The following is a 229,607-nucleotide window of genomic DNA, read 5'->3' as shown; positions in this document are numbered from 1 at the left end:
CGCGAGGAAGCGCTGGTGCGCTGGTGCGAACTCGAAGGCATCGCCGCACGGCCGCTGCATCTGGTCGGCTACGAGGACGAGGGCGATTGAGGGCATGAACCGCTTCGCCGAACTTCTCGATCGCCTGGTGCTGACGCCGTCGCGCAACGGCAAGCTGACGCTGCTGACCGACTATTTCCGCAGCGTGGGGGATCCCGACCGTGGCCTGGCGCTGGCTGCCATCACCGGCGATCTCAACATCGCCGCGGTCAAGCCGGCGATGCTGCGCACCCTGGTGACCGAGCGCATGGACCCGGTGCTGTTCGGCTATTCCTACGACTATGTCGGCGACCTTGCCGAAACGGTGTCGCTGGTCTGGCCGCAAACGCCCGGAAACATCCCGAACCGCGAGCCGACGCTCGGCGAAGTCGTCGCCAGGCTGCAGGCGGCAAGCCGCTCCGACGGACCGAAGGTGCTGTCCGGACTGCTCGACAGCGCCGGCATCTCGGCGCGCTTTGCCATCATCAAGCTGGTCACTGGCGGCCTGCGCATCGGCGTGTCGGCGCGGCTGGCCAAACAGGCGCTGGCGGATTTCGGCAAGGTCGATGTCACCGAGATCGAGGAGCTTTGGCATGGGCTGTCGCCGCCTTACACGGCGCTGTTCGCCTGGCTGGAAGGCAAGGCCGAAAAGCCCAGGAATACGGCGATGGCCCTGTTTCGCCCGGTCATGCTGTCGAACCCGGTCGGCGACGGCGATCTCGAAAAGCTCGACCCCGCGGACTATGCGGCCGAATGGAAATGGGACGGCATCCGCGTCCAGGCGGTGGCCGAAGGCGGTAGCCGCCGGCTCTATTCGCGCACCGGCGACGATGTCTCCGGCGCCTTTCCGGATCTCGCCGACGCCATGCATTTTTCGGCAACGCTGGACGGTGAACTGCTGGTCGGCGATCCCCGGCTGGCGACTGGCACCTTCTCGGACCTGCAGCAAAGGCTGAACCGCAAGACGGTGACGCCGAAGATGCAGCAGCAATATCCAGCCTTCATGCGCTGCTACGACGTGCTGCAGATCGGCGACGAGGATTTGCGCGCGCTGCCGTTTCGTGAGCGGCGCGGCCGACTGGAAACCTTTGTCGGCATGCTCGACCCGAGCCGTTTCGACCTTTCGCCATTTGTCGACTTCGCCGACTGGCAGGCGCTGGAGGAGCTGCGCCGGGCACCGCCGCATCCGATCATCGAGGGCGTCATGCTGAAACGCTGGGACTCGCCCTATGTCGCCGGGCGGCCGAAAGGCCCGTGGTTCAAATGGAAGCGCGATCCGCACACGGTGGATGCCGTGCTGATGTATGCCCAACGCGGCCATGGCAAGCGCTCGAGCTTCTATTCGGACTACACCTTCGGCGTCTGGTCCGGCGGCGAGGGCGAAGAGGAACTGGTGCCTGTCGGCAAAGCCTACTTCGGCTTCACCGACGAAGAGTTGAAGCAGATCGACAAATATGTCCGCGACAACACGGTCGAGCGTTTCGGGCCTGTGCGCTCGGTGCGGGCCGACCGCGATAACGGCCTGGTGCTGGAAGTCGCCTTCGAGGGCCTCAACCGCTCGACCCGGCACAAATCCGGCGTCGCCATGCGCTTTCCCCGCATCTCGCGGCTGCGCTGGGACAAGCCGGCCAACGAGGCCGACCGCATCGAGACGCTGCAGGCGCTGCTCGATCGCTAAGTCGCTTGTCCTGCATGGATGCGCTTACGGCTCGACCGAGACCCGGATTTCGTAGATGTCCGCCGCCTTGCCCTGTTTGTCGAAGTCGGAATTGACGGCGATCGTGCCGGCCGAGCCCGGGTGCTTCTTGGGAAACTGCACGTCGAATAGATATTCGTTCTGCTGCTGGCCGACCGCGTAGCGCTTGCGGCCGCAGTCGCCCAGTTCGCCGAAATTGCAGTCGACGGAAATCTGCGTCTCCTTGCCTTCTTCGGAGCGTGCAATGATGTCGAACACGGCATGCTTGCCGGCGAGCTGTTCCAGCACGCCTTGCCCGACATCGAAGCTGATCGCCGAACCGGAGGCTCCGGAACGGATGCGCAGGAACGACCCGGTGTCGTCCTTCATCACTTCGGCCTTGGCATCCGACGGGGCGCTGACATGCGACGCGTCGGTTGGCGAAAACACGTTGATCCAGTCGCGCGACTGGTCCGCGGCACCGGGCTTTGCTGGGCCGGTGTCGCCATCGGCCGGTGTGAAGTCGTCGTCGTTGACGGTCGGCGGCGCTTCGGGCGGAGCGGTGTCGAGCTGCGCCTGTGTCTTGAACACGCCGGTCTGCATGGCAAAGAACAGGCCGATGCCGACAGCGGCAAGCAGAGTCACGGTCAGGAAGATGGCAGTCAACGGCAGTCGACGCCCCCTTATGCGCCGTTCATCGCGATCGGGCGTCACTTCCGTCGCGGCGTCGGCCGAGGCGGGAGCAGACATGTCGATGGCTGGCGCGCCGGGAAGGCCGGCGTCCGGCATGATGTCGGGAACGACTGGCAGCACACGCGAGCGAGGCGCATCGGAGGCGGATTGCACGGGCTCGTCAACGACAACGACGGGTGATGCCGGTTGCCCGGTCTCAACCGCAGGAGCGGGGTCCGCAGCCACCTCGACCGCAGGAGCCGGGTCCCCACCAAGCTCGACCGCCGGCGCATCACCCTGTGGGCCGACATCCGGCACCGCCGGCAGATATTCGGATTCGATTTCGGTGATTTTCGCCTGTATCGCCTTGCGGCGCTTGATGGCGACTTCCACCGTCACGTCGGGATTGGCCTGGAGCGCACGGTCGAGCGCGGCAAAAGCCGATCGATAGACCCTTTCGCGAAACGCGCGGTCCTCGGCATTGCCTTTCTCGAAGGCATTCCGGATCGCCTTTTCGATTGCGTCCAAGCGGGTCCCTCTGCACGTTTGCCCAACCTTGCCATGATCGTTAGCCGCAGGCGACCAATCAATCAACGGGCGAGCGGCGCATTCTGCCTTGTCAGGGTGCGCAAAGTCCATTCCGACGCTGTTCCGGCAACGAAATCAGCGTGTTTCATCAATTTTGACCAGCAGGAGGGTGCGAACCCCACGAGCCTGACTTCGCCACCGATTGGCGAGCAACGCTGCGGACGGCTTTCGACGGCCGTAAAGCAACCCTTGCATGAATTGCCAAGTCGCATCTTGAATTCGCCGCCGGTTGAGTCTATCACCCCCGCATCTTGGAGGCTCGGCCTCCCGGGCCGCTTTAGCTCAGTTGGTAGAGCACATCATTCGTAATGATGGGGTCAGGTGTTCGAGTCACCTAAGCGGCACCATTCCTTCAAGCAGCAATCAATGGCGCCGTCACGGGGCCGAGCCTCGGCTCCGGCCGTTCGCTGCTTTTGTCGGACAGGTAAGTGAGGATGGAGGCCTCGCCTCGGGATCGAACCGAGGCTTCAGAGATTTGCAGTCTCCAGCGTAGCCGCTCCGCCACGAGGCCATCGCTGTCCAAGTAGCAGCCTAATATTTACGGAAAGGTTAAGGCCGAACCGCCGCCGGAGCTAAGGCTTGCGGCGCCGGCGAGGCATATCGGCCATTGTCGAGGCCCCGGTTTGGTGTGAAACTCTAAGCCTCTGAATGGAGGTCGAAAATGCCCAACAATTTCAAGACCGGAGACGTCGTCAAGCTGAAGTCCGGAGGCCCGAAGATGACCATAAGCGACGGCGCGGCCTCGGGCATATTCATGTGCCATTGGTTCAACCGCGAGGGTGACGTGTGGACCCCGCAACATGCCGGCTTCAAGCCCGACCAACTGGTCGCGGCCGACCAATCAGACTAGGTCCCTGCCGACGCGGTTTTGCTTGAACCGGCGCCAAACCTGGCACGGGTTCACGTCCAGCGCTGAGGCGCAGGGTTGGCACGTCAATGCGGCCATCGACGGAGCCCTTGCATCCAGGAAATGCGTCCGAAACAAGATTGCGCGACCGACGGATTTCCCCCGTCGCGGCGTTTAACGGTCGAAGCGTGACCTCGGCTCAAGCCGTGGCCACGCGCCAACCGGAGACGCCAACGCATGATACGTCGTTCGATACTTGCCGCTGCCATGAGCCTGCTGACCGTAGCGGCTCTCGCCCAGACAGCGACGCAGCCGCCTGCCGCGACGCCGCCGGTTGCCGCACCGGCCACGCCGAAGGCCAGGTCCGACATCACGCTGGCCAAATTCCAGAAGCGGCGCGAGAAAGCGATCATGGCTGCCGACACGGATGGCGACGGCAAGATCAGCTTGCTGGAATGGGAAGCCTTTCAGGCCAAGCGCAACATCAAGGGCGACCCCGTCAAATCCTTCGCGCGTCTCGATTCCAACCATGACGGCTTCATCGACCGCGCCGAACTCGATGCCTTCTTTGCCAAGCGCTTTGCCAGGCTCGACAAGAATTCCGACGGCGTCCTGACGGCCGACGAACTGCCGGGCCACAAAACCGCTCCCAAGCAGGAGCAATGACCAAGAGGCAATGACGTGCGATGAACATCGGGAGTGCGCCGGCTGATGAGCGCCGATCCGGACGAGGAGCTGGTTCGCCGCGTCGGCGCCGGCGATCCGGCAGCCGTGCAGACGCTCGTCGCGCGCAAACTGCCCCGCATCCTGGCGCTTGCCGTGCGCATGCTCGGCGATGCTGCGGAGGCCGAGGATGTCGCGCAGGAGACCTTCGTGCGGATCTGGCGCCATGCCTCGGGCTGGCGACGCGGCAATGCGCGCTTCGACAGCTGGATCCACCGGGTGACGCTGAACCTCTGTTACGACCGGCTGCGCCGCAAGCGCGAATGGGTGACCGACGACCTGCCGGAAATGGTCGACCCGGCCGCACTTCCCGATGCCCATCCGCAGGAAGACGCGCAGCGGGTCGAACGAGCGCTGCAAGGCATAGCGCCGCGCCAGCGCGAAGCGATCGTCCTGGTCTATTACCAGGAGATGTCCAACGTCGAGGCGGCAGCGACCCTGGAGATCAGCGTCGACGCCCTGGAGAGCCTGCTTTCGCGCGGCCGGCGGTCGCTGCAGACGATCCTGGCCAGGGATGGCGCCGATGAGTGAGAACCGGGCAAGCGGCACCGATGGGCAAGGGGAAGACCATGGCTGAAGGATCCAGGAACGAACCGGCAATGGATGCCAAGCGCTTTGCGGCCCTGGCAGCGGCCTATGGCGGTGACTTGCGGCGTTGGCCTGAGGCCGAACGGATAGCCGCCGCGATCTTTGCGCCGAGCGAGACTGGCCAGGCCATTTTGCAGCATGCCGGGAGACTTGACGCCCTGCTGGACGGCTACCGCGTCGGCGCGCCCGACAAGGCCCTGCACGGCAGCATCGTGCAGGCCGCCGGCCGGTACCTCGCCCAACGCCGGCGTCAGCGGTTCTGGTGGCTCGGACTGGGGCTTGCCGGCATTGGCCTGGCCGGCGCTGTCGCCGGATTGGCCCTGGTGAGCATCGTCACGCCCGAGGTCCAGTCGGACCACTATGTGCTGGACGCCAATGCGACGGCGTTCGGCGACGCCAGCCCGGACCGCGACGCGATCGAGGAAGACCTATGAACATGAGCCGAAACCTTGTCACCCTGTCGGTGGTGCTCAACGTCTTCCTGGCCGGGGCGCTTGTCGGCGGGGCCGTCTGGATAAGAAGCGGCAAGTCAGGCCAGGGCTACTCATTGGAGACGGCCGGCGGCCGGCTTCCCGAGCAGGATCGGACGGTGTTCCGCGAGGCGCTGCGCGACGTTCGCCGCGAATCGCGTCAGGTCATCCTCGACGGCCAGCAAGCCAGGCGCGAGGCGGCAGACCTGCTGCGACAGCCGGTTCTGGACGCGACGGCCCTGTCGGCGGCGCTGGAGCGGGCGCGCAATGCCGACGTCACCGTGCGCATGCGGCTTGAGCAGCGCATCGTCGAGTTCGCGGTGGCAAGTTCCGCCGAGGGCCGCCGCGTACTGGCGGAAGGGCTCACTAGACGCGCTGGGTCGCAACTGTCGGCGGTGCCAAAAAAATCGCCGTGACGACCGACGGAAAACGCCGACGACGCCGTTTAACAGGAGAAGGGCAGCACCTGCCGGACCATGTGCGTGCAGGTTTTCAACCTCGGACACTTCGGAGTATGGCCATGAATTATTTGACAAAATACGTGCTCACCGCGGCTCTCGCCGTGACCGGAACGGTTGCAACGGCTGCGGCATCCTCGGCGATGCCAATGGCGCCGCTTGCCGCGCCGGCGCTGGTCGAGCATGCCGCCTGGGGCTGCGGTCCGGGCTGGCATCCCAATCCCTGGGGACGCTGCGTGCCCAATCGTGTGGTGGTCTACCCTCGTTACATCTATCGGCATGGCCCGGCCTTCTACGCCTGGCATCGGCACCATGTCTGGCACCGCCGGCATCACTGGTAGGATGCGCGTCGGGGGTCGGCCACTCCGTGCCGGCCTCCTCCCCCTGTTGACTATGCACGAAACGGCTCGAACGAGCCTCATGCGCCAGGCGCTTGAGGCTCAGGCGATGGAGAGCTGACTTGACTGTCCCGGCCTCCAATTCCCTGCCGCCAGATCCGGTACTCGTCGCATTCAACCGCTTCGGGCTTGGTGCAAGGCCCGGCGACCGCGAGATGCTGGCCGGCGACCCGCGCGGCTATCTCAGGGCGGAACTGCGGCAAGCCGACATCGCCATGATCTCGCTCGACGATCCGGCCTATGCCGGCTTGCTGGGCAGCACGCCGGCCATCCAGGCCAGCATGGCGGCAAATTTCCAGCTCCAGCGCGAGCGCACGGCGGCAGCGCAGCCAGCGACGGCGAGCGCCCAAGCTGTGCCCGCACAGGCCCTGCCCGCCCAGATCACGCCAGCCCACCCCGCGCTTGCGCCTGCGCCCACCGACAGACCCGTCGTGCCGCAGGTCGAGGCGACGTTGTTCCGAGCGGAAGCACAGGCGCGCTTCGACAAGGCCGTTCGGGCGAAGGCCGGCTTCGTCGAACGGCTCGTCTGTTTCTGGTCGAACCATTTCTGTGTTTCGGTGGCGAAGGACATCCTCATTGAAGCCAGCGCCGGCGCCTTCGAGCGGGAGGCCATCCGCCCCTTCGTGCTCGGCCGCTTTGCCGACATGCTGCTGGCGGTGGAGCATCATCCGGCGATGCTGCTCAATCTCGACAACCAGCAGTCGGTCGGGCCGGACTCTCGGGCGGGCAGCAACCGCAAGCGCGGGCTCAATGAAAACCTCGCCCGTGAAATCTTGGAACTGCACACGCTCGGCGTCGGCAGCGGCTACAGCCAGGCCGATGTCACCAGTTTCGCACGCATCCTCACAGGCTGGACGATGGCCGGGCGCGACGGGCGGCTGGGCGAGCCCGGCAATTTTGTCTTCAACGCAAACGCACATGAGCCGGGGGATGCGGTGCTGCTCGGCAAGACCTATCCTGCCGGCGGCATGGGACAGGCGGAGGCCGCGCTCAACGATATCGCCCGCCACCCGGCAACGGCCTTGCATATCGCCACCAAGGTGGCCCGCCATTTCATCGCCGACACGCCGCCGCCGTCTGCAATCGCCCGCCTCGCCAAGGTCTTCGCCAAGACCGACGGCAATCTGCGGGCGCTGGCCGCCGCCCTCATCGCCATCCCGGAGGCGTGGTCGACGCCATTGGCGAAGATGCGTTCGCCCTTCGACTATGTCGTCGCCATCCGCAGGGCGACCGGCCCCGGTCCGGCCAAAGATCCCGGCCAGTCGCTCGGCTGGCTCAACGCGCTGGGCGAGCCGCTGTGGCAACCGCCAGGACCGAACGGCTTTCCCGACGGGGCCGACGGCTGGGCATCGGCGGAGGGCATGAAGATCCGCCTCGACATCGCCTGGCAGGCAGCGCGGCAGGCTCGGGATATCGGCAATCCCAACGACATGCTCGATGTGCTGATCGGCCCTGCCGCCTCACCGGAGACGAGGCAAGCGATCGCAAGGGCCGAATCCAAGCAGCAAGGGCTGGCGCTGTTGCTGATGGCTCCCGAATTCCAGCGCAGATAGTTCCAGCGAAGATCGCTGCCGTGGAGGCGAAATCATGAGCCTGCTGTGCGAAACACCGGATCCCTCCCGCCGCGCGATATTGATGACCGGCGGCGCATTGTTTGCCTGGGCCTACATGCCCCGCTTTGCCCGCGCCGCCGACAATCGCGATCCGCGCCTGATCGTCATCGTGCTGCGCGGCGCACTTGACGGGCTCTCGGCGGTCGGTCCGGTCGGCGATCCCGACTATGCCGGCCTGCATGGCGACATCGCCCTGTCGCTGGCAGGCCCGCATGCGGCGCTGCCGCTCGACGGCTTCTTCGCGCTCAATCCGGCGATGCCGGTGTTTGCGCGGCTGTATGGGAATAACCAGGCGGCGGTCGTGCATGCGGCCGCGACCGGCTATCGCGAGCGCTCGCATTTCGATGGCCAGGATGTGCTGGAAAGCGGCTTTGCAGGCCCCGGCCATGTCACGACCGGCTGGCTCAATCGAGCGCTGGAAAACCTGCCAGAAGGCGACCGCGTGGCAACGCTTGGCGGTCTGGCCGTCGGGCCGTCGACACCACTGGTGATCCGTGGGGCGGCGCCGGTGCTTGGCTGGGCGCCTCTATCGCTGCCGACGCCCGCCGACGGGCTCGCGTCGCGCGTTCTCGATCTCTACCAGCACCGCGACCCGGTTCTCGCGGTGGCGCTGCAAAAGGGGCTCGACGCCGACCGGATGGCCGTGGACGACAAGATGGGCAAGACAATGAAGCCGAAGGGCGGCCTCGACAGTGCGGCGGGGATGCGGCAAGCGGCACAAGGCGCCGCCAGGCTGATCGCGGCCGATGACGGACCGCGCGTTGCGGCCCTGGCCTTCGATGGCTGGGACACGCATGTCAATGAAGGCGGTGCGACCGGCCGGCTCGCCACCTTGCTCGGCGGCCTCGACGGCGTCTTCGAGGAATTCGAGAAGGGCTTGGGCGAGCGCTGGAAGGACACGGCGATCGTCACCATCACCGAATTTGGGCGCACGGCGCACGTCAACGGCACCGTCGGCACCGATCACGGCACCGGCACCGTTGTGCTGCTGGCCGGCGGCGCGATCAAGGGCGGCCGCGTCATCGCCGACTGGCCGGGGTTGAAGCCGGCTCAGCTTTACGAACAACGCGATCTCGCGCCGACCAGTGATGTCAGGGCAGTGCTGAAAGGGTTGCTTGCCGATCAGTTCGGCCTTTCCGCCGCGGTCCTCGGCGACAAGGTGTTTCCCGATTCCGCTGCAGTGAAGCCGATGCGAGGGCTCGTCGCCTGAAGTAGCCTTGCTTCAGAGCGACGCCACGGTCTTCAGCGCGCCGTCGAGCATGTCGCCCTTCTCGTCCTTCAGTGCCGCCTCGCGCAGGCGGCGGATCCAGTCGGCGGCATCCGGACGGCCCTTGACCAGATCGAGCGCCGACAGCACCCGGTCGAACTTCGACTGGGCGCGGACGTGGGTGTCGCTGTAGCCCTTGATCAGCCGGCGGCAGTTGAGGATTTCGACGGCCAGCGCGTAGTCCGCCGGCACGTAGCCGAGTGCCAATGCGTACCAGCGCTCGAGATGCTTGGTCTCCACCTGGTGACGCAGCAGGCGGCGGCGCCAGCGGCGCAGGCCACCGATGAACCACAGTGCGGCAAAGCCGGCGAAACTGTCGGTGCGGATGCGACGGCCATGGTTGATGCGGCGGTCGAGAAAGGCGGCGAGCTTCGGCCGGCTCTCGATGTAGCTGCCTAAGTTTGCCGGCAAATTACCGCAGAACTCCTCGATGCGCGGATGGAAATATTCGGTCACCTGGAGGATCGAACCGTCCTTGACGCCGACCTCGCGGCGCACCCGCCGGTCGCGCGTCGAGCGCGTCTTGAGATCAGCGACACGGATCATGTCGTCGTAGCACATGGCGTTGGCGAGATGCTTCGCAGCAGCGACCGACAAGTCATATCCGCGATCCGGCCCGTCCAGCGCGATGGCCTTGTCCAGCCGGTCGAGATATTCGCCCCCATAGGCGATGTCTTGATAGTCGACGACCTTTCTCAGCCCCCTGAACGCCATGTCGCGCACCGCCTCGGGCATCACATCGATGCGGACAGTCAGCGCCTGCCAGCCTTGCAGCAGGCTTTGCGGGCCACTCACCTGCCCTACGCCCAGCGCAGATCCGACAGCCGCCGGCTCTGCCATCTTTGGCGTCAGTGCCGCCGTGCCGCGCGCGCGATCAAACGCAGCACCGAAGGCGGCGAGGCTGGCCTTGACGCCGCGGCCACCGGCACCGATCGCCTGCTCGTAGCTTTCGCGCGTGAACGGCAGCGCGTCGGACCCGGCCAACGCGCCAAGCAGGCTGGCCGAGATCATCGAGCCGTTGTCGGCGGCGATCTTCTCCATGTCGAAAGCGATGAAGCGCTTCGATGCGGCTTCCGCCGTTGCATGCACTTTCGAGGAGGACGCCCGGCCGTCGCCCGGTTCGATCTTTTCCGACACGGCGGCGATGCGGTGCGACGAGACGATCAGCGTCGTCCGCTCTGGCGTGACGAAGCCGCGGATGATGGCGCGGCCGGCTTCCATCAGTTCCGCCGCGATCAATATGTCGACGTCGCCTTGCGAGGGCGACAGCGCGAAGACCGGCAAGCGGCCGGTGTCGCGGGCCATCTCGACATAGTAGATGGTGGCGCCGGTGCGCTGGGCGACGCCGGCGACCGAGGTCGATTGCGCGACGTAGCCATTGCGCTCGGCGACGTCGGTGATCCAGTCGGCCAGCACGCCGCCACCCTGGCCGCCGACCGCCAGCACGGCAAGCTTGATGACGCGCTCGTCGTCGTGAGCGCCGGCTCGGGGGGGAAATGGCGGGACAGCGTCAAGCATCGGCGAAGGTCAGGCGCCGGCTTTCGCGGCGGCGCTGCAACAGGCTGATGGTGGCGCGCCGCGCCGCTTCGAGGAAGCGGTCCCAGCGGCCCGGATTGTGCACGACATCGGCGCGGTAGAAGGAGGGGCACAGCACCGCCGCATCGGCGACCTCGCCGCAATTGCCGCAACCGACGCAGCTCTGGTCGATATGGGCCACCGGATCGTCGCGCAGCGGATCGTCGAGCGACTTCACCGACAGCGACGGGCAACCGGACAGCCGCATGCAGGCATGGTCACCGGTGCAGATGTCTTCGTCGATACCGAACTTCGGCTTCACCACGCGCTCGCCACCCTTGATCGCCTTGTCGACAAGGGGCTTTTCGCGGCGCTGCCGGTTGAGCATGCATTCGGACGAGGCGACGATGACCTTCGGCCCCTTCTCCTCCGTCGTCAGCGCCTCGCGCAGCGTGTCCTGCATTTTGGTCACGTCGTAGGTGCGGTCGATGTGGCGCAACCATTTGACACCCATGCCTTTCACCGCCTCGGTGATCGGATGCTTGGTCGACTTGGTCTTGTTGCCCGCGCGCGACGACAGAATATCCTGCCCTCCGGTCGCGGCCGAATAGAAATTGTCGACGATGACGATGACGCCATCGTTCTTGTTGAACACGGCATTGCCGATCGAGGAGGTCAGGCCGTTGTGCCAGAAGCCGCCGTCGCCGACGAAGGAGATCGAGCGGCGCTTGGCGTCGGGCGAATTGAAGGCCGAGGCCGAGGCCGGCCCCAGCCCATAGCCCATGGTGGTGGCGCCGAGCTCGAATGGCGGCATGATTGAGAACAGGTGGCAGCCGATGTCGGAAGCGATGTGGTGCTTGCCGAGTTCCTGCTCGACCAGCTTGGTGGCGGCAAAGATCGGTCGTTCCGGGCAGCCGATGCAGAAGCCCGGCGGACGACCCGGTACGACGTTGATCAGGTCGGCGGTATCGACGCCGTCGCCGACCTTGTTGGGCGCGCGCACCTCGCCCGGCAACAGATGCGGCGCCTCGGCACGCAGGAAGGCGCCGATGCCGTCAAGCATGACCTGGCCGGTGTATTCTCCGGCCATCGGCAGATGCTCCTTGCCGACCAGCCTGGTACCGCGCCCGGCCTTGTGCAACATCGCCGCAAAGGCCTGCTCGATGTAGTTGGGCTGGCCTTCCTCGACGACCAGCACGGACTGCTTGCCCTCGCAGAAGGACAGGAACTCGTCGTCGATCAGCGGATAGACGGCATTGAGCACGTAGAGCGGCACATCGGTATCGCCATAGGTGTCGGCGAGGCCGAGACGCTGCAGCGCGCGGATGACCGAATTGTACATGCCGCCCTGCATGACGATGCCGACCGAGCCGTGGTCCGAGCCGAACATCTCGTTGATCTTGTTCTTGCGGATGAAATCCGCCGCCGCCGGCCAGCGCTTCTGCACCTTCTCCTTCTCGTGCAGGAAGGAGGCGGGCGGCAGCACGATGCGGCCGGTGTCGCGGCGTGGCGCGTCGAGCGCATCGGCCACCGTCATCGGCGGTCGCTTGTTGTCCTTGGCGATGAAATGGCCGTGCACGTGGCAGCAGCGGATGCGGACCTGCAGCATGACCGGCGTGTTGGAAATCTCCGACAACTCGAAACCGTCCTCCACCGCCTTGACGATCGACGGCAAATTGGGGCGCGGGTCGAGCAGCCAGACCTGGCTCTTCATGGCGAAGGCATGGCTGCGCTCCTGCATGATCGAGGAGCCCTCGCCGTAGTCCTCGCCGACAATGATCAGCGCACCGCCGGTGACGCCGCCGGACGCCAGATTGGCGAGCGCATCGGAGGCGACATTGGTGCCGACGGTCGACTTGAAGGTCGCCGCCCCGCGGATCGGGTAATGCACCGATGCGGCCAGCATGGCGGTGGCGGTGGCTTCCGAAGCGCTAGCTTCGAAATGCACGCCGAGCTCGCCCAGAATGTCCTGCGCGTCGGCCAGCACGTCCATAAGATGGCTGATCGGCGCGCCCTGATAGCCGCCGACATAGCCGACGCCGCATTGCAGCAGCGCCTTGGTGATGGCGAGAATGCCTTCGCCGGCAAATTCCTCGCCGGCGCCGAGCCGCAGCTTTTCGACTTCCTTGGCAAAAGACCGTTCGGCCATTTCTTTCTCCCTTCCGTTACCGCCGGCGTCGGCGGCGCGTAGGTCTAGATGTCGTGCTTGCGAATGTTTTTGAGCATCTTCAAAAGTGTGGTGATGAGCGCTGAATATTCGGCGTCGTCGATATCGTCGAACATCGCCTCGAACGCGTCATGCATGGCCGGCCAGGCGCGGGTGAACTCGGCGCGGCCATCGTCGGTCAGGAAGACATGGCGGATGCGGCTGTCGGTGACCCCTTGCTCGCGCCGCACCAGGCCCTGGCCCTCCAGAGTGTCGAGCGTCCGGCTCAAGGTCGACTGCTCGATCACCGTATAGACCGAGAGGTCGTTGACGGTGATGCCGTCGGTGACCGACAGCACGGCCAGCGTGCGGACCTGCGGAATGGTCAGCCCCTGTTTGCGGAAATCGTCGCGCAAAGTGGCGTTGTAACGGCCCATGATGCGGTTCATCAAATAGGGCGCGAATTGCTGCAGGCCGATCTGCCCCAAGGTGGAAATGCGCTGGCGCTTTTCCGCGACCTTCTGTTCCATCATAGCCTCCCCGCCAGGAGAAAGCCGGAGCCGCCGCCGAGGCCGGCACCCGGATGGGTCGAGGCGCCGATATGGTGGAGGCCCTTGATGCCGGTCTGATGGTTGCGGCTGGTCTTGAACGGCCGCCACAGGAACGACTGGTCGATGGTCGACGAGCCGCCATAGGGATCGCCGCCAACCAGATTAATGTTCATTGTTTCGAGATCGGCTGGCGAATAGGCGCGGCGCGCGATGACGCTGTCCTTGAAGCCCTCGATATGGCTGGCGAGGATGGCCTCGACGCGGTCGGCATAGGCTTCGCGCAGCGTCTCGGTCCATTGGCCATCGGCCGGTGTACCCAGCTTGCCGGCGGCGTCGCCCTTGATGTGCCGCGGTGCCTCGGGCAGTTGCAGCCACAGGATCGCCTTCCCCGGTGGGCAGCGTGAGGGATCGAGCGCATGCGGCTGGCCGACGCAGATGGTCGGAACCTCCGGCAGCATGCCGCGCGCCGCCTCGTTGCAGGCTTTCGACACGCCATCCAGTCCCGGCGTCAGGTGCAGCAATGCGACCTTGTCCAGGCCTTCGCCGCGCCATGCCGGCGGCTTGTCCAGGGCGTAGTGGATCTGGAAATTGCCTTTGCCGTAGCGGTACTTCCGCGTCGCCTCGGCATCGTCCTTTGGGGCATCGGTGCCGAGCAGCCGGCCATAGAGTTGCGTCGGCGTGACCGAGCAGATGACGCTCTTCTTCGCATTGACCGTTTCGCCCGAGGCCAGCCGCACGCCGGTGGCGCGACCTCCAGTCAGGATGATGGAGGTAACGTCCGCTTCGGTGGAGATGACACCACCGCGCTCGGTGATGAGCGCCTCGAAGGCTGACAGCAGGTTCTTCGCGCCGCCCTTGACGATCGGCGCGCCGGCCGCCTCCAGCGCAAAGGCGATGACCTTGGCGATCTGGCCGGAGAAAGCATCTTCCGGTCCGAGCCCGGCATGCAGCACCCAGGGTGCCCACAGCGCGCGGATGGTTTCCGACTGGTAGGTGCTTTCGAGCCAGTTGCGCGCCGGCACCAGCGCTTCGCCGAGAAAGGCGGCAAGGCCACGCGGCCCGCGCCGCCAGCCGTCGCCAGCCAAAAGCTTCGCCGTTGGGTAGGACCACAGGCTGCCGCCGAGCAGGCCGAACAGCAGGCCGGCATTGCGTTCGATGCCACCGACATCGTCTGCATGCCGGTCGCCATCGCCCGCGGCGATGGCATTGAGCGCCGCGATGTTGGCGGCGCGGTCGGTGCTGAGCACGGCACGGCTGCCGTCCGGTCGCAGCACGCCGGTCGGCGTGCCGGTGTGGCAGAACTCCAGCCCGTGCCGGGCGAGGTCGGCGCCCAGCGCCGCAAAGGCCGGTGAGGTGATGAACAGCACGAAGGTCGTCGCCATCACATCATGGATGAAGCCGGGCGCGGTGATCTCCTCGGTGCGCATGCAGCCGCCAATGCGGTCGTTGCGCTCGAGGACGAGCACCTTCGCGCCCTTGCCGCCAAGCATCGCCGCGCAGACCAGCGCGTTGATGCCGCTGCCTACGATGATGTGATCCGGCTGGCTCACGTCAAAACGCTTTCGCTTAGCCCTTCGGAACAAGCGCCAGCGCGCGGATCGGGCTGCCGGTGCCATGTTCGATCTTGAGCGGCGCCGCGATCAGGATCGCACCCTTCGGCGGCAACTGGTCGAGGTTGCAGAGGCTGGCAAGCCCATAACGGTTGGCCTTGTGTATCAGCGTATGCGCCGGGAATGGTGGCTCCATGCCACCGGCCTTGCCGGCGTCGGTGCCGATCGTCTCGCTGCCCCAGCCCTTGATGTCCTTGCTGATCAGGAACTGGATGGTTTCCGCCGTCGGACCCGGCGTATGCGGGCCGGTCTCGTTGGCGTTGAGGAACTCGGCTTCGGAGCCATTGCGCTTGTACCAGTCGGTGCGCATCACCACCCATTCGCCGGCATTGATCGCGCCATGCTTGGCTTCCCATGCCTTGACGTGGTCGACAGTGAGCAGGAAATCGTGGTCGGCGGCGGCTTCCTTCGAGCAGTCGATGACATTGACCGGGCCGACGAAGTTCTGTGCCGGAATGGTGTCGGTGGCGCCGTCTGGATAATCCTTGCCGGTGATCCAATGCTGCGGCGCATCGAAATGCGTGCCCGAATGTTCGCCGAGCTTCAGCCAGTTCCACGCCCACCACGGGCCGTTCTTGTCATAGCGGGAGATGTTATGGATTTCGACCTTCGGTGTGTCGACGGCGAGTTCCGGCGGCAGCTTGATCAACGGCGTATCGGGCCCGAGCGGCGCCGACAGGTCGACCACCTTGATGGCGCCTGAAAGAAGCTGGCCGGCGACTTCGCCGAGGAGTTTTTGGGTGTCCATGGTCTCTGTTCCCTCTTTCGTGATGATGATCAAGGCTCGTCTCGGCCCTTAATATCCTACTAGACGAAAACATATGCATCTGCAATTATCTTTAAGCATAAAGGAAATGGGAACGGGGCGTGAGCGAGTTCGACGCCATCTTTGTCGGAGCCGGCCACAACAGTCTGGCATGCGCCGCGCATTTGGCGGTCAAAGGCTGGAAAACCGGGATTTTCGAGCGCAGTGCAACAATCGGCGGCGCCGTCCAGACCCGCGAATTCACCTTTCCCGGCTTCCGCCACGATTTCGGCGCGATGAATTTGAGCTTGTTTGCCGGCTCGGCCTTCCATCGAAAATATGCAAATGAATTGAACCGCCAAGGACTGGAGTTCGCGCCGGTCGCCGACTGTTTCGCCAGCGCCTTCCCTGACGGACGCTGGTTCGGCGTCAGTAACGACCTGGAAAAGACCGCGTCGCGCATGGCCGCCTTTTCAGCCGCGGATGCTGCAACATGGCGCAGGCTGGTCGCCGCCTTCCCGGCGGAGGCCGAGCATCTGTTCCGGCTGCTGGGATCGCCGATGAGCGCCCGCGCGCTTGCCGGCACGGCATGGAACCTGTGGCGCAAGAAGGGCATGTCCGGTGCGCTCGATACCGGCCGGCTGTTGCTGTCTTCACCTCGCGCGTGGCTGGAGGAAAATTTCGAGTCGCCTTATGTGCGGGCGACGCTCGCCACCTGGGGCATGCATCTCGACTTCGCGCCCGACATCGCCGGCGGTGCGGTGTTCCCCTATCTGGAATCGATGGCCAACCAGAGTTTCGGCATGGTGCTGGGCAAGGGCGGGGCAGATACCATCATCCGGGCATTGTCCGGCATGGTCACGTCTACCGGCGGCACAATCGTCACCGGTGCCGAGGTGGCGGAGATCACGGTTTCCGCGGGCAAGGCGACCGGCGTGCGGCTCGCGTCCGGCGAGACGCATACCGCGACCAAGGCAGTCATCGCCGGCGTGGCGCCAAGCGCGCTGACCGGCAAGCTGCTGCCCAACGGTTCGGGTGACGCCGGCTTCGACACGGCGATGAAAGAGTTTCGCCACGCACCCGGCACAATGATGATCCATCTGGCGCTCGACGACCTGCCGGACTGGCGCGCCGGCGCCGAGTTGCGGCAGTTTGCCTATGTGCATCTGTCTCCCTCGCTCGACGCCATGTCGCGCACCTATCAGCAGGCGATGGCAGGCATGCTGCCGGACGAACCTGTGCTGGTCGTCGGCCAGCCGACGGCGATCGACCCGACACGAGCGCCCGCGGGCAAACACGTGCTGTGGGTGCAGGTGCGCATGCTGCCCGCCGAAATCCTGGGAGATGCGGCCGGCAAGATCGCACCCGCGCATTGGGACAAGGTCAAGGACAACTACGCCGAGCGCGTTCTCGACATCATCGAGAGCTACGCGCCCGGCCTGCGCAACAAGATCCTTGGCCGGGCGGTGTTTTCACCCATCGACCTGGAGCGCGAGAACCCGAACCTCGTCGGCGGCGACCAGGTCTGCGGCAGCCACCATCTGGCGCAGAATTTCCTGTTCCGTCCGGCGCGCGGTTTTGCGGGCTGGAACACGCCAGTGGCGCATCTGCATCTCACGGGGGCCGCGACATGGCCAGGCGCAGGTACCGGTGCCGCCTCAGGCTACATGCTCGCGCAACAACTTGGCGGGAGGTAGGAGCCTAGGATTTTCTGGGTGAAGAAGGGCAAGGCGCTGCTGCCCAAGGAGCCTGAAACGATGAACTGAGATCGCCGCGCAAAGACAATAAACCAACAAGGGGAACGACCATGACAATCAACAGACGCGAATTGCTCGGATACAGTGCCGCGGCACTCGGGGCGGCCGCTATCGGCCTGCCGCAGATCGCTAAGGCCGCTGCCGGCGACCTGACCATCGCCTATAACGTCAACCTGCCGTCCTGGGATCCGACGACCGGACCTTCGGCCGTCAACCCGACGATCCAGGGCCTCTACCAGTCGGTGTTCGACCAGTACATCCCGCAAAAGCCGGACCTTTCCTTTGCGCCGGGCCTGCTCACCGAATGGGGCTGGAACGACGACCGCACGAAGATCATGATGACGGTGCGCGAAGGCGTGACCTGGCATGACGGCTCGCCGTTCACGGCCGAGGACGTGGTCTGGTCGCTGCAGCGGGCGGGTGACGAAAAGACCGGCAACCCGATCCAGTTCGTCTGGAAGAACGTCAACAATTTCAAGATCGACGGCAACAAGATCACCGGCGATGTCGTGCAGTTCGACCCGGTGTATTTCAAATGGATGTCGTTCCTGACCGGCTACATCATGCCCAAGGCCTATTACGAGAAAGTGGGTGCGGAAGGTTTCGAGAAGGCGCCGATCGGCACCGGCCCCTACATGGTGGAAAAATTCGAGCGCAACGCCTTCCTGCGGCTGAAAGCCAATCCGAACTACTGGGGCGGCAAGCCGGCCTTCGAGAATGTGACGATCAAGTTCGTTGCCGATGCGGCAAGCCGGGTCGCCGAAGTCGAGTCCGGCTCCTCGCAGGTGACGCTCGAAATCCCTTATGAGGAATACGACCGGCTGATCGCCAAGGACGGGCTTGCCGGCTCGTGCAAGAACGTCTCCGACATCGGCATGATCTTCTTCAACGACATCGAAGCGATGCTGGACAAGAACGTCCGCCAGGCAGCTGTGATGTCGATCGACAAGAAGCTGCTGGTCGACCGCCTGCTGCGCGGCTACGGCCAGCCGATCGACACGCTGGAGACGCCGGAATACACGGCTTACGATGCGTCGATCAAGGTCGAGCACAATCCGGAAAAGGCCAAGGAACTGCTCGCTGCTTCCGGCTATTCGCCGGAAAAGCCGGTCAAGTTCACGATACAGACAACCAAGGGCTTCAAGCCCAAGGACTATGAGATGATCCAGGCGATCGTCGGCATGTGGCGCAAGGTCGGCATCGAGGCGACGATCGAGGTCTACGAGATCGCCAAGCACTACGAGCTGCGCGCCGCCGACAAGCTGGCGCCGGCCGCCTTCTACAATTGGGGCAATGCCATCGGCGATCCGACCACCTCGACCGGTTTTGCCATGTATGGCCCGAGCCCGCATTCGGTGTGGGACAGCCAGGACCTGATCGACATGATCAACCCGCTATGGGGCGAGAAGGACGAGGCCAAGCGTATTGCTGGCTGGAAGGCGGTCGACAAATACATCGCCGAGCAGGCCTATGTGCTGCCGCTGATGCAGTATGCGCAGCCGATCGTGCATGCCAAGGGCGTCAATGTCGTGCAGCACGTGTCCGGCGCGTTGCTGCCTGCCCTGATGACCCCAGCCTGATATCGGCCTGGGATTGCCGCGCGCCGTCCATCGAGACGGCGCGCATTTCCTATCCGGCATACGAGCCAGCGGGCTCCTGCAAAGATCTACATGCTTCTGCAAAGATTCCTGATCCGTGGTCTGACGATGCTGGTGACGCTGTTCGGCGTTGCCGTCGTCGTCTTTGTCGTGATCCGCGTTGCTCCGGGCGATCCGATCGCGATGATGCTGTCGCCCGGCGCCACGGACGCCGACATCGCCCGGCTGCGCGCACTCTACGGGCTCGACAAGACCATCGTGCAGCAGTTCTTCATCTGGCTGTCCGGCGTTGTCAGGGGCGATTTCGGCACCTCGATCTCGCTGCGGCAGGATGTTCTCAGTCTTGTCTTCAATCGGCTGCCGGCGACGCTGGAACTCGCCATCATTGCCCTTCTGATGGCGGTGACGATCGGAGGCACGACCGCGATCCTCGGTGCGCGCGAACGCGGCACGGCGGTCGAGGCCGGCATCGATATCGCCAGCGGTGCAGCGCTTTCCATTCCCGACTTCCTGTGGGGCTTGGTGCTGATCTTACTGTTCGGCGTGCTGGTGCCGATCTTCGACATTTCCGGCCGGGTGTCACCGCAGCTCGACCTGCCCTTCGTCACACAGTTTTATCTGGCCGAGAGCATCCTGAGACTCCGCTTCGATCTCACCTGGGACCTCCTCAAACACATGCTGATGCCGGCGGTTGCGCTGGCACTGCCGCTGGCGGCGATCATTTCGCAGCTGTTGAAACAGTCGCTGAAGGAAGTGCTCGACCTCGACTATGTCGTGCTGGCGCGGGTGAAAGGGTTTTCGGAAACGCAGGTCATCCTGCGCGAAGCGCTGAAGAACGCCGCGCTGCCGACACTGACGCTTGTCGGCGTGCAGTTCACCTTCCTGATCGGCGGCACGGTCATCGTCGAACGGCTGTTTTCCTATGAAGGCCTCGGCAACATGGCTATCGATGCTGTCATCAACCGCGACCTGCCGCTGATCCAAGGCATCGTGCTGGTGTTCGCGCTGCTGTTCGTATTGATCAACCTCACCGTCGACATGATGTATGCATTGCTCAATCCGAGGCTGCGCCATGGATGAGGGCCGCACTCCGAGGCGCGGCGTGTCACCCCGCTTGTGGCTGGCCGGCGGCTGGCTGCTGCTGGCGCTGCTGGCCGCGATCTTCGCGCCGCTGGTCGCGCCGCAGGATCCGCTGGCGCAGGATTTGATGCTGGAACGGCTGCCGCCGTTCTGGATGAGCGGCGCAGAGCCCGGCTATTGGCTCGGTACCGACAGCCTCGGCCGCGATCTGTTGTCCCGGCTGATCTTCGGCGGCCGTATCGCCTTCATCGTCGCCTTCGCCGCCGCCATCGCCACGTGCCTGGTCGGCTCGACGCTCGGGCTGATATCGGGCTATTTCGGCGGCTGGGCCGACCGCATCATCTCGCGCATCGTCGACGTCTGGATGGCCTTCCCGCCGGTGCTGTTCGCCATCCTGCTGGTCGCCGTGCTCGGCACCGGGCTCAGCTCCGTCATCATCGCCATCGCCGTCATCGACTGGACGCGTTTCTGCCGGGTGATCCGGGCCGAGACGATGGGCCAGTCGCGCATGGACTATGTCGAGAATGCCCGCATCGCCGGCTATGGCCGCATCGGCATCATGCTGCGCGAAGTGCTGCCAAATGTAGTGCCGTCGATCGTGGCGCTGCTCTCGCTGGAAATGGGTATCGCCGTCATCGTCGAGGCGATCCTCTCCTTCGTCAATCTGTCGATCTCGACCGACGATCCGACCTGGGGCGGTATCATCGCCGAGGGCCGGATTTCCATCCATCAGGCCTGGTGGGTGCTGGTGTTTCCGCTGATCACGCTGATCCTGACGGTGCTGTCGTTCAGCCAGTTCGGCGAGGCGTTGAAGACGCGTTTCGACCCGGTGTTGCGATGAGCGCTTGCCTCGACATCAGGGACTTGAGCGCCGTGCTGGCGAACGGCCAGCGCGTGCTGCGCTCGGTGTCGCTCTCCGTGCAACCGGGAGAGGTCCGCGCGCTGGTTGGCGAGAGCGGCGCCGGCAAGACGATGATCGGCAAGGCGGTGCTTGGCGTCTTGCCGTCGAGCGTGCGCATTGTCGAGGGCGACATGCTGCTTGAAGGCGAAGATCTCGGCAGGTTGGAGCCAAAGGCAAGGCGCACGCTGATCGGTGCACGCACGGCGCTGATCCCGCAGGACCCGCTGACCGCGCTCAACCCGTCACGCCGCATCGGTTCTCAGATGACCGACCGGCTGGTGCGCATCCTGGGCTGGAGCGGCGAGAGGGCCGATACCCGAATTCGCCAATTGCTCGACGAGGTGCAGATCCGCGACCCCGATCGCGTGCTGAAGAGCTACCCGCACGAGCTTTCCGGCGGGATGCGCCAGCGCGTGCTGATCGCCGCCGCCTTCGCTGCCGAACCACGGCTGATCGTCGCCGACGAGCCGACCACTGCACTCGACGTCACCGTGCAGAAGCAGATCCTGCGGCTGATCGCGCAGTTGCAGCGCGACCACGGCACGGCGATCCTGTTCGTCACCCATGATCTCGGCGTCGTCGCCAAGATCAGCCAGAAAGTGTCGGTGCTCTATGCCGGCAAGGTGGTCGAAGAGGCCGACACTGCTGCCCTCTTCGCCAGCCCGCAACACTCCTACACGCGGGCGCTGATGGCCGCGACACCGCGCTACACCGATCCGTTCGCCTCGCTGAAGCCGGTGGACGAGGCGGTCCTGGCCGGGCTTGCCGCCGAGATCACCGCCGCCGACCAGGCCTGGAGGCGGCCCCATGGCTGAGCCGCTGTTCAAGGTGCGCGGGCTGAAGGTCGCGCTGCCCGACATGACACGCAAGCCGCTGATCGGCCGTGCGCCGCTGGCCGAGATCTTGAAAGGCCTGGACTTCGACCTGCCCAGGGGCTCGGTGACCGGCATTGTCGGCGAATCCGGATCGGGCAAGTCGACCCTCGGCCGCGCCCTGGTGCGCCTGCTGGAACCCAGCGCCGGCAGCATCAACTTCGACGGCCGCGACATCACCCATCTACCGGAAGCGGAGCTCAGGCCATTGCGCCGCAACCTGCAGATGATCTTCCAGGATCCGATGTCGTCGCTCAACCCGCGCCGCACCATCGCCAGCATCATCGCCGCACCACTGAAGCAGAATGGGCTTGGCGACAATCTGAAGGCGCGCGTCGCCGAAGCCTTGCTGCGCGTCGGCCTGCCGCAAAGCTTCGCCAGCCGCTACCGCCACGAACTGTCGGGCGGCCAGCGCCAGCGCGTCGGCATTGCGCGCGCGCTGGCGCTGTCGCCGAAATTCGTGCTCGCCGACGAGATCGTCTCCGGCCTCGACGTCTCGACCCAGGCGCAGATCCTCACCCTTCTGGAAAAGCTTGCGGCCGAGATGGGCCTGACCGTCGCCTTCATCAGCCACGATCTGTCTGTCATTCGGCGGCTGTGCCGGCAAGTGATCGTCATGCGCGAAGGTGTCATCGTGGAAGCCAGCGCCACCGATGCCCTGTTCGAAAACCCCCGGCAAAGCTACACGCGCGACCTGATAGCAGCCATTCCGCTGCCCGAAATCGATGCCGGCTGGCTGGATATTTCTTCCGCCGCCAAGGCGACATGAACGCATACGCACGCCGAAAAGCGGGCCTCGGATGTGCGACGGGCAAATGACCAGGCCCCGCCAGGAGGAGGACTGACATGAAGACGATACTTCGAAACGCCGCGCTCGCCGCCGCTATCCTTGGCAGCGCCGGCATTGCCACCGCCAGCTCGATCCCCGGCATGCGCGGCCATGATCACACCGGCATCACCGTTCCCGACATGAAGCAGGCGGTCGACTTCTTCACCGAAGTCGTCGGCTGCAAGAAGGCGATGTCGTTCGGTCCGTTCGCCGACGACAAGGGCACCTTCATGCAGGATGTGCTGGGCGTCGACAAGAAGGCGGTGATCGAGCAGATCACCATGGTTCGCTGCGGCAGCGGATCGAACATCGAACTGTTCAAATACACCGCGCCCGACCAGAAGGATCTGACACCGAAGAACAGCGACATAGGCGGCTTCCACATCGCCTTCTATGTCGATGACGTCGCCGCCGCCAAAGCCTATCTCGACGCCAAGGGCGTCAAGACGCGCATGGGGCCGATACCGGTTTCCGAAGGGCCGGCCGCCGGCCAGACCATTCTCTATTTCCAGGCGCCGTGGGGTCTGCAACTGGAAGCGATCAGCTACCCCTCGGGGATGGCTTACGAGAAAGGCGCCGAGACCGTGCTGTGGAGCCCGAAGAACCCGGAAAAATGATTGGAAGGCGCGCTTGCGCCACGTCACGCAAGCGCGCCTCCGTGATATCCAGATAATCATTTCGATATGAAACTTTAAGCTTGAAATAATTTGTCGCCGGCGCGATACTGGGGCCAGCAAGCGAAGAGGAGATCGCACAGATGAAGGTTGCGGTTCTCGGCGGCGGACCAGCCGGCCTCTACTTTGCCATCTCGATGAAGCTCAGGGACGCCACGCACGAGGTGACGGTGTTCGAGCGCAACCGCGCCGACGACACATTCGGGTGGGGCGTCGTGCTGTCGGCCGAGACGCTCAACAATTTGTCGAAGAACGATCCGGTCAGCGCCGTCTGGATCAAGAAGCATTTTGCCTACTGGGACGATATCGCCGTCATCCATGACGGTGTGCGCACGGTTTCGACCGGCCATGGATTCTGCGGCATCGGCCGCAAGCGGCTGCTGGTCCTGCTGCAGCGGCGCGCGCGCGAACTCGGCGTCAAGCTGATGTTCGAGACCGACATCGCCGATCCGCGGCCCTATATGGAGACGCACGATCTTGTCGTCGCCGCCGACGGCCTGAATTCCAAAGCGCGCAACACCTTCGTCGACGTCTTCAAGCCCGACATCGACACCCGCAAGTGCAAGTTCGTCTGGCTCGGCACCAACCAGAAATTCGACGACGCTTTCACCTTCATCTTCGAGAAAACCGAGCATGGCTGGGTGTGGGCGCACGCCTACCAGTTCGACAGCGACACCGCGACCTTCATCGTCGAGTGCAGCGAACAGACTTGGGCTGCTTTCGGCTTCGGCACGATGTCGCAGCAGGAATCGATCGCCGTCTGCGAGCGCATTTTTGCCAAGCATCTTGGCGGCCATGCACTGATGACCAATGCCAACCATATCCGTGGTTCGGCCTGGATCAATTTCCCGCGCGTGCTGTGCGAACGCTGGTCCTACAAGAACCTGGCGCTGATGGGCGATGCTGCCGCATCGGCGCATTTCTCGATCGGCTCCGGCACCAAGCTGGCGCTGGAAAGTGCCGTGGCGCTGGCAGAGTATGTCGAGTCCGAGCCGGACCTCGACGCCGCGTTCCGAAGATATGAGGATGCCCGCCGCACCGAAGTGCTGAAGCTGCAATCGGCGGCGCGCAATTCGCTCGAATGGTTCGAGGAGGTCGAGCGCTATCTCGGCCTCGATCCGGTGCAGTTCAACTATTCGCTCTTGACCCGCTCGCAACGCATCAGCCATGAGAATTTGCGGTTGCGCGATGCCGCATGGCTGGGCGGCGCGGAGGAATGGTTCCAGCGCCAGGCGGGCGCCGGCGGCAACAGCCTGCGCCGCGCGCCGATGTTCGCACCGTTCAAGCTGCGCGACATGACACTGCAGAACCGCATCGTCGTCTCGCCAATGGCACAGTACAAGGCTGTCGACGGCTGTCCGACCGACTGGCATTTCACCCACTATGCCGAGCGCGCCAAGGGTGGCGCTGGCCTCATCTATATCGAGATGACCTGCGTCAGTCCCGAGGGCCGCATCACACCAGGCTGTCCCGGCTTCTATGCGCCCGAACATGAGGTGGCATGGAGGAGGCTGGTCGATTTCGTCCACGCCGAGACGGAGGCGAAGATCTGCGCCCAGATCGGTCATTCCGGCGCCAAGGGCTCGACCCGGCTCGGCTGGGAAGGCACAGATGTCCCGCTGCCCTCAGGCAACTGGCCTGTGATGGCCGCATCGGCTGTTGCGTGGTCACCGCAGAACCAGGTGCCGAAGCCCATGGACCGCGCCGACATGGACAAAGTGCGCGACGAATTCGTGGCCTCGGCGGAGATGGCCGATCGTTGCGGCTTCGACATGCTCGAGATCCATGCCGCGCACGGTTATCTGCTGTCGTCCTTCATCACGCCGGTCACCAACCGGCGCACGGACGCCTATGGCGGCTCGCTCGAAAACCGCATGCGCTATCCCCTGGAGATCTTCCGCGCGGTGCGCGCCGCCTGGCCGGCTGAGAAGCCGATCTCGATGCGCATTTCGGCCAATGACTGGGTCGGCATCGAGGGCGTCACCCCGGCCGACGCGGTCGAAATCGCACGGCTGCTGCATGAGGCCAGTGTCGACATCTGCGACGTCTCGGCCGGCCAGACCTCGGCATTGGCAAAGCCGGTCTACGGCCGCATGTTCCAGACACCGTTTTCCGACCGCATCCGCAATGAGGTCGGCATGGCGACGATGGCGGTCGGCAACATTTACGAACCGGACCATGTCAATTCGATCCTGATGGCCGGCCGCGCCGATCTGGTGGCGCTGGCACGGCCGCATCTGGCCGATCCCTACTGGACGCTGCACGCGGCGGTTACGCTCGGCGACCGCGGTGTCAAATGGCCGGATCCCTATCTGCCCGGGCGCGACCAGCTCTACCGGCTGGCCGAGCGCGACGCTGCGGCGGGGCTGAAAGTATGAGCGCCGCTGCAACGATTGCCGGCAAGCACGCGCTGGTCACCGGCGGCGGCTCCGGCGTCGGCCGGGCCATCGCGCTGGCGCTGGCGGGCGCAGGCATCGACGTGACAATTTGCGGCCGCCGCGACGCGGAGCTCGCCAAGGTCGCCAAGGAGAGCGACCGCATCTTCGGCATTGCCGCCGACGTCACCAATGAGGCGACAATGGCGTCGCTTTACGAGACGGCGCAAGCCGCGCGCGGGCCGATAGACATCGTCGTCGCCAATGCCGGCATGGCCGGCAGCACGCTGGCGCACAAGACCACCCTTGCCGACTGGCAGCGGACGCTGGATGTGAACCTGACCGGTGCCTTCCTGACGGTGAAGCCGGCGCTGGCCGGCATGGCGGTGCGAAAGACCGGCCGGATCGTGTTCGTTGCTTCGACGGCAGGCCTGAAGGGCTACGCCTACGTCGCGCCCTATGTCGCCGCCAAGCATGGCGTCGTCGGTCTGATGCGGGCGCTGGCGGCCGAGACCGCCAAATCGGGCGTCACTGTCAACGCGGTGTGTCCGGGTTTCGTCGAGACCGAGATGCTGGAGGAGTCCATCCAGCGTATCATCGAAAAGACCGGCCGTTCAGCCGAGCAGGCACGGTCGAGCCTTGCCTCGACCAACCCGCAAGGCCGCTTCATCCAGCCGCAAGAAGTTGCCGCCGCCGTGCTGTGGCTGTGTGGCGATGCCGCGGCGTCGATCACCGGACAGGCGATTTCCATCTCAGGAGGCGAAACATGGTAGCCGGCCCCCTGCCCGCGCCGACCGGACCCGGCAAGGACCGGCTGCGTCTGTGGATACGGCTGCTGCGCGCCTCGCGCACGATCGAGGCCGAGCTGCGCGAGCGCCTGAAGAAGGACTTCAACACAACGCTGCCGCGCTTCGACGTGATGGCCGCACTCTATCGCGCGCCCGAAGGCATGCTGATGAGCGACCTGTCGCGCTTCCTTTTGGTATCGAACGGCAATGTCACTGGCATCGTCGACCGGCTCGTATCGGAGGGACTTGTCGCCCGCGCGCGGCGCAATGGCGACCGCCGCACGTCGATGGTGCGGCTGACCGAGGAAGGCTCGAAGGCTTTCGGCATCATCGCCGCGGCGCATGAAGGCTGGATCGGTGAATTGCTGGGCAAGGTCAGCGAGGACGACGCGCGCCGGCTGACCGGCATGCTGACCTCGTTCCGCAGCAACTGGGAGGGACGCGAATGACCGGGATGGCTGGCCTCGAGCCGAAGCATTTCCTCTGGCAGGTCGAGGGCAGGATCGCGAAGGTCCGGCTCGACCGGCCAGAGCGCAAGAACCCGCTGACCTTCGACAGCTATGCCGAGTTGCGCGACACGTTCCGCGACCTCGTCTATGCCGACGACGTCGACGCCGTGGTGTTCCTGTCCAATGGCGGCAATTTCTGTTCCGGCGGCGATGTCCACGACATCATCGGGCCGCTGGTCAAGATGGACATGAAGCAGCTCTTGGCCTTCACCCGCTTGACCGGCGATTTCGTCAAGGCGATGCTGAATTGCGGCAAACCGATCATTGCGGCAGTCGACGGCGTCGCGGTCGGCGCCGGCGCTATCATTGCCATGAGTTCCGATATCCGCATCGCCACGCCGGAGGCCAAGACGGCGTTCCTGTTCAGCCGCGTCGGCCTCGCCGGCTGCGACATGGGTGCCTGCGCGATCCTGCCGCGTATCATCGGCCAGGGCCGCGCCGCCGAATTGCTCTACACCGGCCGCACCATGACGGCGGCGGAAGGCGAGCGCTGGGGTTTCTACAACCGGCTGGTCGATGCCGGTTCGCTTGAGGCCGATGCGCTCGACATGGCGGCGCGCATCGTCTCCGGCCCGACCTTCGCCCACGGGATCACCAAGACGCAGCTCAACCAGGAATGGTCAATGGGTCTCGACCAGGCGATCGAGGCCGAAGCGCAGGCACAAGCAATCTGCATGCAGACGCGCGATTTCGAGCGCGCCTACAAAGCGTTTGTGGCCAAGGAAAAGCCGGTGTTCGAGGGCAATTGATGGCTGACAAGAGTTTCCTTTCCTGGCCGTTCTTCGAAGACCGCCATCGCCAACTGGCCGAGCGGCTGGAGGCGTGGTGTTCGAAAAACCTGCCGGTCGATCACCATGACGTCGATGCCGCCTGCCGCGAGCTGGTGGGCAAGCTCGGCAGGGACGGCTGGCTGAAGCCGACGGCTGTGGACACGGACAATCCGGGACCACTCGACGTGCGCACGCTGTGCATCACGCGCGAGACGCTCGCCCGCCATGACGGGTTGGCCGATTTCGCCTTCGCCATGCAAGGGTTGGGCACCGGCGCGCTCAGCCTGTTCGGCACGCCCGAGCAGCAGCAATGGCTGGCAAAGACACGTGCCGGCAAGGCGATTTCCGCCTTCGCCCTGTCGGAACCGCGCTCCGGCTCGGACGTCGCCAACACCGAAATGACGGCGACCCGCGACGGCGACAGCTATGTTCTGTTCGGTGAAAAGACCTGGATCTCCAATGGCGGCATCGCTGATCTCTATGTCGTCTTTGCCCGCACCGGCGAAGCGCCGGGCGCCAAGGGGCTTTCGGCCTTTCTGGTGCCGGGCGACGCCAAAGGCCTTGGCATCGCTGAACGCCTCGAGGTGATCGCGCCGCATCCGCTGGCGCGGCTGTCGTTCGACCAGGTCCGCCTGCCTGCCTCGGCGCTGATTGGCAGACCGGGCGATGGCTTTCGCATCGCCATGTCGGTGCTCGACGTTTTCCGTTCGACAGTCGGTGCGGCAGCGCTCGGCTTTGCCCGCCGCGCGTTGGATGAAAGCATCAAAAGGGTGGCCGAGCGCAAACTGTTCGGCGCACCGATGGCCGAATTGCAGATGGTGCAGGGTCATGTCGCCGACATGGCGCTCGACGTCGACGTGGCGGCGCTGCTGGTCTACCGCGCCGCCTGGACCAAGGACATGGGTGCCGCGCGCGTCACCCGCGAGGCGGCTATGGCCAAGCTGTTCGCCACCGACAAGGCGCAAGAGGTCATCGACAAGGCCGTACAGCTGCATGGCGGCGACGGCGTTCGCAAAGGCCATATCGTCGAAAGCCTATATCGCGAGATCCGCGCGCTGCGCATCTACGAGGGTGCCTCGGACGTGCAGAAGGTGGTGATCGCGCGGCAGGTGATGGGCGCGGCCTGATGGCAGGAAATTTGACGGGCAATCGATTTTGAGACTTGGTTTTTGGACTACCGGGAGGTTTTGAATGCACGAGATCCTGCAGCCGGAAGGCTGGGCAAAACCTGTCGGCTACGCCAATGGCGTTGCGGCGCGCGGCAAGCTGGTCTTCGTCGGCGGACAGGTCGGCTGGAACGGGCAGTGTCAGTTCGAGACTGACGATTTCGTCGGCCAGGTGCGGCAGACGCTTGAGAACATCGTGGCGGTGCTGGCGGAAGCCGGGGCCGGGCCGCAGCATATCACCTCGATGACCTGGTATTTCACCGACAAGGCCGAATACCGCGCCAATCTCCGGGGCATCGGCGAGGCCTATCGCGAGGTGATCGGCCGGCATTTTCCGGCGATGGCCGCCATGCAGGTGATGGCGCTGGTCGAGGACCGCGCCAAGGTCGAGATCCAGGCGACAGCCGTCATTCCGGAATGACCTTTGCTTATCCGCGAAGGCCAGCCTGCCTCAAAATCGGCAGCACGTGGTCGCAGAAATAGGGCAGTTCCTGCGTGTAGTTGACGAAGGACAGCGCGATCCCCTGGTAACCCTGCTCAGCAATGGCGACCATGTCGGCGGCGATGGTTTCGGGCGTTCCAATCAGCGGATAGGTGCCGGCGCCGCCGGCGAAACGCTGCCGATAGCGGTCATAGGCATGCGGGTCGTGCGATTGCGAGAATTCCTTCTTGCCGGCCATGTGGGCATCGACCGCGTCGTGGTCGGCCATATCAACGGCATAGCGCGCGTAGTAGGCCTGCGCCTCTTCCATCGTCGGACGGCAGACCACATGCGCCACCGTGTAGACGCCGACATCACGGCCCACCTTGTCGGCACGTTCGCGTATGTCGGCGACGTGCTTGCCGGCGTCGCCCATCTCGGAAAAGGTCGTGAACAGATAGTCGCATCTGGCGGCGGCGAAATCGCGGCCCGGCCCGCCGAAAGCGGCGTTCATCGTCACCGGGCGCGGAACTTGCAAGCTGGCCGGACGGCTGACCGCTTCCTTGAGGCGATAATAGGTGCCTTCATAGTCTAGAGGCTCGCTTGAGGCATAAAGCCGTTCGAGGATCTCGATCCATTCGGCCGCCTGGTCGTAACCCTTTTCGACCAGCGGCGTGCCGAACATGCCGAATTCCTTCGGGTTCCAGCCGCAGACGATGTTGAGGCCGGCGCGGCCCTGGCTGATGTGGTCGACGGTCGCCAGCGCCTTGGCGGCGTAGAGCGGATGCACGAGCGGCACATGCACGGTCATAAACAGGCCAATCTGTTCGGTGGCCATGGCGAGTGCCGCCGCCCAGGTGAAGGTCTCGAACGACCATTCCCGCACCTTGTTGCGGCCGCCGAAGCCGCGCCAGCGCGCGATCGGCAGCATGAATTCCAGCCCGGCGCGGTCAGCGATCTGGGCCGCCGTCAGATTGTCCTGCCAGCTTCCCGCCCAGCGTTCCGGAACATCGGTGATGGCAAGGCCGCCATCGGCATTGGTCGAAAAGACGCCGAGCTTGAGTTTGTTCGGGCCGTGCAGGGGATGCGTTTTGATCATGTCTGGAACTCGTGGCGGGAGAGCCCACGCTAGGCCCGCGCGAAAATATTTCAAGCCTGAAATAGCTTCGCCTGACAGTCGTTTGCGGATATGGATTCTGGCAGAGCGAGAAAGGTGACGGGCATGAGCGAGTTCCGCCAGAAGTGTATCGGCAAGACGAACCTCGTTGGTTCCTTTGCCGCCATTCCCCATCCCGTGGCAGTCGAAGTGATGGCGCAGTCCGGCCTTGATTTTCTCTGCATCGACTGGGAGCATGCCCAGATCTCGCGCGACATGATCGAGACCATGGTGCGAGCGGCCGACGTGCATCGCTTGCCGGCGATGGTGCGCGTTCCCGGTCATGCGCCGGAAGCGATCCAGGCGGCGCTCGACAGCGGCGCGCAAGGCGTGCTGATCCCACGCGTCTCGACCGCTGCCCAGGCGGCGATGGCTGTCAAAGCCTCGCGCTATCCGCCACAGGGCGAGCGTGGCGTCGGGCCCGGCCGTGCGGCCGGCTACGGCTATCGCATTCCCGAATATCTCGCCGGCGCCAATGGCAGGATCGTCGTCGCGGTCCAGGTCGAGACATCGGAAGGACTGGCCAACATCGAGGCCATCGCCGCCGTCGACGGCGTCGACGTGATCTTCGTCGGCCCCGGTGATCTTTCGGTGTCGATCGATGCGATCGGACCGAAAGGCGCCGACAAGCTCACCGAGGCAATCCGCAGGATCATCGGCGTCACGGTTGCGCATGGCAGGACATCAGGCATCTTCTGCGCAAAGCCGCAAGACGTCTCCCAATGGGCCGCCATCGGCGCCAGCTTCTTCGTGCTGGCCAGCGACACGATGTTTCTCGGTGCGGGCGCTGCCGCCGGCACCGCCGCCGCGCGTGCCGAGCTGACGCGAGACGGGCGCAGCTAGCGCAAAAAGGGCGTATTGGTCGGGCAACAGGCTGGTCAAACTTTTTAAGCTTAAAACTTTCGCCTTGAAAAGCGCCGCGCTTTGGATAAGCATTCCAAGATCGATGGCGACTGCGGTACCGGGCGGGCTTGCCGGGGGCAGTCCATCGTGGTGTTCCGGGTGGGAGGGGTTTCAGTCCTTGTCGTTCATGCTGCCCCAGTCGTCGTCCAGCGCGCGATATGCCTTCGATGGCATTCGCGCCCAAATCCGTGACCTGCATACCGAGAACATCGCCAACCTTGCCGTTCGGGCGCGCGAACTCGGCGACGTCATCGCGCTCTGGTACGGCGAAGGCGACATGGTGACGCCCGCTTTCATCCGCGATGCGGCCAAGGCTGCCTTCGATGAAGGCCTGACCTTCTACGTTCCCAACATGCGCGGCCATGGCCCCCTGAATGAGGCGCTGTCGGAGTACCAGACGCGCATCCATGGCCGGTCGATCCCGATCGCGCGCACCACGGTCACGCCGGGCGGCATGCAGGCGCTGTACCTTGCGCTGGAACTTCTGGTCGATACCGGCACCAACGTCGTCTATGTCGCGCCGCAATGGCCCAACATCCACAACGCCATCCACTTGATCGGCGGCGAGCCACGGCCGTTTTCGCTCGACTATAGGGGTGACTGGCATCTCGACCTCGACCGGCTATTTGCGACCTGCGATGCCCGCACGCGCGCGATCTTCCTGTCGACGCCCTCCAACCCGACCGGCTGGACCGCCTCAGCCGAGGAAATGCGCGCGCTGCTCGATTTCAGCCGGCGCACCGGCATCTGGATCATCTCCGACGAGGTCTACGGCCGGCTCTATTTCGATGACGATGTTGCGCCCTCCATCCTGCAGATCGCCGAGGATGGCGACCGGGTGCTGTCGGTCAACAGCTTCTCGAAGGCCTGGGCGATGACCGGCTGGCGCATCGGCTGGCTGACGCATCCGTCCGGGGTGGCCGACCAGCTCGGCGCGATGACGCAATATGTCAACAGCGGCACCGCCGCGCCGATCCAGGCCGGTGCGGTTGCAGCGATCCGCCAGGGCGAGCCGCTGGTCGAGGAGATCAGGCAGCGGATCAGGACTGGCCTTGACCTCGCCTATGACCGGCTGGCGCAAATTCCGGGCGTCATTCTGCCAACGAAACCGCGCGGCGGCATGTATGCCTTCTTTGCCATGGAAGGCGAGAGCGATGCACGGCGCGCCTGCACCAGGATTCTCGAGACGGCGCGCGTTGGGCTGGCACCCGGTCATCTGTTCGGAAGTTCGGCAACGGCCTTCCTGCGAATGTGCGTGTGCCGTGAACGCAAAGAGATAGCGACCGCGCTTGACCGCATGGTCGCGGCCATGAATTGACGCCCTGCCGACGGTGGGACGGCAAGAAACCGTGCGGGGCCAACCCCGCCCGATCAACAACCAGAGGGAACACCCCAGAGGGAACACCATGAATCTGAACCGTCGCAATCTCATGCTTCTCGCCGCCGCCATCGGCATCGCCGCCGGCCCTGCCACCGCCTATGCCGCCGACGTCCTCAATGTCGGCGCCTACCCGACCAACCCGCCCTTCGAGTACAAGAACGAGAGCGGGACGTTCGAGGGATTTGAAGTAGACATCGTCAACGAAGCAGCCAAGCGCATCGGCATGACCACGGATATCGCCGACCTCGGCTTCCAGGCATTGTTCGCAGCCACCACCTCGAAGCGCATCGATGTCGCCATCTCGTCGATCACTATCACGCCGGAGCGGCTGAAGTCGCAGTCGTTCACGCAGCCCTATTATGATTCCGACATGGGCATCGCCACCAAGACCGACAGCCCGATCAAGGCCGAAGCCGACCTCAAGGGCAAGATCGTCGGCGTGCTGTCCGGCTCGACGGGCGAAACCTGGGTCAAGGGGCATCAGGAAGCCGACGGCTTCGCCGACGTGAAGGGCTATGACACGCAGCAGAACCTGCTGCTCGATCTCAGCGCCGGACGCGTCGATGCGGCCGTCAGCGACATCCCTGGCATGCAGTACTCCTTCACCAAAATGAAGGACCTGACAGTCAAGGAGCGCATCAAGACCGGCGAGCAATACGGCCTGATGATGACCAAGGACCACCCGCTGCTCGGCAAGCTGAACGACGCGCTGACCGCGATGAAGAAGGACGGTACGCTGGCCGCCATCCACAAGAAGTGGTTCGGCAGCGACGCGCCCGCCGATTCCTCGACCGTCAAGGAAATGCCGCTGCCGAAGGCCTGAGCGGCGACTGACAGAACGCAGGCGTGCCGGCTCGAAAGGCCGGCACGTCCTGTTTTATTCATGCCCTTCCCGGAGCCGTAGTTTGGTGCGGCGCAGCCGATTTCGGTGTTCGGGTCTTGCTCTGGCGTCACTGGACGCAAAACGGTTCGGGAACGCTCCCATGTCGCTGATCGACACCTTCTTCAATCCCGATGTCATCATGTCCAGCCTGCCGGCGCTGCTGCGCGGGTTCCTGAACACACTGCTGCTCGGGTTGCTCAGCATCGGCATCGGCATCCCCATCGGCCTGGTGATCAGCCTGGTGCGGCTTTATGCGCCGAAGCCGTTGCGGTGGCTCGCGGTCGGCTACACCGACATCTTCCGCGCCCTGCCGGTGCTGGTCGTGCTGATCCTGATCTACTACGCGCTGCCGTTTCTCGGCATCCGCCTGTCATCCTGGGCGTCCGCTGTGACGGCCTTCGCCATCATCATGTCGGCCTACTCGGCCGAGGTGTTCCGCTCCGGTATCGAAAGCATTCCGCGCGGCCAGTTCGAGGCGTCGCAGGCGCTCGGCCTGCCGTTCCTTTTGACCTTGCGCAAGGTGGTGCTGCCGCAGGCGGTCCGCGTGGTCATCCCGCCGATGACCAGCAACTGCGTCTCGATGTTCAAGGACACTTCGCTCGCCTCGACCGTGGCGCTGCCGGAATTGTTGAAGGAAGCGACCAATGCGCAGTCGCTCTACGCCAACCCCTCGCCGCTGATCGGCGCAGCACTCGTCTATCTCATCTTCCTCTGGCCGATGGTCCGCCTCGTCAGCTTGCTTGAAGAACGCTTCAAGACCGAAAAGACGCGCTGACCTCGCAAATCAAACCACCCGCCAAGAACTTCGCAGGAGCCGACCTTGAACAAACATCAAACCGACAATGCGAGCGCCGCCGCGTTCCCCGTCGACACCATCCGCACCATGTTTCCAGCCTTGCAGCGGGCCGGCGACTTCATCTTCATGGACAATGCCGCCGGCGCGCAGATCCCGCAAAGCGTGCTCGACGCGGTGACCAACCATCTGGTTTCGCACAACGTGCAGCGCGGTGGCCGCTATGGCCGCAGCGTCACCGTCGACCAGTCGGTCGCCGACGCCCGCGAGAGTGTCGCACTTCTGATAAACGCCGCCAGCCCGGCCGAAATCTGCTTCGGCATGAACGCCACCTCGTTCATCCGCCTGGTCAGCCTCGGCATCGGCCAGATGCTTCAAGAGCGCGACGAGATCGTCATCACCGACATGGACCACGACGCCAACATCGCCACATGGCTGGCGCTGGAGTCCGCCGGCGCCAAGTTCAAATGGTGGCGCATGCGCGAAGACGGCAATTTGCATGTCGACGATCTGCGCCCGCTGGTTTCCGACCGCACCCGGCTGGTCGCCTGCACGGTCACAGCGCATTCGATCGGCTCGATCGTCGACGTCGCAGCGGTTGCCAAGATCGCGCGCGCAGCCGGCGCGGAGGTGTTCCTCGACTGCGTGCACTATGGGCCGCATGGGCTGATCGACGTGCAGGCCTGGGATTGCGATTATCTGGTCTGTTCCGGTTACAAGAACTTCTCGACACATATGGGCTTCCTGTGGGGGCGCTTCGAGACGCTGAAGCGGCTGCCGACCTTCCGCGAGGATTTCATCCCCGACGAGCCGCCCTACAAGGTCGAGGCCGGCACTTTCATCTACGAGAACGTCTCGGGCATGGATGCGGCCGTGCAGTATCTCGAACTGATCGGCCGCAATCTGGCGCCATCCAACAACCGCTCGCGGCGCGACAACATCGTCGCCGGCATGGGCGCCATCCGCGACTACGAGCTGGTGCTGGCGCGCGAGATGCTCGGCGTGCTCAAGGATTGCGGCGCGACGATCTACGGCGTTGCCGACGAAGCCCGTATCACCGAACGCGTGCCTACCTTCTGCTTCAACATCGGCAGACTGTCACCGCAGCGGATCGTCGAGGAAATGGCCGACATGCAGATCGGCATCCGCGACGGCCACATGTACGCGCCGCGGCTGATGAAGCGGCTCAACCTGTCGATGGACAGCGGCGCCATCCGCGCCTCGCTGGTCCACTACAACACGGTTGAGGAGATCAGGCGCTTTGGCGAGGCGCTGCGCACCATCATCGCCAAGCTGTCGTAAGCGGCTTGGCCTAAAGCGCGTCGCGTTTGAACGGATACAGGCGACGCGCTTTGGGTTCTTGGTTTCATGCATGTCGTTCTCGCAAAACCGAGGCCACTTTTGCGCGACATGCATTAGGGTGTGTTGAGATTCAGGTCAGGCCGAGTCGAGAATGGTAGCTTCCGAGAACCGGAGCGGAGCGTACTTAAGGTACGTGAGCACCGGAAGCGCAGGAAGCCGCCATTCGCAGGCCGGCCTCACCTGAATATCGACACGCCCGGTCAGGCGGCCTTCTTCTTTGCCAGCCTCGCCTTGATCGAAGCGACGTCGGCGCGCGGCGTCGCGGCGAACAGCGTCTTGGTGTAGCTGTGCTTGGGGTCGGCGAAGACCTCTTCGCGCGAGCCGTATTCGACCGCCTCGCCGAAATACATCACCATCACGTCGTCGGCGATGTAGCGCACCACCGACAGGTCGTGGCTGATGAAGACGTAGGTCAGTTGGAACTCGTCCTGCAGGTCGGCGAGCAGGTTGAGCACCTGCGCCTGCACAGACAGATCGAGAGCCGAGACCGGCTCGTCCAACACCAAGAGGCTGGGGTTGAGCATCAGCGCTCGGGCAATGGCGATACGCTGCCGCTGGCCGCCGGAAAACATGTGCGGATAGCGATTGTAGTGCTCGGGTCCGAGACCGACCTTCTTCAGCATCTTCATGGCAAGGTCGCGCCGTTCCTCGGCCGGCTTGCCGGTGTTGATGAGCAGCGGTTCGCCCAGCACGTCGCCGATTTTCTGGCGCGGGTTGAGAGACCCGTAAGGGTTCTGGAAAACGATCTGCACCTTGCGGCGCATCTCCTTGCTCAGCCCGTCCTTGGCGATGTCGACCTTGTTGCCGTCGATGAACAGCTCACCCGAAGTCGCGGGATCGATCAGCGTGATGATGCGGGCCAGCGTCGACTTACCGCAGCCGCTTTCACCGACGATTGCGAGCGTCTTGCCCTTGTCGACGCTGAACGAGACACCCTTGACCGCATGCACCGTGCGCTGTGCGCGAAACAGCCCGCCCCCGACGTGATAGTCGCGGACGATATTCTTGCCTTCGACGACCTTGATGCTCATGCGGCGGCTCCCGAAGGCGCCGGCTCGAACAGCATGTCGGAAACGGTCGGCAGCCGGTCGCCGACGGCATTCTCCGGCAGGGCCGACAAAAGCGCGCGCGTGTAGTTGCTCTTCGGTGATTCAAACAGCGAGAGCACGTCGGCCTCTTCCATCTTGCGGCCCTTGTACTGGACGATGACGCGGTCGGCGGTCTCTGCCACGACGCCCATATTGTGGGTGATCATGATCAGCCCCATGCCGTATTTGGCCTGCAACGACACCAGGAGATCGAGGATCTGCTTCTGGATGGTGACGTCGAGGGCGGTGGTCGGCTCGTCGGCGATCAGCAGCTTCGGATTACAAGCAATGGCGATGGCGATCATGACGCGCTGGCACTGGCCGCCCGACATCTGGTGCGGGAACGAGTTCAGCCGTTCCGCCGGCTCGGCAATACCGACCTGCGTCAGGAGTTCGATGGCGCGCTCCCGGCGCTGCGCAGCGTCCATACCCATATGGAAGCGCAGCACCTCTTCGATCTGGAAGCCGACGGTGAAGCAGGGATTGAGGCTGGCCATCGGCTCCTGGAAGATCATCGACATGTCCTTGCCGACGATCTTGCGCCGCTCGGCAGGGCTTAGCTTCAGAAGATCGCGGCCATTGAAGCTCATGCGGTCGGCGGTGACCGTGGCCGTCCATGGCAAAAGCCCCATGACCGCCAGCATCGACACCGATTTGCCGGAACCGGATTCACCGACGATCGCCAGCACTTCGCGCTCGTCGACATGGAGCGACACGCCGTCAACGGCGCGGAAAGAACCGGAAGCGGTCTGGAACTCGACGACGAGGTTCTGGATATCGAGCAGCGCCATCACGACCTCCTCAGTTTCGGATCGAGCGCGTCACGCAGACCGTCGCCGATCAGATTGATGGCAAGCACAGTGATGAGGATGGCAAGACCGGGGAAGGTCACGACCCACCAGGCGCGCAGGATGAATTCGCGCGCCGAAGCGAGCATCGTTCCCCATTCGGGCGTTGGCGGCTGGGCGCCGAGGCCGAGGAAGCCGAGAGCGGCCGCCTCGAGGATGGCGTTGGAAAACGACAGCGTGCCCTGGACGATCAGCGGTCCCAGGCAATTCGGCAGGATGGTGCGAAGCATCAGCCTGATATGGCCGGCGCCGGCGACCTTCGCCGCCACGACATATTCGCGGCTCTTCTCCGCCATAACGGCAGCGCGCACCAGCCGCGCGAAATGCGGCTGCAGGACAAGCGCGATGGCCAGCATCGCATTGAACAGGCCGGGGCCAAGGATGGTGACCAGAACGAGCGCCAGCAGCAGCGACGGGAACGCCAGGATAAGGTCCATCACGCGCATGATCGCCACGTCGACCCAGCCGCGGAAATAGCCGGCCAACAGACCGAGCGTAATGCCGCCGGTGAGAGCCAGCGTAACCACGACCGCGCCGATGAGCAGCGAAAAGCGCGCGCCATAGAGCAGGCGCGAAAGGATGTCGCGACCGACGGGATCGGTTCCAAGCAGAAATTGGGTGCTGCCGCCGGCCTGCCAGGCCGGCGGCCTCAGAAACGCGGTCTTGTCCTGAATGTCGGGCGCATAGGGCGCGAGCAGCGGCGCAAACAGCGCCGCCAGCACCAGCAGGATGAAGACGAACAGGCCGATCACGGCGCCGCGATTGACCGAGAAATAGTGCCAGAAGGTCCTGAAGCCGGTCAGGCGGTCAGGGTTGCCGGCGGCCATGGGGGCGATTTCGGTCGACTGGCTCATCACGACGCCCGTATGCGCGGGTTGATGACGGCATAGAGCACGTCGACGATGAGGTTCACGGCCATGACGATGAGGGCGATCAAAAGCAGACCTGACTGCACGACGACATAGTCGCGCTTGAAGATGGAATCGACCATCCACTTGCCGATGCCCGGCCAGGCGAAGATGGTTTCGGTGAGGATGGCGCCGGCAAGCAGCGTGCCGACCTGCAGGCCGATGGTGGTGACCACGGGGATGAGCGCATTGCGCAACGCATGCAGGCCGATCACCCGCGACGGCGACAAGCCCTTGGCCCGCGCCGTGCGGACATAATCCTCACCCAGAACTTCCAACATGGCCGAACGCGTCTGGCGGGCAATCACCGCCAGCGGAATGGTGCCGAGCACGATCGCCGGCAGGACCAGGTGGCTGAGCGCCGAGCGGAAGGCATCCCATTTGCCATAGAGCAGGGTGTCGATGGTCATGAAGCCGGTGATCGGCTTGAAGAAGAACTGCAGGCCGATGCGGCCCGAGACCGGCGTCCAGCCGAGGTAACCGGAGAAGAAGATGATCAGCAGCAGGCCCCACCAGAAGATCGGCATGGAATAGCCGACGAGCGCCGTGCCCATCAGCGACTGATCGAACCAGGAGCCGCGCTTGACGGCCGCGAATATGCCTGCCGGAATGCCGAGCGCCATGGCGAAAATCATGGCGAAGAACGACAGTTCCATCGTCGCCGGAAAGAGGATCTTGAACTCTTCCATCACCGGGCGCTTGGACGAGATGGAGACTCCGAAATCGCCGGTCACGACCTCGCCGACATAGCGCGCGTATTGCTGCCAGATCGGCAGATTATAGCCGAACTGTTCCTTGAGCTCCTCGTAACGCGCCGGCGCCACGCCGTGTTCGCCGGCCATGGCAAGGATGGGATCGCCAGGCAGCAGCCTGACGAAGGCGAAGGCACAGATAGTGATGCCGACAAGCGTCGGGATCAAAAGTGCAATTCTGTGAAGAATATATTTGAGCATGGCGAAGGGGGCAGCGCTTTACAGCGCCGCCCCACTCAATATCTTATTCGGCTTTGTCGACGCCGTCGAAGCGGTGAATGCCGAGCGGGTCCATCATGAAACCGCTGACATTCTTGCGCACGACTGCGTAGACTTGGCTGTGTGCCAGCAGGAAGGCCGGAGCCTGCTTCTGGAAGACGACCTGCGCCTGCTCATAGAGCTTGGTGCGCTCGGCCTGGTCGCTGGTCTTCTTGGCCTTCTGGATCAGGTCCTCGAAGTCCTTGTCGCACCAGCTCGAGTAGTTCGAGACGCCGATGGCGGAGCAGGCGAACAGGGTGGCGAAGAAGTTGTCCGGATCGCCATTGTCACCGGTCCAGCCAATCTGGAAGGCGCCTGGACGGTCCTTCTTCTTGCCCTCCGAGCGATACTTGGTCCACTCGTAGTTCACGATCTCGGCCTTGACGCCGACCTTGGCCCAGTCGGCCTGGATCAGTTCGGCGGCGCGCTGGAAGTTCGGGTTGTAAGGACGAACGCGATCGGAAGCCCAGAGCTGGATTTCCGTGAGCCCGGCAGCGGACAGAACCTTCTTGGCCGCATCCGGATCATAGGCGTCGACCTTCACATCCTTGTCCCACGACCACATGGTCGGCGGGATCAGGTTTTCGGCCGGCGTGGCGCCGGCGTCCTGGAACAGCGACTTGATCAGCGCCTCCCGGTCGATGGCCTGGTTGAGCGCATGGCGCACCTCAGGCTTGTCGAGCGGCGGGATGGTGGTGTTGTAGCTCATGTAGCCGATGTTTAGGCCGGCCTGATCCATCAGGGTCACGTCCTGGTTGGCCTTGATCGTGCCGATGTCGGCAGGATTCGGATAGGGCGCGATGTCGCATTCGCCAGCGAGCACCTTCTGGATGCGGGCGGTCGCGTCAGGGGTGATGGCGAAGACGAGATCGTCGATCTTCTCCTTGCCCTTGAAATAATCCGGATGGGCCGCGTAGCGGATAACCGAATCCAGCTGATAGTCGACGAACTGGAACGGGCCGGTGCCGATCGGCTTGGTCGAGAAATCGGCCATCTTGCCGGACTTCTCCAGCTGCTCGGCATATTCCTTCGACACGATCGAGGCGAAGTCCATGCCGAGGTTGGCAAGCATGGGCGCGTTCGGCTCGGTCAGGGTCAGCTTGACGGTCAGATCGTCGACCTTCTCCCATTTGGCGACATATTTCGGCATGTCCATGCCGGTGTAGTAATCCCAGGTCAGGTTCGGCAGGTATTTATCGCCGTTCCACGGGTTCGCCTTGTTGAACTGACGGTCGAAGGAGAAGACGACGTCGTCGGCGTTGAGGTCGCGGGTCGGCTTGAAATAGTCGGTAGTCTGGAACTTCACACCTGGATGCAGATGGAAAGTATAGACCAGACCGTCGTCCGAGATTTCCCACTTGTCGGCAAGGCCGGGCTCGACCTCGGTGCCGCCATGCTTGAATTCGACCAGGCGCGAATAGACGGTACGCGACGAGGCATCGAAGTCGTTGCCGCCCGTCGTCGTACCCGGATCAAAATTGGCCGGCGATGCTTCCGAGCAATAGACAAGCGTCTTCGCATTGGCCATGCCGCTCAGGACGCTTGCGGCCAGCAACGCGGCCGCAAAAGCGAGTTTCTTTTTCATTGAGCACTCCCTGATGTTCTTCCAAGCCCCTCTATCAGGCTCGCGAAGCCCGCATATAAGCACCGTTTTTCCGGCTTTGGAACACCCCGTTTGCTTACCCCGCGGGAAGCAGGAAAAAAATCCGCCATTTTGCTAAATGGCAGAAAAAATTAGCAGTTTTTTCCATTCACGGGATTGTTAACGACCGCATTTTTTTATTGATCGTCGATCTGGCGATACAGGTGCCGCGCCGACCTTCGCTCGGCCGAGGGTGCGGCAGGATAGCGGCTCGCAGTATCGGCGGCAGGGGAGATTCTTGGCGGCAAATCTTTCGCCGCCTTGCCGCAGGGGCAAGACTTGCACCGCCGCCGATAGAGGCAATACATAGAAGACATCCCAGGCCGCAGCCGGGGGACGTCTCTGTCAATTCGGGGGCGAGCGCGGCACGGACGAACAAGAATTATCCAGGGAGGAACGGGTGGCAAAAGCATCAAAGACGACGGCGTCGGTGAAAGCCAAGACGGCTGCCAAGGCAGCCGCCGGCGCAGTCAAGCCGAAAGCGCCCGTTGCCAAAGCCGCCGCGGCAAAGCCGAAGGCGGCCCCCGTGCCGGTGAAGGCAAGTGCAAAACCGACGGCCAAGCCGGCCGCGGCCTCGCGATTGCCGGAGGCACTGACGGCGCTGACTGCCGGGCTGCCGGAAAAGCCATGGCTCAAAAGCTATCCGAAAAGCGTACCAGCTGAAATCGGCGCCTTGCCCTACAGCTCGATCGGCGATTTCCTGGTCGCCGCCTGCAAGCAATTTTCCGCCCAGCCCGCCTTTACCTGCATGGACAAGTCCATCAGCTATGCCGATGTCGAACGGCTGTCGGCGGCCTTCGGCGCATACCTGCAATCGAAGGGACTGCAAAAGGGCGCACGCGTCGCCCTGATGATGCCCAACGTGCTGCAATATCCGGTGGCGATGATGGCCGTCTTGCGCGCCGGCTATGTCGTGGTGAACATCAATCCGCTCTACACGCCGCGCGAACTGGAGCACCAGCTCAAGGATTCCGGTGCACAAGCCATCGTCATCCTGGAGAACTTCGCCAGCACCTTGCAGGCGGTCATCTCCAGAACGGCGGTCAAGCACGTCGTGGTCGCCGCGATGGGAGACATGCTCGGCGGACTGAAGGGCACGATCGTCAATTTCGTCGTGCGCCGGGTGAAGAAGATGGTGCCGGCATGGTCGCTGCCCGGCCATGTCAAGTTCAACGCGGCCGTCAAGGCCGGCGGCGGCGTGGGCTTCAAGCCAGCCAAGGTGGCGGCCGACGATGTCGCCTTCCTGCAATATACGGGCGGCACCACCGGCGTCTCGAAGGGCGCAACGCTGCTGCACAGCAACGTGCTGGCCAATGTCGTGCAGAACGCGCAGTGGATGGAAGACGCCTATACGATCAAGCCGAAACCGGCGCATCCGAACTTTATCTGCGCCCTGCCGCTCTATCATATCTTCGCGCTGACGGTGAACGCGTTGATGGGTATGCAGCAAGGTGCGCGCAATGTGCTCATTCCCAACCCGCGCGATATTCCCGGCTTCGTCAAGGAACTGCAGAAATATCCGATCCACATCTTTCCGGGCTTGAACACGCTGTTCAACGCCCTGCTCAACAATGAGGACTTCCGCAAGCTCGACTTCAAGCCGCTGGTGCTGACGCTGGGCGGCGGCATGGCGGTGCAGAAGGGCGTCGCCGAACGCTGGAAGGCCCTGACCGGCTGTCCGGTGACCGAAGGCTACGGGCTGTCGGAAACCTCGCCGGTGGCCACCGCCAACAAGTTCAGCGCCAGCGACTTCACCGGCACCATCGGCCTGCCGCTGCCGTCGACGGAGATCGCCATCCGCGACGACGACGGCAACAATCTGCCACTCGGCGAGGTCGGCGAAATCTGCATCCGGGGGCCGCAAGTGATGGCGGGCTACTGGAACCGGCCGGATGAGACCGCCAAGGTGATGACCAAGGACGGCTATTTCAAATCCGGCGACATGGGCTTCATGGACGAGCGTGGCTACACCAAGATCGTCGACCGCAAGAAGGACATGATCCTGGTCTCGGGCTTCAACGTCTATCCGAACGAGCTCGAGGAAGTCGTGGCGATGCATCCGGGCGTGCTCGAAGTGGCGGCGATCGGCGTGCCGGACGAGCATTCGGGCGAAGTGCCGAAGCTGTTCGTGGTCAGGAAGGACCCGGCGCTGACCGCAGAGACGCTCACCGCCTATTGCCGCGAGAACCTGACCGGCTACAAGCGGCCAAAATACATCGAATTCAGGACCGAGCTGCCGAAGACGCCCGTCGGCAAGATCCTGCGGCGGGCGCTGCGCGAATGACGGCAGCCGACGGCCTTGGCGCCGTGGATGCACCTTGCCGTCCTGACCCGACCGAGTTCATCAAGGCGAACATGCGCATCGCCCCGGTGCCGTCGCTTCCCGAAATCCGGCTTTATACGCCTCATCCGGGGAGTGGCCTGAGGCGGCTTATCGATCCGCGGCTAAGCTTCGACGATGATGACGACACGGCCGAGGCGGATGAGGATGGACCCGATCCGCAGCCGCCCTACTGGGCCTATGCCTGGGCCGGCGGCGCCGTACTTGCACGCTATATACTCGACCATCCGCAAACCGTGGCCGGTCGCCGCGTGTTCGACCTCGGCGCCGGTTCGGGTCTTGTCGGCATTGCCGCCGCCAAGGCCGGGGCGAGCGCGGTGATCGCCGCGGAGATCGATCGTAACGGCATTGCCGCGATCGGCCTCAACGCCGCGGCGAACGGCGTCGAGATCACCATTGTCGACAAGGATATCACCACGGGCCCGCCGCCGGCGGTCGACCTCGTGCTCGCCGGCGATGTGTTTTACGGCCACGAGGTTGCTTTGAGGGTTATCCCGTTCCTCGATCGCTGCCTGGCAGCCGGCATTGAGGTGCTGGTCGGCGATCCCCGCCGCAACGATCTGCCACTTTCCCGGCTGCGGTTGCACGCCGAATATCAGGTGCCGGATTTCGGCGACGCGAAAGGTGCCCCGACCAAGCCGAGCGGTGTCTTCTCGTTTGAGGCGGAAGAGCGCCGACCCCCCCTCAAACCAAATCACTCGAATGACTGAGTTCGACCCTTTGCAGACGATTCTATGGAAGCTATAGTCCAGTTATGGGGTATCGGCTCGATATGGAAGCCTTGCTAGCCCCGCTTCACTTTGATCAAAACACCCGTACCTGCCCATATTGACCCATCCCTGTTTTCGCAGTTTCGTTCGCCCAGTCGAGGTTCCGGCAATCCCGAGCCTATGACCAACCCGGTCTGGGTATGGGCAATTGAACAGGGTCTCAGCGGTTACTCCCTAAACAAGACGTTCAACGGCCCGCGTTCAGAAGATGTCGGACCGTGCTGGAGCTTCAGCCGGTACGGGCGCACTGAAACCACGCTGCCTGACGGCCGCCGTGTCAGGATCGGCGGCGAGTATGAAGATTGGTACGATGCAGACTTCTACATCTACAACGATGTAATCGTTAGGCATCCTGGGGGCGGAACCGAGATTTTCGGCTACTCGGACGACGTTTTCCCGCCCACCGACTCCCACACGGCAAATCTTGTCGGCGACCGTATATTTATCGTTGGGAACCTATCTTATCCGAATGTCCGTGGTCAAAAGGCGCAAGTGCTTGTTTTGGACACAACGAACTATGGCGTTGGTCGCTTTGATACGACCGGTGAAACTCCGCCGTGGATATACAAACACTCTTCGGAACTAGTCGAAGATGGTAGCGCACTCCTGGTTCGCGGCGGGCTTCTCATCGGGCCGCAATGGCCTGCCGCGGTCGAGAACATCGACGATTGGCGACTGGAGCTCCATACGGGCCGCTGGGAACGCCTCACCAGACGGCTCTGGCCACGATTTGCATTCGTTCGAGATGATGGATGTCAAAATCATCTCTTTTGGCTTCGCCGCCGTCTTTCGGATCGCGCCAGCGGCAGACCGGAGGATAGTGACGGTTTTCGAGCCAGGCATCTTAGCCATCTCGGCCTCAATCCTCGAATGGACTTGCTCGAAACATTGTACACGCCCGACGTGCCTCATTCGAAGATGCCTGAAATTACGGACGAGCATCGCGTCTATCGCCTGTGCGTTGAGGGCGTCACCGTGCGCTATGTTGAGGGCTGGCACGATATTCGGCTGACGGTGGAAGGTGTTCTTCCGAACCGGATTGTCGAGATGATCCGCCTGGATCTGCTGACCAAGCTGACGGCAATCGAGAACACGACCATCAACTGTATCCAGGTGGTGGTCGAGTAGGCCACGGAAGGCGTCCGATGCCAGGAAGAAACAGCTTCCCCCGTCAGATCGTTTCCTTGACCCGCGCCGACAGAAAATCCGGCAGGTCGGCAACCGAATCCAGCACGATATCGGCGATCGACGACAGCGATTCAGGTGTGCCGGTTCCGGAGAGCACGCCGATCGCCAGCCCGCAGCCGCCGGCTCGCGCCATCTCCAGGTCGTGGCGATTGTCGCCGACCATGGCGATTTGCGCCGGCTTCAGCCCGGTCAGGTCGCAGAAGGCGAAGATCGTGTCCGGCGCCGGTTTCGGATTGGCCACCGCGTCATAGCCATAGGCAGCGTCGAAGAGCTGGGCGACGCCAAGCGTGACCATCGTCTTCTCCGCGCCGCCGGTTGAATCGTTGGTAGCGACGCCGAGCCGGTAGGATCGCTTGTGCAGCACTGTCAGCGTTTCGACGATGCCGGGTAGGGCCACCGCCATCGACGAGCCTTGCACGGACGTGATTTCGTTGAAGCGGGCGACGGCCAGCATCTGGTCCTCGTCGGACAGGCGCGGGAACCACAGTTCGACGACATCCATGTTGGTGCCCGAGGCAAAGATCGAATCGGGCCTGAACCGCTTGTTGACGAAATCGAAACCCGCCGCCGAAAGCAGCCTGTCGGCCTTCCAGCGATCGCCCTCGGCGGCATCCATGGCCATGAAGTCGGCAATGCCGAGCCAGGTCGCGTTGAAGTCGACAAGCGTCCCGTCCTTGTCGAACAATATGCCCTTGATGTCTGCCAAACTGCTCACTCCGAACCACGCAAATGCTGGATGTATCCCACCAGGCCAGCGGTCGATGCATCCCGCTTCGCGGCACTTTCCTTGCCCTCCACGACAGGCAAGAGGCCGGTGGCCAGTTCCTTGCCGAGCTCGACGCCCCACTGGTCGAAGGAATTGATGTTGAACAAAGTGCCTTCGACGAAGACGCGATGCTCGTAGAGCGCGATCAGCCGGCCGAAGGTGCGCGGGTCGAGCTTGCGGTAGAGAATGGTCAGCGAGGGCCGGTTGCCGGAGAAGACGCGGTGCGGGGCGATCTTGTCGACCTCGGCCGGCTTCATGCCCTTGGCCAGCATCTGGGCGCGCGCCTCCTCCAGCGTGCGGCCCTTCATCAACGCTTCCGACTGCGCCAGGCAGTTGGCGAGCAGCAGATCATGCTGATGCTTGAGGTCCGGCTCGTGGCCGACGGCCGCAGCGAGGAATTCGACCGGGATGAAATCGGTGCCCTGATGCAGCAGCTGGAAGAAGGCATGCTGGCCGTTGGTGCCAGGCTCGCCCCAGACCAGCGGTCCGGTCGGGGTCGTCACCGCAACGCCTTCGAGGGTGACGCTCTTGCCGTTTGATTCCATATCGAGCTGCTGCAGATAAGCCGGCAGCCGGGACAGGCGCTGGTCATAGGGAATGACGGCACGCGCGGGATATCCGCAGATCACGCGATGCCACCAGCCAACCAGCCCCAGCAGCGCCGGCAGGTTCTCCTGCACCGGCGCCGTGCGGAAATGCTCGTCCATCTCATGCGCCCCATCGAGGAAGGCGCGAAAATTCCGCGGCCCGACCGCGATCATCACCGGCAGGCCGATCGCCCCCCAGACCGAATAGCGGCCGCCGACCCAGTCCCAGAAGCCGAAGACGCGATCCGATTCGATGCCGAACTTGGCCACCAGCTCGAGCGCGGTCGAGACGGCGGCAAAATGCTTGCCGACTGCTTCCTTGCCGAGTGCCTTCTGCACCCATTTGCGCGCCGTCTCGGCGTTGGTCATCGTCTCGACGGTGGTGAAGGTCTTGGAGGCGATGATGAAAAGCGTGGTTTCGGCCGACAGGCCCTTGAGCGTGTCGTGGATATGGGCGCCGTCGATATTGGAGACATAGTGCGCGCGCGGCCCGTCATGATAGGGGGCTAGCGCCAGCGTCGCCATGGCCGGGCCGAGATCGGAACCGCCGATGCCGATGTTGACGATGTCGGTGATTTTCTTGCCGGTCGCGCCGGCTGCCTTGCCGGAGCGCACGGCATCGGCAAAGGCGCCCATCGCGTCGAGCACGGTGGTGACGTCCGCCTTGACGTCCTGGCCATCGACGGTGACGCCCTTGCCGGTCAGGTTGCGCAGCGCGGTGTGCAGCACGGCACGGTCTTCGGTGACGTTGATCTTCTTGCCGGCGAACATCGCCGCCCGGCGGCCTTCGAGATCGGCTGCCCCGGCAAGTTTCTCCAGCAGGTCCATGGTGAGCGCGTCGACCGCGCATTTCGACCAGTCGAGCAACAGGTCGCCGTCGGTGGCTGAGAATGTCTTGAACCGCTGCGGATCGGCGGCGAAGGCCTGGCGCATGCTGGCTGGCGCCGCGGCGCGATGATCGCGCAAGGCTGCGAGCTGTTTCTGGAAGGCTGACTGATCCACTGGCGGGACTCCTGGCGTTTTCGACGCACCATATCAGACCGGATGTTTCCGGCGCGTGTCGTCGCGCCAAAACTAGTGAGCCGAATTCTGTACGGTCAATACGCGGCGATGACGCGAATCGTCACGCGGCGACGATGCAGGCGCGTCCCGAGGGTGGGCGGAGTGCCGGATTTTCCGCCGAAGGATCACTGGCATAAATCCCAACGATCAGAAAAATTGATTGGCGCAACCCCTTGTGCCACCGTTACATTCGACTGGTCCAGCCAAACGAAAAAAGCTGGCCATCGAGGAACATCTTCCATGCCACAGCGAAACGACACGGCGATATGGTCCGGCCTGTTCCGGATTTCGGCCGAATCCGGCCAGACCCTGCAGGCACAGATCCGCCAAGCCATCGTGGCCGCCATTCTCGACCGCCAGATCGCCGCTTCGATGCCGCTCCCCTCTTGCCGGATCCTGGCCGAAAAACTCGGCGTGGCGCGCGGAACCGTGGTGCTGGCCTTCCAGCAGCTCGTCGACCAGGGCTTCCTGGTGGCACGCGAGCGGCGCGGCCATTTCGTCAATCCCGATGTGTTGGCGACACCAGCCAAGCCGCATCAGAAGGCGCCCGACCAGGCCAACGAGATCGACTGGAAGGCACGCCGCAAGATCGCCGCAAGCGACATGCCGCCGCCGGCCAAGCACGAGAACTGGATCAAGTCGTCCTACCCCTTCGTCTACGGCCAGTTCGACCCGGCGCTGTTCCCGACCGCTGAGTGGCGCGAGTGCAACCGCATGGCGCTTGCCGTGCTCGAAATCCGCAACTGGGCGTCCGATATGGTCGATCGCGACGATCCGTTGCTGATCGAACAGATCCAGGCGCGGCTGTTGCCGCGGCGCGGCATCTTCGCCAATCCCGACGAAATCATCGTCACGCTGGGCGCCCAGAACGCGCTCTACATGCTGGCGACGCTGTTGATGGGCAAGGGCTCCAAGGTGGCGATGGAGGACCCCGGCTATCCCGACGCACGCTCGATCTTCCGCCTTGCGGGCGCCGACATCCAGCCGGTGCCGGTCGACCAGTCCGGCATTGTAACCGCTTCTATTCCCAATGATTCCGGGTTCGTGTTCGTCACACCCAGCCATCATTGCCCGACCATGGTGCCGCTGTCGGCGGAACGGCGGCAGGATCTCCTGGCGCGGGCCAACCGCTACAACCAGATCATCATCGAGGATGGCTATGACAGCCAGCTTCTCGACGAGGCGCCGCAGCAGGCATTGAAGAGCCTCGACCGCTCCGGCCGCGTCGTCTATGTCGGCTCGATGTCGAAGACGCTGGCTCCAGGCCTGCGGCTCGGCTACATCGTCGCCTCGGCCGGACTGATCTCGGAACTCCGGGCGCTGCGCCGCTTCATGCTGCGCCATCCGCCTGCCAACAACCAGCGCGCCGTCGCGCTGTTCCTGTCGCTCGGCCATCACGAGGCACTTGTGCGGCGGCTGTCGAGCGCCTTCGACGAGCGGCGCAAGCGCCTGGTCCATGCGATTTCCGCTTTCCTGCCGGAATGGCGTTCGACCGATTCGGCGGGCGGCACATCGCTGTGGCTTGAAGGGCCGCGCGGCACCGATTCGCGCGGACTGGCCGAGGCGGCCGCCTCGCGCAGCGTCATCATCGAGCCGGGCGATCGTTTCTTCGATCGCACTGAAAAGCCTTCGCGTTTCATGCGGCTGGGCATTTCCTCGATCGCGCTCCAGCACATCGAGCCAGGCATCCGCGAACTGGCCACCGCCGCCGGACGCAGGCCGGCCGCCGCCTGATCCACCGCCCGACCCCCTTGCCTGAGCCGCACAACGTGGCTCCGGCTCCATTAGCCCTGGCATATGCAGCCGGACCGTCTGGCTCATAGGCTGGGCCAATGCCGGCGGCATAGTCGGAGCACAAAGGGGAAAGAAGCAGCCGATGGTGGACCAACCGCCGCGCCCTGCTTCTCGGAAAGGTGGAGTGTCTCCATGTCAGTTCTTGAAAAGCAGGAAGCGGCGGCGGATCAACGTTCGCGCCGCTCCGGCGGGCGCGAAGCGCGCCGCGCCATGCGGGCAGCACCGTTGGCCGACGACATCAAGCCGGTGCGCGCCGGCCTCGAAGGCGGCAGCTACGGGCCGCTGACGGAGAACGACCAGGAACGCATCCACGAGGCGATGCTGACACTCCTGGAAACGGTTGGCTTCGCCAATGCCATTCCCTCCTGCATCGAGGCGCTGACTAAGGCCGGCGCCAACTATGGCGACGATGGCCGCATCCGCTTCCCCCGCGCGCTCGTGCTCGACACGATCAAGAAAGCGGCCCGGCATTTCACGCTGCACGGCCAGGACCCGAAGCACGACATGCTAATCAAGGGCAAGCGCGTGCATTACGGCACGGCGGGCGCTGCCGTGCATCTGGTCGATGTCGAAAAGCGCGAATACCGCGAGTCGCTGCTGCAGGACATCTATGACGCCGCCCGCCTCGTCGAGGGGCTCGACAACATCCATTTCTTCCAGCGGCCCATGGTGCCGCGCGACATTCCCGACCCGCTCGATATGGATTTCAACACGCTCTATGCCTGCGTGATGGGCACGTCGAAGCATGTCGGCACCTCGTTCACGGTGCGCGAGAACGTGCAGCCGGCGCTCGAAATGCTCTATGCCATTGCCGGCGGCGAGGAGAACTTCCGCGCCCGGCCGTTCGTCTCGAACTCCAACTGCTTCGTCGTGCCGCCGATGAAGTTCGCCGAGGACGCCTGCGGCGTGCTCGAGGCCTGCGTCGAAGGTGGCATTCCGATCCTCTTGCTGTCGGCCGGACAGGCCGGAGCTACGGCCCCGGCGGCGATTGCCGGTGCAGTGGTGCAGGCGGTGGCCGAAGTGCTGGTCGGCCTTATGTATGTCAACGCCATCAAGCCGGGGCATCCGGCGATCTTCGGCACCTGGCCATTCGTGTCGGATCTCAGGACCGGCGCCATGTCTGGCGGTTCGGCCGAACAGGCGGTGCTGACCGCGGCCTGCGCGCAGATGGCGCAATATTACGACCTGCCGGGCGGCTCGGCCGCGGGCATGACGGATTCGAAACTCCCTGACATCCAGTCCGGCTATGAAAAAGGCATCACCGATGTGATGGCCGGCCTTGCCGGGCTCAACCTGGTCTACGAATCGGCCGGCATGCACGCCTCGCTGCTCGGCTTCTGCCTGGAAAGCCTGATCATCGACAACGACATGCTCGGCCACTGCCTGCGCTGCGTGCGCGGCATCGAGGTGACCGACGAGGCGCTGTCGATCGACACCATCGCCGATGTCTGCCTGAAGGGACCAGGCCACTATCTCGGCAATGAGCAGACGCTGCGGCTGATGCAGACCGAGTATTTCTATCCGGCCGTGGGCGACCGATTTTCGCCCAAGGAATGGAACGAGAAGGGCCGGCCCGACATCCTGCAACGGGCGATCATCGAGAAGAAACGCGTGCTTGCCGAGCGCTTTCCGCGCCATGTGCCGAAGCTGATCGATGACAGGCTGCGTGCCCGCTTTGGCGAGATGATCAAGCTGCCGCGCGGCAGCATGGGCGGGTAGGCCCTCGCAAAACAATCAGTCCGCGTTGAGACCGTAGCGCTCGACGACTTCGGCATTGATCAGCTTGGCGTGCAGCGTCATCAGCACGATTTGCGCATCCAAGCCGTCGCCGGTTTCAAGGGCGGCCTCGATCCGGCGTTCTGCATCCAGCCTGTTCTGAAGACCGTTGGATCGTTCGAAGGCTTCCGGTCCGGCGATGCAGTAGCTGAACAATCGCGCCACGTCTGCATAGGCTTGGCCGGGCGGCTCGTCAGGCCAATGATCCTTCATCAGATTGACGATTGTCAGTTTTACGCCCTCCGGCACGAGGGCGGGATGAAGGTCGGCGCCACGCAATGCCGCATCGAGCTGCCTCAAGTCGCCCGAGCGGCCGAACATTCCGAGGAAGCCAAGGGAAGAGCGTCGTGTCGCCATCATGTTCCAATCCGTTTCAAACCACTTAAGTGGTTCGCAAGCGGAATACAAAGGCAGCGACCTCTAAAGCGCGTCACATTGAAACGGGTTCACGCGACGCGCTTTATGCCTTTGCCGTTGTGCATGTCAGCCACTTGCCGCCAGCAGCAAGACACCGGCCAGGGCTGATCCGGCAAGCGTCGGCAGCATGCCGATTCTAAACTTCAGGATAGCGATCATGGCGGCAAAGGAAAGCAGCGCCGCGCGCCAGTCGATCGACGAAAATACCGGCACATTCATGCCGAGGCCCAGCGCGTGTACCTCATGGAAAATGACGTGCAGGGCGAACCACAGAGCCAGATTCATGATCACCCCGACAACAGCGGCGGTGATCGCGCCAAGTGCCGCCGATAAGGCCTTGTTGCCGCGCAGGGCCTCGATATAGGGCGCACCGAGGAATATCCAGAAGAAGCAGGGCGTGAACGTAACCCACAGGGTCAGCAACGCCCCCAGCGATCCGGCAAGCAACGGGTCCAGCGAGCCGGGATGGCGGAACGCGGCGATGAAGCCAACGAACTGCAACACCAGGATGAGCGGACCCGGCGTCGTTTCGGCAAGGCCCAAACCGTCGACCATTTCACCGGGAGCGAGCCAGCCGAAGGACTGGACGGCTGCCTGGGCGACATAAGCGAGCACCGCGTAGGCACCGCCGAAGGTGACGACAGCCATGAGACTGAAGAACCGGCCGATCTCGGTCCAGACGCTTGCAGAGCCGGTAACCCACCAGATCAGCAGAACAGGCCCGAACCAGATCGGCAGCCAGATCGCAATCGTGCGCGGCGCATGCCATTTCGTCGGCCTGATGTGGGCCAGTTCGCCGCGCTCGAACATCAGGTCGACCGCTCCCTTGCTATCGGCAATACCGTCCTTGCCATGTGCCGAGCCGGAAAACAGCGCCGGAGCAATGCGGTTTCCCAGCCATCCCGTTAGGCCCGCGAGCAGGACGATGAGCGGGAACGGTACATTCAACGCATAGATGGCGATGAAAGCCGAGACGGCGATCGACACCATGACCCTGTTCTTCAGGGCACGCCGTCCGATCCGGATCACCGCCTCGATGACAATGGCAAGCACCGCCGCCTTCACCCCGAAAAACAGCGCCTCGACGAGCGGCACGTCGCCATAGAGCACGTAGAGGCTGCTCAGGACGAGCATTACGAGCGCGCCCGGCACCACGAACAGGATGCCGGCGACAAGGCCGCCGATCGTCCTGTGCAGCAGCCAACCGACATAGATGGCGAGTTGCTGGGCTTCGGGGCCAGGCAGCAGCATGCAATAGTTCAGCGCATGCAGGAAACGCTGCTCGCCGATCCAGCGCCGCTCCTCGACCAGTTCCTTATGCATCAATGCGATCTGCCCGGCCGGCCCACCGAAGCTGAGCAGTCCGATTTTTGCCCAGAGTTTTATGGCTTCGGCGAACGTCGGCGCAGCTGGGCCCTGGACCATCGTGTCATGCGACTCAAGCGCGCTCATGACGGTTTGCCCGCGCCTGTACTGGGCCAGTTGTGCGTTTCTTCAGTGGCGTCACGACACCAACGAAAGAACGCATCGTAGAGCAGCATGCCCGCTTCCAGTTGTTCCAGGTCGTCGCGAAACATACGTGATAGGCCAAGCGAAGCCGCCAGGAAGCCGGCAGCCTGAGGAACAAGATCGAGGCTTGCGGTGTCGGCCGCGCGCACGATCAGGGCAAGGCGATCGAGCGCCTCGGATTCCAGCCCGAACTCCTCAATCATCGTGTCGAAGGTGCAGCGTTCGCCGCGATGGCTCCAGAACACATTGTCGATGTCGAAAGGCACTGCCTGGAAGCGATCGGCCACGGCAAGAACTTCGGCCGGCTCGACAAACAGAAAGATCGCATGGGGATCGACGAAACGCCGGATCAGCCAGGGGCAAGCGATGCGATCCACCTTCGGGCGGGCTCGTGTCACCCACACGGTGCGGCCCTTTTCGTCGCGCGAAGGCAAGGTGTCAGTGCGAACCAGAAGTCCCCTTGCATCGCGCCAGGCTTCGAACCCACCGTCGAGGCTTTCGGCGGAAATGCCCTCATGGCGCAGCCATGCGGCGACACCTTGCGAGAGTTTCAACCCTTTCTGACAAACGACCGCCACTGGCTTGCCGGCGAATTCGGCGGCCCAGGTCGAAACAGTCTTGAAATCGCGCCGGCTTGAGGCCGGCAGAAGGCGTGGATCGGCGTCGAAGTCTTCATCGATACGGACATCGATGATGACAGGCGCCCCTGGCAGACCGATCAGACGGGATAACTGCGATACGGTGATAGCGGTTGTTGACGGCATGGCGTCCACCTCCTGGAAAAAGAAGCTTGGACGCGAACGTTGGGCTGACGCCTCACGGGGTCGTCGCGATACACCCCTTGCCATGATGGTGGATGCATCGCGCGGGCTTGTCAAGGATGGCGGCGGCCTGATCCGGATCAAGCCGCCGTTTGTCGTTTATGTAAGCATCTACGAACAGATGCTCGCTCAGTGATTATCCCTGGGGACGCCCCTGGTGTGCGCGACATCCTGGTATTTCACCGCCGGCTCCAGCACCATTCCCTCTGAAAACTGCGCGACCATGCCGCGCTGGATCTCCTGCCAAGGTGTCTGGTGCTTGGGATAGTCATAGCCGCCATTGTTCTGAAGTTCGGCGCGCCGCCGGGTGATCTCGGCGTCGGTGACGAGGATGTCGGCCGTGCCCTTGCGCAGGTCGATGCGGACACGGTCGCCCGTCTTGAGCAGCGCCAGCCCACCGCCGATGGCGGCTTCCGGCGAGGCGTTGAGGATCGACGGCGAACCCGACGTGCCGGACTGGCGGCCGTCGCCGATGCAGGCGAGCGCATGGATGCCCTTCTTGATCAGATAGGCCGGCGGCTGCATGTTGACGACCTCGGCGCCGCCGGGATAGCCGATCGGGCCGGCGCCACGCATGAACAGGATCGTGTGTTCATCGATGCCTTGCGCCGGATCGTCGATTCGGGCGTGGTAGTCCTCGGGCCCGTCGAAGACCATGGCGTTGCCTTCGAAAGCCTCGGGATCCTTCGGATTGGAGAGATAGCGCTCGCGGAATTCGGGCGAGATGCCGCTGGTCTTCATGATCGCGGAATCGAACAGATTGCCCTTGAGGTTGATGAAGCCGGCATTGGCCTTCAGCGGCGCGGCAACGGAGCGGATGACGTCAGTGTTCTCGTTGGCGACACCCTCGCTATTCTCACCGATCGACTTGCCGTTGACCGTGCGAGCACCCGGATGCGGCAACAGCCCGCCCTTCATCAGTTCGGCGATGACCGCCGGCACGCCGCCGGCATGATGGTAGTCCTCGCCCAGATATTCGCCCGTCGGCTGCAAATTGACCAGCAGCGGCACATTGAGGCCGACCGTCTGCCAGTCGTCATTGTCGAGCTTGACGCCGAGATGGCGGGCGATGGCGTTGAGATGGATAGGAGCGTTGGTCGAGCCGCCAATTGCCGAATTGACGACAATGGCGTTCTCGAAAGCCTCTCTCGTCATGATGTCGGACGGCTTGAGGTCTTCATGCACCATGTCGACGATACGTTTGCCGGTCTCGTAGGCGATCTGGCCGCGCTCGCGGTAAGGTGCGGGGATGGCGGCCGAGCCCGGCAATTGCATGCCAAGCGCCTCCGCCAGCGAGTTCATCGTCGTGGCGGTGCCCATGGTGTTGCAGTAGCCGGTGGACGGCGCCGAAGAGGCGACGATGTCCATGAACTCGTCATAGTCGATCTCGCCGGCCGACAGGCGCTGGCGCGATTCCCAGACGATGGTGCCGGAGCCGGTGCGCTTGCCCTTGTGCCAGCCATTGAGCATCGGGCCGACCGACAGCGCGATCGCCGGGATGTTGACGGTGGCCGCCGCCATCAGCAGGGCCGGCGTTGTCTTGTCGCAGCCGATGGTGAGCACGACGCCATCGAGCGGATAGCCGTATAGCACTTCGACCAGGCCGAGATAGGCAAGGTTGCGGTCAAGAGCGGCGGTCGGGCGCTTGCCGGTCTCCTGGATCGGATGGCACGGGAATTCGAACGGAATGCCGCCCATCGAGACGATGCCTTCGCGCACGCGCTTGGCCAGCTCGATGTGATGCCGGTTGCAGGGCGAGAGATCCGAACCGGTCTGGGCGATGCCGATCAGCGGTTTGCCGGACATCAGTTCGGCCCGCGTCAGGCCGTAGTTGAGGTAGCGCTCCAGGTAGAGCGCCGTCATGCCCGGATTATCGGGATTGTCGAACCACTCCTGCGAGCGAAATTTTTTCTTCCTGGTGGGGGCGCCTGCCATCGTGGTCTCCGTATTTGTAAGACAAATCGATATGGCAACGCGCGGGAGCAGGCAAGAGGGCGCAGGGTCGCATCCGGACTTTGGTGCGATAGACATGCATGCAGCCGTGCGTTACGGCTTCGATCAATCGTGTCAGGGAGGTTTTCATGGCTTTGGTGATCGAAGGCGAGGAGCGCATTGCCGCGCCCTTGCAAAAAGTGTGGGAAGCGCTGAACGATCCCGAGGTCTTGAAGGCTACGATTCCTGGCTGCCAGAGCCTGGAGATGAAGTCGCCGACCGAGATGGCGGCGACCGTGGTGGTGAAGATCGGGCCGATCAAGGCGACGTTCAACGGCGAGGTGACGCTCAAGAACCTCAAGCCGCCGCATTCCTACACCATCCAGGGCGAAGGCAAGGGCGGCATCGCCGGCTTCGCCAAGGGCGGCGCCGACGTGACGCTGACCGAAGATGGACCGGATACCACGGTCTTGAAATACGCGGCCAAGGCCGATGTCGGCGGCAAGATCGCGCAGCTCGGCAGCCGGCTGATCGAATCGACCTCGAAGAAACTGGCCGGACAGTTTTTTTCCAGCTTCGGCGAGAAGGTTGGCGCGGCTTAGGTTACGTCCTCGCTCGAACGACGCCTAGCTTCTCTGAGGCCAGCGCTACCCCTCCTCCGCCTGCCGGCACCTTCTCCCCGTATAGTGACGGGGAGAAGGGAACTGGCCGCAACGTCGGCACCCTTCCTCCCACGCTGGTGATTGGAGAAATCATCAAGGACGGTGTCTTTCTCCCCGTCACGATACGGGGAGAAATGTCCGGCAGGACAATGAGGGGCGGCGCCTACCGAACGAAAAACTACTCGAACACGATGTTCGGCACCGCATCCGCGGCCGCACCACGCTCTTCATTGATCCGGTCCCAAACCTTCGAAGCGATATCCCGGTAGATCTTTGCTTCGGCGCCGTCGGGCTTCGAGACAACCACCGGCGTGCCAGCATCCGAGCTTTCGCGAATGCCCATCTCGAGCGGCACCTCGCCAAGGAAGGTGACGCCCAGACGCTCGGCTTCGCGGCGCGCGCCGCCATGGCCGAAGATGTCGTAGCGTTTGCCGGTATCGGGAGCGATGAAATAGCTCATGTTCTCGACGATGCCGAGCAGCGGCACGTCGACCTTCTTGAACATGTTGAGGCCCTTGCGTGCATCGATCAGCGCCAGATCCTGCGGCGTCGAGACGATGACGGCGCCGGCCAATGGGACTTGCTGGGCCATGGTCAGTTGTGCGTCGCCGGTGCCGGGCGGCATGTCGACGACGAGCACGTCGAGCCGGCCCCATTCGACCTCGCGCAGCATCTGCGTCAGCGCCGACATCACCATCGGACCGCGCCAGATCATCGGTGTCTCCTCATCGACGAGGAAGCCCATCGACATCACTTTAAGCCCATAATTCTCCATCGGTTTCAGGATCTTGCCGTCGACGGTCTGCGGCCGGCCGTGGATGTTGAGCAGTCGCGGCATAGACGGGCCATAGATGTCGGCGTCGAGCACGCCGACGCGCAAACCATTGGCGGCGAGGCCAAGAGCGATGTTGACGGCCGTGGTCGACTTGCCGACACCACCCTTGCCGGAAGCGACGGCGATGATCGCTTCTATGCCTGGCACGCCACGCCTGCCCTGGCTGTGCGAAGCCGGAGCGTGCGAAGCGGCACGCGGCGCGGTGGCAGCCGGCGGCGCTGGCCTGGGTGCGGGGCGCGATGGAACCGGCGCTTCCATGCCGCCGCCTTTCTTTTCCGCCGTCAGTGCAACGACGGCACCGGCAACGCCGGGAATAGCCTTGACGACGCGCTCGGCAGCAGCCCGCAGCGGTTCCATCTCCTGGGCGCGAGCGGCGGGAACGGTGATCGAGAAGAAGACCTTGGAATCGGCGATGAAAATCTCGGAAACCATGCCAAGGTCAACGATGTTGCCGGTGAAATCCGGGCCATTGACCGTCTTCAGGCGCTCGGTGACGATTTCCTTGGTGACGGACATCAGTTCTTCCTTATGCAAGCTTTGGCCTGAGATAGTGCAGTTTCCGGACAGAACCAAGCCGTGGAGCAATAGCTGCCTTGGTGTGCCCGCAAAAACGACGGGCGGTGTCGGAGCAGCCGGCATTTTGCGAACCGGCGATCGCCAAACGGCCCCTCTGATCTATTTCAAGGATCGACATGAGCAATCAATCGAGTTGAGCAATCAGGGAAGGAGACGATCATGCTCGCAAACAGCAACGCAACGGCCAATGTGGCGGTGAAAGACCTGGCCAGGGCAAAGGCCTTTTACGAAGGGACGCTGGGCCTCAAGCAGGTGGATGATATGGGTGGCGAACTGATCGTCTACAAAAGCGGCGACACGCTGATCAATGTCTATCATTCGCAATTCGCAGGTACCAACAAGGCGACGGCGGTGACCTGGACAGTCGGCGACGAGATCGGGACCATCGTCAAGTCGTTGAGGTCGAAGGGTGTCGCATTCGAGCACTATGAGATGCCCGGCCTGACGCTGGAGGGCGACGTGCATGTCGGCTACGGCATGAAGGTGGCATGGTTCAAGGATCCCGACGGCAACATCCTGAACCTTGTCGACAAATAGGCTATTGCGCATTTTCGAAGAGGCGGCGGGCGCATGATCCGGAACAGGCACTCCTGGCCGGTTTTCCTGGAGCCGGCGGTTTGTTCTAAGCTTTTGTTCTGTTGCATTTATGCGGACGCCAAAATGCTCTAGCTTCCGTCCATGATCGACAAGCTGGAATTCTTCATCGCACTGGCCAGGGAAGAGCATTTCGGCCGGGCGGCGGAAGTGTGCGGGGTTACCCAGCCGACGCTGTCGGCCGGCATCAAGCAGCTCGAGGGCCAGCTCGGCGTGATGCTGGTGCTGCGCGGCTCGCGCTTCCAGGGGCTGACGCCCGAAGGCAAGCAAGTATTGGTCTGGGCGCGTCGCATCGTCGGCGACACCCGCACCATGAGAGAAGAGATGCGGGCGGCGCGCCACGGCCTGTCTGGTCGCATCCGCATTGCCGCAATTCCGACCGCCCTGGCCATGGTGGCGCGGCTGACGACCCCCTTTCGGGCAAAACATCCCGGCGTGACCTTTTCGGTGCTGTCGCGGACCTCCATCGAAGTGTTGTCGCTGCTCGGCAATTTCGACATCGATGCCGGCATCACCTATCTCGACAACGAGCCGCTGGGGCGCGTCACCAGCGTGCCGCTCTATGACGAGCGCTATCAACTGATCACCGCGGTGGGGAATCCCTATTCCGACCGCGACAAAGTGACATGGGCAGAGCTTAGCAGCCTGCCGCTCTGCCTGCTGACGCCGGACATGCAGAACCGCCGCATCATCGACCAGCACCTGGCCGAGGCCGGGGTGCAGGTGCGGCCGACACTCGAATCCAATTCGATGATCGTGCTGTTTTCGCATATCCGCACCGGCAAATGGTCATCGATCATGCCGCTCAACCTGGCGGAAACATTCGGCTTTTCCGAACCGATCCGGGCCATTCCGATCGTCGAGCCGGACGCCAGCCACACGGTCGGCCTGGTGGCTGCGCCGCGCGAGCCGCACACGCCACTGGTCTCGGCGCTGCTGGACGAGGCGATGGCGCTGGCGGACGATTTCCACGCCCGCCGCTAGGCTAGATAATAGCGGCTGACCAAGCTCGATAGAAAATTTCTATCGAGCAACGAAACAGCTTTATTGATTCCGAGGGTTTCCTCTGATTTTGTAAAGACTTAGCGATAAAAGCTATCGACCAGGGAGGGCGCTGCATGCCAATGCAGCCTGCAAGTACCGAGATCACATCGCGCACGACCGCGATCATCCAGGAACTGAAAGGCCTCGAAGGCCCGCTGCTGCCGATCCTGCACGGCATCCAGGAAGAGTTCGGCCATGTGCCGCAGGATGCGCTGCCAGTCATCGCCGAGGCGCTGAACATCTCCAGGGCCGAGGTGCACGGCGTTGTCACCTTCTATCACGATTACCGCAGCCATCCGGCCGGCCGGCATGTGCTGAAGGTCTGCCAAGCAGAATCCTGCCAGTCGATGGGTTCCGACGCCATCGCCGCCAAACTGAAGCAGTTGCTGGGCATAGGCTTCCACGAGACGACCCGCGACGGTTCGGTGACGCTGGAGCCGGTCTATTGTCTCGGCCTGTGCGCCTGTTCGCCCGCCGCCATGCTCGATGGCGAAGTGATCGGGCGGCTCGATGACGAAAAGCTCGACGAGATCGTTGCCGAGGTGCGCTCATGATCCCGCGTATCTACATTCCCGCCGATTCCGGTGCACTGGCGCTGGGCGCCGAAAAGGTCGCCAAGGCGATCGCAAGTGAACTGGCGGAGCGCGGCATCGAAGCCAAGATCGTGCGCAACGGCTCGCGCGGCGCTTATTTCCTCGAACCGATGGTCGAAGTTGCGACCGCCAACGGCCGCGTCGCCTATGGCCCGGTCAAGCCATCCGACGTCAAAAGCCTGTTCGACAGCGGCTTCCTCACCGGCGGCCCTCACAAGCGCTGGCTGGGCGCGCCGGACAAAATCCCCTTCCTGGCCAAGCAGACGCGGCTGACCTTCGCGCGTTGCGGCGTCATCGATCCGCTGTCGCTCGAATCCTACAAGAAGCATGGCGGCTTGAATGGGCTGACGAACGCGTTGGCATTGACGCCCGCCGCCATTGTCGCCCAAGTCACCGAATCCGGACTGCGCGGGCGCGGCGGCGCGGGCTTCCCGACCGGCATCAAGTGGAAGACGGTGCTCGATACCGTGGGCGACCGTAAATACATCGTCTGCAACGCCGACGAAGGCGACTCCGGTACCTTCGCGGACCGCATGATCATGGAGGGTGACCCCTTCGTGCTGATCGAAGGCATGACGATCGCCGGAATCGCCACGGGTGCGACCAAAGGCTTTGTCTATGTCCGCTCGGAATATCCGCATGCGGTGGCGATGATGAACAAAGCCGTCGAGGTTGCCCGCAAGGCCGGCGTGCTTGGTGCCAATGTGCTGGGTTCGCCCTATGCGTTCGACATGGAGATCAGGGTCGGCGCAGGCGCCTATGTCTGCGGCGAGGAGACGGCGCTGCTTGACTCACTCGAAGGCAAGCGCGGCATGGTCCGCGCAAAGCCGCCGCTGCCGGCGCATAAGGGGCTGTTCGGCAAGCCGACGGTGATCAACAACGTTATCTCGCTGGCCTCGGTGCCCGTCATCATGGACAAGGGTGCGGCCTTCTACAAGGATTTCGGCATGGGCCGCTCGCGCGGCACGATCCCGATCCAGATCGCCGGCAACATCAGGTATGGCGGCCTGTTCGAAGCGGCCTTCGGCATGACGCTGGGCGAGATCGTCGACGACATCGGCGGCGGCACGACGACGGGACGCCCGGTCAAGGCGGTGCAGGTCGGCGGACCGCTCGGCGCCTATTTCCCGCGCGCGCTGTTCGACACGCCGTTCGATTATGAAGCCTTCGCGGCCAAGGACGGGCTGATCGGCCATGCCGGCATCGTGGTGTTCGACGACACTGCCGACATGCTGAAACAGGCACGCTTCGCCATGGAGTTCTGCGCCATCGAAAGTTGCGGCAAGTGCACTCCCTGCCGCATCGGCTCGACGCGCGGTGTCGAGACCATCGACAAGCTCGCCGCGGGCATCGAGCCGGAGAAGAACCTCGCTCTGGTCACCGACCTCTGCAACACGATGAAGTTCGGCTCGCTCTGTGCGCTGGGCGGCTTCACGCCTTACCCGGTCATGAGCTCGATCACGCATTTCCCCGACGACTTCAAGCCGGCGCCCGTGCGCGTGGCTGCTGAATAGGAGCTGGCAGATGAACATCAAGGCCGACTTCCCATCACTCGTCGAAGAGATCGACTACGGAACCCCGCAATCGAAGGCGCAGAAGCAGGTCACGCTGAGCGTCGACGGCCGCAGCATCACCGTTCCGGAAGGCACCTCGATCATGCGTGCCGCGATGGAAGGCGGGGTCGAGATCCCGAAGCTTTGCGCCACCGACATGCTGGACTCTTTCGGTTCATGTCGTGTCTGCCTCGTCGAGATCGAAGGGCGCGGCGGCACGCCAGCGTCCTGCACGACACCTGTCGGCGAAGGCATGGTGGTGCATACGCAGTCCGGGCGGCTTGACGCCATTCGCCGCGGCGTCATGGAGCTTTACGTCTCCGACCATCCGACCGGCTGGAACGAGACGGCCGGAACCGGAGCCAGCGAGTTCGACATGGTGGCGAAGTCGATCGGCTTGACCGAGAACCGCTACGGCATCGAGGGCCGCAACCACGTCAAGCAGGAAAACGGCGTGGCACCCGGCCATGGCTCGCTGACGGTCGATTACATCGCACGCGACGAATCCAACCCCTATTTCACCTATGATCCCACGCAATGCATCGTCTGCTCGCGCTGCGTGAGGGCCTGCGAAGAGGTGCAGGGCACCTTCGCGCTGACCATCGAAGGACGTGGTTTCGAATCGAGGGTTTCGGCGGGAATGCACGAGGCGTTCATCGATTCGGAATGCGTGTCCTGCGGCGCCTGCGTGCAGGCCTGTCCGACCGATGCGCTGCGCGAAAAAACAGTCCTTGCCAAAGGCCTGCCGGAGCGCTCGGCCGTCACCACCTGCGCCTATTGCGGCGTTGGCTGCTCGTTCAAGGCCGAAGTGAAGGATGACGAGGTCATCCGCATGATGCCCTACAAGGAGGGCAAGGCGAACCACGGTCATTCCTGTGTGAAGGGCCGGTTCGCTTATGGCTACGCCACCCACAAGGACCGCATCTTGTCGCCGATGATCCGCGAAAAGATCACCGACCCCTGGCGCGAGGTGACCTGGGAAGAGGCTATTTCCCACACGGCCAAAGAATTCCGCCGTATCCAGTATCAGTACGGCCGCACCGCGATTGGCGGCATCACCTCGTCGCGCTGCACCAACGAGGAAACCTACCTCGTCCAGAAGATGGTGCGGCAGGGCTTCCGCAACAACAATGTCGACACCTGCGCGCGCGTCTGCCACTCGCCGACGGGCTACGGGCTCGGCCAGACCTATGGCACCTCGGCCGGCACGCAGGATTTCGACTCCGTCGACTACACAGACGTTGCCGTCATAATCGGTGCCAATCCCGTTTCGGCCCACCCGGTGTTCGCCTCGCGGCTGAAGAAGCGGCTGCGTCAGGGCGCCAAGCTGATCGTGCTCGATCCCCGTCGCACCGAGATGGTCAAGTCGACACATGTTGAAGCGGATTATCACCTGCCGCTGAAGCCCGGCACCAATGTGGCGGTGCTGACGGCGCTGGCGCATGTGATCGTCACCGAGGGTCTTTTCAACGAGGCCTTCATTCGCGAACGTTGCGACTGGGCGGAGTTCCAGGATTGGGCATCGTTCGTCGCCTTGCCGGAAAACAGCCCTGAAACCGTTGGCAAACTGTCCGGCGTCGATCCGGAGCTAATCCGTGGCGCGGCGCGTCTCTATGCTACCGGGGGCAACGGTGCGATCTATTACGGCCTCGGGGTGACGGAACACAGCCAGGGCTCAACCACGGTGATGGCGATCGCCAACCTCGCCATGGCCACCGGCAATATCGGCCGGCCGGGCGTCGGCGTGAACCCGCTGCGTGGCCAGAACAATGTGCAGGGCTCCTGCGACATGGGCTCGTTCCCGCACGAACTGCCGGGCTACCGTCACATCTCCGGCGAAGCCGTGCGCGACATCTATGAAAGCCTGTGGGGCGTGAAGCTGGACGACGAACCCGGCCTGCGCATCCCCAACATGCTGGACGCCGCCGTCGACGGCAGCTTCAAAGGCATCTACATCCAGGGCGAAGACATTCTGCAGTCCGATCCCGACACCAAGCATGTCGCCGCCGGTCTGGCTGCCATGGAATGTGTCGTCGTGCATGACCTCTTCCTCAACGAGACGGCGAACTACGCGCATGTCTTCCTGCCGGGCTCGACCTTCCTCGAGAAGGACGGCACCTTCACCAATGCCGAGCGTCGCATCAACATGGTGCGCAAGGTTCTGGAGCCGAAGGCGCGCTACGCCGATTGGGAGGCGACGCAGGAGCTTGCCCGGGCGATCGGGCTGGATTGGAACTACCGGCATCCCTCCGAGATCATGGACGAGATCGCCCAGACGACGCCGAGCTTCGCCGGCGTCTCCTTCGAGTTGCTCGACCGTGTCGGATCCGTGCAATGGCCCTGCAACGAGAAGGCACCGCTCGGCACCCCGATCATGCATATCGATGGTTTCGTGCGCGGCAAGGGCAAGTTCATCCGCACCGAATATGTGGCAACGGACGAAAGGACCGGCCCGCGCTTCCCGCTGCTGCTGACCACCGGCCGCATCCTGTCGCAGTACAATGTCGGCGCGCAGACCAGGCGCACCGACAACATCATGTGGCACAGCGAGGACCGGCTGGAGATCCACCCGCACGATGCGGAGAATCGCGGACTGCGCGACGGCGACTGGGTCCGGCTGACAAGCCGCTCAGGCGAGACGACGTTGCGCGCGCTGATCACCGACCGGGTGTCGCCCGGCGTGGTCTACACGACCTTCCATCATCCGGACACGCAGGCCAACGTCATCACCACCGACTTCTCCGACTGGGCGACCAACTGCCCGGAATACAAGGTGACGGCGGTGCAGGTCGGCGCCTCCAACGGCCCGTCGGAATGGCAGCGCGACTATGACGAACAGGCCAAGCAGAGCCGGCGCATCGCCTCGCTGCAAGCGGCGGAGTAGTCTTGAGCGAGCGCCGCAAAGCCACGACGCAGGTCTCGCGGCTGGCGCGTCGCGCGAGCGGGACGACGGCTGCCAACCGGATGGTGCCGGAAGAGACGCCGGTGGCGTTCTCGTTTGCCGGCACCACCCATGCGGTGATGATGGCAAGCCCGGCCGATTTCGAGGATTTCGCGCTTGGCTTCTCGCTGACCGAAGGCATCATCGCCAAGCCTGACGAGATCGAAGCCATCGAGGTCGAGGATCATGGCGCCGGCATCGATATCCAGATCCGGTTGAAGGACAGCGCTAATACGCGTTTCGAAGCGCGGCGCAGACGACTGGCCGGTCCGGTTGGTTGTGGCCTGTGCGGCATCGAATCGATCGAGGAAGCGATGCGTTCGGTCGACGCGGTCGGTTCGTCGACGCTTACATTTGATGCCGACGATATCGTCCGCTCGGTCAAGCTTTTGTCGAAAGTGCAGCCGCTGCACACGGAGACCGGAGCCGTGCACGCCGCCGGCTTCTATATGCCGGACAAGGGCATCGTCATGGCGCGTGAGGATGTCGGCCGCCACAATGCGCTCGACAAACTCGCAGGTGCGTTGGCGAAAGCCGGCATCGACGGCTCAACGGGCGCTGTGGTGGTGACGTCGCGCGTTTCGGTCGAAATGGTGCAGAAGACGGCGGCTATCGGCGCCGCAATCATCATCGCCGTTTCGGCGCCGACCGCGCTGGCCATCCGCACCGCGGAGGCCGCCGGGATGACACTGGTTGCGCTGGTTCGCGGCGATGATTTCGATATTTTCACCCACCCCGACCGGGTGGTTTGCGGAGTTGCCAAGCATGTCGCATGACGAAGAACACATCATGAGCACCAGCGAGAAGCTGGTGCGCATGGCAAACCAGATCGCCGATTTTTTCCATTCCAAGCCGCGCGAGGAAGGCATTGCCGGCGTCGCCGAGCATATCAACAAGTTCTGGGAGCCGAGGATGCGGCGGCAGCTGTTCGATTTGCTGGACGGCGGCACCGAGAATTTCAACGAGTTGGTGGTCGCCGCCTCGGCCAAGATCAGGCGACCGATCACGCCGGCCGAGGCCGACCTCCGACTCGGGCTCGAGGCCTCCCCGGCCGACGTCGCCGCTTCGCAAAAATAGCGGCGAGGCACCGCGCCTATATTTTCCATCGCTAAAGTTTGAACTGCCGCGATCAGGCTGTTCTGCTATGGTTTGACGACCAGAAGTCGTCAGGCCGGGGCGCAACCTCTTGAGGCCGATCGAGACCCGATATGCCCGTAGCGGCGATGTGCGGATCGCCTATCAGGTGGTCGGGCAGGGATCGTTCGATCTCGTCTTCGTGCCCGGCTTCATTTCCAATCTCGAGCTGCACTGGGAAGACGAAGGCTACAGCCGGCTGCTGAAGCGGCTTTCGGCATTCTCGCGGCTGATCCTGTTCGACAAGCGCGGCACGGGACTGTCCGACCGCGTCGACGCGCACCACCTGCCCAGCCTCGAAACGCGCATGGACGATGTGCGTGCCGTGATGGACGCGACCGGCAGCGGCCGGGCCGCACTGCTTGGCGCCTCGGAAGGCGCGCCAATGGCGATGCTGTTCGCCGCCACCTATCCGGAAAGGACGCGGGCGCTGGCGCTCTATGGCGGCTATGCGCATTTCCACAAATGGGTGATGCCGCCGGAACGCCTCGAGGCCTTCATCGAGACGGCTGAAACGTCATGGGGCACGGGTGCCACCTTGCCCAGCTTCGCGCCGGGCCGGATCGACGACCCGCATTTCACCCAATGGTGGGCGCGCTTCGAGCGGTTGTCGGCAAGCCCGACCGCAGCGGGCGCACTGGCGCGCATGAACGCCGGGATCGACGTGCGCGGCGTGCTCGCGGCAATCCGCGCGCCAACGCTGCTGATCCATCGCCGCAACGATGTGCGGGTCGATCCCGACGCCAGCCGCTTCCTGGCCAAGACCATCCCAAATGCGCGGCTGGCGGAAATCCCCGGGCGCGACCATCCGATCTGGACCGGCGATGTCGATCGGGTGGCTGACCTGATCGAGGAATTCCTGACCGGCCAGCGCGCCGTGGCGGAAGCGGAGCGCGTGCTGGCGGCGCTTTTGGTGACACGCATCCATGACACGGCGCGGCTCGGCGACCGCATGTGGAGCGAACGCAGCCAGCGCTTCCAGGAAACATGGCGAACCCTTGTCGGACGCCATGGCGGGCGCTGCGTGGAAACGCCTGGCGAAGTGATGATTTCACGTTTCGACGGACCGGGGCGCGCCTTGCGATGCGCAGCGGCGTTGCGCGACGCAGCGCAGGACATCGGCGTAGCGAGCGCGCAGGGGGCGCATGTCGGCGAGGTCGAGTTGCGCGGATCGCCGGAAGGGCTGACAGCTCGCGTGACGATGCAACTCGCTGCTCATGCCGGGCGCGGCGACATCCTGGCATCGCGGCTGGTCGCGGAGCTGGCGGCCGGCTCAGGGCTCCATTTCGCCGATGCCGGCCGTATCAGCATCGATGAACTGGACGAGCCGCTGGCGCTCGTGCTGGCGATGTCCGAACAGCATCTGGAACCGGCCTGCCGTCCCAAGGCCAGGGCGACGGAGCCGGCTTCGCTGACGGCGCGCGAGAGCGAAGTTGTGAGCCTGATTGCCGATGGCAAGAGCAATGCCGCGATTGCCGCCGAGCTCGGGCTGAGCGAGCACACGGTCAAGCGCCACGTCGCCAATATACTGCTCAAGCTGGACCTGCCGTCGCGGGCCGCGGCAGCGGCATTTTCCGCAAGGCACACTGGCCCGGACGGGCCATAGGAGCCATGGCGCTTTCGGGCGAAGCGGCGCGTGGCCTGCAGGCGCTATCAATTCTCCATGTGGGCCAGGCGGATGTCGCCCGGAAAGGCCTGCCAAGGGAGGATCAAATGCTGAAGTCAAACCGGACACTCGGATCGCTGGTTATTGCGGCAGGTGTTGGAGCGTTGTTCGCTATAGCTCCCGCAAAGGCCGAGGACGCGTCTGCGACAGCCGCCTACAAGGACATCCAGGCGACGCTCGGCTCGGTGCCGGACATGTTCAAGACCTTGCCGGATGTGGCCGTGGCCGGCGCCTGGGCCGAGATCAAGGGCGTGCAGCTCAATCCGAAGACCGCGCTCGACGGCAAGACCAAGGAACTGTTGGGGCTCGCCGTCGCCGCGCAGATCCCATGCCAATACTGCATCTATTTCCATACCGAGGCGGCCAAGCTCAACGGCGCCAGCGACGAGGAGATCAAGGAGGCGGTGGCGATGGCCGCGATCGTGCGCCACTGGTCGACGATGCTCAACGGCAGCCAGGTCGATCTCGCGACCTTCAAGAAGCAGACCGACGACGTGTTCGCGGCCGTCAAGGCCAAGTCGCAGTGAGGAAATCCCTGCCCGGCGATAAGCGCCCGGCAGCATCATGATCATCGACCGCCCGATCGCGAAGACGGGCATATGGAGGACAAGAAAATGCTGACCAAGACACAGAGCGTAGACGGCGCGGCGATCAAGAAGGCGATCGAAGGCCGTGATGGAAAGATGCTGTCGAGCTTCTATGCGGACGACGCGCTGGTGCGGGTGATCGACCGTAACAACCCACCGAGCAAGCCGCGCGAAATCCGCGGGCGCGCAGCGATCAGCACGTTCTGGGACGACATCTGCAGCCGGGCGATGACCCACAAGGTCGATACCACGATCGCCGATGGCGACAGCCTTGCCTTCACCCAGGCCTGCACCTATCCGGACGGCACGAAAGTGTTCGCGGCAGCCATGCTGGAGATGAAGAACGGGCGGATCGCACGGCAGACCGTCGTGCAGGCCTGGGACGAGTGAGCCGTCCATGTTCAGCGCCAGATGGCAGATCGACGCCAAGTTCGGGCACAAGCAGACCGTGCTCGAACTGATGAAGAAATGGGAACGCGAGATCGGCTCGCAGGTCGGCCTCGCCGACCTGGAATTCCAGATCATGACCGGATCGATCGGCGCGCGGGAGGCGACGATCGAATCCCACCACAAGGTCGAAAGCCTGGCCCAGTTGGAGGCGTTCTTCGCCAAGATCGGCAAGATCGACGCCCACGCCAAATGGGGCAAGGAGTTGGAGCCCTATGTCGTATCGGGCACCAGCCTGTGGAATATCTATCGCATCGTGGAGTAGTGGCCGACGCCCTTCTCCCCGGCAACAGGGAGAAGGGCAGGCGGCGACTACATCAAGCCAAGCTGCTTGTAGAAGCCAAGCGCATCGTAATAGTCGCTCTGGGTGGCGATCTTGCCGTCCTTGATCGAGAACATCGAGGCGCCGGTGAAGGAGAACTCCTTGCCTGCGGCGGCAGTGCCGTCGGCCCAGGCGCCGGTATTGGTGCCGGCAAATTCCCATTCGAACGAGACGCGGTCGCCCTCTACGACAGGCGCGCCCTTCATCGTCCACGCCGCGTCGGGGACTGCTTTCAGGAAATTGTCGATGACGCCGGTCTTGGCGGCTTCCTTGCCCTTGACCGGTTTGCCGACAGAAGCGTCGTAGTAGGTGACGTCGGCGGCGAAGTAGCCCGCCGCCTTGGCCGCGTCATGGGCGTTCCAGGCGGCGACATAGGCTTCGACCACCGATTGCGCGGTGTCGGCGGCAAAGGACGGCGCCGCGACAAAGAGCGCGGCGGCGACAGCTGCGGATGTCAGAAATTTGCGGCGATGCATGGTTCTTTCCTGCCTTGTTGATGGCTTCCTTCAGCGCGCTAGCCGTGAGCAACCATCACATGGCGCACGGCGGTGTAGTCTTCCAGCGCATAGAGCGACATGTCCTTGCCGTAGCCGGATTGCTTCAACCCGCCATGCGGCATCTCGTTGGTCAGCATGAAGTGGGTGTTGATCCAGGTACAGCCATATTGCAGGCGGGCAGCCGTCGCCATGGCGCGCGAGACATCCTTGGTCCATACCGATGACGCCAGGCCATAGTCACTGTCATTGGCCCAGTTCACCGCCTCGTCGACCTCGGAAAAACGGGTGACCGAGACGACCGGGCCGAACACTTCGCGGCGAACGATCTCGTCTTCCTGCAGCGCGCCGGCAACGACGGTCGGCTGGTAGTAGAAGCCCGATCCCTCGCCCGGCTTGCCGCCGGTGGTGATCTCGATGTGCTTCAGTTCAGAGGCGCGCTCGACGAAGCTCGAGACGCGGTCGCGCTGGCGGCGCGAGATCAGGGGCCCGATCTCGTTTTCGGTGTCGTCGGGGCGATTGTACTTGATGGTCGAGACAGCCGAGGAAAGATCGGCGACAAGCTTGTCGTAGATCTTCTTGCCGGCATAGATGCGGCAGGCGGCGGTGCAATCCTGGCCGGCATTGTAATAGCCGAAGGCGCGCAGGCCGTTGACCACCGCGCCGAGGTCGGCGTCATCGAAGACGATGACCGGCGCCTTGCCGCCGAGTTCGAGGTGCGTGCGCTTGACCGATTTGGCGGCCGCCTGCAGCACCTTCTTGCCGGTGGCCACATCGCCGGTGATCGAGATCATGTTGACCTTAGGGTGATTGATCAGCGTGTTGCCGACGCTCTCGCCGCGGCCGAGCACGACATTGACGACGCCTTCCGGCAGGATTTCGGCAAGGATTCTTGCCAGCTTCAGTGCCGTCAGCGGGGTCTGCTCCGACGGCTTGAAGACCACGGTATTGCCGCCGGCGATCGCCGGCGCCAGCTTCCAGGCCATCATCATCAGCGGGTAATTCCAGGGTGCGATCGAGGCAACGATGCCGATGGCGTCGCGGCGCACCATCGAGGTGTGGCCGGGCAAATATTCGCCGGCGACCACGCCTGGCATCGAGCGAACGGCGCCGGCAAAGAAGCGGTAGCAATCGACGATCGCTGGGATTTCGTCATTCAGCACGGCGTTGATCGGCTTGCCGCAGTTGAGCGCCTCGAGCGTCGCGAACCCTTGTGCCTCGGCCTCGATACGGTCTGCGATCTTCAGGAGATAGCCGGAGCGCTGCGCCGGCGTTGTGCGCGACCACAAGACGAACGCTTGTTCGGCGGCCGTGACCGCCGCCTCGATCTGGGCGGGGCTGGCTTCGGGCAGGTTGAGAATGGTCGCCCCGGTCTTTGGATTGAGGATCGGCTCCTCGGTTTCGATGCCCTTCTCGAATTTCGAGCCGATCAGCATCTGGGTGTCCATGGACGTCTCTCCCTTACAAATTCGTGGATTTACTTGCCCGAACCGGCGATCTGGTCGCCATCGCGCGTCAGGTAATAGGCGGCGAGGATCGGCAGCAGCGTCACCAGCACGACGACCATCGCGACGACATTGGTGACCGGGCGCTGGCGCGGTCTAATCAGCTCTTCCAGCATCCAGATCGGCAGCGTCTGCTGCTGGCCGGCGGTGAAGGTGGTGACGATGACCTCATCGAAGGACAGAGCGAAGGCCAGCATGCCACCGGCGAGCAGCGCGGTGGCGATGTTGGGCAGCACGACATGCCTGAATGTCTGGAAGCCGTCGGCGCCGAGATCCATCGACGCCTCGATCATCGAACCCGAGGTGCGGCGGAAACGGGCGACGGCATTGTTGTAGACGACGACGACGCAGAAGGTGGCGTGGCCGAGCACGATCGTCCAGAACGAGAATGGAATGTCGGCCAGCGAAAAGGCCGAGCGCAGCGCGATGCCGGTGATGATGCCGGGCAGTGCGATCGGCAGGATGACCAGCAGCGAGATGGTCTCGCGGCCGAAGAATTTTGTCCGTGACACCGCCGCCGAACAGAGCGTGCCGAGGACCAGCGCGATCGCCGTCGAGATCGCGGCAACCCTGACGGACAGCGACAGCGCCTGCCAGACGTCGGGCCGGTTCCAGGTGACGGCGAACCATTGCGTGGTCAGGCCGGGCGGCGGCCAGACAAAGCTCTTTTCCTCCGTCGTGAAAGCGTAGATGAAGATCAACAGGATCGGCAGATGCAGGAACAGCAGACCGCAGGCGGCGGCGATCTTCAGGCCGAGCGGAGCCGACTGAGAACCATCAGAGCGCATCGAAGGCCCCCATGCGCTTGGCGCCCCAGAGGTAGAAGCCCATGATGACGATCGGCACGACTGTGAAGGCTGCGGCGAGCGGGATGTTGCCGGCGGTGCCTTGCTGGGAATAGACCGCCTGGCCGATGAACAGCCGCGAGGTGCCGATGATCTGCGGGATGATGTAATCGCCGAGCGTCAGCGAGAAGGTGAAGATCGAACCGGCGACGATGCCCGGCAGCGCCAGTGGGAACAGCACATTGCGAAAGGTCTGTCCCGGCGAAGCCCCCAAATCGGACGAAGCCTCGACCAGATTGCCCGGCACGCGCTCGAGCGCCGCCTGCACCGGCAGGATCATGAACGGCAGCCAGACATAGACGAAGACGATGAACGTGCCGGTGAACGACACCGACAGCGAATTCCCGCCGACGACCGGCAGCGACAGCCAGGCGTCAATCAGCCATTGCAGATGCAGCTTGCCGAACAGCCAGGTGAGGATGCCTTCCTTGGCCAGGATCAGCTTCCAGGCGTAGATCTTGACCAGATAGCTCGACCATAGCGGCAGCATGATGCCGAGATAGAACAGCGCCTTCCAGCGGCCACGGGCATAGCGCGCCGCGTAGTAGGCGATCGGAAAGGCGATGATCGCCGAGGCCAGCGTGACCAGAGCCGCCATCGTCACCGTGCGCAGGATGATGTCGAGATTGGCAGCCTGGAACAGGTCGCCATAAGTCTTCAAAGTGAACTGGCGGTTGATGAGGCCGGAAAACTCGTCGATGGAGAAAAAGCTCTGCGCCAGCAGCGCGAACAGCGAGCCTATATAGACGATGCCGAGCCACAGAACCGGCGGCAGCAGCATGAGGAGCAGCAGAACCTTGGGTCTGCGCCAGAAAAGATCCGATAGCGCGCCGCGCAAGCCACCGCTGCCCGGCAGGATGGCGGGCGCCGTGGCGCGCGGGATGGCGGCGTCGAGGCTCATACGGGCTCGTCCATCAGGTGCAGGTGCTCGCGGTTGAAGGTGAGCACGACCGCCTCGCCTTCCACGGGCAGCGGGTTGCCGGCCGGCACGATCGCATGCAGCTTCAATCCGTCGGCATCGAGCGCGAGTTTTGTCGTGGCGCCGAGATAGTTGGTCGAGACAAGGCGAGCGGAAACGCCTTCGCCACTTGCAGTGCGGCCGACGCGAATGGATTCAGGCCGCAGGCTGCCCCAGCGATGCTGGCCGCAATAGCGCTGGACGAAATCCGGCGGCAGCACGTTGGAGGAACCGACGAAATCGGCGACAAAGCGGGTCTTCGGCCGCTGGTAGATATCCTCCGGCGTGCCGATCTGCATGATCTTGCCGTCATTGAAGACGGCGACGCGGTCGGCCATCGACAGCGCCTCGCCCTGGTCGTGAGTGACGAAGACGAAGGTGATGCCGAGCACTTTCTGCAGCGACTTCAGCTCCTCCTGCATGTTCTCGCGCAGCTTGAGGTCGAGGGCGCCGAGCGGCTCGTCGAGCAGCAGCACCTTGGGCTGGTTGACCAGCGCACGGGCAAGCGCGACGCGCTGACGCTGGCCGCCGGAAAGCTGGCCGGGGCGGCGGGCGCCATAGCCTGGCAGCCGCACCAGCGACAGCGCCTCTTCCGCCGCCTTGTGCCGTTCCGCCTTGCCGATGCCCTTGACCATGAGGCCATAGGCAACATTGTCGAGCACGCTCAGATGCGGGAATAGCGCGTAGTCCTGGAACACGGTGTTGACGTTGCGGCGATAGGGCGGCACACCCTCGGCGCGTTCGCCGAAGATCGAGATCGAGCCCGAGGTCGGCTGCTCGAAGCCGGCGATGAGGCGCAGGCACGTGGTCTTGCCGGAACCGGACGGCCCGAGCATGGCGAAGAACTCGCCCGGTGCGATATCGAGATCGACCGCATCGACAGCGCGAACGCTGCCGAAATGGCGCGAGGCTTTCTGAAAGGAAACGGCGGTGGTCATGGGTTGTCCTGATCTGTCAGGCTCATCAAAATCAAGCGGCTGCGCTGCCCCTCATCCGCCTGCCGGCACCTTCTCCCCGTATAGTGACGGGGAGAAGAAAGCGCCCCTACGCTGGCGACCCCCTCTCCCCGTTCTTCACGGGGAGAGGGTAAGGGTGAGGGGCAGCGCCGAGCTCAGCAAAGAGGCGAAATCACCTCCCGCCGATGACGCCGATATAGTCCGACACCCAGCGGTAATAGGGCACGCACTGGTCGTTCTCGGTGGCGCATTTCGACACCGGCGTCTTCCAGAACTTGATCTTGTCGAAATTGTCGTAGCCGTTGGTCTTGCAGCCTTCGTCGGTCAACAGCTCGTTGCCCTTGCAGGCTGCAGGCACCACCGGCAGCGAACCGAACCAGGCCGAGACATCGCCCTGCACTTTCGGCGACAAGGAATGTTCCATCCACATATAGGCGCAGTTCGGATTGGCGGAGTCGGCCTCCATCATGGTGGTGTCGGCCCAGCCGGTGACGCCTTCTTCCGGCACGGTCGACGCGACCGGTTTCTTGGCGGCGACCAGCGCATTGACCTGATAAGGCCACGAGCCGGAAGCAACGACGCCTTCGTTCTGGAAATCGTCGACCTGGATGGCGGCGTCATGCCAGTAGCGGCCGACCAGCGTGCGCTGGACGCGCAGCAGTTCGAGCGCCGCCTTGTACTGGTCCTCGTTCAGCTCGTAGGGATCCTTGATGCCGAGTTCCGGCTTGTGGAACATCAGATAGTTGGCGGCGTCGGCGATATGGATCGGCCCGTCATAGGCCTGGACGCGGCCCTTGTTGGACTTGCCGTCCGGCAGCTTCATTTCCTCGAAGACGATGTTCCAGCTCTTGGGAGCTTCCTTGAACACCTCGGTGTTGTACATCAGGACGTTCGGACCCCACTGATAGGGAACGCCATAGTGGACGCCGCCGACGGTGAACCAAGGGGCGTCCTTCAGTCGTTCGTCGACAGTCTTCCAGCTCGGAATGAGATCGGTGTTGATCGGCTGCACGCGCTTGCCGGCAACGAGGCGCAGCGATGCATCGCCCGATGCGGTGACGAGGTCGAAGCCGCCCTCGTTCATCAGCGAGACCATCTCGTCGGAGGTGTTGGCGGTCTTGACGTTGACCTTGCAGCCGGTTTCCTTCTCGAAGGAGGTCACCCAGTCATAACCCTTGTCGGTTTCGCCGCGTTCGATGTAGCCCGGCCAGGCAACGATGTTGACCTGACCTTCGCCCTTGCCAATTTCCTTGACCTGGGCGACGGCCTGACCGGAGAAGGTCAGCGCGACCGTCAAAGCAGTGCATGACTTCAGGAATGAATTCATCATCGATCTCCCATTTTGGCGCCTGACCCCGAAAGCCGGTTTCGGTCTTCGCTAGGGGTCACGCGCGGACTGAAAAACTGTCAGTTCGTGCGTTGGACTTGATGTCGCTCTGGTGGCGACTTTGGTCCCTGGACCGAAAGTGCTTTGAAAATTCCGGTTTCGCAAATTCATTTATCAGAAAGGCGATATCGGTTTTTCCGATAGATCGATGCCCCTTCAAGCCAGCGCCTTCACCAGCCAGCAGGCGGCGTTGAAGCGAGCCTCACCATCCTCTACGAAAGGCGCGAACGCAGCAGGCAACACCGCAGTGATTTTTTCGGCCGTTGCCCGGTCAACCTCACGTAACGCGGCGCCGACCGGCCCTAGTCGGGTGACAAACGTTATCAGATCATCTTCGGCGATCTGACACGCGACATCCACCTGTTCGACTTCGATTGACGACCAGCCACCCGCTTCAAGAATCCGCTTCACCTTGGCGGCGTTGGCAAAGGCAAACTGCCCCGGCGCATCGGGGTCCGGTGCGGGTGCGGGCGGTAGAAAAGGCGCAGCCGCTCGCGCGGCGGTCGTCATAAAATCATTCTCGGCAGGACTGCGCCAAGCAACAAAGGCGAGTTTGCTACCGCGGCTTGCGGCCTGTCTTATGTTGGCGAACGCAGCCACGGGATCATCGAAGAACATGACACCAAAACGCGAGACAACAGCGTCGAAGTTCCCGACTTCGAACGCATACGTCTGGGCATCGCCCACTTCAAAACTTGCGTTTGCTGCCTCTTCTGCCCCCTTGCGTTTCGTCGCCAAGGCGACAAGCGGCTGCGAGATGTCGAGCCCAACACAATTTCCGCCGTTGCCCACGCGGCGCGCCATCGCCAGAGTCGTGGCGCCGGCGCCGCAGCCGATGTCCAGGACATTGCCCCCTTCCCCGGGATAGCCGGCATCGACTACCAGCCGCTCGAACGGCGCCATTACCTGGTCGAGGATCGGTTGCATCTCAACCCAGGCCTTTCCGTTGGCGTCGTTCCAGAGCGCTGCTTGCCGTGTGTTTGGCTGCGCGGATTGCGGCATAACGGACCTCGCTTTTCTGTTGCTCTCACTGATCGTCGCGAGCACTCTACGAGTTCAAGCCGACTTGAGGTCAAGCATGAAAGATATGGATATTGCTGAAGTGTCGCGCCGCACCGGCGTGCCCGCCTCGACGCTTCGCTACTATGAGGAGAAAGGCCTCATCGCCTCAATCGGCCGTCGCGGCCTGCGCCGCTTGTTCGACCCGGCCGTCCTGGAACGGCTCGCTTTGATCACGCTTGGACGCGCCGGTGGATTCGCACTGGACGAGATTTCCGCGATGCTGAGGCCCGACGGCCTGCCGAAAATGGATCGGGAGCGCCTGGATGCCAAGGCGAACGAACTTGACCATACCATCCAGCGCCTGACCGCGATCAGAGAGGCTTTGCGTCACGCCGCCCGATGTCCGGCCGCCCGGCCGATGGAGTGTCCGACGTTCCGCCGCGCCGTCAGGCTTGCCGGTGCTGGCCGCTTCGAGGTTGCTCCGATCGGGTCGTTCAAGGCGGAGGCGGTTTCCGTCACAAGGCGCAGACGCGAGACCGGCGACGTCAGGCTGGAGTAGGCCACTAGCGGCGGACCGTGCGCTGCGACTGAGCGAGGCCTATAAAATCGCGCGCCGCCTGCGGCAGACCGGACCCGCGGCGCCAGACCATGCCGACCTGGACCACCGGCAAGGAGCCGGAAATATCGCGCGACTCGATGCGGTCGCCTTCCAGAGACCAGGGCCGGTAGACGAGGTCGGGCAGCAGCGCCACGCCGGCGCCGGTGGCAACGAGACTGCGCACGGCTTCCACGGAACGGGTACGAAAGGCGACATGCGGCTTGGCGCCGATCGCCGTGAGCAGCTTGCCGGTGTTCTCCTCGATCTCGTCGACGGTCAGCATGATCAGCGGCTCGAAGGCGATGTCGCCAATGCTGATGATGTCGGCGCCGGCGAGCGGGTGGCCGAGCGGCAGCCAGAGGCGATAGGCCGAGACCTCGAGGATTTCCGACTGCAGTGCCGTGCGGTCGCGCAGGTTGGAGGTGACCATGACGGCGATGTCGAGTTTGCCGCCGATCAAGAGGTGTTCGAGATAGTCGCCATTGTCCTCGATGGCCGAGACCTCGACGCCGGGATAGGCGCGGCGGTAGCGGGCAAGAAGATCCGACAGCACGTAGCCGGCGACCATCGAGGTGACGCCGAGTTGCAGCCGGCCGCCCGCTGCTGCCTGTTCGCCGGAGAAAGAGCGGCGTGCGTCCGAAACGTCGGCAAGGATCTTTGTCGCATGGCGCAGGAACTGATGGCCCTTGTGGGTGATGTTCAGGCCGCGCGGATGGCGTTCGAACAGTTCGACCCCGAGATCGCTTTCGAGTTCCTTGATCGCTTCGGTGACCGAGGATTGCGAGATCGACAGGTTCTGCGCGGCACCCGACACCGTGCCTTGCTCGGCGACGGCGATGAAGAACTGCAACTGGCGAATGGTGAAGGCCATGCCGGACTAAACACCGGCGCGCAAGGGAAGGAAAGCCGACGGCAGAGCTTATCCCGTGACTGGTGACTGTGCTGCGAGCTCAGCCTGATACGCCGCCGGCAGCACCGGGCGAGCGGGAGCGCATCTTCGAGCCGTTCTACCGGCTGCAGGATTATGGCGCCGGGCTTGGCCTCAACCTGGTGCAGGAAATCATGCAATTGCATGGCGGGCGCATCGAGATCCTCGACGACAGACCGAGCGGTGCCTGCTTCAGGATGACTTTTCGCGCTCTGACGGCATAGGCATGTCCGCAGGCGACCACCGCGCGCAGCGGCGCGTTTGAGATCCGTATGCGTCCACCAATTGCTCGTGTTCGGCCAGACTCTTGCGGACTCTAGAATCCGGCTGCGTCGCCGGCGATGCTGAGTCGAGCGCCGGCTTGCGAGAGGGCGGCGGCAATGTCGCGCGACGGCGACCGGTCGGTGGCGAGTTCGGAAAACCCGTCGAGGCCGCAGACTTGGACCAGACCCAGGCGGCCGAACTTGGTGTGATCGGTGACAACGAGCGAACGCTGGCCGCGCGACAGCACCATGCGGGCGAACTCGGCCTCTTCCAGATCGTAGTCCATGACGCCCATCACCGCATCGACGGCGCCGGTGGAGATGATGGCATGGCTGACCGAGAAGCGGCTGACGAAGTCGATGGCCGAGGCCCCGAAGGCAGCGCCTGAATCGCTGCGCAATTCGCCGCCGGCCATGTAGACCTTGTTGCCGTTGACGGTGGCCAGCGTGCGGGCGATGTCCGACGAGTTGGTGACGACCGTCAGGCGCCGGTGGCCGAGCAGCTCACGGGCCAGGAACGAGGTCGTCGTGCCGGTGTCGAGCATGATCGATTCACCGTCGCGGATGGTGGCGGCGACCATGCGGGCAATGATCCGCTTGGCATCGGCATTCTCGCGCATGCGCCGTTCGAATGGCGCTTCGCCGATCATCGACGGCAGGCCGATGGCGCCATGCATCTTGAGGACGGAGCCGTCACCGGTGAGTGGCTTGACGTCACGGCGCACGGTCTCGAGTGAAACGCCCAGCCGGTCGGCCAGGCTGGCGATGGTGACGGTCCCCTCTTCCTGCAGCAGCCGCAGGATCTCGCCGTGTCGTTTTGAATGGACCATTTGGGTTTCCCGGACTTAGCCCTTTGCCCGATTCTAAGCTAATTCGAGCGGTTTTAAAGGAACTGCCCGCGCTTTCGGGCAAAATACCCGAAAAAAGTCACAACTTTTTGTTGACAGGCAGGCAACCTTGGCGTGAAATTGAGTCAACAAACACGGGTTCGGAGCTGCAACGGGAGGGTGATGGCAGAGCCGCAACTCATTGGCCAGGCAGTTTTGAACGTGTCTGGCGCAAGGAATTTTCAGATCCGCGGGGGCGGATGCCGGGGTCAAAAACCTGGCCAAGGGGCTCGTCGGTGCGGTGCGGGATACCGATCCTGGCGTCTCGCACCGACGAGATTTTCTCCTCGCTGTCGTTGGGCTGTCCATGGCGCCCTTGCCGACGCTCCGCAAAGTCGACGCTCAGCAAACCAGGGATGATTCCGTGATTGCAGAAGACCGCATCCGCGCCCTGCCCTGCTGGACCGGCAACATCGAGATCGCGCCGTTGCCGGGCGGTCTCAGCAACGCCAATTATGTGGTCAAGGACGCCGCCGGAAAGCACGTCGTGCGCTTCGGCAGGGACTATCCGTTCCATCACGTCTTTCGCGAGCGTGAGGTGATGACCGCGCGTGCGGCACATGCCGCCGGTTTCGCGCCAGCCGTCCTCCATGCCGAACCGGGCATCCTGGTGACGGAATACCTTGGTGCGAAAACCTATCTTGCACAGGACGTGCGCGCCAATCTTGGTCGTGTCGCAGCCCTGATGCGCGGTTTCCACCGGGAGATGCCCAATCACGTCTCCGGCGCCGGCTTCATGTTCTGGGTGTTCCATGTCATTCGCGACTATGCGCGGACCCTTGAAGAAGGCGGCAGCCGCAAGCGCAGCGAATTGCCGCGCCTGCTCACGCTGGCTGACGAGCTGGAGCGCGCGCAGAAATTGCTGCCGATCGTCTTTGGACACAACGATCTTTTGCCGGCTAATATCCTTGACGACGGCAGCAGGCTATGGCTGATCGACTTCGAGTATGCCGGTTTCAACACGGCGATGTTTGACCTTGCCGGCGTAGCCTCGAATGCCGGCATGAGCGACGAGGAATCCTTCGCCTTCCTGACCGCCTATTTCATGAAGGAACCGGACCAGGCGATCCGCCGCTCGCACGCGGCCATGCAATGCGCTTCGCTGCTGCGCGAGGCGATGTGGAGCATGGTGTCCGAACTCTATCTCGACGCGCCCGGCATCGACTACGTCGCCTACACCGAGGAGAACCTGACGCGGCTCGAAGCCGCGCTCGATAACTACAGAACGAAGTACGGGATACAAAAATCATGACATTGCCCAGCCAGGCCGCGATCGTCGTCATTGGCGGCGGCATCATCGGCTGTTCGACGGCCTATCATCTGGCGCGTGACCACAAGGCGGACGTGGTGCTGCTCGAACAGGGCAAGCTGACCTCGGGCTCGACCTGGCATGCCGCGGGGCTGGTCGGGCAATTGCGCTCGTCGGCCTCGATCACCCGCGTGCTCAAATATTCCGTCGACCTCTACAAGGGGCTGGAGGCCGAAACCGGCCTTGCCACCGGCTGGAAGATGACCGGCTGCCTGCGGCTGGCCACCAATGCCGACCGCTGGACCGAGTACAAGAGGCTGGCGACGACGGCGAAAAGCTTCGGCATGGACATGCAATTGCTGTCGCCGGCGGAGGTCAAGGCGATGTGGCCGCTCCTGGAAACCGGCGATTTGGTGGGCGCTTCCTGGCTCCCTACCGACGGCCAGGCGAGCCCTTCGGACATCACGCAGTCGCTGGCGAAAGGCGCGCGCATGCATGGCGCCAAACTGTTCGAGGATGTGCGCGTCACCGGCTTCGAAATGAAGGACGGCCGCATCGCGATGGTGAAGACCAGCAAGGGCGACATTGCCTGCGACAAGGTGGTCAACTGCGCCGGGCAATGGGCGCGGCAGGTGGGTGCGATGGCCGGCATCAACGTGCCGCTGCAGCCGGTGAAGCACCAGTACATCATCACCGAGAAGATCGATGGACTGGCGACCGACGCGCCGACCATCCGCGACCCGGACCGGCGCACCTATTTCAAGGAGGAGGTCGGCGGGCTGGTGATGGGCGGCTACGAGCCGAACCCGCAGGCCTGGACGACCGGAGATGTGCCCGACGATTGGGAGTTCCGGCTCTTCGACGACGATTACGACCATTTCGAACAGCACATGCGCCAAGCGATGGCGCGCGTGCCGGCGCTCGAAACCGTCGGCGTCAAGCAGATGATCAACGGGCCGGAGAGTTTTACGCCGGACGGCAATTTCATTCTCGGCGCGGCGCCCGAATGCGCCAACATGTTTGTCGGCGCCGGCTTCAACGCCTTCGGCATCGCCTCGGGTGGCGGCGCCGGCTGGGTGCTGGCGCAGTGGGTGGTCGACGGCGAAGCACCGCTCGACCTGTGGGTTGTCGACATCAGGCGCTTTTCCAACCTGCACCGGGACCGGCAGTGGGTCTGCGACCGCACGCTGGAAGCCTATGGCAAGCACTATACGATCGGCTTCCCGCATGAGGAGTACGCCAGCGGGCGGCCGCGCATCGTCTCACCCCTTTACAACAGGCTGAAACAGCAGCGCGCCGTGTTCGGCTCGAAGCTTGGCTGGGAACGGCCGAACTGGTTCGCGCCCGAAGGCGTCGAGCCGCAGGATGTCTATTCGATGGGTCGCCAGAACTGGTTTGCGGCAGTCGGCGAGGAACACCGGCACGTGCGCGAGAAGGTCGGCATCTTCGATCAATCCTCCTTCGCCAAATACGAACTGAGCGGGCCCGACGCGCTGAAGGTGCTGGACTGGATTTGCGCCAACGACGTCAGCAAGCCTGTCGGCCGGCTGACCTACACGCAGCTTCTCAACACGCGCGGCGGCATCGAGGCGGACCTGACCGTGGCGCGACTGGCCGAGGAGAAATTCTACATCGTCACCGGCACCGGGTTCCGCACCCATGATCTGTCATGGATCGGCGACCATATCGGCGAAGGGCTCGATGCCACGCTTGTCGATGTCACCGAGGAATTCGGCACGCTGTCGCTGATGGGGCCTCGGGCGCGCGACGTGCTTTCTGCCGTGACCGAAGCCGACGTGTCGAACACCAGTTTCCCGTTCGGCCATGTGCGTGAGATTGCCATTGCCGGCCACACAATTCGGGCGCTGCGCGTCACCTATGTCGGCGAACTCGGCTGGGAACTGCATGTGCCGATCGAGGCGACAGGCGAAGTCTTCGATGCACTGATGGCGGCCGGCAACAAGCACGGCATCCGCCCGGTCGGCTATCGCGCCCTGGAATCGCTGCGGCTGGAAAAGGGCTATCGCGCCTGGGGCTCCGACATCACGCCCAACGACACGCCGCAGGAAGCCGGCTTGGGTTGGGCGGTCAAGCTGCGCAAGAACACCGATTTCGTCGGACGACGCGCGCTCGAGAAGACCAGCGGCGCGGCCTTGAAGAAACGCTTTGCCGGCTTCACGGTCGTTGACCCGGAGATCGTGCTGCTTGGCCGCGAGACCATCCTGCGCAATGGCGAGCCGGTCGGCTATCTCACCAGCGGCGGCTATGGCTACACGGTGAGCCGGAACATCGGCTACGGCTACGTGCGCAACGGCGACGGGGTGAGCGACGATTTTCTCGCCTCGGGCGACTATGAACTGGTCGTGGCGATGGAGCGGACGCCGGCCCAAATCCATCTCGAGCCGATGTACGACCCGACGGCCGCCAGGGTCAAAGCGTAGATCGGGGTCAAAGCGTAGATCAGGTGACGCGCAGGGCGAGACCGCGGCTTGGCACGGTGTCGGCCTCGCCCGGCATGGAGACGTAGGGACGCGTTTCCTCGACGCGGGTGACAAGGCCTTGCGCTTCGAGTTCGGCGATGCGCGCGCCAAAGCCGGCTTCCCACAGCGTGTTCTTGACTGTCAGCACGATGATGCCACCCGGCCGGCAGATGCGGATCAGCTCGTCCAGCCCCTCGGCGCCGACATGGCCGGAGGTGAAGACGCCGGCCGAAATGATGCCGGCATAGGCATCGTCGGCAAACGGCAGCTTGCCGCCGAGCGCCAGGCAATGCAGCGCCGAATAGACCCCCTTGCGGGCGGCCTGGGCCAGCATGCCTTCAGATATGTCGAGCGCCTCGACCAAGGGATAGCCTGTTATATCAAGCCATTCGCCAATAAGCCCGGTGCCGGCTCCCGCATCGAGCAGCGGCGCGGCACCGCGCGGCAGATGGCGGGCCAGCAAGGCAAGGCAGATCGTCGGATGGCGATAGCCGGCGGCCGACATGTCGGCGTCATAGGTCTGCGACCAGCGGTCATAGAGTGCCGCGACGTCCTCTGGCCGCTTCGCCGCGTAGGCTGCTGCAAGCGGGCCTCGATGTTTGCTGTGCGCCACTTTTGTCCTGTCCACCAATCGGTCTTGCATCGCATGATAGCCAAACCACGAAAATTGTGGAACCGTCGCTGCGACAAATAACAGCGTTGGGGCGCAGGCATGGTGACAGACGAGGCGCGTGCGGCACTTGCCGACATTTCCTTGGCCACCATTCCCATGCTGGCCGGCTACACCGGGCCGCTCGAACGGCTCGGCGGCCTCACCAATCTGGTCTTCAAGGCTGGCGAGTTCTGCCTGCGCATTCCCGGCAAGGGCACCGAGGAATACATCAACCGCGCCAACGAGGCGGTGGCGGCGCGCGAAGCGGCAAAGGCGGAGGTCAGTCCAGAGGTGCTGCATGTCGATCCCGCCACCGGGGTCATGGTGACGCGCTTCATCGCCGGCGCGGAGACGATGTCGCCGGAGAAATTCAAGGTTCGGCCCGGCAGTCCGGCGCGGGCCGGCGAGGCCTTCCGCAAACTGCACAATTCCAGCGCGGTGTTTCCCTTCCGCTTCGAACTGTTTGCGATGATCGACGACTATCTCAAGGTGCTGTCGACCAAGGACGTCGCCCTGCCCACCGGCTATCACGACGTGGTGCGCGAGGCCGGGAGCGTGCGCTCGGCGCTGGCCGCCCATCCCTTGCCCCTCGCTGCCTGCCACTGCGATCCGCTGTGCGAGAACTTTCTCGATACAGGCGAGCGGATGTGGATCGTCGACTGGGAATATTCGGGCATGAACGATCCGCTCTGGGATCTCGGCGACCTCAGCGTGGAAGGAAAATTCGATACGGCGCAGGACGAAGAGATGATGCACGCCTATTTCGGCGGCGAGGCCAGAGCGGCCGAGCGCGGCCGCATCGTCATCTACAAGGCGATGTGCGATCTGTTGTGGACATTGTGGGGGCTGATCCAGCTCGCCAACAACAACCCAGTCGATGATTTCCGCGCCTATGCCGACGGACGGTTCGTGCGCTGCAAGGCGTTGATGGAGACGCCGGAGTTTTCACGGCACCTGGCGGCGATACGCCTGGGTTAGGCACAGGAAATCTGGACCCTAATTGACGCCTTTTGGCACGTTTTCGGGCGGCACAGTGGTGTCGACCACTTTCTGGCGGTGGAAGATGAACAGGCCGGCGAGAACGACGATGCCTGAGCCGATCAGGATGCGCGGACCGGGAACGTCACCAAAGAACACCAGCCCGAACACCACCGCCCACAGGAGCAGCGTGTAATGCAGCGGCGCCAGCGTCGAGGCCGGGGCCAGCTTGAGCGCCCTGGTGATCATCAGATGCGCGCCGCATGAAACGATACCCAGCAGCAGCATGGCGCCGAAATCGAGCGCTGACGGTGTCTGCCAGGCGCCGATGGTCAACACGCCGCCGACCACCATCGTGCCGATGGTCTGCCATGTCACCAGGTTGGTGTCGCTGGTGCCGCGCAGGCGCCGGTTGAGGATGATGGCGAAGGCGAAGGCAATGCTGCCGGCGAGCGCGAAGCTCGATGACAACGAGAACGCCGCCGAGGACGGTTTCAGCATGATCAGCACGCCGCAGAAGCCGAGCAGGATCGCCATCCAGCGGCGCCAGCCGACCTTTTCGCCGAGCAACAAATGCGAGAGTGCCGCGACATAGATCGGTCCGGCCATGTAGAAGCTCATCACGTCGGCAAGCGGCAGGTAGACGACGGCGGCATAGAACAGTGCCGTGTCGAGCGTTGTCATCACCACGCGCAGCAGCTGCAGCTCCAGGCGCTCCATGTGAAACAGCTTGGCCGTGCCCTGGTGGGCGATCATCGGGCCAAGCACGAAGAACGCGCCGATAGAACGGATCAGCACCACCTGGCCGACGGAGAAGCTGGCGACCAGCCACTTGCCCATGGCATCGTTCAGCGCAAACAGGAAATCGCCGGCCAGCATCAAAAGGATGCCGGCCAGGAGCACGTTCCTGATTGTGGAATTCTGCGCCACGGGCTGCGTCATGCCGATCCCGATTCCTCCTAGAGCATGATGCCGAAAAGTGTGAAGCGGTTTTCGGACGACATCATGCTCTATCTCTTTGATTTAGAGCCGCGTCGTAGACGGAAGCGGCTGCTTTGACGAGGAGAAATCCGGAAATCCGCAAGGCCAGAACCGGGAATCGGCTGGGTCTGGCCTATGCTATTGGGCCTGATGCGACGTCCGATGCCTGCGGTTCACCAGGCTGGGCCTGCCCGGGATGGACAGCCTGGTGTCCTGCTTCGTCCGCTGCGCCACCACCTTGCCCCTGGCGATGACGCACAGGCGTTCGGCGCGCAGGCGCAGGGCTTCGATCGGATTGCCGGCATCCAGGATGACAAGGCTGGCGCGCTTGCCTACCGCCAGGCCGAGATGGTCGAGCCCCATGATCGACGCGTTGACATTGGTGACCATGTCGAAGCAGCGGGCCATGTCGGCCGGGCTCGACATCTGGGCGACGTGCAGGCCCATGAAGGCGACGTCGAGCATGTCGGCGGTGCCGAGCGAATACCAGGGATCGAGCACGCAATCCTGGCCCCAGCCAACACGGATGCCCAGCGCCTGCATTTCCTTGACCCGGGTCATACCGCGGCGCTTGGGGAAGGTGTCGTGGCGGCCCTGCAGCATGATGTTGATCAGCGGATTGGGGATCGCCGAAACACCCGCCTCGGCGATCAGCGGCAGCAATTTCGAGACATAGTAATTGTCCATCGAATGCATCGAGGTGAGGTGTGAGCCGGCGACCTTGCCCTGCAGGCCGAGGCGCTGCGTCTCATAGGCAAGCTGTTCGATATGGCGCGACAGCGGGTCGTCGGTCTCGTCGCAATGCAGGTCGACCATCAGGCCGCGCTCTGCCGCGATCTCGCACAGCTCCGTCACCGAGCGCGTGCCATCTGCCATGGTGCGCTCGAAATGCGGGATGCCGCCGACGATGTCGACGCCCATGTCTAGTGCGCGGATAGTGTTTTCCCGTGCTTTCGGCGAGCGATAAAACCCGTCCTGCGGAAAGGCGACCAATTGCAGGTCGATGTACGGGGCGATCGTCTTCTTGACCTCGAGCAGGGCCTCGACCGCCAGCAGCCTGTCGTCGCAGACATCGACATGGGTGCGGATGGCAAGCAGACCCATCGACACCGCCCAGTCGCAATAGGCAAGGGCGCGGTCGCGCACGGCTTCATGCGTCAACAGCGGCTTCAGCTCGCCCCACAACGAGATGCCTTCGAGCAGCGTGCCCGACGCGTTGATGCGCGGTATGCCGTAGGAGAGCGTTGCATCCATGTGGAAATGCGGGTCGACGAAAGGCGGCGAGACCAGATTGCCACTGGCGTCGATCGCCGTGCCGGCGGTGACATCGAGCTTCGGCTCGATCGCCGCAATCGTCTCGCCGACGATGCCGATATCGGCGACCCTGCCATCAGGCAGCGTACCGCCGCGAACGATAAGGTCGAAATCCATTCGTCGTCATCCCGCTTGAAGAATCAGCATCCTATCGTGGCGGCAAAGAATCTGCAGCGCTTGTGCCGCCCGCCTGCCGGCACCTTCTCCCCGTATAGTGACGGGGAGAAGGGAGATGCTGCGACCTCGCCGCTCTTTGTCAACGCCTACAATTGGCGAAATCGTTGATGACGGCGCCTTTCTCCCCGTCACTATACGGGGAGAAATGTCCGGCAGGACAATGAGGGGCAGCGCCACGCTGATGGAATCCAGCCTTACTCCGGCACGAACCTGACCGCGCCCTTGGCCGCGCTGGTCGCCATCGCGGCGTAGGCGCGCAAGGCTGTAGTGACCTTGCGCTTGCGCTTCTCCTCGGGCTTCCAGGCAGCAATCCCCTTGGCCTCCATCGCCGCCCGGCGGCTGGCAAGTTCAGCGTCGCTGACGGCTAGGCGGATGGTCCGGTTCGGGATGTCGATCTCGACCGTATCGCCCTCGTGCACCAGGCCGATCAAACCGCCCTCGGCGGCTTCCGGCGAGACATGGCCGATCGACAGGCCGGAGGTGCCACCGGAGAAGCGGCCGTCGGTGACCAGCGCGCAAGCCTTGCCCAGGCCCTTCGACTTCAGATAGCTGGTCGGATAGAGCATTTCCTGCATGCCGGGACCGCCTCGCGGCCCTTCATAGCGGATGACGACGACATCACCGGCCTTGATCTCGTTGGCCAGGATCGCCTTGACGCTGGCGTCCTGGCTTTCGAACACGCGGGCCGGGCCGGTGAACTTCAGGATCGATTCGTCGACGCCGGCGGTCTTCACGATGCAGCCGTCGAGCGCCAGATTGCCCTTCAACACGGCAAGGCCGCCATCCTTGGAGAAGGGGTGCTCGACTGAACGGATGACGCCTTTCTCGCGGTCGAGGTCGAGGTCGTCCCAGCGGCGGTCCTGGCTGAAGGCAACCTGCGTCGGCACGCCGCCAGGCGCAGCGAGGAAGAAATCGCGCACGCTTTGGCTGGTCGAGCGCGAAATGTCCCAATGGTCGAGCGCTTCACCCAGCGTGCGTGTGTGCACGGTCGGCAGGTCGCGGTTGATCAAGCCGGCATTGTCGAGCTGGCCGAGGATCGCCATGATGCCGCCGGCGCGGTGGACGTCTTCCATGTGCACATCCGCCTTGGCGGGAGCCACCTTGCACAGCACGGGCACCTTGCGTGACAGCGCGTCGATATCGTCCTGATCGAAGTTGATCTCGCCTTCATGCGCGGCGGCCAGGATGTGCAGCACGGTGTTGGTCGAGCCGCCCATAGCGATATCGAGCGTCATGGCGTTTTCGAAGGCACCCTTCGAGGCGATGTTGCGCGGCAACGCGGTTTCGTCGTCCTGCTCGTAATAGCGCTGGGCGAGATCGACGATCAGGTGGCCGGCTTCGACGAACAGGCGCTTGCGGTCGGCATGCGTGGCCAGCGTCGAGCCGTTGCCCGGCAGTGACAGGCCAAGCGCCTCGGTCAAACAATTCATCGAATTGGCGGTGAACATGCCCGAGCAGGAACCGCAGGTCGGGCAGGCCGAACGTTCGATGACCTTGACGTCCTCGTCGGAGATCTTGTCGTCGGCGGCCGCCACCATGGCGTCGACCAGGTCGAGCGCCTGCGTCTTGCCGGCCAGCACCACCTTGCCGGCTTCCATCGGCCCGCCGGAGACGAAGACGGTCGGGATGTTGAGGCGTAAACTGGCCATCAGCATGCCGGGCGTGATCTTGTCGCAATTGGAGATGCAGACCATGGCGTCGGCGCAGTGCGCGTTGACCATGTATTCGACAGAATCGGCGATGAGCTCGCGCGACGGCAACGAATAGAGCATGCCGTCATGGCCCATGGCGATGCCATCATCGACGGCGATGGTGTTGAATTCCTTGGCGACGCCACCGGCCTTCTCGATCTCGCGCGCGACCAGCTGGCCGAGGTCCTTCAGGTGGACATGGCCCGGCACGAACTGGGTGAAGGAGTTGACCACCGCGATGATCGGTTTGCCGAAATCGGAATCCTTCATGCCGGTGGCGCGCCAGAGGCCGCGAGCGCCGGCCATGTTGCGGCCATGGGTGGTGGTGCGGGAGCGATAGGCAGGCATGAATTTTCCTTGGCTGGCTTGCTGCGCTCCATGCGGAGCGTGGCGGCGCTGAATTCGGACCGCAGGCCTTATAGACGCGCAAGCCTGGTCTGGCCACAATTTTGCAATGCGCCACGAAATCCGGATGTGCGGTTGACGAGCGGCGTTCACCTGTATATAGCCAATCAGGTATATACCCATTTGGCTATGGATACCCGATGAACCAGTTGGACGCCACTTTTGCCGCACTCGCCGATCCGACGCGCCGCGCCATTCTTGCCCGGCTCATCCAGGGCGAAGCATCCGTGATGGAACTCGCCGAGCCTTTCGCGATGAGCCAGCCCTCGATTTCCAAGCACCTCAAGGTGCTGGAAAACGCCGGACTGATTTCACGCGGCCGCGACGCACAGCGCCGGCCGTGCCGGCTCGAAGCAAAACCGCTGGCAGAGGCCAATGACTGGCTGGAGCGTTATCGAAGGATCTGGGAAGGCAACTTCCAGCGCCTCGACGCGTTGCTCGGCGCGATGAAGGCCGAGAAAGCCCCCGACAGTACCGACCAATAGCGCGAAAACATCGCGGCCTGTGTCGGATCACCGGCCTGTCGCACGTCCTTTGGCAAACATGAGGAGGATCATCATGAGCACCACAACCTTGCCCGGTTCGACCGTCGCCACACTGACGGTGACCACGCCCAGCGACCGCGAGGTCCAGATCACCCGCATCTTCGATGCGTCGCGGCCGATGGTCTTTGACTGCTGGACGATACCCGAGTTGCTGAAGGGCTGGCTGCACGGTCCCGATGGCTGGCGGCTGGCGGTCTGCGAAATCGACCTCAGGGTTGGCGGCGCCACACGCTACGTCTGGCAGCACCGCGATGGCCGCAGCATGGGCATGAGCGGCGCCTATCGCGAAATCGTGCGTCCAGCCAGGATCGTCGCCACCGAATTGTTCGACGAGGACTGGACCGGCGGCGAAACCGTCGGGACGGTGGTCTTCATCGAACAGAGTGGGAAGACGCTTCTGACGCAGACGGTGCTCTACGCTTCGCAAGCGGCCCGCGACGGCGCGCTCGGCACCGGTATGACCCGCGGCATGGCCGACAGCTATGCCCAGCTCGACGCTTATCTCGCTTCACTTCAGGACGCTGCCAAAGGCGCCGCCTGACGCTTCCTTCATCCCCCAAGAGAAACGAGGAGAAAGACCATGCAAAAGATCACCACCTTCCTGTGGTTCGACGGACAGGCCGAGGAGGCCATGAACCATTACATGTCCGTCTTCAAGAATTCGAAGGAACTGAGCGTGACGCGTTGGCCCAAGGGTCACGCTGACGAGGGCAAGGTGCTGGTGGCCTCGTTCGAACTCGACGGCGTCCCGTTCCTGGCGCTCAACGGCGGACCACAATACAAGTTCACCGAGGCGATCTCACTATCGATCGACTGCAAGACGCAGGAAGAAGTCGATCATTTCTGGACCAGGCTCACAGAGGGTGGCGGCGAACCAGGGCCCTGTGGCTGGCTGAAGGACAAGTTCGGTGTTTCCTGGCAGGTCGTGCCGGAACAACTGCCGCGCCTGCTGCAGGATCCGGACAGGGCCAAGGCCGGCCGGGCGATGAATGCGATGATGCAGATGGGCAAGATCGACATCGCCAAGATCGAAGAAGCAGCCAGAGGGTGAGCGGACTTCCCCTTCTCCCCCTTATGGGAGAAGGTGGATCGGCGCGCAGCGCCGAGACGGATGAGGGGTGTTCCAGCGGAGTGAGACCTTGGCGTTCCCTGGAACCATCCGTCGCCTTCGGCGACACCTTCTCCCACAAGGGGAGAAGGCAAGATGGCGCGTCAAGCGGCCTTGTCGCGAACCTGATAGTCCTTGATCGTGGCGAAGCGGATCGCCTTCCAGCGTTCCGCTTCGTAGTTCAGCGAAAAGGCGTGCTGGGCGAGGAACACCGGATCATTGTCGAGGTCGCGGGCGATGTCGCCGCGATGGGCTTCGATGAAACGCAGAACCTCGGCCTTGTCCTCTGCCGATATCCAGCGGCAGACCGAAAAGCGTGACATCTCGAACTCGACCGGGAGCGTGTATTCGAAGTTCAGCCGCTCCTTCAGGACGTCGAGCTGTAGCGCGCCGACGACGCCGACGATGGCCGGTGAGCCATCCTCCGGCGAGAACAATTGCACGACGCCCTCCTCGGCCATCTGGTGCAGCGCTTCCTTGAGCTTCTTGGCCTTCATCGCGTCACCCAAGCGGACGCGGCGCAGGATTTCCGGGGCGAAGTTGGGCACGCCTCGGAACAGAATTTCCTCGCCCTCGGTCAGCGTATCGCCGATGCGCAGCGTGCCATGGTTGGGGATGCCGACGACGTCGCCGGCAAACGCCTCGTCGGCGGTAACGCGGGTGCGGGCAAAGAAGAATTGCGGCGCCGACAGGCTCATCGGCTTTCCGGTGCGCACCAGCTTGGCCTTCATACCCCGCTCGAGTTTGCCCGAGCAGACGCGGACGAAGGCGATGCGGTCGCGGTGATTGGGATCCATGTTGGCCTGGATCTTGAACACAAAGGACGTCATCTTGTCCTCGGTCGCCTCGACCTTGCGGGCATCGGCCTCCTGCGCGCGCGGCGGCGGCCCAAAGGCGCCAAGCGCCTCGATCAGGTCGCGGACGCCATAGTTGCGCAGCGCCGAGCCGAAATAGACCGGAGTCAGATGGCCCTCGCGAAAGGCGTCGATGTCGAGCGGACGGCAGGCTTCACGCGCCAGTTCCAGCTCCTCGATGAAGGCCTCGCGCTCGTTCTCCGGCAACAGACCGGCGACGCGGTTGGAATCGGGACCGTTGACCGGCGTGCGTTCCTTCTCGTCGTCACCCTTGCGCACCGCGTTCAGCGCCAGGTGATAGGTGCCGGAAAACGTCTTGCCGCGACCGATCGGCCAGGTGATCGGTGCCGTATCCAGCGCCAGCTTCTGCTCGATCTCGTCCAGAATCTCAAACGGGTCGCGGCTTTCGCGGTCCATCTTGTTGACGAAAGTGATGATCGGGATGTCGCGCAGCCGGCAGACCTCGAACAGTTTCAGCGTGCGCGGCTCGATGCCCTTGGCGGCGTCGATGACCATGACCGCACTGTCGACGGCCGACAGCGTGCGATAGGTGTCGTCGGCGAAATCCTCGTGGCCGGGTGTGTCGAGCAGGTTGAAGACATTGTCCTCATATTCGAACGTCATCACCGAAGTGACGACCGAAATGCCGCGCTCGCGCTCGATCTTCATCCAGTCGGAGCGGGTTTGGATCCTGTCCTTCTTGGCCTTGACCTCGCCGGCAAGCTGAATTGCGCCACCGAACAGCAGCAGCTTTTCGGTGAGCGTCGTCTTGCCAGCGTCGGGGTGCGCGATGATCGCGAAGGTGCGGCGGCGCGCCACTTCTTCTTCTATTGCTTCAGGCATTCTACAGGATTTCCGTGTGACAGGCCGGGCTTCTAGCAGCGCAGTGCCGGGCTGTCGACCGGTCCGGCGGCGCTGACGCCGCCGGTTGGCGTGGCGCGCTCAGGCCAACTCGGCCATGTGGCTCGCCGGAACGATCTCCGGAAGCCAGCCGGCAATGGCCTCGCCTATCGCGTCGGCATGGTCTTCCTGCAGATAGTGCGCGCCAGGTCCGAGATTGATGAACCGGCAGTTCTTCAGCCCGGCGGCGAATTCGCCTGCGGCTTGCGGCGAAACAAGCGCACCGGGATCGCCGGCGAACAGTAGTTTCGGATAGGTGGAAAGCCGCAACGCACGATGGTCGTGCTCGATGATGGCGGCGACGTCGGCAGGCTGACCCTCGATCGGCAATTCCCTGGGCAGGCGCAGCACCGGTTTGCGCGATCGCGGTGTCGGGAACGGCGCCCGGTAAGCCGTCATCTCCTCGTCGCCCATCGTGCGCAACACCGAGGCCGGCAGCACTTTCTCGACGAAGACATTGTCTTCCAGAACCAGCTTCTCGCCGACATCCGGCGTGCGCAGCGCCTTGAACAGTTCGCGCGCCTGTGGACGCTGATGAAAATCCTCCCAACGCTCGAAGGGCCGGATGAATTCCATGAAGGCGAGGCCGAGAACGTTGCGTGGCCGCCGCGCCGCGAGATGAAAGGCAAGTGCCGTACCCCAGTCCTGCGCGACCACCACCATTTCCCTGATGTCGAGCGCATCGAGGAAGGCGTCGAGATAGCGCACATGATCGAAGAAGCGATAATCGATATCGGGCTTGCTTGACTGGCCGTAACCGATCAGGTCCGGTGCGATGCAGCGACCGAGCGGCGCGACATGCGGGATGATGTTGCGCCAGATGTGGGATGAGGTCGGATTGCCATGCAAGAACAGCACGGTCGGACCGGCCGCACCGGCCTCGACATAGGACATGGTCGAATCGAGCACGGCGATTTCCTCGCGCCGCAGCGCGGTGGAGCCGGATTGCGGCTTGTCGGCGTTCAAACTCATTGGGTCGGCTCCTTTGCAAAGACTGTGCTGAAGATGATTTTCTTGAAGCGCTCGAGCGGCGCCGGGCTGCGCTCGACCTTCATGCGCAGCATGGCGCCTTGCCACGACGACAGCAGGAAGTCGGCGAGGTCGTCGGCATCGAAAGCCCGGGGGATGTCACCGGCCGCCTGACCCTCGGCGATGCAGGCCGCGAATGGCTGGCGCCAACGCTCGAAGATGGCGACAAGCCGCAGGCGCAGCGGTTCGCTGTGCACCGCGGTTTCGAGGCTGAGATTGCCGATCATGCAGCCGCGCGCCCAGTCATGCGCTTCGAGCTTCGAGGTGATGACATCGAGGTAGCGGCGTAGCCTGCCGACGGGCGGCGTCCCGTCCTGTGCAAGGGCTGCTTCGACCAGGCCGCTGACATAGGCGAAATAGCGGTCGAGCACCTCGCCGGCAAACTCCTCCTTGGAGGCGAAATGGTTGGTGAACGAACCCGGCCGGGCATCGGCCGCGGCAACGATGTCTCGCACGCCGGCAGCGGCATAGCCTGAATTCCAGATGGTCCGGAAACCAGCGTCGAGGAGTTTTTCGCGGAGTGATTGTCTAGCCATGGTGAAATAATACGTACGTACGTATTGATGTCAAGTGACGTATTTGGTGTTGGCAAGCGACCATGAGGATGGCACTGGAATCAGTGCCCTCAGGGGGTCACGTGGCAGAGGAGCAAGCATGACTGTGGCGAAACAAGTGATCGTTATCGGCGCCGGCATCATCGGTGCCTCCATCGCCTGGCATCTGAGCAGAGCGGGGGCGCAGGTGACGATCATTGCCGACAGCGCCGCCGGCGGCGTCGCAACGCCAAACTCTTTCGCCTGGATCAATGCCAGCTGGGGCAATCCGCAGCCATATTTCCGGTTGCGCACCCGCGCGATGGCCGAATGGACGCGGCTGGCGCGGGACCTGCCCGAAATTCCGCTCAGCTGGTGCGGCGGCCTGTGCTGGGATTTGTCGGCGGCCGCAATGGAAACCTATGCCGCCGAGCACTCCGCCTGGGGCTACGGCATCAAGCACGTCGACCGCGCTGGCGTCGCGCGCCTTGAGCCCAATCTCGCCGAGCTGCCGGATGTCGCCTTGCATGTCGCCGAAGAGGGTGTCGCCGAACCGGTGACCACCACCAGGGCGCTGCTGGCGGACGCCGAACGGCGCGGAGCGCGGATCATCTCCAGCACGGTGACGGCGCTGGTCCAGACCGGCGGCCAGATCAACGGCGTGGACACATCGCATGGCCTGATAGCCGCCGACGAGGTGGTGATCGCGGCGGGCGTCGGGTCACCGCCTATCGCCGCGACGGCCGGAATCAACCTGCCGATCGAGATACCGCCCGGGCTGATCGTCCATTCGCGGCCTTATGCAAAACTGCTCAACGGGCTGGTGCTGGCCGAGCGCCTGCATATGCGCCAGACGGCGGAGGGCCGCATCATCGCCGGCTCGGATTTTGGCGGCGCCGACCCTGGCATGGATGCCGAAGTCACCGCCCGCGACCTGTTTGCGGCCCTGAAAGCCATGCTGCACGGCGGCGACGGACTGGAGCTGGATTTCCATACGGTTGGCTACCGGCCGACGCCGATCGACGGTTTTCCGATCATCGGCCGTGCCGAGGGCCTGGACGGCCTCTACGTCGCGGTCATGCATTCTGGCATCACGCTGGCGCCGGCTGTCGGCCTGTTCGCCGCCCGGGAAATTCTCGACGGCGAGCGCGACCCGCTGCTGGCGCCCTACGGGCTGTCGCGCTTCGCTCAGTAACCCGGCGGACGACGAAAGCCACCCGCCAGCGGTTCGATTGCCTTGGCGACGCCGAGCAGCCGCGACTCCGACCAACGTTTGCCGACCAGTTGCAGGCCGATCGGCAAACCGTCGCTGTCCTGTCCGCACGGCAGCGAAAGTGCCGGATGGCCGCTGTAGTTGAATACGGCGCCATAGGCCGGCAGCATCCAGTAGCTCTGCTCTTTGCCGTCGACCTGGATTGGCGCGCCCGAATCGCAATGCGGGAAGGCCGTCGTCATGGCGACCGGGCAAAGCAGCGCATCCCAGGTTTCGAAGAACTGGTCCCAGGCGAGAATGGATTTGTCGCGGCGGGCGAGCGCCTCGAACCAGCGCGAGACCGGTGTCGGCTCCTCAGGCGGCTCCGGCTGCGCGGCCTCCATCATCATGCCGATGAGCGCGCCGCCTTGCTTGAGATCGTCGTGCAGATCGAGTTTTGGAAGTTTCGCTTCCTCGACGGTCGCCCCTGCCGATTGCAGCTGCCTTGCCAGACTTTCGACCGCGGCGCTGATCTCGCTGGCCACCGGAAACCCTGGAAGGTTCGGTGCGAAGGCGATGCGCAATGTCTTGGGGTCGAGCTTCGGCATGCCTTCGACCGGCACCGGCGCAAGATCGGTATCGCTTCCGTCGGGGCCGGCAATGATTTGATAGATCAAGGCCAGATCTTCCACGCTGCGCGCCAGCGGGCCAAGACATGACATCAGCCGCACGCTGCGCGCGACACCTCCCGGATCGGGAAAGGCGCCGGCCAGCGAGACGCGATGCTCGGTCGGTTTGAGGCCATAGACACCGCAGAAGGCGGCCGGCAGCCGGATCGAGTCCTGCATGTCGGTGCCGACATCGAACGGCGTCATCCCTGCACAAAGCGCCGCCGCCGCGCCGCCGCTGGAGCCGCCGACGGTGCGCTGGAGGTCCCACGGATTGCTCGTGCGGCCGAACAGCGGATTGCTCGACTGCCAGTCTCCCAGCATGGTCGCGACATTGGTCTTGGCCATCAGCACGCCGCCGGCCGCCTTCAGCCTGGCAACGACCGGGCTGTCCCGCTTGGCGACATAATCGGCGAAAGCGGGAAAACCGACCGTGGTCTTCATGCCTGCCGTCTCGTGCATGTCCTTCAGCGTGAACGGCACGCCATGCAGCGGCCCGAGCACCTCGCCGCGCGCCGGCGCTGCGTCGGCTCTTTTTGCGCGCTCGCGAGCGCCTTCCCGGTCGAGCGAGATGACGGCGTTGACAGCCCCATTGTGGCTGTCGATCTGCGCCAGATGGGCGTCGAGCGCCTCGACAGCCGAGATTTTCCGCGCGGCGATCGCGGCGGCCAGCGCCACGGTTGAGGAAAAGACGATGTCCATAGTCAATGCTCCGGCTTGGCCGCGCGTGTCCAGATCAAGATGGCCGACAGCGACGCGACTTCAAGCGGAGTTGAGCATTGGAGGATCGGCTGCGCTTGATCGGAATTGCGCGCCGACGCTGCTGAGGTCGGCGCTCTACGGCGCCCCCTCTGTCCTGCGACGCTGCCGCAATTTGTAACTAGACGGCCAGTGCCAGCCGAGCCGATGCGGGTGCAAAGGGACGGATGGCGATACCATCCGTGGTCATGGTGACGAAGCTCGATCGCGGGATCGCCTGCCAGTCGCCGCCCTCGCGGTCGAATGGCTCGGAAACAATGCAGCGGCCGCCGCCTTTGCGGAAAACGGAGGTGTAAAGCGTCGGGGCGTGGGCGTCGGTGGCATAGCGCACCGCGTGCAGCGCCTGGCCGTCGGAGAAGGCGGCGGTGAGTTTCAGCACCGGCTCGAGGCCGGCCCGGCGCGAGGCTTCAAGCACGCGGCTGGTGGCGCGCGAGACGGCGCCTTGCGGATCGGCCACCAATCCTTCGTCGATCATCAGCAGGAAAAACAATTCGGAATCAGTGGTGCCTTCGCGCTGGTCGAAGACGGCGTCGGACAGCGAGTTTTCCAGCGCCCGGCGGATCTTCTCGAAACCGCCGATCTGGCCGTTGTGCATGAACGACCAGCGCTCCGAAATGAAGGGATGGCAGTTCATGCGGCTGGTGGCGCCGCCGGTCGAGGCCCGCACATGGGCAAGGAACAGGCCCGACTTGATCTGCCGGCACAGGCTCTTCAGATTGGGGTCGGACCAGGCCGGCAGGATGTCGCGGTAGAGACCGGGCTCCGGCCGGTCGCCATACCAGGCAAGGCCAAAGCCATCGCCATTGGTCGGCGATTTCGCTTCCTGGGCGCAATGGCTCTGGGCAATCAGCGAGTGACAGGGCGCCGTGAGGATGTCTTCGAGAAAAACCGCTTCACCGAGATAGGCCGCCCACCGGCACATCGCTTCTGTCGTCCTCTAGGCACGATCCATGAGAGCCGCTGGCTCCTTGGTCCCGTGCGAGCCTCTGTTGTGCGTCCGCTCGTAAAGCTCGCGGACGATTCGGCTGGCGGTAGTCTCGAACAGAAATGGTAAGAAAGCGTGAACGAGCGCGGCACCCGCCGCCATCAACAACCGCGACGAGAACCAGGCGGCAAAGGCCATATGGCCGAAATAGGTTTCACCGACCTTGGCCGGATGAGAGGTGAAGATCGTTGCGAGCGACATGCTATTCCCCTTTCAGCGCTTGGTGTTCCTGATATGAGTATCTTGACACGCTTCGCCGGTTCATTGGTCTCAAAATGTCCTTGTATTTGGGCACTCCATGGGACAAACATCCCACATGGTGCTGGAAATCGACGAAATCGACCGAAAATTGCTCACCGAACTGCAACGCGACGGCACGCTGTCGGTCGACCAGCTGTCGGAACGGGTGGCCTTGTCGCGCAATGCCTGCTGGCGCCGGGTGAAGCGACTTGAGGAGGACGGCGTCATCACCGGCCGCGTGGCGCTGGTCGATGCCGAAAAGCTCGGGCTTGGCCTCTCGGTGTTCGTCCTGATCCGCACGTCCAACCACGACCCGGACTGGCTGCAGAAATTCCGGGCGGCGGTGACCGGCTTTCCCGAGATCACCGGCGTCTATCGCATGTCGGGCGACCTCGACTACGTGCTGCGCGCCCGGGTCGCCGACGTGAAGGCCTATGACCGGCTCTACCAGCGGCTGATCGCCAAGGTGGCGCTGTCGGACGTTTCGGCCTCCTTCGTGATGGAGGAGATCAAGGAGACCACCGTGGTTCCAATGGAACTGCGCTAGGTCTGCTCGGATTCAGGTGATGTCGGACTGACCTGGATGCCGGAGGCCATAGTGATGCCCGAAAGAAAGCCGTTGATAGCGCTAGACCTGAGTTGACTGAATCGTCGTTCGCGCCGATAGGATCGATTTTATGCGCGCAGCCCTTCAAAATCCCTCCGTCATCGGTCCGACCGTCGGCTTCGTCAGGTTGCCGCATGGTGAAGGACTTCCCCTCCCCGCCTATGAAAGCCCCGGCGCGGCCGGCATGGATCTGCGCGCAGCGGTGGCCGACGACCGGCCGCTGCTGATCCTGCCTGGAAAACGCGCCCTGGTGCCGACCGGGCTGATCCTGGAAATTCCCGAAGGCATGGAAGGCCAGGTCCGGCCACGCTCCGGCCTTGCTTTCAAACATGGTCTTACCGTCCTCAACACGCCCGGCACCATCGACAGCGACTATCGCGGCGAGGTGAAGGTGCTGCTGATCAATCTCGGCGACGAGGATTTCGCGGTGACGCGCGGCATGCGCATCGCCCAGATCGTTTTCGCGGCGGTGACGCAGGCGGCCGTGGAAGAGCGCAGCCTGGCTGGCGGCACGGCGCGAGGCTCGGGCGGGTTCGGATCGACCGGCACCGCCTGATGCCCGAACTGCCAAAACTCGTCATCTTCGACTGCGACGGGATCCTGGTCGATACGGAGAATCTGGCCAATCGACGCCTCGCCGAATGGCTTGTTACCGCCGGCTATCCGACGAGCTTCGAATATTGCCGCAAGCATTTCTCCGGCCGCAGCATGGCGTCGGTGCAAAAACAGATTGAAGAGGAGACCAGCGTCCGGCTCGGCGCCGATTTCGTCGACCGCTGGAATGCCGGCCTGCCGGACCTGTTCGCCCACGGGGTCGAGGCGATCCCTTACGTCCGCGAGTTTGTCGAAGCCGTGGGCTCAGCCGGCATCGCCTATTGCGTCGCCACCTCGGCCCGGGTGTCGAAGATGCACATCACACTCGGCCAGACCGGGCTGTTGTCGCTGTTCGAACACGCGATGTTCAGCTCGACGATGGTCGGGCGCGGCAAGCCATTCCCCGACCTGTTCCTGCATGCGGCCAAGACGATGGGCTTCGCGCCCGCCGACTGCGTCGTCATCGAGGACAGCGTCGCCGGCACGCAAGCCGGCATTGCCGCCGGCATGCGGGTGTTTTCCTATCATGGCGACCCCTATTCCGACCGCGACGGCCTGATCCAGGCCGGCGGCATCCTGTTCAACGACATGCGCGAGCTGGCCGGGCTGGTGCCGATCCACTGACCTACCGGCCACCGATCCGCCGGGTTTGACGGACGGATTGGACGTCCCGGACCGCTATGCTACGTTCCGCGCGCCCGACAGACCAAGGCGCGCCTATGACAACGAACCTGCTTCGCTTCATCCTCGCCTTGACGCTGCTGCCATTTCTCTGGACAGCCGCCGGCGCGCAAGCCGTCAGCTTCCCGGAACTCGGCAGCGCGCTGCCCGGCCACCAGGACGTCACCTATCTCGACCTGGCGCGGATGGTCATACCGGATCTCGCCGCGGACAAGGACGGCTTCTACAAGGGTGGGCTGCCGATCGACATGCGCCACATCGAGGGTCCGGACAGCGGCGGTTCGCCGCCCGAGACATCGGGCTTTTCCAATGCCGCGGTGCTGGCCCTCAAGGCTGGCGGCAAGGACCGGCTGGCAATGTTGTTCGACCTCGGCGATTCTCCCGACAGTGCCGAAGGCTATGCGGTGTTGGCGCTTTACGACACTTCGGCCAAGCCAAAGCTGCTCGACGCCGTCAATGTCGCGGTCGACCGTGGCACCTATTTCCGGGAACCCGGCAAGCTTTCCGTCAGCATCAACGATGACATCCTCATCACCATGAGCGCGCATTTCAATTCGAACCAGAACTATGTGGCCACGCCGCTGATCATGGTTCGCGGCGACAAGTTCGAACTGATCGACATGATCTATACGTTCGATGAAAACCTGTGCAGCTACAGCCGCAAGCAGGACGTGGCCTTACAGGCCATCGCCGACGATCGGCCTTTTGCCGCCATCAAGGTGACGGTGACCGATGCCACGGTGCCGAACGGTGAAAGCTGCGATGACGCGCCGCCCGCGGCTGCGTCGCAGGACATTTCCGTCACCTATCACTGGGACACCACGGCCTCGCACTACTCCAAGGATTCCGACGCGCTGGAAAAATTGGCAGGAGAGAACGCCAAACGCTTCTGAACCAATGGCATTCGTTTGCCCGGCCAGGGAGGGCAGGATAGAATCCTTTCCGCCACGCCGCACATGATGGGGGGAATTACCATGGACAAGGGCAAGATCTTTCGTGACCTGCATGCCTCGACCTTCGTCATGCCCAATCCCTGGGATGTCGGCACGACGAAGCTGCTGGATTCTTTCGGCTTCAAGGCGCTGGCGACGACCAGCGCCGGCTTTGCCTTTTCGCGCGGCCTGCCGGACGGCGCCGTGACCTTCGAGGCGATGATCCATCATTGCCGCGACGTGACGGCGGCGACCAGCCTGCCGGTCTCGGCCGACCTCGAGAGAGGCAAGGGCGACAGCGCCGAGCGCGCCGCCGAAACCATCTTCGCGGCCGAAGCGGCCGGCCTTGCCGGCTGCTCGATCGAGGACCACACCGGCGATCCGGACAAGCCGATCTATGATTTCTCGCACGCCGTCGAGCGCGTCGCGGCCGCCGTGGAGGCGGCGCGGGCGTTGAAGCGCGATTTCGTCTTCACCGCGCGGGCCGAGAACTTCCTGTGGGGCAGGTCCGATCTCGACGACACCATCAAGCGGCTGCAGGCCTTTGAGAAGGCCGGCGCCGACGTGCTCTATGCGCCAGGCATCGGTGATATAGAGATGGTGCGCACGATCTGCTCGGCGGTCAGCAAACCGGTCAACGTCATGGCGAGGCCCGGCTTCACCGTCGCCGATCTCGCCACGGCCGGCGTCAAGCGCATTTCGCTCGGGCCGTGGTTGACCAATTTCGCTTATGGCATGCTGGAAACGGCGGCACGCGAGATCCAGCAGGACGGCACGTTCGGCTTCACCCGCGCAGCCATGCCGTTCGGCAAATTGCAGGCCTTGTTTGGCAAATCCCCAGATTAAGAGGCCTGTCGCATGACGCTGACTGTCGTCGACATGCATACGGGCGGCGAGCCGCTCAGGATCGTTACCGGCGGCTACCCGGATATCCCGAATGGCACCATCCTGGAAAAGCGCGCCTATGTGCGCGACCATCTCGATCATTTGCGCAAGATTTTGATGTTCGAGCCGCGCGGCCACTATGACATGTATGGCGCCTTGTTGGTCGAGCCGGACCTGCCCGGCGCCGACCTCGCCGTGCTGTTCATGCACAATGAGGGCTATTCGACCATGTGCGGCCACGCCATCGTTGCGCTCGGCCGCTATGCCGTCGACGAAGGGCTGGTGACGAAACGCGAGCCGATGACGACCGTCAACATCGAGGCGCCATGTGGATTGGTCGTCGCTTCGGTGGGGGTCAGGGATGGCAAGGCCGGTGCTGTCTCGTTCGAAAGCGTTCCGGCATTCCTGTTCGCACGGAACCAGGCGATCGAGCTGCAAGGCTATGGCACGATCGGTTTCGACATCGCCTATGGCGGCGCCTTCTACGCGCTGGCCGACTGTCACCAGTTCGGGCTGGAGTTCGGCCGCGACCGGGTGCGCGATTTCGTCGATGCGGCGACGGCGCTGACCAACAGGCTTAAGGCCGAGCTGCCGCTGTCGCATCCCGACCATGCCGACCTTGCCTTCCTTTACGGCACCATCCTGACCGATGGCCGCGACGCGTTTTCCGGCGACGTGACCAAGAACATCTGCGTCTTCGCCGAGGCCGAGGTCGACCGCTCGCCGACCGGCTCCGGCGTGACCGCCCGGCTGGCGGCCATGCATGCCAAGGGCGAGATCGACATCGAGCAGACGCGCACATTCGAAAGCATCGCCGGCTCGCGCTTTTCCGGGGCAGTGGTGCGGACGGCGACGGCTGGCCCGCACGAAGCAATCATCGCCCGCGTCGGCGGCCGCGCCTACTATTCCGGGCGAGCAGAATTCATCGTCGAAGCCGATGATGAGTTGGGGCGCGGATTCCTGTTGCGCTGAACAGAACCTCACCCCGGCGAGACGCGAACCGCTTCCCGTCCGCTGATCGCCTTGTGCAGATGCACCATCATGGCGGCGGCAAAAAGCGGCGTCACCAGGTTGAGCAGCGGCACGGCCAGGAAGGCTGATATGACCAGCCCGGCGAGGAACACCGTGCCGGCATAGTGCCTGCGCAAGGCCCTGGCCTCTTCTTCCGGGCGAAAGCGCATGGCGGCGAATTCGAAGAACTCACGCCCCAGCAGATAGCCGTTGACGATGAAGAAGGCGGCAATGTTGACGCCCGGTACCAGAAGGAGCAGCAGGGCGACGATGTTGCCGAGGATGACGACGCCCAGGAACCTGGCTGACAAGACCAGCGAGCGCAGCGCCGGCATGGCGCGTCCGGCCGGGTCGCCCGGATAATCGGTGCGTTCGACGACTTCCGCGATGTCGTCGAGGAACAGGCCGGCGATGATCGCCGTGACCGGGGCGATGAGCAACGCCATGCCGAAGGCAAGGGCGATGGCGGCGATGATGCCGCCGAGCCAGCCGGCCCAGGACGGCATGCCGGGCAACAGCGTTTGGAGCCACGGCAGGGCCAGCCACTCGACGAGGCTGGTGAGGCCGAACCACAAGGCCACCAACGCCAGCAAGGTCAGCCCGAGCGTCTTGATGAACACCGAACGGAATTCGGGCGAGAACAACTGGCCGGCGGCGGCGCGGGCGGCGTCAGAGATCACGGTGCTTCCAACCTCACGTCGAACGGATCGTCCGGAGATAGGCGACACACCTGCCCGCCACAAGCGCGGATCGCTTTCGGGCCAAGGCAATCGTTTCAGGTTTCGAACTCGCCCCACTCCCCTTCCGGACGTGGGCGCTGCCCCTCACCTGCCTGCCGGCATCCTCTCCCCGTATGGTGACGGGGAGAGGGGCCCTCTCGTCGATGGTTTCGCCAATTCCCAAAGACGCAGGAGAGACGCCAAGGTTGCGGCCAGCCCCTTCTCCCCGCCACAAGTCGGAGACTATCTTCGCAGCGATTGCCCTGCCTTATCGCGCGAGCGCCGGCTTTCGAACCGGGATGGTCATGGCTGCGACGCCTGCGATAACAAAACCCATGCCCAGCCATGCCGTCGGGCCGAGGCTTTCGCCGAGGAAGACGGCGCCGATGCCGACGCCGATCGGTACGCGCAGATAGGCTTGCGAGGTGGTGCCGACCGAGCCCAGCGTGTGGATGAGGCGGAAATAGATGACGAAGGCCAGCGCGGTCGAAAACACCGACAGGCCGAGCAAGGCCAGGATCGACGCCATCGATGGCGCGAGCGTCCATGGCTGGTCGACCATCAGGCTGAGCGGCAGCAGGATGATGGCGCCGCACAGCATCGAGCCGGCGGCGGGCAGCATCGGGTCGAGGCCCTTGAAGCCACGGCCGAAGATAGCCGCACCGGCGTAGCAGATCGTCGCCGCGACGATTGCCAGTTGCGCCCAGAGCTCATGACCGAGACCACCCAGCGCCTCGGTGCCGATGATGAGGCAGATGCCGGCAATGCCGGCGCCGACGCCAATCAGTTTGCGCAGCGTGACCGGCTCGTGGCGGGTGATGAGCGCGGTCAGCAGGAAGGTGAAGATCGGCGAGGTCGCGTTGAGGATGGTGGCGAGACCGGCATCAACGGAGCGCTCGGCCGCTGCGATCAGCGTGAACGGCACGACGCTGTTGAGGCATGCCTGGAAGGCGAAGCGGCGCCAGCTTGCCGCATCGCCCGGCATGGCAAGCCCGCGCCAGCGGATGATGGCGAACAGGATACCACCCGCGATCAGGGTGCGCGCGGCAATGAACGTGACCGGCGGGATCGTCTCGACGCCGATCTTGATGAAGGTATAGGAGGCGCCCCAAAGCACCGCCAGCACGGCGAGCAGCGCCAGGTCGGTGGTCATATCGTTCTTTGTCGGCCTGTTCTTTGTAGGCATGGGGCTGGCTCGCCTTAGAAAAATGATCGGCTGGCCAGGCTTGTAAGCAGCGCCGCGACGAAATGCTTCGGCCACGGTCGAATTGTCATAGCGCCTCGTCGCGGAGGCGCACCCCGGTTTGCAAGAACCGCGGCTCCGCGCCTTCCTCGACAAGGGAATGGTCATCGCCGCCACGCCGGCAACGACAGAAAATCGGTTGCCAATTTTCGGAGTCTTGCTGTAGACCCGCCCGGGCATGGCAAGAAGCCGGCTCGGGTTTTTGGCGGAGACATTGATGCCGGATTATGACGTGCTTTGCATCGGCAATGCCATTGTCGACATCATCGCCCAGTGCGACGAGGACTTCCTCGAGACCAACGGCATCATCAAGGGCGCGATGAACCTCATCGACACCCAGCGCGCCGAACTGCTCTACAGCCGCATGGGCCCGGCGATCGAAGCGTCCGGCGGCAGCGCGGGCAACACGGCGGCCGGCGTCGCCAGCTTCGGTGGCCGCGTCGCCTTCTTCGGCAAGGTTTCGAACGATGCGCTGGGCCAAATCTACGCGCACGACATCCATGCGCAGGGCGTCGCCTTCGACACCAGGCCGCTCAAGGGCGAGCCACCGACGGCGCGCTCGATGATCTTCGTCACCCCCGACGGCGAGCGCTCGATGAACACCTATCTCGGCGCCGCCATCGAACTCGGGCCGGAGGATGTCGAGGCCGACAAGGCTTCCGGCGCCAAGGTCACCTATTTCGAGGGTTATCTGTGGGACCCGCCGCGGGCCAAGGAAGCGATCCGGCAGACGGCGAAGCTGGCGCACGCGGCAGGCCGCGAGGTGTCGATGACACTCTCGGATTCGTTCTGCGTCGATCGCTACCGCGACGAGTTCCTCGACCTGATGCGCTCGGGCACCGTCGACATCGTCTTTGCAAACAGCCACGAGATCAAGTCGCTCTACCAGACGTCTTCGTTCGACGAGGCGCTGGCGCAGATCCGCAAGGATTGCCGGATCGCCGCCGTGACGCGCTCGGAAAAAGGCTCGGTCATCGTGCGCGGCGACGAGACCGTGCTCATCCAGGCGACCGCGATCAAGGAACTGGTCGACACGACAGGCGCCGGCGACCTCTACGCCGCCGGTTTCCTGCATGGCTACACGCAAGGCCGCGACCTCAAGGCCTGCGGCGACCTTGGCTCGCTGGCGGCCGGATTGGTGATCCAGCAGATCGGCCCGCGCCCGCGCCAGAACCTGCGCCGCGAGGCTGAGCAGGCCGGGTTGCTGTAGCGCTGAAAGCTTCCGATCTCCCCCCACGTGGGGGAGATGGCCGGCAGGCCAGAGGGGGGCGCTGTCCCGCCAGCCTCTCCAAGGTATTACACTGCCGCCAACCTCAAAATGAAGGGCATGAATTTCTGATCCATAGCGCGACGCCGAGCGTTGTGGCGAGGACGAGAGCACCGCTCCGTAGCGATCCTTGGCGCCCCCCTCTGCCCTACCGGGCATCACCCCCACTAGGGGGGAGATCGGCAGCTCGGCCGCCCGCCTCTCACCGTCGCGCGGTTGTCATACATCGCCCCTACACGCAATCTAGGCGACCTGAGACTGACATTTCGGGACGCCTGCAGTCAGTTGGGGTGTCATAAAATGCAAGACAGCATGCTGTCGGGCCGCTGCATCTGTTGCCGCCGCGATCTCCGCTCTCCGCTCTAGCCGTTCAACAACCGGCCGCAGCTGTGGGAGGAGCGCCCGGCCCAAGAGACAGATGCATGAACAGATTTCAAATCCAGGCAACCGGCATCAAGCAGGACGACTTCGCGGAAATGGTCGCGGAGGATGTCGAACGTGCGCTTGCCCACTATGACGAGGCCATCAACAGACCCACCATGGTCTCGGTCGGCAAGATTGCCGGCAGCATAGCTTCCGCCGTCACCTTGCTGTCGCCGAAGCATCAGCGTGCCATCGACGCCATCCATGCCGACCTTCCCGGGCTTGCATCGAAATTCGTACGCGCGCTGGCGGCGGAAGCCGCGCGCCGCAGCGACGCCGGCACAGGCGGCGCGACGGGGCTGCCGCCGGCATCCCCCGTGGATTTCGATGGACCTGCTTCCCCGTCGTCGCGCGCCGACGACCTCGAATCGATGCTGATAGAGGACTGGGCCGGGCGCGTCGCCGGATCGACCTATCTGGAAGAGAACATGCGCATCGCCCGCTCGACCCTGCATCGCTGGCAAAGGCGGGGTGAGGTCATCGCCCTGCGCAAGGGCGGCCGCAAGCATGTCTTCCCGCTGACGCAGTTCGTCGACGGCAGGCCGGTCGCGGGCATCCATGACGTGCTGTCCCTGATCAGCAATCCCAGGCTGGCCTGGCTGTGGCTGACACGCCCCTCGGCACAACTCGATGGCCGCGTTCCGATCGACCTGCTCCGGCAGGATCAGATCGAGCAGGTCGTCGAGGCCGCACGCGTGTTCGCGCCGGCTTGACCGCTTCGGTGCACGCCCTTGATAGACGTGCCTAGGCAGTCCTGCGGATTGAGGGACGAGGCGCGGACGATGGCTGTTGCGGTGCCATTTCCGTGGCGGTGACCAACCGGTTGCGGCCACTCTTTTTTCCGATGTACATCAGCCGGTCGGCGAGCGCGACCAGCGCTTCGGAATCGGCGGCTTCCGCCGGATACATGGCCACGCCGACGGTGCAGCCGACCTGAATGGCGCCATCCGGTGTGGGAACCTTGATCTGGAGCCTTTCCAGGATGCGTTCGGCAACGCGCACGGCCTTGTGCTGTGCCAGATCGGCGGCGCCCGAAAACAGGAAGGCGAACTCGTCGCCGCCGAGCCGAGCGACGAAATCGGCGCTGCGCAGGATCGAGCGAAGCTGGCTCGATACGCGCTGCAGCAGCGCGTCGCCGGCCTCGTGGCCGAGCGTGTCATTGACTTCCTTGAAGCGGTCGAGGTCGATGAACAGAAGACCGGCGGCCTCGCCGGTGGCGCCGCAGCGGGCGACCACCGATTTGAGCTCGTTGTGGAACGCACGCCGGTTGGGCAGGTCCGTCAACAGATCGTGGTTGGCGGAATGGTCGCTCTGCTGCTTGGCCAGTTCGATCTCGCGCTTTTGCGCGGATAGCTCCTCGTTGGCGGTCTTCAGATCCAGCAGCAGCTGGGAATTGAGGTCCTCGACAACCTTGCGGTCGCTGATGTCGACGACGAAACCTTCCAGGAATTCGAGTTCGCCGGCGGCGTCCCAGACACCGCCGCCGATCTCGCGGACCCAAAGCGGCTCGCCGGCCCTCGGCACGATGCGGTAGTCGACGTTCCAGTTGCAGCGCGCTTCGAGGGCGGCGTCGACGGCGGCATAGACCGAGGCGAGGTCGTCCGGATGGATGGCCGAAACATAATCGCGCACGGCGTTGTGCACGAAATCCGTTGGCGGATAGCCGCTGACGGTGAGAACGCCGTCGCTGATGTAGAGCATGGTGTAGGACGCATCGTTGCGGCAGCGGTAGAGGTAGCCGTCCATGCGGCCGGTGATGCTGAGCAGCGCATCCAGGCGCTCGTCGTGATAGGCTCGCTCGCCGACCACGGATGCGGGAATCGTATCGTGCTTCACGGCTGCAAATCCATGATTGTCACCACCCCGGTCTGTCCAAAATGCCCCTCTGGCACATCGATGACAGCTCTCTGGTATAACAACCGGATATTATCAATATCTTATGGATCGCAGCGATTTTCCCATAAATTCGGCTTGAATCGCGGGATTCCTGCGGTTGCACATATTCAGGTGGAGTGGTGCGGCCCTCGACCAGGGCCTGGGCCTAGCATCACTCGAAAGGCGTTCACGGGGCTTTCGTCCGCCGCTCAAGCCCCCGCCGTATAAGCCGCGATCGCCGCCATGTTGACGATGTCTGAATCCTTGGCGTTCAACGAAACGATCTGCACCGGTTTGTTCAGCCCGACGAGCAGCGGGCCGATCACCGTCGAGCCGCCGAGTTCCTGCAGCATCTTGGTCGAGATGGAGGCCGAGTGGAACGCCGGCATGATCAGGACATTGGCCGGGCCGGTCAGGCGGATGAACGGATACTGCGACATGGCCCGCGCATTGAGCGCGACGTCGGCGGCCATCTCGCCGTCATATTCGAAATCGACGCGGCGCTTGTCGAGGATGCGCACGGCTTCCTGGACGCGCTCGGAGCGTTCGCCCTGCGGATGCCCGAAGGTGGAATAGGCGAGCATGGCAAGCCTGGGCTCGTAGCCCATGCGGCGGGCAAAGCCAGCGGCCTCCTCGGCGATGTCGGCGATCTGCTCGGCGTTCGGCATGTCGTGCACGGCGGTATCGGCGACCAGCACGGTCCTGCCCCGCGCCAGCACGATCGAAACGCCGATGACGCGGTGGCCGGGCTTGGCGTCGATGACGCGGCGGATGTCGTCGAGCGCCGTCGAATAGTTGCGGGTCACACCGGTGACGATGCCGTCGGCATCGCCCAACGCCACCATGCAGGCGGCGAAGTGGTTGCGGTCGTTGTTGATCAGCCGCTGGCAGTCGCGGAACAGGAAGCCCTTCCGCTGCATACGCTCGTAGAGATAGTCGGTGTAGATGCCGTTGCGGCGCGACAGCCGGGCATTGATGATCTCGATGCCTTGCTTGTTGAGGTCGATGCCGGCGTGCTTGGCGTTCTCCTTGATGACGTCGTCGCGGCCGAGCAGGATGGCGGTGCCGAGCCGCTGGTTCACATAGGAAACGGCGGCGCGCATCACCTGCTCCTCCTCGCCCTCGGCAAAGACGATGCGCTTGGGCTGGCGGCGCACACGGTCGTAGATGCGCTGCAAGGTCGAGGCGATCGGGTCGCGGCGGGCGGACAGCTCCTGCGCGTAGCGGTCGAGATCGAGGATCGGCTTGCGGGCGACGCCGGAATCCATCGCCGCCTTGGCGACCGCGATCGGGATGGCCGAGATCAGGCGCGGGTCGAACGGCACCGGGATGATATAGTTGGGACCGAATTTCGGCCGGTTGCCCTGATAGGCTGCAGCGACGTCGTCGGGCACGTCCTGGCGCGCTAGCGCTGCCAGTGCCTGGGCGGCGGCGATCTTCATGTCGTCGTTGATGGTGGTGGCCCGCACATCCAGCGCGCCACGGAAGATGTAGGGAAAGCCGAGCACATTGTTGACCTGGTTCGGATAGTCCGAACGCCCGGTCGCCATGATGGCGTCGGTGCGGATCTCGGCGACTTCCTCCGGCGTGATTTCCGGGTCGGGATTGGCCATGGCGAAGATGATCGGGTTCTTGGCCATCGACTGCACCATGGCAGTGGTCAACGCGCCCTTGGCGGAGAGGCCGAGGAAGACGTCGGCACCGTCGAGCGCCTCGGCGAGGCTGCGCGCCTCGGTCTTCACCGCATGTCCCGACTTCCACTGGTTCATGCCTTCGGTACGGCCCTGGAAGACGACGCCCTTGGTGTCGCACAGGATGATGTTTTCGGGCGCGAAGCCCATCGCCTTCATCAGCTCGATGCAGGCGATGCCGGCGGCCCCGGCGCCGTTGCAGACCATCTTCGTCGTCTTCATGTCGCGGCCGGTGATCTCCAGCGCGTTGATCAGGCCGGCGGCCGAGATGATGGCGGTGCCGTGCTGGTCGTCATGGAAAACCGGGATGTCCATCAGTTCGCGCAGGCGCTGCTCGATGATGAAACACTCCGGCGCCTTGATGTCTTCAAGGTTGATGCCGCCGAAGGAGGGGCCGAGGAAGCGCACGCAATTGATGAACTCGTCGGCGTCCTCGGTGTCGACCTCGAGGTCGATGGAATCGACGTCGGCGAAGCGCTTGAACAGCACCGCCTTGCCCTCCATGACCGGCTTGGAGGCCAGCGCGCCGAGATTGCCGAGGCCAAGGATGGCGGTGCCGTTGGAGATGACGGCGACCATGTTGCCGCGCGTCGTGTAGTCGAAGGCGCGGCTGGGGTCCTCGGCGATGGCCAGAACAGGTACCGCGACGCCCGGCGAATAGGCGAGGCTTAGATCGCGCTGCGTCGCCATCGGCTTGGTGGCGACAACCTCCAGCTTGCCGGGGCGGCCCATGGCGTGGAATTCGAGCGCTTCCTGCGCACTGACGGACGGACCGTTGTTCTCGGTTTTTTTGGCCATGATGCTTTTGATTTCCTCGCCGGTGCAGCACCTCGTTAGGGCGGGTGCTTTGTGAGGTTCCGAATTAAGACCACGCACCGCCGCGTGTAAACCGCCAGTGTTCGGGAATCGCGCTGGTGCTGGCGATTGCGGGCATCTGGCCGTGTCAGTCGTCCCCTGTTTTTCGAGGCGCCGGCATTAAACCGCGCGACCACATCTGCTAGCGTGCCGCGCATGAACATGCATAGCCCGAACGAGCCGGACGCCCCCGAGGCGATGGCGCCCCTGCCGACAGCCGCTGCCGCCGTCACGCCGATGATGGAGCAGTTCATCGAGATCAAGGCGGCGAACCCGGATTCGCTGCTGTTCTACCGCATGGGCGATTTCTACGAGCTGTTCTTCGACGACGCCGAGAAGGCGAGCCGGGCGCTGGGCATCGTCCTGACCAAGCGCGGCAAGCACCAGGGCCACGACATCCCGATGTGCGGCGTGCCGGTGCATGCCGCCGACGACTATCTGCAGAAGCTGATCGGTCAGGGTTTTCGCGTCGCCGTCTGCGAGCAGATCGAGGATCCGGCCGAAGCCAAGAAACGCGGCGGCAAATCGGTGGTACGCCGCGACGTGGTGCGGCTGGTGACGCCAGGCACCATCACCGAGGACAAATTGCTGGCGCCGTCGGAATCGAGTTTCCTGATGGCGCTGGGGAGGGTGAAAGGTGGGGCGGACCACTCCTTTGCCCTGGCCTGGATCGACATTTCGACCGGGGCTTTCCGTGTCGCCGAGACCACCGCCGACCGGCTGCTCGCCGACATCTTCCGCGTCGATCCGCGCGAGCTGATCGTTGCCGAGCCGGTGTTCTACGATGCCGAACTGAAACCGGTCTTCGACGTGCTCGGCCGCGTCGCCAATCCGCAGCCGCCCTCGCTGTTCGATTCGGCCTCGGCCACGGGGCGCATCGCCCGATTCTTCGACGTGGCGACGCCGGACAGTTTTGGGGCGTTTTCGCGCGCCGAATTGTCGGCGATCTCGGGCGCCATCGCCTATGTCGAGAAGACGCAGAAGGCCGAGCGTCCGCCGCTGTCGCGGCCGGAGCGCGAGGAGCAGGGCTCGACCCTGTTCATCGATCCGGCGACGCGCGGCAATCTGGAACTGCTGCGCACGCTGTCCGGCAGCCGCGAAGGTTCGTTGTTCAAGGCGATCGACCGCACGGTGACCGGCGGCGGCGCAAGGCTGCTGGCCGACCGGCTGATGGCGCCGTTGACCGATCCGGCGGCGATCGGCGCCAGGCTGGACTCGGTGTCCTTCTTCCGTTCCGAAACGCGGCTCTGCCAGGCGGTGCGGGCAAGCCTGAAGAGCGTCGCCGACATGCCGCGCGCTCTGTCCCGGCTGGCGCTGAACCGTGGCGGCCCGCGCGACCTCGGCGCGCTGCGAGCCGGTTTCGAAGCGGCCGGTGCGATCGCCGGGATCTTCGGCGAGACCGCCCTGCCTCAGGAGCTCACGGCGGCGCTGGGCGCCATCCAGGCGCTGCCCAGGGCGCTTTCCCAGCACCTGACGCAGGCGCTTGGCGACGAACTGCCGCTGCTCAAGCGTGACGGCGGCTTCGTTCGCGGCGGCTACCATGCCGAGCTCGACGAGATGCGGGCGTTGCGCGACGAATCGCGAAAAGTCATCGCCGGGCTGGAGCGCTCGCTGATCGACGAGACCGGCATCCGCTCGCTGAAGATCCGGCACAACAATGTGCTTGGCTATTACATCGAGGTGACCGCCAACCATCATGCGGTGATGACCGGCAGCGACGGCGCCAAGGCGCGCTTCATCCATCGCCAGACCATGGCCAACGCCATGCGCTTTACGACGACCGAACTCGCCGAACTGGAGACCAAGATCGCCAATGCCGCCGACCGGGCGCTCGGCATCGAGCTTGCAGCCTTCGAGGCGCTGACGGCGGAAGCGGTCGGCGAGGCCGAAAAGATCCGCGCCGGTGCCGATGCGCTGGCCGTGCTCGACGTGTCGGCGGCGCTCGCGCTGTTGTCCGAGAGCGAAGCCTGGTGCCGGCCGGTGGTGGATTCGAGCCTTGCCTTCGAAATTTCGGGCGGCCGGCATCCGGTGGTCGAGCAGGCGCTGCGGCGTTCGGGCGAAGGTCCGTTCGTCGCCAATGATTGCGACCTGTCGCCGGAGGGCAGCGCCAAGAATGGCGCGATCTGGCTTTTGACCGGCCCCAATATGGGCGGCAAGTCGACGTTCCTGCGGCAGAACGCGCTGATCGCCATCCTGGCGCAAACCGGCTCGTTCGTGCCGGCGGCATCGGCCCATATCGGCGTCGTCGACCGGCTGTTCTCACGTGTTGGCGCCTCGGACGATCTGGCACGCGGTCGCTCGACCTTCATGGTCGAGATGGTCGAAACGGCGGCGATCCTCAACCAGGCCGGCGAGCGCGCGCTGGTGATCCTCGACGAGATCGGCCGCGGCACGGCCACTTTCGACGGCCTGTCGATCGCCTGGGCAGCGGTGGAATACCTGCACGAGAAGAACCGCTGCCGGGCGATCTTCGCCACCCATTTCCACGAAATGACCTCGCTGGCCGGCAAGCTGGCGCGGCTGCACAACGTCACCATGCGGGTCAAGGAATGGGAAAACGACGTCGTCTTCCTGCACGAGGTCGGCAAGGGTGCCGCCGACCGCTCCTATGGCGTGCAGGTGGCACGGCTGGCCGGATTGCCGGAAGCGGTGGTCGACCGGGCCAAGGAAGTGCTGCACCAGCTGGAAGAGGGCGAGGTTTCGGGCAAGACCAACCGTCTGGTGGACGACCTGCCGCTATTTTCGGTGGCGGTGAAGCGCGAAGCGCCGAAGCCGGTCAAGAACGATGCTCTGGGCGCCGCACTCGGCGACATCAACCCCGACGAGATGACGCCTCGCGAGGCGCTGGAAGCGCTGTATCGGCTGAAGGGGCTGGCGGGAAAGTAGTCAAATCATCTCCAGACCGCGCTTGCGGGTCGGCGGCGGAAAGGCGCGGTCGAGTTCGGCGATGTCCTGTGGCGTCAGTTCGATGTCGAGCGCTGCAAAATTCTGGCGGACATGCTGCTGGCTGCTGGCTTTCGGAATGGCGATGACACCCTCCTGGTGCATGACCCAGGCCAAGGCAATCTGCGCCGGGGTGGCATTGTGGCGGGCCGCGACGGCGCCAAGCCTGGTATTGCGTGCCAGCGCGCCCTGCTCGACCGGTGAGTAGGCCATCAAGGGGATGCCGCGCTGGCGGCTCCAGGGCGCCAGATCGAATTCGAGGCCACGCCGAACCAGATTGTAGAGCACCTGGTTGGTCTGGACGTTGCCGCCGTCGGGCAAGCCGACCAGTTCTTCCATCTCGTCGGTGTCGAAATTGCTGACGCCCCAGTGGCGGATCTTGCCGGCCTCTTTCAGCGCCTCGAAGGCCACTACGGTTTCAGCCAGCGGCACGCTGCCAGGCCAATGCAGCAGATAGAGATCGATGCGGTCGGTGCGCAGGCGCTTCAGGCTGTTCTCGCAGGCGCGCTGCACGCCGGCGCGCGAAGCGTTTGACGGCAGCACTTTCGAAACCAGGAAGGTCTCGTCGCGGCGCCCGGCGGTGGCCTCTGCGACCACCTCCTCGGCACCGCCGCTGGCATACATTTCGGCGGTGTCGATCAGCGTCATGCCAAGGTCGAGGCCGAGCTTGAGAGCGTTGACCTCATCGGCGCGGCGGCTGAAATCCTCGCCCATTTTCCACGTGCCCTGACCAAGCACCTGAACGGCTTCGCCGGAAAGCAGCGTGGTTGTTCTGATCGTCGATGGCATGGCAGGCTCCAGTTGAGGGCCGGATCGCATCACAGGCTCGGCGGGAAATCCAGAGAGATGCTTCGCGAAAAGGCTTACTTCACCGGATGGGCTGCGAGCCAGCCCTGCATCTGCTTGATCTCGGCTTCCTGCGCGGCGATGACCCCCTCGGCCAGCTTGCGGATCTCCGGGTCCTTGCCGTTGGCAAGCTCGACCTTGGCCATGTCGATGGCACCCTGATGGTGCGGGATCATGCCACGGACGAAATCGACATCGGCATTGCCGGTATTTTGCAACGCCATCATATCGGCATGCATCTTGTCCATCGCCGCTTTGTAGCCTTCGCTCGATGGGCTGGTCGCATCCGCCGACATGGCACCCATGTCGTGTTTCATCTCTTCGCTCTGCGCCGGAACGCTTTCGAGGAAGACGGCAAGCAGCATTCCGGCAGCCATCAGCAAAAGGACGAGTTTTTTGGCCAAGGTCATTCATGGTCTCCTGTTGAGTGGGTTTCGTATTTGGGGGCTTTGCTCAGAGTTTCAACGCTCTCAGCCGCAATGCGTTGGATATCACCGACACCGAGGACAGGCTCATCGCCGCCGCCGCCAGCATCGGCGACAAAAGCGTGCCGGTGAGCGGATAGAGCACACCGGCGGCGACGGGTACGCCGAGCACGTTGTAGAGGAAGGCGAAGAACAGGTTCTGGCGGATGTTGCGGATCGTCGCCTGGGCGAGCGTACGCGCCCGCACGATGCCGTTGAGGTCGCCCTTGACCAAAGTAATGCCGGCGCTTTCGACGGCGACATCGGCGCCGGTGCCCATGGCGATGCCGACATCGGCGGCGGCAAGGGCGGGGGCGTCGTTGACGCCGTCGCCGGCCATGGCGACGCCTTTGCTCCTGGCACGCAGCTCTTCGACCAGGGCTGCCTTCTGTTCCGGCAGCAGTCCGGCGCGAACCTCATCGATGCCGAGGCTCCTGGCGATCGCTTTTGCCGTGCGCTCATTGTCGCCGGTCGCCATGACGATCCTCAGGCCGCTGTCATGCAGGGCCCGGATCGCTTCGGCGGTGGTCGCCTTGACGGGGTCGGCGACAGCGACGATGCCGGCCAGTTTGTCGCCGACGGCAACGAACATCACGGTCCTGCCTTCGGTCTGCAGCGTTTCGGCCCTGGCGGAGACCGACGCGGTGTCGATGCCGAGATCGGTCATCATCGCCGCATTGCCGAGCGCGACCTTCTTTCCCGACACGGTGCCGGAAACGCCCTTGCCGGTGACGGCCTCGAAGCCGCTGGCATCGGCGATCTCCAGGCCGCGCGTGCCGGCGCCTTCGACGATGGCTTCAGCCAGCGGATGCTCCGAGCCCTTTTCGAGGCCGGCGGCAAGGGCCAGCAATTCGTCTTCGGAAAAGCCGTTTGCGGCAACGACATCGGTCAGTTTCGGCCGGCCTTCGGTCAGCGTGCCCGTCTTGTCGACGATCAACGTGTCGACGGAAGCGAAGCGTTCGAGCGCGGCGGCTTCCTTGATCAGCACGCCGGCATGGGCGCCGCGCCCGGTAGCGGTCATGATCGACATCGGCGTGGCGAGGCCGAGCGCGCAGGGGCAAGCGATGATCAGCACCGACACCGCCGAGACGATGGCGAAGATCAGGCTGGGTTCGGGGCCAAGGACAGCCCAGGCCACGAAGGCGGCGATCGCGACCAGCACCACAGCCGGGACAAAGTAGAAGGAAACGCGATCGGCAAGCCCCTGGATCGGGGCGCGCGAGCGCTGCGCCTTGGCGACGAGTTCGACGATGCGCGCCAGCGTGGTCTCGGCGCCGATCCGCTCGGCACGCAGGATCAGCGAGCCGTTTTTGTTGAGCGTGCCGGCGGTCAGGGTATCGCCTTCGGCCTTTTCGACCGGCAACGGTTCGCCTGTGATCATCGATTCGTCGAGGGAGGAACGGCCCTCCAACACGGTGCCGTCGACCGGCACGGCGTCACCGGGACGGATGCGCAGGCGGTCGCCCACCTTGACCGCGTCGAGCGGCACGTCGCCTTCGGAGCCGTCGGAACCGATCAGCCGCGCGGTCTTCGGCGCGAGATCAAGCAAAGCGCGGATCGCCGACCCGGTCTTTTCACGGGCGCGCAACTCCAGCACCTGGCCGAGGAAGACCAGCGCGACGATGACGGCGGCGGCCTCGAAATAGACCGGCACCGCACCGCCATGGCTGCGGAACTGATGCGGAAAGATATCCGGAAGCAGCGTCGCGACGACGCTGTAGAGATAGGCCGCGCCGACGCCGAGCGAGATCAGCGTCCACATGTTTGGGCTGCGATTGACGAGCGAATCCCAGCCGCGATGGAAGAAAGGCTGCGCCGCCCACAACACGACAGGGCTGGCCAATGCCAGTTCCAGCCAGACCATCGTGCGGTCGTCGACAACGGCCTCGAACGTCAGGCCGAGCATCGGCGCCATGGCGACGATCAGCAACGGCAGCGACAGCGCGGCACTGACCCAGAATCGCCTGGTGAAATCGACCAGCTCGGGATTTGGGCCTTCATCACCGGTGGGCACGCCCATCGGCTCCAGCGCCATGCCGCATATCGGGCAGGAGCCGGGCTTGTCGCGGATGATTTCGGGATGCATCGGGCAGGTGTATTGCGTGCCCTTGGGCATCGGCTGCGGCGCGGCCCTATCGCCAAGATATTTCTGCGGTTCCGCCTCGAATTTCGCCTTGCAGCCGGCAGAGCAGAAGTAGAAATCCTGACCTTGATGACGGACAAAGTGCTTGGCTGTCGCAGGGTCGACGGTCATGCCGCAGACAGGATCCCGCACCACGGCCGCCTCCCCGGCCGCAGCTTTCGCTGTGCAGCACCCGTCATGCGCGTGATGATGATGGTCTGAATGCGTCATTCAAAATGCCTCGATGCCTCGTCTCGATGCGGAGGTAGTGCTTCCAGTAACTGGAAGGTCAAGGGCATAATTTTCTTTTTCCGTGTGTCGTCGCCGGCGCCGGGCCACCATCAAAGAAAGTCGGATGCGCGGCGGCTTCTTGTGCTATGGAGCCGCCGATTGACAATCCAAACGCATCCAAATGCACCGATTCCATTTCCAATGAAGTGCCTGGTCATAAACCTCGACCGGTCCCAGGACCGGCTCGCGCATATGACGTCGGAGTTTGCCCGCATCGGCATTGACTTTGAACGCGTCGCGGCGGTCGACGCCCAGGACCGATCCGACCTCCCGCAAACACCGATGCGGCTCAATCCGCTGACGCAGTTGCATTTGACCAACGCCGAGATCGCCTGTTTCCTCAGCCACAAGGCCTGCTGGGCAAAGATCGCCGATGGCGACGATGCCTACGGCGTCGTTTTTGAAGACGATGTCGTCTTTTCGGAAGATGCCGGCGCGATGCTTGCCGACGCCAGTTGGATCCCGGCTGATGCCGAGATCGTCAAGCTGGAGACATTCTTCAAGAAGACCCGGCTCGCATGGCGGCGCTCTCCGGCCGGGCACGGCTTTTCCACGTCCAGACTGCACGGATCTCACGTCGGCGCGGCCGGCTACATACTCTCGAGGCAGGCGGCGCGCGATCTCATCGACGGCACCGCGGAACTCAACAGTCCCGTCGACCAGATCATCTTCAATCCAAGATTCGCCCCCTCACCCGGCAAGGCGATCTATCAGCTGATTCCGGCCCTGTGCGCGCAGGAACGCTTCTTGCGGACCGCCGCACTGCCGAGCCTGCTTCTTGAGGAACGGCGGGACCAGTGGCTTGCCGGTGTCCAATCCGGGTCGCGCACGACCAAGACGCTGCCAATGAGAATCGGGGCTGAGGCCAGGAAATTGCTGAGCAGGATCGTCGACCTCTGCCTCCTGAAGCAGAGAAATAGGCTCATAGCGTTCTATCGCCACGGCGAACGTGTCCGTCCTGCCCATACCCACAACCGCGAAAAGGCGCTATAGACGCCGCCGAAAAGGCGAGGCCAACCGGTACCTATGGCGAAAATCTCCCTGAAGCTCGACGAACTGATCGACGGCGAAGCCTTGCGCCGCGAGATGACGGCGCTGACCGCTACCACGGCCGGAGACGGCTCCGGACAGGCCGCACGCAGCGGCGTGCTTCAGCTTCTCAAGGTGCGGTTGGCGGACGGACGCGCCATTGCCGAACGCATGCTGAGGGACGACGGCGGCGGCCGTGCCTGTGCGGCGCGGCTATCGCACCTCATGGACGAGATCATCCGGGCGCTTTACGATTTCGCCGTCACGCATGTCTACCGGGTCAAGAATCCGTCTTCGGCGGAGCGCATGGCCGTCGTCGCCGTCGGCGGCTATGGCCGTGGCACGCTGGCGCCTGGCTCCGACATCGACCTTCTGTTCCTGTTGCCCTACAAGCAGACGCCATGGGGCGAGCAGACCGTAGAGTACATGCTCTACATGCTGTGGGATCTCGGGCTGAAGGTTGGCCACGCCACCCGCAACATCGACGAATGCCTGCGCCTGTCGCGCACCGACGTCACCATCCGGACCTCGATCCTCGAGGCGCGTTTCCTGTGGGGCGAGCTCAAGCTCTATGACGAGCTGATGCTGCGCTTCGACCATGAGGTGGTGCGCACGACCGGCCCCGAATATGTCCAGGCCAAGCTTGCCGAACGCGACGACCGGCATGCCAAGGCCGGCGAAAGCCGCTATCTCGTCGAGCCCAACGTCAAGGACGGCAAGGGCGGCCTGCGCGACCTGCAGACGCTGTTCTGGATCGGCAAGTATTTCTACCGCGTGCGCACCGGCGAGGAACTGGTCGACAAGGGCGTCTTCACCGAGGGCGAATATCGCGAGTTCCAGAAGGCCGAGGATTTCCTGTGGGCGGTGCGCTGCCACATGCATTTCCTCACCGGCAAGGCCGAGGAGCGGCTGCATTTCGACATCCAGCGCGAGATCGCCGAGCGGCTCGGCTACACCAGCCATCCCGGCCTGTCGGCGGTCGAGCGCTTCATGAAGCACTACTTCCTCGTCGCCAAGGATGTCGGCGACCTGACCCGCATCTTCTGCGCCGCGCTCGAGGAAGAGCAGGCCAAGCACGTGCCGGGCTTCAACCGCATCTTCCTCACCTTCTCGCGGCGCAAGCGCAAGCTCGCCGGCACCTCCGACTTCATCGTCGACAACCACCGCATCAACATCGCCGACGACCAGGTGTTCGAGCGCGATCCGGTCAATCTCTTGCGGTTGTTCTGGTTCGCCGACAAGCACGGTCTGGAGTTCCACCCCGATGCGCTGAAGCTGCTGACCCGCTCGCTCGGCCTGGTCAACAAGTCGCTGCGGCGCGACGAGGAGGCCAACCGGCTGTTCCTCGACATCCTGACCTCGGACCGCAATGCCGAACTCAATCTGCGGCGCATGAACGAGGCCGGGCTGCTCGGCAAGCTGATCCCGGATTTCGGCAAGATCGTCGCCATGATGCAGTTCTCGATGTACCACCACTATACGGTGGACGAGCATCTGATCCGCTGCATCGGCGTGCTGGCCGAGATCGAGCGCGGCGACGGCGAGAAGGTCCATCCCCTCTCCCACACGCTGATGCCGGGCCTGAAGAAGAGCCGCGAGGCGCTCTATGTCGCCGTGCTGCTGCACGACATCGCCAAAGGCAGGCCGGAGGATCATTCCGAGGCCGGGGCCAGGATCGCCCGGCGCATCTGCCCGCATATGGGGCTGTCACCAGCCGATACCGAAACGGTGGCCTGGCTGGTCGAGAACCACCTCGTAATGTCGATGACGGCGCAGACCCGAGACCTCAACGACCGCAAGACCATCGAGGATTTCGCCGCGATCGTGCAATCGGTTGAGCGGCTGAAGCTGCTTTTGATCCTCACCGTCTGCGACATCAGGGGCGTCGGACCCGGTGTATGGAACGGCTGGAAGGGCCAGCTGCTGCGCACGCTCTATTACGAAACCGAACTGCTTTTGACCGGCGGCTTTTCGGAAGTGTCGCGCGCGCAGCGGACGGCGGCGGCGCGCGAGCGTCTGGCCGAGGCGCTCGCCAACTGGTCGGACAAGGCCCGCAAGCGCTATGTCGCCCTGCACTACGAGAATTACCTTTTGACCGTCGATCTCGCCGATCAGCTGCGCCATGCCGAGTTCATCCGCGAAGCGGACGCTTCGGGCAACAAGCTCGCCACCATGGTCAAGACCCACCAGTTCGAGGCGGTGACCGAAATCACCGTGCTGGCGCAGGACCATCCCCGCCTGCTCTCGGTCATCGCCGGGGCCTGCGCCGGAGCCGGCGGCAACATCGTCGACGCGCAGATCTTCACCACGTCGGACGGCCGCGCCCTGGACACCATCCTGATCTCAAGGGAATTCGACCGCGACGAGGACGAGCGCCGGCGTGCCGAGCGCGTCGGCCGGCTGATCGAGGACGTGCTGTCGGGCAAGAGCTGGCTGCCGGAGATGATCGAGAAGCGGACCAAGCCGCGGCGCGGCGCCAAGGTGTTCAAGATCCCGCCGCGCGCCGAAATTCGCAACGCACTGTCGAACCGTTTTTCGGTCATCGAGGTCGAGGGGCTGGATCGGCCGGGCCTGCTGTCGGAGATCACCGGAACGCTATCCGACCTGTCGCTCGACATCGCATCGGCCCACATCACCACCTTCGGCGAGAAGGTCATCGACACCTTCTACGTCACCGACCTCACCGGCCAGAAGATCGACAACCCGACCCGCATCGCCACCATCCGCAACCGGCTGATGGCAGCGCTTGAAGGCGTCGCGCCCGAGCGTGGCGGCAAGGCCAAGGCCGCCGCCGAGTGACAGCGACCATCACTTTGTCCCAATTCCGCAGGCAGTTCCCAAAAGCATGAGCCTCGTCAAGAAATTCGCAACGGTCGCTTCCGGCACGCTGATGAGCCGCGCGCTCGGCTTCGGGCGCGAGATGCTGATGGCGGCAGCGCTGGGCACTGGACCGGTCGCCGACGCCTTCAACGCCGCCTTCCAGTTTCCCAACACCTTTCGCCGGCTGTTCGCCGAGGGCGCCTTCAACGCCGCCTTCGTGCCGCTGTTCGCCAAGGAGATCGAGACGCACGGCACCGAGGGCGCAAAGCGCTTCTCGGAGGAGGTGTTCGGCGTCTTGTTCACGGCGCTGCTGGCGCTGACCATCGTCATGGAATTGTCGATGCCGCTGATCGTGCGCTACCTGGTGGCGCCAGGCTTTGCCGGCACGCCGGGAAAATTCGACACCACGGTGACGCTGGCGACGATCATGTTCCCCTACCTGATCTGCATGTCGCTGGGCGCCATGATGGCGGGCATGCTGAATTCGCTGCGCCGCTATTTCGCGGCGGCGGTGGCGCCGGTGTTCCTCAACATCATCCTGATCGGCGTGCTCGCCTATGCCTGGTACAAGGGCTCCGACGCGCTCACCGTCGGCTACGGGCTGTCCTGGGGCGTGCTGGCCGCCGGACTGGTGCAACTGGCGATCGTCTGGGTGGCGGTGCGCCATGCCGGCATCTCGATCGGCTTCCGCCGTCCGAAAATGACGCCCGCGGTCAAGCGGCTGCTGATCCTGGCGCTGCCGGCGGCGATCACCGGCGGCATCACCCAGATCAACCAGCTTATCGGCACGGCGATCGCCTCGGCGCAGAACAGTGCGGTGTCCTCGCTCGCCTATGCCGACCGCATCTACCAGTTGCCGCTCGGCGTGGTCGGCGTCGCGGTGGCGATCGTGCTGTTGCCCGAACTGTCGCGGGCGCTGAAGTCGGGCAACCTGATCGAAGCCGCCAATCTGCAGAACCGCTCGGTCGAGTTCACGCTGTTCCTCACCTTGCCGGCAGCCGCGGCACTGTGGGTGATGTCGGAGCCGATCGTGCGGCTGGTCTATGAGCGCGGCGCGTTCGCCGCCAACAACTCGACGCCGACGGTGGCGGCGATCCTGGCGATCTTCGGCCTCGGCCTGCCGGCCTTCGTGCTGATCAAGGCGTTCACCCCAGGCTATTTCGCCCGCGAGGACACCCGCACGCCGATGATGTTCGCCGCCATCTCGGTGGCGGTGAACGTCACCACGGCGCTGACGCTGTTTCCGGAAATGGGCGCGCCCGGCATCGCCGTCGCCTCGGCGGTCGCCGGCTGGGTCAACGCGCTGATGCTGCTCGGCGTCTTGATCAGGCGTGGCCATTGGGGCCGCGACGTTCCGTTGATGAAACGCATTCCGCGGCTGGTGCTGTCGGCGATCGTGATGGGGGCGGCACTTTATTTTGCCGAACACTGGTTCGCCGTCAGGCTCGGCCGGGGTGCGCCGCTGGTCGTCAAGGCGACGACGCTTCTGGCGCTCGTCGCCGGCGGGGCGCTGCTCTACTTCATCACCGCCTTCGCCACCGGCGGCGCCGATTTCGGCATGATCCGGCGCAACGTCAAGCGGGGATCGGGGAAAGCGACGCCACCGGCCCCAAAGACCGCCCCGGACGAGTAGGGCCGGATAACTCGACGGCAAAACCGGTCTTGATCGGATCGTCGTGTTCGTCCATAAGCGCGCCGTCGCAAGACTTTCGCCGCGCGCGAAACGGCCCTCCACAAGCCAAGGGAACAACCATGACCGCCTTCAAGCCACTCGTCTTTTCCGGCGTCCAGCCGACCGGCAATCTGCATCTCGGCAACTATCTCGGCGCCATCAAGAAATTCGTCGCCCTGCAGGAAACCTCCGACTGCATCTATTGCGTCGTCGACCTGCATTCGCTGACGGCACAGCTCGTCTATGACGACCTCGCCGACCAGACGCGGTCGATCACCGCGGCGTTCCTGGCCTCGGGCATCGACCCGAAGAAGCACATCGTCTTCAACCAGTCGCGGGTCATGCAGCATGCAGAACTCGCCTGGATCTTCAATTGCGTGGCGCGCATCGGCTGGATGAACCGCATGACGCAGTTCAAGGACAAGGCCGGCAAGGACCGCGAGAACGCTTCGCTGGGCCTGCTTGCCTATCCGAGCCTGATGGCTGCCGACATTCTGCTCTATCGCGCCACCCACGTTCCGGTGGGCGAGGACCAGAAACAGCACCTGGAGCTGACCCGCGACATCGCGCAGAAATTCAACAACGACTTTTCCGACCGCATCGCAGCCCTTGGCGTCGGCGTCGAGATGCAGGTCGGCGAGGAGACCGTCAACGGCTATTTCCCGCTGACCGAGCCGGTGATCGGCGGGCCGGCGGCGCGCATCATGTCACTGCGCGACGGCTCGAAGAAGATGTCGAAGTCGGATCCGTCGGACCTGTCGCGCATCAACCTGACCGACGATGCCGATGCGATCTCGAAGAAGATCCGGAAGGCCAAGACCGACCCGGAAGCGTTGCCGAGCGAGCTGGACGGTCTGGCCAGCCGGCCCGAGGCGGAAAACCTGGTCGGCATCTATGCTGGTCTTGCCGATATGTCGAAGGCAGACGTGCTGAAAGAGTTCGCCGGCCAGCAGTTTTCGGTGTTCAAGCCCGCGCTGGCCGACCTTGCGGTGGAGAAGCTGGCGCCGATCGCCAGCGAGATGCGCCGCATTTCCGATGACCGCGCCTATGTCGACGCGGTGCTGAGGGATGGCGGCGAGCGCGCCGGCGTGCTCGCAGAGGCAACGATGAAAACCGTGCGCGACATCATCGGGCTGCTGCAGGGCTGATCCCAACATCGGGTGCACTGCACCACACTGGCATAAGGCCGGCGGCTTGCCGCCGGTCTGCGGCAGTGGCAGATTGCGGCCGCAATGACACCGAGTACGTAGACATGGTCTCCAAACGCCTCAGCCGCGAAGCCGGCCATCGCCGCAAGTTCCTGGCGATCATCGACGACACGCCGGAATGCGAGCGCGCAGTCGCCTACGCCTCGAAGCGGGCGCAAAGTACCAACGGCATGCTGGTGCTGCTCTATGTGATCGAGCCGGACGATTTCCAGCACTGGCTGGGTGTCGAGAAGATCATGCGCGAGGAGGCCAACGCCAGGGCGCGCGCCGCGCTTGACGGTTATGCCAACAAGGTGCGCCAGAAGCTCGGCATGGAGCCGGAGATGGTGGTGCGCGAAGGCAAGCCGACCGAAGAGATCCACAAGCTGATCGAGGAAGACCAGGACATCGCCATCCTGGTGCTGGCCGCCGGCGCCGGCAAGGAAGGTCCCGGACCGCTGGTTGGCGCCGTGGCCGGCAAGGGTGCCGCCTTCCCGATCCCGGTGACCGTGGTGCCGCAAAACCTGTCGGACGAGGAGATCGACAGCCTCGCCTGAGATGTGCTGGTATTCAGGTGAGGCCGGCCTGCATACGGCCAGACCTGAATCGCACCTCAAAGCGCATCGCCGGTCGCAAAAACATTCCGCCAGCCAGCCGTTCCGGCGATGCGTTTCGCTTGAATGTCCAGCCAATAGAGCCTATTTAGAACTATTCCAAACTGGTTGCCCGAAATGGGCACGGAGACGGCCATGTTCATCCAGACCGAATCGACGCCAAATCCGGCGACGCTGAAATTCTTGCCCGGCAAGGAAGTGCTTCTGGAAGGCACCGCCGATTTCCGCGATGCCGACAGCGCCGCCACCGCGTCGCCGCTGGCTGGCCGGCTGTTCGAGATCCCCGGCGTTACCGGTGTTTTCTTCGGCTACGATTTCATCACCGTGACCAAGGACGGCCCCGACTGGCAGCATCTGAAGCCGGCGATTCTCGGCGCCATCATGGAGCATTTCATGTCCGGCGCGCCGGTCATGGTCAAAGCCGGCCCCGCCGCCGAGACCAGCCTGACGGGTGAGTTCTACGACAAGGCCGACGAGGAACTCGTCATCACCATCAAGGAACTGCTCGACACGCGGGTGCGCCCGGCGGTCGCCCAGGACGGCGGCGACATCACCTTCCGCGGCTTTGAGAACGGCACAGTGTTCCTGCACATGAAGGGCGCCTGCGCCGGCTGCCCGTCTTCGACGGCGACGCTCAAGCACGGCATCCAGAATCTTCTGCGCCACTTCGTGCCGGAAGTGCAGCAGGTCGAGCAGGTTTCCTGATTGTCCGCCGGACGCTTTGCCGGCAAAACAGATTCGATAAAACGCAAAAAACAGGCGCAAAAAACAAAAAACCGGACCGAATTGCCCGGTTTTCTGTTTGGGACGTCCGTTGTTGCCTAGACGGTCCGCGCATGAATGGCGTCTGTATCTGACCATAATTTTGCCGAAAACCGGTACCGGTTTTCGGGATCATGGCCTAAAGAACAATGACCTTGGCGCCCACCGAGGTGCGGTCGTAAAGGTCGATAATGTCCTGGTTCATCAGGCGGATGCAGCCTGACGACATTGCCTTGCCGATCGAATTCCACTCCGGGCTGCCATGCAGGCGATAGCCCATGTCGCCGCCCTTGTTGAACAGATACATGGCGCGGGCGCCGAGCGGGTTCTTCAGGCCAGGCTCCATGCCGCCGGCAAACTTGGCCAGTTCCGGCTGGCGGTGGATCATCTGAGAAGGCGGCGTCCAGGTCGGCCATTCGCGCTTCAGCGCGATGTGGGCGGTGCCGTGCCATTCGAAGCCTTCGCGACCCACGCCGATGCCGTAGCGCATCGCCAGGCCATCACCCTCGACGAAGTAGAGGAACTTGTTCTGCGTATCGACGATGATGGTGCCCGGCTTTTCCTTGGTGTCGTAGTCCACCTCCTGCCGATGATACCTCATCGGCACCTTCTCGATCGGGATGCGCGGCAGCTGGTAACCGGCGTCGGTGACCGCACCGTAGTCATTGGAGAAAATCCGCATGCCGATGCTGCTGCAACCGGCGATAGCAGTGGAAAGCGCCAATGCGGCGACGATTGCAAACGACTTCATGCGCATAAGATGATCCGGTGCCCCGCCCCAACGTCAGCAGCACGAGTCGGCCGCTTCACGATCATTCATGCTGGCATTTTCTTTGCTTGCCAAGCACCCGATGCCTATATGCAGGGGCTTACGTGCTGGTAGGCGCATTACTATGGCATTTCGGCAACAGGCCTCACAGGATTGTGAAGCAAAATCAATGGCCCCGTCCGTAAGCCCCTTAAAAATCAAGGAAAATCGTCATGAATGTCGGTGACGCCGCCCACCATTCAGGCCTGCCGGCCAAAACCATCCGCTACTATGAAGAGATCGGCCTGATCGCCCCTGCACGCGCCGCCAACGGCTACCGCGACTATTCCGGTGACGACATCCACCGGCTGGCCTTTCTGCGCCGCGCGCGCAACCTCGGCTTTTCCATCGACGATTGCCGCCAGTTGATGGCGCTCTACAAGGATCGGAGCCGTGCCAGCCACGACGTGCGCGAGATCGCCGCCGCCCATGTCAGGGCGATCGAGGAAAAGGTGCGCGAATTGCAGTCGATGCGTTCGACCCTGCAGACGCTGATCCACGCCTGCCATGGCGACGACCGGCCGGACTGCCCGATCCTGGACGATATGGCCGGGGCTGCGCTGCCCAGCGGCAAGGATGCTTCGACGGCCGCATAGGCGCCACGCGTCCAACGGGAGCATCATTTGGAAACCAGTAGGATTTGCCGTAATATTAACCGGGGCTAATGCACATCTGCTTGGTCGGAAGGGACCTGAGTGGGGAAGTTCCTGGCAGGCCTGGTGGCCGCGGCGCTGGTCGCGTCGGCAGGACGATGCTGGTCCAAGGACAAACAGCCTTACAAGCCGATCTTCGAAGAAAAAGTAAGAATGGCCAGCGCCCTGCGGTATTCCGACATCCTGAGCCAGGAATGCATGCACGGGCGGCGGTATCCGCGGAACAAGATCAAGAACGGCTTCAAAAGGCACTACCAGGAAATGTGCCTGCAGTTGGTCGCGGAAGGATACACCATCGTGCCAGATGTCACCGGGAACAACTCACCCCAGGCACTGTCCGAGATGGAATTCGACGCCAAACGGCGGCGTGGGATCGCGCCCCAATTCGGCTGTTTTCGAGCATACTGGCTGGATGATTGAAGCCTGCTTCTCAATTGGCCCACAGAGTCGGCCTGTCAGTCGTCCGAGCGCGCCATGCTGGTGCGGCGCGGCGTGCAACGGCTTTTGATGGAGACGGGCGGCTGGGCATTCCCAAGATCGCTCCGGCCATCCGGCGTATCAAGTCGGTTCGCGCGGACGATCTCTTTGTTTTTCGAGGAACTGATTGGCGTGTTCCGCCCAATCGTCCGCTGTGATCTTATGTTCCTGAACAGACTTTCCGAAGGCCTCGCGCAGAGCGTCAAGGTCGAAGGCCCACAGCTGTTCGCCTTCGTTGCTGTTCGATGTCGCGTCACCCGTCCCCATGGAACCGACGATAAGCTCCACAAGTTCAGGCTTTCAAGGACCGATGCCTGACTTCTTTTGGGTGCATCCGGGTTAGATCATAAGATCGGCGTCTCGCTAATTGGACGCCCCCTTGCTTAGCGGTTGTGCTTCATACCAGCGGGCCAACCAATCCAGAACGTCCATCCAGATAAGCTACCGGACCGGTATCGGCATGGAAAGGAGGGCATTCTCCAATCTATGTATTCCCAGCCTGGGGCCTCCAGCCGCGCGGTGTCCTGTGACCTATGTGGCCAGGGCGGTATAGACCCGAGTGATGAAGCCGTGGAATTGCAGCATGTAGTCGCGCAGGAACTCCTCGGTCCCGGCGTCGGTGACCTCGCCTTCATCGGTGATCAGGCCGGGTTTGAACTGGATGTAAGCCTCGATCGAGTTCATCTGCGGGGAGTTGCAGAAGCCAAGAACGCCGCGAAGGCTTTGCTGCGCCAGCGCGGTGCCGATCGAACCCGGCGAGGTGCCGATGACCGCCGATGGCTTTCGGGTGAACGAGTTATGGCCGTAGGGTCGGCTCGCCCAGTCGATCGCGTTCTTGAGCCCACCTGGGATTGAGCGGTTGTATTCGGGCGTGACGAACAACACGGCTTCGATCCCGGCGAGCGCTTCCTTGAATGCCTTTGCCGGCGGAGGGAAATCAGCGTCGTAGTCGTAGCTGTACAGCGGCAGGTCCTTGAACGGGATTTCGGCCATCGAGAGTTCGGCCGGCGCCAAGTTCACGAGCGCCTTGGCCAGCTTCCGGTTGATTGAGCCTTTGGCGAGGCTGCCAATGAGATAACCGACTTTGTACGCGGTCATGGGAATGCCTCCTCGGGAAAAGGCCAGTATGCGGCTGGCAGCGCAGTCCTGAAGGGTACACCCCAAGGCCGATCAATGCACGCGTATCGTGGGCAGCGACGGCCCTACGGCTGGGCAGGGCGTGTCTGGGACTTCAGTCTTAGTTGAGATATCGCTAATGTGCCTATAGCTTGGGCAGTGCGGGGGACGATCCCAAAAGCCTGATCCCGCAGTGGCCGGTGCGGCCTACCCCAACACCAAGCACCCCGACCGTACCGGCCACTCCCATAGGGCCGGGCGAATTGGCTAGGCCGACATTCATTGTAGCGCCTCTACCAACGAAGCACCTGAAGACCTTCTATCGGCCTTTCTCGATTGAACTCGTGCCCTTGGGCACGAAGAAACACCGCCATCTGTATCTCTGGTAGGCCTCGAACTTCATATGGGGAATGATCGTTCGATAGAACGTCATTAAATGCTCACAGAGATGGTAGCGGTCATCGGGGGAGGCTTGTGCACGCTCTCTAGGGATAAACCACTCCGGCTCTTGTGGCTCATTCATGTATGCGGGGCGAGGCGACCTGACGTAATAGCCGTCTTTCGTCTCCCTGACCTCGCGAGGGTCTATCGGGTGGCAATCTTTGTTGCCGCAGCAATCAGATTGCATAACCGGGTCTTTTTTGCCGGTGTACCAATCATGGGCGTCCGCGTCGCCAGATAAGACCAGCCACGCCAGCGCGATCCAACCTCGTGGCTGTCGCATGACATCCCCTCGCATTTCAGGATAACAATATATTAGCGATGGCTAATTGTCAGCCTAGGACCTCATGCCATCGGGTCGAAGCACCGGGTCTGTCAAATATATAATCGCCCCCATAAAACAGGTTCAAACCGTGAACAAAATCTGGCATGGTGCCGCCCATGCCAATCATTTCGCCGATTCTGCAAAACCCGCTTATCGACGGCCGCCAGTCTGAACGCGCCATGCTGGTGCGGCGCGGCGTGCAGCGGCTTTTGATGGAGATGGGCGCGCATGTGCTGCCCGAACTGTCGCTGGCCACCGGCCGCCGTGCCGACCTCGTCGCGTTGACGCGGCAGGGCGACATCTGGATCATCGAGATCAAGTCCTCGATCGAGGATTTCCGGGTCGACCGCAAATGGCCGGACTACCGGCTGCACTCCGACCGCTTCTTCTTCGCCACCCATCCCGGCGTGCCCTCGGAGATCTTTCCCGAGGAGTGCGGCTTCATCCTCTCCGACGGCTACGGCGCCGAAATCCTGCGCGATGCGCCGGAGCACCGCATGGCGGCGGCAACGCGCAAGGCGCTGATGCTGCGGATCGCGCGAGCCGGCGCCTCGCGGCTGCTGGCGGCCGAGCTTGCCGGTGTATCGGTCCCGGTGCTGGAGGGGGAGAGCGAGTAGTTCGCAGAACCCGGCAACTGCGGGGCCAGCCCTACTCTTCGCTCTCGTCCACCCCACTAGAAGCCGGCGCCATCAACAACACGGCGGCGCCGAGGATGGCGGCGATGAAGGAGCCGGCGAGGATGCCAACCTTGACCGCGTCCTGGAGCGCCGCGTCGCTGGCGAAGGCAAGCAGGCCGATGAACAGGCTCATGGTGAAGCCGATGCCGCACAGCAGCGAGATGCCGATCAAATGCACCCAGCCGGCATGAGCCGGCAGGTCTGCAAGACCGAAGCGGATGGCAAGTGCCGAGGAGCCGAAGACGCCGACCAGCTTGCCGACGACAAGACCGGCGGCGACGCCGAGCGTCAGCGGCTCGACCAGCGCGCCAAAACTCAGGCCGGCGAGCGAAACGCCGGCATTGGCAAAGCCGAAGATCGGGATGACGACAAAGGGCACGATCCTGTGCAGGCCGTGCTCGAGCCGGTGCAGCGGCGAATGGTCGAGATCGTGACGAATCCCGGCGGAGCGTTCGAGCGGAATGGTCAACGCCAGCGCCACGCCCGCAAGCGTGGCATGGACGCCGGATTTCAGCACCAGCACCCACAGAACGGCGCCGAGCACGAGATAGGGCAGCAGCGTCATCACCCGCATGCGGTTGAGCACGACGAGCACGGCGATGACGGCGAAGGCGGCACCAAGATAAGCGAGCGACAGCCCGCTGGTGTAGAAGATGGCGATGATGATGACGGCGCCGAGATCATCGATGATGGCAAGCGCGGTGAGGAAGACTTTCAGCGAGGCCGGCACACGGCTGCCAAGCAGCGACAGGACGCCGAGCGCGAAGGCGATGTCGGTGGCGGTCGGGATCGCCCAGCCGGACAGGGCCGCCGCGTTGTTGCGGTTGATCACGACGTAGACGAGTGCTGGAACCACCATGCCGCCGGCTGCGGCGATGCCGGGCAGGACGCGGCGTGGCCAGGTCGAGAGCTGGCCGTCCAGCACCTCGCGCTTGATCTCCAGCCCGACAAGCAGGAAGAACACCGCCATCAGCCCGTCATTGACCCAGTGCGAGATGCTGAGCGGGCCGAGATAGGCGTGGAGAGCGGAGAAATAGGTTTCGGAGAGCGGCGAGTTGGCAACGATCAGGGCCAGTGCGGCCGCCGCCATCAGGACGATGCCGCCGGCCGCCTCGCTATCGAGAAATTCGCGGAAGACGGAAACCGGCCGCTGCTTCAAGTCCTGCATGTCGCCTCCGTCGTGCCGCCTATTGGCCGGCGTCATCTTCGGAGCGCTGGCGCCGCCCCTCACCTGCCTGCCGGCATCCTCTCCCCGTATAGTGACGGGGAGAGGGACGCTGTCATCAATGGATTCGCCAATTTATCAGCGTTGCAAGAAAGGCACCGGCTTTGCGGCCGGCCCCTTTCTCCCCGTCACTATACGGGGAGAAATGCCCGGAAGGGCAACGAGGGGCGGGGCTTGCTTCGACAATTGGTGGTCTCGGCCACGAGTTGGAAACCGTCATTGATCCGAAGCCATTTGCCCCGCGTATTGCGGCAATCTTAACGCGGTGCGCGCTTGGCCAGGATCCGCTGCAAGGTGCGGCGATGCATGTTGAGCCGGCGCGCGGTCTCGGAGACGTTGCGCTCGCACATCTCATAGACGCGCTGGATATGCTCCCAGCGGACGCGATCGGCCGACATCGGGTTTTCCGGAGGCGCTGCCCGCTCCCCCGCCGTGCGGGTGAGCGCGGCGAAGATGTCGTCGGCGTCGGCAGGCTTGGAGAGATAATCGACGGCGCCGAGCTTCACCGCGGTCACCGCGGTGGCGATGTTGCCGTAGCCGGTCAGAATGATGGTGCGGGAATCGTCGCGTTTCTCACGGATGGCGGCAACCACGTCGAGACCGTTGCCGTCGCCGAGCCGCATGTCGACCACGGCATAGGCCGGCGGGTTGGCGCGCGCCTTGCCGACCGCCTCCTCGACGCTCTCGGCCGTCTCGACCACGAAGCCCCTGGTTTCCATGGCGCGAGCCAGTCGCGTGAGGAACGGCTTGTCGTCATCGACGATGAGCAGCGAGGTATCCTCGCCTTCCACCATTGCGCCAATGTTTTCGTCGCCTGTCATGGTCTCAAAATTCCTGCTGCCTTAATTCCACGCAGATATAGTTCCTGAGCCTGATTGTCCAATTTTTCGAGCCCTTGCAAGGCTCTCAGGCGGTGTCGAACATGCTGGCCGAGGTGATTTCCGGATTGAGGAACACGCCACGCGGCCACGATATCTGTACCACGGCGCCCTCGCCCAGGCCGCTCGAATTGCGGAAATCAAGTGTCGCACCGGAGCGTTCGAGCAGCGTCTTGGCGATGAACAGGCCCAGCCCCAGGCCACCGCCGGCTTCCGTGCCCTGGCGCGTCGACATGTAGGGCTCGCCTATACGGTCGATGATCTCGGCCGGAAAGCCCGGCCCGTCGTCGATGATCGAGAAGGCCACAGTGGTGTCGTCCCAGCTCCAGCTCACGGTGACGCTCTTGCGGGCGAAATCGACGGCGTTCTCGACCAGATTGCCAAGGCCGTAGATGACGCCCGGATTGCGGCGCCCGACCGGCTCTGGCCCGATGCGCTCGCCGGGCCGAAGCTTGATCGAGATGCCGAAGTCGCGGTGCGGGGCGGTGACCTCCTCGACCAGCGAGGTCAGTGGCAGCCGGGAAAGATGCGCCTCGCCCTCGGACGACAGACTGGTCAGGCGCTTGAGGATCTCGCGGCAGCGCTCGCTCTGTGAGCGCAGCAGCTTGACGTCCTCGCCGTATTTGGGATCGTTGCCGAGCGCCTTTTCCATCTCCTTGACGACAAGGGTGATGGTGGCGAGCGGCGTGCCAAGCTCGTGCGCGGCGGCCGCCGCCAGCCCGTCGAGCGCCGACAGGTGCTGCTCGCGCTGCAGCACCAGTTCGGTGGCGGCAAGCGCATTGGCCAGAAGCCGCGCTTCGGCAGCCACCCGGAAAGCATATATGGCGGTGAAGGCGATCGAGGACAGCACCGCCATCCAGATGCCGGCGACGTAGATGAAGGGCATCTCCAACGGCGCGCCTTCATGCCAGGGCAGCGGCAGATGGACGAAGACCAGCAAGGTCGCCGCCGTCATCACCAGTCCGCCGAGGATTGCGGTCAGGCGCAGGGGCAGCGAGGTGGCCGAAATGACGACGGGCACGGTCATCAGCAGCGAGAACGGGTTGGTAAGGCCACCTGTCATGTAAAGCAGGCCGGCAAGCTGCAGGCTGTCGAAGATGAGGATGCCAAAGGCAGCGAGCGGGGTCAGCCGGTGCGCCGCCGGAAAGCGAAAGGCGAGAAACAGGTTCATCCAGGCCGAACAGGCGATCAGGGCGAAGCAGAGGCTGACCGGCAGCGGAAACTTCAGGCCATAGGCGACGACGAGCACCGTCACGCTCTGACCGACGATGGCAAGCCAGCGCAGCCTGATCAGCGTGTTGAGGCGCAGTCTCTGGCTCTGCTGGAAATCGGGCGAACGCAAAACGTTGATCATGGTGATGGATTACAGCCGCGGGACGGTGAACGCTAGGTACCGCACCAATCCGAGGAGCCGGATTGGTGCTCTACTTCTTGTTTGAGCATGATCTTTTCCAAAAACCGGCTCCCACCTTTTGGGATCATGCTCTGGGCTTGGCGCGGGCGGTAGCGGCCGCGAGCAGCGGATTTTCCGGCCAGACATGCTTGGGATAGCGGCCGCGCATGTCGGCGCGCACATCGGCCCAGGAGCCGCGCCAGAAGCCGGGCAGGTCGCGCGTCGTCTGGATCGGCCGGTGCGCCGGCGACAGGAGCTCGAGCGTCAGCGGCACCGTGCCATTGGCGATGGCAGGATGGCGGTCGAGGCCGAACAGCTCCTGCACGCGCACAGCCAGCACGGGCCATTCGCCGTCATAGCGGATCGGTACATGGCTGCCGGACGGGGCGTCGAAATGGGTTGGAGCCAGCGCTTCGATCCTGCGCTGCAAGTCATGCGGCACGAGAGTGGCCAGCCCCGCCGCGACGACGCCGGGATCGATGGCGGCAAAGGAGGCCGCGCCGGACAGGAACGGCAGCAGCCAGTCGTCGAGGCTCTCGATGAGGGGGGCATCCGACATGTCCGGCCACGGCGCTCCGAGGCCACGATGCAGCCAGGAGAGTCGCTGGCGCAGCGTTTGCGCCTCCTTGCCCCAGGTCAGCAGCGACAGCCCATGCTCGCGCAAGGCGTCAAGGATGGCGCGATCGGCGTCAGCGCCGGTTGGCGGCGGCAGCATGCGCTCGGAAAGCGTGATGGCGCCAAGGCGCATGGTCTCGCGCACACGCACGGCGCGCTTGTCACGGTCGAAGCTGGTTTGCCTGCGTGTTTCGATCCTGTCGGCAAGTGCTGCGCGGACGTCGCCCTCTCCGATTGCCGCCGCCGCCGTGATGCGCGCATTCTGCGCCTTGCCCTGCAGGTCGGCGACGACAAGAAACGGTTCGCCCGCCAGCGCGTCGGCAGCGTCGAGCATGGCGCCGGAACCGTTGGCCAACACGAAACGGCCGCGCTCGCCGCGCGCCTTGGCGACGCGATCGGGCCAAGCGTGGATCACAAGCGTACCGGCACCACCCTCCCCCTTGTGGGGAGGGTCGGCGAGCGCGCCTTGCGCAGTAAGGCGCGGGAGACGGGGTGGGGGTGCCGCGCTCGGCCCACCCCCACCCCGCTCCGCTTCGCGGATCGACCCTCCCCACAAGGGGGAGGGTGAAGAGGCCTGTCTCGCCAGCCGCTCGGCAAGCTGGCGCGCCGCCGTTGCACGCGGCGATCGCTCGGAGCGAAAGCGCATCAACCGTCGCTCCAGATCGGCGCCGTCGCCACCAAGTCCGCGTTCCGTCAGCAGCACGGCAAGCATGGCCGCCTCGTCGGCATGGCCGCTCCTGGCGGCCTCGGCGACCATATGCGCGAGCCGAACCGGCAGTGCGAGCTTGCGCATCGCCATGCCCGCTTCCGTCAGGCGCCCGGTCTCGTCGACGGCATCGAGCGCGCGCAGCAGCAGCCTTGCCTCGTTGAGCGCTGGAGCGGGCGGCGGATCGAGGAAGGCGAGGCTGATGGGATCGGCGACGCCGAAGGCGGCGCAGTCGAGCAACAGGCTGGAAAGGTCGGCCTCGAGGATTTCCGATGGCGTGAAGGCGGGGAGCGCCGCGGTCTGCTCGGCCCGCCACAGCCGCATGGCGACGCCTGGCTGCGTGCGCCCGGCACGGCCGGCGCGCTGGTCGGCGGACGCCTTGCTGACGCGCACGGTTTCCAGCCGGGTGAGGCCGCTGGCCGGCTCGTAGCGTGGCAGCCGCGACAGGCCGGAATCGATGACGACGCGCACGCCGTCGATGGTGATGGAGGTTTCGGCGATAGAGGTGGCCAGCACCACCTTGCGGCGGCCGGCAGGCGCCGGCTTGATCGCAGCGTCCTGCGCCTTGCCGTCGAGCATGCCGTAGAGCGGCACGATATCGGTGTCGGCGCCAACCTTGCCGGCAAGCCGCTCGGCGGTGCGCTCGATCTCGCGTTGGCCGGGGAGGAAGGCGAGCACGCTGCCAATTTCGTTGGCAAGCGCGGAACGGATCGCCTTGGCCATGGCGTCCTCGATGGTGATGCCGGCCGGACGCTCGTCGTAGCGGATGTCGACGGGGAAGGCGCGCCCCTCGCTCTCGATCACCGATGCGTCGGACAGCAGCTTCGCGACGCGGGCGCCGTCGAGCGTCGCCGACATCACCAGCACCCGCAGATCCGGCCGCAGCGCGCCTTGCACGTCGAGCGCCAGCGCCAGACCGAAATCGCCATCGAGCGAACGCTCGTGGAATTCGTCGAAGATCACCGCCGAGACTCCGGGCAGTTCGGGGTCATCGAGGACCATACGCGCCAGCACGCCTTCGGTGACGACCAGTATCCTGGTCTTGGCCGAGGTGCGGTTCTCCATGCGCATGGCGTAGCCGACGGTGGCGCCGGGCTCCTCGCCGAGCAATTCGGCCATGCGGCGGGCGGCGGCGCGGGCCGCGAGCCGGCGCGGTTCGAGCAGAACGATCTTGCCGGCCCCCAGCCAGGACGCACCGAGCAGCGCCAGCGGCACCAGCGTCGTCTTGCCGGCGCCGGGCGGCGCCACCAGCACGGCGCTGTTGCGTTCGGCCAGCGCTTCACTCAGCGCCGGCAGCACGGCGGATACGGGAAGCTCCGGCAAGGGTTTTGTCGTCATCGCGTCCGCATATCAGCGGTCGCGGTCGCCGTGCAACCGGGACAGGTTCAAAGCCGGGTGCGCGAAAACGGGTTCCAGCGCACCGTGCCGAGCCGCGCTTCCTCGCGCACCATGGTCAGCAGGCCGGACCCGCCGACGACAGCGAGGCCTACCAGCGACAGCCAGTCGGGGTATTCCTGGAAGAACAACGCACCGAGGATGACCGCCCAGACGATCTGCGAATAATGCGTCGGCGCGATCCGGTTGGCGGGCGCATATTTGACAGCCAGCAGCTGCAGCAGCTGCCCGCAAGCGGTGAAGGCACCCGCCATCACCAGCCACACCAGCTGCTTGCCGTGCGGAACGGTGAATGAGGTAGCGGCGGCTCCCACGCCGTTGAACAATAGGCCGTAGCCGATCAGGACACCCAGCATGGTCGTGCGCTTTTCCTGCTGTGCCAGCGAGCGCATCAGGATGACGCTGGCGGCGGCGAGGAAGGCAACGCCGAAGGCGGCAAGGTGGCCGAGATTGAGCTCGCGAAACCCCGGCCGCACCACCAGCATGACACCGGCAAAACCGGCGACCACCGCCAGCCAGCGCCACGGGCCGACCTTCTCCTTGAGGATGACGGTGGACAGGATGGTGACGCAGAGCGGCGCCAGAAAGACCAGCGCATAGACTTCCGCCAGCGGGATGGTAGTGAAAGCGTAGACGCTGAGCACGCCGGATGCGATGCCCGCCCAGGCGCGCGCCTGCACCGCCCAGGGCCGCCTGGTGCGCCAGAAGTCACGCCAGCGCTCGCCCACCGGCCGCGTGAAGAAAAGAAAGAAGCCGGCAAACAGCGTCGTGAAAAATCCGATCTCGAAGACCGTGAACTGTCCGCCGAGGCTTTTGACAACGGCATCGCTGCCCGAATAGCTTGCATAGGCGATCAGGGCGAGCAGGATTCCGTTCGTCACGTTTTTTGATTTCCGGGGAGAGAGTGGGTTGAAGATATTGGCGCTCGGTGCGCATCCGGACGACATCGAGATCTTCATGTTCGGTACGATGGCCGCCTATGCTGCGCAAGGCGCAGAACTCACTTTTGCCATAGCCACCGATGGGGCCAAGGGCGGCATGGGCGATCCCGGCGCGCTTGCCCGGGCGCGGCGCAAGGAGGCGAGCCAAGCGGCAAGCCTGCTTGGGGCCACGCCGCGCTTTCTTGACTTCCCGGATGGCGCGCTGGTCGCCGATGCGGCGCTGATCGAGGCTCTGAATGCGCTGATCGGCGAGATCGGCCCGGACCTGGCGATCACCCATGCGCCGAACGACTATCATGGCGACCACCGCGCGCTGTCGGACGGCGTGCGCATCGCGGCTTCTTTCGCTGTGCCGGTGCTGCATGCCGACACGCTCGGCGGCACCGGTTTTTCGCCGACGCACTATGTCGATATTTCCGCGCATGCCGACGTCAAGGCCGAGGCGATCCGCATGCATCAGTCGCAGGATCCGGAGCGCTTCGTCGACGGCGCGCGAACGCAAAACCTTTTTCGTTCAGGCCAGTGCAACGGTGCGCAGGGTTCACTGGCCGAAGCCTTCCGCTTCGAGCCTGTGTTTCCCTTCCCCGACATCCGGGCGCTGCTGCCGCCGGCACCGGCGATCCGGCCGGTCATGGTGAGCACCAAACGGGTCGACTGAGAGCCGGGACGACCTTCGAGTCTGGCCGGGCCCGGCCTGCGCGGCTTCCACAATCGGATCCGCGATACACGCTTTTCCCAACGTTTTCAGGCACCGCCGCAAGCATGCTGCGGCGCAGCAACGAATTCGCTTGCGTTGTTTAGTAAAAATTGCATCACTAAACAAATTACTAAACATCTGCAGCGCTGCCGCGCCGCCATGTTTGGGCCCCTGAGGAGAGGGGTTTGGAGCTCTTGAAACCGTCATCCGGACGCGTTTCGCAAATGGGAGGAAGGCATGAAATCGAGCTTGAAACTGGCGTTTGGACTGGCCTCGGCGATTACAGCGTCGACAGCCGTCTCGAATGTCGCGCACGCTGAAGACCTGACGCTGTGCTGGGCCGCCTGGGACCCGGCGAACGCACTTGTCGAACTGTCCAAGGATTTTACCAAGGAAACCGGCATCGGCATGAAATTCGAATTCGTGCCGTGGACCAACTATGCCGACCGTTTCCTCAACGAGCTGAACTCGCACGGCAAGCTGTGCGACCTGATCATCGGCGACAGCCAGTGGATCGGCGGCGCCGCCGAGAACGGCCACTACGTCAAGCTGAACGACTTCTTCGACAAGGAGAAGATCAGCATGGACGACTTCGTGCCGGCAACCGTCGTCGGCTATTCGGAATGGCCGAAGAACACGCCCAACTACTGGGCGCTGCCGGCCATGGGCGACGTCGTCGGCTGGACCTATCGCAAGGACTGGTTCTCCAAGCCGGAGCTGCAGAAGGAATTCAAGGAGAAGTACGGCTGGGACCTCGGCCCGCCGACCACCTTCGACCAGCTGAAGCAGATCGCCGAGTTCTTCCAGAAGCGGCAGGTCGACGGCAAGACCGTCTATGGCGCCTCGATCTACACCGAGCGCGGCTCGGAAGGCATCACCATGGGCGCCATGGACGTGCTTTACAGCTACGGCTTCCAGTACGAGAACCCGAAGAAGCCCTACGAAATGGAAGGCTTCGTGAATTCCGACAAGTCGGTTAAGGGGCTGGAGTTCTACAAGGCGCTCTATGATTGCTGCACCCCTCCGGGCGCCTCGAACAGCTACATGGGCGAAGGCGTCGATGCCTTCAAATCCGGCCAGGTAGCGATGCACATGAACTTCGCCTTCACATGGCCGGGCCTGCAGAAGGACGAGAATGTCGGCGGCGACAAGATCGGTTACTTCGTCAACCCCAAGGGGCCTGACGGCGACCAGTTCGCGCAGCTCGGCGGCCAGGGCATCTCCGTGGTGTCCTATTCCGACAAGCAGGAATCGGCACTGAAATACATCAAGTGGTTCGCCAACAAGGATGTGCAGGCCAAATGGTGGTCGCTCGGCGGTTATTCCTGCCTCAACGCGGTGGTCAAGGACCCGAAGTTCCCGGCCAGCCAACCCTATGCGCAGACCTTCCTCGACTCGATGGCGATCGTGAAGGACTTCTGGGCTGAGCCCAGCTACGCGCCGCTGCTGCAGGCGTCGCAGAAGCGCTTCCATGACTATGTCGTTGCCGGCCAGGGTTCGGCCAAGGATGCCCTCGACGGCCTGGTCAAGGACTGGACGCAGGTCTTCCAGGACGACGGCAAGATGTAACAGGCTCCTCCCGAGCTAGGCCCAGGCGTCCCGTGCCACCTTGGCACGGGACGCAGTTCAGATAAATTCCATGACAGAGACGACCCAAGTGACCGAAGCAGGACTGACCATGCTCAATCGGACTGCGGAGAACGTTGCCCGGGCGACCCCGGAACCGTTGGCCCGCAAGGTCCGGGGCATCAGCGACAAGGGCCTCGCCTGGCTGTTCATCTCGCCGACGATCCTGTTGCTGCTCGCCATCAACATCTTCCCGCTGTTCTGGGCGATCTATCTGTCGTTCACCAACTTCCGCGCCAACCGCCCGAACGAGGTGGTGAAGAACCTCGGCTTTGCCAATTACCAGCGCATCCTCGCCGACAAGGACATCTGGATCGCCATGCAGACGACGGCGCATTTCGTGTTCTGGACCATCCTGCTGCAGACGCTGATCGGCTTCACGCTGGCCTGGCTGATCGACAGAAAGTTCCGTGGCCACGCGTTCTGGACGACGCTCATCCTGGTTCCGATGATGCTGTCGCCGGCGGTGGTCGGCAATTTCTGGCGCTTCCTCTACGAGCCGCAGATCGGCCTTTTCGCCTATGCCATTTCCTTCGTCACCGGCATCCCGCCAACAAATATCCAGATGCTCTCCAACGTGTCGCTGGCGCCATGGTCGATCATCATCGTCGACACCTGGATGTGGACGCCCTACGTGATGCTGATCTGCCTCGCCGGGCTGCGGTCGATCCCCGAATACATCTATGAGGCGGCCGAGGTCGACCGCGCCTCCAACTGGCGGCAGTTCTGGTCGATCACGCTGCCGATGGCGCTGCCCTTCATCATGCTGGCGGTGCTGTTTCGCGGCATCGAGAACTTCAAGATGTTCGACATGGTCAATCTGCTCACCGGCGGCGGGCCGGGCTCGACCACCGAGGTCGCCTCGATCACGCTGAAACGCCAGGCGTTCGAAAGCTGGCGGACGGGCTATTCCTCGGCCTTCGCCATCATCCTGTTCGTCGCGGTGTTCGGTCTGGCCAACATCTACGTCAAGGCGCTCAACAAGGTGAAGCAGAGATGAGCCTGACCACTGCCCACTCGGTCGTCGCACCTTCGGCAAATTCCAAGCGGATCGCCGGCGCGATCATCATCGCCTACGCGCTGATCTCGATCGTGCCGCTGCTGTGGATCTTCGCCACCAGCTTCAAGACGCCGCCGGATTCGATCGCCTACCCGCCGAAGCTGCTGTTCCAGCCGAGCCTCGAGGGCTACTGCAACCTGTTCACGACGCGCACCCGGCAAACGCCGGAATACATCAACTCGCTCGGACCGGCGACCGGCTTTTGCGACGAGACCACGCGCAAGCGCAACATGGTGATCGCCGGCCCGTCCAACTTCCTGCCGCGCTTCGTCAATTCGCTGATCATCGCCTTTGGCTCGACCTTCTGCGCCGTCTTCCTTGGCACGCTGTCGGCCTATGGTTTCTCGCGCTTCAAGGTGCCGCTCGCCGACGACCTCCTGTTCTTCATCCTGTCGACGCGCATGATGCCGCCGATCGCCGTCGCTATTCCCATCTACCTGATGTACCGCGAGCTTGGCCTGTCCGACACCGCGCTCGGCATGATCCTGCTCTATACGGCGGTCAATGTCTCGCTGGCGGTGTGGCTCTTGAAAGGCTTCATCGACGAGATCCCGCGCGAATACGAGGAGGCGGCGATGATCGACGGCTATACGCGGCTGCAGGCCTTCTGGCGCACCGTGCTGCCGCAAGCGACGACCGGCATTGCCGCCACCGCCATCTTCTGCCTGATCTTCGCCTGGAACGAATATGCCTTCGCTGCGCTTTTGACCTCGGGCACGGCGCAAACCGCGCCGCCCTTCATCCCGACCATCATCGGCGAAGGCGGCCAGGACTGGCCGGCGGTGGCGGCCGGCACGACGATCTTCCTGGTACCGATCCTCGTCTTCACCATCCTGCTTCGCAAGCAATTGCTGCGCGGCATCACCTTCGGCGCGGTGCGCAAATGAGCCTGACCAGCCCTCAGAAACGCAAATCGCGCTGGCCGGTCTGGGCCAGGCGCGGGCTGATGGAAAACATCGCCACGGTGTTGATCGCCCTCGGCTTCCTGATGCTGTTCCAGCCCTTCGCGCTGTCGCTCTACACCTATTCCTTCATCACCATGCTCGCCGGCACCGTGATGTTCATCATCGTCTCGAAGTTCCCGGAATAGCCATGGCCGAAATTCGCGTTCAGCACCTGAGAAAGGCCTTCGGCGATTTCGTCGCCGTGCAGGATTCCAACTTCGTCGTCGAAGATGGCGAGTTCTTCGTCATGCTCGGACCGTCGGGCTGCGGCAAGACGACGACCTTGCGCATGATCGCCGGACTCGAACTGCCGACCGGCGGCCAGATCCTGCTTGGCGGAGACGACGTCACCATGCTGCGGGCGCGCGAGCGCGACATCGCCTTCGTCTTCCAGCTGTTCGCGCTCTACCCGCACATGAACGTGCGCAAGAACATCGGCTTCCCGCTGCTGGCGCAAGGCATGCCGTCAGCCGAGATTCGCCAGCGCGTCGAAGAGACGGCCAAGCTTCTGCGCATCGACCATCTGCTCAACAAATCCGTCTCAGGCCTCGCCGGTGGCGACCGCCAGCGGGTGGCGCTCGGCCGCGCCATCGTGCGGCGGCCAAAGTGCTTCCTGATGGACGAGCCGCTCGGGACCCTTGATACCGAGTTCCGCGATTTGATGGTCCATGAGTTGCGCGAACTGCACAACCGCATCCACGCCACCACCGTCTATGTCACGCACGACCAGATGGAAGCGATGTCGATGGCCGACAAGATCGCGGTGATGAACCATGGCGTCATCGAACAGTTCGGCACGCCGCGCGAGATCTACGACCGGCCGGCGACCATGTTCGTCGCCGATTTCATCGGCTCGCCGCCGATGAATTTCCTGGGCTTCGGCGGTGGACTGGCAAAGGGCGTGAAGGAAATCATCGTCCAGGGCGCGAAGGTCGCGGTGCCGGAAGTGCGCGAGGATATCGCCCCGGCCGACATGGCGCTGGGCATCCGTCCGGAACATATCCGCTTCGACGACAACTCCAAGCTGCGTGGCGCAATCTACGGCACCGAATATCTCGGCACCACACAGATCGTCGCGGTGGAGACGGCGGACGGCATCATCAAGGCCCGGGTGCCGGCCGAAATCCGGCTCTCGACCGGCGACCATGTCGGCCTGACGCTGAGCAGCGCGCGGCTGTCACTGTTCGAGAAAGGATCGGGCCGCGCGGTGAGAACCGCGATCCACGATGCCGCCTCGGAGCGGAGGGCACAGCATGGCTGACGTGCACATCAAGAATGTGAGCAAGAGTTTTGGCGACCATGTCGCCGTCAACGGTCTCGACCTCTCCATCGCCGATGGTGAGTTCGTCGTGCTGCTCGGGCCGACCGGCGCCGGCAAGACGACGACGCTGCGGCTGATCGCCGGGCTGGAGCGGCCGGATGCCGGCACCATCGAAATCGGCGGCCACAATGCCACGACGCTGTCGCCGGCCGAGCGCGACACCGCCTTCGTGTTCCAGCAATACTCGCTCTATCCGCATCTGTCGGTTTTCGACAACCTTGCCTTCCCGCTGCGCTCGCCGGCACGAAGAATGCCGGAAGAACAGATCCGCCGCCGGGTCGAGGAGGTGGCGAAAATGGTGCGCATCCACCACAAGCTCGCCAACCGCTCGACCAAGCTGTCGGGTGGCGAAATGCAGCGCGTCGCCATCGGCCGTGCGCTGGTGCGCAAGCCTTCCATCTATCTGATGGACGAGCCGCTGTCGTCGCTCGATGCCAAGTTGCGGGCGGATCTCAGGCTCGAACTTAAACGCATCCAGGCCGAACTCGGCGCCACCATGCTCTATGTCACGCATGACCAGATCGAGGCTATGACGATGGCCGACCGCATCGGCATCCTTGCCGATGGCGTGCTGGTGCAGATCGGCTCGCCCCGTACGATCTATTCGGAGCCGGCAAACCTGCATGTCGCGGCCAGGCTCGGCCAGCCGGCGATCAATCTATTGCCAACCGGGCTGCTGCCCGATGGCGGCGCACCGGCCGGCACCAAGACGATCGGTGCACGCACCGAACATCTGTCGATCGAGAAGGCCGCGAATGGCCATGCCGACGGCGTCGTCGACTGGGTCGAGCATCTTGGCGACCAGAACCACCTGCATGTGACGGTGGGGGCCAGGAAGCTGGTGACGCTGACCGATCCCGAAACGGATCTGGGGCAAGGCGACAGGGTGGTGATCCGCTACCGGTCGCCGCTCTATTTTGGTGCCGACGGACAAAGGCTGATATGAACGGTTTTCGGTGTTTCCCTGCCAAGGGGTCAACACCGGCTTCTGATTGATGACTGCAGACAAGTGACTGGACGAATTCGATGAAGCACTTTTTCAATCGCAGGGAAACGATCGTCACCGAGGCGCTGGACGGCCTCTTGCGGACCATTGGCGCAGGCGACCTCGCGCGTCTCGATGGCTATCCCGAGATCAAGGTCGTCCTGCGCGCCGACTGGGACAAGACCAACGTCAGCGTCGTCTCCGGCGGCGGCGCCGGGCACGAGCCGTCACATGCCGGCTTCGTCGGCAAGGGCATGCTGACGGCGGCGGTCTCGGGCGAGATCTTTGCCTCGCCAAGCGTCGAAGCGGTGCTGGCGGCCATTCGCGCCGTGACCGGCCCGGCCGGCTGCCTGCTGATCGTCAAGAACTATACCGGCGACCGCCTCAATTTCGGTCTGGCGGCCGAGAAGGCGCGCGCCGAAGGCTTTCGCGTCGAGATGGTGATCGTCGCCGACGATATCGCGCTCCCCGACATTGCCCAGCCGCGCGGCGTTGCCGGCACCCTGTTCGTGCACAAGATATCAGGCCATCTGTCGGAAGCCGGCCACGATCTGGCTGATATCGCGGCGGCCGCGCGAGCCGCGGCGAAGGACATCGTGTCGCTCGGCATGTCACTGTCGTCCTGCTCGATACCAGGCCAGCCGCACGAAGACAGATTTGGCGAGAACGACGGCGAGCTCGGCCTCGGCATCCATGGCGAGCCGGGCGTGGAGCGGATCGCCGTGCAAAGCGCGGACAGACTGGTCGCGATCATGGCGGAGCGGCTTGCGGCACGGCTCGATCCTGCGGCCAGCCATGCCCTGCTGATCAACAATCTCGGTTCGGTACCGCCGCTCGAAATGTCGCTGGTCGCCAATGCGGTGCTTGCTTCGCCGCTGGCCAAATCCATCAAGCTCACGATCGGCCCAGGACCGTTGATGACGGCGCTCAACATGAACGGCCTCTCGCTGTCGCTGATCCGGCTCGACGCCGTACGCGAGAAAGCCCTGCTGGCGCCGGTTGGTCCGCACGCCTGGATGCCGGCAAAGCCTGTTGTATCGCCCTCTGTCGTGCCCATCGCGAAACCAGCTGCTGAAGGCGCGGCGCGCAAACCCAGCCAGGATGCCCGCACCCGGCGCCTTGTCGTCAGCATCTGCGAAAAGCTGATCGCGCTCGAAGGCACTTTGAACGGGCTGGACGCCAAGGCGGGAGACGGCGACACCGGTTCGACGGTGGCGACAGGCGCGCGCAGCGTGCTCGAGCGGCTTGATACGCTGCCGCTTGCCGATCCTGCGGCCACCCTTGGCGCGGTGGGCGACATTCTGAGCGCGTCCATGGGCGGCTCCAGCGGGGTGCTGCTGTCGATCTTCTTCACCGCGGCGGCGCAGGCCCTGGACGGCGGCGCCAGCGTGGCCAAGGCGCTGCTTGCCGGTCTCGAACGGATGACTTTCTATGGCGGCGCGGAGGTCGGCGACCGCACCATGATCGATGCCCTCGAGCCTGCCCTGAAAGCGCTCGACGCCGGCGGCCTGGGGGAAGCGGCAACAGCGGCTCGACGCGGTGCCGAGGCCACGTCCGCCATGGACCGGGCGAAAGCCGGGCGGTCCGCCTATGTCGGCAGCAAGCTGCAGGGCGTGGTCGACCCCGGCGCCCATGCGGTGGCCGAGGCCTTTGCGGCCGCGGCCGCGCTGCTTGCAGCGGCCTGACGCATGCTACAGTTGTCGAATGAAAATTCTTTCGCTACTGCCGGCAGGGTGGGAACCAGGAATTTGGCTGACATGGCGGCGTTGAACCTTTCCAGGCTGATCGTGGCGGCCGCGGATACGATTGCCGCTCACGCCGAGGAGTTGACGGCGCTGGACCAGGCGATCGGCGACGGCGACCACGGGCTGAACATGAAGCGCGGTTTCGAGGCCGTACGCAGCGAGGCCGAGGCGTTTGCCGCCAAACCGCTGCCCGAGGCACTGAAGGCGATCGGCACCAAGCTGGTGATGACGGTCGGCGGCGCTTCGGGTCCGCTGTTCGGCACCTTGTTCATGGCGCTCGGCAAGGAAATTTCTGCCGCGCCCGACCGCGCCAGTCTGACCTTGGCTTTCGGCAAGGCCATCGAAGCCGTGGCGGCGCGGGGCAAATCGCAGGTCGGGCAGAAGACGATGCTCGACGTGCTGCAGCCTGTGCATGAGGCGCTGCTTCAGGGAAAGACGGCGGCGGAGATCGCCGACAGCGCCGACGCGGCCGCCGAAGCAACCGTGCCGATGAAGGCCCAGCGTGGCCGCGCCTCGTTCCTTGGCGACCGTTCGATCGGCCATATGGATGCCGGTGCGCGCTCAACCGCGCTTCTGGTGCGGACAGTGGCGAAAACCGTCGAGGAAAGCGCATGAGCAATGTCGGCATCGTCATCGTTTCGCATTCGCCGCTCGTCGCCGAGGGCACGGCCGACATGGTGCGGCAGATGGTGGGCGACGAAGTGCCGCTTGCATGGTGCGGCGGAAACGGCCATGGCGGGCTCGGCACCAATGTCGAGGCAATCATGAGCGCCATCGACAGGGCCTGGTCGGAAGCCGGCGTCGCCATCCTGGTCGATCTCGGCGGTGCCGAGACCAACAGCGAAATGGCGGTGGAGATGATCGGCGAGCCGCGTGCGCAGAAGATCATCGTCTGCAACGCGCCGATCGTCGAAGGCGCGGTGATGGCGGCGACCGAGGCGTCCGGCGGCGCCTCGCTGCGGGAAGTGGTGGCGACGGCGCACGAATTGTCGCCGTCGTGAACGAACGGGAACTTTAAAGACATGTCCGCATCCGCCGAAGCGACCGTCCTGATCACCCACGAGGTGGGTCTGCATGCGCGTCCTTCGGTGAAGTTCACCAAGCTGGCCAAGACCTTCGCCGCCGAGGTGGAAATAGCACTGGCCGCCAATGGGCCATGGTTCGACGCCAAGAGCATCGTCAAGGTGATGGCCACCAAGGCGCCGAAGGGCACGGTACTGCACATTCGCGCCAGCGGCGATGGCGCCAATGATGCCGTCGACGCACTGGTCGAACTGGTGCGGCGCGATTTCGACGAAGGCGCGGACCATGTCCGAACCGCTTAGGCTGCAAGGCATTTCGGCCTCGGCCGGGTATGCCGAGGGACCGCTGTTCGACCTCGACCAGATTGCAATTGCCTACGCCTGCAAGGAAAATGCTGCCGACGAGAAGGCTGCGCTCGAGACCGCAATCGATGTCGCGACGAGCCGTCTCGCTGGATTGATCAAAATCGCTGACGGTGACGCCGCCGACATCCTCGAATTTCAGATCGCGATGCTGGAGGACGACGCGTTGAGCGGCCCGGCTTTTGCTGCGATTGCCTCTGGACACCCCGCCGATGCGGCATGGCGACAGGCGCTGGATGTGGAAATCGCTGGCTACGAGACCTCGGATCAAGATTATTTCCGCGCCCGTGCGGCCGACATACGCGACATCAGGGACCAGGTGCTGCGCGCGCTGACCGAGGATGGCGGGGTTCAAGCACCGTCCGGCGCCATCCTCTACGGCGCGGACATCGCGCCGACGCGTTTTCTCGAAACCGACTGGAGCGGCGGTGGCGGCATCGCGCTGAAGGCGGGCAGCACGGCGAGCCACGTCGCCATGCTGGCGCGCTCGCGTGGCGTGCCCATGGTCGTGGGGCTTGGGGTGGTGGATCTTGGCAACGCGCCCGCCAATCTTGCCGGCATAGCACTGCTCGATGCCGAACATGGCGGCATCGTGCTGTCACCTTCCAAGGCCGAGATCGACGCCTTTCGCCAATCGTCGTCGTTGTTCTCGGCGCGCCGCGACCGGGCCGGGATTTTTCTGGCGCGGCCGGCGGTGACCAGGACCGGCATAGCGGTGCGGGTGCAGGTCAACATCGCCGACCCGTCCGACGTCGACGGCATCGACATCGCCACCTGCGACGGTGTCGGCCTGATGCGCACCGAATTCCTGTTCGGCAAGACGTTGCCCGATGAGGAAACGCAGTATCGCGCCTATCGCAAGGTGCTGGACTGGGCCGGCGACAAGCCGGTGACGATCCGCACCGTCGATGCCGGCGGCGACAAGCCAGTGCCCGGCTTTACCGTCGAGGAAGGCAATCCGTTCCTCGGCCTGCGCGGCATCAGGCTGTCGCTGGCGCGGCCGGAAGTGTTTCGTGTACAAATCCGGGCACTGCTGCGCGCCGCCGTCCATGGCAGTCTGAAAGTGATGTTCCCGATGATCGCCATTGTGGAGGAATACAGACAGGCAGCGGCGATGTTCGCCGAAGAGCAGGCAGAGCTCGCCGCGCGCGGCATCGCGCAAAAGATGCCACCGCTCGGCATCATGGTCGAGGTGCCGTCGGTGGCGATCGCGCCTGAGGCCTTTACCGAGGCCGCCTTTTTCTCGATCGGCTCCAACGACCTCACCCAATATGTCATGGCAGCCGCCCGCGACAACGCTCTGGTGGCGCACCTCAACTCGGTCCGTCATCCAGCCGTGCTGCGGCTGGTCGCCGCGGTCACCGCGTTTGGCCTGCGCGAAGAAATCCCGGTCAGCCTGTGCGGCGATGCCGGCGGTGACCCCACCGCGATCCCATCGCTGCTCGAGGCCGGCCTGCGCGATCTGTCCGTCGCTCCGGCGCAACTCGCCATGGCCAAGGCGGCGATCGCGGACGTTTCTATCCAGGCGCGGCCGGCATGATCGACAAGATACCTGAAGCCGGTTCCGAAGAGGCGATCCGCGCTTATAAGACGATCCTGTCGCATGTCATCGACCAGCGACCGTCCGGCATGCGCCAGCGGCTTGCCGATGCGCTTGGCAAGCACCGCAGCTTCGTCACGCAGATCTCCAGCCCGGCCTATTCGATCCCGATTCCGTCAAAGCATTTGCCTTCGATCTTTTCGGTCTGCCATTTCAGCCCGGCCGAGCGCGATCAGTTTCTTGCCGCCTACCACCAGGCGCATCCGGGAAAAATGTCTGTCGCGGCAGGCATGCGCAAGACGCGGCATGTTTCGCTCATCGTGCCCGATTTCGGCGACGACAAGCAGAACGCTGCACTCGATCGGGCAGTGAATGATTTTATCCAGAAGATCACCAGCATCACCGGCAAGGGTGGTTGATCCGTCAGAGCGGTTCAACAAGGCCCATTTCGGGAGGAGACGGCCGTGAAGAAATTTATGAATTCGCTGGACACGGTGCTGACCGAAAGCCTCGACGGCTTCGTTGCCGCCCATGCCGACATCCTGGTGCTTGGCGAGGAACATAAATTCGTCCGCCGCAAGACCTTGCGGCCGGGCAAAGTAGCGCTGATCTCCGGCGGCGGCTCCGGCCACGAGCCGCTGCATGGCGGCTTTGTCGGTCACGGCATGCTCGACGCCGCCTGCCCCGGCCAGGTGTTCACCTCGCCGACGCCGGACCAGATGCTGGCGGCGGCGGAAGCCGTCGACACCGGCGCCGGCTGCCTGTTCATCGTCAAGAATTATGAGGGCGATGTGATGAACTTCGAGATGGCGGCTGAAATGTCGGAAGGCGTCGTGCAAATCGTCACCAATGACGATGTCGCCGTCGAGAATTCGTCCTACACGACCGGCCGGCGCGGCGTCGCCGGCACGCTGGTGGTGGAAAAGATCGTCGGCGCGGCGGCCGAGCATGGCCTGGCGCTGGCGCCGCTGAAGGCGTTGGGCGAACGCGTCAACGCTGCTACCCGCTCGATGGGCGTGGCGCTGACCAGTTGCACCGTGCCGGCCGCCGGCAAGCCGACTTTCGACATCGGCGACGGCGAGATGGAGTTCGGCGTCGGCATCCACGGCGAGCCCGGACGGCGACGAGACACATTGAAAAGCGCCGATGCCATTGCCGAGGAAATTTGTGCCGCGATCGTCGGCGATCTCGGCGACGGAGCCAAGGGCCCGGCGCTGCTGTTCGTCAACGGTTTTGGCGGCACGCCGCTGATGGAGCTCTACCTCATGTACAACAGCGCGCGGCGGATTTTCGAGAAGCATGGCGTGACGGTGACCCGTTCGCTGGTCGGCTCCTATGTGACCTCACTGGACATGGCCGGCTGCTCGATCACGCTGACCATGCTCGACGCGGAAACGGCCGCGTTCTGGGATGCGCCGGTGCATACGGCGGCGCTGCGCTGGGGCATGTAATCTTCTGGAAGCCGGCGGCGGGAACACGCCCGCCGCCGGCTTCCAGCAGGTATCGTCCCAGAAATAGTCTTCTTCGCGATGCGGGAGCGCCCGACCCGTCCGGGCCAGACCGTTGCTTTTCTTCCCCTAAGTAAGGTAAAGACTCCTCGGGCCTTCGGGAGATAGCGTATGCGTTACAATTGGGAGCGGGCTCCGACGAGCTTCGAACGTCACAGAAAAGCCCTGGCGACAGCCATTTTGATCTTCGGTGGCATCGGCCTCATGCTTGTGGCTTTGCCGATCTAGAGCAATCGACTTTGTCAGCGCGGTTGGCCGGTCACCGCAATGAAGCGGCGGTCGCGGCCCTCGAAGCCCTGGCTGAAGCGCTGCACCAGCACCACAATGACGGCGGGCTTGCCGGCCGGGGTGAATTCGTAGGATTCCGAGAGGCTGTAGGAGGTCGGGCAATTCCTCGACCCCGGCACGGTCTTGTCTTCATGCAGGACCTTGAAGGGCTTGCCGTCCTGCCCTTGCAGCGTCAGCCGGAAGCCGAGCGCCTTGCCCGATATGTCGCCTTGCTGTGTGGCGTCGAAACTCGCTGAACAGTCTGTGGTGCTGCTGGCCAGGATCTGGTCGAGCTGGATGGTCGAAATGTCGAGTTGGTCATAGAGCGGCGAAAGCCATTTCTGCGACACCTGCTCGAGGCGGGAAATGTCGTTGTAGGCAACCATCTCATCGGGAAAGGTGAACTTGTCGGAAGCCGTCTGCTCGCCGCGCGATGCGACGGCATATTTGGCAAGGATGGGCGCCGCCTTCGCGGCGGCCTGTGCCCTTGCCTGCTCAAGGGTCAGTGTCGCCTCCTCGGACTCGTCGACGACGAGGATCGGCTTGCCGCCAACGAAGGCGTCGGCACGGGTGTCGATGATGTCGATCTGCGAATAGCCGGAGTTCGAAGCGCCGGCGTCGAGCGTTCCATATTGCTCGAAGGCGAAATAGTTGCCGTCGGGCGAAAAGCCGATGATGCGCCGTGCCGAGGCATCGCCAGCCCAGGCGGCGGACGCGGCCGTCAATGACAGCGCCGCCAGCACGGCCGCTCCAATCCGATATCGCAATTTCATCGCAGCTTGCCCCCAAGCGCCAGATCGATGCCGGCCGCACAATGGCGCACATTTGCGGCCAAGGTTAGAGCGCGCTATTTGGTGGGAAGAAAAACATTCCTGGGGAGGTGTCGGATGACTTCACGCTATCACGAGGTCTATGACGGCTGGAGACGCGATCCGGAAAGGTTCTGGGCCGAGGCGGCCGATGCCATCGACTGGTATTCGCCCTATGACAAGGTGTTCGATGCCACGGCCGGCGTCTACGGCCGCTGGTTTACAGGCGCGACCTGCAACACCTGCTACAATGCCGTCGACCGCCACGTCGCGGGCGGACGCGCCGAGCAGATCGCGCTGATCCATGACAGCGCCATCACCGGAACGATCAAGAAATTCACCTATGCCGAACTGAAGCGCGAGGTGGTCGCGCTGACCTCGGTGCTGAAGAACCGCGGCATCGGCAAGGGCGACCGCGTCATCATCTACATGCCGATGGTGCCGGAGGCTGCCTTCGCCATGCTGGCCTGTGCCCGCATTGGCGCCGTGCATTCGGTTGTCTTCGGCGGCTTTGCCTCGCATGAGCTTGCCACCCGCATCGATGACGCCAAACCGAAGCTGATCATCTCGGCCTCCTGCGGGCTGGAGCCGGGCCGCGTCGTTGCCTACAAGCCGCTGCTCGACAGAGCGATCGAGATTTCCCGCCACAAGCCGGACGGCTGCCTGATCCTGCAGCGCGACCAGTTGCCTTGCGAATTGAAGGAGCATTTCGACATCGACTATGCCGATGCCGTCGCCCGCGAACGGGCAGCCGGCGCCAATGTCGACTGCGTTCCGGTGCTTGCCACCGACCCGCTCTACATCATCTACACATCGGGCACGACCGGCCAGCCCAAGGGCATCGTGCGCGACAATGGCGGCCACATGGTCGCGCTGAAATGGACGATGGAAAACGAGTTCGGCGTCAAGCCGGGCGAGGTGTTCTGGGCAGCGTCGGACGTCGGCTGGGTGGTCGGCCATTCCTATATCGTCTATGGGCCGCTGCTGCATGGCTGCACCAGCGTGCTGTTCGAAGGCAAGCCGATCGGCACGCCCGATGCCGGCACCTACTGGCGGGTGATAGCGGAGCATGGCGTGGTCGCGCTGTTCACCGCGCCGACCGCTTTTCGGGCCATCAAGGGACAGGATCCGAAGGGCGAATTCATTCCGAAATACGACCTGTCGAAATTCCGCACGCTGTTCCTTGCCGGCGAGCGCGCCGACCCCGAAACCATCAAATGGGCGGAGCAGAAGCTCAACGTGCCGGTGGTCGACCATTGGTGGCAGACCGAGACCGGCTCGCCGATGACGATCAACCCCGCCGGCCTCGGCCTCCTGTCGGTGAAGTACGGCTCGCCCGGCGTGCCGATGCCCGGCTACGACATTCGGGTGCTCGACGATGCCGGCCACGAAGTGCCGCGCGGCACGCTGGGCAATGTGGTGGTCAAGCTGCCGCTGCCGGCCGGCTGCCTGCCAACGTTGTGGCACGCCGATCAACGGTTCCGCCAGGCCTATCTCGACGAGTTCCCCGGCTTCTACAAGACGGCGGATGCCGGCATGGTCGACGAGGATGGCTATCTCTATGTCATGGCCCGCACAGACGACATCATCAATGTCGCCGGCCACCGGTTGTCGACTGGCGCCATGGAGGAAGTGCTTTCCGCCCATCCCGACGTCGCCGAATGCGCCGTCATCGGCATCGCCGATACCATGAAGGGCCAGGTGCCGCTTGGCTTCGTGGTTCTGAATGCCGGCGTTTCGCGCGAAACCGGCGCCATCGAAAGCGAAGTGGTCGGCCTGGTGCGCGAACGCATCGGCCCGGTCGCCGCCTTCAAGACGGTGGTGACGATCAAGCGGCTGCCCAAGACACGTTCGGGCAAGATCCTGCGCGGCACCATGCAGAAGATCGCCGACAAGGAAGAATGGACGATGCCGGCAACCATCGACGATCCGCTGATTCTCGACGAAATTACCGCCGCCCTGAAGGAGCGAGGGATCGTGGTTTAGGAAAATCGGCGGGGTCGGCGCGGCAATCTTTTGTTGTGCAATGCAGCAATCCACCTTACACCCTTGATCGGGGGGCCATCCGGCGAGGCGGTATGGCTCAGCAGAAGAAAATCACATTTGGCGGCGTCGACATCCTGCGGTTCCTCGCTGCCGTCATGGTCATGGTCTATCACTACGGCTTCTGGGTGTGGGCGTTTCCGGACGGTGTTTCAGCACGCGCCACGGGCGGCCTTCCCGCGCAGCCGGCGATAGGCGCCTGGGTCGAATCAGGCTGGGTCGGCGTGCAGATCTTCTTCGTCATCAGCGGCTTCGTCATCGCCTTCAGCGCCGAGAGATCGACGCCGCTGCGATTTTTCGAAGCAAGGGTGAAACGACTGGCGCCGGCGGTCTGGATCTGCGCACCCGTCACCGCGGTCGTGCTTTTGATCGTCGGCCTGAGCTGGCCGACCGATGCCGTCGACAGGCTGGTTCGCACCGGCCTGTTCGTTCCCTACGCACCCTGGGTGGACAGCGTCTACTGGACACTCGGCATCGAGATCGCCTTCTATGCCATAGTCTGGACCTTGCTGCGGCTTGGCCGCTTCCATCAGATGGAATGGGTGGCGATTGCCATCGGCATGGTCAGCACGCTTTTCTGGTGCCTCTATTACCCGCTCGGCTGGGCCGACCTTGCCGAGACACGCACGCTCGACCTTTTGCTGGTGCATCACGGCGTTTTCTTCGCGACTGGCGTCATGTTGTGGCTGATGCGCTTCAATGCGGTGACGACGGCTCGCCTTGCCTTCTGCGCCCTGTTCCTGGGCGGCGGCGTGCTGCAGATCGCCAGTTCGGTCGACGTTCACATCCTGAAGGTCGGGCGAGAGATGCCGTTCGCGCCGCCGATCCTCATCTTCCTCGGTGGGGTCGCACTGATGGCATGGTCGCTTCGGCTCGACCTCTCCTGGAGCGGCTGGCGCCGGATCGGCCTGATGACCTATCCGCTCTACCTCCTCCATGACGTCGTCGGCGCGGCCCTGCTCGGCGTCCTGGTCCGCGCGGGTCTGCCGCATCTCTTCTCGATGGTGATCGTCGGCGCGACGATGATCGCGGCAAGCTGGCTGGTGGCGACCGAGGCCGAACCACGCATCCGGCTGCTGCTCGACCACACCGTTTTCCGCTATCGGCTCAAGGCCGCGTAGTCGCGACTGATCATCCGCGGGTCTCCTAGGCCCGGCTCGGCACTGCGGCCTTCCAGAGGCGGACGGCCAACTGCCACAGGAATCGCCGGACCCGCGAAGTAGGCTGATCCGCTCCTAATGCATCACTCAAAGCGCGCAGCGTTCGGGGTATGCAAAAAGCAAGGATTCAGGGCGCGTCGACCGACCCTGTTTCAACGCAATGGCTTTAAGAGGGCCTACTCGAACAATGTCAGACCGTTGCCTTTGCCTTGCTGCGCACTTCCGACTTTTCCAGATAGTAGGTCGAGTATTTGTCGAAGAATTTCTCGGAGCCGCCGAACGATCCGTATTTGGCCAGCTTCTTCAGATCGACCTTGTTCAGCACCGCCCCGATGATCTTGTTGGCAACATAGGGTTCGGATTCCAGCATCGACCTCACCATCGCGCGGGGCGTGCGCCCCCATTCGGTGACGAGCACAAACCCGTCGACCAGCGGCGCGAATGCCTTGGCATCGACCACCGGTCCGAGCGGCGGCAGATCGACGACGATGTATTCGAAGGTCTCCTTGGCGTTGTCGATGAAGCGCCGCATCCCGGCCGAGGAGAGAAGTTCGCTGGTGTGCGAGAAGTGACCGCGCGACACGGCCGGGATGATGGCCAGCTTCGTCTGCCGGTCGATCTTGCCAACGGACTGCCACGCCTGGCCGTTGACCACGGCTTCCATCAAACCTTGCTCGGCTTCCATGCCGAGACCACGGCTGAGGCCGGGGTTGCGCAGGTCGCCGTCGATGAGCAGCGTCTTGGCGCCGTTGGCGGCAAGCAATCCGGCGAGATTTGCCGCGACCGTCGACTTACCCTCGCCGGGAAGCACCGAGACGATGCCGATAACGCGGCTGCCTTGCCCTTCCATCACGACGTCGAAGGCGATCTTGGCGCTGCGCAGCGTTTCGGAGAACATCGACGCAGGCGAATCGATGCTCACCCGCATGCGCGCCCGCCTTTCGGCGGACGACAGCGATCTGGCGGTCTTGTCATCCACCTGGGTATCGCCGGGCTTTTCTTCCTTGCTCAGCTTGCCGCCGATCGTCGGCAGATAGCCGAGGAATTTCAGCCCGACACGGTCGCGCACCTCCTCGCCGGTCCTGAAGAAACGTTCGTTGAATTCATTCAGGCCGCCGAAGCCGGCGCCCATCAGCGTGCCAAGCACCAGCGAAAGTCCAATCACGATGATCGTGCGTGGGCTTGACGCGGTGAGCGGCATCGAGGCGTCCGAGATGATGCGGATCTTGCCGACCGGGAAGGATTGCTGCTGCGCGGCTTCCTCGTAGCGGCCGAGGAATGTCTGATAGAGCGTGGTGAGCGCCGTCGCCTGCTGATCGAGTTCCCGCAGCTTGACCTGCGTCTGGTTGTCGACGGAACTCTTGCCTTGCGCGGCCGCGACATTGGCCCTGAGCGCGGTCTCGCGCGCCAGCGCCACTTCATATTCGTTGCGATAGCTTTCGGTCAGCTGCTTCAGTTCGCCGAAGATCTGAGTCGATATGTCGGCCTTCTCCTTGGCAAGCGCCAACGCCTGCGGATGCTGGGCGCCAAAATTCGCCTCGACGTCCTGCAGCCGCTTGGAGACTGTGAGGTAACGGGTCTTGAGCGCCGCGATGACCGAGCTGCTCGGCTGGTCGCTTGATATGGCGGCATCCTTGAAAGCGTTGTCGGAGCCGCTTTCGACAATCGCCTTGTACTGCTGGTAGCGGGCACTGGCGCGTGCGGTGTCAGCCTGCGCGACGATGAGCTGGGCGTTGAGATCGGACAGTTGCTTGTCGCTCATCAACTGGCCATCGCTGTTGGCGGCCAGGCCATGTTCGGCCCTGAATTTCTCGACCGCGAGCGATGCCGCCTGCGAGCTCTCGCGCAATTCCGTCAACCGGCCCTGCAGCCAGACCGCCGCCCGCTCGGTGGCGTCGAAGCTGGCATCGAGCTGATCGGCAAGATAGGCATCGGCATAGGCTTTGGTGATCGCATGGGCCAGGGCCGGATCCGTCGACTGATAGCCGAGGGCGATGACGTAGCTTCGCCCCGTGCGCTCCGCCCGCACCTCGTTCTGCAGCTTGAGGATCGCGTAGTCGCGACGGGACGTGGCGATCAGCGCATCGCGGGCGGCGGGGTCGAGCTTGCTGATGTCACCGACGCCCGGCATGACGGGGCTCGGGCGAACATACTGGATCAGGCCCCGGATCAGCCCGACGCCCCTTGCCAGAGCCGATACGGGCGGATTCAGGAAGGCATCGTTCTGGTCGAGCTTCAGCTTGTCGACGACCACGGCGGCAAGCCGCGTCGAGGTCAGGATCTCGATCTGGCTCAGGATGGCGGAATCGGTCTGCATGGTTGTCGACGCCGCCGAAATGTCATCGACGATCTTGTTCAAGCCCTCGTCGATCAGCACGCTTGAGACCGACTGATATTGGGGCGGCGTGGTCTGCAGATAGAGCAGGCCCAGAAAGAGACCGATGACGGCGCACACGGCAACCACCTTGGCTTGCCGTGCGGCCATGCCAAGCAGCCGCTCGATGTCGATGAAGTCTTCGCCGTCTCCTGCGTCCGAATTCGGCAATGGCATCCTCTTGTCGAGAGGAAAGTTGGCATAATTCATCTTCGGTCCAATTCCAGAGCCTGTTCCATCCCGATGATCGGGATGGAGATCCATCTCAGCGTTTGAGCATGATCTTTTCCGAAAACCGGTGGTCATTTTTCGGGATCATGCCGGGGCTTGCACAGCCGCGAAGATCGGGAGCATTGCGCAATAAAACGCAAACTTCGTGCCAGGCGGCGCGGGAGCTATCGCCCCGCGTCGCCAGCCATCTGTAAATGCTCCCGAAACATGGGCATTATGCGGCTTCTTCCTGGCGTTCATGCGACCGGACGAACTCCTGAAGCATCTCGAAAATCGGGCCCTTCATGTCGTCGCGCGACAGCGCGAAGGCGATGTTGGCCTGGATGAACCCTTCCTTCGAACCGCAGTCGAACATGCGACCCTTGAAAGGCTGGCCGAAGAACGCCTGGTCCCGCGACAGCCGGACCATGGCGTCCGTCAACTGGATCTCGTTGCCGGCGCCGCGCTGCTGATTGCCCAGAAGCGCGAAAATCTCGGGCTGCAGGATGTAGCGGCCGTTGATGTAGAAGTTCGACGGCGCGTTGGCCGGCGCCGGCTTTTCGACCATCGCCGTCACCTCGAAGCCGCCGCCGATATCGGCGCCACGGCCGACGATGCCGTATTTGTTGGTCTCGGTCGGATCGCAGCGCTCGACAGCGATGACGTTGCCGCCGGTTTCAGCATAGAGATCGACGATCTCGGCCAGGCATCCGCGGCCACCGAACGACACCATGTCCGGCAACAGCAAGGCGAAGGGCTCGTTGCCGATGACTTCGCGCGCGCACCAGACGGCATGGCCGAGGCCTTGCGGCGACTGCTGGCGGATGAAGGAGGTGGCGCCGGCCACCGGCAGCATGCTTTCGAGCGCCTCCAGCTGGGTCTTCTTGCCGGTCTGCTCCAGGGTTCCGATCAATTCCGGATGCAGGTCGAAATAGTCCTCGATCACCGCCTTGTTGCGGCCGGTGACGAACACAATGTGCTCGATGCCCGCCTCGAAGGCCTCGTCCACCGCATATTGCACGACAGGCCTGTCGACGACGGGGAGCATTTCCTTCGGCATCGACTTGGTCGCCGGCAGGAACCTTGTTCCAAGTCCTGCCACCGGTATCACGGCCTTCCTGATTTTCTTCATCGCAAATTCCTTCTGAGGAGATCGACTTCAGTCCATTCACAAGCCACGAAAAATCCCTTCATGTGCCTGCATCTTCACCTCCCCACCCCAACGGCAAACTGCGCCGCTACTCTTCGCAACCGCACGGCGATCGGCATGCCCATATGCCTGACCGCCGCCGGGTCGCTGAGCGCAGTCCGGATCGCCTTGAGCGGGGACCGCGCCTTAATGTGCTGAACCATAGACAGGAACGATGCGGCCTTGCGCAGGCTGCGGCTGCGCCGGGCGAACGCGCGTTGCGCGGCCTCGTCCATCGAATGGGTTTGAGCGAACACGGCATCTGCCTTGCGCATCGCTTCGACGTGGTGAAGCTCGAGCACGCGGGAGATGGAGCCGCTGCGGATATGATAGGCATAGCCGATCGCCGGCTCGACCACGCATTTGCCGCCCTTGGCCAAGGCGTTGGCGAGCAGGATGTAATCTTCGCCGATGCTCAGTTTTTCATCATAGCGAAGCTCGTTTTCGTCCAGGAACGCGCGCTGGAAGATCGGCTTGAGGTAGCCGAGATTGAACTTCGATTCGAAAACGACGTTGCCGGCGATGTAGCTGGCCAGCGAGATTTCGCTCAAATCCTCCAGATAGCGTGTTGGAAACATCGCGTCCTCGACTACACCGTCCTCGCGAATGACCTGCAAATTGTCGACGGCGATCTCGGCGCCCGCCTTTTCCGCACGAGCGATCATGGCCGCGATGCGGTCGGGAAAAACGGCGTCGTCGGAATCGAGAACCGCGATCCATCTGCCGCTGGCGACGTCGAGGCCGGCATTCCTGGCGCCGCCGGGACCGCGATTACTGGCCAGGGCGACGACACGAACGATATCTTGCGGATAGGCCCGCGCGACGTCGAGCGTCGCGTCGCGCGACTTGTCGTCGACGACGATGATTTCGACGCTGACGTCTTTCTGCGCGATAGCGCTCGCGATCGCCCGGTCGAGGGTCGCTTCGGCGTTGTAGGCGGCGATGACAAAGCTGACGTCAGGCTGCACGCTTGCCCCCTTCCTGCGGCGAAGGCTGGCCGTAGAGGCGGATTTCGCGGATGCCGACAAGGCCGCTGACGACACCGACATGCATAATGCCGCGCAGCACGCTGCGGTTCCTTCGAACCGGGCTGATGACGACCGGAAGCGCAGAGGCGAAGCAATAGATGGCCTTTGCCGACGCCAGGCCGACCTGCTTGGCCAGGCCGATGCCGCGCGCGTTGCGTCCCAGAAGATGCCCGTGCGTCTGTCCGACGCGGAAGCGCCGGCGGCCGAGCCAGTCGAACGCCGCCCTCGAGCGCGGCACCACCTCGTCGACCCAGGCGTCGGGCGAAAAGGCGATGCGGCCGCCCGCTTTGTGCATCTGGTCGAAGAATTCGGTGTCCTCACCGCCGGTCTGGCCGCGTGCCAAGCTGAAGCGGCGGCCACACAGGCTGTCCGATCCCATGCGGAGCAGAACGTTGCAGGTGTAGCCGGTCCGGATCTCGCCGCGAACCCAGACGGGCAAGGTCGAATGGAAATCGCCGCGCCGCATCCAATCCGGCGCATCCGGACGATAGCGCGCCCGGACCGGGCCGAGCACGGTGGCTGCACCGCTCGCTTGCGCCACCGCGACCAGTTCGGCGAGCCAGCGCGGCGTGGCCGTCTCGTCATCATCTATGAAAGCGACGAAATCCGCCGTGCTGGCGTCGAGGCAAGCGTTGCGGGCGATCGAAATGTTGCGCGCCGGGCAATGCTGATAGCGGATCGGTACGGTCAATTCCCGCGACAGCGCCGTCACCAGGTCGCGGGCGGTCGGCGTGTCGTCATTGTCGGCGACGATGATGCTGATATCGAACCCGGCCGGCATCTCCATGGCGTCGAGCGAGCGCAGGGTGTCGGCCAGCTCCGGCCGCCGGAACGTGCAGACGCCGATGTCGATGCTGAGCTTCTTGGCCATCACGCCACCCCGCGCCGCGACCCGAGGCCGAGAAGCTGCAGCCAAAAGCCGATCGACCAGCCAAGGTGCATGACCATCGCCGAGACGCCGGCCAGCGCGATGTCGGCATTGCGCTGGCGGATGGCCGTCCACAGGCCGTAACCCTGGCACACCGAGGCCCACAGAAGCAGTGGCACCGCCGCCAGCCAGTGCACGAATGAGAGCGCCGCCAGCAGCACGACCGGAAACACCAGGAGCGGCACCATCTGCCGGACCTTCGGGATGACGCGGTGCTTCAGCACATTCTTGGCGCGGCCGCGACCATAGCCGAGATACTGGAAATAGAGGCCGCTGAGCGAGGTGCGCGGGTAGTAGATCATATGCGTCTTGCCGCTCATCCAGATCTTGTAGCCGGCCTGTCTCAGCCTGTAGTCGAGCTCGGCATCCTCGTTGTGGCTGAACGTCTCGTCATAGCCGCCGACAGAACCGAACGCCGATATCCTGATCAGCGCGTGATGGCCGTGATCGACCCACTCTCCGGCGGAGCGGTGCCGGTGCTTGGAGCCGCCGGTGCCGAGCTTGGAATTCTGCGCCGCCGCGGCAGCCTTCTGCACGGTGCTGCTGCCGCTGGTCAGCATCGAAACGACAACCGAATCCGCTCCGGTGGCCAATGCCTCCTCGACCAGCCGGTCGCAATAGTCGTCGGGATAGCCGCCATGCGCATCGATGCGGATGAGATAGTCGGCTCCTTCGCCGAAGGTACCGACGGCGAGGTTTATCGCCGCGCTCTGGATGCGCCGTTCGTTGTGAAGCAGGATAACGCGCGGATCCTTGCTTGCGACGTCCTTGACGATAGCCAGCGTGCCGTCGGTGCTGCCGCCGTCGGCGACGATGATCCTGGCGCCAAGCCTTGCCGCGGCGGGGCGCAGTTGATCGAGCAGCACACCGATATGGGCCGCTTCGTTCAGGCACGGAATAACGATCAGGCTGGATGAAGTTTTTTTAGTCTGCGTCATCAGCCTCTGTCCATGTTCAGCCATCCTATGCCAACGCCTCGGCTGCAAACGAACCCGATACGGCGGTCAGGCCGCGCAGCCGCTCGACAAGCGCCCGGCAATCGCTGCGGTCGTAGCTCCAGGTCCTCGGGTTGCGGGCAAGAACATGCGCCTTCAACCCGGCGAAACGATGCTCATCCATTTTGCCAAGCGTCGCTTCGAGCGCCTCGGGCGAAGCCTCCGGCAAGAGAATGCCGATATCCTGTTTGCTGAGGAACCGCCCGGTTTCGGTGTCGCCCATCGAGATCGGCACCGCGCCAAAGCGGCAGCCTTCGTAGAGGCGGTTGGGCAGGAGCCATTCGGAGTTCTGTCCCGCTTCGAAGAAATCGATCGCCCAGGAAAAATGGACGTCGCCATAGATCGATGCCATGTCCTCCGGGTTGCGATAGGGCCCGCCAAACGAGAGCCACGGCTCTGATTCGACGAAGGCGTGAAAATCCGGGAATTCGGACAGAGCCGGACGGCCGCGCAGCACGATCTCGAAGCGTCCCTCCATCCGGCGGGAGAAATCGGCCAGCAGTTCGAGCGAGCGGCGGCAGCGCAGCGCGCCGAACCAGCCGATCCGCCACGGCGGTCCGACGGGACTCGCAACCTCGTCAGGGCTGCCGTGCGTCTCAGGGCTGCCGGGCAGAATCGCGGCTGCCTCGAAATACTTGTTCTCGACCAGTTCGATCGGCGCCGCAACCTGTCCGAACGGCTTGAAGTAATTGGCGATGAAGGCAGGCGAACTGGTCACCAGCAGCTTCACGTCCCTGGCCAGGAAGCGTTCGACGGCGCGCAACGCCTTGCCCAGGACATCTTTGCGAAGCACAAGGCGATGAATGTCGAGGCACTCGTATACGATCGGAACCGATGCACCGAAGGCGGATCTGGCGCGACGGGCAAGCGCCAGCATTTCCAGATTGCGCGCGATGATGAGATTGGGCCTGGGCGTGTCGCCAAGCCTGGAGCCGATCGAGAACGCCGCCTTGGCGACCGCCGCGAGCCGCTGGCCGAATCGCCCGTCACGCGTCGCGCCAAGGTCGATCGGCCGCAATCCCTCGATATCCGCAATCGGATTTGTGGTGCGACGGAAGCCGGCCAAGGTGACCTCGGCCCCACCTGCCCTGAGCATTATGATCCTCCGGCGCACGGCCGGATCGGAGACGTCGTGCACAAGGTACAAGACATGCAGCATGAAAACTCGACCGCTGTTGGCCCACCCAAGGAGAGCCTAGTACAGCTCTTGCTGCATCGCAACATTTTTGGCGCGACGATCCACCTTTTCTGTTGCACTGCAAAATTATTGCCGTAGTTTGTCGTTGGCGGCGGTGGTGGATTTTTCGGGGTCGGAAATCCGCACAAAAGTCAGGAATCCTGAATTTGGAAGCCAATGCATTCGATCCGCCGGAAGGCTCCCTGCGCAAATCCGTCGGGCGCGGCGCGGTTGTCACGGCCATGGCGCAATCGGTGCGGGTCGCGACACAGATCATATCCGTCATCGTGCTGTCGCGGCTTTTGTCGCCGCAGGATTTCGGCGTCGTGGCGATGTGCGCGCCGGTGCTGGCCTTCATCGCGCTGTTCCAGGATTTCGGCCTGACCCAGGCGACAATCCAGAAGAGCGGCATCCGGCATGAGGAAGTGAACTACCTCTTCTGGATCAATGTGGCCGTCAGCGCGATTCTGGCCTGCGTGCTCGCAGGTGCCGCCCCTCTGGTCGCCGCTTTCTACGGCGAGCCGCGCGTGGCCGGCCTGGTGGCGGCGTTCGGGCTGCAGATCATGGCCTATGGGCTGGGCGCCCAGCACCTGGCGCTTTTGACGCGCCGCATGCAGTTCGGCCGGCTGGCCGTCATCGACGTCGCCAGCGCCGTCGTGGGGCTCGCCGTATCGATCGCCTGGACGTTCATCGACCGCTCCTATTGGGCACTGTTTGCCGGTACGCTGACCGGTGCCGTGCTGCCGACGCTCTGCTACTGGGCAAGCTCGCGCTGGCGTCCCGGCCTGCCGCGCAAGGTCGCCGGAATCAGCGAATTGATCCATTTCGGCGCCGGCATCACCGGCTTCAACTTCGCCAATTTCTTTGCCCGCAACCTCGACAATGTGCTGATCGGCAAATACTGGGGCGAAGCCCAGCTTGGCCTTTATGACCGCGCCTACAAGCTGCTTTTGTTTCCGCTGAGCCAGATCACCAATCCGTTGTCGAAGGTGATGGTTCCGGCGCTGTCCAGGCTGAAGGACGAGCCGGACCGCTACCGCAGTGCCTATCTGCGCGTCATGCCGCTGATCCTGCTGGTGGCGCTTCCCGGCGTCGCCTTCGCCACCGCGATGTCGGACGTGCTGATCCCCTTCGTGCTCGGCGAGCAATGGCGCGCGAGCGCCGACATTTTCCTGGCGCTCGGCTTTGCCGGGCTGCTGCAGCCGCTTAACAATCCAGCGGGATGGCTTTTCGTCAGCCAGGGCCGCTCCGGCGATTTCATGCGCTGGGGCATCATAACCGCTGTGACGTCGGTTCTGGCCTTCGCGCTAGGCCTGCCCTATGGCGCGCTGGGCGTGGCGATTGCCTATGCGATCAGCGAGTATCTGAGGACCCCATTCCTGTGGCTCTATGTCGGCAAGAGCGGTCCGTTGCAGGCGCACCACGTGCTGCGCGCGGCAACGCCGTTCGTGCTTGGCGCCCATCTGGCGCTGGCCGCCATCTGGTTCATCAAGCCGCTGCTGCCGCAGCAGCATGTCATTGGCTTGGCCAGCGGCGCCGTTCTCGCCTATCTGATCACCATCGTCGTCGCGTTGGCATTCGCATCCGGCCGCGAAGCCCTGCGCGAGGCCTTGAAGATGCTGCCGGCAAGGTTGCCCGCAGCAGCACCACGCGAGGCGCAATAGTTTGCGCGACCTCGACAGGTACGGACATTCACTCCAGGACCAGGTCTGACCCTATGCACTACCGATCGATTTCCGACATGAACGACGCCATTGTCAGGGGCCTGCACCGGCTGCCGCGCGACATCGACCTGGTCGTCGGCGTTCCCAGAAGCGGTGTGCTCGCGGCAACGCTGGTGAGCCTGGCGGCGAACATTCCGATGACCGATCTGGACAGCTTCCTGGCCGGGCGGATCTACACGTCGGGCATCACAAAGCGCCGGGCGGCACTCGACCGCAAGGTCTCCGAAATGCGCAAGGTGCTGGTGATCGACGACAGCGTCGCCGGCGGCAACGCCATGCGCGATGCACGCTCGCGCATCGAGACTGCCGGCATCGAGGCCGATTTCACCTTTGCCGCGGTGTTCGGCCTGCAGCCGCAGCATCAGGAGACCGATGTCGTCTTCGAGGTCGTGCCGCATCCGCGCATGTTCCAGTGGAATTTCATGCATCACAAATTCCTGGCGCAGTGCTGCGTCGACATTGACGGCGTGCTGTGCCTCGATCCGACCGAAGCCGAAAACGACGATGGGCCGGCCTATGAGAAATTCCTCAGCGAGGCGCGGCCTCTCCATGTTGCGACACACAAGATCGGCTGGCTGGTCACCAGCCGGCTGGAGAAATATCGCGCGCTGACCGAGGCATGGCTCGCCAAACACGAGATCAAATACGACCGGCTGATCATGCTCGATCTGCCGAGCAAGGCGGAACGGCAGCGGCTTGGCGCGCATGGCAGTTTCAAGGCCGATTTCTACCGCAAATCCGATGCCATCCTGTTCATCGAAAGCGAGCACGAGCAGGCGCTGAGGATCACCGAACTGTCCGGCAAGCCGGTGCTGTGCGTTGAAACGCATATGGTGAGTTTTCCCGACGCGCTGTCGCTGCCGGCACTTGGCCAGGCGGCCCGCAACCTGCCGGCAAGGCTGCGGCAGATCAACTCGCAAGAGGGCCGCAAAAGCGCGGCCAAGACCTTGGCCCGCGCCCTGCTCGGTGCGCGCGGTTACGAGACGCTGAAGAGCCGGGTCAAACGCCCCGCCTGATCCGCACGACGCTACGAGGCTTGCCGCGAGTTGGTTGCTACGCGGCTGACGCCGCGAGCCTGGGTTAGGCGGCTTGCCGCGCGCGCTGCTGTATCGCTCTGTCCACGATCGAGAAGAAGGTGATGAACTGGCGATCGGGTTCCAGTTCGGGCCGCCCGGCGAAGCTGCGCGCGAGGCCCGAGACCCGGTCATATTCCTGGCTGTCGTTCCACAGCCGCCTGACGGCCGCGACCCAGTCGGCGAGCGGTGCATCGTAGTCGAGCACCACGCCACCTGAGCCGATCGCCTCGGGCAGGCCGCCACGCCGCGAGCCGACAACCGGGATTCCGCTGCAATGGGCTTCCGACGCGACGCGGCCCCATGCCTCTTCCCATTTGCTGGGAGCAAGCAGGATCTTGGTGCGGCCGTAGACCGTCTTCATGTCGCTGGTGCGGCTCTCCAACACGACATTGCCCAAAGGCGCGATCGTCTGTTCGATCCGCGCCCGATGATCGTCTTCCAGCTTCCAGCTTTCGACGAACAGGAACGGTATCTCGGGGCAGGCGCCGGCGATGCGCACCGCAAGCTCGAAACCCTTTTCCTCATAGGGATTGATCAGCGTGACAAACTGGCCCGTCGTCGGCGTGCTGTAATGCGCCGGATTGATGGTCGGCGGGATCACCGTCGCGTTGATGTCGAACTCGTTCTTGTAGGTGCGCGCGGTGAACTCGGAATTCGCGATGTATAGCGCGGAACGCAGTTCGCGCAGGTCGCCGCCCAGTTCATGGAATTCAACATTGCGGAGATAGACAACCAAAGGCACGCCCTCGGCCTGCAGCGCCTTGCCGATCGGAACCGATTTGTGACACTGGACCACGGCCACATCCGGCTTCAGCCTGTCGACGGCAAAGGCCGCCGCTTCCCAGGGAAACCAGGCCCGCACCACCGGATAGCCGGGATAGCTGTCGATGACCGCCGGTTGCCGCAACAGCTTCATCTTGGCGCGCGCCTTCAAGCCGAAGACACCATCGCCGAACAGGGCGGCGAGCACAGCGGCTTCATGGCCATGTTCGATCAACTGTTCGGCCAGATGGTGCGTGCTCGACTGAACGCCGCCGCTGAACTCGGGTGGATAGCCGCTGCCACCTGCAAAAAGGACTTTCATGGATCGGGCTCCTTGTCGCATATCGTATTTCGTTCCGAGGCAACCGGGGGCGCCTCGCTTTCGACGTCAGGCGAGTTTCGGCGGCTCCAGATTCGCGAACGGATTGGTACAGGATTGCCAGCCGGTAAACCGGATCGGGTCATTGGGCGAACTGCGCCATGCGTAGTCCGTCAGCATATGGAATTCGGCGATGACCCAGCGATCGAATTGGATCAGATCTTCCCGCTTCTCCTGGGGCAGCAGGCGGCGGACGGCGCCCAATTTGAGCTCCTCGACCAGCGTGACGGCGTCGCTAAGCTTGTCGCTGGGAAATATCCACGGGTTCCGGTTGCGGAACTCCAGCACGAACTGCTGCAGATGTTCGATACGGATGTTGAGCCTGCCGAGGTATTTTTCGAGGGTAACGCGCACCAGGTCCTCATCGGAAAACGAGCTGACGGCGGCAAAGGCAACGCCCGTCGACACCACCCCACCGGCCACGATGGCCAAGGCCGAGCGTCTGGAAACTTCGATCATCCGATGCCCTCCTCTCACGCCATGCGGCTCGCCGCCCTCAGGGAGAGGGCCGCGGCGGTCAGGCTCGGGTTGGCGCAGGAACAGCTCGGATAGGTGCTGGTGCCGACGACAACCAGGTTTCTCAGCTGGTGATGGATCATGTCGCTGTCGATGACCGAATCGGCCGGGCCGGTTCCCATCCTCAGCGTGCCCTGGACGTGCGATTCGGTTGGCCGGATGCCGCGATCGAATAGCTTTTCGACCGGCAGCGGAGCCAGAAGGTCAGGCAATTTCTCCAGCGCGCGGGCCATGCCCTTGACCGCGTAGTCCGACGGCGCCTTGAAGTTGACGAAGGCGTTGTCGTCTTCGTCGAGGGTGACGAAATTTTCGTGGTCGAGCAGGTTTTCGGTGACCACGACGAGCGGCAGCGCCTGGCGCAGCCGCCCCTTTTCGGCACGCATTCCGTGCTGCCAGCGGTTCTCGAAATAGACAAGTGCCGCCGCATGCTCCGATCTGTGCGGACCGTCATAGAGGCCGAAGTTCAGACCGGTGGTGATGGTGCTGCCGTCGAAATTGTCGACACCGTCGAGATAGACCTCGAAATTCCAGCCGTAGGATTCGTGCAGGCCGCGGCCGACGAATTCGCCGCCCAGGCCGGAGCGCAACATGATCGCCGCGCTCTGGATGGCATTGGCGCCGAGAATGAAAAGGTCGCCGCTGACCTGGTATTCCTTGCCGTCATGCATGAACGTGACCGAGCGGACCGTGCCGCCGACATGATCGAGCCGCCGTACCTCCGCACCGAGGCAAACCGAAATGTCGGGATGCTCGAAGACATGCATCAAGCCGTTGTTGACGGTGAATTTGGCGTCGACCGGACACAGCCAGCAGCGCAGGTTGGCACAGCACGAGGTGCGCTGCGCGGTCGGCACCCGCGCCCGCGCCGTCGGCATGACGAAATGCTGGCCGGGCTGCGCCGCCTTCATCATCCGGTCCGGCGTCGACATGCGATGCGGCGGTTGCGGGAACGGCTTCGAGCGCGGCAGCATCGCCGCCATGTCGGGATCGCCGGAGATCGACATGATGTCTTCGGCGTCGCAGTAGAACGGTTCGACGTGGTCATAGCTGATCGGCCAGTCATTGCCGATGCCGTAGGTGCTTTTCAGCCTGAAGTCATTGGGATGGAACCTTGGCGTCTGCGCGAACCAGCAGTTCGTTCCACCCCCCAGTCCGATGGTGTAATTCCACGGCTTGTCGGAATTGGTCTTGTAGGTCGTCTCGTCGTCGATGTCGGTGTTGGCATTCTGCTGGAGCTGCCATTCATGGGTGTTGTGCCGGCCCCATTCGAGCACCAGGACGCGTGCCTTTCGGCGCTTGGCGAACTCATGCAGGAAGAAGGCCGAGCCGAAGCCGGAACCGATCGCGACGAGATCGAAATGATCGCTGGTGATTTGCTCGGGCTTTACGTCCAGCACCATCAGCCACAACTCCTTGCCGCGCCGGGCGCACCCGCCGAATACCGCTTCCGGCTGTTCGCTCCCGGCCTCATGCCGCCATTCTGCCGATCGAGTGGTATTCGATGCCGTGGCGGGCGATGACCTTGGGGTCATACAGGTTGCGACCATCGAAAATGATCGGCGTGGTCAGCGCATCCTTCATCGCGTCGAAGGACGGCGCGCGGAAACTCTTCCATTCGGTGGCGATCAGAAGCGCATCGGCGCCGCGCAGCGCGGCTTCCTTGGTGCCGCACAACAACAGGTCGTCGCGCAGCCCGTAGATGTGCTGGCATTCCTGCATCGCCTCGGGGTCATAGGCCTGCACTTTGGCGCCGGCGTTCCACAGCGCCTCCATCAGCGTGCGGGCGGGCGCCTCGCGCATGTCGTCGGTGTTGGGCTTGAAGGCCAGCCCCCACAGCGCAAAGGTCTTGCCCTTGAGATTGCCCTTGAAATAACGATTCACCTTGTCGAACAGGACGGATTTCTGCTCGTTGTTGCGTTCCTCGACAGCGCGCAGCAGCTTGGCGTCGAACTTGACGCCTTCGGCGGTCTTGATCAGCGCGCGCACATCCTTGGGGAAGCACGAGCCGCCATAACCAAGCCCCGGATAGATGAAGTGATAGCCGATGCGCGGGTCGCTGCCGATGCCCTTGCGGACCTCCTCGATGTCGGCGCCGAGCTGCTCGGCCAGGTTGGCCATCTCGTTCATGAAGCTGATCTTGGTCGCCAGCATGCAATTGGCGGCGTATTTGGTGAATTCGGCGCTGCGCACGTCCATCACGATCATCTTCTCGTGGTTGCGGTTGAAGGGAGCGTAGAGCTCGCGCATCACCGCTTCGGTGCCCTCGCTGTCGGTGCCGACGATGATGCGGTCGGGCTTCATGCAATCGGCAACCGCGGAACCTTCCTTGAGGAATTCCGGATTCGAAGCGACGTCGAAGGACAGGTCCTCGCGCCCTCTTTTCTTCAGCGTCTCGGCGACCCTGGCCTTCACCTTTTCGCAGGTGCCGACCGGCACGGTCGACTTGCCAACGATGATCTTGGGGGTGTCCATCTCACGGCCGATGGTCTCGGCGACCGCCAGCACATATTTGAGATCGGCCGAACCGTCCTCGCCTGGCGGCGTGCCGACCGCGATCATCTGGATTTCGCCGTGCCTGACCGCGGCCGCTGCGTCGGTGGTGAACTTGATGCGGCCAGCGGCATGGTTCTCCTTGACGAGGCTTTCGAGCCCCGGCTCGAAAATCGGAACGAACCCCTGGTTGAGCCGCTCGACCTTGTTGGCGTCGATGTCGACGCACACCACCTGGTGCCCGACTTCGGCAAGCACCGCTGCCTGCACGAGACCGACATAGCCAATTCCAAAGACCGTCAAATTCATTCGATTTCATTCCCATGCAAGGCAGCGGACCGCTCTCGGCCCGGCCAGTTCAAATCGACTTTCCCAACTACTTTATGCTGCATGCCAGCGATTCTGGAAACTGACAGGGCTCGCCCAAGGCCGTGAACGCCACGCGATCGATCTGCAGCGTGAGCTTGCGGCCTGGATCGGCGAACGCTCCCATCCAACCGGTCATCTTGTCGCTGCCCCAAAGGCTGAAGAATATCTTCTGGGCATGCGTCGGCAATTTCGCCGGATCGGTGATCGTGTTGACCAGCTGGCCGTTGACATACCAGCGCAAGCTATCTTTCTGCCAGACGAAGGCATAGTCGTTGAAGGCCTTGTCGGTGCCGCCCGCCACGTCGACCAGCTTCTCATTGTTGCCCTTGCCGGCGATGTAGGCGTTGACCTGCACCTTGGAGGTGTCCTTGGTCAGGACCTCGAAGTCGATCTCATCCCAGGGCTGCTTGTCGGACGGACCGATATAGGAGAAGAAAGCCGCATTGAGACCGGAGCCGGTGTCGGTCTTTATCCGCGCCTCATAGGTGCCGTAGCCGAAGCGCTGCTTGGTCTGGATCTCGCCGCAAGCGTAGTCGCGGTCCTTCAGCTTCTGCTTTTCGAAGCCGAGCGACAGCACGCCGTCGGACAGCGCGACCAGGCCTTTCGACCAGGTGCAGTTTTGATGACTGCCGTTCGACCAACCGTCGGAAACATACCAGCGTGCACGATCGAAGCTGGTGAAATCATCGACGAATGAAGGCGACGACTGAATGTCCTGGGCGTGGGCAGGAGCCGTCACCAAACTCCCAAGAGCGACGAGCAGCAACGCGCTGATCGCACTCAGCCGCTTGAGGCCGGCTTGCCTGGCCTGGCTTGTGAACGGCGTTCCGCCGGTTGCGATGGTGGACGTAGTCTTCGGATTCGAATTCATACCAAACTCACCTTTGTGCTGTGCATCCCCAACCCAAAGTCGACGTTCGAACCACTTCCTGAACGGGCCAACCTTGACCTCCTGCTTGACCCTCCCCTGACCTTGTCCTGCCTCGCATCAAATCTGTTGCAGCAATTGCGAACCTTCACTTTCAACCTCTGCCAGCGCCCGCCGGCCTGGTGTACTCGGCGGCTGCGGTGGCCGAATCGGACGCCGCATTCTCGTCGAAGACCGCATCCAGCGAATGACGGAGTTCTTTCATCATGCCGTTCTGGCGCGACAGCTCCGCGATGCGGCGTTCGCAATTCAGGATCGACTTCGTCAGTGCGCTGACTTCGGACGACCGGCGGTCTGAGGTGGAGCCGTTCTCCATCGCTTCGACCAGGAAAGCGGCGTTGGTCGCCTTCGTCCGATAGCGATTCTCCAACCCGGCTCTCTCAGCCTCGATCTCGACCGCGATCTGCTCAAACAGCTTTGCCAGGCGATCAAGGCGTGAACCATCGGTCTGCCGGTCACGGGCCGGATCCCTGGATCTGAAACCGAATATCGAAGCCATGAACTCAGATTCCTGTCATCGCCGGCCTACGGGCCGGGCTTCTGGCCGATCCCCGCAGCCGGGGCTCAAAAAACTCATTCTGCTCTGTCCTGCTCCTGCGAGGGAGAGACATCAGACCAATCCGATCGGGGGCCAGTTCGGCTGGTCGTCCAATTTGCTGCACCGCAACATAGACTGCCATCGTCTGGGCCGCGAGGCAACCACCCAGTTCGTAAACTCATAAATCCGACCGAAATGGTTTGCGCGATGAGCTTGTCGCCGGCGGGTCAACCCGGACGAAACGGACAGTTTCACCGCTCCTTGCCGGTGCTGGTGCCGGCCATCAAAAAACGCAATGGCGGCACGTGCTTGTGCCTGGACACGAGGCCGACGCGGCGAAACAGCGCCTCGAGCTTGTCGGACGCCACGCCCTGGACGATGGGGACGAGGTTGGATTGGCTGGCAAATGCGTAGGCCGCTGCCGATGCCAGCCCGTGCTCGGCCTTGACGTCGAGGAAATTGCGCAGCCGGTACTTGTCGCGCACGTGCCGCTCGTGCCGCCTCAGCACCGCTTTCGAGCCTTCCGGCAGACTGTCGATCGCCAGCAGCGCCAGATCGGCATCGGCCAGACGCTTCAGGTCCTGCGTCTTGTGGCGGCCGCTGAGCGAATCGGCGCGGACGATGGCGCCGTAGCCACACGAGCGGATGACCTTGAAGCGCGCCCCGCAGGCGACCGCGCGGGCATAGAGTTCATAGTCCTCGCCGAGCCGCAGGCTCTCGTCATAACGCAACCCATGGCGATCGAGGAAGGCGCGGCTGATCACCGGCTTGAGGAAGCCCAGTTCGCCCCTTTGCACGCGGCGCCTGGAAATATTTCCTTCGACGAAGCGTTCGAGATCGAGGAATTCCGGGTCCGCTGCAAATTGCGGGGCGACGATTTTCGTCGCGTCGCCGGTCGCATCATCCCTGATGAGCATGATGTTGTCCGCCGCGAAATCCCAGTCGGCGACGGCAAACAGGTTGCGAAACCGGCCTTCGAGGAAAAAATCGTCGGCGTCGAGAATGCTGATGAACGGCGATCTCGAACTGGCGATCGCGGCGTTGCGAGCGTAGGAGGGGCCGCGATTGACATCGAGGCGCATCACCGCAAGCCGGCCGCTGCCGTCGTCGGCGGATCGCGCGACTGCCGCGGTGTCGTCCGTGGAGGCGTCGTCGACGACGACGACCTCCGCCACTTCCGGTTCGCGCAACGCGGACGCGATGGCGACGGCGATTGTCGCCGCCGCGTTCTTGGCCGCGATGATCACGCAGACCTGGGATTTCGTCATCGACATGGATTAGCCTCTCGTACAGGTGATATCGATTTGTGTTCGCCCCGTACCCGTTCGATGCCCGATTGCCACCAGCGCCAAATCTGTGTTCATTCAACGACCGCCCGGCCGTTCAAAGATGCGGCGGCTGATGTCGGCGGACGCCGCCCAACCAGCTTCCGCCAGATAGCGGACCGGCGCGCGACCGCACAGTTCCCACAGCACCGTTCGCCGCTGCGGCCACCGAAGCGACGACAGCCACGGCGCCATGACCATGTTGAGCAGGTCCTCGTTGCCGATGCGTGACAGGATGCGCGTCGCACGCTCCGACAGCAGCGTGCCGGCACCGCCGAGCAGTACATCGGCTGCGCGTATACCAAGCAGCAGCGTATCGTCCAGCCCCTGCGCTACCGCGGCATCGAGCACAAGCCGTTGGTCAGCCTCGTCGAGGCGGCCGGCGCTGGCGCGCACGTCACAGACATAGCCCGCGCAGGGTTCCCGGTTGAACAGTGCCTTGGCGACGCTGATGCAGGACAAAAGCAGCGTGTCGGCGGGCGAGGTGAACGGCACCGTCGAGCCGGCGATTTCGACCTGTCGCTTTCGCCGCAGAAACCCGTCCGCGTCGCGCGGGCTGGGCGAGCCGGGCTGCTGGAGGCGGTAGTGGAGATCGACGGTGGAAGGCCTCGGTCCGTCGCCGCGCGTCATATGCTGTTCGCCGAGGAAGCGAACCCACCAGACGGAGCGCGACTTGCCGGCGACCTCATAGCCGATCGAGCGCAGCGCATCCCGCGCCTTGAAATAGCCGACCGGCGAGACCAGAATGTCGACATCGCCCGAGGGCTTCATGAAGTGGTCGTCGTAGAGAAGCTGCTGCTGGAACGGACCCTTCAGAAAGACGAAATCGATCCGGCTTTCGCGCAGCACGTCATGGATCGCCATGGAATCCATGATGCAGGACGCGTTCATCGAGACCGTCCTCCTGCGGTAGCTGTCCAGCCAATGGAAAAGCTCGGGCTGTCTGTCACTGACAGGCGCGCGTGACAAGGCCTTGAGGACAAAGGTCGCGACCTTGTTCAGCCTAGCGATGTCGGCAACATTGGCACCGCCAGGGCCAGGCATCGATACGTCGCCAGTAGTGGCTCCTGCCCCGGCGAAATACAACCGCAGGCAGGCCCGCACATAGGCAACCTCGTCGGCACAATCGGCGGCGCGCAGTCGTTCATAGGAACCATCCGGCAAGGCCATCTAGCGCACAGTCTCCCCAAAAAGCGATTTGCGCGGCGCGTATGCTGCAACTGCGAAGCAAGCATCACCAAAAACCTTGATGGCGTAAAGCCTTTCCTTTTGCATCGCAGAATTTTGCAACCTTGGCGTTTACCGGCACTGCTGAAAAGCCGGTCAAAACCGCTGTTGAAATACCGCCCCTAACAAGGCGTTTTCAGCTTGCCTCACCATGGATTTGCCGGCTCAGTTCACCCTATTAGGGATGCCTAAAATAAAGGCACTTGGCAAATGTTTTATTCAAGCAAAATCAAATGCTTAAAGAATCGGCATTGACATGGTCGCCAAACATAGGGAATCGGTCTAGAAGATGTCATATTTTGGGCATGACCCACACATAAGGTGGTCGCGCAACCCGTAATTGATTAATGCCTGGTAAATCAGGCTTGACTCATAAATGCTGCCATGCAGCTATTGCGCTGCAGCATGCAAGTGCTGACGGCACTCGACAAGCCGTTTCCAGTCCATATTGGAGAGTAAAATGGAACAGAATGTTGAAAAGCAAGAATACGAGACGCCAAGCCTGACGGTGCATGGTTCGATCGAAACCATCACCCAGGGCGGCGGCGGCAGCACGGCGATCGACGCGTCTTTCCCCGCGCATACGCCGATCGGCGACCTGACGTTTTCCTGAAGCCTATCGCAATTACTCCAGAGTGATGACGTTGGGTCTCTGGGTTTAAAAAAATAAGAGAGTCGGGGGCACTGCCTCCGACTCCCCTTTCATTGCCTGGAACTGCGAAGCGTAGTGTAAGCGAGGTTTTGGGATGAACTGGAAGCAATCCGGCCAGGATTTGGCCGACCAGGATTTGGCCGACCGATATTCAGCCGACCACGTTCGTGTGAGTGCGACCAAGGATGCCGTGGCTTGCGAGTTCGGCGATGGCCTGGCGCTCCTCAATCTGAAATCCAACATCTATTACAGCCTGAACGGCGTCGGCGCCTTCATCTGGGATTTGATCCAGGAGCCCAGGTCGATCGCGGAGATCCGCAGTGCGGTGCTTGCGCGCTACAACGTCGACCCGGAGCGCTGCCAGGCCGACGTCGAGGCACTGCTGAAGGGCCTGGCCGATAACGGGCTTGCGAGGCTTGATCATGAGGAACTTGTCTAAGCAGGTTCCGCATAAGGCCATGGTTTTGCGGCAGGAACCCGCGACCGAAAGGAGCCCCCAGCAGAGAAGGCGCAGGCAAGGCCGGCGAAGCCTGTTTGGCATTCTCTCCCTGAGCGGCTCGGAAATGATCTTCCTTAGCCGCTGCCTGCTCGTGGTCGCGGCGGTTCGGCTGGGACTGACACTGTTGTCCTACAACCGTGTTCGCAGCCTGGTGACGCGGCTTGACGCGCGACAGTGCGCCAGCATGGGCGAACTGCGGCGCGTCGCCTGGGGGGTTGCCGCAGCGGCCCGTTTCGTTCCCTACGCCACGTGCCTGACCCAGGCGCTTTCGGGTCAATACATGCTTGCTCGACAGGGCAATGCCTCGAAGATACGCATCGGCATCGAACGCGGCACGGGCGAGCAACTCAAGGCGCATGCCTGGCTGGTCAGCGACAATCATATCGTGCTTGGCGGATCGATCGACGGTTTCGCCCATCTGGTCGACCACGGCAACTGATGAGCGGCGTGGCCGGAATCCTGCTTCGACAGGGGCACGCGGCAGCGGCCCGGGGGCACACACCGGCGGTCGCGGCGGCCGATATCCAGCAGATGCTGGCGCGCATGCGCCATCGCGGCCCCGACGGAAATTCGTGGTGGCTGGACACCGGCATCGCGCTTGGCCACGCCTGGCTCAACACCACCGATGAAGCCGGCCCCGGTCCGCTGACGATGGCCGACGGCAAGCTCGCCATCACCGCCGACTGCAGGCTCGACAACCGTGACGAGCTGCTGGCAAGGCTGGGCATCCGCGACAGGTCGGTCGCCGATGCGACCTTGCTGATGCGGGCCTATCTGCGTTGGGGCGAAGCCTGCCCCGTGCATCTGCAAGGCGATTTCGCATTCGCCATCTGGGATGCCGAGCGGCAGCTGCTGTTTTGCGCGCGCGACCATTTCGGGGTCAAACCGTTCTACTACCATGCGGCGGATCGGCGTTTTGCCTTTGCGTCGGAGATCGGGCCGATCCTTGGCGTCGAGGGGGTTGGCGGACATGTCTCCGAGCACCAGATCTCCGGGTTTCTGGCCGGGCTTCCCGATGACCCGCAGGCGACACCCTACAGCGACATCTTCAGCTTGCCGGCGCGCCACAGCCTAACCGTCACCGGCCAACAGGTGGTGCTGCGCCGTTACTGGCAGATCGAGCCGTCGCAACGACCGATACGGTCGGATGCGCCTGAGGAATTCGCCCATCTGTTCTCGCAATCGGTGCGCAATCGCATGCGGGGAACCTCGGCGGTCGGCGCGATGCTGAGCGGCGGCCTCGATTCCTCCTCGATCGCCTGTGTCGCCGGCCTGCAGAACGCCGCCGAGCGCAAGCCGAGGCTGCCCACCTTCTCGCTAATTTTCGAAAAGGGCTCGTCGATGGACGAGCGCCCGTTCATCGATGCGGTGCTGGATCAGCAGAAGGTCGACGGAACGCTGATTCCAGTCGGAAACTATGCGCCATTCGCCGAGTTCGAACGGGTGCTGGAAGAGCAGGAAGGGACGTTCCTGGCGCCGGGCCTGACGCTGACCCGCGGCATCTACCGGACTGCCGGCACAAAGGGCATCAAGGTGCTGCTGGACGGCCATGGCGGCGACGAGGTCGTTTCACAAGGTCATGGCCATCTGCATGAGCTTGCCAACGCCGGCCGATGGATGGATCTGTGGCGTGAGATCCGCAGCGCCTCCGACACCTATGGCGACAGCACGCTGGGCCTGTATTTCCAGTTCCTGACCCTCTACGGGCCGGCCTGGCGGATCGCGAGACTGAGGCATATGGCGAACCGCATCCTGAACAGGATACGCAGGCCGGCGCAGGCGCCGCGCGGCCGAGGCTGGCGCGACCTGGTCAATCCGGACCTGGCCAGGCGCACCGAGCTTGTGGACCGATTTCACCGAGCCGGATACATGCCGCCCGGCGTCCAGGCCAGCGACGCCTTGAGCCATCGCTGGATCCTGTCGAATGGTTATGTCCCGCATGCTTTCGAGGTTCTCGACAAGGCTGCCGCCAATTTCGGCGTCGAGCCGCGCTATCCGTTCTGGGACAAGCCGCTGGTCGAGTTCTGCCTCGGCCTGCCCGGTGAGGAAAAGCTCAGCCACGGCTTTGGTCGCTATGTGCTGCGCCGCGCCATGGAAGGCGTGCTGCCGGCAGCGGTTCAGTGGCGGCGCGACAAGATCGACTTCACCGCCAATCTCGTCAACGGCATGCTGCGCAACCACCGCGACCTCTTGGAACAGCTGCTGATCTCGGATGCGAGCCGCATCGCGCCCTACGTCAATCTCCCCCAGGTGAGTGCTGCCTATGCGCGGCTGCTGCGTCAGCCCGATCGGGCGGCGCCTTTGGATGTCCAGTATGTCTGGCGCTCGGCATCGCTGTCGCTCTGGCTGCGGCAGCTCCAGCACAGCGGGAGCCCCGCATGATGCCGCGCAATGAGCCGCTCGCCGCATACAGTGATCATCACCGCCCGCATAGCCGGATCACGAGAGAGCGCCGCTTCTACCGCGCCTATGGCCTGACCATCGCATCCGAGGTGACGTTGCCCGAACTGGAGCCGACGGCGCCTGGGGCGGCGGACGTCGTGATCGCCGTCGGCCCGATCGACCTGCCGAAACCCGGCTTGGAAGCCGCGACCGAGTTTCGGTTCGAAGCGGAGCGGCAATATCTCGCATGGCATGCCGTCGGCACATTCCTGATCAGCGATGGCTGCCGCATCGACGTCGAACCCGCGCCCGGCGTCGACGACACGCTGATCGCGTTTCCACTGCTGGGTCCGGTGATGGCGCTGCTGCTGCATCGGCGCGGCCTGCTCGTCCTGCACGCCAGTGCCATTGCGGTCGCCGGCACGAGCGCCATCTTCATGGGCGACAAGGGCGCCGGCAAGTCGACGACGGCAAGCGCGATGATCCGGGCCGGACACGACCTGCTTACCGATGATGTCGTGGCGCTGGACCTCGCCAATCCGGGTCAGCCGATGATCGTTCCGGGTTTTCCGCAGATCAAGCTGGCAGCCGACGCCGCGGCGGCGATCTCGCTCGGAGAAGCCGAGGTGCGACCGCAAGTGCATCCGGCAATCGACAAGATGCAGCATCGCCTGAATGGCGCCTTTTCCGGCAACAGGGTGCCTGCGACCAGGATCTATATCCTCGAGCGCGGCGAAAAGGCTGCCATCACGCCGTTGCCCGGCATCGCCGCCCTGCCGGCCATCATCAAATTCTCCTATGTGACGCGGTTCGGCCGCGTGGCCCTGCCAAGCGATCTTGCAGAAGTGCATCTTCGGCAATGCGCGCGGCTGGCTGACCATGTCGGCGTTCGACGCCTCGAAGTCCCGACGGGCCTCGACAGGATCGGTGAGGCCGTGGACATGATCGAAAGGGATCTGGCGGCCGGGAATCTGGCGACTGATCGTATGCGGTCGTGAGCGCAATCATGTCGAAGTTCTCAATCCTTCGCCTGTCGCTGTTTCGAGACGTTGCCGCATTCGGCGCCGCCATTGCCCAGATCGGCGGCCGGCGAACCTGGACGGCGCTGCTCTTCCTGATCCTCGGCAGCCTGACCGAAGGTATCTCCATCCTGCTGCTGGTGCCGCTGCTGCATCTGGTCGGACGCCCCGACCAGGATTTTGCGGTCAAGCTGCCGAACAATGATTTCGTACGCTGGCTGGTGCCGGACGGAACGCTGCAACTGACGACCGTGCTTTGCCTGCTGGTCGGGCTTGTTGCCGTGCAGGCGGCGTTCAACCGCTTCAAGTCGGTCTACATGGCCAAACTGCTGTTCGATTTCATCAACCGCGTGCGCATGAATCTGTTCGAGAGCATCGGCAAGGCACGCTGGGGCGTCTTCACGCGCATGCGCAGTTCCGATCTCGACCATGCCCTGACCGGCGATATCGACCGCGTCCAGGGCGCTGCCTTCTCGCTGTTGATGCTGGTGCAGATCGCCGTGCTCCTGGCCGGCTATCTGCTGGTTTCAGTGTTCATCTCGTCGGCGATGACGCTGTTTGCGGTCATTATCGGCATCGTGATGTTCGTGGCGCTGCAGCCGTTTCGATCGCGGGCCACCGCCTTTGGCCGGGTTCTGACCGCCAATCGCCAGGATCAGTACCGGACGGTTTCGGAATTCCTGGGCGGCATCAAGGTGGCCAAGAGCCTGAATGTCGAGGCGACCTATTTCGCACAGCTGCAAGCGACGCTCGAAAAGATGAAGGCCGACAATGTCGACTATGTGCGCAACAGCACGATCGGCACCGCGGTGTTCCAGGTGGCGAGCGTCGTTGGTTTGAGCCTGTTCATCTATGTGGCACTGGTCCGCTTCAACCTGTCGCTGGCCGAGATCGTCGTCCTGCTGCTGGTTTTCATGCGAATCGCGCCGCGCTTCATGGACATGCAGACGCAGGCCCAGCAGGTCTTGATCAATCTGCCCGCCTATACGGCGATGCGCGGCATGCAGGCGCGTTTCGACGCCGAACGCGAGCCGGGCGATGCCGAAACCAGCGACGGCGGCAAGCTGTCTCTGGCAACCGGCCTCAACATCGGGGACGTCTGTTTCGGCTATAGCGACGACCCGGCCAAGATGGTCGTCAGGGACATCACCTTCGGCCTGCCGGCCGGCAAGGTCACCGCGCTGATCGGCCCCTCCGGCTCGGGCAAGAGCACGATCGCCGACATTCTGCTCGGCCTGCTCGAGCCGACCGCCGGCACGATGCTCGTCGATGGCGTCGAGATCGATGCCGGCAACCGGCGCCGCTGGCGCGATCAGGTGGCCTATGTGCCGCAGGACGTGTTCCTGCTGCATGACACGATCGCGGCGAACCTGCGCCTTGCCGCGCCGCAAGCCAGCGATGACGATCTGTGGACCGCGCTGCGCTCGGCGCACGCCGGCGAATTCGTCGAACGGCTCGACATCGGGCTCGAGACGGTGGTCGGCGACCGCGGCGTGCGGCTTTCGGGCGGCGAACGCCAGCGCATTGCGCTTGCGCGCGCGCTGCTGCGCAAGCCGTCCCTGCTCATCCTGGACGAGGCCACCAGCGCGCTCGACTGGCAGAACCAGTCGCTGATCGCCCAGTCGATTGACGGATTGCGCGGCACCATGACGATCCTGACCATCGCGCACCGGCCGTCAATGATCGCCTTCGCCGACTGGGTGGTGGCAATTGAAAACGGCCGCATTGTCGAAGTCGGGCAATATCAGCGGCTGAAGGAAAAAGCCGGCAGCCGATTGTCGCGGATGCTTTTGGGCGAACAGTCCGAGAGCCAGCCCGCTAACGTTGCGTGAGGCTGCCAGGCTTCTGGTTAGTGCAGGCTTCGCCTGGCGCTGCCCAGCTTCTCGCCTTCGGCCACCTCGGGCGCATTCAGCTTTCTCTCCGCGTCGCGAGCCATGTCGGCCGGCGTCGGCGGGCTTCTGGCGATCATGGCATAGACGAGCACGAAGTAGCCCGCCTGAATGATAATTGCGCAGATGATGACGCGGATCAGCGTCGTACCGATCGAAGCGCCGCCTAGCCAGGACCAGGCAACGACGATTGAAAGAGCGAAAATCATCCCGACGATGAATTTTGGAAGTGCCATACCCAACAGCCCATAAACCGGCTCGGGTCTATATAACGATTGCCCCACCCGAGCGCCGTCCCTTGTCATGCGGGCTTGTTAAGGTCGCCCGCTCTCGGCCGGTTGCTTCCGGCCTTTTCTACCTGTCGCCACTCTGACAGGTATAATTTGCAATTCTATTAAGGCGAGCAGTAGGCGGCAAGGGCAACTCCGGATATTTTTGATTGAGCTTTTGCGATCGATTCGGCCATGCTGCAATGCACGCAAAGGGATTTGAACCGACCTCGAATGGTCGCCATTCTTGAGTAAAAGAAACAATATTAAGTAGTATTTTACGGGATTTGCCTTGAGTATCGAGCTCTGCTAAAGCACTATTGTGCTCCGTGCCTTACCCCATAGGACAGCCCGCCTAAGAACCGCCCCAAAAAGGCCCTTATTTTTCGGGGTTTGCCCATTTATTGTCACAAATGTGCTAAATATCCCGAAATTTGTGCATGGCTAGCTTATTATTTAGTCAATTCATGACGCGACTATTTCAACCGGTTGGTAAATTGTGTGTTGCGCTGCAACATTTTTTTGGTATCTTGCGGCGAACCATTCGTTCACGCATGGAGTTTACGGCATGAGGGACGTTGCCAAGTCGGCCACAGCGGGCTTTTCGCAGGTCGACATCGATTTTCCGCCGCCGATCGGCGGCCTGCTTAAACGCAGCTTCGATATCACCGGATCACTGATTGGCTTGATCGCTCTCAGCCCGCTGTTTGTTATGATCGCTCTGCTCGTCAAACTTTCCGACGGCGGATCGATCTTCTACGGCCACAGGCGAATCGGACGCGGGGGACGGATTTTTCCGTGCCTGAAGTTCCGCACCATGGTTCCCGATGGCGACAAGGTGTTGGCCGCCTATCTCGCAACCAACCCGGACGCCAACGCGGAATGGGTGGCGACCCGCAAGCTGAAGAACGATCCGCGCGTCACCCGCGTCGGAGCGGTCTTGAGGAAACTCAGCCTCGATGAGCTGCCGCAGATCATCAACATCCTGCAGGGCGACATGAGCCTTGTCGGGCCGCGTCCGGTTGTGCGCGACGAGCTCGAGATCTATGGCACCTCCGCTGTCTACTATCTGAAATCCCGCCCGGGCCTGACCGGCCTGTGGCAGGTCAGCGGCCGCAACGACGTCTCCTATGACAGCCGCGTCGCCTTCGATCGCCACTATGTCGAGAACTGGTCGCTGTTCGAGGACGTTCGCATCATCATCAAGACTGTCCCCGCCGTCTGGATGTCACGCGGCTCTTACTGACCGCCGCGATGCCAGGCTTTCGCGGCAAGCATCATCGGGCGATGGGGCTAAAGCGGATCGGAACGTTCAGTTGAAAAGAGATATGTTTGAAGCCCTTCGCAGCGGCCCGGTTTCCGGCCGGCTGCGGCGGGCGCGTTTGCTGGCCACATGCCTTGCCATGTCGCTGGTCATTCCTCGCATCGCCGCAGCCGACGAATACCGTCTCGGATCGCAGGACAAGCTCACCATCCGCGTTGCCGAATGGCAGACGGTCGAAGGCACATTCCGTGATTGGTCGGCGGTGAATGGCGAGTACACGGTTGGCCCTTCCGGCACGCTGTCGGTGCCGTTCGCCGGCGAGCTTCCGGCATCCGGTAAGACCACGTCGGAAATCGCAGCGGCGATCGGCCAGGCATTGCAACGCAAGCTCGCTTTGTCGGACAAGCCCGAAGCCTCCGTCGAAATGGCGCAGTACCGGCCGTTCTACATCTCGGGCGAAGTCCAGAACCCCGGCCAATTTCCCTATGTGCCCGAGCTGACGGTGCTGAAGGCCATAAGTGTCGCCGGTGGGATCAGGCGAAACGCCGACTATGGCCCGCAGCTCGGCAAGGACCTGGTCACCGCCAAGGGCAATTTCGATATCTCTGACGACCAGCGCATTCGGCTGCTCGTCAAGCGCGCCCGCATCGACGCCGATATGGCCGGCAAGGCGAGTTTCGACGTGCCGAAGGAGGCCGAGGGCGATCCGCGGTTGCCAGCCATCGTCGCAGACGAGATGACGATCCTGACGTCCGACCAAAAGGCGCTGAAGCTGAAGCTTGAGGCGCTCAGCGATCTGAAGGGGGTTCTGCAGTCCGAAATCGAGTCGCTGCAGAAGAAGATCGTCAACCAGCAGCAGCAGGTCGACCTGGCACAGCAGCAGCTCACCAGCATCGGCCCGCTGGCACAGAAAGGCCTGATCGCCAACGCCCGGCTGCTCGATTCGCGGCAGTCCGTCGCCGACCTGCAGGGCAAGATCCTGGACTACGAAACGGCCATCCTCACCGCCAAGCAGGCGATCAGCAAGGCGACGCAGGACGCCATCGATGCCCAGAACACCTTGAGTTCAAATCTCGCCACCGACCGGCAGCAGACCGAAGCCGACCTCAACGAGGCCGCGCTCAAGGTGAATATGCAGAAAGGCCTGATGGCCCAGGCAAGCGATCCCTCGATGAGGTCCGCCAGTGACACCGACCAGCAACCCAGCCTGCTCTACGCACTGGTGCGGGTCGTCGACGGCAAGAGCAGCGAAATCTCGGCGAAGGAAGATACGCCGGTGCTGCCCGGCGACGTGATCAAGGTCAAGCTGGCGCCGTTGACCAGCCAGTAGCCCCCAGCCCGCAGACCCCGGAAACCCCAGCACGATCCGGTGTTTCGATCCTTCCCGCCAGGGATGGATCCCGCCTTGCGCCAGGCCTGCCTGGGCGAAGGCTCCCAGGCGAAGCCACCTTTGGCCCGGCTTCAGCCTGCGAAACGATAAAGCGCGTCGCGTTTGAAGGGATTCATGCGACGCACTTCAAGCCTTTGTTTTTATGCATTTCAAAATTGCTGCGCAGTTTGAGCGCCATGCACTGGCTCAGGACGGGTTGGCGGCCGCCGGACCATTCACATGCCGGGGCCAGGCGGCCTCTCTCTTGGCCGCCTCGGCCTGCTCGAAAGCGGGGCTCCACCGCGTGCGGGTGACCGGCAGCCGCGCCAGCTTGAAGAAGCTGAAATACATCAGGAAGGAGCCCATGATGTAGGGGTTGAGAATCTCGACCTCGACGAAGGAGCGGATCAGGAGCAGCACCATCACGCCGAAGAGAATCACCGAATCCGCTTGCCATGCCTTGAAGATCACCGCCGAGACATGGCCATAGAGCGTGCGCAGCATGATCAGCGAGACCAGCGTCGCTCCGACGAAGCCGAGTTCGACGAGGGCTTCGATATAGGTGTTGTGGAAATGGAAGCCGGTGCGGGTGGTGATGTAGAATTCGTTCCACAGCCGCTCGGCTTCGGCGAAGCCCTGCACCCAATAGGCGGCATAGCCGAGGCCGAGAATCGGTGCTTTCTGCACGGCGTTCCAGCCCTGCTCCCACAGATAGGTCCGCCCGGTGAGCGTCGAATCCTTGCCGAAGAGGCCAAGGACGAAGTCCATCAGCCCGAGATTCAAGGCGACGAAGGCAACCACGACCAGCAGGCCGGCGCCGATCAGGAAGATCACCCGGCGGTAGCGCCGCGACAGCAGCTTGCTCATGGTAAGAAGCGCGACCAGCGCCAGGACCGCCGGTATCGAGGCCATCGAGGTGGCGGAATGCGCAATGACGAGCAGATAGGCCGACAACAGCACGATAGGCACCGCCAGGATGACGCTCCGCCAGCCGCGCCTGTAAAAAGCAACGAAAACGACGCAGAAGTAGATGCCGAGCGAGGCGACAAAGCCAATCTGGTTCTTGGAGGCGAAAGCGCCGACGAAGTTGTAGGTACCGTCGAGAACGTCCTCGGAATAGTTTCCGACCCGCAGCGAATAGAGCAGGACGACAAATATCCCGATCAGGGCGCCTATGGTCAATGTGCGCACGCTGACGGTGCGCGCCGCGACGTAGGCGCAGGCGATATGGGAAAAATATTGGATCGACGTCCTCGCGGTGATGCCGGGCGCCTGTGACCAGAAGACCGAGAAGCAGACATAGGCGGCAAACAGCAGCGGGAGCCAGGCACTGGACAGGTGCCGCAGGAACCGCCGGTAGTCGACCAGGATGAGCGGCAGCCAGACCGCGTAGTAAGCGAGAATCAGGATCTGGCCGAAAATGACCGAATAGGAAAATGCCCAGATCGAGACGGCAACGGCAAAACTGCCATAGACCGAATTCTTCTCGGGATCGACCAGCAGGGACTTTGGAATCTTCATCTCAGAGTCCCGCCGGCGCGACCCAAGGCCGGCAGGCTGTGGGCCTGTCGGCATATCCGCAAACAAGGGCGTGCAATAAACGGCGTCTCCATTGTGCAGTGCAATATAACCTATCGCGCCCTGCGCTCAATGGCAAATCCGGTCACCTTGTCTTACAGCGAGGCGATTGCCGAGATCAGCCGGCGCTTGTCCGGCCACACAGCTGCCTGGATCAGCGCTACCACAGTGCCCCGCCGGTGATCTGTATGTTTTCCATGGTGATGCCCTTGGCCAGATCCGAGCACAGGAAGACGGCAAGAGCCGCGATCTCCTGTGGCTGCAGGAGGCGCTGCTGCGGGTTGCCGCTGGCGATTTCGGCCATGGCTTGCTCCGCCGTGCGCCCCTTGCCTTCGCGCTCGACGACCTGCGCCACGTTGCGGCGCATCAGTTCGGTCTCGACCCAGGTCGGGCTGATCATGACGCAGGTGACGCCATGCGCCGCCCCTTCCAGCGCCACGCAGCGGGTCAGGCCGAGCAGGCCGGCCTTGGAAGCGCAATACGCCGGGTTGTCCTTCCAGCCGACGGAGGCGGCGGTCGAGCCTATGTTGACGATACGGCCCCAGCCGCGCCCGATCATGCCGGGCAGCACGGCACGGGTGACGCGGAAGGCGCCGGTCAGATTGGTGTCGACGATCTTGTCCCACAGCGCGTCGGAGTGGCCGCAGACCGGCTGCTCGGCGGTGGTGCCGGCGGCGTTGACCAATATGTCGGCGGGGCCGATAGCGGCTTCGGCTTCCGCCGCGAATCGGTTGGTGACGTCGCTGTCGCGCACGTCGAGATGGGCGGCGTGAACGCTGGTGCCATGGGCGGCAAGAGCCGAACGCACGCGCACGATTTCGTCGGCGCCGGGATAATAGGCGGCATCGGATTTGTCGGCGCCGGCGGGCGCGATGTAGGAGCCGACGGCGACATTGGCGCCAGCCTCAGCGAGTGCCGTGGCAATGGCAAAGCCCATTCCGGAAAACCCGCCAGTGATGATCGCGCTGCGGCCGGAAAGGTTTGTCATCAGGCATGGTCTCCAGACAATTCGGTGCGGGCAACCAGGCTACCTTGCCTGCGATGCGCCTCACAAGATCAGTGTCGTCAAAGTGGTTTGCCCAGCCATTCGCGATAAAAGCCTTCGAGATCGGGTTCGAAATCATGCACGATCGGATAGCCCGGCGCCGCCGCCTCGACCTCGTGCAAGGTACCGCACTGCGGGCAGATGAATTCGCGGATTTCCATCCATTCGGGATCGGGAAGATCGCTGTTCGGATAGATCTCGCGCAGGGATTGCTCGGTGTTGCGCACGTTGATCGCGGCGTTGAGCTTCCAGTTCTTGCGGTAGTCGCCGAAGGAGTGGCCGCACTCGCAGCGGGTTATCCGCTCATCGCCGCTCTGGCAGATGAACAGGTGATCCGAGACCGGCAGCAGGATCGTATCCTTCCAGGCGACGCGATCCTGATAGACGGCGACCATCTTGAAGAAGCGGTCATCGTCCTTGTAGGCGCTCATGATGCGCCGGGTCTGCGGCCATGGCAGCTGGCCGGCAGCGAGATCGCGGATGACTTCCTTGCTGTACGAGGTCATGGCTTTGCTCCCGGTGTGAAGATCGACCTGGCGTCGACGTTCCAGAAATCACTGAAATCCTTGGTGAAGCGCGACGACAGCTTGATCGCGCTGGCGTACATTTTCTTCACCTCGGGCGCAAAGTCGGCCTTTTCGACCCGGCCACGCTCGGCGGCGATCCAGTCCGCCACGGGGATTGCTTTCGCCAGACGCTCTTTGCGCATGGCGGCGCGACGCGTCACGGTCGCATCGATATCGGCTTTGGGATAACCATCTTCATCGTCCTTCAGCACGATGCCGAACACGCTGTCCGCCGCTTCGCGGGTGAGAAAGCCGTTCTCGACATCCCAGGCCGTCTTGAGCGGATCGCGCTCCAGCACGTCGCCGTAGCCGCCACCGCCATTGTAGGAATGGCTGAAGATATCGCCTTCCTTGTGCGGCGAGGTGATGTAGGGGCCCTCGACCACGACATGGTCGCCGCCAATGTTCTTCTCATAGTCCGACACAAGCGGGTCGATGCCTGGCGCATGCGCCAGCGGTTCGCCCCTGGCCGCCAGTTCATGGATGTTGGAATTGCGCACGGCTCGGTGCTTCTGGCAGGTCGGCGCCGGATAGCCGCCGCACATGCCGCCATTGTCGAACACACGCGAAGAATGTTCCGAGGTGTGGAGCCGCAGATGCGGGGTCTTGTTGATCAGCCAGGTCGAAACGAAGGAACAGCCGCCGCGATATTTGCCGGCGCCGCCGGAATTCGGCACGATCGAGCGGCCGATATAGACCATCGGCATCGACTGTTCCCAGACCTCGATGTTGCCCATGTCGGATTCCGGGTTCCAGCCGACATAAGCGGTGTCGAGACCGTCCTTGATGGCGAGCGCACCGGAGCCGGCGGCGGCGCATTCGAAGTGCGCCATGCCGAACGGTGTGCCGTACTGGCTTTCGCCGCCCATCTCGATCATCGGGCTGTTGACCTGGCCGACGAACGCCTCCTCGACGAAACCACGGGCAATGAAGCTGCGCGACAGCAGCCGCTGGAACACGCCATAGGCCGGCAGCAGCAGCGCCCATGACGTGGCTGTCGCCACCATCTCGTTGTCGGGGTTGGTCCAGGTGCCATGCGGCAATTTCAGCTCGGTCGCCATCCAGGCGCCGTCATTGACCAGGCCTTCGAAATTCATGTGCTGGGTCAAGGTGACGAACATGCCGCCATCCATGCCGGCCGGCGTGCAGTTCATCGAATGGTAGCCCCAGGGCTGGGTGCCCTCGAAGTCCATGGTGATCTTGCCGTCGGTGGTGATCTCCATCTCGATCGGGATGTTGTAGAGCCAGTCCGGATCGCCGAGCAGTTGGAAGCCGGGCTTGCCCGCGGTGACGTGGCCATAGAAGGTGTGGCCGCGATAGATGCCGGGCACGGTGAGCTGGCGGGTACGGGCAAGCTGGGCACGACGGCCTTCCTCGATGAACTCCTTCGACACCTTCATCCAATAGTCGAGGCCGATCTCGGAAATCAGCTGCTTGACGCTTTCGCGCATGTCGATGCAGGAGGCGACCTTGGCCTTTTCGTCCAGCACCCAGTAGATCGGCATGCGCAGATTGCGCTCGCAGCGGATGACATAGTCGCGGCGGATCTCGTCGTTCTCGCCGATCTTCTCGGCGCAGACGAACAGGCCTTCGGTGAAGCGCTCCTGCGCCAGGCAGACGTCGCCGCCGGGCGTGATGCCGCCGGCCTCGAGCTCATGGCAGACGGCACCGGCCCAGCCGACCAGCGTGCCCTCATGGAAGATCGGCACCACGTCCATGACGTCGGGCACCTGCACGGTGCCGATGAAGGCATCGTTGTTGGCGAAGATATCGCCTTCGCGGATGCGCGGGTTTTCCTCGTAATTGTTCTTGATCATCCACTTGATGAAGCGGCTCATCGTGTGGACATGCACCATTATCCCGTTGGACAGCGCGATGGCGTCGCCCTCGGGAGTGTAGATGGCGACCACCATTTCGCCGACCTCGCGCACGCCAGGCGAGGCCGAGATGCGGCGGGCCATTTCGCGTGCAGAGACGCAATAGGCGCGCAGCTTCGTGTGCAACGTCTCGAATTTCAGCGGATCCTGGTTGCGCAGCGTGAGTTCCGTGATGCCGTCATAGCAGCCGGTCTCCTCCATCAACCGCTCGGAATCGAGCAGTCTTTCGCGAAGGCGCAGGGCCGAGGTAGGTTTGTCCAACATGGCGATCGCCCTCTCAAGCGTGGGTGTAGTGCAGCAGCGTCCATTCATCGACATGGACGCGATCTTGCGGGTGGACGACGAGCGTCGTGGCGGGATGTTCGATGATGGCCGGGCCGATCACCTCATGGCCTGGCTGCAAGAGATCCATCTCGTAGAGGTTGGCCTTGTGCCAGCGCCCACCGATATAGGCCTCGCGCACGCCCTTATGGGCGGCAGCCGGATTGGAGGCACCGAGTGACCGCTTGAGCAGCACCGGCTTGACCTTGTCGGCGGTGGCGATCAATCCGAGTTCGGTGATGGTGAACCCGGCCTCGCCATAGCGCGACACGCGGTGGTTGACCTTGGCATAGACCGCCTCGAACTCGTCGAGCACCTTGCGCATGTCGTCGGCCGAATTGACTTCGGCGAGCGGCGCCATCACTTCGACGTCCTCGAGCTGGCCGGTGTAGCGCATCATCAGGAACGGCACGGTCCTGATCTTTTCGCGCGCATGGCCGTCGGCGATCATCTCGTCGACCGCGGCCTTGGTCAGATCGTTCCAGACCGTGGTGACCTTGGCGCCGAAAGCGGCAAGCGTCGCCTCGTCGGCGCGGGAGGGGATGTCGTGCTGCGTCGATACCGAATGCCGGCGCATGAAATCGGCCGTGGTGCAGCCGAAGGCGGAGAAGGCGGCGGCAAACTGGAAGGTGATGATGTCCTTGAAGCCGATGCCCCTGGAGCAACCAGCCAGGTGCAGCGGACCCGAACCGCCATAGGAGAGCAGCGTGAATTCCGACGGATGGATGCCCTGGCCCGAGATGACGCGGCGCAGCGCGTTGTTGGCGTCGGCCTCCAGCATGTCGATCATGCCTTCGGCGGCCTCCTCGACACCGACGCCGAGCACGTTGGCGCACTTTTCCTCGAAAGCCTTGCGGGCCTTCTCGACCTGCAGCACGACCTTGCCGCCGAGGAAGTAATACGGGTTCAGCCGGCCGAGAATGGCGTCGCAATCGGCGATGGTCGGTTCGGTACCGCCCCTGGCAAAGCAGATCGGGCCGGGATCGGAGCCGGCGCTTTCCGGTCCGAGACTGACTTTCTTGGTCAGCGGATCGACCTTGAGGATCATGCCGGCGCCGGCACCAATGGTGTCGAGATGCAGCGTCGGCACATTGAGCTTGAAACGGTCCATCAGCGGCTCGTTCTCGATCCGCGTCTGGCCGCGCGTAATGACGCCCATGTCGAAGGAAGTGCCGCCCATGTCCGAGCAGATCAGCGAGTCGTTGCCGATCAGCTTGCCGACATAGGCAGCACCGAGAATGCCGCCGATCGGGCCTGAGATCATGGTTTCATGCAGGCGCGGATGATTGATCGAGGTCAGGCCGCCGAAGGAGAGCAGCGTCTGCACGCCATATTTGAAGCCGTATTTCTTCGAGACGTCTTCGATCCCCTTGAGCTGCTTGCGGCCGCGCGAGGTGGCGTAGGCCTCGATCAGCACCGAGTTCAGCCGCGACTGTTCGCGGATGACAGGGCGGACTTCGTGGCTGGTGTAGACGGTGGTCTCGGCGCCGGCCTTCTCGATCTCCTCGCGGCAGATCTCGGCGATGCGCTTCTCGTGCACCGGATTGACGTGCGAGAAGATCGTCATGATGCAGATCCCCTCGACCTTGTCGGCGATCAGCTTTTTCGCGGCCGCCGCGACCTCATGCTCGTAGAGCGGCAGCACGATGTCGCCGAACTGGTCGATGCGTTCGGTAACGCCATGGGTACGGCGGCGCGGCACCAGCGGATCGGGATGATGGTGGGTGACCGCATGCAGCCGGTCGGCGTAGGAATAGTCGGCCCAGGCCTGCAGGCCGCGACCCATCAGGATCATGTCCTCGAGGCCCTTGGTGGTGATCAGGCCGAGCCGGCGCCCGGTGCGCGACAGCAGCGTGTTGAGCATGCCGGTACCGGAATAGAGCACGACATTGACGCCGGAAAACAGCTGCTCCAGCGAGATGCCCCAGGCGTCCGCCGCGTCCTCGGCCGAAGCGAGGAAACCTTCGGCTTCGTTCTTCGGCGTGGTCGCCGACTTGCCGATCTTGAAGTGGCCGTCCTGATCGACAAGGATCGTGTCGGTCATGGTGCCGCCGGCGTCGATACCGATGACAATTGGATTGCCAATGATTGGCGAATTGCCAACGATGGGGCTGGTGAGGTTGGGCTGGGTCACGGTCGCCTCGGAATCTGGTCTAAGTTGTCGCTAGGCTAGATTCGACGGGTGGCCTCGCGCCATATGCCTAAAGACACAATGACGGGCTGACCGACATCGCCGAGAAAAGGGCATGCGCATGGGGACCATCTGGGCGCCGCTCGCCAAAGCGATCGCCGCCACCGGCACGGACAGGCATGTCGATTGCCTGATCGACCTGATCGGCGCGGACATCGCGCACGACCTCGTCACCGTGACGCGCTATTCGGCGACGCAGACACCGGAATTCGTCAAGCACCGGCGCTTCTCGGACGAGATGGTGCAGCGCTATCTCGCCAGCTACTACGTCTTCGACCCGTTCTATGCCTCGTGGCGGCGCGAGCGAAGGCTCGGCATCATGCCGCTGAAGCGGCTTGCCGACGACGCGGCCAAGCGCGGCCAGTACATAGCCGGCTTCCTGGCGCAGTCGGAAATCTGCGACGAGGTTGGCATCATGCTGGCCGATGGCGGCGACTGGTGCCTCGGCATCTTCCTCGACCGCTCGACCACCGCATTCAAGGACAGCGAGATCGCCCTGCTGGACGAGCGGCTGCCGGTGTTCGAGGCGTTGCATGCGCTCGACATCAAGGCGCGCGGAACCGAGTTCTCCCGCACCTCAGCACCGACCGGCCCCGGTGCCTCGCCCCGGCAGGAGCCGACCATCCCGGCAAGCCTGTGGCCGGAACTGTCGCTGCGCGAGCGGGAACTGGTCCAGCTGATCCTGGCCGGCCACCCGACGGCGAACATCGCCGAGCGCCTCGGCATCACCGTCGGCACCGTGAAGAACCATCGCCGCCGCATCTACGAAAAACTCGACATCACCACCGAGCGGGAACTGTTCCTGCAGTTCTTCCAGCACCAGGTGGACCGATAGATGCTCCTGCGTCGACGTGCCTTTCCGTCGGTGGCGATGTGACAGCGCCATCCACCGGACCATTCCCTGCGTCGGCGGATACAGCTACAATTCTGCGTGACGGGGGCAACGAAGGGAGCGCTACACGCGTATGATTGCCAACGCCCGAATCGACGAGAACGCAAGAAAGATATGGGAAAGCCATGAGACCGAGTGACTGTTCGGCATGCGCGATGACCTGCCATGGGCTCGCCATGCGACCGGCGGAACCTGCAGCGGTCAGGCTGGAGTGTGCATCGTTTGCTTAGGGCCGAACCCGCCGCGCTGTCCGATGACGAGCTTCTGGATCGCTACCAGCGTGCGGCCTTCGACTATTTCCTGGAGAATGTGAACGCGGAGAACGGGCTGGTCGCCGATACGTCGCGGCCGAATTCGCCGGCCAGCATCGCCGTCGTCGGTTTCGCCCTGTCCTGCTATCCGATTGGCGTCGAGCGCGGCTGGATGACACGCGAGGCGGCGGTGAAACTGACCCTTGCTGCACTGCGCTTCTTCTCGACCTCCACGCAAGGCAATGGCGACGACGTCACCGGCCACAAAGGCTTCTACTACCACTTTCTCGACATGCGGACCGGCCTGCGCGTCTGGCGCTGCGAACTGTCGATGGTGGATACGGCATTGCTGATCGCCGGCGTGCTGGTGGCGGGCGCCTATTTCTCCGGTGACGATGACGAGGAAGCCGAAATCCGCCGGCTGGCCGAGGCACTCTACCGGCGTGTCGACTGGCGGTGGGCGCAAGGCAGCAGTCCGACCTTGCGGCAGGGCTGGAAGCCGAAGAGCGGCTTTCTCCACTATGGCTGGGAAGGCTACAACGAAGCGACGATCCTCTATGTGCTGTCGATGGCCTCGCCCGACAGCCCGACCTCCGGCGACAGCTACGAAGGTTGGACGGCCACCTACCAGTGGGAAAACATCTACGGCTACGACGTGCTCTATGGCGGACCGCTGTTCATGCACCAGTTCTCGCATGCCTGGATCGATTTCGCCGGCATCCGCGACGCTTTCATGCGCGAGAAGAATTCGGACTATTTCGAAAACAGCCGCCGCTCGACCTACCTCCACCGCGACTATGCGCGACACAACCCCTATGGCTATGGGGGTTACGACGAGAACCTGTGGGGACTTTCGGCAGGCGACGGGCCCGGCGGCTTTCGCACCAGCGTGGAGCGTCAGCGTCGCCGGTTTTCCGGCTATGCCGCGCGTGGCGCTCCGTTCGGGCCGGATGACGGGACGATCGCCCCATGGTCCTACCCCGCGTCACTGCCTTTCGCGCCGGAGATCTGCCTGGCGGCGCTGCGCCATCTCGGGGATCGCTACCCCGAGGTGGTCGACAATTTCCGGCTGCCGAGCGGCTTCAACCCGACACTGGCGAACCGGCGAAAATTCGGCCGCAACGGTTGGGTGTCGGAAGGCCACTACGGTCTGGACCAGGGCATTGTGGTGATGATGATCGAGAACCACCGCTCGCGCCTGGTCTGGAAACTGATGCGCTCCAACCAGCACATCCGTCGCGGCTTGCGCAAGGCGGGCTTCACGGGTGGATGGCTGTCGAGGGATGACGGCGATGGCGCGTGACCGGACTGCCGCCTTCCCTGTCGACCGCAATGACGTCGAGCTGATCCAGCACGCCCATCCACCGCACTGGAAGAACCCGGAGCCGGACGGTCCCTACAACCTCGTCGTTATCGGCGCCGGGCCGGCCGGGCTGACCGCCGCCCGCGACGCGGCCGGCCTCGGCGCAAAGGTCGCGCTGATCGAGCGCAACCTGATCGGCGGAGCCTGCGTCAATGTCGGCTGCATCCCGTCGAAGTCGGTCATCCGCACGGCCAGGCTCTATGCCGATATGCGCGATGCCGAAAGTTTTGGCGGCGACACGCCGGACCGTCTTCACGTCGACTTCCAGCGGGCCATGAGGCGGATGCGGCAAATCCGGCAGCGGATCAGCCGCGCCGATTCGGCCGCGACCATCGCCTCGGAAGGCATCGATGTCTTTTTCGGCGAAGCGCGGTTTGCCGGACTGGACGCGGTCATGGTCGCCGGCAAGACGCTGCGTTTCAAGAAGGCGCTGGTCGCGACAGGTGCCCGTGCGAGCCTGCCGACGATTCCGGGGCTGGCCGAAGCCGGTTATCTCAGCAACGAGACCGTGTTCAACCTCACAGCCTGCCCGCCACGGCTTCTGGTCATCGGCGGCGGGCCGCTCGGTTGCGAGGCGGCGCAGGCCTTCTGCCTGCTGGGTGCGAAAGTCATCCTGGCCCAGCGGGACCCGATGTTCCTGCCCGGCGAGGAGCGCGACGCCGCCCAGGTCCTTTCGGATGCGCTGGCGCGCGAAGGGGTCGAGGTTCGGCTCAACACCGAGGTTGTGGCGGTACGGACGGCAGGCGGCAAGAAGCTCGCCGACCTGCTGCGGGACGACGACACGACGACGATTTCCGTCGACGAGATCATCACCGGCATCGGCCGTTCGCCCAATGTCGACGGTCTCGACTTGGAAAACGCCGGGGTGGCATACGATGCCAACGGCATCAAGGTCGACGATTATCTGCGGACCACAAATCCGCGCGTCTATGCGGCGGGCGATGTCTGCCTCGACTACAAATTCACCCATATCGCGGAGGCAACGGCCCGCATCGTCGTGCAGAACGCCCTGTTCCTCGGGCGCAAGAGGGTGAGCCAGCTGGTCGTGCCGTGGTGCACCTATACCGATCCGGAAATTGCCCATGTCGGCCTCTATCCGGCACAGGCGCGCCAGGATGGCATCCCGGTCAAGACCTATACGGTGCTGATGCACGACGTCGCGCGTGCGGTCATGGACGGCGAGGAGGAGGGCTTTGTCAAAATCCACGTCAAGGAAGGGTCGGATCGCATCCTGGGTGCCACGGTCGTCGCCAGCCATGCAGGCGAGATGATCAATGCGGTGTCGCTCGCCATCAAATCCGGTATGGGACTGCACGCGCTTGCCGACGTCATCCATCCCTTCCCGACGCAGGCACAAGGCATAAAGATGGCCGGAGACGCTTACCGGCGAACCCGGTTCACCTCGCTGTGGAAGCGGTTGTCGGCGCGCTGGCTGGCGTGGTCCAGGCGGTGACCCCTGTGGCCCGCCGCCATGTTGCTGCACCAGACATCCAATGTATATCCGCCGCTTGACGAAAGCGCCGTTCAGCTAAACAAGTCGAACCCCTTTTGTGATTGCGGAACGGTCTGGAATGCCGTCTGGAACAGAGCCTCGGAGCGCCGAACGGCGTGTGCTGGTCGTGTCGCACGATCCGGCCTTTCCGCCGCAGTCCGGCACCGATCTGCGCAACCACCGCAATGCCGTGGCGGCAGCGGCGTTCGGACCCGTCTGCCTGGCATCGGTGCGGCCGCAGGCTGTGGAAGCAGTCGATCCGTCGATCCGCATCGAGGCCCTGTCGAACGAAGGCGAAGCTCGTACCGGTTCGATCGGCTGGTGGCGCATAAGGGCAGAACATCGCATTTCGCGCTCTGCCCTGACGCGGCTCGAGGCCCTCGTTCGAGACTTCCGCCCGGACACAATTGTGGTCGAGGGCATAGGCCTGTTCAAGCTGCTGCAGCCTTTGAGACCCCTGGCGAAACAGCTCATCCTCGACATGCACAATGTCGAGTCCGACCTGGCGGGACAATTGCATCGCGCCGACAAGGCGCGATCCGCCGCGGCCAGGCTTGCCACGGCCATTGCCATCAGGCGCCTCGAAGGAAAGGCGCTTTCCCTCGTCGACAGGGTATGGGTCTGCTCGAACGAGGACCGCGCAAGGCTGATGACCCTTTTCCCGCACAAGGTGCCGGTCGACGTCGTTCCTAACGGAATTCCCCACGCCGGCGATATCCCCGAAACGCTGCGCGCCCAGGATGCGGCTGACAATGACTTTCCGGTGATCCTGTTCGTCGGCCATCTCGACTATCCGCCAAATGTCGATGCCGCCAAGAGATTAGCCGGCATCATATTTCCTCGAATCCAGGCGGCTTTTCCGGCGGCGACGCTGATTATTGCCGGGCGCAGGCCGAAGCCTGCAGTGCGGGCGCTGGCCGGATTGCAAGGGGTGGAGCTCGTCGAAGACCCGGAAACCATGGCGCCGCTCCTGTCCAGGGCGCATCTTACCATCATCCCGCTTGTGGCAGGCGGCGGCACGCGCATCAAGATCCTGGAGGCGATGGCCTGGGGCGTGCCGGTAATCGCGACACCGCTGGCGGCAGAGGGGCTTGGCTTTGTCGAGAACCAGGAGCTGCTGCTGTCGGTTTCCGATGAAGTGCTTGCCGACATGGCGGTCGGACTTTGCCTGGACGCTGAACGCAGAGCAAAGCAACGCATCCGCGCACATCAGGCGGTCTGGGCCAGGTTCGGTCCGCGAGCCATCCGCAACGCCGTTCGCGACGGGCTGGGGCTGGACGAGGCTGGTGGGTGATTGAGGCGCAGAAGCGCAGGCTTCAGTCGTGCAGTTCCCGCGCTATCGGCGGGCCGACCGAAAAGCCGGAGAACGTGACCTCAAAACCTTCGCGTTGCGGCGAACAGCACATCATGCCGACATCGACCACCTTCGAGATCGGAAAATAGGCGAGCCGCACCGGCTTCCAGCGGCCGTCGGAAGCATCGAGATACTGGATGCGGATCGTCTCGGCATGACGGGTCAAGCGGATCCGCACACCGTGCGGGCTGGCTGGAATGGTGGCCAGCGACCAGTCCGAGGCATCGTTGGTGACGACGACGGAAAAATACATAACGCCGTCGGTGTATTCGATACCGGCCTTGATCCAGTGCGTTTCGCTGAGCCGGACCATCAATCCGGCCTGATCGTAGAGCACCTCGTAGCGCCCTTCGACAGTGACTTCGGCCGTGAAATCGCCCTCGACCTTACGGTAGAGGAAGTGGCCGTTGTCGCGCCAGAAATCGTAGAAGGTCTCGCGCCAGAAATCGGTCTCCTTGCCGGTGCGCACACGAACTGTATCGCCGTCGATGGCATGGTGCGGCGGCGGATTGAGCCAGGTCAGGTCTCGCAATGTCATCGCCGCGCGCCGGTCCGGTGTTCTTGATGTTGCCGTATCGCCGGCATGATCGGCAGGGTGGCCGATCAGCCAGGCGTGATCGGAAGTGGCCGATCAGCCTGGCATGATCGGCGGTGGCCGATCAGCCTGCGAAGGTATAGGCGGTCTTCACCGTGGTGTAGAATTCCATGGCATAGCGGCCCTGTTCGCGCGGGCCGTAGCTCGACCCCTTGCGGCCGCCGAAGGGAACATGGAAATCGACGCCCGCCGTCGGCAGGTTGACCATCACCATGCCGGCCTCCGAATTGCGCTTGAAGTGCGTGGCGTGCTTGAGGCTCGTGGTGCAGATGCCCGAGGTCAGCCCGAAGGGCGTGTCGTTGGCGACGGAAAGCGCCTCGTCATAGTCCTTGACGCGGATGACGCTCGCCACAGGGCCGAAAATCTCCTCGCGCGAGCTGCGCATGGCATTGGTGGCTTCGGTCAGCAGGGCCGGGTTGAGATAGAAGCCGGGCGTCTTGCGGTCGAGCCGTTCGCCGCCGAAGGCGAGCGTGGCGCCTTCCCTGACGCCGATGGCAATATAATCCTCGTCCTGCTTCAATTGGGTCGCGTCGACGACCGGGCCGATCTGGGTCTGCGCGTCGAGAGCGTCGCCGACGACCAGCTTGCCCATGCGATCCTTGAGGGCATCGACAAAACGGTCATGGATGGCGTCGGTCACGATCAGCCTGGACGAAGCCGTGCAGCGCTGGCCGGTCGAGAAGAAGGCACCGTTGAGCGCACAATCGACGGCGACCGCAAGGTCGGCATCGTCAAGCACGACCAGCGGGTTCTTGCCGCCCATTTCGAGCTGGAACTTGCGCATGTGCTCGACGCTTGCGGCGGCGACGCGCTTGCCCGTGCCGACCGAACCGGTGAAGCTGATAGCGTTGACATCTGGACTGTCGAGCATGGCCTGACCAACGACCGAGCCCTTGCCCATGACGAGATTGAGCACGCCCTTCGGCAGGCCGGCGCGATGCAGGATGTCGACGATGGACCAGGCGCTCTCGGGAACCAGCTCCGCCGGCTTGAAGACGACCGTGTTGCCATGGGCGAGCGCCGGAGCGATCTTCCAGGCCGGAATGGCGATCGGGAAATTCCACGGCGTGATGATGCCGACCACGCCGACGGCTTCCCGGGTGATCTCGACGCCAACGCCCGGCCGCACGCTTGGCACGACCTCGCCTGACAAGCGCAATGTTTCGCCGGCGAAGAAATCGAATATCTGGGCGGCGCGAATGGTCTCGCCGATGCCTTCGGCCAGTGTCTTGCCTTCCTCACGCGCCAAATTGCGGCCGATCTCGTCCTTGCGCGCCATAATCTCGTCCGAGGCCTTTTTCAGCACTGCGTGGCGCGCCAGCGGACCAGACCGGGACCATGCCGGAAACGCGGCCTTTGCGGCAGCGATTGCCTGCCCCGCCTGCGCGGCACCCGCCGAGGCATAGTCGCCGACGACATCGCCGGTGTCCGAAGGGTTGATGTTGCGGGAGCCGGCGTCGCCGACCCATTCGCCATCGATTAGGTTCTGTCGAAACAGGGTCATGTCTTGTCTTCCTGCTGGTTGGCCGCGCGGCGGCGTCTGTCTGAATTGGTATTTGCCAGACAATTGCCTTTCGGGAAAGCATGCAGTGGGCTGGCCGCCCGCGACAAAATCCCAGGCCTGGCATCATGCCGATGGCGCGGCGGCGACAGCGCCATACGTGAGGCATCATCCGGGCCAGGCCGAATTGACCTGGACAGAAGTGTCCATAGCCTTGATTTGCCTGATGCAGCGTGTCATGCGTCGTGCCTATGGAAGCCACAGATACGACGATCCAGCGCGCCGGCGCCACCGGAAACATCAAGGCCACCCGCGAAGACTGGCTCAAGCTTGCGCTCGAAACGTTGATCTCGGATGGTGTCGAACGCGTCCGCGTGCTGACCCTTGGCCAGAAGCTCGACGTCTCGCGCTCCAGCTTCTACTGGTATTTCAAGAGCCGTCAGGACCTGCTCGACCAGTTGCTGGACTACTGGCGGCAGACCAACACCAGGTTCATCGTCGAACGCGCCAGACGGCCCTCCGCGACCGTGATCCGCGGGGTAATGAGCATCTTCGAGTGCTGGGTGGACGAAAGGCTGTTCGATCCGCAGCTCGATTTCGCGATCAGGGCCTGGGCCCGTCGCTCGCCTGCCATCAGGCGCGCGCTCGACGAGGCCGATGAGGAGCGCGTCGATGCCATTCGCGACATGTTCGTGCGTCACGGCTATGACGAAGAAGACGCGTTCGTGCGCGCCCGCGTGCTCTATTTCATGCAGATCGGCTATTACTCCCTCGAACTCAACGAGCCAATGAGCGGCCGCCTGGCTCAGGTCGCCTTGTATCTGCGCAGCTTCACCGGCCAGGAGCCTTTGGCAGAGGATGTCGAGGCGTTCTCGCGCTACGTCGAGGAGACGATTTCGCGCAAACGCTAGCACCTATCCACTACGTGCACGATGGACAGGCGTACTAGACATATATGTACAATACCATTACGCTTTAAACTGAGAGAGCAGCTTGCCCGGCACGCCATGACCAGAATTTATTCCGCTTTGTCGCTCTTCAAGGAGGGTCTGGTCGGCCAGACCGGCTGGCAGCCCGCTTGGCGATCGCCCGAACCGAAGCCATCCTATGACGCGATCGTCATTGGCGGCGGCGGCCATGGGCTGGCGACAGCTTACTACCTGGCAAGGAACCATAATATCAGCCGGGTTGCAGTGCTGGAAAAGGGCTGGATCGGTGGCGGCAACACCGGCCGCAACACCACCGTGGTACGCTCCAATTACTATTATCCGGAAAGCGTAGAGCTCTATGGGCTGGCGCACCGGCTCTACGAGGGGTTGTCCAGGGATCTGAACTACAATGTCATGCTGTCGCAGCGCGGCATGGTCAATCTTTGTCACAGCACCGCCGAAATGGAGGTTGGGGCGCGCACCGTCAACGCCATGCAGATCAACGGAATCGATGCGGAGCTGTTTTCGCCCGAGGATGTGCGCCGGGTGGCGCCGATCTACAATTTCTCAACCGATGCGCGCTTCCCGGTGTTCGGCGGCATCTGGCAAGGCCGGGCCGGTACGGCGCGCCATGACGCGGTCGCCTGGGGTTACGCGCGGGCGGTGAGCCGGCTCGGCGTCGACATCATCCAGAACTGCGAGATCACCGATTTCATCATCGAGGGCGGCCGCTGCCGCGGCGTCCAGACGACGCGGGGCGCGATCCGTGCCGACCGCACCGGCATGGCGGTCGCCGGACATTCCTCGGTGCTGGCGGCCAAGGCCGGCTTTCGCCTGCCGATCAACTCCTACGCGCTGCAGGCCTGCGTTTCCGAACCGGTCAAGCCGATCCTCGACACGGTGGTGCTGTCGCCCGGCACAGGCGTCTATGTCAGCCAGTCGGACAAGGGCGAGATTGTCATCGGCGGCGGGCTCGACCGCATCCCCTCCTATGCGCAGCGCGGCAATCTGCCCTCCTTGGAGACGGTGATTGCCGGCGTGCTGGAGATGTTCCCGATCTTCGGCCAGTTGAAGCTGATGCGGCAATGGGCCGGGATCGTCGATGTCGTGCCGGACTCCTCACCCATCATCGGTGAATCGCCGTTGCCCGGCCTGTTCCTCAATTGCGGCTGGGGCACGGGGGGCTTCAAGGCCATCCCCGCCGGCGGCACGCTGCTGGCGCAATTGCTGGCAACAGGCAAGCACAACGACATCAGCCGTCCCTTCGATCTGGATCGCTTCGCTAGTGGGCGACTGATCGACGAAGCGGCAGGCTCCGGCATCGCGCATTAAGAGGACTTTATGCAGCTTTTCCCTTGCCCGTTCTGCGGCCCGCGCGACGAAACCGAGTTCCACTATGGCGGCGATGCCGGCAACACGCGGCCGGATGGCGTCGATGTGCCGGTCGAGCGCTGGGCTGATTACCTCTATCTGCGTTCCAACCCCAAAGGCACCGCGCGCGAAATCTGGGTGCATATGAACTGCGGCGAGTTCTTCGTCATGGAACGTGACACCGTCACCCACACGGTGCTGTCCTCAACCGCTCTCGGTGGGGAGCACGCAGCGTGACCGCCTCGCGCCTCGCCACCGGCGGCAGCGCGATCGACCGGTCGCGGCCGGTCCGCTTCAGCTTCGACGGCGCCACCGTGCACGGCTTTGCCGGCGACACCATCGCCTCGGCGCTGCTGGCCGGCGATGTCGCGGTCGTCGGCCGCAGCTTCAAGTATCACCGGCCGCGCGGCATCTGGGGCGCCGGCGTCGAGGAGCCGAACGCACTGGTCGATATCGGCGGCAGCGTGCCGGCGACGCCGAACACGCGAGCCACGACCGAGGCGGCGCGCGAGGGGCTGGTGGCGAAAAGCGTCAACGCCACGCCCAATGCATTGAGCGACCGCAACGCCTTCCTCGATCGCTTCTCCCGCTTCATTCCAGCGGCGTTCTACTACAAGACCTTCATGTGGCCAGACTGGCACATGTTCGAGCCGCGCATCCGCGCCATGGCGGGGCTGGGCACGGTCGATACGGACTGGACATCGCAGGGCACAGCCGACCAGATCAACCACCATTGCGACGTGCTGGTGGTGGGCGCGGGACCGGCCGGGTTGGCGGCGGCAAGGCTGGCGGCCGGCGCGGGTCTCACCGTCACGCTGGTCGACGACCAACTGAGGCCGGGCGGATCGCTCGGCCACCGGACTGGTGAGATCGACGGCAAGCCGGTCGCCGACTGGATCGAGGAGGTGGTTGCGGAGCTTGCCGCAGCCGGTCACCTGGTCCTGTCTTCGACCACCGCCTTCGGCATCTACGACCACAATCTGGTCGGCCTGAACCAGCGCCATCGCGACGGACGGCCGGACACGCTGTGGCGGGTCAGGCCGCGCCAGATCGTGCTGGCGACCGGCGCCATCGAGCGGCCGCTGCCCTTCGCCAACAACGACCTGCCGGGCATCATGTCGGCGGATGCCGCACTCGCCTATCTCAGGCGGCATGCGGTGCTGGTCGGCCGCAGGATCGTCATCGCCACGAACAATGACAGCGCCTATGAAGTGGCGGAGGCGCTCGCCACGGCCGGCGCCGAAGTCACGCTTGTCGATCTGCGGCGCGACGACACGCCCGCCGGGCCTGCCAATGTCCGGCTGATCGCGGGACGCAGCCTCGCCGCCGCGCAGGGCATGTTGCGTGTCCAAGCCGTGACCCTCGATGACGGCACCAGGCTGGATGCCGATTGCGTGCTGGTTTCGGGTGGCTGGTCGCCGACCATTCATCTCTTCGGCCAGGCCAGGGGCAAGCTCGCCTGGAGCGAGGCGCGCGCCGCCTTCCTGCCCGGCGATCCGGTCTACGGTATCGCCGTGGCCGGCGCCGCAGCCGATGCGGTTTCCTTGTCGGAGGTTTTTGCTGGCGCCGGCAAGGCTATTGCATCGCGTGGCCAAACGACCACGGCAGTACCGCGCAGCACCGGGCCGGAAGCGACGGGCGGCATTCTCGCGGCATGGCCGATGCCCGGCTCGAAGGGACGCGTCTGGATCGACTACCAGAACGACGTGACGGTGAAGGACGTCGAACTGGCGGCACGCGAAAACTTCGTCTCGGTCGAACATCTGAAGCGCTACACGACGCTCGGCATGGCGACCGACCAGGGCAAGACCTCCAACCTGCCGGGTCTGGCGCTGATGGCCGGGATCACCGGCCGCACGGTGCCGGAGGTCGGCACCACCACCTATCGCCCGCCGTTCACGCCGGTGCCGCTGGAGAGCTTCGCCGGCGCGCGCGCCGGCGAACTGATGGCGCCGGTGCGCCGGCTGCCGCTCGAGAGCGTGCATCGTGCCAGCGGCGCCGTCTTCCAGGAGTATGGCGGCTGGCTGCGCCCGGCTCACTATGGCGGCAACGCCGACGCGGAACGCTCTATCGCGGACGAGGCGCGGCGCGCTCGCCAGTCGGTCGCGCTGTTCGATGGTTCGACGCTCGGCAAGATCGAGGTGATCGGACCCAAGGCGGCCGAGTTCGTCGATTTCATCTACTACAACACCATGTCGACGCTGAAACCCGGCCGCTGCCGCTATGGCTTCATGCTGTCGGAGAATGGCGTGGTCTTCGATGACGGCGTGCTGGTTCGGCTCGACGAGCATCGCTTCGTGGTGTCGTGCTCGTCCTCGCATGTCGCTGCAGTGCATGCGCGGCTCGAGGAGTGGCGCCAGGACCGCTTCGGGCGCGGCGCCGTCTACATCCACAACGCCACCGCCGAAATGGCGACTCTGACCGTTTCCGGGCCTAACGCCCGGAAGTTGCTCGAAACGCTGGATCTCGGCCTCTCGCTCGACGATGCCGACCTGCCGCATATGGCGGTCAGCCATGGCTCCTATGCCAGTGACGAGGTCCGCATCGCCCGCGTCAGCTTCACCGGCGACAGGAGCTACGAGATCTCCATCCGGGCTGATCGCGCCGAGCCGCTGTGGGCGCACCTGCGCCATGCCGGCCAGGCGTTCGACGCCGTTGTCATCGGCCTCGAGGCATTGATGATCCTGCGGGCCGAGAAGGGGTTTATCGTCATTGGCAAGGACACTGACGGCACCACGCTGCCGAATGACCTCGGCGTCGATGGTCCGCGCGCCAAACGTCAGGGCGAATTCGTCGGCCGCCGCTCGTTGTTCACCGAGGAGGCTTCGCGCGGCGACCGCCTGCAGCTTGTCGGACTGACAGTGCCGCAAGGCGAAGCGCCGCTGCCGACCGGCGCGCATGGCGTCAGGCGGAGCGACGGCAGATTGCGCAGCCAGGGCTTTGTCACCTCGAGCTACCAGAGCCCAGCACTCGGTCGTCCGGTCGCACTTGGGCTGATCGAACGCGGCGCCGCCCGCCACGGCGAGACGATCGACATCCAGCACCTCGGCAAGGTCAGCAAGGCGACGATTGCCGCGCCTTGCGCCTTCGACCCGGCAGGAGACCGGCTGCATGCGTGATCTCGCTGAAAAATGGTCTGTCGCGCCCGACTGGCAGTCGGCGGTCATCACGGCACCCGGCCTCATGGCGCGCGCGACCGCCGGCCTCAATCAGTTGCTGGTCAGCGGCGACCTCGACGCCTGGTCGCGGGCGTCCGGCCTGGACGGAAATGGGGTCGGTGCCTTTGGCACAGCGCAAGGCGACCGCCATGCGGCGCGGCTGGCGCGCGACCGGCTGCTCGTCGTGTCGAACAGCCCACTCGCCGTCGCGATGGGCTGGCACGCAGAAGGCTTCGCGGTGACGGCGATCAGCGCCGGGCTGCAGGTGTTCGAGGTCGAAGGCTCGGCGCTCGACGCTTTCATCGCCCGTGGGACGACACTCGACCCCAAGCAAGCGAGTGCCAGTGCGGCACTTTCCTTCGCCGGCATCAGCGCCGTTGTCTATCGCCATCAGGGCAGGCTGCGTATTCATGTCGATCGCGGGCTTGCCGCCTATCTCTGGACATGGATGAAGACGGCAGCCAGCAACATCACCGCCGGGTCAGGAAACTAGCCGGCTATGATCTGATCAGAGTGAGAACGACCAGAACAGGCAGGCCAGCGTCGCAGCGGCGAAAACCACGAAGAACAGGCTGCGCAGCAGCACATTGCGGCGCAACTCGTTCAAGACGAAGTGGCAACCGACGATCGCTGCGGCAAACAGGAACCGCCAGTTGAGCAGCGCCCACACGGCGCTGCCCTGGCCGAAGGCCCATCTGGCGGCGAGACAGCCGACGATGGCTGCAAACAGCACGATCACGGTCCAGAAGACCGCATCGGCGGCATGGGTGAGAACGATGCTGGCCGCCCTGATCGGCAGGATCATCATCAGCAGGGCGCTGAAGAAATAGACCGCGGCAAGCGGTATGAATGTTCCGGCATCGGCAATGCCATCGAGCCGCCTGACGCCGATCGCACCATAGGGATAGCCGTGCCTGGCCACGGCCAGGCTCAACGCCATGAGCAATGCGGTCAGCACCGCGACCAGTGCGAAGGATGTGAGGGCTTTGCTCATGACGTTCCTGTCCCAGACGAATCAGACGGGAACAGATGTAGCGGGCGGTCGTAAATTGCGCGTAAGCGAGGCCACCGCCCACAGGAATTATCGTCGCAATCCGTCGGCGGAATGCTACTCGGCGGCGATCCTGCCTGCCGAGCGGTTGGCCAGCACGAATCCGACCTCGTCCACCGCCTGAGCAGCACGCTTCAGGATGGCATCGGAGCGCAGCACGCCGTCGGTAAAATCCTTGTCGGTGGCGTAGACGGCGGTGGGCAGCGTGAAGGCCTCGAAGAAGCCGAACAGCGGCCGCAGCTGGTGCTCGACGATCAAGGCGTGGCGCTCGCCACCGCCGGTCGCGGTCAACAGGATGGGCTTTCCCCGCAACGCGGCCGGATCGATCAGGTCGAAGAAGTGCTTGAACAGGCCGGTATAGCTGCCCTTGTAGGTCGGCGACCCCACGACGAGCACGTCGGCAGCGAGGATTTCCTCGAGGATTGTGCGCGCCTGGCTGTCGAGATCGCGAGCCCATCTTGCCGTTCCCAGCGAAGAACCAAGATCCTCGATATCATAGGTGCTCGCCGACAGGCCGTGGCGGGCTGCTATGTCCCTAGTGACCAGATCGACGAAGGCGCGCGTCTTTGACGGCCGGGTGATGTTGCCGGAAAAGCCGACGACTGTTGGATTTGACATGGCAGTGGGCCTCTTGATGATCGATGTCTGATGCGGCGAACCTGTGCCCGCCGGTGGAAAAATCAGCTCCAGGCGTGCAGCGGCGGATTTTCGCCGTTGAGGAAATACTTACCGAGGATGGAGTATTTCCAGCGCACCGGATCGTGCAGCGTGTGCGTGCGGGCGTTGCGCCAATGCCGGTCGAGATTGTGCTCGGCCAGCGTCGAGCGGGTTCCCGCCAGTTCGAACAGCTTGTTGGTGGCGGCGATGGCGATTTCCGTCGACAAGATTTTCGCCTCGGCGGTGACGATCTGCGCATGCGCCACCGTCTCGGCGGTCGGCTCGGCCACCGCCCGGTCTATCGCCAGGCCGGCCTTTTCCAGCAGCGCCTGCGCAGCGTGCAGGCGCAGCGTCAGGTCGCCGATGGCCTGGATGGTGTAGGGATCGTCCCAGGCATTGTCGACGCCGCTGTCGATCCAGGCGCGGCTCTTGGTCCTGACGAAACTGACCGTCTCGTCGATCGCCGCCTGGGCGATGCCGGTGTCCACCGCCACCTGGATGATCTGGAAGATGGCGCCGTCGGCGGTCGGCTTGTCATAGCCCTTGTAGCCGGGCACCAGATGCGTCTTCGGCACCTTGACATTGTCGATGATGACTGTGCCGGACAGCGTCGTGCGCTGGCCGAAGCTCGACCAGTCGTCGATGACCGTCAGGCCGGGCGCGGCGCGGTCGGCGATCGCATACCAGGCACGGCCCTCGTCATCGAGCGCCACGATCGGCACCAGATGAGCGAGCAGCGCGCCGGACGAATAGAATTTCCGGCCGTTGACGACGACATGATCGCCGGCATCGGTGAAGCGGGTCTCGAAATCGGCGGCGCGCTTGGAGCCGAACTCGGAAAAGGCGTTGCCGAACCGCGTGCCTTTCAGCACTTCGGCGAACAGCAGCTTCTGCTGATCCGCATCCGACACCGTACGAATGGCGGCGACGACACCAAGATGGTTCTGCGCAACCTGACCGATCGAGGAATCCGCCGCCGAGATGATCTCGATCACCCTGGCGAGGGTGGCATAGGACAATTCGGGACCCCCGAATGCCTTCGGCACATTGATCGACCACAGGCCGCTTTGCGAAAACGCATCGAGTTCGGCAACGGGCCAGATCCGCTCGCGGTCGCGCCGGGAGGAATCCCTGGCGAATTCGGCGGCGAGCGCTTCGGCGATGGCAATTGCTTCGGCGTCGTCCTTGATGATGTGCGCCGACGCGGTTGGCCTTGCGACTGGCGGCACGGCGGCGGAAGCGTGGTCGGTCTTGACGGTCGAGACGGTCATTTTACTGCTCCTTCGTATTTCGGTTCAGGCAACGGCATGGAGGTGAGCTGGTTTGGCGGCCGGCGATGCCTGTTGCCCCAGGTAGAAGGCACGCACATCCTCACGCTGGCGAAGCTCGGCAGCCGCACCAGAGAGAACGGAGACACCGTTTTCGAGCACCGTGGCGTGGTCGGCATATCTAAGTGCGACCGCCGAATTCTGCTCGGCGACCAGGATCGACAGGCCGGTCTCACGGTTGAGTTTCCGGAGCGTCTGGAAGATGTCCTGGACGATGAGCGGCGCGAGCCCCATCGACGGTTCGTCGAGAACCAGAAGACGCGGCCGCGACATCAACGCCCGGCCGATGGCCGTCATCTGCTGCTCGCCGCCAGAGGTGAGGCCGGACAGGGTCCGGCGCTTCTCCTTGAGACGGGGGAAATAACCGTAGATCCGCTCGAGATCCCCGTTGATCTCGGCGCGGCGGCCGCTGCGGCCGATGCCACCGGCGACCAGGTTCTCCTCGACCGTGAGGCTCTTGAAGCAATGCCGACCTTCCAGCACCTGCACCAGCCCGGCGCGCACCAGATCGCCCGGCTGGCGGCGCGAGACATCGCTGCCGTCATAGCGGATGGTGCCGGCATTGACCTGACCGCGCTCGGCCGGCAGCAGGTTGGAGACGGCCTTCAGCGTGGTGGTCTTGCCGGCGCCGTTGGCGCCGAGCAGCGCCAGGATCTCGCCGCGCCTGAGCTCGAAGCTGACGCCGTGCAAGGCGGTGATGGCGTGGTTGTAGGTCGCATGAACTGCGTCCACGACAAGAATGACGTCATCGTTTGGCATGAGCTCTTACTTCCCGTGGTTCGAAAACCGGAAATGGGCCGGGCGTCGCGGAAAACTGGCCGTGACGCCCGTCTTGGATTAATCAGTTGGTGGTCACGGCATCGGCGTCATCGGCTGTGCGCAACTTGATGCCTTTCTCCGCGGCATAGGCCTCGGCAGACTTCTCGATGATCGGCCGCAGCAGAGCCCAGTCCGGCGCGATCCAGTCGGAGACGACATTCCATTTCTTGCCGTCCCACTGCTGGAAGGTCACGTAGCCCTCGCCCTCGTGATTGTCCCAGCTGACATTGATCGAATGGAACAGGTCCTTGGCGCCGAGTGCCTCGACCTTGGCGGGATCAAGCTTGAGATGTTCGAAGCCCCAGCGGACCTCGTCGCCGGTCAGTGTGCGATGGCCGAACTTCTCCTGCGCAACACGAATCGCCTCGACATTGAGGATGCCGTTGACGATGCCGAGGTTGTGGTAGACCGAGCCGATGCGCGACTTGTCTTCCAGATTGCCCTTGCCGGCGTCGTAGACCGTCTTCACGATCTCCTGCACCACCGGATAGGAGTTGCCGGAGGCCTGCGTGGTGATGGCGGTGTAGCCCTTGGCGGCGTCGCCGGCCGGGATCACGTCCTCTTCCGAATTCGACCAGACATTGCCGACGATATGGTCGACGGGATAACCGACCTTGACCGCCGTCTTCAACGCCACCGGATTCATCACGCCCCAGCCGCGCAGGACGACGAAGTCCGGCTTGGCGCGGCGGATGGTCAGCCACTGCGACTGCTGCTCGTTGCCGGGATGCGGCACCTCGATCTGCTGCACGGTGAAGCCGTATTTCTGCGCCAGCAACTCGTAGATCGGGATGGTCTCCTTGCCGTAAGGCGAGCCGTGATAGAGCACGACGATCTTCTTGCCCTTGAGCTTGTCGATGCCGCCTTCCTTCGAGGCGATGTAGTTCACGATGCCGGACGTCTCGCTGTAGGGATTGAGCAGCAGCGGGAAGACGTAAGGGAAGACACGGCCGTCGGTGGAGTCGGTTCGGCCATGGTTGACGGTGATCAGCGGCACCTTGTCGGCGGTGATGCGGTCGATCATGGCGTAGGCGATGCCGACCGAGAGCGGGTTCCAGGCGGCGGCGCCGGCATGGCTCTTCTGCCGTTCGTAGCACTCGACGCCGCGCTCGACCTCATACTGGGTCTCGCATTCGTCCCAGGTCAGCTTGACGCCGTTGACGCCGCCGTCGCGGATGTTGATGAGATTGAGATAGTCGATGAAGCCGCCGAAGAAGCCGGTGCCGCCGGCCGCATAGGGCCCGACGCGGTAGCTTTGCAGAGGGAAATATTGCTCGTTGGCGTGGGCGGCGGGCAAGGCCACCGACACGATCATCGCCGCGGACAGCGCCGCCGCCTTGATGGTGCTCAGGAAGGTCATGGCTAGGTACTCCCGGTATGGGCCGTCTTGGGTCCGGCCTCTGGTTCATTTTCAGTTCGGGGCGGTTGCCCCGGATCAGCTCATGTCGACTGCCAGGCGAACAGGAGCCGTCTTCGGATCCTGTCCCACAGCGCCACCAGCCCGTCGGGTTCGAGGATCAGAAACAGGATGATGAGCGCGCCCAGCACGATGCGCTGGCTCATGTCGAGCACGCCCGAGTCAAAGAGATCGCCGAACAGAAAGCCGCCGAGGCGAGACAGAGCGAGCGGAAAGACCACGATGAGGGCGGCACCGAAAAAGGCGCCGCGGATCGAGGCCAGGCCACCGATGATGATGATGAACAAGATCTGGAACGAGCGATCGAGGTCGAAACCATCCGGCTCGACGGTCCGCAGATAGGCGAAGGCCCAGATGACGCCGGCGACGCCGATGATGAAGGACGAGATGGCGAAGGCCAGAAGCTTGGTCTTCAGGACCGGGATGCCGATGATGCGGGCGGCGGTTTCATTGTCGCGGATGGCGATGAAGTTGCGCCCGGTCTGTGACGACACCAGCCGATAAGCAAGGAAGGTGAGGACGGCGACGATGGTCAGCGCAAAGAGATAACGGCCGACGGCGCCATCGAGAGCGTAGCCGGCTATTGATAGTCTTGGCGCATCGATGACGCCGGACGCCGAGTCGTTGGAGAACCAGCTGAACTTGGTCAGCGCCCACTGGACAAAGAACTGTGCGGCAAGCGTCGAAACCGCGAGATAGAAGCCCTTCAGCCGCAGGCTCGGCAGGCCGAAGACGATGCCGATCGCGGCCGCGACCAGACCGGCCAGGACAATGCTGCCGATCAGCGGCAGGCCCTCGACCCGCAGGTTGAAATTATAGGCGGCGAAGGCGCCCGCCGCCATGAAGGCGGCGCTGCCCAGCGAAACCTGGCCGGCATAGCCGGTCAGGATATTCAAGCCCACGCCGGCGAGGCTGAGCGCCAGGAACGGCAGCAGGATGGCCTCGAACAGGTAGCTCGAGCCAATCAATGGCACGACGCCGTAGGCGAAGGCGAGCAGCAGGACGGGCGCGGTCCATTTCGGCAGCACCGGCGCGGAGGAGAAATCGCTTGGTATCGCGGTCATGGCTCAGATCCTTTCGACGAGCTTCTGGCCGAACAGGCCGGAAGGACGGATCAAGAGGAAGACGAGCGCGACGACATAGGCGAACCAGCTCTCGATGCCGCCGCCGAAATAGTCGCCGATATAGACCTCGGCGAGCTTTTCGCTGGCGCCGATCAGCAGTCCGCCGACGATGGCGCCGAGGATGGAATCGAAGCCGCCGAGCACCAGCACCGGCAGCGCCTTCAGCACCACCAGGGACAGCGAGAACTGCACGCCAAGGCGAGCCCCCCAGAGCAAACCTGCCACCAGCGCGACGAGGCCGGCCGCCGCCCAGACGGTGCCCCAGATCAAGGGCAGGCGCAGGCCAACCGCGAGGGCCGCGAACTGGTCGTCGGCGACGGCGCGAAAGCTGAGGCCGATGCGGGTGTAGCGGAAGAACAACGACAAAAGCAGAACCATGCCGGCGGCCACCACGGCGGCAAAGATATCGAACTGGCTGATCAGCACGCCGCCGATTTCCAGCGGCACGTCCTCGATGCCGAGATCGAGGCCGTGGACCTGCGTGCCCCAGATCAACTGGGCGGCGCCCTCGATGATGTAGGAGAGGCCAAGCGTGGCCATGAACAGCGTGATCGGCGGCTTGTTGGTGAGAGGCCGCAGCACGGTGCGCTCGATGGCGATGCCGATCGCCACCATGATGGTGAAGGTGACCACCAGCGCCAGCGCGAAGGGGATGCCGCGTTCGACCAGGCTGACGAAGGTGAGCGCCGCGAACAGGAGCAGCGCGCCTTGCGCGAAATTGAGCACGCCTGAGGTCTTGTAGATCAGCACGAAGCCGATGGCGACCAGCGAGTACATGACGCCGGAGAGCAGGCCACCGACGAGCACTTCGATGAAGAACTGATAATCGAAGTCGGCGATCATATGCCTGCCCCATCCTCATTGTCCGAGGCGACGCCGAGATAGGCATCGATGACGCGCTGGTCGTTCCTGACTTCGTCGGGCGTGGCGTCGGCGATCTTGCGGCCGTAGTCGAGAACGGCGATGCGGTCGGACAGGCCCATGACGACGCCGACATCATGCTCGATCAGCACGACGGTGGTGGCGAAGCGGTCGCGCGCGGCACGCACGAAGCCCGCCATCTCGCTCTTTTCGCTCGCGGTCATGCCGGCCATCGGTTCGTCGAGCAAAAGCAGGCGCGGCTGCGCGACCAGCGCGCGGGCAAGTTCGACCCGCTTCTGCAATCCGTACGGCAAGGTGCCGACAAGACGATCGCGAACGGCGGTGAGGTCGAGGAATTCGAGGATCTGATCGGCGCGGCTCAGAGTGTCGCGCTGCTCGCCGCGCGAGCGGCCGATGCCGAGCACCTGGCCGGCAAAGTTGGAGCCGACCTTGTAGGCAAGGCCTGAGGCGACATTGTCGAGGACGCTGAGGCCCTTGAACAGGGCAAGGTTCTGGAAGGTCCTGGCGACGCCGAGATGCGCCAGCCGCTGCGTCGGGACCTGGGCGTGACTGATCCCGTCGAGCAGGACATGACCGCGATCCGGCCGGTAGACGCCGCTGATGACGTTGATCAGCGAGCTCTTGCCGGCGCCGTTCGGGCCGATGATGGCGCGGATCTCGCCTGATAGAACCGACAGGTCGATATCGGCCAGTGCGACGACGCCGCCAAACGACAGGCCGATGCCCTGAAGTGAAAGCAGTGGGGCGGCTTGCGCGGCAAGCCCTGTGTGCTCGGCGCGGTCTTCGGCTGGCTGCACTGGCGGCAGAGTTGACGGCAGGCCGCGCGCCAAGATTTCCGGCGCATAGACCGAAGCCTCCATCGCTCCGAGGGCATAACTTGGCAACGGCATTCCAATCGTCCTCGATTGCACCCTCAGGCGCGCAAATCCTCGCTGCCGCTCGAAGGATCGAGCGCGCCGGGCAAGCTTCATTCGTGGGTTGGCCGGCGCCTGTCCGGCCAACCTTTCAGGGTGGCTATTCCGCCGCCAGCGAGGCTGCCGCCTCGCTGTCTTCCAGCTCGCGAACGAGCGGGATGACATGCTTGCCGAAATACTCTGCCTCTTCCTGGAAGTGCAGGAAGCCGAGCAGGATGAGATCGGCGCCGGCGCGCTTCAGGTCGACGATGCGCTCGGCGACCTGCCTCGGCGTGCCGATCAGGTTCGAGCGGAAGCCGTCATTGTACTGGACCAGATCGTCGAAGGACGATTTCGCCCAGTTGCCCTCACCTTCCGGCGAGGCCTTGCCGGCATTCTTGACCTCATGGCCAAAGGCGTTGACCGCTTCGGGATTGGCCTTGGCGATGATTTCGGCGAGCACCGCCTTCGCCTCGTCCTCGGTTTCGCGGACGATGGCGAAGGCATTGACGCCGACCTTGACCGAATGGTTGTTGGCCTTTGCCTTGGCCTGGATGTCATCCACCTGTTTGGCGATCTCGGTCGGTGTGTTGCCATTGGTGAAGTACCAGTCCGAAACGCGCGATGCCATGTCGCGCGCGGCGCGCGACGAGCCGCCCTGGAAGATTTCGGGCAGCGGATGCGGCGGCTTCGGCTTCAGCGAATATTCGTTGAAGCGATAGAAATCGCCACGGAAGGTGAAGCTGTCCTGCGTCCATATTCCGCGCAGCGAACGGATGAATTCCTCCGAGCGGCGATAGCGCTCGTCATGGTCGAGCCAATGCTCGCCGATGGCGTGGAACTCGCCACGGAACCAGCCGGAAACGAGGTTGATGGCGACGCGGCCGTTGGTCAGGTAGCTGATGGTGGCGATCTGCTTGGCCGCCAGCGCCGGATTCCACGGTCCGGGCAGGATCGCCGCTATGACCTTGAGCGTGGTGGTCGCCGCCAGCAGGTCATGGCTGAACGCCACCGACTCATGCTGCTCGTCGGCGCCGTAGCCGGCGGTGAAACGGATCTGGCTGAGCGCATAGTCGAAGCCGGCCTTCTCGGCGATCTGCGCCAGCTTGCGATTGTATTCAGCCGAATGGTTGGTGCGCTGCTCGATGTTGGAGATCACCAGGCCGCCCGAAACATTGGGCACCCAGTAGGCGAATTTGATCGCGTCGGTCTCTGCGTGTGCCATGAACTGTCTCCCCTTCAGGCTGTGTCGTTGATCGATCCGACCGCAGCCGGGTTTCGCCAATATTTATTATGTTTATAGAATATATATACAAAGAAGGATTTTCCGTTTTTAGTGCCCTCTCGGGACGGAAATACCAATTTTGCGCGGCCAACCCGGCTTCCGGTTGTCAGTCCGTGACCAGACCGTGCGCGGCAGTGGCGCCGACGGCCTCGGCTGGCGTGTCGAGCAGCTTTGCAATCTCGGCCGCGACCGCCTGGGCGTGGCGGGCAACCTCCGGCAGGCCCATGAGTTCGCCGAAAGTCCCCCGTGCCAGCGGACCGGCGACAAAGAGCGTCGTGACCACCCTGCCGTCCCGGGCAACGGCGCGGCTGTCGCGACTTGTCTCGATACCGAGCCCGTAGGGGTCGGCCCCGATCAGCCCGGCCTCGGTCAGCGAGCGCAGTGCCGGGTTGTTCTGTAGTGCCTGCCCATGCGCCGGGCCCGTGGTGTTGATGACCGCGTCGAAGCGGGCCGTCTCGATCCGTGTCTGCCCGCGCCGTTGAAAGCTGACCGCCAGCCTCGCGTCCTCATGGTTCGATGCGACAAGCCTGGCGGCGATGTTGTCGACTGTGCCGGCTGCATGGCGGCGGTCGAGCACGGCCGCGACCTGCGGTGCGATCCTGAAGCGATGCACGTCCCAGAACACGCGCAGCTGGCGGACCAACCTTGCCCGCTCGGGCGGGGCAAGTGCTGCCCACAGCACCGGTCCCTGCTGGCGCAGCTGGTCGAAGACGGACTGCCAGTTGACATTGGCTGCCTGTGCCGCTGCCAGCGTCGCACGGATGGTCTTGAGCAGAAGCAGCGCCGTCGTGGCCGGCTCGGACGCAAAGTCGCCGAAGGCCTCACCCCTGATGTCAGGGTGGCCGCGCGAGCGCAGCCCGCGGCGAGACAGCGCCAGGATGCGGCCGCGATGCCCGCGACGATCGAGTTCGGCAACCATGTCGGCCGAGGTCAGTCCGGAGCCGACGATCAGCACCGACGCTTCTCGCCCGATCCCGGCAAGTGCTGCAGGAGCGTACGGATCGGCGATGAATCCCGGCGCCTCCGCCAGCGAGGTCAATGCGGCGGGAATATTGGGCAGCGGATGCGTCGCCGCCAGGACGACGATGTCAGCGGCGACCGGCCCGCTGGTGGTGTGCACGGTCCAGCCCCTGCCATCCGTGTCACGTGCGACATGTGTGGCGAGACCGCCGACATGACGCACCGCGCCCGAACCGAGCCAGGGAGCGAGGTGCTCGGCGACGTAGCGACCGAACACGCGCCGACGCGGATAGGCGTCGCCATTCTTCCAGATGGCGTCCGGATCGCGTTCGAGTTCCCCATCACGGCTCAACCAGCGCGCAAAATGCTGCGGATCATCGGGAGCCATGCTCATTCTGAGCGCCGGGACATTGACCCGGTGCGCGGGCTCCTCGCTGGAATAGGCAAGGCCGCCGCCGAGCGCCGGTCGCGGCTCGATCACGGAAATCGACAGGCGCTCCGACCGAGATGCCTGTGCCAGATGCCAGGCCACCGCAGCGCCGGAAAAGCCGCCACCGGTGATGGCGACGCGCAACCGACGGGTCGGGGGGAGCGCGTTCACGAGGCGCTGGCGAGTGACTTCGGCCGGTGGTCGCCGGCAATGGTCTCGCCGAACGGGCCGGTGTTGACCGACGAGCCGGCAGCCTTCACCGGATGATCGGTGGGCAGTTTCGGCAGGACCAATTCGCCGAAGCGGTAGGCTTCTTCGAGATGCGGATAGCCGGACAGGATGAAGGTATCGATGCCGAGGCGCCGGTACTCGTCGATGCGTTCGGCAATCGTGTCGGGGTCACCGACAAGCGCTGTTCCAGCGCCGCCGCGCACCAGGCCGACACCGGCCCACAGATTGGGTGCAATCTCGAGCTTGGCGCGGTTGCCGCCGTGCAGTGCGCTCATCCGCGCCTGGCCGACCGAATCCATGCGGGCAAAGACCTTCTGCGCCGAGGCGATCGTCGCGTCGTCGAGCCGGCTGATCAGGCTGTCCGCCGCGGCCCAGGCCTGTTCGGTCGTCTCACGCGCGATGACATGCAGGCGGATGCCGAAGGAAAGCTTGCGGCCGGCCTTCTCGGCCAGTTCGCGCACGCCGTCCAGCTTGCGCTCGACATCGGCGGGCGGCTCGCCCCAGGTCAGGTATTTGTCGATCTCCTGCGCCGCCACCACGGATCCGGCGTCGGAGGAGCCGCCGAAATAGAGCGGCGGGTACGGCGTCTGCACCGGCGGAAACAGCAGCCGGCCATCCTCGACGCGGAAATGCTTGCCTTCGTGCTCGACCGTCTCGCCGCTCAGCACGCGCTTGTAGATCTGCAGGAATTCCTGCGTCACTTCATAGCGCTCGGCGTGCGACAGGAAGATGCCGTCACCCTTGTTCTCCAGCGGATCACCGCCGGTGACGACGTTGATCAGCAATCGGCCGTTGGAAATGCGGTCGAGCGTCGCGGTCATGCGCGCGGCGAGCGTCGGCGATTGCAGGCCGGGCCGCACGGCAACGAGGAAGCGCAACCGCTCGGTCGCCGGCACCAGAGCCGAGGCGATCACCCAGGAATCCTCGCAGGCCCGGCCGGTCGGCAACAGCACGCCGTAATAACCCAGCGTGTCGGCTGCCTTTGCCACTTGCGTCAGATAGGGCAGGTCGACGGCCCTGCCGCCTTCCGATGTGCCGAGATAGCGGCTGTCGCCATGCGTCGGCAGGAACCAGAGCACCTTGATGCGGTCAGGGATGTCCCGCGTCATGACCTGCCTCCCGCGGTCTGACGACATTGGCCGACTATGCCAGACGGAATTGAGGGCGAGCGCAAAAGGTTGGGCATGGCGGGGTCCTGTCCGGGTGGAAACCAGATCGCCAGTGCAGATTGCTTATTCTATAAATTCTGTAGAGTTAGTTTATTCTAAATGCGCGACGGCGATTAGAATTTCTCTCCTCAGGTGGTGGCGCCAACCCGGTTCAACCCTTTGCCCACCGAACCCGTGCTGCGATCGTCTCTTGGTTGTGATCATTCCCTGGCGTTCAGGCGGGATGCTGCAGCTGGCTCAGCCCGCCATCGACGACGAGGGTGGCCGCGTTCATGAACGGGCACTCGTCGGAAATCATGAACACAGCGGCGAGCGCGATCTCGTGCGTCGAGGCGATTCGGCCGCCGGGATGCAGCGCCATGGTGTTGGCGCGCGCTGCCACCGGATCAGGAAAACTGCTCCAGTAGTCGATGGCCTTCTGCGTCTCGACATAGCCCGGCGCCAGCGCGTTCACGCGCACGCCCTGCGCCGCATATTCGAGCGCCAGCGATTTGGTCAGTCCGAGCAGCGCGTGCTTGGCGACGGGATAGGGGAAGGTATGCGGAATGATGGTGAAGCTGTGCGTCGAGGCGATGTTGAGGATGACGCCACCGCCGCTTGCGATCATGCCCGGCAAGACTGCCTTGCTGCAATTCCAGGCGCCCTTGACGTTGACATCGAAATTGCGGTTCCACTCCTCCTCGCTGGTGTCGAGCGGCGTCGAGAACACATTGACCCCGGCATTGTTGATCAGCGCGTTGACGGGGCCGATTTCATTGTTTGCCCGGCTGACAGCCGCGGCAATCGCCGCCCCATCGCTGATGTCGGCTGCGGAATGCCCTACATGACCTTGCGGTGCGGCGAGGCCAGCAACTGCCTTGTCCAGCAACGCGCTGTCGCGGTCGACCAGGAACAACCTCGCCCCTTCGGCCAAACAGGCTTCGGCGATGGCGAGCCCGATGCCTTGCGCGGCCCCTGTCAGGAAGATGCGTTTGCCGGACAGGCGCTCAGCCATTCTTGTTGCTCCAGTCGAAGACGGTCAACGCCGGCCCAGTGCCGACGAGCGCAGATTGTCGAGCAGCACCGCCAGGAGCAAGATAACGCCACGCACGATGTACTGGTAGAAGGCCGGGATGTTGAGCAGGTTCATGGCGTTTTCGGCGATGCCCATGATCAGCACGCCGACGATGACGCCCGACATGGTGGCGCGGCCGCCGGCGAGCGAGACGCCGCCGAGCACGCAGGCCGAGATGACCGAAAGCTCAAGCCCGACCGCCGCGTTGGGCTGGCCGGAGGTGATGCGTGACGCGAGCAGGATGCCGGCGATGCCGCAGACGACGCCCTGGAGCGTAAAGATCCAGATGCGCGTCCTGTCGACATTGACGCCGGCCAGCCGCGAGGCCTCCGGATTGCCGCCGATGGCCAGCGTGTTCTTGCCGAAGACAGTGCGGTTCAAGACAAAGCCGAAGATGCCGAAGAGAACGGCCAGCACCCAGATCGGCGTCGGTATGCCGAGCAGTTTCGACAGCGCCAGCTGGTAAAAATCCGGGCTGTTGATGCCAACGGCGCGGCCGTCGGATGCGATCAGCGCAAGGCCCCGCACGATCTGCATGGTGGCCAGCGTGGTGATCAACGCGTTGATGCGGAATTTGGCGATGACGACGCCGTTGATGAAGCCGACGAAGGCGCCGCAGGCGATTGCCGCAAGAAGGCCAAGCAGGATCGAACCGGTGACGTTCGACGCCATCACCGCGACCATGCCGGCAAAGGCGACGATGGAGCCGACCGACAGGTCGAAGTCGCGCGCAGCGAGGCAGAACATCATGGTGCAGGCGACGATGCCGACTGTGACCACCGACTGCAGCAGGCCGAGCATGTTGCGGTCGGTGAGGAAGTTCGGCACCAGAGCCGACACCAGCGCGAAGGCAACGACGAAGATGACGACGAGGCCCTGTTCGCCGAGCAGGATCTTCTTCAACCGGTCGGTCATGGCAGAGGTCCTCAGGATGCGATCGCGTCGGGGGTTTTCTTGTCGGGAAGGGCTGCGGCCAGGATCGCCTTCTCGGCGAACTGGTGGCGGTTAAGTTCAGCGCTGATGCGGCCGCCGCACATCACCAGGATGCGGTCGCAGATGCCCATCACCTCCGGCAGTTCGGACGAGACGACGACGATCGCCATGCCGTCCTCGGCAAGCTGATAGAGCAGTTCGTAGATTTCCGATTTGGCGCCGACATCGATGCCGCGCGTCGGCTCGTCGACGATGAGAACCCGCACACCTTGCTCGGACAGCCAGCGGCCGAGGATGACCTTCTGTTGGTTGCCGCCGGAGAGGTTGATGATGTCCTGCTTGCGCGACGGCGTGCGCACCTTGAGCTTCTTGATGAATGTTTCGGCGGTCGCGATCTCGCTGGCGCGGTTGAGCACGCCAAAGCGTGTGTGATGGCGGCGCGACGAGATGTTGATGTTCTCCTCGATCGAGCGGCCCTGGATGATGCCGTCATGCTTACGGTCTTCCGAACACAACACGACGCCGGCCCGGATCGCGCCATGCGGATCGGTGGCGTGGATCCCTTTGCCGTCGACAATGATGGCGCCGCTCGAGCGCGGATCGGCGCCGAAGACCAGGCGCATCAGTTCCGAGCGCCCGGCGCCGATCAGGCCGAAGAAGCCGACGATTTCGCCGGCGCGGGCCTCGAAGCTGGCCGGCGTCCTCAGCTTTGTCCCGGACAGGGTCTCGATCTTCAGTCTGATATCGCCTGCCGTGCGCGGGCGAAAACCCCAAATGTCCGAAATCTCGCGGCCGACCATTTCAGCGACGACCTGGTCGCGGGTGACACCCTTGAGCGAAATGTGGTGCGCCGCCAGCTTGCCGTCGCGCAGCACGGTCAGGCTGTCGCAAAGCCGGAACACCTCATCCAATCGGTGCGATACGTAGATGATGACCTTGCCCTCGCCGCGCAGCCGATCGATCAGAGCAAACAGGATTTCGCTTTCGCGCGACGACAGCGACGAGGTCGGCTCGTCCAGTGCGATGACGCGCGCGTCGAGCATGATCGCCTTGGCGATCTCGACCATCTGGCGTTCGCCGATGGACAGCGTCTTGACCTTGCGGCACATGTCGATGTCGATGCCGGCCGATTTCAGCTTGGCGCCGACGTCGTCCAGCATCCTGGTGCGCGCGATGATGCCGGCGCTGGCGGGAAAGCGACCGAGGCTGAGGTTTTCGGCAACGGTGAGCTCGGGAACGAGCTGCAGTTCCTGGTGAATGACGATGACGCCGTTGTCGAAGGCATCCCGGGTCGAGGCATAGGCCTGGACCTTGCCGTCGATGCTTATCTCACCCGCGTCGGCATGCTGGTCGCCGGACAGGATCTTGATCAGGGTGGATTTGCCGGCGCCGTTCTCGCCCATCAGGCCATGCACGGCGCCCTTGTCGACGCCGAACGAGACGTCCGACAGTGCCTTGACGCCCGGATAGGTCTTGGTGATGCGCGAGAAGTCGAGAAAGGACACGGGCGTCGATCCTTGTTGTGCCATGACAAACAGGCGGCGGGATGAGCCGCCGCCTGTTTGTACAGGGAGGATTACTCGATGCCGAGACCCTGGCGGACCTTCTGATAGTCGTCGCGCTTGGCCAGTGCGCCGGAGGTCAGGATCAGCTTCTCCGGCTCCTTGTTGTTGGCAACCCAGTCGTACATGTTGAGCGCCGTCTCATAGCCATGGCGCTTCGGCGAGATGATCACGGTGCCGACAAAGCCAGTGGCGGCCGGCTTCTTGAACTCGTTGATCGCCGAATCCGCGCCGCCGATGCCGACGCCGATCATGCCGTCCGCCGGGATGCCGACGCTTTCTGAGGCGCGCACAGCGCCCAGCACGGCTTCGTCGTTGAGGCCGAAGGAGATCCATTTCTTGATGTCGGCATGGGCATTGAGCACGACCGTCGCGGCGTTCAGCGCGGCTTCCGTGTCGGTCTTGGCCTGCGGCGCGTCGAAGATGTTCTCGGCCTTGAAGCCGTTCGCCTTCAGCACCGAGATGGCGCCTTCGACACGATCGACCGCCGTCGGCAGCTGATCATAGGAGACGCGGATGGCGCCGACCTCGTCGGCCTTCCAGCCACGCACCTTCATTTCATCGACGATCGCCTGGCCGACGGCCTCGCCGATCTTGGTAGCCGAGATGCCCATATGGGGCACGTCTTCCAGCGCCTTGCCGTCGGCACCGACCAGACGGTCGTCGACGGTCATCAGCTTGAGATTGTTGGCGGCGGCCTTGGCGACGATGCCAGGTCCGAGCTTCACATCCGGCGTGCAGACGATGAAGCCCTGGGCGCCCTGGGCGCCGAGATTGTCGATCGCCGACATCAGCTTCTCACCGTCCTCGGCGCCGATCTTGACGAGGGTGAAGCCCTTTTCCTTGGCAGCCTGGTCGGCGAACTTCCATTCGTCCTGGAACCACGGTTCCTCGGGCTGTTTGACGATGAAACCGATCTTGGTGTCCTGAGCATAGGCAGAAGCGATCGTCGTGACGGACAGCACGGCAAGAGCGCCCGCGACGAGCGCGGTCTTCAAAAGTCGCATGATTACCTCCCAGCGATAGGCCGGGCGCTCAGCCCGGGTGTCGGCGTTTCTATTCGCTTTTATCATACTCGTCAATTGATCTGGTATGATAATTAATGTACATGCTCTGACCAACGATCGCTGGCGCAACTCGTTTGCATCCGCTAATGCCGGGCCGGTTGCGCGAACTCGCAGGTTCGCCGCCTTGGAGGAGGGCTAAGGTGACCGAAATTTCGAAGAAAGCCCCCGAGGGGGCTACCACCCGACGCCCACGCGTCATGCCCGACGTGACCAAAGCGATGGCCTCGGACATCTTTTCCGGCCGCTACCCGGCCGGGTCCTCCTTGCCGACCGAAAACGAACTTGGCGTCGAATACGGCGTCAGCCGCACCGTCATCCGCGAGGCGCTGAAGGTGCTGGCCGCCAAGGGGCTGGTGTTGTCGCGGCCGCGCGTCGGCACCATCGTCTGCAACGAGGACGACTGGAACATCATCGACCCGCAGGTGCTGGCCTGGCACGCGCCGCACGCGCTGGACGACAAGCTCTTCGACGCCATCCTGGAGACACGCCGGGCCATCGAACCGCTGGTCGCCGAGCTTGCCGCGACACGCGCGACACTGCAGGAGATCGCCGATCTCGAAGCTGCCTGGCGCGGCATGGCCAGCGCCGGAGAGGATCGCGCCGCTTTCTCGCGCTCCGACATCGCTTTCCACCAGATCGTCTATGCCGCGAGCCACAACCCGATCTTTCGCCAGATCGGCAATCTGATCGACACGGGGCTGAAATTCTCGCTGGAGGCGACGGCGACGATTTCGCTCGAGCGGCGCCTGGAAGCGGTGGCGGCGCACCGCGAGGTGGTCGAGGCGCTGCGCATGCGCGACGCCGAGGCGGCGCGTCGGGCGGCAAGCAAGATCCTCGACCTTGCCGCGCGCGACCTCGTCAGCGCCAAGAAACTCAAGAACAACTGAGACAGCGCATGAAAATCATCTCGCTCACCACCTACATCGTTCCACCGCGCTGGCTGTTCCTGAAGATCGAGACCGATGCCGGCGTCACCGGCTGGGGCGAGCCGGTCGTTGAAGGCCGGGCGCTGACCGTCGAGGCGGCGGTCAAGGAGCTTGGTGATTATCTCATCGGCAAGGACCCGCGCCTGATCGAGGACCACTGGACGGTGATGCATCGCGGCGGCTTCTACCGTGGCGGACCGATCCTGATGAGCGCGATTGCCGGTATCGACCAGGCGCTGTGGGACATCAAGGGCAAGGCGCTCGGCGTGCCCGTGCATGAACTGCTCGGCGGCAAGTTGCGCGACAGCATCAAGGTTTATTCCTGGATCGGCGGCGACCGGCCGGCCGAGGTCGCCGCCGGCGCCCGGGAAGTGGTGGCGCGCGGCTTCCTGGCGCTCAAGATGAACGGCACCGAGGAACTGCAGATCGTCGACAGCCATGACAGGATAGATGCCGCGGTCGAGCGGGTCGCCATGGTGCGCGAGGCCGTCGGCCCCAACATCGGCATCGCCGTTGATTTCCACGGCCGCGTGCACCGGCCGATGGCGCGCATCCTGGTCAAGGAGCTCGAGCCCTACAGGCTGATGTTCATCGAGGAGCCGGTGCTCAGCGAAAACCGCGAGGCGCTGAAGGAGATCGCCGCCCTCGGCTCGACGCCGATTGCTTTGGGGGAACGGCTCTACAGCCGCTGGGACTTCAAGTCGGTGTTCGAGGAAGGCGTCGTCGACATCATCCAGCCCGACCTTTCGCATGCCGGCGGCATCACCGAATGCCGCAAGATCGCGGCCATGGCCGAGGCCTATGACGTCGCGGTGGCGCCACACTGCCCGCTCGGGCCGATCGCGCTTGCCGCCTGCCTGCAGCTCGATGCCGTGAGCTACAACTGCTTCATCCAGGAGCAGAGCCTCGGCATCCACTACAACGCCGCCAACGACCTGCTAGACTACGCCGCCAACAAGGATGTCTTCCGCTACCAGGATGGTTATGTCGCCATTCCCGACGGCCCGGGCCTCGGCGTCGAGATCGACGAGGACTACGTCAAGGAGCGCGCCAAGGAAGGCCACCGCTGGCGCAACCCAATCTGGCGCCACAAGGACGGCTCCTTCGCCGAGTGGTGATGACTATGCTTTCACCTGCGCCGCGTTGGGTGACTTCAGTCCATCAACCAGGTGATGAAGATCCGCCTCGTTCTCGTAGTGCAGGGTAGAGACCAACGCATCAATCGTAAATTCCGGATCGACCTTGTCTATCTGAGCGAGGTGAGCGGACGCAGCGGTCCGATCGCCCAGCCAGTGATAGGCCGCCGCGACAAAGGCGTGTTGGTTGGCATCCATCTTCGACAGATGCATGAAGGCCTCGATTGCTTCGGGATATTCGTGGGCTGTAAAGTGAGCTTTCCCAAGATGGCTCCAGAAGCGTTCGGGGTGGTGAGGGTTCAACCGCATCGCCTTGCGGATCCAGTCGGCCCCTTCCTTGGGGTGACCGAGCCAAGTCAAAAGCTCGCCGTGCTGGACCACGACGAGATCGTAGTTTGGATTGAGGGCGAGTGCCCGCTCCTGGTGGTGCCGAGCCTTCGTCAGATCGTTGCGGCTGATGCTGATGGCCGCCAATATCCGTTGGACGTCCGCATCGTTGCTGTCCAGCTCTTGCGCCAACTCAAGCTCACGGATGACTTCGTCGAAAGCGGCGTCCTTATCGGCGCACCAGCCGTAGCCCCAAGCTTGCCCCAGGATGCAGCCCCGCCAGGCATGGGCATGCGCGTATTCGGGGTCGAGTTCCAGCGCTCGTGTCACCAGCTTCAGCGCCTCCTCATTCTCGGCTCGACTGCTGCGATGGTGGCGGACCTTGGCCGCGAGCACGCATTCGTATGCTGCCATGTTGGCGGGTGTTTTGCGCGCCACGACATCCTGCTGCGCGGCTTCGACGCGGCCTGGCAGCGTGGCCACGATCGCTGCGGTCAGTTCGTCCTGAATGGCGAAGACATCGTCGAGCTTGCGGTCGTATCGCTCGGCCCAGATGTGCGTATCGGTGGCAGTATCGATCAGCTGCGCCGTCACCCTGAGCTGCCCGCCCGATTTGCGGACGCTGCCCTCCACCAGGAATTGCGCGCCCAGCTTCCGGGCAATTTCACGAAGGTTAACCGACTGCCCTTTGTAGACGAAGGTGGAGTTGCGCGAGATGACGAACAGCTCGTGCCGGCGCGAAAGTTCCGTGATGATGTCCTCGGTCAGACCATCAACGAAAAATTCCTGTTCGGATTCGCCGCTCATATTGGCGAAAGGCAGGACCGCGATCGACGGCTTCACCACGCTGTGCCGGGCCGAGCTGTCCCCCACTCGCGGATCGGCTGCATCGTCCAGCACCGCGCGCCAGACCCGTATCGGGCGAGAGATGTTCTTCAGGGCCTTCTCGCCAAGGTCCTCGAACCTGATTTCGAGCCGATCGAAGACCTGTTCGTACACGGCCTGGGTGACGCACACCCCGCCGACTTCGGCCATCTGCTCTAGCCGGGCGGCGACATTCACGCCGTCGCCATAAATGTCGCCCTCATCGAAGATGATGTCGCCGAGATTGATGCCGATCCGAAACTGAATGCGTCCGGCTTCCGGTACGTCGGCGTTGCGGCGGCGCATGCGGATCTGCACCTCCGCCGCGCAGCGCACGGCATCTGCCACGCTCTGGAACTCGACCAGCATGCCGTCACCGGTGGTTTTGATGATGTGGCCCTGGTTCTTGGCGATTGCCGGATCAATGAGTTCGATCCGGTGCGTTTTGAGCCGCGCAAGCGTGCCCCTCTCGTCGGCTTCCATGAGCCGAGAGTATCCAGCCATGTCGGCTGCCAGCACCGCCGCGAGCCTGTGTTCCATGTTCCAGCCTCGAAGCACGCAATCCTAGATGGCAAACGCTGCAATCAAAGCCGATCACGGTGAAGCCGCCACCTAACAGCACCGTCCCCGCGCGATCGGAAGGCGCCCAGTCATAGCATTACTCGAAATGAGCGCATGCGGGAAGGAAATCGAACGCTCCGCATACCCGCTCGCGGCTGTTCAATTGGTCTGCCTGCTCGAAAGGGGAAGGTTTCATCCCAAATCGATCGCATTCAGTAGCCGATTGAACGGCTTCGAAGATGGTGGGAATGTGCTTCGACCACATCCGTAGAATAGAGCCTTGAAATCAAGGCTTTCCAGGAAAATCAATGGTCTAGAGGGAACTTGGTGGAGCCAATCGGAATCGAACCGACGACCTCTTGAATGCCATTCAAGCGCTCTCCCAACTGAGCTATGGCCCCACTTCCGGCAGTCAACCGGCGCCGTTTCCGGCGAAGAGATCCGGCGTGGGTTGGAGACCGCGCCGTTAGTGCAGGCGGCTTCTAACCCCGCCTTTCGTCAATATCAAGCCTTCAAGAGCGGCTTTTTCTTCACAGGCCACGAAAGCTGGCAAACGCCTGCTTTCAAGGCCGATCAGACCTCGTCGTCGTCGTCGCCGACGCCGATCATGTCGGCAACGTCGTCGTCTTCTTCTTCTTCGTCGGCAAGGAAGGTGTCATCTTCGTCGTCGCCGAGGTCGACATCGTCCTCGTCGTCGCCGAGATCCGGCAGATCGTCGGCCTTGACGTCTTCGTCGGCCTCTTCGAGCGAGACGACTTCAACGCCCTCTTCGTCCTCGGCGTCCACTTCCTTCTCGGCCACTTCCTCTTCCTCCTCGAGGGCGGCGATCTTGCCTTCCTCGAAATAGGAACGAGGATAGGTCTTGCCGGTGTAGGGCGAGACGATCGGGTCCTTGTTCAGGTCGTAGAATTTTCGACCCGTCTCCGGGTCGATGCGCTTTATGCCAAGTTCGGTTTTTGCCACGGCAAGCCTCGTCAATAAAAGAGTGGTCCCCTTAACCACAGTTTGCAGCGCTGTCAAAGCGAAAAGCCGGCGTCACAAAACCATGCAATGAAAGGCCTCGCGTCGATGACGACCATGGGGGATGACCATTTCGGCCCGCCGTGATACGAGACCGCCGCAACAAATGAAAAGCGCCGGCCCGCCGGCATTCCGTCCAGGGAAATTCCATGTCTCACGCCGCCGCCCCAAAGTCGGCCACCGCCCGCAAATCACCAGCCCTTGCCGGCACGGCGCGCGTGCCGGGCGACAAGTCGATCTCGCACCGCTCCTTCATGTTTGGCGGCCTCGCCTCTGGCGAGACCCGCATCACCGGCCTACTCGAAGGCGAGGACGTGATGCGCACCGGTGCGGCCATGAAGGCAATGGGCGCTAATATCGAGAAGCGCGGCGCCGAGTGGGTGATCCGCGGCACCGGCAATGGCGCGCTGCTGCAGCCGGAAGGCCCGCTCGACTTCGGCAATGCCGGTACTGGCTCGCGGCTGACCATGGGCCTGGTCGGTACCTATGACATGGAAACGACCTTCATCGGCGACGCTTCGCTGTCGGGCCGGCCGATGGGCCGCGTGCTCGAACCCTTGCGCCAGATGGGCGTTCAGGTGCTGAAGGCGACGCCCGGCGACCGCATGCCGATCACGCTGCATGGGCCGAAGCACGCCGCACCCATCACCTACCGCGTGCCGATGGCCTCGGCGCAGGTCAAGTCGGCGGTGCTGCTCGCCGGTCTCAACACGCCGGGCATCACCACCGTCATAGAGCCTGTCATGACGCGCGACCACACCGAAAAGATGCTGAAGGGCTTTGGCGCCAATCTGTCGGTGGAGACCGACGAGCGCGGCGTGCGCCACATCTTCATCGAAGGCCAGGGCAGACTGACCGGCCAGACGATCGCGGTGCCGGGCGACCCGTCCTCGGCCGGCTTCCCGCTGGTGGCGGCACTGATCGTACCGGGCTCCGACATCACGATCGAGAATGTGCTGATGAACCCGACCCGCACCGGCCTGCTTTTGACGCTGCAGGAAATGGGCGGCAAGATCGAGATCCTCAATCCGCGCAATGCCGGCGGCGAGGATGTCGCCGACCTGCGCGTGCGTTATTCCGAACTGAAAGGCGTCACCGTGCCGCCCGAGCGGGCGCCGTCGATGATCGACGAATATCCCGTGCTTGCGGTTGCCGCCAGCTTCGCCGAGGGCGAAACGCTGATGCAGGGGCTGGAAGAGCTGCGGGTGAAGGAATCCGACCGGCTGTCGGCCGTCGCCAACGGGCTGAAGATCAACGGCGTCGACTGCACCGAGGGCGAGGCTTCCCTCGCCGTGCGCGGCAAACCGGGCGGCAAGGGACTTGGCCGCCATCCCAACGGCCAGGACACGACGGTGCAGACCCATCTCGACCACCGCATCGCCATGAGCTTTCTGGTCATGGGGCTGGCGACGGAAAAGCCCGTCACCATCGACGACCAGGCGATGATCGCAACCAGTTTTCCGGAATTCATGGGGCTGATGAAGGGGCTGGGCGCGGAGATTGGGTAACGGTTGATGGCAGCAACCCTGGGAGATTGGGACCGAACGGGAAGGTCGGAGGGACAGCGCGAAGGAATGCAACGCTTGTCTGGACCGCTGCGCTCTTCGATCTCAGTCACGGTAGCCCACCAATGACACACGTCTTCACCATCGCCATCGACGGCCCGGCCGGCGCCGGAAAAGGCACGCTGGCTCGGCGACTTGCCGACCATTACCGTCTGAACCTGCTCGACACTGGCCTTACCTATCGCGCGGTGGCCTACGCGCTGATCCAGCACGCGCTGCCGCTCGACAATGTCTCGGCGGCCGAAACCGCTGCACGCCAGGTCAATCTGGCGAAGCTCGACCGGTCGGTGCTGTCGGCGCATGCGGTCGGCGAGGCGGCCTCGAAGGTCGCGGTTTTCCCGACTGTGCGGCGCATCCTGGTCGAAAAGCAGCGCGCATTCGCCACGACGCCGCCGGGCGCCGTGCTCGATGGCCGCGACATCGGCACCGTCGTCTGCCCCGACGCCGACATAAAACTCTATGTAACGGCGAGCGCCGAGGTGCGGGCGCGGCGGCGACTGGCCGAGATCGAGAGCATCGGCGGCACCGCCGATTTCACCGAGATCCTCGCCGATATCGTGCGCCGTGACGAGCGCGACATGGGCCGCGCCGACTCGCCCTTGAAGCCGGCGGCAGACGCGCACTTGCTTGATACCAGCGAAATGGCTATAGAAGCCGCGTTTCTTGCGGCCATGGCGATCATCGACGACGTGCTGGCCAAGAGAGACAAGGCCTGAGCCGGGTTTTTCCCTCGTGTTTCCGTTGTCGGAGGCGAAGAAAATACCCATATCGGGCACGAACCAGCCTGCTAGCATTCTTCATGCGCCGGAATTGCCGCTTAAAGAGCGGCCCAGGGCTTTTGTAGCCCGGAACGCCGGCAGGCCAACGCAACGCTAACCCACGGCGCCCGTCCCGCGACAGAAGCGGGGCATTCCAGGAGAAACAATGTCAGCTGCAAATCCCACTCGCGATGATTTCGCGAGCCTGCTCGAAGAATCATTCACCACAGGTCATTCCGGCGAAGGCCAGGTCGTCAAGGGCACGATCACGGCGATCGAAAAGGACATGGCCATCATCGACGTCGGCCTCAAGGTCGAAGGCCGCGTGCCGCTGAAGGAATTCGGCGTCAAGGGCAAGGACACCACCCTCAAGGTCGGTGACACCGTCGAAGTCTATGTCGAGCGCATCGAGAACGCGCTTGGCGAAGCGATGCTCAGCCGTGAAAAGGCCCGCCGCGAAGAGAGCTGGGTCCGCCTCGAAGAGAAGTTCACCAAGGGTGAGCGCGTCGAAGGCGTCATCTTCAACCAGGTCAAGGGCGGCTTCACCGTCGACCTCGACGGCGCCGTGGCCTTCCTGCCGCGCAGCCAGGTCGATATCCGCCCGATCCGCGACGTCTCCCCGCTGATGCACAACCCGCAGCCCTTCGAGATCCTCAAGATGGATCGCCGCCGCGGCAACATCGTGGTGTCGCGCCGCACCGTGCTCGAGGAGAGCCGCGCCGAACAGCGTTCGGAAATCGTGCAGAACCTCGAAGAAGGCCAGGTTGTCGAAGGCGTCGTCAAGAACATCACCGACTACGGTGCGTTCGTCGACCTCGGCGGCATCGACGGCCTGCTGCATGTCACCGACATGGCATGGCGCCGCGTCAACCATCCGACCGAAATCCTCAGCATCGGTCAGACGGTCAAGGTGCAGATCATCCGCATCAACCAGGAAACCCACCGCATCTCGCTCGGCATGAAGCAGCTCGAGAGCGATCCGTGGTCCGAGATCGGCACCAAGTTCCCGATCGGCAAGAAGATCAAGGGTACCGTCACCAACATCACCGACTACGGCGCGTTCGTCGAGTTGGAGCCGGGCATCGAAGGCCTCATCCACGTTTCGGAAATGTCGTGGACGAAGAAGAACGTGCATCCTGGCAAGATCCTGTCGACGACCCAGGAAGTCGACGTGGTGGTGCTCGAAGTCGATCCGGCCAAGCGCCGCATCTCGCTCGGCCTCAAGCAGACGCTCGAGAACCCGTGGCAGGCTTTCGCCAGCAGCCATCCGGTCGGCAGCCAGGTCGAGGGCGAGGTCAAGAACAAGACCGAGTTCGGCCTGTTCATCGGCCTCGAAGGCGACGTGGACGGCATGGTCCATCTCTCCGATCTCGACTGGACCCGTCCGGGCGAGCAGGTCATCGAAGAGTACAATCGCGGCGACATGGTCAAGGCGCAGGTGCTCGACGTCGACATCGACAAGGAGCGCATCTCGCTCGGCATCAAGCAGCTGGCCAAGGATACGGTCGGCGAAGCAGCGACGAGCGGCGAACTGCGCAAGAACGCGGTCGTCACCTGCGAAGTCATCGGCGTCAAGGATGGCGGTCTGGAAGTGCGGCTGGTCGACAGCGGCATCGAGACCTTCATCAAGCGCTCCGATCTGAGCCGTGACCGCGACGAGCAGCGCCCCGAGCGCTTCACCGTCGGCCAGAAGGTCGACGCGCGCGTCATCGCCTTCGACAAGAAGACCCGCAAGCTGCAGGTCTCGATCAAGGCGCTGGAAATCGCCGAAGAGAAGGAAGCGGTCGCCCAGTACGGCTCGACCGACTCCGGCGCTTCGCTGGGCGACATCCTTGGTGCCGCGCTGAAGAAGCAGGGCAGCTAAGTCATCTGCCCCCACCGCCTTGCGCGGTGGTCAGTTCAAGCCCCGCCGGAGCGATCCGGCGGGGTTTTTCTTTACGGTAAGATAAACTTCCTCGGGTATTTGCCAGTAATCCGAGGAGAGGCTTTCCATGCGCAATGACGACGATTGTCCCGCTACGGGCTCTTCGTGGTTGCTGCGTCTCTACATCAGGTCACCGGCCTTGTTCTGCTTTTGCGGAATGGCGATCTTGATGGCCGTCCTCTGGTCCCTGGGCTTCCAGCTCAACGGCGACGTGGACGACCTGGTCAAACTGCATGAAGTCCGCACCTTGC

Annotated in this window: 206 protein-coding genes, 3 tRNA genes and 1 pseudogene (2 of these 210 running past the window's edge); 116 read left to right on the top strand and 94 right to left on the bottom strand. The window is 63.7% G+C overall.

Annotated elements, in window-relative coordinates:
• A protein-coding gene (locus tag AC1D08_RS03740) for a ligase-associated DNA damage response exonuclease (protein ID WP_457153206.1) crosses the window boundary here: on the top strand, positions 1–90 show its 3' portion. 918 nt of this gene lie to the left of the window's left edge; the window shows 90 of its 1,008 coding nt (coding positions 919–1,008); its start codon lies off the left edge, out of view; the stop codon is at positions 88–90.
• A 4-nt stretch (positions 91–94) separates the two neighbouring features.
• Positions 95–1,696, top strand: a complete 1,602-nt coding sequence (locus AC1D08_RS03735) for a cisplatin damage response ATP-dependent DNA ligase (RefSeq protein ID WP_457153205.1) — start codon at positions 95–97, stop codon at positions 1,694–1,696.
• Positions 1,697–1,720: 24 nt separating this feature from the next.
• Here the strand turns inward: AC1D08_RS03735 and AC1D08_RS03730 are convergent, their stop codons facing one another.
• Positions 1,721–2,893 (bottom strand): hypothetical protein, encoded by a 1,173-nt coding sequence (locus AC1D08_RS03730; RefSeq protein WP_457153204.1) that lies wholly within the window; start codon positions 2,891–2,893, stop codon positions 1,721–1,723.
• A gap of 331 nt (positions 2,894–3,224) precedes the next feature.
• On the opposite strand from AC1D08_RS03730, the gene AC1D08_RS03725 reads away from it, so the two are divergent.
• Positions 3,225–3,300, top strand: a tRNA-Thr gene (locus tag AC1D08_RS03725).
• Between the two features lie 88 nt (positions 3,301–3,388).
• Here AC1D08_RS03725 and AC1D08_RS03720 read toward each other — a convergent pair.
• A tRNA-Cys gene (locus AC1D08_RS03720) sits at positions 3,389–3,464 on the bottom strand.
• 150 nt (positions 3,465–3,614) lie between these two features.
• Between AC1D08_RS03720 and AC1D08_RS03715 the strand changes: the two genes are divergently transcribed.
• From AC1D08_RS03715 to AC1D08_RS03680, 8 genes are all read left to right on the top strand, one after another.
• Positions 3,615–3,803, top strand: coding sequence for a YodC family protein (locus tag AC1D08_RS03715; RefSeq protein WP_457150589.1), 189 nt, complete (start codon positions 3,615–3,617; stop codon positions 3,801–3,803).
• Between the two features lie 234 nt (positions 3,804–4,037).
• Positions 4,038–4,466, top strand: coding sequence for an EF-hand domain-containing protein (locus tag AC1D08_RS03710; protein ID WP_095082540.1), 429 nt, complete (start codon positions 4,038–4,040; stop codon positions 4,464–4,466).
• A 45-nt stretch (positions 4,467–4,511) separates the two neighbouring features.
• Complete coding sequence (locus AC1D08_RS03705) at positions 4,512–5,054, top strand: RNA polymerase sigma factor (protein ID WP_457150590.1); 543 nt, start codon at positions 4,512–4,514, stop codon at positions 5,052–5,054.
• Positions 5,055–5,092: 38 nt separating this feature from the next.
• On the top strand, positions 5,093–5,545 hold the full coding sequence (locus AC1D08_RS03700) for a hypothetical protein (protein WP_457150591.1): 453 nt from the start codon (positions 5,093–5,095) through the stop codon (positions 5,543–5,545).
• 2 nt (positions 5,546–5,547) lie between these two features.
• On the top strand, positions 5,548–5,997 hold the full coding sequence (locus tag AC1D08_RS03695; protein ID WP_457150592.1) for a periplasmic heavy metal sensor: 450 nt from the start codon (positions 5,548–5,550) through the stop codon (positions 5,995–5,997).
• Between the two features lie 104 nt (positions 5,998–6,101).
• Entirely contained in the window at positions 6,102–6,380 is a 279-nt protein-coding gene (locus AC1D08_RS03690; protein WP_095084283.1) for a GCG_CRPN prefix-to-repeats domain-containing protein, read from the top strand.
• Positions 6,381–6,499: 119 nt separating this feature from the next.
• Positions 6,500–7,990 carry a DUF1800 domain-containing protein gene (locus tag AC1D08_RS03685; protein WP_457150593.1) on the top strand — a complete coding sequence of 497 codons (1,491 nt, stop codon included), beginning with the start codon at positions 6,500–6,502 and terminating at the stop codon, positions 7,988–7,990.
• Between the two features lie 34 nt (positions 7,991–8,024).
• On the top strand, positions 8,025–9,260 hold the full coding sequence (locus AC1D08_RS03680; protein ID WP_457150594.1) for a DUF1501 domain-containing protein: 1,236 nt from the start codon (positions 8,025–8,027) through the stop codon (positions 9,258–9,260).
• 12 nt (positions 9,261–9,272) lie between these two features.
• On the opposite strand, the gene AC1D08_RS03675 is transcribed toward AC1D08_RS03680, so the two are convergent.
• The 5 genes from AC1D08_RS03675 to AC1D08_RS03655 are packed head-to-tail and all read right to left on the bottom strand — an operon-like array spanning position 9,273 to position 15,887.
• On the bottom strand, positions 9,273–10,835 hold the full coding sequence (locus tag AC1D08_RS03675) for an indolepyruvate oxidoreductase subunit beta family protein (protein ID WP_477422559.1): 1,563 nt from the start codon (positions 10,833–10,835) through the stop codon (positions 9,273–9,275).
• Positions 10,828–12,981 (bottom strand): thiamine pyrophosphate-dependent enzyme, encoded by a 2,154-nt coding sequence (locus AC1D08_RS03670; protein ID WP_457150596.1) that lies wholly within the window; start codon positions 12,979–12,981, stop codon positions 10,828–10,830. Before AC1D08_RS03670 ends, AC1D08_RS03675 begins: the two co-directional genes overlap by 8 nt.
• Before the next feature lie 44 nt (positions 12,982–13,025).
• Positions 13,026–13,508, bottom strand: a complete 483-nt coding sequence (locus tag AC1D08_RS03665) for a MarR family winged helix-turn-helix transcriptional regulator (protein ID WP_457150597.1) — start codon at positions 13,506–13,508, stop codon at positions 13,026–13,028.
• Positions 13,508–15,079, bottom strand: coding sequence for a phytoene desaturase family protein (locus AC1D08_RS03660; RefSeq protein ID WP_457150598.1), 1,572 nt, complete (start codon positions 15,077–15,079; stop codon positions 13,508–13,510). The genes AC1D08_RS03665 and AC1D08_RS03660 overlap by 1 nt, the downstream gene beginning before the upstream one ends.
• Positions 15,080–15,095: 16 nt before the next feature.
• A complete protein-coding gene (locus AC1D08_RS03655) occupies positions 15,096–15,887 on the bottom strand; it encodes a cyclase family protein (protein WP_457150599.1) in 792 nt (263 codons plus the stop codon).
• Between the two features lie 119 nt (positions 15,888–16,006).
• Between AC1D08_RS03655 and AC1D08_RS03650 the strand changes: the two genes are divergently transcribed.
• The 13 genes from AC1D08_RS03650 to AC1D08_RS03590 all read left to right on the top strand — a co-directional run bounded on the left by AC1D08_RS03650 (position 16,007) and on the right by AC1D08_RS03590 (position 29,624).
• Positions 16,007–17,581 (top strand): phytoene desaturase family protein, encoded by a 1,575-nt coding sequence (locus AC1D08_RS03650; protein WP_457150600.1) that lies wholly within the window; start codon positions 16,007–16,009, stop codon positions 17,579–17,581.
• 110 nt (positions 17,582–17,691) lie between these two features.
• Complete coding sequence (locus tag AC1D08_RS03645) at positions 17,692–19,221, top strand: ABC transporter substrate-binding protein (RefSeq protein ID WP_457150601.1); 1,530 nt, start codon at positions 17,692–17,694, stop codon at positions 19,219–19,221.
• A 90-nt stretch (positions 19,222–19,311) separates the two neighbouring features.
• On the top strand, positions 19,312–20,319 hold the full coding sequence (locus AC1D08_RS03640; RefSeq protein WP_457150602.1) for an ABC transporter permease: 1,008 nt from the start codon (positions 19,312–19,314) through the stop codon (positions 20,317–20,319).
• On the top strand, positions 20,312–21,160 hold the full coding sequence (locus tag AC1D08_RS03635; RefSeq protein WP_477225292.1) for an ABC transporter permease: 849 nt from the start codon (positions 20,312–20,314) through the stop codon (positions 21,158–21,160). The genes AC1D08_RS03640 and AC1D08_RS03635 overlap by 8 nt, the downstream gene beginning before the upstream one ends.
• Entirely contained in the window at positions 21,157–22,035 is an 879-nt protein-coding gene (locus AC1D08_RS03630; RefSeq protein WP_457150604.1) for an ABC transporter ATP-binding protein, read from the top strand. Before AC1D08_RS03635 ends, AC1D08_RS03630 begins: the two co-directional genes overlap by 4 nt.
• Positions 22,028–22,861, top strand: coding sequence for an ATP-binding cassette domain-containing protein (locus AC1D08_RS03625; RefSeq protein WP_457150605.1), 834 nt, complete (start codon positions 22,028–22,030; stop codon positions 22,859–22,861). Before AC1D08_RS03630 ends, AC1D08_RS03625 begins: the two co-directional genes overlap by 8 nt.
• 77 nt (positions 22,862–22,938) lie before the next feature.
• On the top strand, positions 22,939–23,538 hold the full coding sequence (locus tag AC1D08_RS03620; protein WP_457150606.1) for a VOC family protein: 600 nt from the start codon (positions 22,939–22,941) through the stop codon (positions 23,536–23,538).
• A gap of 140 nt (positions 23,539–23,678) precedes the next feature.
• On the top strand, positions 23,679–25,973 hold the full coding sequence (locus AC1D08_RS03615; RefSeq protein ID WP_477422555.1) for a bifunctional salicylyl-CoA 5-hydroxylase/oxidoreductase: 2,295 nt from the start codon (positions 23,679–23,681) through the stop codon (positions 25,971–25,973).
• A complete protein-coding gene (locus AC1D08_RS03610) occupies positions 25,970–26,743 on the top strand; it encodes an SDR family NAD(P)-dependent oxidoreductase (protein WP_457150608.1) in 774 nt (257 codons plus the stop codon). Before AC1D08_RS03615 ends, AC1D08_RS03610 begins: the two co-directional genes overlap by 4 nt.
• Positions 26,737–27,207 (top strand): MarR family winged helix-turn-helix transcriptional regulator, encoded by a 471-nt coding sequence (locus AC1D08_RS03605; RefSeq protein WP_095082573.1) that lies wholly within the window; start codon positions 26,737–26,739, stop codon positions 27,205–27,207. The genes AC1D08_RS03610 and AC1D08_RS03605 overlap by 7 nt, the downstream gene beginning before the upstream one ends.
• Entirely contained in the window at positions 27,204–28,016 is an 813-nt protein-coding gene (locus AC1D08_RS03600; RefSeq protein ID WP_457150609.1) for an enoyl-CoA hydratase family protein, read from the top strand. Before AC1D08_RS03605 ends, AC1D08_RS03600 begins: the two co-directional genes overlap by 4 nt.
• The gene (locus tag AC1D08_RS03595) at positions 28,016–29,164 is read left to right on the top strand and encodes an acyl-CoA dehydrogenase family protein (RefSeq protein ID WP_457150610.1); all 1,149 of its coding nucleotides are present in this window, start codon (positions 28,016–28,018) and stop codon (positions 29,162–29,164) included. Before AC1D08_RS03600 ends, AC1D08_RS03595 begins: the two co-directional genes overlap by 1 nt.
• Before the next feature lie 64 nt (positions 29,165–29,228).
• Positions 29,229–29,624: a RidA family protein gene (locus AC1D08_RS03590; protein ID WP_477422553.1), complete on the top strand. Its 396-nt coding sequence runs from the start codon at positions 29,229–29,231 to the stop codon at positions 29,622–29,624.
• Between the two features lie 7 nt (positions 29,625–29,631).
• Here the strand turns inward: AC1D08_RS03590 and AC1D08_RS03585 are convergent, their stop codons facing one another.
• Positions 29,632–30,723 carry an LLM class flavin-dependent oxidoreductase gene (locus AC1D08_RS03585; RefSeq protein ID WP_477422551.1) on the bottom strand — a complete coding sequence of 364 codons (1,092 nt, stop codon included), beginning with the start codon at positions 30,721–30,723 and terminating at the stop codon, positions 29,632–29,634.
• A gap of 123 nt (positions 30,724–30,846) precedes the next feature.
• Here AC1D08_RS03585 and AC1D08_RS03580 point away from each other — a divergent pair, with 123 nt between their 5' ends.
• From AC1D08_RS03580 to AC1D08_RS03560, 5 genes are all read left to right on the top strand, one after another.
• A complete protein-coding gene (locus AC1D08_RS03580) occupies positions 30,847–31,623 on the top strand; it encodes an HpcH/HpaI aldolase family protein (protein WP_457152475.1) in 777 nt (258 codons plus the stop codon).
• Positions 31,624–31,810: 187 nt separating this feature from the next.
• Positions 31,811–33,001 (top strand): pyridoxal phosphate-dependent aminotransferase, encoded by a 1,191-nt coding sequence (locus tag AC1D08_RS03575; protein ID WP_457152482.1) that lies wholly within the window; start codon positions 31,811–31,813, stop codon positions 32,999–33,001.
• A gap of 88 nt (positions 33,002–33,089) precedes the next feature.
• Positions 33,090–33,887, top strand: coding sequence for an ABC transporter substrate-binding protein (locus AC1D08_RS03570; protein ID WP_457152476.1), 798 nt, complete (start codon positions 33,090–33,092; stop codon positions 33,885–33,887).
• Positions 33,888–34,047: 160 nt separating this feature from the next.
• Complete coding sequence (locus AC1D08_RS03565; protein WP_477304963.1) at positions 34,048–34,722, top strand: amino acid ABC transporter permease; 675 nt, start codon at positions 34,048–34,050, stop codon at positions 34,720–34,722.
• Positions 34,723–34,767: 45 nt separating this feature from the next.
• Complete coding sequence (locus AC1D08_RS03560; protein WP_457152478.1) at positions 34,768–36,042, top strand: cysteine desulfurase-like protein; 1,275 nt, start codon at positions 34,768–34,770, stop codon at positions 36,040–36,042.
• 260 nt (positions 36,043–36,302) lie between these two features.
• Here the strand turns inward: AC1D08_RS03560 and AC1D08_RS03555 are convergent, their stop codons facing one another.
• Genes AC1D08_RS03555 through AC1D08_RS03535 form a run of 5 tightly spaced genes read right to left on the bottom strand, consistent with a single transcriptional unit; the run spans position 36,303 to position 41,541 of the window.
• Positions 36,303–37,133, bottom strand: a complete 831-nt coding sequence (locus AC1D08_RS03555) for a dipeptide ABC transporter ATP-binding protein (protein ID WP_095082593.1) — start codon at positions 37,131–37,133, stop codon at positions 36,303–36,305.
• Positions 37,130–37,981 (bottom strand): ABC transporter ATP-binding protein, encoded by an 852-nt coding sequence (locus tag AC1D08_RS03550; protein WP_477422549.1) that lies wholly within the window; start codon positions 37,979–37,981, stop codon positions 37,130–37,132. The genes AC1D08_RS03555 and AC1D08_RS03550 overlap by 4 nt, the downstream gene beginning before the upstream one ends.
• A complete protein-coding gene (locus AC1D08_RS03545) occupies positions 37,981–38,865 on the bottom strand; it encodes an ABC transporter permease subunit (RefSeq protein WP_457152483.1) in 885 nt (294 codons plus the stop codon). The genes AC1D08_RS03550 and AC1D08_RS03545 overlap by 1 nt, the downstream gene beginning before the upstream one ends.
• Before the next feature lie 26 nt (positions 38,866–38,891).
• Positions 38,892–39,899 carry an ABC transporter permease subunit gene (locus tag AC1D08_RS03540; protein WP_457152480.1) on the bottom strand — a complete coding sequence of 336 codons (1,008 nt, stop codon included), beginning with the start codon at positions 39,897–39,899 and terminating at the stop codon, positions 38,892–38,894.
• Between the two features lie 43 nt (positions 39,900–39,942).
• Entirely contained in the window at positions 39,943–41,541 is a 1,599-nt protein-coding gene (locus tag AC1D08_RS03535; protein WP_477422547.1) for an ABC transporter substrate-binding protein, read from the bottom strand.
• A 457-nt stretch (positions 41,542–41,998) separates the two neighbouring features.
• Here AC1D08_RS03535 and AC1D08_RS03530 point away from each other — a divergent pair, with 457 nt between their 5' ends.
• The 3 genes from AC1D08_RS03530 to AC1D08_RS03520 all read left to right on the top strand — a co-directional run bounded on the left by AC1D08_RS03530 (position 41,999) and on the right by AC1D08_RS03520 (position 45,837).
• Positions 41,999–43,882 carry a long-chain fatty acid--CoA ligase gene (locus AC1D08_RS03530; RefSeq protein ID WP_457152466.1) on the top strand — a complete coding sequence of 628 codons (1,884 nt, stop codon included), beginning with the start codon at positions 41,999–42,001 and terminating at the stop codon, positions 43,880–43,882.
• Positions 43,879–44,649 carry a class I SAM-dependent methyltransferase gene (locus AC1D08_RS03525; RefSeq protein WP_457152467.1) on the top strand — a complete coding sequence of 257 codons (771 nt, stop codon included), beginning with the start codon at positions 43,879–43,881 and terminating at the stop codon, positions 44,647–44,649. The genes AC1D08_RS03530 and AC1D08_RS03525 overlap by 4 nt, the downstream gene beginning before the upstream one ends.
• A 180-nt stretch (positions 44,650–44,829) precedes the next feature.
• The gene (locus AC1D08_RS03520; protein WP_457152468.1) at positions 44,830–45,837 is read left to right on the top strand and encodes a hypothetical protein; all 1,008 of its coding nucleotides are present in this window, start codon (positions 44,830–44,832) and stop codon (positions 45,835–45,837) included.
• A gap of 43 nt (positions 45,838–45,880) precedes the next feature.
• On the opposite strand, the gene AC1D08_RS03515 is transcribed toward AC1D08_RS03520, so the two are convergent.
• Together AC1D08_RS03515 and pgi are read right to left on the bottom strand one after the other, a co-directional pair.
• The gene (locus tag AC1D08_RS03515; RefSeq protein ID WP_457152469.1) at positions 45,881–46,603 is read right to left on the bottom strand and encodes an HAD family hydrolase; all 723 of its coding nucleotides are present in this window, start codon (positions 46,601–46,603) and stop codon (positions 45,881–45,883) included.
• A gap of 5 nt (positions 46,604–46,608) precedes the next feature.
• Complete coding sequence (pgi, locus tag AC1D08_RS03510) at positions 46,609–48,252, bottom strand: glucose-6-phosphate isomerase (protein ID WP_457152470.1); 1,644 nt, start codon at positions 48,250–48,252, stop codon at positions 46,609–46,611.
• A gap of 300 nt (positions 48,253–48,552) precedes the next feature.
• On the opposite strand from pgi, the gene pdxR reads away from it, so the two are divergent.
• Positions 48,553–50,046 carry a MocR-like pyridoxine biosynthesis transcription factor PdxR gene (gene pdxR, locus AC1D08_RS03505; RefSeq protein WP_457152471.1) on the top strand — a complete coding sequence of 498 codons (1,494 nt, stop codon included), beginning with the start codon at positions 48,553–48,555 and terminating at the stop codon, positions 50,044–50,046.
• A 192-nt stretch (positions 50,047–50,238) separates the two neighbouring features.
• Positions 50,239–51,825, top strand: coding sequence for a trimethylamine methyltransferase family protein (locus tag AC1D08_RS03500; protein ID WP_477422545.1), 1,587 nt, complete (start codon positions 50,239–50,241; stop codon positions 51,823–51,825).
• A gap of 15 nt (positions 51,826–51,840) precedes the next feature.
• On the opposite strand, the gene AC1D08_RS03495 is transcribed toward AC1D08_RS03500, so the two are convergent.
• The 3 genes from AC1D08_RS03495 to AC1D08_RS03485 all read right to left on the bottom strand — a co-directional run bounded on the left by AC1D08_RS03495 (position 51,841) and on the right by AC1D08_RS03485 (position 54,572).
• Positions 51,841–52,239 (bottom strand): hypothetical protein, encoded by a 399-nt coding sequence (locus tag AC1D08_RS03495; protein WP_477225578.1) that lies wholly within the window; start codon positions 52,237–52,239, stop codon positions 51,841–51,843.
• Positions 52,240–52,365: 126 nt separating this feature from the next.
• Positions 52,366–53,751, bottom strand: coding sequence for a chromate efflux transporter (chrA, locus tag AC1D08_RS03490; RefSeq protein ID WP_477225271.1), 1,386 nt, complete (start codon positions 53,749–53,751; stop codon positions 52,366–52,368).
• Positions 53,748–54,572 carry a chromate resistance protein ChrB domain-containing protein gene (locus tag AC1D08_RS03485; protein ID WP_457151691.1) on the bottom strand — a complete coding sequence of 275 codons (825 nt, stop codon included), beginning with the start codon at positions 54,570–54,572 and terminating at the stop codon, positions 53,748–53,750. Before AC1D08_RS03485 ends, chrA begins: the two co-directional genes overlap by 4 nt.
• Between AC1D08_RS03485 and AC1D08_RS03480 the strand changes: the two genes are divergently transcribed.
• Positions 54,571–54,765 (top strand): hypothetical protein, encoded by a 195-nt coding sequence (locus AC1D08_RS03480; protein WP_457151688.1) that lies wholly within the window; start codon positions 54,571–54,573, stop codon positions 54,763–54,765. The two genes, AC1D08_RS03485 and AC1D08_RS03480, sit on opposite strands and share 2 nt — an antisense overlap.
• Here the strand turns inward: AC1D08_RS03480 and AC1D08_RS03475 are convergent.
• Positions 54,759–56,564: an IlvD/Edd family dehydratase gene (locus AC1D08_RS03475; RefSeq protein ID WP_477225270.1), complete on the bottom strand. Its 1,806-nt coding sequence runs from the start codon at positions 56,562–56,564 to the stop codon at positions 54,759–54,761. The two genes, AC1D08_RS03480 and AC1D08_RS03475, sit on opposite strands and share 7 nt — an antisense overlap.
• A gap of 146 nt (positions 56,565–56,710) precedes the next feature.
• Between AC1D08_RS03475 and AC1D08_RS03470 the strand changes: the two genes are divergently transcribed.
• Positions 56,711–57,163: an SRPBCC family protein gene (locus AC1D08_RS03470; protein WP_184877311.1), complete on the top strand. Its 453-nt coding sequence runs from the start codon at positions 56,711–56,713 to the stop codon at positions 57,161–57,163.
• Between the two features lie 238 nt (positions 57,164–57,401).
• On the opposite strand, the gene AC1D08_RS03465 is transcribed toward AC1D08_RS03470, so the two are convergent.
• A complete protein-coding gene (locus AC1D08_RS03465) occupies positions 57,402–58,577 on the bottom strand; it encodes an Mrp/NBP35 family ATP-binding protein (RefSeq protein WP_457151690.1) in 1,176 nt (391 codons plus the stop codon).
• A 216-nt stretch (positions 58,578–58,793) separates the two neighbouring features.
• Between AC1D08_RS03465 and AC1D08_RS03460 the strand changes: the two genes are divergently transcribed.
• The 11 genes from AC1D08_RS03460 to AC1D08_RS03410 all read left to right on the top strand — a co-directional run bounded on the left by AC1D08_RS03460 (position 58,794) and on the right by AC1D08_RS03410 (position 69,458).
• The gene (locus tag AC1D08_RS03460) at positions 58,794–59,171 is read left to right on the top strand and encodes a VOC family protein (protein WP_095084288.1); all 378 of its coding nucleotides are present in this window, start codon (positions 58,794–58,796) and stop codon (positions 59,169–59,171) included.
• A 141-nt stretch (positions 59,172–59,312) separates the two neighbouring features.
• Entirely contained in the window at positions 59,313–60,212 is a 900-nt protein-coding gene (locus AC1D08_RS03455) for a LysR family transcriptional regulator (RefSeq protein WP_095082623.1), read from the top strand.
• 134 nt (positions 60,213–60,346) lie between these two features.
• On the top strand, positions 60,347–60,826 hold the full coding sequence (locus AC1D08_RS03450; protein ID WP_095082625.1) for a formate dehydrogenase subunit gamma: 480 nt from the start codon (positions 60,347–60,349) through the stop codon (positions 60,824–60,826).
• Positions 60,823–62,379 (top strand): formate dehydrogenase beta subunit, encoded by a 1,557-nt coding sequence (locus AC1D08_RS03445; RefSeq protein ID WP_457151686.1) that lies wholly within the window; start codon positions 60,823–60,825, stop codon positions 62,377–62,379. Before AC1D08_RS03450 ends, AC1D08_RS03445 begins: the two co-directional genes overlap by 4 nt.
• Positions 62,380–62,389: 10 nt before the next feature.
• Entirely contained in the window at positions 62,390–65,302 is a 2,913-nt protein-coding gene (gene fdhF / locus AC1D08_RS03440; RefSeq protein ID WP_477304935.1) for a formate dehydrogenase subunit alpha, read from the top strand.
• 2 nt (positions 65,303–65,304) lie between these two features.
• Positions 65,305–66,135, top strand: coding sequence for a formate dehydrogenase accessory sulfurtransferase FdhD (gene fdhD, locus AC1D08_RS03435; RefSeq protein ID WP_457151684.1), 831 nt, complete (start codon positions 65,305–65,307; stop codon positions 66,133–66,135).
• Positions 66,125–66,436 carry a formate dehydrogenase subunit delta gene (locus AC1D08_RS03430; RefSeq protein ID WP_457151683.1) on the top strand — a complete coding sequence of 104 codons (312 nt, stop codon included), beginning with the start codon at positions 66,125–66,127 and terminating at the stop codon, positions 66,434–66,436. Before fdhD ends, AC1D08_RS03430 begins: the two co-directional genes overlap by 11 nt.
• 109 nt (positions 66,437–66,545) lie before the next feature.
• Positions 66,546–68,099, top strand: coding sequence for an alpha/beta fold hydrolase (locus tag AC1D08_RS03425; protein ID WP_457151682.1), 1,554 nt, complete (start codon positions 66,546–66,548; stop codon positions 68,097–68,099).
• 107 nt (positions 68,100–68,206) lie between these two features.
• A complete protein-coding gene (locus AC1D08_RS03420; protein WP_095082637.1) occupies positions 68,207–68,686 on the top strand; it encodes a carboxymuconolactone decarboxylase family protein in 480 nt (159 codons plus the stop codon).
• Positions 68,687–68,773: 87 nt separating this feature from the next.
• Positions 68,774–69,136: a nuclear transport factor 2 family protein gene (locus AC1D08_RS03415; protein ID WP_457151681.1), complete on the top strand. Its 363-nt coding sequence runs from the start codon at positions 68,774–68,776 to the stop codon at positions 69,134–69,136.
• A 7-nt stretch (positions 69,137–69,143) separates the two neighbouring features.
• A complete protein-coding gene (locus AC1D08_RS03410) occupies positions 69,144–69,458 on the top strand; it encodes a hypothetical protein (protein WP_095082641.1) in 315 nt (104 codons plus the stop codon).
• Positions 69,459–69,505: 47 nt separating this feature from the next.
• Here AC1D08_RS03410 and AC1D08_RS03405 read toward each other — a convergent pair whose 3' ends face one another.
• The 7 genes from AC1D08_RS03405 to AC1D08_RS03375 all read right to left on the bottom strand — a co-directional run bounded on the left by AC1D08_RS03405 (position 69,506) and on the right by AC1D08_RS03375 (position 76,662).
• Positions 69,506–69,991 carry an ester cyclase gene (locus tag AC1D08_RS03405; protein ID WP_477225267.1) on the bottom strand — a complete coding sequence of 162 codons (486 nt, stop codon included), beginning with the start codon at positions 69,989–69,991 and terminating at the stop codon, positions 69,506–69,508.
• A gap of 38 nt (positions 69,992–70,029) precedes the next feature.
• On the bottom strand, positions 70,030–71,457 hold the full coding sequence (locus AC1D08_RS03400) for a gamma-aminobutyraldehyde dehydrogenase (RefSeq protein ID WP_457155096.1): 1,428 nt from the start codon (positions 71,455–71,457) through the stop codon (positions 70,030–70,032).
• A gap of 29 nt (positions 71,458–71,486) precedes the next feature.
• Entirely contained in the window at positions 71,487–72,302 is an 816-nt protein-coding gene (locus tag AC1D08_RS03395; RefSeq protein WP_477225265.1) for an ABC transporter permease, read from the bottom strand.
• Positions 72,292–73,260 (bottom strand): ABC transporter permease, encoded by a 969-nt coding sequence (locus tag AC1D08_RS03390; protein WP_457154419.1) that lies wholly within the window; start codon positions 73,258–73,260, stop codon positions 72,292–72,294. Before AC1D08_RS03390 ends, AC1D08_RS03395 begins: the two co-directional genes overlap by 11 nt.
• Complete coding sequence (locus AC1D08_RS03385) at positions 73,257–74,255, bottom strand: ABC transporter ATP-binding protein (RefSeq protein WP_095082651.1); 999 nt, start codon at positions 74,253–74,255, stop codon at positions 73,257–73,259. The genes AC1D08_RS03390 and AC1D08_RS03385 overlap by 4 nt, the downstream gene beginning before the upstream one ends.
• 190 nt (positions 74,256–74,445) lie before the next feature.
• The gene (locus AC1D08_RS03380; RefSeq protein ID WP_477225264.1) at positions 74,446–75,600 is read right to left on the bottom strand and encodes an ABC transporter substrate-binding protein; all 1,155 of its coding nucleotides are present in this window, start codon (positions 75,598–75,600) and stop codon (positions 74,446–74,448) included.
• Between the two features lie 216 nt (positions 75,601–75,816).
• Complete coding sequence (locus AC1D08_RS03375) at positions 75,817–76,662, bottom strand: class I SAM-dependent methyltransferase (RefSeq protein WP_477225263.1); 846 nt, start codon at positions 76,660–76,662, stop codon at positions 75,817–75,819.
• 76 nt (positions 76,663–76,738) lie between these two features.
• On the opposite strand from AC1D08_RS03375, the gene AC1D08_RS03370 reads away from it, so the two are divergent.
• Positions 76,739–77,221 (top strand): helix-turn-helix domain-containing protein, encoded by a 483-nt coding sequence (locus tag AC1D08_RS03370; protein WP_457154614.1) that lies wholly within the window; start codon positions 76,739–76,741, stop codon positions 77,219–77,221.
• Positions 77,222–77,225: 4 nt separating this feature from the next.
• On the opposite strand, the gene AC1D08_RS03365 is transcribed toward AC1D08_RS03370, so the two are convergent.
• Positions 77,226–78,131, bottom strand: coding sequence for a LysR family transcriptional regulator (locus AC1D08_RS03365; protein WP_457154613.1), 906 nt, complete (start codon positions 78,129–78,131; stop codon positions 77,226–77,228).
• A gap of 104 nt (positions 78,132–78,235) precedes the next feature.
• Here AC1D08_RS03365 and AC1D08_RS03360 point away from each other — a divergent pair.
• Positions 78,236–78,412: pseudogene (locus AC1D08_RS03360) on the top strand (ATP-binding protein); the annotation flags it as partial.
• 92 nt (positions 78,413–78,504) lie between these two features.
• Here the strand turns inward: AC1D08_RS03360 and AC1D08_RS03355 are convergent.
• Complete coding sequence (locus tag AC1D08_RS03355) at positions 78,505–79,281, bottom strand: DeoR/GlpR family DNA-binding transcription regulator (protein ID WP_095082659.1); 777 nt, start codon at positions 79,279–79,281, stop codon at positions 78,505–78,507.
• Positions 79,282–79,702: 421 nt separating this feature from the next.
• Here AC1D08_RS03355 and AC1D08_RS03350 point away from each other — a divergent pair, with 421 nt between their 5' ends.
• Both AC1D08_RS03350 and AC1D08_RS03345 read left to right on the top strand, forming a co-directional pair.
• Positions 79,703–80,590 (top strand): phosphotransferase, encoded by an 888-nt coding sequence (locus AC1D08_RS03350; protein ID WP_457152734.1) that lies wholly within the window; start codon positions 79,703–79,705, stop codon positions 80,588–80,590.
• On the top strand, positions 80,587–83,028 hold the full coding sequence (locus AC1D08_RS03345; protein WP_477422542.1) for a GcvT family protein: 2,442 nt from the start codon (positions 80,587–80,589) through the stop codon (positions 83,026–83,028). The genes AC1D08_RS03350 and AC1D08_RS03345 overlap by 4 nt, the downstream gene beginning before the upstream one ends.
• A gap of 19 nt (positions 83,029–83,047) precedes the next feature.
• Here AC1D08_RS03345 and AC1D08_RS03340 read toward each other — a convergent pair whose 3' ends face one another.
• Positions 83,048–83,710, bottom strand: coding sequence for a class I SAM-dependent DNA methyltransferase (locus AC1D08_RS03340; RefSeq protein ID WP_457152732.1), 663 nt, complete (start codon positions 83,708–83,710; stop codon positions 83,048–83,050).
• A 69-nt stretch (positions 83,711–83,779) separates the two neighbouring features.
• Here AC1D08_RS03340 and AC1D08_RS03335 point away from each other — a divergent pair, with 69 nt between their 5' ends.
• Positions 83,780–84,697, top strand: a complete 918-nt coding sequence (locus tag AC1D08_RS03335; protein ID WP_457152731.1) for a phosphotransferase — start codon at positions 83,780–83,782, stop codon at positions 84,695–84,697.
• An 18-nt stretch (positions 84,698–84,715) separates the two neighbouring features.
• On the opposite strand, the gene AC1D08_RS03330 is transcribed toward AC1D08_RS03335, so the two are convergent.
• From AC1D08_RS03330 to ilvD, 3 genes are all read right to left on the bottom strand, one after another.
• The gene (locus AC1D08_RS03330) at positions 84,716–85,639 is read right to left on the bottom strand and encodes a DMT family transporter (protein ID WP_457152730.1); all 924 of its coding nucleotides are present in this window, start codon (positions 85,637–85,639) and stop codon (positions 84,716–84,718) included.
• A gap of 177 nt (positions 85,640–85,816) precedes the next feature.
• On the bottom strand, positions 85,817–87,109 hold the full coding sequence (locus AC1D08_RS03325) for an amidohydrolase family protein (protein WP_457152729.1): 1,293 nt from the start codon (positions 87,107–87,109) through the stop codon (positions 85,817–85,819).
• A 254-nt stretch (positions 87,110–87,363) separates the two neighbouring features.
• Entirely contained in the window at positions 87,364–89,208 is a 1,845-nt protein-coding gene (gene ilvD / locus AC1D08_RS03320; RefSeq protein ID WP_457152728.1) for a dihydroxy-acid dehydratase, read from the bottom strand.
• A gap of 197 nt (positions 89,209–89,405) precedes the next feature.
• Here ilvD and AC1D08_RS03315 point away from each other — a divergent pair, with 197 nt between their 5' ends.
• The 3 genes from AC1D08_RS03315 (at position 89,406) to AC1D08_RS03305 (ending at position 90,861) form a co-directional block, all read left to right on the top strand.
• Positions 89,406–89,750 carry an ArsR/SmtB family transcription factor gene (locus AC1D08_RS03315; RefSeq protein WP_095082680.1) on the top strand — a complete coding sequence of 115 codons (345 nt, stop codon included), beginning with the start codon at positions 89,406–89,408 and terminating at the stop codon, positions 89,748–89,750.
• A 73-nt stretch (positions 89,751–89,823) separates the two neighbouring features.
• On the top strand, positions 89,824–90,351 hold the full coding sequence (locus tag AC1D08_RS03310) for an SRPBCC family protein (protein ID WP_457155475.1): 528 nt from the start codon (positions 89,824–89,826) through the stop codon (positions 90,349–90,351).
• 39 nt (positions 90,352–90,390) lie between these two features.
• On the top strand, positions 90,391–90,861 hold the full coding sequence (locus tag AC1D08_RS03305; protein ID WP_095082685.1) for a VOC family protein: 471 nt from the start codon (positions 90,391–90,393) through the stop codon (positions 90,859–90,861).
• A 161-nt stretch (positions 90,862–91,022) separates the two neighbouring features.
• On the opposite strand, the gene AC1D08_RS03300 is transcribed toward AC1D08_RS03305, so the two are convergent.
• The 3 genes from AC1D08_RS03300 to AC1D08_RS03290 all read right to left on the bottom strand — a co-directional run bounded on the left by AC1D08_RS03300 (position 91,023) and on the right by AC1D08_RS03290 (position 94,237).
• The gene (locus AC1D08_RS03300) at positions 91,023–92,615 is read right to left on the bottom strand and encodes a peptide chain release factor 3 (protein ID WP_457152767.1); all 1,593 of its coding nucleotides are present in this window, start codon (positions 92,613–92,615) and stop codon (positions 91,023–91,025) included.
• 99 nt (positions 92,616–92,714) lie between these two features.
• Entirely contained in the window at positions 92,715–93,644 is a 930-nt protein-coding gene (locus AC1D08_RS03295) for a haloalkane dehalogenase (RefSeq protein WP_457152766.1), read from the bottom strand.
• A complete protein-coding gene (locus AC1D08_RS03290; protein ID WP_457152765.1) occupies positions 93,641–94,237 on the bottom strand; it encodes a TetR/AcrR family transcriptional regulator in 597 nt (198 codons plus the stop codon). Before AC1D08_RS03290 ends, AC1D08_RS03295 begins: the two co-directional genes overlap by 4 nt.
• A gap of 118 nt (positions 94,238–94,355) precedes the next feature.
• Here AC1D08_RS03290 and AC1D08_RS03285 point away from each other — a divergent pair, with 118 nt between their 5' ends.
• Positions 94,356–95,429 carry an NAD(P)/FAD-dependent oxidoreductase gene (locus AC1D08_RS03285; protein ID WP_457152764.1) on the top strand — a complete coding sequence of 358 codons (1,074 nt, stop codon included), beginning with the start codon at positions 94,356–94,358 and terminating at the stop codon, positions 95,427–95,429.
• Here AC1D08_RS03285 and AC1D08_RS03280 read toward each other — a convergent pair.
• From AC1D08_RS03280 to AC1D08_RS03270, 3 genes are all read right to left on the bottom strand, one after another.
• Positions 95,423–96,796, bottom strand: a complete 1,374-nt coding sequence (locus AC1D08_RS03280) for an amidase (protein ID WP_457152763.1) — start codon at positions 96,794–96,796, stop codon at positions 95,423–95,425. The genes AC1D08_RS03285 and AC1D08_RS03280 overlap by 7 nt on opposite strands.
• A gap of 178 nt (positions 96,797–96,974) precedes the next feature.
• Entirely contained in the window at positions 96,975–97,775 is an 801-nt protein-coding gene (locus AC1D08_RS03275; RefSeq protein ID WP_457152762.1) for a class II glutamine amidotransferase, read from the bottom strand.
• 15 nt (positions 97,776–97,790) lie between these two features.
• On the bottom strand, positions 97,791–98,039 hold the full coding sequence (locus tag AC1D08_RS03270; RefSeq protein ID WP_457152761.1) for a DUF6356 family protein: 249 nt from the start codon (positions 98,037–98,039) through the stop codon (positions 97,791–97,793).
• A gap of 115 nt (positions 98,040–98,154) precedes the next feature.
• Here AC1D08_RS03270 and AC1D08_RS03265 point away from each other — a divergent pair, with 115 nt between their 5' ends.
• From AC1D08_RS03265 to AC1D08_RS03240, 6 genes are all read left to right on the top strand, one after another.
• Positions 98,155–98,625, top strand: coding sequence for an Lrp/AsnC family transcriptional regulator (locus AC1D08_RS03265; RefSeq protein ID WP_457152768.1), 471 nt, complete (start codon positions 98,155–98,157; stop codon positions 98,623–98,625).
• Positions 98,626–98,755: 130 nt separating this feature from the next.
• Positions 98,756–99,241, top strand: a complete 486-nt coding sequence (dut, locus tag AC1D08_RS03260; protein ID WP_457152760.1) for a dUTP diphosphatase — start codon at positions 98,756–98,758, stop codon at positions 99,239–99,241.
• Entirely contained in the window at positions 99,241–99,903 is a 663-nt protein-coding gene (locus AC1D08_RS03255) for an HAD family hydrolase (protein WP_457152759.1), read from the top strand. The genes dut and AC1D08_RS03255 overlap by 1 nt, the downstream gene beginning before the upstream one ends.
• A gap of 95 nt (positions 99,904–99,998) precedes the next feature.
• On the top strand, positions 99,999–100,853 hold the full coding sequence (locus AC1D08_RS03250) for a hypothetical protein (protein WP_477422538.1): 855 nt from the start codon (positions 99,999–100,001) through the stop codon (positions 100,851–100,853).
• 81 nt (positions 100,854–100,934) lie between these two features.
• Positions 100,935–101,738 (top strand): isocitrate lyase/PEP mutase family protein, encoded by an 804-nt coding sequence (locus tag AC1D08_RS03245; protein ID WP_457150061.1) that lies wholly within the window; start codon positions 100,935–100,937, stop codon positions 101,736–101,738.
• A gap of 12 nt (positions 101,739–101,750) precedes the next feature.
• Positions 101,751–102,749 (top strand): proline racemase family protein, encoded by a 999-nt coding sequence (locus AC1D08_RS03240; protein WP_457150060.1) that lies wholly within the window; start codon positions 101,751–101,753, stop codon positions 102,747–102,749.
• A gap of 8 nt (positions 102,750–102,757) precedes the next feature.
• Here the strand turns inward: AC1D08_RS03240 and AC1D08_RS03235 are convergent, their stop codons facing one another.
• Together AC1D08_RS03235 and AC1D08_RS03230 are read right to left on the bottom strand one after the other, a co-directional pair.
• A complete protein-coding gene (locus tag AC1D08_RS03235; RefSeq protein WP_457150059.1) occupies positions 102,758–103,468 on the bottom strand; it encodes a sulfate transporter family protein in 711 nt (236 codons plus the stop codon).
• A gap of 307 nt (positions 103,469–103,775) precedes the next feature.
• The gene (locus AC1D08_RS03230) at positions 103,776–104,660 is read right to left on the bottom strand and encodes an EamA family transporter (protein ID WP_457150058.1); all 885 of its coding nucleotides are present in this window, start codon (positions 104,658–104,660) and stop codon (positions 103,776–103,778) included.
• A gap of 307 nt (positions 104,661–104,967) precedes the next feature.
• Here AC1D08_RS03230 and AC1D08_RS03225 point away from each other — a divergent pair, with 307 nt between their 5' ends.
• Positions 104,968–105,960, top strand: a complete 993-nt coding sequence (locus AC1D08_RS03225; RefSeq protein WP_457150057.1) for an adenosine kinase — start codon at positions 104,968–104,970, stop codon at positions 105,958–105,960.
• A gap of 479 nt (positions 105,961–106,439) precedes the next feature.
• Positions 106,440–107,153, top strand: coding sequence for an antitoxin Xre/MbcA/ParS-like domain-containing protein (locus AC1D08_RS03220; RefSeq protein ID WP_457150056.1), 714 nt, complete (start codon positions 106,440–106,442; stop codon positions 107,151–107,153).
• Positions 107,154–107,184: 31 nt separating this feature from the next.
• On the opposite strand, the gene AC1D08_RS03215 is transcribed toward AC1D08_RS03220, so the two are convergent.
• Both AC1D08_RS03215 and AC1D08_RS03210 read right to left on the bottom strand, forming a co-directional pair.
• Positions 107,185–108,276, bottom strand: coding sequence for a sensor domain-containing diguanylate cyclase (locus tag AC1D08_RS03215; protein WP_477422535.1), 1,092 nt, complete (start codon positions 108,274–108,276; stop codon positions 107,185–107,187).
• A gap of 248 nt (positions 108,277–108,524) precedes the next feature.
• Complete coding sequence (locus AC1D08_RS03210) at positions 108,525–110,804, bottom strand: NADP-dependent malic enzyme (RefSeq protein ID WP_477225242.1); 2,280 nt, start codon at positions 110,802–110,804, stop codon at positions 108,525–108,527.
• 213 nt (positions 110,805–111,017) lie between these two features.
• Between AC1D08_RS03210 and mutS the strand changes: the two genes are divergently transcribed.
• Positions 111,018–113,747, top strand: coding sequence for a DNA mismatch repair protein MutS (gene mutS / locus AC1D08_RS03205; RefSeq protein ID WP_457150053.1), 2,730 nt, complete (start codon positions 111,018–111,020; stop codon positions 113,745–113,747).
• Here mutS and AC1D08_RS03200 read toward each other — a convergent pair whose 3' ends face one another.
• The 3 genes from AC1D08_RS03200 to AC1D08_RS03190 all read right to left on the bottom strand — a co-directional run bounded on the left by AC1D08_RS03200 (position 113,748) and on the right by AC1D08_RS03190 (position 117,467).
• Positions 113,748–114,593: an aldo/keto reductase gene (locus AC1D08_RS03200; protein WP_457150052.1), complete on the bottom strand. Its 846-nt coding sequence runs from the start codon at positions 114,591–114,593 to the stop codon at positions 113,748–113,750.
• Positions 114,594–114,667: 74 nt separating this feature from the next.
• Positions 114,668–115,060, bottom strand: coding sequence for a CopM family metallochaperone (gene copM, locus AC1D08_RS03195; RefSeq protein ID WP_457150051.1), 393 nt, complete (start codon positions 115,058–115,060; stop codon positions 114,668–114,670).
• Positions 115,061–115,103: 43 nt separating this feature from the next.
• Positions 115,104–117,467, bottom strand: coding sequence for a heavy metal translocating P-type ATPase (locus tag AC1D08_RS03190; protein WP_457150050.1), 2,364 nt, complete (start codon positions 117,465–117,467; stop codon positions 115,104–115,106).
• Between the two features lie 201 nt (positions 117,468–117,668).
• Here AC1D08_RS03190 and AC1D08_RS03185 point away from each other — a divergent pair, with 201 nt between their 5' ends.
• The 6 genes from AC1D08_RS03185 (at position 117,669) to AC1D08_RS03160 (ending at position 125,554) form a co-directional block, all read left to right on the top strand.
• A complete protein-coding gene (locus AC1D08_RS03185; RefSeq protein WP_477422532.1) occupies positions 117,669–118,520 on the top strand; it encodes a glycosyltransferase family 25 protein in 852 nt (283 codons plus the stop codon).
• Positions 118,521–118,553: 33 nt separating this feature from the next.
• Positions 118,554–121,355, top strand: a complete 2,802-nt coding sequence (locus AC1D08_RS03180; protein WP_457150048.1) for a [protein-PII] uridylyltransferase — start codon at positions 118,554–118,556, stop codon at positions 121,353–121,355.
• Positions 121,356–121,401: 46 nt separating this feature from the next.
• The gene (murJ, locus tag AC1D08_RS03175) at positions 121,402–123,009 is read left to right on the top strand and encodes a murein biosynthesis integral membrane protein MurJ (protein ID WP_457150047.1); all 1,608 of its coding nucleotides are present in this window, start codon (positions 121,402–121,404) and stop codon (positions 123,007–123,009) included.
• Between the two features lie 119 nt (positions 123,010–123,128).
• Positions 123,129–124,196: a tryptophan--tRNA ligase gene (gene trpS / locus AC1D08_RS03170; protein WP_477422530.1), complete on the top strand. Its 1,068-nt coding sequence runs from the start codon at positions 123,129–123,131 to the stop codon at positions 124,194–124,196.
• 104 nt (positions 124,197–124,300) lie between these two features.
• Entirely contained in the window at positions 124,301–124,792 is a 492-nt protein-coding gene (locus AC1D08_RS03165) for a universal stress protein (protein ID WP_457150045.1), read from the top strand.
• Between the two features lie 192 nt (positions 124,793–124,984).
• Positions 124,985–125,554, top strand: coding sequence for a NifU family protein (locus AC1D08_RS03160; RefSeq protein ID WP_095084295.1), 570 nt, complete (start codon positions 124,985–124,987; stop codon positions 125,552–125,554).
• Positions 125,555–125,750: 196 nt separating this feature from the next.
• Here the strand turns inward: AC1D08_RS03160 and AC1D08_RS03155 are convergent, their stop codons facing one another.
• Entirely contained in the window at positions 125,751–126,368 is a 618-nt protein-coding gene (locus tag AC1D08_RS03155) for a L,D-transpeptidase (RefSeq protein ID WP_095082750.1), read from the bottom strand.
• A 224-nt stretch (positions 126,369–126,592) separates the two neighbouring features.
• Between AC1D08_RS03155 and cueR the strand changes: the two genes are divergently transcribed.
• The 3 genes from cueR to AC1D08_RS03140 all read left to right on the top strand — a co-directional run bounded on the left by cueR (position 126,593) and on the right by AC1D08_RS03140 (position 127,867).
• Positions 126,593–127,015 (top strand): Cu(I)-responsive transcriptional regulator, encoded by a 423-nt coding sequence (cueR, locus tag AC1D08_RS03150; RefSeq protein ID WP_457150044.1) that lies wholly within the window; start codon positions 126,593–126,595, stop codon positions 127,013–127,015.
• 99 nt (positions 127,016–127,114) lie between these two features.
• A complete protein-coding gene (locus tag AC1D08_RS03145) occupies positions 127,115–127,492 on the top strand; it encodes a hypothetical protein (protein WP_457150043.1) in 378 nt (125 codons plus the stop codon).
• A gap of 54 nt (positions 127,493–127,546) precedes the next feature.
• Positions 127,547–127,867, top strand: coding sequence for a hypothetical protein (locus tag AC1D08_RS03140; RefSeq protein WP_457150042.1), 321 nt, complete (start codon positions 127,547–127,549; stop codon positions 127,865–127,867).
• A gap of 213 nt (positions 127,868–128,080) precedes the next feature.
• Here AC1D08_RS03140 and AC1D08_RS03135 read toward each other — a convergent pair whose 3' ends face one another.
• Positions 128,081–128,647 carry an NADPH-dependent FMN reductase gene (locus AC1D08_RS03135; protein WP_095082764.1) on the bottom strand — a complete coding sequence of 189 codons (567 nt, stop codon included), beginning with the start codon at positions 128,645–128,647 and terminating at the stop codon, positions 128,081–128,083.
• A gap of 900 nt (positions 128,648–129,547) precedes the next feature.
• Between AC1D08_RS03135 and AC1D08_RS03130 the strand changes: the two genes are divergently transcribed.
• A complete protein-coding gene (locus tag AC1D08_RS03130; protein ID WP_457150041.1) occupies positions 129,548–130,048 on the top strand; it encodes an MmcB family DNA repair protein in 501 nt (166 codons plus the stop codon).
• Between the two features lie 31 nt (positions 130,049–130,079).
• Here AC1D08_RS03130 and nhaA read toward each other — a convergent pair whose 3' ends face one another.
• The 5 genes from nhaA to AC1D08_RS03105 form a co-directional block, all read right to left on the bottom strand.
• Positions 130,080–131,276 carry a Na+/H+ antiporter NhaA gene (gene nhaA, locus AC1D08_RS03125; protein ID WP_457150040.1) on the bottom strand — a complete coding sequence of 399 codons (1,197 nt, stop codon included), beginning with the start codon at positions 131,274–131,276 and terminating at the stop codon, positions 130,080–130,082.
• Between the two features lie 314 nt (positions 131,277–131,590).
• Positions 131,591–132,154: an ActR/PrrA/RegA family redox response regulator transcription factor gene (locus AC1D08_RS03120; RefSeq protein WP_095082767.1), complete on the bottom strand. Its 564-nt coding sequence runs from the start codon at positions 132,152–132,154 to the stop codon at positions 131,591–131,593.
• Between the two features lie 85 nt (positions 132,155–132,239).
• Complete coding sequence (locus AC1D08_RS03115; protein ID WP_457150039.1) at positions 132,240–133,565, bottom strand: ActS/PrrB/RegB family redox-sensitive histidine kinase; 1,326 nt, start codon at positions 133,563–133,565, stop codon at positions 132,240–132,242.
• Between the two features lie 124 nt (positions 133,566–133,689).
• Positions 133,690–136,263, bottom strand: a complete 2,574-nt coding sequence (gene hrpB / locus AC1D08_RS03110; RefSeq protein ID WP_477422528.1) for an ATP-dependent helicase HrpB — start codon at positions 136,261–136,263, stop codon at positions 133,690–133,692.
• Positions 136,264–136,310: 47 nt separating this feature from the next.
• Complete coding sequence (locus AC1D08_RS03105; RefSeq protein WP_457150037.1) at positions 136,311–137,201, bottom strand: DMT family transporter; 891 nt, start codon at positions 137,199–137,201, stop codon at positions 136,311–136,313.
• Positions 137,202–137,229: 28 nt separating this feature from the next.
• On the opposite strand from AC1D08_RS03105, the gene AC1D08_RS03100 reads away from it, so the two are divergent.
• From AC1D08_RS03100 to dhaK, 14 genes are all read left to right on the top strand, one after another.
• Positions 137,230–137,919: a PIG-L deacetylase family protein gene (locus AC1D08_RS03100; RefSeq protein WP_457150036.1), complete on the top strand. Its 690-nt coding sequence runs from the start codon at positions 137,230–137,232 to the stop codon at positions 137,917–137,919.
• Positions 137,920–138,195: 276 nt separating this feature from the next.
• Entirely contained in the window at positions 138,196–139,527 is a 1,332-nt protein-coding gene (locus AC1D08_RS03095) for an ABC transporter substrate-binding protein (protein ID WP_477302237.1), read from the top strand.
• Positions 139,528–139,636: 109 nt separating this feature from the next.
• Positions 139,637–140,584 carry a carbohydrate ABC transporter permease gene (locus AC1D08_RS03090; RefSeq protein ID WP_184873362.1) on the top strand — a complete coding sequence of 316 codons (948 nt, stop codon included), beginning with the start codon at positions 139,637–139,639 and terminating at the stop codon, positions 140,582–140,584.
• A complete protein-coding gene (locus AC1D08_RS03085) occupies positions 140,581–141,531 on the top strand; it encodes a carbohydrate ABC transporter permease (RefSeq protein WP_095082780.1) in 951 nt (316 codons plus the stop codon). Before AC1D08_RS03090 ends, AC1D08_RS03085 begins: the two co-directional genes overlap by 4 nt.
• Complete coding sequence (locus AC1D08_RS03080; protein ID WP_457150034.1) at positions 141,528–141,734, top strand: hypothetical protein; 207 nt, start codon at positions 141,528–141,530, stop codon at positions 141,732–141,734. The genes AC1D08_RS03085 and AC1D08_RS03080 overlap by 4 nt, the downstream gene beginning before the upstream one ends.
• A gap of 2 nt (positions 141,735–141,736) precedes the next feature.
• Positions 141,737–142,849 carry an ABC transporter ATP-binding protein gene (locus tag AC1D08_RS03075; protein ID WP_457150033.1) on the top strand — a complete coding sequence of 371 codons (1,113 nt, stop codon included), beginning with the start codon at positions 141,737–141,739 and terminating at the stop codon, positions 142,847–142,849.
• Entirely contained in the window at positions 142,842–143,855 is a 1,014-nt protein-coding gene (locus AC1D08_RS03070; RefSeq protein ID WP_457150032.1) for an ABC transporter ATP-binding protein, read from the top strand. The genes AC1D08_RS03075 and AC1D08_RS03070 overlap by 8 nt, the downstream gene beginning before the upstream one ends.
• An 80-nt stretch (positions 143,856–143,935) precedes the next feature.
• Positions 143,936–145,579, top strand: a complete 1,644-nt coding sequence (locus AC1D08_RS03065; RefSeq protein ID WP_457150031.1) for a dihydroxyacetone kinase subunit DhaK — start codon at positions 143,936–143,938, stop codon at positions 145,577–145,579.
• A gap of 72 nt (positions 145,580–145,651) precedes the next feature.
• The gene (dhaL, locus tag AC1D08_RS03060; protein WP_457150030.1) at positions 145,652–146,254 is read left to right on the top strand and encodes a dihydroxyacetone kinase subunit DhaL; all 603 of its coding nucleotides are present in this window, start codon (positions 145,652–145,654) and stop codon (positions 146,252–146,254) included.
• A complete protein-coding gene (gene dhaM / locus AC1D08_RS03055) occupies positions 146,251–146,640 on the top strand; it encodes a dihydroxyacetone kinase phosphoryl donor subunit DhaM (RefSeq protein ID WP_184873275.1) in 390 nt (129 codons plus the stop codon). Before dhaL ends, dhaM begins: the two co-directional genes overlap by 4 nt.
• A 21-nt stretch (positions 146,641–146,661) precedes the next feature.
• The gene (locus AC1D08_RS03050; protein WP_184873274.1) at positions 146,662–146,964 is read left to right on the top strand and encodes an HPr family phosphocarrier protein; all 303 of its coding nucleotides are present in this window, start codon (positions 146,662–146,664) and stop codon (positions 146,962–146,964) included.
• On the top strand, positions 146,948–148,564 hold the full coding sequence (ptsP, locus tag AC1D08_RS03045) for a phosphoenolpyruvate--protein phosphotransferase (protein ID WP_457150029.1): 1,617 nt from the start codon (positions 146,948–146,950) through the stop codon (positions 148,562–148,564). The genes AC1D08_RS03050 and ptsP overlap by 17 nt, the downstream gene beginning before the upstream one ends.
• Positions 148,561–148,983, top strand: a complete 423-nt coding sequence (locus AC1D08_RS03040; protein WP_457150028.1) for a hypothetical protein — start codon at positions 148,561–148,563, stop codon at positions 148,981–148,983. The genes ptsP and AC1D08_RS03040 overlap by 4 nt, the downstream gene beginning before the upstream one ends.
• A gap of 45 nt (positions 148,984–149,028) precedes the next feature.
• Entirely contained in the window at positions 149,029–150,015 is a 987-nt protein-coding gene (dhaK, locus tag AC1D08_RS03035; protein ID WP_457150027.1) for a dihydroxyacetone kinase subunit DhaK, read from the top strand.
• Positions 150,016–150,314: 299 nt separating this feature from the next.
• Here the strand turns inward: dhaK and AC1D08_RS03030 are convergent, their stop codons facing one another.
• Positions 150,315–151,112 (bottom strand): DUF2259 domain-containing protein, encoded by a 798-nt coding sequence (locus AC1D08_RS03030; RefSeq protein WP_457150026.1) that lies wholly within the window; start codon positions 151,110–151,112, stop codon positions 150,315–150,317.
• Between the two features lie 114 nt (positions 151,113–151,226).
• Here AC1D08_RS03030 and AC1D08_RS03025 point away from each other — a divergent pair, with 114 nt between their 5' ends.
• Both AC1D08_RS03025 and AC1D08_RS03020 read left to right on the top strand, forming a co-directional pair.
• Positions 151,227–153,134 carry a propionyl-CoA synthetase gene (locus AC1D08_RS03025; RefSeq protein WP_477422526.1) on the top strand — a complete coding sequence of 636 codons (1,908 nt, stop codon included), beginning with the start codon at positions 151,227–151,229 and terminating at the stop codon, positions 153,132–153,134.
• Between the two features lie 92 nt (positions 153,135–153,226).
• Positions 153,227–154,312, top strand: a complete 1,086-nt coding sequence (locus AC1D08_RS03020; protein WP_477422524.1) for an acyltransferase family protein — start codon at positions 153,227–153,229, stop codon at positions 154,310–154,312.
• Positions 154,313–154,541: 229 nt separating this feature from the next.
• Here AC1D08_RS03020 and AC1D08_RS03015 read toward each other — a convergent pair whose 3' ends face one another.
• The 6 genes from AC1D08_RS03015 to AC1D08_RS02990 all read right to left on the bottom strand — a co-directional run bounded on the left by AC1D08_RS03015 (position 154,542) and on the right by AC1D08_RS02990 (position 162,234).
• The gene (locus tag AC1D08_RS03015; protein WP_457150023.1) at positions 154,542–156,935 is read right to left on the bottom strand and encodes a polysaccharide biosynthesis tyrosine autokinase; all 2,394 of its coding nucleotides are present in this window, start codon (positions 156,933–156,935) and stop codon (positions 154,542–154,544) included.
• Between the two features lie 235 nt (positions 156,936–157,170).
• On the bottom strand, positions 157,171–158,067 hold the full coding sequence (locus tag AC1D08_RS03010; RefSeq protein ID WP_457150022.1) for a UTP--glucose-1-phosphate uridylyltransferase: 897 nt from the start codon (positions 158,065–158,067) through the stop codon (positions 157,171–157,173).
• 74 nt (positions 158,068–158,141) lie between these two features.
• Positions 158,142–159,092: a glycosyltransferase family 2 protein gene (locus AC1D08_RS03005; RefSeq protein ID WP_457150021.1), complete on the bottom strand. Its 951-nt coding sequence runs from the start codon at positions 159,090–159,092 to the stop codon at positions 158,142–158,144.
• Positions 159,082–160,023: a glycosyltransferase family 2 protein gene (locus tag AC1D08_RS03000; protein WP_457150020.1), complete on the bottom strand. Its 942-nt coding sequence runs from the start codon at positions 160,021–160,023 to the stop codon at positions 159,082–159,084. The genes AC1D08_RS03005 and AC1D08_RS03000 overlap by 11 nt, the downstream gene beginning before the upstream one ends.
• Positions 160,023–161,018 carry a glycosyltransferase family 2 protein gene (locus AC1D08_RS02995; RefSeq protein WP_457150019.1) on the bottom strand — a complete coding sequence of 332 codons (996 nt, stop codon included), beginning with the start codon at positions 161,016–161,018 and terminating at the stop codon, positions 160,023–160,025. Before AC1D08_RS02995 ends, AC1D08_RS03000 begins: the two co-directional genes overlap by 1 nt.
• A 25-nt stretch (positions 161,019–161,043) precedes the next feature.
• Entirely contained in the window at positions 161,044–162,234 is a 1,191-nt protein-coding gene (locus AC1D08_RS02990; protein WP_457150018.1) for a glycosyltransferase, read from the bottom strand.
• Between the two features lie 185 nt (positions 162,235–162,419).
• Between AC1D08_RS02990 and AC1D08_RS02985 the strand changes: the two genes are divergently transcribed.
• Both AC1D08_RS02985 and AC1D08_RS02980 read left to right on the top strand, forming a co-directional pair.
• Complete coding sequence (locus AC1D08_RS02985) at positions 162,420–163,916, top strand: lipopolysaccharide biosynthesis protein (RefSeq protein WP_457150017.1); 1,497 nt, start codon at positions 162,420–162,422, stop codon at positions 163,914–163,916.
• A 53-nt stretch (positions 163,917–163,969) separates the two neighbouring features.
• Positions 163,970–164,992 carry a phosphoribosyltransferase gene (locus tag AC1D08_RS02980; protein ID WP_457150016.1) on the top strand — a complete coding sequence of 341 codons (1,023 nt, stop codon included), beginning with the start codon at positions 163,970–163,972 and terminating at the stop codon, positions 164,990–164,992.
• A 64-nt stretch (positions 164,993–165,056) separates the two neighbouring features.
• Here the strand turns inward: AC1D08_RS02980 and AC1D08_RS02975 are convergent, their stop codons facing one another.
• From AC1D08_RS02975 to AC1D08_RS02940, 8 genes are all read right to left on the bottom strand, one after another.
• Complete coding sequence (locus AC1D08_RS02975) at positions 165,057–166,136, bottom strand: glycosyltransferase (protein WP_457150015.1); 1,080 nt, start codon at positions 166,134–166,136, stop codon at positions 165,057–165,059.
• A gap of 66 nt (positions 166,137–166,202) precedes the next feature.
• A complete protein-coding gene (locus AC1D08_RS02970; protein ID WP_095082836.1) occupies positions 166,203–166,652 on the bottom strand; it encodes a hypothetical protein in 450 nt (149 codons plus the stop codon).
• Between the two features lie 14 nt (positions 166,653–166,666).
• Positions 166,667–168,109 (bottom strand): GMC oxidoreductase, encoded by a 1,443-nt coding sequence (locus AC1D08_RS02965; protein ID WP_457150014.1) that lies wholly within the window; start codon positions 168,107–168,109, stop codon positions 166,667–166,669.
• Between the two features lie 67 nt (positions 168,110–168,176).
• The gene (locus AC1D08_RS02960) at positions 168,177–169,508 is read right to left on the bottom strand and encodes a UDP-glucose dehydrogenase family protein (RefSeq protein ID WP_095082841.1); all 1,332 of its coding nucleotides are present in this window, start codon (positions 169,506–169,508) and stop codon (positions 168,177–168,179) included.
• A gap of 67 nt (positions 169,509–169,575) precedes the next feature.
• Entirely contained in the window at positions 169,576–170,439 is an 864-nt protein-coding gene (gene exoK, locus AC1D08_RS02955; RefSeq protein WP_477422520.1) for an endo-1,3-1,4-beta-glycanase ExoK, read from the bottom strand.
• Positions 170,440–170,590: 151 nt separating this feature from the next.
• Positions 170,591–170,995 (bottom strand): hypothetical protein, encoded by a 405-nt coding sequence (locus AC1D08_RS02950; protein WP_457150011.1) that lies wholly within the window; start codon positions 170,993–170,995, stop codon positions 170,591–170,593.
• Between the two features lie 290 nt (positions 170,996–171,285).
• Complete coding sequence (locus AC1D08_RS02945; protein ID WP_457150010.1) at positions 171,286–172,308, bottom strand: glycosyltransferase family 2 protein; 1,023 nt, start codon at positions 172,306–172,308, stop codon at positions 171,286–171,288.
• Positions 172,309–172,398: 90 nt separating this feature from the next.
• The gene (locus AC1D08_RS02940; RefSeq protein ID WP_457150009.1) at positions 172,399–173,529 is read right to left on the bottom strand and encodes a nucleotidyltransferase family protein; all 1,131 of its coding nucleotides are present in this window, start codon (positions 173,527–173,529) and stop codon (positions 172,399–172,401) included.
• A 517-nt stretch (positions 173,530–174,046) separates the two neighbouring features.
• Here AC1D08_RS02940 and AC1D08_RS02935 point away from each other — a divergent pair.
• The 6 genes from AC1D08_RS02935 to AC1D08_RS02910 all read left to right on the top strand — a co-directional run bounded on the left by AC1D08_RS02935 (position 174,047) and on the right by AC1D08_RS02910 (position 179,970).
• Positions 174,047–174,199 (top strand): lasso peptide, encoded by a 153-nt coding sequence (locus tag AC1D08_RS02935; RefSeq protein ID WP_095082854.1) that lies wholly within the window; start codon positions 174,047–174,049, stop codon positions 174,197–174,199.
• 133 nt (positions 174,200–174,332) lie between these two features.
• A complete protein-coding gene (locus AC1D08_RS02930) occupies positions 174,333–174,677 on the top strand; it encodes a PqqD family protein (RefSeq protein WP_457153752.1) in 345 nt (114 codons plus the stop codon).
• A 124-nt stretch (positions 174,678–174,801) separates the two neighbouring features.
• Positions 174,802–175,176, top strand: a complete 375-nt coding sequence (locus AC1D08_RS02925; protein WP_457153753.1) for a lasso peptide biosynthesis B2 protein — start codon at positions 174,802–174,804, stop codon at positions 175,174–175,176.
• Positions 175,176–177,119 (top strand): lasso peptide isopeptide bond-forming cyclase, encoded by a 1,944-nt coding sequence (locus AC1D08_RS02920; protein ID WP_457153754.1) that lies wholly within the window; start codon positions 175,176–175,178, stop codon positions 177,117–177,119. Before AC1D08_RS02925 ends, AC1D08_RS02920 begins: the two co-directional genes overlap by 1 nt.
• A complete protein-coding gene (locus tag AC1D08_RS02915; RefSeq protein ID WP_457153755.1) occupies positions 177,116–178,117 on the top strand; it encodes a serine kinase in 1,002 nt (333 codons plus the stop codon). The genes AC1D08_RS02920 and AC1D08_RS02915 overlap by 4 nt, the downstream gene beginning before the upstream one ends.
• 8 nt (positions 178,118–178,125) lie before the next feature.
• Positions 178,126–179,970, top strand: coding sequence for an ABC transporter ATP-binding protein (locus AC1D08_RS02910; protein WP_457153756.1), 1,845 nt, complete (start codon positions 178,126–178,128; stop codon positions 179,968–179,970).
• Between the two features lie 17 nt (positions 179,971–179,987).
• On the opposite strand, the gene AC1D08_RS02905 is transcribed toward AC1D08_RS02910, so the two are convergent.
• Positions 179,988–180,263, bottom strand: coding sequence for an exopolysaccharide production repressor exox (locus AC1D08_RS02905; RefSeq protein WP_095082865.1), 276 nt, complete (start codon positions 180,261–180,263; stop codon positions 179,988–179,990).
• Positions 180,264–180,864: 601 nt separating this feature from the next.
• Here AC1D08_RS02905 and AC1D08_RS02900 point away from each other — a divergent pair.
• Positions 180,865–181,542 carry a sugar transferase gene (locus AC1D08_RS02900; RefSeq protein WP_184873244.1) on the top strand — a complete coding sequence of 226 codons (678 nt, stop codon included), beginning with the start codon at positions 180,865–180,867 and terminating at the stop codon, positions 181,540–181,542.
• Between the two features lie 82 nt (positions 181,543–181,624).
• Positions 181,625–182,890 carry a polysaccharide biosynthesis/export family protein gene (locus AC1D08_RS02895; RefSeq protein WP_457150143.1) on the top strand — a complete coding sequence of 422 codons (1,266 nt, stop codon included), beginning with the start codon at positions 181,625–181,627 and terminating at the stop codon, positions 182,888–182,890.
• 246 nt (positions 182,891–183,136) lie between these two features.
• Here the strand turns inward: AC1D08_RS02895 and AC1D08_RS02890 are convergent, their stop codons facing one another.
• The 5 genes from AC1D08_RS02890 to AC1D08_RS02870 form a co-directional block, all read right to left on the bottom strand.
• The gene (locus AC1D08_RS02890) at positions 183,137–184,450 is read right to left on the bottom strand and encodes an O-antigen ligase family protein (RefSeq protein ID WP_477393632.1); all 1,314 of its coding nucleotides are present in this window, start codon (positions 184,448–184,450) and stop codon (positions 183,137–183,139) included.
• Between the two features lie 217 nt (positions 184,451–184,667).
• Positions 184,668–185,495: an SDR family NAD(P)-dependent oxidoreductase gene (locus tag AC1D08_RS02885; RefSeq protein WP_457150141.1), complete on the bottom strand. Its 828-nt coding sequence runs from the start codon at positions 185,493–185,495 to the stop codon at positions 184,668–184,670.
• 77 nt (positions 185,496–185,572) lie between these two features.
• Positions 185,573–186,058 carry an acetone carboxylase subunit gamma gene (locus AC1D08_RS02880; RefSeq protein WP_457150140.1) on the bottom strand — a complete coding sequence of 162 codons (486 nt, stop codon included), beginning with the start codon at positions 186,056–186,058 and terminating at the stop codon, positions 185,573–185,575.
• A complete protein-coding gene (locus AC1D08_RS02875) occupies positions 186,055–188,259 on the bottom strand; it encodes a hydantoinase B/oxoprolinase family protein (protein WP_457150139.1) in 2,205 nt (734 codons plus the stop codon). Before AC1D08_RS02875 ends, AC1D08_RS02880 begins: the two co-directional genes overlap by 4 nt.
• Positions 188,260–188,272: 13 nt before the next feature.
• Positions 188,273–190,402: a hydantoinase/oxoprolinase family protein gene (locus AC1D08_RS02870; protein WP_457150148.1), complete on the bottom strand. Its 2,130-nt coding sequence runs from the start codon at positions 190,400–190,402 to the stop codon at positions 188,273–188,275.
• 160 nt (positions 190,403–190,562) lie between these two features.
• On the opposite strand from AC1D08_RS02870, the gene AC1D08_RS02865 reads away from it, so the two are divergent.
• From AC1D08_RS02865 to AC1D08_RS02850, 4 genes are all read left to right on the top strand, one after another.
• Positions 190,563–191,342: a helix-turn-helix transcriptional regulator gene (locus AC1D08_RS02865; RefSeq protein WP_457150138.1), complete on the top strand. Its 780-nt coding sequence runs from the start codon at positions 190,563–190,565 to the stop codon at positions 191,340–191,342.
• A gap of 279 nt (positions 191,343–191,621) precedes the next feature.
• Positions 191,622–192,953 carry a glucoamylase family protein gene (locus AC1D08_RS02860; protein ID WP_457150147.1) on the top strand — a complete coding sequence of 444 codons (1,332 nt, stop codon included), beginning with the start codon at positions 191,622–191,624 and terminating at the stop codon, positions 192,951–192,953.
• Positions 192,943–194,466 carry a mercuric reductase gene (locus AC1D08_RS02855; RefSeq protein ID WP_457150137.1) on the top strand — a complete coding sequence of 508 codons (1,524 nt, stop codon included), beginning with the start codon at positions 192,943–192,945 and terminating at the stop codon, positions 194,464–194,466. The genes AC1D08_RS02860 and AC1D08_RS02855 overlap by 11 nt, the downstream gene beginning before the upstream one ends.
• A gap of 118 nt (positions 194,467–194,584) precedes the next feature.
• Positions 194,585–195,799 (top strand): glycosyltransferase family 4 protein, encoded by a 1,215-nt coding sequence (locus AC1D08_RS02850; RefSeq protein WP_477422516.1) that lies wholly within the window; start codon positions 194,585–194,587, stop codon positions 195,797–195,799.
• 22 nt (positions 195,800–195,821) lie between these two features.
• Here the strand turns inward: AC1D08_RS02850 and AC1D08_RS02845 are convergent, their stop codons facing one another.
• Together AC1D08_RS02845 and AC1D08_RS02840 are read right to left on the bottom strand one after the other, a co-directional pair.
• Positions 195,822–196,397 (bottom strand): DUF1349 domain-containing protein, encoded by a 576-nt coding sequence (locus AC1D08_RS02845; protein ID WP_477225191.1) that lies wholly within the window; start codon positions 196,395–196,397, stop codon positions 195,822–195,824.
• Between the two features lie 121 nt (positions 196,398–196,518).
• Positions 196,519–197,958, bottom strand: coding sequence for an aldehyde dehydrogenase family protein (locus tag AC1D08_RS02840; RefSeq protein ID WP_457150134.1), 1,440 nt, complete (start codon positions 197,956–197,958; stop codon positions 196,519–196,521).
• A gap of 248 nt (positions 197,959–198,206) precedes the next feature.
• Here AC1D08_RS02840 and AC1D08_RS02835 point away from each other — a divergent pair, with 248 nt between their 5' ends.
• The 5 genes from AC1D08_RS02835 (at position 198,207) to AC1D08_RS02815 (ending at position 203,906) form a co-directional block, all read left to right on the top strand.
• A complete protein-coding gene (locus AC1D08_RS02835) occupies positions 198,207–198,866 on the top strand; it encodes a TetR/AcrR family transcriptional regulator (protein ID WP_457150133.1) in 660 nt (219 codons plus the stop codon).
• Positions 198,867–198,962: 96 nt separating this feature from the next.
• Positions 198,963–200,216 carry a sarcosine oxidase subunit beta family protein gene (locus tag AC1D08_RS02830; RefSeq protein WP_457150132.1) on the top strand — a complete coding sequence of 418 codons (1,254 nt, stop codon included), beginning with the start codon at positions 198,963–198,965 and terminating at the stop codon, positions 200,214–200,216.
• 9 nt (positions 200,217–200,225) lie between these two features.
• Complete coding sequence (locus AC1D08_RS02825) at positions 200,226–200,492, top strand: sarcosine oxidase subunit delta family protein (RefSeq protein ID WP_457150131.1); 267 nt, start codon at positions 200,226–200,228, stop codon at positions 200,490–200,492.
• Positions 200,489–203,374, top strand: a complete 2,886-nt coding sequence (locus tag AC1D08_RS02820) for a sarcosine oxidase subunit alpha family protein (RefSeq protein ID WP_457150130.1) — start codon at positions 200,489–200,491, stop codon at positions 203,372–203,374. The genes AC1D08_RS02825 and AC1D08_RS02820 overlap by 4 nt, the downstream gene beginning before the upstream one ends.
• Entirely contained in the window at positions 203,367–203,906 is a 540-nt protein-coding gene (locus tag AC1D08_RS02815; RefSeq protein WP_457150129.1) for a hypothetical protein, read from the top strand. Before AC1D08_RS02820 ends, AC1D08_RS02815 begins: the two co-directional genes overlap by 8 nt.
• Before the next feature lie 15 nt (positions 203,907–203,921).
• Here AC1D08_RS02815 and AC1D08_RS02810 read toward each other — a convergent pair whose 3' ends face one another.
• The 15 genes from AC1D08_RS02810 to AC1D08_RS02740 form a co-directional block, all read right to left on the bottom strand.
• Positions 203,922–204,407, bottom strand: coding sequence for a hypothetical protein (locus tag AC1D08_RS02810; RefSeq protein WP_457150128.1), 486 nt, complete (start codon positions 204,405–204,407; stop codon positions 203,922–203,924).
• A gap of 114 nt (positions 204,408–204,521) precedes the next feature.
• On the bottom strand, positions 204,522–205,082 hold the full coding sequence (gene msuE / locus AC1D08_RS02805) for an FMN reductase (RefSeq protein ID WP_457150127.1): 561 nt from the start codon (positions 205,080–205,082) through the stop codon (positions 204,522–204,524).
• A gap of 62 nt (positions 205,083–205,144) precedes the next feature.
• Positions 205,145–206,392 carry an SfnB family sulfur acquisition oxidoreductase gene (locus tag AC1D08_RS02800; RefSeq protein ID WP_457150126.1) on the bottom strand — a complete coding sequence of 416 codons (1,248 nt, stop codon included), beginning with the start codon at positions 206,390–206,392 and terminating at the stop codon, positions 205,145–205,147.
• Between the two features lie 24 nt (positions 206,393–206,416).
• A complete protein-coding gene (locus AC1D08_RS02795) occupies positions 206,417–207,208 on the bottom strand; it encodes an ABC transporter ATP-binding protein (protein ID WP_457150125.1) in 792 nt (263 codons plus the stop codon).
• A gap of 82 nt (positions 207,209–207,290) precedes the next feature.
• The gene (locus AC1D08_RS02790) at positions 207,291–208,628 is read right to left on the bottom strand and encodes an ABC transporter substrate-binding protein (protein WP_457150124.1); all 1,338 of its coding nucleotides are present in this window, start codon (positions 208,626–208,628) and stop codon (positions 207,291–207,293) included.
• Between the two features lie 80 nt (positions 208,629–208,708).
• On the bottom strand, positions 208,709–209,749 hold the full coding sequence (locus AC1D08_RS02785; RefSeq protein WP_457150123.1) for a branched-chain amino acid ABC transporter permease: 1,041 nt from the start codon (positions 209,747–209,749) through the stop codon (positions 208,709–208,711).
• Between the two features lie 3 nt (positions 209,750–209,752).
• Positions 209,753–210,652: a branched-chain amino acid ABC transporter permease gene (locus AC1D08_RS02780; RefSeq protein WP_457150122.1), complete on the bottom strand. Its 900-nt coding sequence runs from the start codon at positions 210,650–210,652 to the stop codon at positions 209,753–209,755.
• Complete coding sequence (locus AC1D08_RS02775; protein ID WP_457150121.1) at positions 210,649–211,581, bottom strand: ABC transporter ATP-binding protein; 933 nt, start codon at positions 211,579–211,581, stop codon at positions 210,649–210,651. The genes AC1D08_RS02780 and AC1D08_RS02775 overlap by 4 nt, the downstream gene beginning before the upstream one ends.
• Before the next feature lie 124 nt (positions 211,582–211,705).
• On the bottom strand, positions 211,706–212,809 hold the full coding sequence (gene sfnG / locus AC1D08_RS02770) for a dimethylsulfone monooxygenase SfnG (RefSeq protein ID WP_457150120.1): 1,104 nt from the start codon (positions 212,807–212,809) through the stop codon (positions 211,706–211,708).
• Positions 212,810–212,975: 166 nt separating this feature from the next.
• A complete protein-coding gene (locus AC1D08_RS02765) occupies positions 212,976–214,430 on the bottom strand; it encodes an FAD/NAD(P)-binding protein (protein ID WP_457150119.1) in 1,455 nt (484 codons plus the stop codon).
• Complete coding sequence (gene ssuD / locus AC1D08_RS02760; protein ID WP_457150118.1) at positions 214,427–215,599, bottom strand: FMNH2-dependent alkanesulfonate monooxygenase; 1,173 nt, start codon at positions 215,597–215,599, stop codon at positions 214,427–214,429. The genes AC1D08_RS02765 and ssuD overlap by 4 nt, the downstream gene beginning before the upstream one ends.
• A gap of 274 nt (positions 215,600–215,873) precedes the next feature.
• Complete coding sequence (locus tag AC1D08_RS02755; protein WP_457150117.1) at positions 215,874–216,653, bottom strand: SDR family oxidoreductase; 780 nt, start codon at positions 216,651–216,653, stop codon at positions 215,874–215,876.
• 24 nt (positions 216,654–216,677) lie between these two features.
• A complete protein-coding gene (gene araH / locus AC1D08_RS02750; RefSeq protein ID WP_477225178.1) occupies positions 216,678–217,628 on the bottom strand; it encodes an L-arabinose ABC transporter permease AraH in 951 nt (316 codons plus the stop codon).
• Positions 217,629–217,639: 11 nt separating this feature from the next.
• Entirely contained in the window at positions 217,640–219,151 is a 1,512-nt protein-coding gene (gene araG, locus AC1D08_RS02745; RefSeq protein WP_457150115.1) for an L-arabinose ABC transporter ATP-binding protein AraG, read from the bottom strand.
• Between the two features lie 71 nt (positions 219,152–219,222).
• Complete coding sequence (locus AC1D08_RS02740) at positions 219,223–220,215, bottom strand: arabinose ABC transporter substrate-binding protein (RefSeq protein WP_457150114.1); 993 nt, start codon at positions 220,213–220,215, stop codon at positions 219,223–219,225.
• 257 nt (positions 220,216–220,472) lie between these two features.
• Here AC1D08_RS02740 and AC1D08_RS02735 point away from each other — a divergent pair, with 257 nt between their 5' ends.
• Together AC1D08_RS02735 and dgoD are read left to right on the top strand one after the other, a co-directional pair.
• A complete protein-coding gene (locus AC1D08_RS02735; RefSeq protein WP_457150146.1) occupies positions 220,473–221,162 on the top strand; it encodes a FadR/GntR family transcriptional regulator in 690 nt (229 codons plus the stop codon).
• A gap of 8 nt (positions 221,163–221,170) precedes the next feature.
• Positions 221,171–222,319, top strand: coding sequence for a galactonate dehydratase (gene dgoD, locus AC1D08_RS02730; RefSeq protein WP_095082920.1), 1,149 nt, complete (start codon positions 221,171–221,173; stop codon positions 222,317–222,319).
• Between the two features lie 3 nt (positions 222,320–222,322).
• Here dgoD and AC1D08_RS02725 read toward each other — a convergent pair whose 3' ends face one another.
• The 3 genes from AC1D08_RS02725 to AC1D08_RS02715 form a co-directional block, all read right to left on the bottom strand.
• A complete protein-coding gene (locus AC1D08_RS02725; protein ID WP_457150113.1) occupies positions 222,323–224,068 on the bottom strand; it encodes an adenylate/guanylate cyclase domain-containing protein in 1,746 nt (581 codons plus the stop codon).
• Positions 224,069–224,414: 346 nt separating this feature from the next.
• Positions 224,415–224,490 (bottom strand) — tRNA-Ala (locus tag AC1D08_RS02720).
• Positions 224,491–224,662: 172 nt separating this feature from the next.
• Positions 224,663–225,052, bottom strand: a complete 390-nt coding sequence (locus tag AC1D08_RS02715) for a TIGR02300 family protein (protein WP_457150112.1) — start codon at positions 225,050–225,052, stop codon at positions 224,663–224,665.
• 206 nt (positions 225,053–225,258) lie between these two features.
• Here AC1D08_RS02715 and aroA point away from each other — a divergent pair, with 206 nt between their 5' ends.
• From aroA to AC1D08_RS02695, 4 genes are all read left to right on the top strand, one after another.
• Entirely contained in the window at positions 225,259–226,617 is a 1,359-nt protein-coding gene (gene aroA, locus AC1D08_RS02710; RefSeq protein ID WP_457150111.1) for a 3-phosphoshikimate 1-carboxyvinyltransferase, read from the top strand.
• Between the two features lie 122 nt (positions 226,618–226,739).
• Complete coding sequence (gene cmk / locus AC1D08_RS02705; RefSeq protein WP_457150110.1) at positions 226,740–227,390, top strand: (d)CMP kinase; 651 nt, start codon at positions 226,740–226,742, stop codon at positions 227,388–227,390.
• 208 nt (positions 227,391–227,598) lie between these two features.
• Positions 227,599–229,296, top strand: a complete 1,698-nt coding sequence (gene rpsA, locus AC1D08_RS02700) for a 30S ribosomal protein S1 (RefSeq protein ID WP_477422510.1) — start codon at positions 227,599–227,601, stop codon at positions 229,294–229,296.
• 229 nt (positions 229,297–229,525) lie between these two features.
• A protein-coding gene (locus AC1D08_RS02695; RefSeq protein ID WP_457150108.1) for a hypothetical protein crosses the window boundary here: on the top strand, positions 229,526–229,607 show its start. The gene runs 1,685 nt beyond the window's last position; 82 of the gene's 1,767 nt are visible here — the first part of the coding sequence; it begins with the start codon at positions 229,526–229,528; its stop codon lies beyond the right edge, outside the window.

This window comes from Mesorhizobium sp. P2_E6, assembly GCF_056403835.1.
This window is presented reverse-complemented; position numbering and strand designations above follow the sequence as displayed.

Bases quoted from the DNA above. Each gene is read 5' to 3' on its own strand.
- AC1D08_RS03240 (WP_457150060.1), top strand. From the start codon at position 101,751: ATGACGCTGACTGTCGTCGACATGCATACGGGCGGCGAGCCGCTCAGG.
- AC1D08_RS03485 (WP_457151691.1), bottom strand. From the start codon at position 54,572: ATGCCGTCAACAACCGCTATCACCGTATCGCAGTTATCCCGTCTGATC.
- AC1D08_RS03635 (WP_477225292.1), top strand. From the start codon at position 20,312: ATGGATGAGGGCCGCACTCCGAGGCGCGGCGTGTCACCCCGCTTGTGG.
- AC1D08_RS02950 (WP_457150011.1), bottom strand. From the start codon at position 170,995: ATGGCTTCGATATTCGGTTTCAGATCCAGGGATCCGGCCCGTGACCGG.
- AC1D08_RS02920 (WP_457153754.1), top strand. From the start codon at position 175,176: ATGAGCGGCGTGGCCGGAATCCTGCTTCGACAGGGGCACGCGGCAGCG.
- AC1D08_RS03665 (WP_457150597.1), bottom strand. From the start codon at position 13,508: ATGGAACAGAAGGTCGCGGAAAAGCGCCAGCGCATTTCCACCTTGGGG.
- AC1D08_RS03390 (WP_457154419.1), bottom strand. From the start codon at position 73,260: ATGAGCCTCGACGCCGCCATCCCGCGCGCCACGGCGCCCGCCATCCTG.
- AC1D08_RS03540 (WP_457152480.1), bottom strand. From the start codon at position 39,899: ATGCTCAAATATATTCTTCACAGAATTGCACTTTTGATCCCGACGCTT.
- AC1D08_RS03715 (WP_457150589.1), top strand. From the start codon at position 3,615: ATGCCCAACAATTTCAAGACCGGAGACGTCGTCAAGCTGAAGTCCGGA.
- sfnG (WP_457150120.1), bottom strand. From the start codon at position 212,809: ATGGCACACGCAGAGACCGACGCGATCAAATTCGCCTACTGGGTGCCC.
- AC1D08_RS02995 (WP_457150019.1), bottom strand. From the start codon at position 161,018: ATGACGCAGACTAAAAAAACTTCATCCAGCCTGATCGTTATTCCGTGC.
- AC1D08_RS03580 (WP_457152475.1), top strand. From the start codon at position 30,847: ATGAGCGAGTTCCGCCAGAAGTGTATCGGCAAGACGAACCTCGTTGGT.
- AC1D08_RS03285 (WP_457152764.1), top strand. From the start codon at position 94,356: ATGACTGTGGCGAAACAAGTGATCGTTATCGGCGCCGGCATCATCGGT.
- AC1D08_RS03630 (WP_457150604.1), top strand. From the start codon at position 21,157: ATGAGCGCTTGCCTCGACATCAGGGACTTGAGCGCCGTGCTGGCGAAC.
- AC1D08_RS03000 (WP_457150020.1), bottom strand. From the start codon at position 160,023: ATGGCCAAGAAGCTCAGCATCGACATCGGCGTCTGCACGTTCCGGCGG.
- AC1D08_RS03470 (WP_184877311.1), top strand. From the start codon at position 56,711: ATGGCTTTGGTGATCGAAGGCGAGGAGCGCATTGCCGCGCCCTTGCAA.
- chrA (WP_477225271.1), bottom strand. From the start codon at position 53,751: ATGAGCGCGCTTGAGTCGCATGACACGATGGTCCAGGGCCCAGCTGCG.
- AC1D08_RS02850 (WP_477422516.1), top strand. From the start codon at position 194,585: ATGCCGTCTGGAACAGAGCCTCGGAGCGCCGAACGGCGTGTGCTGGTC.
- AC1D08_RS03315 (WP_095082680.1), top strand. From the start codon at position 89,406: ATGAACCAGTTGGACGCCACTTTTGCCGCACTCGCCGATCCGACGCGC.
- AC1D08_RS03655 (WP_457150599.1), bottom strand. From the start codon at position 15,887: ATGGACACCCAAAAACTCCTCGGCGAAGTCGCCGGCCAGCTTCTTTCA.
- AC1D08_RS03180 (WP_457150048.1), top strand. From the start codon at position 118,554: ATGGCGAAAATCTCCCTGAAGCTCGACGAACTGATCGACGGCGAAGCC.
- AC1D08_RS02890 (WP_477393632.1), bottom strand. From the start codon at position 184,450: ATGAAGATTCCAAAGTCCCTGCTGGTCGATCCCGAGAAGAATTCGGTC.
- AC1D08_RS03070 (WP_457150032.1), top strand. From the start codon at position 142,842: ATGGCTGACGTGCACATCAAGAATGTGAGCAAGAGTTTTGGCGACCAT.
- AC1D08_RS03525 (WP_457152467.1), top strand. From the start codon at position 43,879: ATGACGGCAGCCGACGGCCTTGGCGCCGTGGATGCACCTTGCCGTCCT.
- rpsA (WP_477422510.1), top strand. From the start codon at position 227,599: ATGTCAGCTGCAAATCCCACTCGCGATGATTTCGCGAGCCTGCTCGAA.
- AC1D08_RS03605 (WP_095082573.1), top strand. From the start codon at position 26,737: ATGGTAGCCGGCCCCCTGCCCGCGCCGACCGGACCCGGCAAGGACCGG.
- AC1D08_RS02895 (WP_457150143.1), top strand. From the start codon at position 181,625: ATGTTTGAAGCCCTTCGCAGCGGCCCGGTTTCCGGCCGGCTGCGGCGG.
- AC1D08_RS02965 (WP_457150014.1), bottom strand. From the start codon at position 168,109: ATGGTGCTGGACGTAAAGCCCGAGCAAATCACCAGCGATCATTTCGAT.
- AC1D08_RS03080 (WP_457150034.1), top strand. From the start codon at position 141,528: ATGAGCCTGACCAGCCCTCAGAAACGCAAATCGCGCTGGCCGGTCTGG.
- AC1D08_RS03095 (WP_477302237.1), top strand. From the start codon at position 138,196: ATGAAATCGAGCTTGAAACTGGCGTTTGGACTGGCCTCGGCGATTACA.
- fdhF (WP_477304935.1), top strand. From the start codon at position 62,390: ATGAACATCAAGGCCGACTTCCCATCACTCGTCGAAGAGATCGACTAC.
- AC1D08_RS03330 (WP_457152730.1), bottom strand. From the start codon at position 85,639: ATGACGCAGCCCGTGGCGCAGAATTCCACAATCAGGAACGTGCTCCTG.
- AC1D08_RS03020 (WP_477422524.1), top strand. From the start codon at position 153,227: ATGGCTCAGCAGAAGAAAATCACATTTGGCGGCGTCGACATCCTGCGG.
- AC1D08_RS03335 (WP_457152731.1), top strand. From the start codon at position 83,780: ATGGTGACAGACGAGGCGCGTGCGGCACTTGCCGACATTTCCTTGGCC.
- AC1D08_RS02915 (WP_457153755.1), top strand. From the start codon at position 177,116: ATGATGCCGCGCAATGAGCCGCTCGCCGCATACAGTGATCATCACCGC.
- AC1D08_RS03305 (WP_095082685.1), top strand. From the start codon at position 90,391: ATGCAAAAGATCACCACCTTCCTGTGGTTCGACGGACAGGCCGAGGAG.
- AC1D08_RS02970 (WP_095082836.1), bottom strand. From the start codon at position 166,652: ATGATCGAAGTTTCCAGACGCTCGGCCTTGGCCATCGTGGCCGGTGGG.
- AC1D08_RS02885 (WP_457150141.1), bottom strand. From the start codon at position 185,495: ATGACAAACCTTTCCGGCCGCAGCGCGATCATCACTGGCGGGTTTTCC.
- AC1D08_RS03325 (WP_457152729.1), bottom strand. From the start codon at position 87,109: ATGGATTTCGACCTTATCGTTCGCGGCGGTACGCTGCCTGATGGCAGG.
- AC1D08_RS03160 (WP_095084295.1), top strand. From the start codon at position 124,985: ATGTTCATCCAGACCGAATCGACGCCAAATCCGGCGACGCTGAAATTC.
- AC1D08_RS03595 (WP_457150610.1), top strand. From the start codon at position 28,016: ATGGCTGACAAGAGTTTCCTTTCCTGGCCGTTCTTCGAAGACCGCCAT.
- AC1D08_RS03735 (WP_457153205.1), top strand. From the start codon at position 95: ATGAACCGCTTCGCCGAACTTCTCGATCGCCTGGTGCTGACGCCGTCG.
- AC1D08_RS03190 (WP_457150050.1), bottom strand. From the start codon at position 117,467: ATGACGCATTCAGACCATCATCATCACGCGCATGACGGGTGCTGCACA.
- AC1D08_RS02725 (WP_457150113.1), bottom strand. From the start codon at position 224,068: ATGGAACACAGGCTCGCGGCGGTGCTGGCAGCCGACATGGCTGGATAC.
- AC1D08_RS03030 (WP_457150026.1), bottom strand. From the start codon at position 151,112: ATGAAATTGCGATATCGGATTGGAGCGGCCGTGCTGGCGGCGCTGTCA.
- AC1D08_RS03165 (WP_457150045.1), top strand. From the start codon at position 124,301: ATGGTCTCCAAACGCCTCAGCCGCGAAGCCGGCCATCGCCGCAAGTTC.
- msuE (WP_457150127.1), bottom strand. From the start codon at position 205,082: ATGTCAAATCCAACAGTCGTCGGCTTTTCCGGCAACATCACCCGGCCG.
- AC1D08_RS03620 (WP_457150606.1), top strand. From the start codon at position 22,939: ATGAAGACGATACTTCGAAACGCCGCGCTCGCCGCCGCTATCCTTGGC.
- AC1D08_RS02830 (WP_457150132.1), top strand. From the start codon at position 198,963: ATGACCAGAATTTATTCCGCTTTGTCGCTCTTCAAGGAGGGTCTGGTC.
- AC1D08_RS03225 (WP_457150057.1), top strand. From the start codon at position 104,968: ATGCCGGATTATGACGTGCTTTGCATCGGCAATGCCATTGTCGACATC.
- AC1D08_RS03695 (WP_457150592.1), top strand. From the start codon at position 5,548: ATGAGCCGAAACCTTGTCACCCTGTCGGTGGTGCTCAACGTCTTCCTG.
- dhaL (WP_457150030.1), top strand. From the start codon at position 145,652: ATGGCGGCGTTGAACCTTTCCAGGCTGATCGTGGCGGCCGCGGATACG.
- AC1D08_RS03115 (WP_457150039.1), bottom strand. From the start codon at position 133,565: ATGATCAACGTTTTGCGTTCGCCCGATTTCCAGCAGAGCCAGAGACTG.
- AC1D08_RS02900 (WP_184873244.1), top strand. From the start codon at position 180,865: ATGAGGGACGTTGCCAAGTCGGCCACAGCGGGCTTTTCGCAGGTCGAC.
- AC1D08_RS02905 (WP_095082865.1), bottom strand. From the start codon at position 180,263: ATGGCACTTCCAAAATTCATCGTCGGGATGATTTTCGCTCTTTCAATC.
- AC1D08_RS02935 (WP_095082854.1), top strand. From the start codon at position 174,047: ATGGAACAGAATGTTGAAAAGCAAGAATACGAGACGCCAAGCCTGACG.
- AC1D08_RS02880 (WP_457150140.1), bottom strand. From the start codon at position 186,058: ATGACCTCGTACAGCAAGGAAGTCATCCGCGATCTCGCTGCCGGCCAG.
- AC1D08_RS02930 (WP_457153752.1), top strand. From the start codon at position 174,333: ATGAACTGGAAGCAATCCGGCCAGGATTTGGCCGACCAGGATTTGGCC.
- AC1D08_RS02800 (WP_457150126.1), bottom strand. From the start codon at position 206,392: ATGACCGTCTCGACCGTCAAGACCGACCACGCTTCCGCCGCCGTGCCG.
- AC1D08_RS03290 (WP_457152765.1), bottom strand. From the start codon at position 94,237: ATGGCTAGACAATCACTCCGCGAAAAACTCCTCGACGCTGGTTTCCGG.
- AC1D08_RS03090 (WP_184873362.1), top strand. From the start codon at position 139,637: ATGCTCAATCGGACTGCGGAGAACGTTGCCCGGGCGACCCCGGAACCG.
- AC1D08_RS02755 (WP_457150117.1), bottom strand. From the start codon at position 216,653: ATGGCTGAGCGCCTGTCCGGCAAACGCATCTTCCTGACAGGGGCCGCG.
- AC1D08_RS03410 (WP_095082641.1), top strand. From the start codon at position 69,144: ATGTTCAGCGCCAGATGGCAGATCGACGCCAAGTTCGGGCACAAGCAG.
- AC1D08_RS03610 (WP_457150608.1), top strand. From the start codon at position 25,970: ATGAGCGCCGCTGCAACGATTGCCGGCAAGCACGCGCTGGTCACCGGC.
- AC1D08_RS03065 (WP_457150031.1), top strand. From the start codon at position 143,936: ATGAAGCACTTTTTCAATCGCAGGGAAACGATCGTCACCGAGGCGCTG.
- copM (WP_457150051.1), bottom strand. From the start codon at position 115,060: ATGACCTTGGCCAAAAAACTCGTCCTTTTGCTGATGGCTGCCGGAATG.
- AC1D08_RS02945 (WP_457150010.1), bottom strand. From the start codon at position 172,308: ATGTCGATGACGAAATCCCAGGTCTGCGTGATCATCGCGGCCAAGAAC.
- AC1D08_RS02875 (WP_457150139.1), bottom strand. From the start codon at position 188,259: ATGTTGGACAAACCTACCTCGGCCCTGCGCCTTCGCGAAAGACTGCTC.
- AC1D08_RS03355 (WP_095082659.1), bottom strand. From the start codon at position 79,281: ATGGTCCATTCAAAACGACACGGCGAGATCCTGCGGCTGCTGCAGGAA.
- AC1D08_RS03015 (WP_457150023.1), bottom strand. From the start codon at position 156,935: ATGAATTATGCCAACTTTCCTCTCGACAAGAGGATGCCATTGCCGAAT.
- AC1D08_RS03050 (WP_184873274.1), top strand. From the start codon at position 146,662: ATGTCCGCATCCGCCGAAGCGACCGTCCTGATCACCCACGAGGTGGGT.
- AC1D08_RS03675 (WP_477422559.1), bottom strand. From the start codon at position 10,835: ATGCTTGACGCTGTCCCGCCATTTCCCCCCCGAGCCGGCGCTCACGAC.
- AC1D08_RS02845 (WP_477225191.1), bottom strand. From the start codon at position 196,397: ATGACATTGCGAGACCTGACCTGGCTCAATCCGCCGCCGCACCATGCC.
- AC1D08_RS02825 (WP_457150131.1), top strand. From the start codon at position 200,226: ATGCAGCTTTTCCCTTGCCCGTTCTGCGGCCCGCGCGACGAAACCGAG.
- AC1D08_RS02740 (WP_457150114.1), bottom strand. From the start codon at position 220,215: ATGCGACTTTTGAAGACCGCGCTCGTCGCGGGCGCTCTTGCCGTGCTG.
- AC1D08_RS03430 (WP_457151683.1), top strand. From the start codon at position 66,125: ATGTCGCATGACGAAGAACACATCATGAGCACCAGCGAGAAGCTGGTG.
- araH (WP_477225178.1), bottom strand. From the start codon at position 217,628: ATGACCGACCGGTTGAAGAAGATCCTGCTCGGCGAACAGGGCCTCGTC.
- ilvD (WP_457152728.1), bottom strand. From the start codon at position 89,208: ATGCCTGCCTATCGCTCCCGCACCACCACCCATGGCCGCAACATGGCC.
- dut (WP_457152760.1), top strand. From the start codon at position 98,756: ATGCGCGCAGCCCTTCAAAATCCCTCCGTCATCGGTCCGACCGTCGGC.
- AC1D08_RS02975 (WP_457150015.1), bottom strand. From the start codon at position 166,136: ATGAAAGTCCTTTTTGCAGGTGGCAGCGGCTATCCACCCGAGTTCAGC.
- AC1D08_RS03200 (WP_457150052.1), bottom strand. From the start codon at position 114,593: ATGCCATCGACGATCAGAACAACCACGCTGCTTTCCGGCGAAGCCGTT.
- AC1D08_RS03385 (WP_095082651.1), bottom strand. From the start codon at position 74,255: ATGACCACCGCCGTTTCCTTTCAGAAAGCCTCGCGCCATTTCGGCAGC.
- cueR (WP_457150044.1), top strand. From the start codon at position 126,593: ATGAATGTCGGTGACGCCGCCCACCATTCAGGCCTGCCGGCCAAAACC.
- dhaM (WP_184873275.1), top strand. From the start codon at position 146,251: ATGAGCAATGTCGGCATCGTCATCGTTTCGCATTCGCCGCTCGTCGCC.
- AC1D08_RS03275 (WP_457152762.1), bottom strand. From the start codon at position 97,775: ATGTGCCGGTGGGCGGCCTATCTCGGTGAAGCGGTTTTTCTCGAAGAC.
- AC1D08_RS03370 (WP_457154614.1), top strand. From the start codon at position 76,739: ATGAAAGATATGGATATTGCTGAAGTGTCGCGCCGCACCGGCGTGCCC.
- AC1D08_RS03690 (WP_095084283.1), top strand. From the start codon at position 6,102: ATGAATTATTTGACAAAATACGTGCTCACCGCGGCTCTCGCCGTGACC.
- ssuD (WP_457150118.1), bottom strand. From the start codon at position 215,599: ATGACGCGGGACATCCCTGACCGCATCAAGGTGCTCTGGTTCCTGCCG.
- AC1D08_RS03300 (WP_457152767.1), bottom strand. From the start codon at position 92,615: ATGCCTGAAGCAATAGAAGAAGAAGTGGCGCGCCGCCGCACCTTCGCG.
- AC1D08_RS03400 (WP_457155096.1), bottom strand. From the start codon at position 71,457: ATGGACACCCAGATGCTGATCGGCTCGAAATTCGAGAAGGGCATCGAA.
- exoK (WP_477422520.1), bottom strand. From the start codon at position 170,439: ATGAATTCGAATCCGAAGACTACGTCCACCATCGCAACCGGCGGAACG.
- AC1D08_RS03575 (WP_457152482.1), top strand. From the start codon at position 31,811: ATGCTGCCCCAGTCGTCGTCCAGCGCGCGATATGCCTTCGATGGCATT.
- AC1D08_RS03700 (WP_457150591.1), top strand. From the start codon at position 5,093: ATGGCTGAAGGATCCAGGAACGAACCGGCAATGGATGCCAAGCGCTTT.
- AC1D08_RS02790 (WP_457150124.1), bottom strand. From the start codon at position 208,628: ATGACCTTCCTGAGCACCATCAAGGCGGCGGCGCTGTCCGCGGCGATG.
- AC1D08_RS03670 (WP_457150596.1), bottom strand. From the start codon at position 12,981: ATGGCCGAACGGTCTTTTGCCAAGGAAGTCGAAAAGCTGCGGCTCGGC.
- AC1D08_RS03295 (WP_457152766.1), bottom strand. From the start codon at position 93,644: ATGAGTTTGAACGCCGACAAGCCGCAATCCGGCTCCACCGCGCTGCGG.
- AC1D08_RS02810 (WP_457150128.1), bottom strand. From the start codon at position 204,407: ATGAGCAAAGCCCTCACATCCTTCGCACTGGTCGCGGTGCTGACCGCA.
- AC1D08_RS03625 (WP_457150605.1), top strand. From the start codon at position 22,028: ATGGCTGAGCCGCTGTTCAAGGTGCGCGGGCTGAAGGTCGCGCTGCCC.
- AC1D08_RS02855 (WP_457150137.1), top strand. From the start codon at position 192,943: ATGGCGCGTGACCGGACTGCCGCCTTCCCTGTCGACCGCAATGACGTC.
- AC1D08_RS03365 (WP_457154613.1), bottom strand. From the start codon at position 78,131: ATGGCCTTCACCATTCGCCAGTTGCAGTTCTTCATCGCCGTCGCCGAG.
- mutS (WP_457150053.1), top strand. From the start codon at position 111,018: ATGAACATGCATAGCCCGAACGAGCCGGACGCCCCCGAGGCGATGGCG.
- AC1D08_RS03395 (WP_477225265.1), bottom strand. From the start codon at position 72,302: ATGCGCTCTGATGGTTCTCAGTCGGCTCCGCTCGGCCTGAAGATCGCC.
- AC1D08_RS03130 (WP_457150041.1), top strand. From the start codon at position 129,548: ATGCCAATCATTTCGCCGATTCTGCAAAACCCGCTTATCGACGGCCGC.
- AC1D08_RS03710 (WP_095082540.1), top strand. From the start codon at position 4,038: ATGATACGTCGTTCGATACTTGCCGCTGCCATGAGCCTGCTGACCGTA.
- AC1D08_RS02865 (WP_457150138.1), top strand. From the start codon at position 190,563: ATGCGCATGGGGACCATCTGGGCGCCGCTCGCCAAAGCGATCGCCGCC.
- AC1D08_RS03615 (WP_477422555.1), top strand. From the start codon at position 23,679: ATGAAGGTTGCGGTTCTCGGCGGCGGACCAGCCGGCCTCTACTTTGCC.
- nhaA (WP_457150040.1), bottom strand. From the start codon at position 131,276: ATGCAGGACTTGAAGCAGCGGCCGGTTTCCGTCTTCCGCGAATTTCTC.
- AC1D08_RS02910 (WP_457153756.1), top strand. From the start codon at position 178,126: ATGTCGAAGTTCTCAATCCTTCGCCTGTCGCTGTTTCGAGACGTTGCC.
- AC1D08_RS02815 (WP_457150129.1), top strand. From the start codon at position 203,367: ATGCGTGATCTCGCTGAAAAATGGTCTGTCGCGCCCGACTGGCAGTCG.
- AC1D08_RS03420 (WP_095082637.1), top strand. From the start codon at position 68,207: ATGCTGAAGTCAAACCGGACACTCGGATCGCTGGTTATTGCGGCAGGT.
- AC1D08_RS03380 (WP_477225264.1), bottom strand. From the start codon at position 75,600: ATGAATTCATTCCTGAAGTCATGCACTGCTTTGACGGTCGCGCTGACC.
- AC1D08_RS03280 (WP_457152763.1), bottom strand. From the start codon at position 96,796: ATGGACATCGTCTTTTCCTCAACCGTGGCGCTGGCCGCCGCGATCGCC.
- AC1D08_RS03680 (WP_457150594.1), top strand. From the start codon at position 8,025: ATGAGCCTGCTGTGCGAAACACCGGATCCCTCCCGCCGCGCGATATTG.
- AC1D08_RS03085 (WP_095082780.1), top strand. From the start codon at position 140,581: ATGAGCCTGACCACTGCCCACTCGGTCGTCGCACCTTCGGCAAATTCC.
- AC1D08_RS03075 (WP_457150033.1), top strand. From the start codon at position 141,737: ATGGCCGAAATTCGCGTTCAGCACCTGAGAAAGGCCTTCGGCGATTTC.
- AC1D08_RS03550 (WP_477422549.1), bottom strand. From the start codon at position 37,981: ATGGCGCTGCTCGATATCCAGAACCTCGTCGTCGAGTTCCAGACCGCT.
- AC1D08_RS03010 (WP_457150022.1), bottom strand. From the start codon at position 158,067: ATGAAGAAAATCAGGAAGGCCGTGATACCGGTGGCAGGACTTGGAACA.
- AC1D08_RS03210 (WP_477225242.1), bottom strand. From the start codon at position 110,804: ATGGCCAAAAAAACCGAGAACAACGGTCCGTCCGTCAGTGCGCAGGAA.
- AC1D08_RS02775 (WP_457150121.1), bottom strand. From the start codon at position 211,581: ATGCCGTTGCCAAGTTATGCCCTCGGAGCGATGGAGGCTTCGGTCTAT.
- AC1D08_RS03270 (WP_457152761.1), bottom strand. From the start codon at position 98,039: ATGTCGCTCGCAACGATCTTCACCTCTCATCCGGCCAAGGTCGGTGAA.
- AC1D08_RS03460 (WP_095084288.1), top strand. From the start codon at position 58,794: ATGCTCGCAAACAGCAACGCAACGGCCAATGTGGCGGTGAAAGACCTG.
- AC1D08_RS03520 (WP_457152468.1), top strand. From the start codon at position 44,830: ATGACCAACCCGGTCTGGGTATGGGCAATTGAACAGGGTCTCAGCGGT.
- AC1D08_RS02990 (WP_457150018.1), bottom strand. From the start codon at position 162,234: ATGCTGCATGTCTTGTACCTTGTGCACGACGTCTCCGATCCGGCCGTG.
- AC1D08_RS03405 (WP_477225267.1), bottom strand. From the start codon at position 69,991: ATGCATCGCCGCAAATTTCTGACATCCGCAGCTGTCGCCGCCGCGCTC.
- AC1D08_RS02960 (WP_095082841.1), bottom strand. From the start codon at position 169,508: ATGAATTTGACGGTCTTTGGAATTGGCTATGTCGGTCTCGTGCAGGCA.
- AC1D08_RS03590 (WP_477422553.1), top strand. From the start codon at position 29,229: ATGCACGAGATCCTGCAGCCGGAAGGCTGGGCAAAACCTGTCGGCTAC.
- trpS (WP_477422530.1), top strand. From the start codon at position 123,129: ATGACCGCCTTCAAGCCACTCGTCTTTTCCGGCGTCCAGCCGACCGGC.
- AC1D08_RS02835 (WP_457150133.1), top strand. From the start codon at position 198,207: ATGGAAGCCACAGATACGACGATCCAGCGCGCCGGCGCCACCGGAAAC.
- AC1D08_RS03345 (WP_477422542.1), top strand. From the start codon at position 80,587: ATGACATTGCCCAGCCAGGCCGCGATCGTCGTCATTGGCGGCGGCATC.
- AC1D08_RS03450 (WP_095082625.1), top strand. From the start codon at position 60,347: ATGCCAATGCAGCCTGCAAGTACCGAGATCACATCGCGCACGACCGCG.
- AC1D08_RS03415 (WP_457151681.1), top strand. From the start codon at position 68,774: ATGCTGACCAAGACACAGAGCGTAGACGGCGCGGCGATCAAGAAGGCG.
- AC1D08_RS03310 (WP_457155475.1), top strand. From the start codon at position 89,824: ATGAGCACCACAACCTTGCCCGGTTCGACCGTCGCCACACTGACGGTG.
- AC1D08_RS03445 (WP_457151686.1), top strand. From the start codon at position 60,823: ATGATCCCGCGTATCTACATTCCCGCCGATTCCGGTGCACTGGCGCTG.
- AC1D08_RS03600 (WP_457150609.1), top strand. From the start codon at position 27,204: ATGACCGGGATGGCTGGCCTCGAGCCGAAGCATTTCCTCTGGCAGGTC.
- AC1D08_RS03555 (WP_095082593.1), bottom strand. From the start codon at position 37,133: ATGAGCATCAAGGTCGTCGAAGGCAAGAATATCGTCCGCGACTATCAC.
- ptsP (WP_457150029.1), top strand. From the start codon at position 146,948: ATGTCCGAACCGCTTAGGCTGCAAGGCATTTCGGCCTCGGCCGGGTAT.
- aroA (WP_457150111.1), top strand. From the start codon at position 225,259: ATGTCTCACGCCGCCGCCCCAAAGTCGGCCACCGCCCGCAAATCACCA.
- hrpB (WP_477422528.1), bottom strand. From the start codon at position 136,263: ATGACGACAAAACCCTTGCCGGAGCTTCCCGTATCCGCCGTGCTGCCG.
- AC1D08_RS03135 (WP_095082764.1), bottom strand. From the start codon at position 128,647: ATGACCGCGTACAAAGTCGGTTATCTCATTGGCAGCCTCGCCAAAGGC.
- AC1D08_RS03140 (WP_457150042.1), top strand. From the start codon at position 127,547: ATGCTGGTGCGGCGCGGCGTGCAACGGCTTTTGATGGAGACGGGCGGC.
- AC1D08_RS02735 (WP_457150146.1), top strand. From the start codon at position 220,473: ATGCCCGACGTGACCAAAGCGATGGCCTCGGACATCTTTTCCGGCCGC.
- AC1D08_RS02780 (WP_457150122.1), bottom strand. From the start codon at position 210,652: ATGATCGCCGACTTCGATTATCAGTTCTTCATCGAAGTGCTCGTCGGT.
- AC1D08_RS03375 (WP_477225263.1), bottom strand. From the start codon at position 76,662: ATGCCGCAATCCGCGCAGCCAAACACACGGCAAGCAGCGCTCTGGAAC.
- AC1D08_RS03480 (WP_457151688.1), top strand. From the start codon at position 54,571: ATGGCGTCCACCTCCTGGAAAAAGAAGCTTGGACGCGAACGTTGGGCT.
- AC1D08_RS02940 (WP_457150009.1), bottom strand. From the start codon at position 173,529: ATGGCCTTGCCGGATGGTTCCTATGAACGACTGCGCGCCGCCGATTGT.
- murJ (WP_457150047.1), top strand. From the start codon at position 121,402: ATGAGCCTCGTCAAGAAATTCGCAACGGTCGCTTCCGGCACGCTGATG.
- AC1D08_RS02795 (WP_457150125.1), bottom strand. From the start codon at position 207,208: ATGCCAAACGATGACGTCATTCTTGTCGTGGACGCAGTTCATGCGACC.
- AC1D08_RS03155 (WP_095082750.1), bottom strand. From the start codon at position 126,368: ATGCGCATGAAGTCGTTTGCAATCGTCGCCGCATTGGCGCTTTCCACT.
- AC1D08_RS03585 (WP_477422551.1), bottom strand. From the start codon at position 30,723: ATGATCAAAACGCATCCCCTGCACGGCCCGAACAAACTCAAGCTCGGC.
- AC1D08_RS03640 (WP_457150602.1), top strand. From the start codon at position 19,312: ATGCTTCTGCAAAGATTCCTGATCCGTGGTCTGACGATGCTGGTGACG.
- AC1D08_RS03230 (WP_457150058.1), bottom strand. From the start codon at position 104,660: ATGACCACCGACCTGGCGCTGCTCGCCGTGCTGGCGGTGCTTTGGGGC.
- AC1D08_RS03535 (WP_477422547.1), bottom strand. From the start codon at position 41,541: ATGAAAAAGAAACTCGCTTTTGCGGCCGCGTTGCTGGCCGCAAGCGTC.
- AC1D08_RS03255 (WP_457152759.1), top strand. From the start codon at position 99,241: ATGCCCGAACTGCCAAAACTCGTCATCTTCGACTGCGACGGGATCCTG.
- AC1D08_RS03705 (WP_457150590.1), top strand. From the start codon at position 4,512: ATGAGCGCCGATCCGGACGAGGAGCTGGTTCGCCGCGTCGGCGCCGGC.
- dgoD (WP_095082920.1), top strand. From the start codon at position 221,171: ATGAAAATCATCTCGCTCACCACCTACATCGTTCCACCGCGCTGGCTG.
- AC1D08_RS03040 (WP_457150028.1), top strand. From the start codon at position 148,561: ATGATCGACAAGATACCTGAAGCCGGTTCCGAAGAGGCGATCCGCGCT.
- AC1D08_RS03645 (WP_457150601.1), top strand. From the start codon at position 17,692: ATGACAATCAACAGACGCGAATTGCTCGGATACAGTGCCGCGGCACTC.
- AC1D08_RS03545 (WP_457152483.1), bottom strand. From the start codon at position 38,865: ATGGCCGCCGGCAACCCTGACCGCCTGACCGGCTTCAGGACCTTCTGG.
- AC1D08_RS03265 (WP_457152768.1), top strand. From the start codon at position 98,155: ATGGTGCTGGAAATCGACGAAATCGACCGAAAATTGCTCACCGAACTG.
- AC1D08_RS03570 (WP_457152476.1), top strand. From the start codon at position 33,090: ATGAATCTGAACCGTCGCAATCTCATGCTTCTCGCCGCCGCCATCGGC.
- AC1D08_RS03220 (WP_457150056.1), top strand. From the start codon at position 106,440: ATGAACAGATTTCAAATCCAGGCAACCGGCATCAAGCAGGACGACTTC.
- pdxR (WP_457152471.1), top strand. From the start codon at position 48,553: ATGCCACAGCGAAACGACACGGCGATATGGTCCGGCCTGTTCCGGATT.
- cmk (WP_457150110.1), top strand. From the start codon at position 226,740: ATGACACACGTCTTCACCATCGCCATCGACGGCCCGGCCGGCGCCGGA.
- AC1D08_RS02785 (WP_457150123.1), bottom strand. From the start codon at position 209,749: ATGACCGCGATACCAAGCGATTTCTCCTCCGCGCCGGTGCTGCCGAAA.
- AC1D08_RS03565 (WP_477304963.1), top strand. From the start codon at position 34,048: ATGTCGCTGATCGACACCTTCTTCAATCCCGATGTCATCATGTCCAGC.
- AC1D08_RS03120 (WP_095082767.1), bottom strand. From the start codon at position 132,154: ATGACAGGCGACGAAAACATTGGCGCAATGGTGGAAGGCGAGGATACC.
- AC1D08_RS03185 (WP_477422532.1), top strand. From the start codon at position 117,669: ATGAAGTGCCTGGTCATAAACCTCGACCGGTCCCAGGACCGGCTCGCG.
- AC1D08_RS03025 (WP_477422526.1), top strand. From the start codon at position 151,227: ATGACTTCACGCTATCACGAGGTCTATGACGGCTGGAGACGCGATCCG.
- AC1D08_RS02925 (WP_457153753.1), top strand. From the start codon at position 174,802: ATGATCTTCCTTAGCCGCTGCCTGCTCGTGGTCGCGGCGGTTCGGCTG.
- AC1D08_RS03500 (WP_477422545.1), top strand. From the start codon at position 50,239: ATGTCAGTTCTTGAAAAGCAGGAAGCGGCGGCGGATCAACGTTCGCGC.
- AC1D08_RS03455 (WP_095082623.1), top strand. From the start codon at position 59,313: ATGATCGACAAGCTGGAATTCTTCATCGCACTGGCCAGGGAAGAGCAT.
- AC1D08_RS03245 (WP_457150061.1), top strand. From the start codon at position 100,935: ATGGACAAGGGCAAGATCTTTCGTGACCTGCATGCCTCGACCTTCGTC.
- AC1D08_RS03340 (WP_457152732.1), bottom strand. From the start codon at position 83,710: ATGCAAGACCGATTGGTGGACAGGACAAAAGTGGCGCACAGCAAACAT.
- AC1D08_RS03475 (WP_477225270.1), bottom strand. From the start codon at position 56,564: ATGGCAGGCGCCCCCACCAGGAAGAAAAAATTTCGCTCGCAGGAGTGG.
- AC1D08_RS02980 (WP_457150016.1), top strand. From the start codon at position 163,970: ATGCACTACCGATCGATTTCCGACATGAACGACGCCATTGTCAGGGGC.
- AC1D08_RS03250 (WP_477422538.1), top strand. From the start codon at position 99,999: ATGACAACGAACCTGCTTCGCTTCATCCTCGCCTTGACGCTGCTGCCA.
- AC1D08_RS03495 (WP_477225578.1), bottom strand. From the start codon at position 52,239: ATGGCGACACGACGCTCTTCCCTTGGCTTCCTCGGAATGTTCGGCCGC.
- AC1D08_RS02840 (WP_457150134.1), bottom strand. From the start codon at position 197,958: ATGACCCTGTTTCGACAGAACCTAATCGATGGCGAATGGGTCGGCGAC.